Raw genomic sequence first — 230,686 nt, forward strand, 5'->3', positions numbered from 1 at the left:
GTGAAGTATTCTGCGGTGGATCAATTGGGTGAACACCTTACTTCTTATATGAATCGTCGTGGCTATATTATGCGTGATGCATCCCTAGATTGGGCATTGGGTGTGATGAATGATGGCGATGTCGTGGCAGATTTTGACTCAGACTTAGTTGGAGAAGGCGCGCATTCAGAAGTGAAAATTGTTGCAGTAAGTGCAGGCAAACAAACACAAGGAATTGATACGCGTGTCACAAATAAAGCACCACACACTATCGGTCATATTTTACAGCATGGCGTAATTCGTGAACGTGGTACCTTAACCTTTAACGGCATTGGTCATATTTTAAAAGGTGCAAAAGGAGCGGATGCACAGCAAGAAAGTCGTGTATTAATGCTGTCAGATAAGGCACGCGGGGATGCTAATCCGATTCTTTTAATTGATGAAAATGAAGTTACTGCAGGACATGCTGCAAGTGTCGGCCGTGTCGATCCTGAGGAAATGTATTATTTGATGAGTCGTGGTTTACGAAAAGAGGATGCTGAACGTTTGGTTATTCGCGGTTTCTTGGGTTCAGTTATCACGGCTATTCCAGTCAAAGAAGTACAAAATGAATTTATCGAAGTAATCGAAGGGAAGTTGAATGCATGATGAATGCAGAAAAACTTCGCCGAGACTTTCCGATTTTATTTCAAGAAGTCAATGACGAACCACTTATTTATTTAGATAATGCAGCAACAACGCAAAAGCCTAAGCAGGTACTTGAAGCGCTGGCTCATTATTATGAAACCGATAATGCCAATGTTCACCGTGGTGTGCATACGTTAGCCGAACGTGCTACGAAGGATTATGAAGCGGCTCGAGAAAAAGTTCGTCAATTCATCCATGCAAAAGAAACAGCAGAAATCCTTTTTACAAGAGGAACGACGACGAGTCTAAATTGGGTGGCAAAAAGCTTTGTTGATGCGTTTGTTAAGGAAGGCGACGAAATTGTCATTTCGTATATGGAGCATCATTCCAATATCATTCCTTGGCAGCAGCTTGCAAAGAAAAAAAGGGCTATCCTTAAATATATTCAGATTACTGAAGATGGATTTCTTGATTTAGAAGATGCAAAGAAACAAATTACAGAGAAGACAGCGATTGTTTCAATTGCTCATGTTTCTAATGTTCTAGGTGTGATTAATCCAATTGATGAGCTAGTTACCCTTGCTCATGCTAAGGGTGCGGTAATGGTTGTAGATGGGGCACAGGCTGTTCCTCATATGCCAGTGGATGTTCAACAATTAGATGTAGATTTCTATGCATTTAGCGGACATAAGATGTGCGGTCCAACAGGAATTGGTGTGCTTTATGGAAAAAGAGAGTGGCTCGAACAGATGGAGCCGGTAGAGTTTGGCGGCGAAATGATTGATTTCGTTCATTTACAGGACAGTACATGGAAAGAGCTGCCATGGAAGTTTGAAGCAGGGACACCGAATATTGCAGGAGCGATTGCATTAGGCAGTGCTATTGATTATTTAACTGCAATTGGATTAGAAGCCATCCACCAATATGAAGCCGAGCTAGTGGACTATTGTCTGCCAAAATTAAAAGCGATTGATGGATTAACTGTTTATGGTCCACAAAATTCTGAAGATCATACGGGCGTAATTGCCTTTAATTTAGAAGGATTGCATCCTCATGATGTGGCAACTGCATTGGATATGGAAGGTGTCGCTGTTCGTGCAGGTCATCATTGTGCACAGCCGTTGTTAACCTATTTAAATGTCCCTGCAACTGCTCGAGCAAGCTTTTATTTCTATAATACAAAAGATGATGCAGATCGATTAATTGAAGCGATTTTAGCGACAAAGGAGTTTTTCAAAAATGGGGCTATCTAAATTAGATAATTTATATCGTCAGGTAATTTTGGATCATTCTAGCCATCCTCATCATCATGGAACGTTAGATGAATCAACGCAAAAAATTGAGATGAATAATCCAACTTGTGGCGATGTCATTCAACTAGAGCTTTCCGTGGAAGAAAATGTTATTAAGCAGATTGCATTTGACGGGAGCGGGTGTTCAATAAGTACCGCCAGTGCGTCAATGATGACGGATGCGGTCCTTGGGAAAACCGTTGAAGAAGCAGAGACTCTTATTCAGCAATTTTCTCAGTTAGTCCAAGGAAAGGAAGTCACAAATGAGGATGATTTAGGCGATGCGGCGATGCTTAGCGGGGTAGCCAAATTTCCAGCACGAATCAAATGTGCGACACTTGCTTGGAAAGCATTAGAACAAGCAGTAACTGATGAGTCAGGCAAATCAATTGCCCATCAATATCATAAAGAATAGGAGCGTGAGAACGTGGGAGTACCTGAGTTAGAAGAATATAAATTTGGCTTTCATGATGATGTAAAGCCGGTCTTTAGTACAGGAAAAGGATTAACCGAAGAAGTCGTTCGTGAAATCTCACGTATCAAAGAAGAACCTGAATGGATGTTAGAATTCCGCTTGAAATCATTGGATGTATTTAACAAAATGCCAATGCAGTCATGGGGACCAGATTTATCTGACATTGATTTTGATGCGATTAAATATTACCAAAAAGCAAGTGATAATCCAGCCCGTGATTGGGAGGATGTACCGGAAAAAATCAAAGAAACCTTTGAAAAAATTGGGATTCCAGAAGCGGAACGTGCCTATTTAGCAGGTGCCTCAGCTCAATATGAATCAGAAGTGGTTTACCACAATATGAAAGAAGAATTTCAAAAATTGGGGATTGTCTTTACCGATACAGATACTGCGTTAAAAGAATATCCTGATTTGTTTAAGGAATACTTTTCTAAATTGGTGCCTCCAACTGACAACAAGCTTGCTGCATTAAATTCAGCTGTTTGGTCTGGTGGAACCTTCATTTACGTACCAAAAGGGGTCCAAGTAGATGTACCTTTACAAACGTATTTCCGTATTAACGCTGAAAATACCGGACAATTTGAACGAACGCTAATCATCGTAGACGAAGGAGCGAGCATTCATTATGTAGAAGGATGTACAGCGCCAACGTACTCAAGCAACAGTTTGCATGCAGCAATCGTTGAAATTTATACACGAAAAGATGCGTATTGCCGCTATACGACGATCCAAAACTGGTCAGATAATGTGTATAACCTTGTAACGAAACGTGCAAAAGCTTATGAAGGGGCAACCGTTGAATGGATTGATGGGAACCTTGGGGCAAAAACAACGATGAAATATCCAAGTGTATACTTAGATGGAAAAGGTGCGCGTGGAACGATGCTCTCTATCGCCTTTGCAGGAGAAAATCAAATCCAGGATACAGGCGCAAAAATGATTCATAATGCACCAAATACCTCAAGCTCTATCGTCTCAAAATCAATTGCAAAAGACGGTGGCGAGGTCAACTATCGAGGCCAAGTAACCTTTGGAAAAGACAGTGCAGGCTCTATCTCACATATTGAATGTGATACTATCATTATGGATGACCGTTCAAAATCTGATACTATTCCATTCAATGAAATTCACAACAGCCAAGTCTCACTCGAACACGAAGCAAAAGTCTCAAAAATATCAGAAGAACAGCTTTACTATCTGATGAGTCGAGGACTAACGGAAAGCGAAGCAACAGAAATGATCGTCATGGGCTTCGTCGAACCATTCACAAAAGAACTCCCAATGGAATACGCAGTCGAATTAAATAGACTGATATCGTATGAGATGGAAGGAAGCGTCGGATAACGACTAGCTATATCTCGCTAAGTATTGATGTATCAGTGCTTAGCGAGGTTTTTTTATTTGAATTAAAAGTGACTGAATGCCATTTTGAATGCCATCTTAAAAATTGACGTAATTGGCAAAGCGTTCACCAGTTTCTTTCATTTTTTCAGGTGTCACATGAGCGTAAATATTCATCGTGGTTTTTACATCTTTGTGACCTAAGCGATCTTGGACTTCTTTAAGATTTGCACCTGATTCAAATAGTAAGCTAGCGTGTGTATGGCGAAAACCATGTAAGGTGATTTTAGGCAACTCGTATTTTTCAAGAATATTGTACAACCAATCATTAGGCGCCTGTGGATAGTACAACCCATTGAACTTATTTGTAAATAAATATTGGCTTTCTTTAGACGTGTTGTAGCCTAAGTTGAGATACCATGACTTTTGATTTTTGCGCCATTGCTTAAGAATTTCAACGGTTTTTTGATCCAACATATTTACTCGTTGAGAGCTTTTTGTTTTTGGTTCTTGAACAATAATTTGACCGTTTTCATCAACAGCTAGTGTTTTACCGATCGTCAGCTTGTGATTAAAAAAGTCAATGTCCTGCCACTGTAAAGCTAAAGCTTCTGATTTTCTCATACCAGTAAAGGCAAGTAATCGGAAAAAAGCAAGTAGCTTGGTGCTAGTACGTCCAGACTTCTCAATATGGTCTTCCAAGCAGTTAAAGAACGTTTCTAGCTGCTTTTTGGAATAGAAATTAGGGAACTGCTCAACTTCTATTTTACGAGGTAATTCTGTTTTCCTCATAGGGTTGCTGTCAATGATCTCCATTTTGATGCCAAATTGTAAAATTTGAGCAACCACTTTTCTAAAATAATGGTACTGCTTATATTGTGAGTGCCATTTATTGACGATTTCTTGGCAATAGGAAACGGTGATTTTCTCCAACTTTAGTTTGCCAAAGTATTGAAGACAATAATCTTCAACGAATCGTCGAGAAGTTGCGATGGTTGAGGGTTTGACTTTTAGTCGATATTGCTTCAACCATAAATCATACAGCTCTTTAAAAGTAAGGGAGGGTTTGCCAGCTAATTGTAGATTACTCTTTTCAAAGTCCACTTGTAGTCGTGAAAGCGCAATTTGGGCTTCTTTTTTTGTCTTAAATCCTCGTCGAGTCGTTTTTATTCGTTCGTTTGTAACTGGGTGTGTTCCCAAATAAGCTTGAAACTGCCATGCACTTTTACCGTTTTTCTTTTGATATTGTTTAAATGTAGCTATTGTGATTCTCTCCTTTTATGTGTGGGGCACATAGGAAAGGAAATTAAAGCAAGTTTTGATTGGCTTTAATATAATCAATCTTTTCTATTAAAGAATCGATTTCTTTAATTGGTAATGAATCAAAGAAAGAAGGTTTTAGCTTGGTCTGGTTATCTTCATTCAAGATATTGTGTCCTTCTTCATTCACTAAAGGCTGTTCTGTAAACAGATTTTGGATATAGAGTGCTTTTTTGTAGGTTTCTTCAATCTCACGTAGATATTGTTCATCAAATATTTTTGCAAAACGCATCATTCCCTGCATTTTATCCTCATATTCGTCCATTCGATCAATCACATAAGAAGTGTCTGCCACTTCAATTTCTTTTTCAGTCCCAAATAATTGAACCGCAGAAGCATTTAGAACCTTCGCAATTTTTTCTAATGTTTCAAAGGTTGGATAGCGTACACCACGTTCGATGTTGGAAATCGTTTGCTTGTTTACGCCAATCTCTTTTCCTAAATCCTCTTGAGAATAACCAAATTCTTTTCTTAATCTTACGACATTTCCGCCAAAATTTTCTATCATTCTTCTCACCTCGTGTTTCTAGTGTAAACTCAGTAGGCAATAATGTCAATAAAAATAGTCTTAAAAGTTTACTTAAAAATAATTTAAGAAAACATTGACAACTTTATTTTATAGGCGTATTATATCTATACAGACTTCTTGGAAGATGTTTTTGTAAACTTTAAGGTGGTGAGATTTTATGACAATAGAAGAAACGTTACTTGATTGGCAAAAAGAAAATTTTAGTTATGCCTATAGCATGATGAAAGAAGCATTGGAAGATGCAAAGGAAGAACGAGATATTTTAAAGCAAAAATATTGTGCCGCTTATTTTGACGTTAGCGTAAACACGCTAAAAGATTGGGTGATACACGGATGCCCAGAGATTCGTTTAGAATCTGGAATGGTGTTTTACAGCAAGAAAGCAGTACGAGAATGGCTGCTAAACTATCAAAGATAATGTGTGGGGCACAATTAGGTAGAAGAGCCATTGATTGAGTAAGAGGTGTTATCAATCGCATGAAGCTTTATGGACAAGGCATCCTTGGGAAAGCTGGGTTATTAAAACCCAGCGGTAAAGCAGAAAAGGCGGGCGGATGTTTCATCCGAACGACTGGTGCGATGGTGTGGAGCGCTTGCGCTCCGCACCTGATACCCCCACTTAATAACATGGGGGTAACTTTTAGCTAATGAATGATGCTAATCCATTTCTATGGCTGATTATGTATGGTTTTTCTGATGGACATTAAAGGGCACATTTTTGGAAAGGAGTGGTCAACATTAAAGGAGCAGGCTATGCAAGGTAAAGAAATTAAGCAATTGAGACACAGATTGAATATGAGTCAAAAAGAATTTGCAGAAAAGATAGGGATTACTCGAATTTTTCTGTCAAAAATAGAAAATGAAAAGAAAAATGCTTGTGTTGAACTAGTCGGAAAAATTAGGAAAGCATTTAGTTTAGAAGGTGGCGTCTTACCTATGGAAGCAAAAATTGACTTTCTGAGAATTCGTTTTAAGTACCATTCACCGGTGGAAGTGATTGAAAAGGTGTTGAGAATGTCAGCAGACTATTTTGGACATAAAGATTTTGGATTTTATCATTACACTGCGACTTATTTCTTTAGTGAAATTTTTGTGTACTACAATCCGAATGATTTAAATATGGGAGTTATGATTGAATTTAGAGGGCAGGGCTGTCGAGAATTTGAATTGATTTTGGAAGAACAAAAAGCTTGCTGGACAACGTTTTTTTGGCGATTATATGAAGAGGATTTATTTGGCAAGGGTCTTATTGTGGACACGAAAATAACCCGAATTGATATAGCCTTGGATGAAATGGTTTCTGATTTGTATCCTAACTACGATTTGTTTGAATTGAAAGAAAAATGGGAAAAGAGATTGGTTGATTCCACTTTTCAGAACTTTGATTTTAGAGGAGGAGAAGTTGTTAAAAATAATCAATACTTGAACAAGGGGCTATCGCTCTATCTTGGTTCCAGACAGTCTCCGATGTACATGAATTTTTATCAAAAAGATTTTGAGCTAGCAAAAAAAGAACAGATTTCAGTCGATATGGCTCAGCAAAAATATGGTGTGAAGAATCGTTATGAAGTACGTTTGGCAGATGAAAAAGCGTATTTATTTGTAGAATATCTTTTATCTACAGGAGAGACGTTAGAATGGGTTGTGAAGGAATTAATTGATACTTCCATAAAAGTATATGATTGTGATGAAGAGGGGATTAGAACGGGCTACAGTGAGCACTGGCGGTTAGTTATTGAAAGCATGGAAAGTCTACGTTTAACTATGAAAGGACAAAAGCCAAGCTATGAAAAATCGTTGCGTTGGCTGTCTAATTATCTAGCACCTACATTGAAAAAAATCTGGATTATTGACCAAACACTTGGAAAAAATGAATTAATGGAACGAATTGAAAAAGCGGAATTAAAAGATAAAGATATGGAAAAAAATCAAAGAAATTACCACTAAAATTAAGAGTTTATTGGTTGAAGACACTGATGCAGAATTTGAAGATAGTAAACGAGACGAGGTCATTGTTACGAAAGACGAAGTAGAAGAATTGTTGAGTCAATTTCTGTTTTAAAATAAAAAAATCACTATATCTTAAACCGAGCCAAAAGATTAGACTAAAGATCTAATTTTATTGGGTCGATTTAATTCTTCTAATATTACTATTGATTTCTTTCATTAGAGTCTGTTTCAAAGAGCTAAAGAAGCAGACCTCTAGATTTGGACTTAGAGCGTTTTAAAGTAACGATGAAGTCTGGAACAAAACTAATTAAAAATGAAAATACCGTCAAATCAAGAAAGTAAAAACTTTGATTTGACGGTATTTATATTTATCGTTTCTTTCAAAATTAACTCAATTTAGGACTTATGTCTCAGGCTCATCGTTAAATATGTTTATAATTCTGTGGGCTATACAAATGCTTTTTTAGATTAAATCTATGAAATTAAGATAAATGTTATATATAATGCAATTTCTATAGTATACGATTTCGCTAACAAATCTTATGCTTGTTTGAACCCAAATCAAAGTGAAATCTTAGCTCCTTAAAATGATAATGAAAACTCATGTTTTGCTACAGGTCAATATGGTGGTTGGGTGTCCGTTTATATTTTGAATAGAAATAGAGGCATGATTAACCTTTGCTAACTGCTTAGAAAAATAAAGACCAATTCCACTACCACTGCTAGTAACATTTTTGAAATTTTTTTCGAAAGCGTGTTCTAATTCTAGATTTGTGAACGGAGGACCATCATTTGAAAAGAAGAATACAATTTTTTTTGAATCATCATTAGAAAAAGTAATGTTCGTTTTTTTATTGGAAAATTTTAAAGAATTACTAAGAATGTTATCTATTATGTGTTGAATGGCAGTGTAATTTCCATATATTTTCACATCTAATTCTTTTTCTACATAATAAAAAATATTGAATGTTTTATCTTTTTGCGAGAAAACAGTAGGATAAACTTCATTTATATAGGTGTTGAGTGTATTTAGACTCCACATACCTGTTTGATGTTGATCGCTACTGGAAGCTTCGATTAGTATCAATGTCTCATCAATATGAGTTTTGAGACGTTCAACACTTTTCTGTACAATATTGATTTCAGAAGAAATTGAGTCATTACAATTTTGTTTTTCTGCATATATTTTAACAAGGTTTAGATGACCCAAGGCAATAGTTATAGGTGTATTCATTTCATGTTTCATGATACTTATCTGATTCTTTATAGTGTTTTCTACTTGCCATTGAAAAACAAGTTTATTTGCTAGTTCTTCTTTAATTTTATTACTTGTTTCAAAGATTGCTTGAAACTCTGAAAGGCTACTAGTGGGTGTTTCAAATTGCAGATTATTGCTAGTTAAATTTTTCAAAATAAAATCCATTTTTACCAAATTTTGTTTAATAACTTTTTTGAAAAAAATATTCGCGATAATAATTATTGTACAAATTGGAATTAGAACAATACTTAGATAATTTGCTATTATAACTGCATGATGGGGTTGCTCCCAGAAATTATCAAATTGTGCTTGATAAAATTTTGAAAATTCAAAGTAACCAATTAGATTTTGAATTACATAAGTTAACAAAAGAGAACAGAGAACAACAATAGTGCCTAAGAGATATAAATAGGTTTTTATCGAATTTGGTTTTAATTTTTCCATTTATAACCTATCCCCCAAACCGTACTAATCACATCACTTGCTCCAGATTTATCTAGTTTATATCTAATTTTTCTTATGTGTTCAACTATCACATTGGACATCCCTTCCTTGCAATTATTAAGCTGTAGATACAAATCTTCTTTACTGAACACTTGATTTGAGTGAAGCGATAAAAGTTCTATGATTTGAAATTCTGTATTTGTAAAAGGAATTAATTTGTTTTTAAAGAGAATTTCATGTCGGGAGTAGTCAATTTTTAATTCTCCAAAAGTCTTAGTCACCTGTGAGGTTGTGAGTGTTCGTTTCAAAATATTTTGGATTCTCATACCCAGCTCCTCTAAATAAAATGGTTTTTGTAAATAATCATCACCACCAGTCACAAAACTTTTTAGACGGTCATTTAGATCTCCTTTTGCTGTGATAAAAATGACAGGAGTATCGTACCTTTCTTTAATGATTTTACAAACTTCATAACCATCTAAAAAAGGAATCATTACATCCAATAAAACGATGTCGATTGTATGTTCAGCCATTATTTGAATAGCTTGTGCACCATCTTTCGCAGTAACTGTATCATAGCCTTCTAAAGATAAAAAAGGTTGAATAAATGAGATAATCTCTGGTTCATCATCAACTATTAACACTTTGCTTGTCATTCCTCGCACCCCTTGTGTAAACATTATTAAGATAATTCCATAATACCTATGATAAATAGATTTGCAAGAAAATAAATGATCTTTTGAATGATTACATTGATACAAAATTGCGAAATTTAACTATCAAATTCGGAAAATTGATAAAAAATTGATTTTTATTTGAGAAAATATTGTTTGAAGAGGTGATTTATAGTGCGAAAAGCAGTTGTACTTACAGTAAGTGTATCCGTATTTATCGTTATTCTATTAGCGGGAGCTATTTATCTACTATCTAAGAATGATGTGGAGAATAAATTTGAAACGATTCAGGCTAATCAGGCATTAAACATTAAGCAGACTGGGAACTATTATGTCTATTTTTTTAATCAAGATTGTGGGTATTGTAAAGATGTTGAGGATAAGATTGATAGAAAATTCACTAATAACAACCTTTTTCTTGTTGATATGAAAAAAAGTGAGAATAAAAGTTTTGAATATAATTGGGAAGAACATAGAAAAAAATATGACAAAGTTGTCGGTGAAGTAATTGATGGAAATAGAAAATTTTTTACGGGAGAAAGTGAAAAAAAATATAAATCGCCTATCACCGATAAACAATTTGGTCAAGTAAGTTACGAACTGGTAAACGGAGATAAATATGTTAAATTTGATAGTTCTGCTAATCCAGAGGCAATTTATGCAGTAGATATGACACCGAGATTGAATGTAAGTATATTAAACTCTTCTGGCTTGAAAATAGGTGGTACACCGACTCTAATTGAAGTGAAAAAAGGAAAAATAGTCAAATATATGCATGGGTATGAAGTCAATCATTTTTTAGAGGGGGAGAATAGTAGTGTTAAAAATCAATAATAATGTGACATCTATTGTTAACGGACAGCAAATTGTTCTCTTAAATTTTTCAAATGGACGTTGGATTAGAACAAATAAAGCCTATTACAATTTTATTGAAGATAAGATAAAGAATAATAAAGATATCTACGAAATTGCTAGAAGGATAGACCAACAAAAAGCTAAGGTAGTAGTTAAAATTCTTGATGGATTGTTAGAAATTGACTATTTAATTGATGACGAACAGCAAAGATATCAGGATTGCATTGAGAATGTTACATTTGTCCTAACTCATAAATGCAATCTAAAATGCAGTCACTGCATACATAATGCAGCACCTACTGCTCCAGATATGCTTGATTTAGAAGCTGCAAAGCAGATTGTTTTAAAAATTGTTGAAATTTCTCCAAAGAATCTTACATTTAGTGGTGGTGAACCTTTTATTCGTAAAGATTTTATTGAATTACTGGCATTTACTAGAGAGAACTTTACTGGAGAGATTCACGTAATATCAAATGGCACTGTAATTCCAAATGAAAGCATGAAAAGATTGCCCCAGTTAGTTGATGTTATTTCTCTTAGCATGGACGGATATGATAAAGCTAGTTGCGAGAAAATTAGAGGGAAAGGGGTATACGAAAAACTTATACAAAAAATAAAAGAGCTTCAAGATAATGGTTTTACTAAAATAACCCTTTCGCAAATTATAACAAAAGACAATTCAAAGAATGAAGAAAAATTCTTTGAACTATGTGAGGAATTAAGTGTTGTCCCAATGTTGAGACCCTTAATTTCTGACGGAAGAGCCAAAGGAGATTTTTCTACTGAAAATTTAGTTCCTACAGATATGATGTTTCAAGAATTGAATGGTTATAGATGTCGTCCTGGTAAACGTGAAATAATGATCTCTTACAATGGGGACCTATTTCCTTGTGTGAATTTGGTCGGAGAAAATTATAAAATTGGAAATGTTCTTGAAAATCAAAAACTGCTAAATGAACTATCTAGAGGTATTTTAAAATGGGATACAATAGATGATTTTATCGAGTCTGAGAGACCTTACAACAATCAAAGATGTAAAGATTGTAAAGTAAATCTCTTTTGTTGGGAATGTGTTGCACGTTTTCAAGCAATCAATAAAAATGAAGAAAAGTTCCAAGAATTTTGTGATTATAAGAAAAAAAAATTATATCAGGAAATATGGGGTGAGCTATTTGAACATGACAATTTGGTTAACGGAAGATTGTAATTTGCGCTGTACGTATTGCTATGTTAGTAAACATCCCCGCTACCTAAAAAAGGAAATGATTCCTTATATAGCGGACTTTTTTGAACAACAAGTGTTACTACATGAAAATGAAATACTTCATGTAGACTTTCATGGAGGAGAGCCATTGCTCAATTTCAGACTATTAAAGCATCTTGTTCATGTTTTTTCTTTGATAGGTAAGAAGTATGATGCCGTAGTAAGGTACCATATAACAACTAATGGAACATTGTTGTCGGATGACACTCTCAATTTCCTAATAGAAAATGACTTCAACATTTCCGTTAGTGTCGATGGGCAGAAAGAGCAACATGATAGTAAAAGAAAATATAAAGATGGAAAAGGCAGTTTTTCTAAAGTATTTAACAATTTGAGCAGAGTACAGAAGCTTAATAAACATGTTCGTGTGCGAATGACATTAACAACGGATACAGTAGGATATTACTATGAAAATTATAAATTCTTTTTTGAGAAGGGCTTCACTGGCGTAGTTGCTATTCCAGATACCACGCAACAAAAATGGTCAAAGACAGATGTGCAAGAGTATTATATACAGCAAAAGAAAATATTGAGCTATTTAAGGGAAAATCATTTGGAGAACTTCCAGTATTATCTTCACAATATGGAAGGGTGCTCCTTTAGAAAACTTGGTAAATGCGATGGTGGAAAAGATTCTTTTCAAATTTCAACGACTGGAATGATTTACCCATGCTCAATGATTGTAGGAAATTTGAAATTCTCAATTGGAAATGTGGTAGATGGATTAGATAATCAAAAAGTTGCAGCATTTGCAGAAGAATACGAAATAGATAATTTAGCTTGTAGTGATTGTATATTAAAAGATCGTTGTGATGGTAATCGTTGTAAATATATAAACTATGCAGTGAATGAAGATTTTCATAGGGCGAGCGGTGCAATGTGTAACATCCATCAAAAGGATTATCATCTTTTGAAAGAAATGTTGCAATATGGAAAATAAATACTACGATTTAGTTCTTTTGGATTCCGGAATATCAGCCGTTTCAACTATAAAAAAGAAGGGGTATTTGAACAGTGTATCCGGCAAATATCATGGCTCCGCTTCGTTTTTGACGATAACAGGAGAATGTTATAGAAATCTTAGCACATTAGCTATTGATGTGACGGATAATAGTGAACGGTCTTCGAGTGTGATTTTGACAAAAGCTTTGGAACAATTACTAGCTATTGATTTAAACATTATTTGTGTTCCATTAGCAACAAAAAAAAATACGGTTGCTATGCAGCAAGTATGTCAAAAATTAAGCAGACAAGGCAAAAAAATTATTGCTGCAGCTGGAAATAGTTGGGCAACTTTAAAAAGCTATCCTGCTGAATATTCAGAGGTTATAGGTATTAATGGTCAATTTTATGAAACAAATAGCGACTATTCTTTTGATTCAAGTAAGTCCTTACAAGGTAGTTTTAATAGTGCCCCAACCTTCTTTAAACTGAAAAATAAAAGATTCTATTTTTACGCTGGGAATAGCAAAGCCTGCTCTTTAGCAGTGGCAAAATATCTACAAAACTCTGATTCAGGCGAAAATGTAAATAGAAATTCAATGGAGAATACACTATCAGATTCTAAGCCATCCAATGAATTTTCAGATATATCTGAGATAAAAGAAGAAGTGTGTCATATCTTTTCTGAAGTTTTTGGTGTGACTTCTTTTGAGAAGATATCGGCTCTTGAGAAATGTTCTATTTTAGATTTTGGATTTAAATTTAATCGAGAGCAAATTTCGAATTATTTGTTGGCATTGATAAACAAGTTTCCCTTTCTAGAGAGAGAATATAAATTCGAATGGAATGATATCGAAAGTGTTGCAAAGGTAGTGGAATTTATCATGGAAAGGAAGACTAAGGATGAAATTGGTTCATAAATGTTTTAAAAGCATCAAATTGTTCAAAATCTTATTTTTGTCTATGATTGTCCTTCAATTCATTGATTTAATGATGAACTTACTTCTTCCATCATACGTTGGAAACATGGTAGATATAGCGATTCCTTTTAAAAAAGACTCATTACTTTTTCGCTATGCGTTAACCGCAATTATGCTGTACCTAGTATCACATCTATGTACACTAATTTCTGAATTTATTTTTGCAAAAGCGGGAATGGAACTAGTTGCTACAATAAAAAAAAGGATGCTAACGAAGTTATATCGTATTTCTGGTGAAGAGATAGATCGGTTAGAAGATAAACTATTGACTATTTATTTAAATGATTTGTCAATTATTGAATCTTTTTTTTGTAGAGGAATTCCAATGATTGTTTCTAGTGTCATTTTTATTTCAGCTCTATTTATTGCTCTTTTCTTACAAAATAGAACGTTACTACTTGTCCAAGCAATTGTTATTTTGGTGGTTTTATCAATACAGTTCTCATTTAATTCATTATTAAAAAAAGCATCAAAAGATGCCATAACATCACTTGATAAAGCTATGACACAGGAAAAAAGTATTTTAAATAATGTTTCTCAGCTGATTTTATTAAATAATGAAGAATATGTAATTTCTAATTATATGAAGACTGAATATAGTTATCTAGAGAAAAGCAAGGATCGATTGAATATTTTTAATGTTTCTACTACGATTCCTTCATTTATTTCCTCAATTGGTACAATTCTAATTTTAGTCGTAGGGGGATATCAGATTATTCAAGGAGAAAGTTCGATAGGGACATTATTAGTTTTTGTTTTCTATTCAAATAGAACTATTAGCCCAATCAGAGATATTACTAATTTTATTGCTGGATGGAGTCAAGCGAAGGTTTCTCTAGATCGATGTGAAGAGCTATTAAATACTAAGGAAGTGCTTTAGCAATGCGAATTGAGGTTGATGCTATTTCATATGCATATGATAAAAATAAAATAATAGATAATTGGTCTGCTCAAATTTTTTCTGGTGAAGTCACTTGTCTTACTGGGGAAAATGGTTCTGGAAAATCTACTTTTATTGAGATTTTAACAAAAGTAAGGACAAGCTATACGGGAAATATATTTATTGATGGTATGGAGTTAAAGAAAATTCACCGAAAAGAACTTTTGGATAAAGTAGGTATTATGTTACAAGAATCATGGGTATATTTCGATAGTGTGATAAATAATATCAAATCCTCATCTACAGATGATAGTTCTAAGGTAATAAAATGGATAGAGTATTTCGAGTTAAGTGATGTGTTTCCGTTTAGTCTAACAGATAAAATTATTGGGATAGATGTCGATTTATCCGGGGGACAAAAACAATTATTAGGAATTTTAAGAGCGGTTTATTCAATGACAGACCAAAAAGAATTACTTATATTTGATGAACCTACAAATAATCTAGATGAGAGAAATACGATGAAATTTTGCAAAATGATTGAAAATTTAGCAATTGATAAAACAATTTTAGTGATTACACATGATGTAACGCTAATGGATAAATATACGACATTAAAGTTAGGAAGAGTAAGCCATGGAAATTCAACTAAACAATATAACTAAGAATTTTAAAAAAGGCAGTAAAGCTCTCAATGATATTAATTTTACCTTACAAGAAAATACAGTTGTAGGACTATTGGGAGAGAATGGTGCAGGAAAAACAACTTTGATGGATATTATTTCGACACTTCAAAAACCTACAGCAGGTGAAGTCATTTATAGTATAGGAACTGAAAACAATATAAAAGAGAATATAGGGTATATGCCACAAGAGTTTGGGATGTATTCTCAACTATCCGTGGAAGACAATATCAGATATTTCGGCTATTTACATGACATTTCTTCCACAAAGCTTGAAAAGCGAATTTCATATTTACTTGACATGCTGCATTTATCTGAGCATCGCACGAAAAAATATAAACAACTTTCTGGAGGGATGAAAAGAAGGGTTGGATTGGCTGTAGCGCTTATTCATGATCCGGAATTTTTAATCATTGATGAACCAACTGCGGGCGTTGATCCTGAAGAACGTAGTAGTATTAGAGAATTTGTTATGGAGTTAGGTTTGTCAAAAACGGTTCTTTTTTCGACACATATTATTGAAGATATAGAACAGATTAGTGATAGAGTGATTATTTTGAAACATGGAACGATTCTTTTTGAAGGGGAAATAAGTGCGTTGCTTTCTCAGTATGAAGGAGCTTTTTACGAAATTTCAGATAACAAAGAGTTGCCTGCTACTGCAATAGTTCTAAAACGTTATAAAACAAAAAACGAGGCAAAGGCAGTGATATATGCACCTAATCATCTCCTGCAGGAATATGAAAATGCAGTTCCCATAGAAACAACTTTGGAAAATTGTTATTTGATACTAAATGGAGGGAAATGAAGTGAGGCTATTATTATTTTATTTCAAAGAGATTCTGAAGTCTCCCATCTTATATTTTGTTTTGCTTATTTCCGTTCTTGTGGTTTTCGTACAAGGAAATTGGCTAGTCAAAGAAATTCCAAACAACCAAGATAAGTACGAGCAAAAAGTGGGGTTCCAGAACTATGAACAATTTCAGAAGACAGATAAGCAGGTCTTTATTCAAGAAAGAACGGGTACGCAAAAGATTCCTGTATATAGGGATCATATGACCTATAAAAATCGCATTAATATGACTATTTTATTGTCTAAAGAAAAACTAGAAGAATCTGAAATTGAACTTTTTTTTAATAGGTTATCTGAAAAAAAACAAATAAGTGACTTAAAATTTCTGGATACTTCTGAACTTAGTCAGATGGGAAAAAATGATTTTCAGGCATATAGGCAATCGCTGTACCTCCCCTTTGGATTAGGTTATACCTTTTTTACTCAGACTTACAGCACTAAAAATTTCAATTATTCTGTTAATTTACCTTATCAGGAAATTTCTGAGATGGTTTTAAAAGAAAAAGAAAAAATTTCTGCTCCAATTGCTAGATACTTAGTAAGGGTTGTCACCATCTTTTTATCTATAGGGGTAGCTATATTGACCGCTTGGTTTATTTATCGAGATTTAGGATCAAATAGAGTTCGAGCATTTAGAATGGCAAATTCGAGAATATTTTTACAGCTTATGTCTAGACTAGTGAGCCTAATTTTCCCGATTTTTCTTTTCGGATTTTTGTCAACGTTCTTATTATTTCTTTTGCTTTTAAAGCAGATTGGAATTGATTTTTATATTTATGACTACTTGATTTACTATGGACTGTCTGTTGGTGTTTCAGTTATTGTAGCAAGCATTGTAGCTGCAATTCTTACCTCGACGAGTAAAAATTTGATTTTTGGAGTTTTAGCATCCTTTATCTATGTAGCAGCGAATGCAACAACATCTAATATGTCAGAGGTACCTCCATTTGGATTGAAATGGTATAAATTTATTCCTGGTGTTACGGATATGTTATGGAACCATGACGTATTTTATCCATATTTACAGCATCAAATTTTTTATCTTGTGTTCTCAATGCTACTTTTGTTGATACTGTTATTTATTTGGAAACGGGAAATCTATTTTGGAAAGGTTATGATAAATAGATGAGTTTGAAAAAAAATACGTATATAACAATGAAAATGTTTTTTAATATGCACTTGCTATTATTTTTAAGTTGTATCGTTTTGTTTAATTTAGTAATTAGACTGCAGCAAGAGTTAGTCGTTTCGGTTAATTGTAGTTTGCTTTCATGCTATGCCTTTTATGAAATAGAAAGTATTGATCATTTATCTGGCGTAGATAAAGCCATTGCAAGCATTAAGAATGGAAAATTAAAGAGTAGAGTGACACGTAATTTTGTGTTTTTCTTCTTCAATATCCTCTTTATTTTGATATTTTTTCTTTTTAATTTTAAGAGTGAATCCATTTTTTTAGGAATTATTTCTTATTGTGTCTGCTTGTCATTATGGTATTTTTTTGAGTTTATTTTAAAAAATCCTGTTGTCGTATTTTCATTTTCAGTTATGTATGTATTTGTATGGATGATTTACTATAAAAGGGTTTCTGTTATATATTTTAATCCGTTTTACTATGTTCAAAATCATTATGGAAGTGTGGAAATGGTTGTTGTTGGAGCTTTTTCAATAGCTATGTTAATCCTTTCTATTCTACTTCATAAAAATCGTTATTTACAAAATTTCACTATATAGCTGTCACTAAAAAATAGTTTACTAAAAGAAATGGAGTGTTCAATATGAACGAAGAAAACAAATTAGATATTTTAGAAGTTGAAGTTAAGGCTCTTATTGATGATGCCGACGTATTTGTTCAAACTAAGGATGGTGATTGCACTGGTTCATGTATGCATGACTGTATTGTTGGAAAGAATACATGTGATGCACAGCTTTCAACTTGGATGTAAGTAGACGTAAAGAATAGAATATAAACTATTAGTGGATTTTGTTAAATATATTGGCAAAGAAGAGAACAAATTTCTTCTTTGCTTTTTTAGATAGGATGGGAAATTAATGAAAAAACATTTTTTTAGAGCTGTGGGCATCTTAATTGGTGTTCTAGGTATTTTGGGTTTAGGGATAAGCATTTATCAAAAATACCCTGAGTATCAGTATGATAAAGTTGTATCACAGTTAACAATTGTTACGCCAGATGATATTAACAAGAAGATCGAAACGGGAGAAAAATTTGTATTGTTTACTGGAAGAAAAACATGTCCTGATTGTAGGAAGTTTGTCTCAAAATTAAAGAAAATTCAAGTAGATATTGGAGAAGATATGCTAATCCTTTATTTGAATAGTGAAGATAGATTGGATACCTCTATTCAATTGTTTCGAGATTTATACGAAATTGAGGAAGTTCCAAGTTTGATTATTTTTGCAAATGGGGAGAGTACTGCATTAAATCCAGAAAGTACTGTTTTAGATATTGAGGATAAGATTTATGACTTGCAATAATTGTAAACTACACAATTAAAAGTAAAAAAATGACATAAGAAAAAGGTTAGTAATAATCACAAATATCAGGGATGTTTACTATAGTGTGGAGAAAGATTCTAATAACATTAGAAATAGTATGCGTGAATAAATTTATTCCGGAAAGTGCAAATATGTGGACTAACATCATATTTTAAGAACATTACTTCAAGATGGGTAATCTAAAATATCGTGCTGAAATGATAAATGATGTTGAGGCGGCAATATTCTTATTTGGTAACAGAAAAGTTGATAATTTCTGTATATTTTTATATGCTAAACTGAATATTATTTGGAAAATTTTTACTAAAATGTAGTAGTTAGAACTGTGGAGTTACCTTTCATGAGTTGTTCATATAACAGACCAGGATGTCTATTACCACAGTGATTCTCAAATGTATTTGAATTGAGAACAATCTGTGGGCTTTAATATTATCCTTTTAACATGGTTTGAAGATAGAATTAAGAGAGAGACTTTTGGTCGAACTTTCTAGGTAATGCTAATCCTGATTAAATGGAAAATTAACATTACGTATAATTTTTATATTTGATATAATAAAATTGGATAACTTTTTTCAAAAGTTGACAGAAATGAATATAAAATAAGCAGACTATTTGAACTCGTAAGAAAAATTTAGATGGCATTCTAATTTATCAAATGACTTATGATGAACTTAATATGGAGTTTAATCTAGTTCCTAAATTATTATGAACGATAGTGCTTTGTTTTTATGAATTTGAAATTTTCCTTTCCTATATGCCCCACACAAACGTATTTTTTGAATGCCAAAGTGAATGCCATTTAGTTAATTTTTATTGAAATGTAATGATAAATACTCTTAACCAAGACTCTACCAATTATTGATATGACAGTCATTGAAATCAATTGACATTTCAATTCTCAAATGGAATGTTGTTTGATTCACTGAGTGAAAGAAACATTTTATATGAATGCTTCTTTTTTGTGAAAATAGCAGATATTGCAAAAAGACTGAGGTTTGATACAATTTATTTAAGCATAACTTTTATAGTAATAAGCAGTAAAATATATCATTAATTGACATCAATAATTTTGTTCCAAAAAATAAGCTAAAAGACTTTGTTTATTCATTAAAACAAAAAGTGAAGGTGATCTAAATGAATATCAATGACATGAAACCACTAAAGGAAATAAAAAAAGAAGGCTTTTATCCAGCAACATTATCAGGAAGAATTTCTGATATAGAAGATATCGTAAAAAATTTTGCAACAGGGATTTATGTTATCGGCGGAGATAGAGGCTCTGGAAAAACAACTTTAATGAATTCGATAGAGAACCAAAGTTCCAAAAAACGTGCTCAAAATTATGGATTTATAGTAGCAGAAAGTGAGTATTTTCTGCACTTAAATGTTACTAATAAGGATACCGATTTATTGCGAGAACTAATTCTTTTTTTAGAACAAATATATGTAGAAAATGCTGAAAAACTGGGTAAAGAAATTTTGAATAGAATAGAGAATATAAAAGAAAAAGTATTATTTGATATTTATTTAGAAGAAATTGAAGAGGAGATTCGTGGTGAGAGTGAAACTTCTACTTCAAATTTTATTTTTGGGATTAAAGCATCTATTTCAGAATTTATGTTTTCAAAAGCAAGTTTGGAAGCTAATAGTATAAAGTTAAATAACGATGAAATTAGGAATAGAAAGATAAAATCTCCTAGACAAAGAAGGGAAGACGTTGCTGAAGAAGTTGTAAAATTATTCGCTATTTTTTCTGATAATTTCTCAATAGTAGTTGTGCTAGATGAGTTGGATAAACTTGATGACATCAGTCTTGAACATTTTATTGAAGAAAATAAGGTTGTTTTAGTTGAAAGTTCTGTTATCTTTTTTTTAGTTGTAGATAGTCAAAAATATGTCAATCTAAAGTATGATAAAAAATACTCTGCTTTAGATAATTTGATTCGTGAATATATTTTTTTACCTAGAATGAATTGGCAAGAATTCATTCTAGTAGTCCCCAAGCTATTAAAAATTAGCAGTCTTAATACACTTCAAAGTATCTACTATAGATCAAAAGGAAATTTTCGTGAAATTATTAAATTGAAAAAAGACTACAATGATTACTATAGTCTAAGTGAAAAAAGAAATAAAAGTGATAGTTTAAGAAATAAAAATATCTATTCATTTAAAATACTAATAGAAATTATAACAAATGAGTATATTATGGATTTACCTGAAGTACTTAATGAAATAGCAATTGATTTTATTCATGACGCATTAGAAATTGTTAGTATAAATAGTTATATAACTGAGCAAGAATTATTAGAAATTCAAAAAGGGTATCTTTCTTCAAATAACGTGCTAAATAGTGTGCTAAATAGAGTTAAAGAGGTGCTTCTTAATTATGTGGTTTCTAACAAGGTTGAAGAAAGAGGAACTCTGAAAAAGGAATTAGCAAAATACTATGAACCTAAAAGCTATTTTTCATTTTCAAAAAACTATAAACATATTGAGCTAGAGACAACTGAAATTGGAACACTATATCAATTGTTAGATATGTATTATGAAAGTGTGGATGGTGTAATAATTTGTAAAGAAACTAATGAAGATTCTTTTTACAATACCTCATATACAGCAACAATATTAATCTCAAATAATTATATGAATTCTTTGGTATTTGTAAACAAACGAGGTTTTGCTTGGAATTTTGAGGAAGGGATGAGATATGGCGAGATGCAACAATATTTAAAAGACAGACAAATTAAATATATTGATATAGAACTTCCAACAACAGAAACAATGTTGGAACATGTAAATGATTTAGAAGTATTTTCTGATATGTTTAAGGAGAAGTACAATGATTATTAGACAGGAAAATGATAGGGAATTTTTTACTCAAGGCAATGGATATTGAGTTAACATTGTTTTTAATAAAACAAAAAAGGTTGGAGTTTGATATGGGAAAATATTACAAAAAAACAGAATTTGAAATATTAGTAAATACACTCGCAGAGGCAGTTAAGAACTTTAACCTAGTTATTTTTGTAGGGGCAGGAACTTCATTATCACAAGGATATCCAAATTGGAATGGGTATATTGATAAACTTATTCATTTTTGGCAATTTAATATACGAAATTTTCCAGAAGCTGAGGGAAAAATATCTAATCAGTTACTTTCACAATTTGATGAAATATTAGAGTCTAGAAATACCAATAAAAGAAAAATTGATTTATTGCATACTTTACTACGGGGTATTTTAGGAAAAAAATTTGATGATGTAAAACTTGATTTTGAAGAATATTTTTTTAATAGTGTGGCACCAGATTTCGTTGAAAATAGTGTTTTAGTCGAGTTGGCAAAATTGGACCCAATATTCGTCACTTCAAATTATGATTTTGAAATTGAAAGACACTTGGGACGTTCAAAACAAAAGGGAGCATTCAAACCTATAAATAATATTCGTGAATTTACAGAATTAAATAGCATACTACGCTCAGGTGATGTTTTGCATTTACATGGGACAACCGAGGGAGATTGGAACTTTTTTGTAAATTCATCAGTGGATTATTCTCGTCAATATTTAAAACAGCCACAAGACTTTAATAATTTGAGTACGTGGTTCAAAGAAAAGAATCCAGTTGTTCTATTTATTGGAAGCAGTATGGAAGAAGAAGAAATTTTATCTTTACTTCCAGCTACTACTCAAAATTTTGCATTAATGAAAGCAGATTCGAGGGAAACACAGGAATTTAGAGAAATCTACAATCAAACATATCAAAAAAATAATAATACCACAATATTTTGGTATGGAGATAATTATAATGAATTACCTGTGGAAGTAAATAAAATTGTGGGCGCAGTTCAAAATAAATTAGAAATTCCTGAAAGTATTGACGACTGGAATATACTTCATGCAGTATCTACTGAGGATGAAGTATATAAGGAAATTCTTGAAAAGCATTCGGAAGATGAGAGGTTTCTATTCGATATTTTTAAAGCAGATGATTTTGACTTAGAAAAAAAGATTTTAAAAAATACACTCAGTAGCCAAATTTTATTAGATAAAATCAGTGGTATCAGTAGTTTTTGGACTATGATTGATAAAAATTTTGCAACTTTAGATGAAATACAAGTTCAATCGATTATTAACATTTTTATCAAGCAAAAATTGAGTATCCATTGGGAAGAAATTTTTAAAATTTTTGAAAATTTGAAACAATCAAGTAAGATTGAACAGGAAGACATAAATGAGATAAGAAGAAACCTTTCTGAAAATAAAGAACTTGTAAGAACAGATTTCTCAAGCGATTCAGATTTAATGGGGTATTGGTTGGTTAAACAGCTTCAGCAGGGACATTCATATCATAGAAGTATTTTCTATAAAGATAAGGTATTTTCAATCAATTTAAAATCAGAAATGATTTCATTAATTACCGAATCAGTAACTGATGAATTTGGCTATCGTTACTTGTCATTTAAAGAACTCATGTCTGATGACTTGATAAAAATCATATATAATTCTCTTTTAAATGGAAGATTATTATTAGATGGAATATCAATTTCAGATAATTTTCCAGATTCCTTACTTGAACTTCGTTTATTTCAAAGAATTTTAGTAAGTCTGGATAATGAAAATAGCTTGCATGATTCTGTTGTGACTAATTTGATAAGTAAAATTGATTTTTCTGACACTATTTTTGGTGCTGAACTAAATGTCTTTGTAGATAAACATAGAAAAGAAATAGAAAAATTTGGCAAGAAAATTCCAGAAAACTATCAGAATGGAATGGATGAAAGTGAGGCTGGTATTGTATATCCTAAATCATTTATTGATAACAACCAAATTCTTGAAGAAGATGTAGATAGTATTTTAAAGATATTATTGACCAGCCAAAGTGAATCTTTTTTGACAAGAAAAGACTTTTATTCAGAAAGAACTTCTCAAGCAACATCTGATTTCTTGATAAGTTCATTGAATAGAGATGACGAAGTTTCAAAAAAAGTAAAAAAACTAATTCTTGAAAAAGGATTACTACTGTATCCAAAATATGAGAAACTTTTTATCGAAATTTTAACGAATGATGATTATGATTCTGAATTAAAAACAGAATCTCTGAAGATTTTTTTAAAGAAATTTGATATGGACAGCTTTAGTTGGGAAGAGGAGAAACTTTTTCAAGGATTAATTGACAAAGAAGAATTTGAGAGTCCGGCTTTTGAGAAATTGTTGGAAGTGAATGTTGATGAACTTAATTATGATTATGTATACACGGATAAAGATAGACCAGAATTACTTGAGGTTGATGATTTTATTAACACAGAATTAGGTAGGTATCTGAGTATACTGATAAAATTAAATAAAAAAGACCATTCACGACGTAGTAAAATTAAAAGTATTGTATCCAGTGTTACTCCGAATGAATTTCGAGAATATTCACAGGGTGCCTTATTCACAGTAGACAGTTCTATAGATTTAGAAGAAATCACTATCAATACTTTTCAAGGATACTCTTTTTCAATAAGTGGGTTTAAGGAGAAAGACTTAGCCAAATTTAAACCTGTGGGTCAAGAGTTGTTAAAAAAAGGTTATGTTAATAATTTGAATCAAAATAATCTTTTCTTGCTCGCTCTATGTAAAATAAATCCTAGTGACGAAAAAACGGAGGTTAATTGGAGTGAAGTCAATTTTTCGTGGCTTATTGTTATCATACTTCAAAGTAATGTTGAGTTTGAATATGAATCACAGTGGACTAAAGAAATAATTCTAAACGATACAGATGGGAAATACGGAATGAATATTTTACATTCTTTAGCAGAAGAAAATGCTTTATTAGCTAAAGCAGAAAAATTCTTTCAAATATTCGAAGAATGCATTAACGATTATGAAGGAAAAGTGAGCATTGAATCACTTCCGGATAGTATTGAAGAGCAGAGTGAGCCAGACAAAAAAAATTTATTAATCAAACTATTCTTTTTATTACTAGATAATGCAAAAATTGAAAAGAGTTATTTTGGAAGTAAAAGTTTAGTAGACTTGATGAAACAACTTCCATTAGATTTACAGAAGAGACTTGCAGGTCATACAAATCTCTCAACTATTTTATCGCCATTAGAAATTGAGAATTTAAAAAGAGAGATCGATTAGAGACAATAAACTTTAAGTACTTGATTTTCCTTTCCTATATGCCCCACATAAGTCTATTTTTTGAATGCTAAATTGAATGCCATTTGGAAACATTTTATTGAAATGTAGTGATTAGAACTGTTATTTCTCTTCCTTTGAATGGTTGATATAACAGGCATTGATGCTTGTTGATACAGTGATTCTCAAATGGAAGGGTCTGTTGGCTAGCTTCTCTTCCCTGCTCTAAGTATTAATACACGGCCAACATCTATAGCTCTTTTTTTAGAGCAAATGAAGAAAACTAGCGCCTCCAGTTAAGTGAATGACTTAGCTGGAGGTTTTTTTTACTTAGCATCGTCCATTATTTGAAAAGATAGAATGTCGTGAAGTGCTTTTTTTCCGTTCATGTTTCCAAAAGTTTTCATATCTAAGTCTAGGCATGGGATGTTTAAAGGGATTAAGAGCTTCTTCAAAGCAGGTGTTCGATAACGAACTTGTGGACAAACGTATACTAGATCTACATAGGGTTTAAAGAGGGTTTCCAGATTCTCTTGTCGTATGATGCCTTCGCCTCCGTAAGCGACTAACGTGGAATATGTTTGAGATAAATTTGAAAAATCTACTATAATATCATGTAAAGATCCAAAGTATACTTCATTTGGATTAGCCGCTTTAGATATTTTTTGACAGAACATGCTGGAAGTCATCCCTCCTGCACAACAGATATAAATTAACATTTTGTCCCCTCCTGAATGAATTTGTGAATGATGTCTAAAAAAATTTGAGGCTGGTCCTCAAATGGTGCATGTCCACATGAATCTAGAGCATGGTAAGAAATCAACGCATTTTTTTCGAGTTTTACCTGATTGTCAATTGCTTGTTCAAAACAAATAGGATCATTTTTTCCTTGAATAATGCACATTGGAATTGTACAAGAGGCAAAAACCCCAGCTAGGTGGTCAGTAAAGAACCAATCACTGATTTGTGCCGTATAGCGTGTGGATGTTGACTGATTTTCCTTAGAGTAGATGTACTTTTTTATTTGTGGATGATTAAAGAAATCTTTAGCTGGCAAGTCCAGAATGGAATCGAAATCATCGGAGGTAAAAAGTAACTTGGTGGTTTGTATATGAGTATGTAACATATTTCTAAAAAATTCTTCCCCAGTCGTATTGTCAAAAAAAACTGCCGGACAGCTGAGAATTAACCCTTGAATATCATCTGAAAATTGTTGGATGGTGTGTAATGCTAAAGAACCACCAAAGCTTCCTCCAAACAAATAGAGTTGCTTTTTAGGGAATTTCTTTTTTACATAGCTAATCATTTGAATTACATCATCGACCAGTTCTTTTTTTGTCATTTTTACGTGAGTTGGATACAAAGAATTACCGGAACTACGCTGGTCAAAATAGAAGCACAAATACTGTTTTTCTAATTCTTTAAATGCTGGAATCTTTCTTAATGGAGCGTAGCCGCTACCCGGACCACCATGCAAAAAAATGATGATTTGTTCAGATTGCTCATTTCCAGAGAGGAGAGAGGCAAGCTTTACTGTCGCTTCCGATTGAATAAAAAATTGACATTCCAATATAAAATCCTCCTATGTTTTCAATGTTTATTTCATTTGATTGGAGTGTATCATAAAAAATCTAAAGTTAACAGTGTTAGTTTTTTGACTATATATGTTAGTTTTGATAAAGTGAGAATAGTTTCAAAAGAATCAGTATCAAAAAATTATTTTAGAAATTAGTATAGGTAACTGAGTAGTTATCCTTGTAAAGGAGTTGGATTTTCATTTCATATAAAAAATTAACAAGAGAAGGAATCATTTTTGCAGCAATGGAAATGATTGAAAATACAGAAGATCATAAAGTTTCTCTGAGACAGCTAGCAAAAAAATTGGATGTAAAAGCCCCTTCACTATACAATTATTTTGCTGGTTTTGATGAGTTAATTGAAGAGGTACAAGTGAGAATTTTTCAGCAAATCACTAAAAAAGTCATGTACTCAATTGCAGGGAAATCTGGTAGAGAGGCATTTATGTGTGCTGGACGATCATGGGTTAGATATGGACTAGAAAATCCAGCGCTTTATCAATGGATTTCATGGGAAAATCTACATTTGACAGAAGAAGGAAAATTATTTATTTCAGCATTCATCAATATTTTTCAGCAATATAATTTCAGTGAGGAAATTCTTTCAGATGTAATGAGAACCGTAAGAAGCTATGTACATGGGTTTACTAGTTTATCCATTCAGTTAAACTCTTTAAACAATGATGAAGGTAGACTGTCTAAGAGCTTTATGTATGGGATGGAAATTATATACTCAGGAATCATCTCTCAACCGTTAGAATAATAGTAATAAAATGTGCTATCTTTTGCTAAAACAGATAGCACAATTCCTAATCTTAACCTAATTGTACAAGTTCAAGCGAGTGATGAAACTGATAAATCATTCATGTGATTAAAATGAGTGTTAATAAGCATTATAGTAGAATAGATTTCTCAATGATGTTACACAAAAAAATCTGAGAGTGAGCAATCTGAATAAATCATTCTTTTTTTGTATGGAGTATGAGTAGTTCCATAGGGTGAGGCATAACTATCTAAGTTATATGCCACCCTTGTGAATTCTTAATAAAGGTTGGGAACATAAGCAACTCATCTTCTACGCATGAAACATGCTGGAGTTGAGGCTCAACAAATAAGCTGAAATTGCATTTCTACATCTGCTTGATGCTGCAAATCCACGAAGGTTCACTTTCCGATGATACCCATAAACCTACTTGGTTTTCGGAGCGGAACATTTCTGTCCCGACCTCAGTGAGGCTCTCCGTCTGTTATAGAAGACTATTCTATTTGAAAGTCATTTAAATTTATATTCTAAAGAGGGAAACTTCACTTATCTAGACGTAAACTTCCTACTTCCCCTTGACAAGCGTAGGTTTATTTTTGATAATATAAGTGGTTGTGTCTAATGGAGAGATGTTTGAATGAAAAAAACGCAGGAGAGTTCAAATCCTGGTCCAATGTACTCTATTGGCGAGGTTGCCAAGATATGCAATGTTTCCCGCAAAACATTACGCTATTATGAGCAGCTTGGATTATTGAAACCAGACTATGTGTGTTTTGAAAACGGTTACCGCTATTATACTGAACAAACGATGAATAGTATTCCTGTAATTAAATACTACAAACAGATGGGATTTAAATTGCAGGAGATGAAGCTTGCCCAAAATACTGACAATTATTTTTATCAAGAACAAGAAAATATTTTTTTGACAAAATTAGATGAGCTAAAGCAAGAGGAAAGAAGAATTCGTAATAGTTACGGCGCAATCGCAGAATGGTTAGGGATGATAAGAGAAGGAAATATAGCGACTTCTAATCAGTTACAGGAGATTAATGTAAAGTATTTTGACGAAGAGACGTATGTCTACATGGAACAAGAATTTAAGAGAAACTATATGGACGCAGTAATTAATATTCCATGGGTCAACTATCTGGAGTCTCAAAAATGTGAAATTATGGGTCCTGTTATTCTAGGCTTTGAAGGCTGTGAGGACGAGGAAGAATATCGTAGCTCAAAAGTAAAGATTATGCAAAAACCAGTTGGTCAGGTGGAAGGAAATATACCAACCAAGACTATTGGGGGACAGTTTTTCCTTTCAAGTTATCACATTGGAGACGTATCAATGATTAATAAACAATATAGTAAAATGCGAGCTTGGGCAAAAGAGCATCATTATCAGTGTAAAGATGAAGTTTACGAACGGCACATCGTGGATTACTGGTCAACAATGAATGTAGATAGTTTTGTTGTAGAGCTATTGATACCAGCAAAGAAAGTGAAAAGTTAAATATACCAAGATTAGTGGGGAATGTATTCGGCGGAATACATTCCCCACTAATCTCTATTTATAGAGGTTTGATCAGAAGCGGTTAGCCCTTAGAATCAAGCAGGGACAGCGCCACATCGGAAGTAGAGCTTCGTGATTAGCTGCACCAGCTTACATCTATTTCTTTCGGAAAGAGTGCATCGATGCAATTTCAGTTTATTTGCGGAACCTTCAACTCTGATTCTATGTGTGGAAGATGGTGAGAGCAAAAGGGAAAGGAGTCTTCCTTCCCGTGCTTTAGTAAAAAAGAGCCATAATAAAAATAAGTCGAAACTTATGAAAATGACGAACTGTCTTTTTGTGAATTTTGGCTTATTTTTTTGTCAATAATGTTTATTACTCAAAATAAGTAGGAACATCAACTATTATAGAACTTTTTTTGAGTAAAAAATTAATGGAAATCAATAATGTCTCTTTATTTGATAATTTTACATTTTTATAGGGATCAATTGAGGGAAATTTCTGTGTTTTGTGAATCGCTTTAGAAAGGTTCTCCCTAAGGGCATGTCTGCTTTTTCTTTCCATTTATCAACATAAATTGCCGGTATATCAAGCTTTAGGAAGATTTGTTTACTTGTTTCAAAAGTGGCTATTTCAACGACAAAGTGAAAAAATGAGCAAAACAGGCAAATATCTTGACTTTTTTAGTGAAGCGGTTTTTTTCTTGTGTATTAGATGGAAAAATTTTTCTTTTGTGAGAAGTGAAATGAGAATAATTATCAAAAGTTGATTTATCAAGGATTATAAACAAAGCCTGCTTGCTATTCTCAATTAGGTGAAATCACTGAGAATAGTACACTGTTATACTCTTTTTATTTTCTGTACTATAACAAAAAAATCGTTGACTGTCCCCTTAAGGTCAGGAAATATGATAGAGCTATCAAAATAAAGCGTTTTAATAAAATATGATTTTAATAAAATGCGAAAGGAAGAAAAAAATTATGAAACATGATGCATTAGGAATGGTAGAAACAAGAGGATTAATCGGATCAATCGAGGCAGCAGATGCAATGGTGAAAGCAGCAAATGTATCGTTAGTCGGAAAAGAGCTTGTCGGTGGTGGAATCGTAACTGTTCTAGTTAGAGGCGATGTTGGTGCAGTGAAAGCCGCAACGGATGCAGGGGCTGCAGCAGCAGAACGTGTGGGTGAATTATTATCTGTTCACGTAATTCCTAGACCACATGCAGAAGTAGAATCAATTTTACCAAACAAATAATTTTAGGGAATTCTTGATGAAAGGAAATGAAGAGATGGATAGTGGGAAAAGTGTTTCATATGTCAGTGCAGACACAAAAATGAAAGAGGCAAGTAAAGGGTTTCGTGTAAAAGGAATTACCAATGGACTTGTTTCCGGGATTACTTATGGAATCTATTCAACACTAGTGGTTGTTGCAAGTGGCTATGATCCATTAATTAGTGCGACGGGTATCCTAGCAGCACCATTTGTTTGTTCTGGATTGAATGATTTTTTTGCTGGAATTTTTCTATTATTTTATAACGCAAAACAAGGGAAACTAAAAGAACTTCGCCGAATGTTGGCAACAAAGCCAGGGAAAATGCTTGTCATTGGTTTTCTATTAGGAGGACCTGTAGCAAATGGTGCTTATCTAGTCGGATTGGCAATGGCAGGAGCATACGCGATTCCAATATCAGCTACCTGTGGATTGTTTGGTGCATTGTTCTCTTGGATTTTCTTAAAACAAAAACCAACTCCGCGAATAATTTTTGGCATGCTTGTTGTTGTAGCGGGAGCGATTACCATCAATATGGTGAAGCCAGAAGGCGCACCTAACTTTACTTTAGGTATCATTTGTGCCTTTATTGCTGCAATTTCTTGGGGATTAGAAGGCGTCTTTTCAAGTTTTGGCGGAGCAATGATTGATACGGATGTTGCGGTAAATCTTCGTCAACTAATCTCAGGCTTATTCGTTATTGTGATTATTTTGCCGATTATTGGTGGCTTGAATTTATTTGCCGGCACATTAGCAGCAGTTACACCTGTTTTGTGGCTGTTATTATCTGGATTAAGTGCGGGGGTTTCGTTCTTAACGTGGTATAAAGCTAACGCAATGGTTGGAACAGCTGTGGGAATGTCCTTGAATGTTACGTATGCTTTTTGGGGGGTTATCTTCAGCGTGATTTTCTTGGGTCAAGCATTAACACCAACAATGGTGATTGGCTCAGTCGTCATAGTGATAGGAGCGATTTTGGTAACGATGAATCCATTAGATTTATTCAGAAAGGGGGAAGCGTAATATGCTTTTACCTAGTCGAACAGCCGTATTAAATGAATTAGATGGTGAAAAAGAACTGAATGTGAATCAAATTATGAGCAGATTAGAGCCCACCTATGGAAATGAAAGTCAGTTTAATAAAAAATTATACGTCGAACATATCATGGCGCTAGAAGCAAATGGATTAGTTGAGCTTACCAGCTATGAGGTAGATGAAAAAGATGAATTGGTTTGTTTTTATCGTATGACACAAGAAGGTCAGGCAACTGTTGAAAAATACGTTGATAAGAAATATCGAAAGGCATAAGGGGGAAATCACTTGAAGTATCGTGGTGAAGAAGCTTTAGGATTAGTGGAAACAATTGGGTTAGTACCAGCTTTGAAGGCAGCAGATGAGATGTTGAAAGCGGCAAATGTGGAATTAATTTCCTATGAAAACATTGGCTCTACATTAGTCACAGTCATGATTAAGGGTGATGTTGCAGCGGTGGAAGCTTCTGTAGCAGCAGGCGCAAAAGCAGCTAGTGAGATTGGTAAGCTAACCGCACAAAATGTCATGCCTAGACCTATTTCGTATGTTGGAGATATTGTCTCTGTTCATGCAGTAGAGGATTAAATGAGGGAGGAAATCGAGTGAAAACATATGAAGCAATCGGTGCGATTGAAACATTTGGCTTAGTTTTTGTTTTAGAAGCTTGTGACGCAATGTGTAAGGCGGCTGATGTAGAGCTGGTAGGTTATGAAAATGTTGCCTCAGGCTACATCTCAGTGATTGTTCAAGGGGATGTTGCGGCTTGTCATTCAGCGGTAGAAGCAGGAATTGCAGCAGTGGAAAAGATGAATGCAGAAGTGTACAGCTCAGTTGTGATTGCCAGTCCGCATGCCGATTTAAATAAACTTATTGAACGCTATCAGCTAGTCAACCTTCTACCTGAAGAGGAGGGAGATGCATCATAAATGCATGATGTAGATAAAGATTTACTATCAATTCAAGAAGCGCGAATTGTCTTGGAGACAGCGAAGGATGCGCAGATTTTGATGAAAGAGTATGGGCAAGAATTTTTTCATAATCTTGTTCGAGTAATGATTCGTGAAATTCAGCCATTGATTTCTGAATACGTTTCTTGTGAGATAGAGGAAACAGGCAAGGGCTGTCAAAAAGAGAAAGAAGCCTTTGTTCTTCAATTTTTAAAGGCGATGGAAGCAGAGGTTGGAGATAAAACCTATATCGGTGCCACAGCAAAAGATTCTGCGGGGAAAATTTTGCAAGTGGGTGTTCCTTTAGGTGTCATTCCGGTCCTCTTACCTTCAGAAAATGTGGTAATTCATACACTTTATAGCTTGTTTGCGGGACTTCAATCTGCTAATGCGATGATTGCGATTCCCCATGTGAAAGCGACTAAAACGGCGACCTTAGTTATTAAAAAGATTCAGCAGATTGGTCTTTGCAACGGGTTGCCTAGAGGAAGTATTAACTGTATTGAGTACTTAACTGAATGTGGAACAAAAGAGATTATCAATAGTCCGATGACAGCGATGATTTTGGTTTTAGGGCAAAAAAAATATACCGACACAACCATTCCTAAACGACCAATAATTTATGGTGGCTCTGGAGCGACACCAGTCTTTATAGAACGCTCTGCCGATACGCAAGTCGCAGTAAAAATGATTATTGAAAGTCGAGCTTATGATTGCGGGTTGTTACCTGCTTCAGAACAATATCTGATTGTAGAAAGTACGATTGCAGAGAAAGTGAAAAACGAATTGATTCAAAACGGGGCGTACTTCCTGTCAAAAGAAGAAGAAATAAAGCTCATTTCCTTATTACAGCCTAAGAATGATGGCATTCAAGAGAGCTGTGTTGGAAAAAGTGCAGCCTGGCTGGCAAAGAATGCGGGGATTCAATTACCACGAGATACGCGAATCTTAATTTCTGAACAAAATTATCTGCATGATCAAGATCCATTTGTGAATGAAATGAGTTGCCCAATCATAGTATTTTATAGAGAACCAGATTGGCAGCATGCCTGTGAAAAAGCCATTCATTTACTTCAAGAAAAGAATGATGGACATACGTTAGCGATTCATTCTAAAGAACCAATGATTGTAAATGAATTTGCCTTGAAGAAGCCGGTTGCAAGGATGGTGGTGAATGCGGCGGCAAGCTTTTCTAGTATGGGGCTTGGCTCGACTTTACCGCTGTCACCTATTTTAGGTGGTTTTACAAGAGGATTAGGAATTAGTGCAGAGAATATTACACCAGCAAATCTGACCTATACGCGTGAAATTGGTTATGCCTCTAGCGAGTGTCTAGAAGAGAAAACCATAGAAAGTAACGTACATGACACACAGGTAAAGACTCAGTTGATTGAAAAAGTTTTGAAGAAAATGTTGGAAAAATAATTTGTTGAAAAGTGAGGGAATAAGATGGATATAAAAGAGTTCTCAGCAAAACTAGCTGAAGCAACCAAAGAATTAAGTGCAGAAGAACGTAATGCATTAATGAAGATGTTTGCAACGGTCGCAGATCATACAGAATCACCTTCTGAGAGTTACTCTGTCAGTGATGCAACAGTAGTTCCAAATGGGATTACCCCACGACTTAGTGCCTTAAAGGAAAACTATTTGAAACAGGTTCCGACAATTACAACTCACCGTGCGCGAGTTATCACAGAGCTTGCCAAAGAAAATCCAGGAATGCCTAAGAACGTTTTACGGGCGAAGTCATTTAAGCGTTGCTGTGAAACGGCACCTTTAGTGATTCAAGATAATGAATTAATTGTCGGGGCACCAAATGGCGCACCACGTGCAGGCTCATTTTCTCCAGATATCGCTTGGCGTTGGATGGAAGAAGAGATTGATACCATTTCTTCTCGTCCGCAAGATCCGTTCCATATTTCTGATGAAGATAAAAGAATTATGCGCGAAGAGCTTTTCCCGTTTTGGAAAGGCAAATCTGTAGATGAACATTGTGAAGACCAATTCCGTGAAGCGGGTGTTTGGGAGCTTTCAGGAGAATCATTTGTTTCTGATTGTTCGTACCACCAATTAAATGGAGGGGGCGATTCTAACCCTGGGTACGATGTTATTTTGATGAAAAAAGGAATGTTGGACATCCAAAGAGAGGCGCAAGAAAAATTAGACACATTAGATTATGCCACTCCGGATGATATGGACAAAATCTATTTCTATAAAGCGCAAATTGAAACTGCTGAAGGCGTTATGATTTATGCAAAACGGATGTCTGAATATGCAAGAGAACTTGCTGAAAAAGAAACAAATCCAAAACGGAAAATGGAATTACAAAAGATTGCAGAAGTAAACGCAAAAGTTCCAGCGAACAAACCAGAAACATTCTGGGAAGCAATCCAAGCTGTATGGACGATTGAATCTTTATTGGTAGTTGAAGAAAACCAAACAGGGATGTCCATTGGACGTGTAGATCAATATATGTATCCATTCTTTAAAAATGATCTTGACTCAGGTCGCTTAACAAACCATGAAGCGTTTGAATTAGCAGGTTGTATGTTAATCAAGATGTCAGAAATGATGTGGATTACAAGTGAAGGCGGGTCTAAATTCTTTGCTGGGTATCAGCCGTTTGTCAACATGTGTGTGGGCGGAGTGACGCGAGAAGGCCGAGATGCAACAAATGAATTAACCTATCTATTGATGGATGCAGTTCGCCATGTAAAAGTTTATCAGCCATCTTTAGCCTGCCGTATTCACAATCGCTCACCTAGAGAATATTTGAAAAAAATTGTTGATGTTGTTCGTGCTGGAATTGGATTTCCTGCCTGCCACTTCGATGATACACATATCAAAATGATGTTAGCAAAAGGAGTATCAGTTGAGGATGCTCGTGACTATTGTTTGATGGGATGTGTGGAGCCGCAAAAATCAGGTCGTTTGTATCAATGGACGTCAACGGCGTATACTCAATGGCCAATCTGTATTGAATTAGTTTTAAATCAAGGAGTCCCGTTGTGGTACGGGAAGAAAGTTTGTCCTGATTTAGGACCAATCGCAACCTATAAAACATATGAACAATTTGAAGAAGCGGTCAAAGAACAGATTCGTTATGTCACAAAATGGTCATCTGTTGCAACTGTAATCACTCAAAGAGTTCATAGAGATCTTGCACCAAAACCACTGATGTCCATCATGTATGAAGGCTGTATGGAAAACGGAAAAGATGTTTCTGCTGGAGGTGCGATGTATAACTTTGGTCCTGGGGTTGTCTGGTCAGGATTAGCGACATACGCAGATTCAATGGCAGCAATTAAGAAACTGGTCTTTGATGAAAAGAAATATACTCTTGAAGAATTAAACAGAGCGTTAAAAGCGGACTTTGTAGGTTACGATCAAATACGTACAGACTGCTTAAATGCACCTAAGTTTGGAAATGATGATGACTATGCTGATTTAATTGCAGCAGACTTGATTCATTTCACGGAAGCTGAACATCGTCAGTATAAAACATTATTCTCTGAATTGTGTCATGGAACGTTATCTATTTCAAACAACACACCTTTAGGTCAATTAACTGGAGCTTCGGCAAATGGACGTAAAGCGTGGGTGCCATTATCAGACGGAATTAGTCCAACACAAGGCGCTGATTTTAAAGGCCCGACAGCTATCGTCAAATCAGTTTCTAAGATGGCAAACGATACCATGAACATGGGAATGGTTCATAACTTTAAGATTATGTCAGGAATGTTAAATACCCCTGAAGGTGAAGAAAGTTTAATTACGTTACTGAAGACAGCAAGTGTCTTAGGAAACGGGGAAATGCAGTTTAACTATTTAGATAATGATACATTGTTAGCGGCCCAAGAACATCCAGAAGAATATCGTGACTTGATTGTTCGAGTTGCAGGATATAGTGCATTCTTTGTTGAACTTTGTAAAGATGTACAGGATGAAATTATTAGTCGAACAATGTTAACTAAGTTTTAACAACGGGAGATGAAGAGATGGATACTCAAAACACTACGCTCATTGAGCGCTCGGCAATGGTATTTAATGTTCAAAAATATAGCTTGTATGATGGACCAGGGATTCGTACAATTGTCTTTTTTAAAGGCTGTCCATTGAAGTGTCAGTGGTGTGCCAACCCTGAAGGAATTGAACGAAGATTCCAAGTTATGTACAAAGAGAGCGTTTGTAGTGATTGCCACGCTTGTGTGGATGTGTGTCCGATGGGTATCCATTACATTGATGAAGAAGGTTCCCATCAAGTTCGACGTGATAGAGCATGTAATGGTTGTCGCGCTTGTGTAGATGTTTGTCCAATGGCAGCATTAAATATTACAGGTGAAATTAGAACAATCTCTGAGTTGATGGAAGTTATCCACGAAGATGATATGTTTTATGAGCAATCTGGCGGCGGTGTGACACTCAGTGGAGGAGAATGCACTGCCCAGCCAGAGGCAGCCCTTGCATTACTGCAAGCATGTAAAGCAGATGGATTACACACGGCGATTGAAACTTGCGGGCATTCAAGAATGGACCGAATATTGGCGATTGCCGAATATGTCGATTTGTTCTTGTTTGATTTAAAACATATGAATCCTGTAAGACATAACGAGCTTACTGGAATTAGTAATGAACGAATTTTAGAGAACCTAAAAAAATTATTAGAAGAAGGACATCAGATACAAATCAGAATGCCGATGTTGAAGATGATTAATGATAGCCAAGAAGAGATTCAACAAATTATTGACTTCTTACTTCCTTATAAAGAGTATCCAAACTTTAAAGGAATTGATCTGTTGCCGTACCATAAACTAGGAGTGAATAAATATGGTCAATTAGGCATGGAATATCCTGTTGAAGGAGATCCGTCTCTTCTGGAATCAGATTTAGATCGAATTGAAGGCTGGATTAAGGATTATGATTTTCCTGTCCGCGTCATTCGACACTAGAGAGGTGAAAAAATGTCTGAACTAATCGCTCAGCGTGTCATTGAAGAATCGGTTCCAGGAAAACAAGTCACTCTAGCCCATGTGATTGCAGCTCCCATTGAAGAAATCTATGAATCATTAGGTGTAGAAAACAATGGTGCTATCGGAATTTTAACTATTTCTCCTTATGAAGCCGCAATTATTGCAGCCGATATCGCTGGGAAAAGTGCAGGAGTAACAGTTGGATTTTTGGATCGATTTACAGGATCTGTTTTATTGAATGGAGATGTTGAAAGTGTTGAAGTAGCATTGGAATCAGTCGTCTCTGGATTGAAAAATTTATTGAATTTTGAAGTGGTTCCTGTGACGAAATCATGAAAAAACGAATCTTAATTGTTGGTGTCGATGATGATGAGAATCGCAAGGTAGCTCAAAAAATTGAGGCAACTAGTCAGCCTATCCGGAAACTAGCCAATCTTCTTTACACGAATAAAACTATCCTAGTACCAAGTGCGTATCTTGATTGTCCATGGATGCATAAACATATTATTGCCTTACAACAAGAAGCCAGCGAAGTTTTGTTTTTAGTTTCCATGAATAATAAAAAACGTTATCCACCAGGGTTTGCACGGGTCTTTCAAGTGCCGAGAAAAGGGGGAATCGTAAGTCACGTATCGAGGAAAGCAAAAAAAACAAAGGAACAAGCCGAACTTGAGCTGATGGAAATTGGTTGTCTGCCTCCTTATCTATCCATTGAGTTTGAAGAAAAAATAAGCAATCAATAAAAAGAGTCAAGAGATATAACTAACGAATGAAAGGAGGAGATTATTTGTTCAAACAATTTAAAATGCCGACAAAAATTATTACAGGAGTGGGGACTGTAAAAGAATTGGCAAATCTACCAATCAACCATCCCTTACTCATCTGTGACCCATTCATGGTGAAAAATGGAATGGCAGCTAGAGTCGTTCAGCTATTTGAAGCCAAACAAATAACTTGTCCAGTATTTTCAGAAATCGTCCCTGATCCGACCATTGAAGTTGTAACAAAAGGCTTGGTTGAGGTTATTAAACACCAGCCAGATAGCCTGATTGCCTTAGGTGGAGGTTCTGCGATGGATGCAGCAAAAGCCATCAGACAAATGGTTCAAACAGCAGATCAAACAGCAGAAATGCAACTGATTTGTCTTCCAACAACAAGTGGAACTGGAAGTGAGGTAACCGCATTTTCAGTGATTTCAGATCCAACAAATGAAGGGAAATATGCTTTGGTTGATGAGCGAATGATTCCAGATTTGGCAATTCTAGATCCTGAACTGACGGTAAGTGTCCCAAAAAATGTGACGGCAGATACAGGTGTAGATGTTTTCACGCATTGTATGGAAGCTTTGGCGTCGACAAATGCGACAGATTTTACAGATGCTTGTGCGGAAAAAGCATTGCGTATGATTTGGGAGGAGCTCGTTTGCGTATTTAACGAAGGGGAAGATTTAGCTTTAAGAGAAAGTATTCATAATGCATCTTGTTTAGCTGGAATTGCGTTTAGTGAGGCTTCACTAGGTATTTGTCATAGTTTAGCTCATGCCTTAGGGGGGAAATTCCATATTGCTCACGGGCGAGCAAACGCGCTATTACTTCCTCATGTAATCAGCTACAATGCAGGATTGGATTTGACAGAAGAGTGCCCAAGTTTATTGGTTTATCAAAGAATTGCAAATTTATTAGGCTTCACTGCAGGTACGCCTAAAGCGACGGTGCATGCATTTATTTCTGGACTGAACCGTAAATTGAGACAGCTGGACATTCCCAAAACAATTAGTGACTGTGGGATTGATTTTGAAAGCTATGAAGCGGCAATTCCTGAAATGGCTGAAAAAGCGTTGAAAGATCCTTGTACATCAACAAACCCTCGGAAGGTGACACAAGAAGAACTAGAAAAAATCTATAAGGGGTTACTAAGAGGTGGCTATTAATGCATTTTATTACGGAAAGTGAGCTAAGAACAACGTATCGAAAAGCACCTTTTCAAGAATTTACTTTAAAGCCTGAGGAACGATTGACACCAGAAGGAAAACAATTTCTGATTGATAAAAAAGTTGCATTAATTGAAGTGCGAGTATCTGAAAACGGATTAGAAGAAGTCGAAGAGTTACCTGAGTTTTCATTTTATAAAGGGTGGCTTTCTTGTGAATTATATGAAGCAGCAATTCTAGCGATGGATTACTCTGTAACGATGAGTCAAGAGCTATTAAAGCTAGAGCAAGAGGTTAATGAGATGCTTGGAAAAGAAGACGATAAAATAGAGTCTTGTATAGAAACAGTGTTCGAATCGGAAACTTTTGAACTAGAGGCTGTTCATTTGTTTAGTCACCATGGGAAATTATTAATTAAATTGAAAAAAATTGAAGAATTCATTCATTTAATCCATGCCAAGTATCCGCAATGTCAGAAGAGTTTACAAATGACAAATAAAAAACTGAATGAGTTTAGAAAACAATTAGTGGGAGCCGGTCAATGAAAGAGTATATAGAAGAGTGTAACCAGTTCGTTGCTGAATTTGAAGAAACAATTCAAAAACCAAAACTGCATCCTTCAAGCATTTACTATACAGGGGTCGATTTGGGGACAGCTTGTATCGTGCTTGCTGTTTTAGATGAAAACTATCAACCGGTTGCCGGAGCCTATCGATACGCAGATGTCGTTCGAGATGGCATGATTGTTGATTATATTGGTGCAGTAGAAATCGTTAGAGAACTAAAGGCAGAACTGGAAGAAAAGCTAGGCACAGAACTTGTATATGCGGCCGCTTCTTTACCGCCTGGCACAGATGAGCTTGACGGTGGAGCCATAAAAAATGTTGTCCAAAGTGCGGGATTTGAATTGACGAATTTGTTAGATGAACCGACAGCAGCTAACCAGCTGTTAAAAGTTACGGAAGGAGCCGTTGTTGATATCGGTGGTGGAACTACAGGAATCTCAATTTTAGAGAATTCAGAGGTAGTGAAAATTGCTGATGAAGCAACAGGTGGCACTCATTTATCTTTAGTGATTGCGGGTTCATATAAGTGCTCATTTCAAGAAGCAGAAACGTATAAACATGACCCAAAAAATCATGATGAGTTACTGGTAACACTGAAACCTGTTATCGAAAAAATTTCTTCGATTATTGTTCAGCAGACAGAAGGGTATGAGATACCAGCTATTTATTTAGTTGGAGGAACGGCATGTCTAAAGAATATTGAGCAAATCATCCAAAAATCAACAGGAATTAAGACTTATAAACCTGTGAATCCGATGTTTATTACCCCACTAGGGATTGCGCTAAGCTGTACAAATCAACTGATAGGATAGGAGGGGAAATTGATGGATTGTCGAATTATAAAATCACCTGGAGAAGGGACATTAGCGATTGTCAATCGTCGAAAAGGTTCAAAGGACACGCTGGAAAAGCCAGACGCAATTGGTTTGGTTCAAGGGAAGCTTATTGAGATGGTTTGTGCGGCAGATGTTGCTGAAAAAGCAGTCGGTGTAACCGTAGAAGATATTCGAGGAAGTTGTCCACAAAATATGGTGATGCTAGCGATATTTGGAGATACAGCCTCAGTGACTGCTGCTATTGAAGAGATTCAGAAGAAAGAGAAGGCTAAAAAATGGTAATTGCAAAGTTAATGGATACGATTTGGGCTACTCGTAAATCTGAAAAATTAAATGGCTTAAAGTTGATGATTGCAGAAATTTCCGGAGGCTCACGAGATGGCGAGCGATTAATTGTCTGCGATGTGATTGGTGCAGGAATTGGGGATAGGGTGATTGTGACTACAGGATCGGCTGCTAGAAGGATGCTTGAAGATGATCTCATTCCAGTTGATGCGGCAGTCGTAGGCATCATTGATGAAAGCTGCGAATCTGCATAAGGAAAGTGTGACAAAATGAAAAAATTAATTAGCCTAAAGGAAGTAGAAGGCTGTCATGAAGAAGGAACAACTTCTATCTTTGTGGATAGTCAAACGATTATTACACCAGCTGCAAAAGATTTAGCAGAAGAATACCATATTGAATTTATAGAAAGAGCTTGTCCAGATGTAGAGAAATTGGGAGGAGTCGGAAGCTTTTCAAAAGAGGCCTTGGTTGTTTTATTAAAACAATTTTTAGCGGAGACGGGGAATCAGCCGTATGAAGCGAGTTATCACAAGAGTGGCTTGAAAATTGTCAAAGGAACGACTGTTAAATTACAGCCTATAGAAGGCGATGAATCCCTTAAGAGTCAAGAGATTGTACATGCAAAAGAGCATGGTCTGACAGCCAATCTACTCTCTCTTGAAAATACTTGTTACAGTGAGTCAAGTGGTCAAGAGTCAGTCAACTACATTCTCACAGGTACAGTTGAACTGACCATTTCTGGAGAACGATTAGTAGCGTATCAAGGAGATACTATCTTTATTCCAAAGGGCACAAAAACGGACTGGTTAGTTAAAGGAATCGCGTCTGTTCTATCAACAAAAGTAAAGGAGCGAGCCGTAAATGAAGCAAGCAATTGGAATGATTGAAACACAAGGGTTGATTGGCCTAATTGAAGCAGCAGATGCCATGCTTAAATCATCAAATGTTCATTTACTGGGGAGCACTCAAGTTGGGGGCGGAATAAACACGGTCATGATTGAAGGAGATGTAGCTGCTGTAGAAGCCGCGATTCAATCTGCTAAAGCAAGTGTCAGCCTACTGGGAAACAATATCCTCCTTTGCGGACATGTGATTCCTCGACCTGAAATTACTCCTGAGACATTTGTTTCTTGTAAGGAACCAAATGCTACTGAAAAACAGCAAATGCAAAAATCAGCTCCTTTTGAGAAGGCTGCAGGTGACCAAGCGAAAGAGCAACTAAAAAATTCAGAGCAAACAAGTGAAATAGCTGAAGAAAAAGGAACAAATCAACAGAAACTAGAAAAAGAATCAGTTGAGTCACCAACAGTGTCTGAAAAAATTTTGAAGGTTGTTAAAGAGGAATTGAAACAAGAAGAGGAGATGCTGTCAGAACAATCCAAAGTTCAGAGTGTCAAATCTAAGAGTAAGGAGCAGCTTCAAGAGAAGTTTCAAAAAATGAAAGTAGCTGATTTGAGAAAATTGGCGAAAGAACAAAAAGAATTTAGTCGTCCAAAAAAAGAAATCTATCACATGAGCAAAGCAAAACTGATTCAAGCTTTGATTGATTCCTTAATTATAAATGAATAGAGGGTTTCAGATGGAAATAGTTGATAAAGATTTACGATCAGTACAAGAAGCTCGTGACTTAACGAGAAAAGGGAAAGTTGCTTCTACTCAAATTGCAACATTTACAGAGGAACAAATTGACCGTATTTTACAAAATATGAAAGCTGCAGCAAGCAAACATGCAGTAGATTTAGCAAAACGAGCAGTTGAAGAAACAAACTTTGGCAAAGTTATGGATAAGGCATACAAAAATCATGCCGCATCAACCTTGCTATATGAGGAAATTAAAGACCAAAAAACGATTGGCATCATTGATGAAAATAAAGAAAATGGTACCTTTGATGTTGCGGAACCTGTAGGGCTAGTGTTGGGTATTATTCCTTCAACTAATCCTACTTCAACAGTGATTTTTAAAGCGATGATTGCCTTGAAATCACGAAATGCAATTGTTTTTTCTCCACATCCGTCAGCATTAGACTGTACGAAAAAGGCGGCTGACCTATTAAACAGAGCAGCTGTTCAAGCGGGGGCGCCAGAAGGAATTATTAGTTGTTTATCTCTTCCAACAATGGCTGGAACTAATGAGCTCTTACATGCGAAAGAAGTGAGCTTGATTATTGCGACAGGTGGACCAGGAATGGTCAAAGCCGCCTATAGTTCAGGAAAACCAGCATTAGGTGTAGGGGCGGGAAATTCACCTGCTTATATTGAAAAGACGGCAGATGTGAAGTCAGCGGTAGCTAAAATCATGGCTTCTAAAACCTTCGATAACGGAACAATTTGCGCATCTGAACAATCTATCATTTGTGAGCATTCAAATTCAGAAGCAGTAATTCGAGAATTGAAAGCACAAGGCGGATACTTCATGTCTAAAGAGGAAACAGATAAGGTCTGTCAGTTACTCTTTAAAAATGGGTATGCAATGAATGCCAAATTTGTGGGTCGTGATGCACAAGTGATTGCCAAAGCAGCTGGAATTTGTATTCCAGAGGATACAAAGGTGCTTATTGGTGAGCAAGGTGGCGTAGGAGCAGGCTATCCGCTTTCATTTGAAAAATTAACAACTGTGCTAGCTTTTTATGTAGTTAATGATTGGGAGGAAGCTTGTCAGTTAAGTATTGATTTATTACAAAATGGGATTGGTCATACAATGAGTATTCACACGAATGATCGTGACATTGTTCTGAAATTTGCAGCAAAACCTGCTTCAAGAATCTTAGTAAACACAGGTGGAAGCCAAGGGGGAACAGGAATCAGCACAGGTTTACCCATTTCATTTACCCTAGGATGTGGAACATTTGGCGGAAGTTCGGTATCAGAAAATGTGGGACCTAAGCATTTATTAAATATTAAAAAGGTCGCTTATGGTTTGAAAGATGTGACTACTCTGGTAAAAGATGATCCAACCTTCAATTATGAAACAGGATGTTCTGTTGCACCAGAACTAGAGCAGCAGCCTGCAAGCCAGCAGATGGAAGTTCAGTCAGATCCTGAAATAGAAGACCTAGCAAATATGGTTCGTCAAGTGTTGGCAGCGATGAATCAATAACGAAGAGAGAGAAGACAATGGAAAATTATGAAGAACTACTGGGTGTATTGTTAGAAAAACTAGCACCAACGCTTCAAAATCAGGAAGTGAAACAAGAGGGTGAAGAAATTCCAGTGGGAATTTCTAATCGGCATGCACATCTATCTCAAACAGCTGTTGATAAGTTATTTGGTGCAGGATACCAATTAACGAAATTGAAAGATCTTTCACAGCCAGGACAGTATGCCTGTAAAGAAACCATCATTATTGCTGGACCGAAAGGCGTAATTGAAAAGGTACGGATTTTAGGACCTGTTAGAAAACAATCTCAGGTAGAAATCTTGCAAAGTGATTCGTTTAAACTAGGAATTAAAGCGCCTCTGCGACTATCTGGAGATTTATCGGGGTCTGCAGGAGCGACTCTTATTGGACCAAATGGTTCAGTGGAACTGAAGGAAGGCGTGATTGTTGCGAAAAGACATATCCACATGCTTCCTGAACAAGCGAAGCGATTTGGCGTCACAGATGGCGAAGAAGTAACCATCAATTTTGCCGGTCCAAGAGGTGGCTCGTTAAATCAAGTAGTTATTCGGGCGGTTGAAAATTCAGGTCTTGAGTGTCATATCGATACAGAAGAGGCTAATGCTCTTGGTGTCACACCAAACACAAACATTGTTATCCAAAAAAATTAATATAAATCGGAGGAAATTATAATGAAATCAGATGCTTTAGGAATGGTAGAAACAAAAGGATTAATCGGATCAATTGAAGCGGCAGACGCAATGGTTAAAGCGGCTAATGTCTCATTAGTCGGAAAAGAAATGGTCGGTGGCGGAATCGTTACTGTGATGGTTCGCGGCGATGTCGGAGCAGTAAAAGCTGCAACAGATGCAGGTGCAGCAGCGGCTCAACGTGTTGGTGAGTTACTTTCTGTTCACGTAATTCCACGTCCACATGCGGAAGTAGAAACAATTTTACCAGCGCAAGCATAAAAAAATGAGAGGGTGAGGTCGGGACAGAAGCAACTCCTTCGAAAATAAGCTGAAATTCCCAAAGATTTGAGGAACAATCTTCGTGAATTCCTTCTTATTTCTCGGAGCTGAATGCTTCTGTTCCGACCTCTTTTTGTATAGGAGGAAACAGATGAAAACAGTTATTATAGGAGCAAATCATGCCGGAATTGCAGCAGCAAATGTGTTGTTGTCTCAAGAAACAGGTCATGAAGTGGTCATGATTGATAAAAATTCTACTCTTAGCTATTTAGGTTGTGGAACCGCTTTGTGGGTAGGAAGACAAATTGATTCATACGAAGAGCTATTCTACACGAATAAAGAAGAATTTGAGAAGAAGGGTGCTCAGATTTCATTAGAGACAGAAGTAGAAATGATCGATTTTTGTAATAAAAAAGTCTATTGCAAAAATCAAACAGAAACATCCTGTGAAACCTATGATAAGCTGATTTTGGCTACAGGTTCTAGACCAATCTCTCCCAATGTCCCAGGAAAAGACTTGAAAAACATTCATTTTTTGAAGAGTTTTCAAGATGGGAAAACGATTGATAGCATACTTGATTGTACAGATGTTCAAAATGTTGCCGTAGTAGGTGCCGGCTATATCGGTGTTGAAATTGCTGAAGCGATGCAGCGACGTGGGAAGAATGTTCATTTATTTGATGGAGAGTCTGGGGCGTTAAGTAGCTACTATGATCCTGAGTTCTCAACTAAAATGGATCAGACATTAGCAGATCATGGCATTAAGCTTCATTTTGGAGAAATTGCTACGGCTTATAAAGGACGTGAAACTGTTGAAGCTATTGTAACGAATAAACAAGAATATCCAGTGGATCTAGTCATTAATGCAATTGGTTTTTTACCAAATAATACGCTTGGGAAAAACCATTTAGAAACTTTTAAAAATGGCGCTTATTTTGTTGACGCAACGCAACAAACAAGTGATCCTGATGTGTATGCAGTGGGGGATTGTGCAACAATTTATTCAAACGCTTTACAAAAAGAAACGTATATTGCTTTAGCAACGAATGCAGTACGTTCTGGAATTGTCGCAGGGCACAATATTGCCGGCATTCACTTAAACGCAATTGGGGTACAAGGCTCCAATGGAATTTCTATTTTCGGGTTGCACATGGTATCAACAGGTTTGACGGTTAAAGCGGCTGGGAAATTCGATATGGATGTGTTATACACGGACTACGAGGATTATCAAAAACCAACCTTTATGAAAGAAAATGAAAAAGTGCAAATTCGGATTGTCTACGAAAAGGCAACACGTCGTATAGTGGGGGCACAGCTATCGTCAAAAATGGATGTTTCAATGGCTATTCACATGTTCTCATTAGCAATCCAAAAACAAGCAACGATTGATGAATTGAAGCTACTAGATATTTTCTTTTTGCCGCACTTTAATCAACCGTATAACTATATTACAATGGCAGCGTTAGCGGCAGAATAGCCAACAGCTATTGTACGATGGAAACATTTAAGAGGCGTTCATTTGGCCAATTTGGTCGAGGTGAATGCCCTCTTTTTTTATTTACATGAAATCAAGGTGATGAATACGGAGTTAACATTCTTAGGTTTTAAGTCAAATTTAGTAATTCTCAACAAAAAAACCAGTTGAGGTTCATTGCTTATTTATTTGGCGTTTAAACTAAGTAAAAAATCTATACTTGGCAATTTTTGAAATTAGACTATTTATGTAATTAACTTTATTGATAGACTCCTCTAATAGACTATAACTATGAATTTAAAGAGAATCTTACTTCTTGATAACTGTTTTTTTATTATTTGAAATAGAAGGGATTGGTAACAACAACTTATTAATGCTAGATACATATGTGGATATTCTAGTAGCTAGCGCATCATGAATACTCCTAGAATTTCAATTTACTACAAACAATTTTTTACCTTCGTATACACGTCTATAGTATACCTGTCGTTTTTTGTCGACATTTACAGTTTTAATTGTTTGCTTTATGATTATATTTGTCGAGCGTCATTTAAGTGGAAACATTGATATGGAAATAATAAATTTTTTTATGACCCTCTATACAGATGTATTCTAATTGGATAGACTGCTTACGTATAATAAAAAAGAATTACAATGAAATCAGAAAACAAAAGTGACTATTGAGATACCTCAAAAAGTGAAATATTTACCTGAGATTGACTTTATCAGAATGTTGAGAATTATTTTGGATAATTCTGTAGAAGCAACCCTAAATTTATTAAATCAAAAGTTGAATACCAAAAGGAGTTTTATAAATACAAATTTATGGAGGTAGGATAACGTGAATACACCTACTTTAAAAACAGAGCGCTTGATTCTAAGACGATTCACTGAAAAAGATATGGAAGCTCTTTTTCTTATTTTGAAAGATAAAGAAGTCAATAAATTTTTACCTTGGTATACCTTGAAAAGTCTCGAAGACACAAAAAAATTCTATGAGAAAAGATATGCTTCAAAATATGAACATCCGCAAGGTTATGCATATGCTATCTGCTTGAAAGAAAATAACGTACCAATTGGGTACATCAATGTTAGCATGGAAGAAAATCATGATTTTGGTTATGGGCTTCGTAAGGAATTTTGGCACAAGGGAATAGTTACAGAAGCAGGGAAAGTTGTGGTAGAACAAGTAAAAAAAGATGGCTTGTCTTATATTACGGCGACACATGATAGAAACAATCCAAGAAGCGGCAAGGTTATGCAAAAATTAGGGATGACCTATCGTTACTCCTATGAAGAACAATGGCAGCCCAAAAATTTTCCTGTCATATTTAGAATGTATCAACTCAATTTTTACGGTCATACTGATTTTGTATATAAAAAGTATTGGGATATGCACAGCAATCATTTCATTGAAAAATTTTAAGTGCTATTACTATAATGAAAATTCTAAAAAAGTTTATCTACAGTCTGGAGGTCGGAACACTCCCGTTCCGACCTCTCCATGTTGTCTTATTGAAAGGAAATGCTTGATCGGATAATACCAGGTGTTTAAAGCAAATCAACTATTTTCTCTATAAATTCCTCATAGATACTTACAGTGGTTAAATTTTGTAGATTTTCAGCACCTGTTAAAATCATTGTAAGGGGCTCAAAAATTTCATTAAAAATATAGCGCTCATTTTTTTTGAAAGCCATCATTAGAACGATATGAACAGTGGTGTTCCCCTACTTAATGCCGTTTGGATTAATGAGAATACTGATGGCTGTTTTCTTTGCATCCATATACATTGAATGGGGAATTGCCGCACCTGAAAAAGCAGTATGGGACAATTTTTCTCTTTCTAATACTTCGTTTAAAAAATGTTGATCCACATAATCTTTGTCTGACAGCCTGTTTGCCATATAGATAATACAAGTTTTAGAGTCTTGAATAGAAGGATTCACTTCAAACAATTCTTCGTTTAGTAATTCGTTTAAATATGTTTTAAACTGTTGCTGCTCCTTCTTTTTTCTGAGTTTCAAAATAGTATTGCTTAAGAGGATGCGGTCATTGTCATTTGGAAAAATATTGATTTGAATGACTGGAATATCTGAGAGAGTCGAAATAGGAATAGAAGTAAGAATCAAATCTGTATGATTTAATTCAGTAATTTGGCTCTCATCGCTAATAATTGAAGTAATGATTAAATCAGTGTCGAAATATTTTTTGATGAAATGGACGAGCTGATCTTGAATATCATAGTAATTAGGGCAATAATAAACAACTTTAATTTTTTCTTTTAGACTTTCTACTGTTTTGATGGCACTTCCAATATGAAAAGCAATATAGGCAATCTCATCATCATTAATAGAAATACCGGTTAAATTTTTTAGCTCAGATGCTAAATTAACACTAGACTCATAAATCAAAGGGCTTGTTTTTCGAATGCTGTCTGCTAATGGATTTTTTGAAAAACGATTATTTGCACTTCTAATCAATAAATTTCTAATATGTAATGCAAAACGTACTAAAAAATCTTCATCAAATAAGTTTTTATGGAAAAATATATTGATTGAATTGATTAATTCATGAACAATAGCAAGTAAATCTTTTCCAATATATTGTTCAATATTCGCTTTAGAGATTTTTTTATAATTTAAGGAGGTTGCACGTGTGATAATTAATAAGGATAACTCATTAATCTCGGTATTATCATAAGTAATTTGAAATTTTTGAGCCAATTTTTCTAAGATTTCCTGTGCGACAGTATATTCATTAAGAAATAATTTTTCTGACTGACTATTTTGTTCATCATGTATACTTTGATTTTGTATACGATCAACGGCAATGGTTAGATGTAATAATAAATTAATTAAGGAATAATCGTTAATAAAATATTGATGCTTATCTAAAATTTCTATAAGGGTTTTTCGGATAAACTCAACATCAATATCTGGAAACCCTTGTTGTAAGCTAGTCATACTAACAAAATTTACGCTACTTTCCTCATATAAGATAAAACTAAGGATTTTTCGGATATTTCTTTCTAGGCCCTCCACATGAATCCAATCTCCTTCTTGAATCAAGGACAGGTCAAATCGAGCCAGTTTTCTTTTGATTTTATTTAAATCATTTTTTAAAGTTGAAGTGGATATATACAGCTCATTACTTAAATCATATATATTTGTTCGTGTTCGCTGATTATGGTTCAGCAGACGAGTAATAATAAAGTCAATTCTTTCTTTACTGGTTTGCGGAATATCATACTGTTCTTCTTTTAAAATACTTATCGCCTTGTTGTGATTAATGGAGTATCCTTTATTTGAAGAACTGATTGTATCAGGAAACGCGCTATTGATTTCTTTGACATAATTCCTAATAGAGCGTAAAGAAACATCTAAAAGAGTCGCTAAACGGCTAGCGTTAGCAGACTGTTCCATCAGTAATTTGATAAGCGTGACATGGTTCGTTTTCAAGATATCGCCTCCACTCTATTTATTCTTTTAAAGGATTGTATTAATTATAGGTGTTCCAAAAGTAGTTGTTAAGTAAATGTTTGCACCCCAACTGTGCAAATGTTTACTTTTTTTTGTGAAAAAAATCAAGCATACTGGTGGTGTCTTATAGAAAGGGGCACGTTTATGATGAAAAAATTAAATATATTGTTGGTTTGTGGTTCAGGAGCTAGTTCAGGTTTTATGGCTGCAAATATGCGCAAGGCAGCGAAAGTTCAAGAGATTGAAATGGAGATTCGAGCAAGAAGTGAATCTGAAATTGAAAATTATATTGATGAGATTGATGCATTGATGGTAGGGCCACATTTATCTTATATCTTAGATGATATTGACTCCTATACAGAAGGACGTGAGCTGCCAGTTATTTTAATGCGTCCGGATTATTATTCAAAATTAGATGGACAAAAAGCAATCGAACATTTATTGGAAGAAATGAATTAGTAGAAAAGAAATGAATGCGTAAAAGGAGAGTAAGAAAATGAAAAAAATTATGAAGTGGTTAGAAGAAACTTTTCAGCCTAAAATGAATAAGTTTGCAAATAATCGTTGGGTTAGTAGTCTGAAAGATACAATTAATCAAATTATGCCATTAATTTTTTTAGGAAGTATATTTGCAGTATTAACATTGCCATCAGAAATCAAAGGCTTTGAATGGTTTGCTAATTTTTGGACGCCGTTTGGCTGGACAATGGGTGTTATTGGGATGATGATAGCATTTTTACTTCCAATGATTTTAATGGAGAAATTTAGAATGCGCGGCTCAAGATTTGTAGCGGCAATTGCTGGAATGATTTTATACGCAATGATTATTTCTCCACAATTAGTCAAGGATGGTGTAGTTGGCTTTAGTCATGATTCATTTGGTTCATCCGGTATGTTCATTTCGATGATTTCTGGCTTTTTTGTCGCCTTTATCTTTAAAACGTTAAGAAAAATTTCTTTCTTTAAAGAAGATACTAGTCTACCTGACTTTGTCAGAACTTGGTTTGATCAAATGCTGCCAGTTGGTTTGATTGTTATTTTTGGGTGGGTGCTAATATTTATTTTTAATTTTGATTTGTACCTAGCTATTCAATCTATTTTTGTTCCTCTAAAAAGTGTAATGTCTAATATTTGGGGCTTTACCTTGGTGAATTTTATCGTTGTCTTTCTATATTCTTTAGGGATTTCCGGGTGGATATTATTTCCAATTACAGCACCTGTGTATCTACAGAATATTGAATTAAATATCAATGAAGGGGCGCAAATGTTTGCCACACAAAGTTTTGACTATGCGTATTTAAAAATTGGCGGACTGGCTTGTACATTAGGGTTAGTTATTTTAATGCTGACAATGAAGTCAAAAAAATTGACCTCCTTAGGTCGCGCATCTATTGTACCCTCAATATTCAATATCAATGAGCCGATAGTATTTGGTGCGATTGCTTTTAACCCAATGTTGATGATTCCAATGTGGATTAATTCAGTCGTTGTTCCATTATTAGCCTGGTTTTTAACAATAGTGATTCCTTTTGGTAAAATTCCAGACATTCAATTTAATCTATGGTATATCCCCTATCCAATCTTGACCTGGTTAGCGACAGGTGGTCATTTAGGATCCGTTGCTTTAGCTGTAATCATTTTTGTTGTCTCAACATTGATTTGGTATCCGTTCTTGCGTGTATATGACAATCAATGCATACGAGAAGAAGCAGAGGAAGCATAAGTATTCAAATTTAAGGAGATGATAAGATGACAGAAGAAAAAGTTCAAGCAGCGATGATGATTATTCTTCATGCTGGGGATGCGCGTGCTATCTGTATGGAAGCATTAAATGCAGTGGCTAAAAATGATTTTGAATTAGCTGATGAAAAAATGAAGCTGGCTTCAAAGGAAATTACGAAAGCACATAAAATCCAAACAGATGCGATTCAAGATGAAGCAGCAGGAGAAGAGAAAAGTGAGTATAGTCTGCTGTTTGCGCACGCACAAGATACATTGATGACAATTATGAGTGAAATTAATCTAGCAAAACAAATCATTTCAATCTCAAAAACAGTAGATAGCAGAATTTCAGCATTGGAGGCCAAATAACTATGTATAATATTCCGACAGGATTCCCTAAAAATTTCTTGTGGGGTGGGGCATTGGCTGCGAATCAAATGGAGGGTGCCTATTTAGAAGATGGAAAAGGTCTATGTGTAGCAGATGTGAATGAATTTGTTGACCATATTGATATAAAAAAGAAGAGCAACAAAGGCTTGTCATCTGAATATGTACTAAAAGCAATAAAAAGTGGAAAAGAAGAGCATCGCTATTTTCCAAAACGTTGGGGAATTGATTTTTACCACACCTATAAAGAAGACTTGGCATTATTAAAAGGAATGGGTATTAATGCTTTAAGAACAAGTATTAACTGGTCTCGGATTTTTCCAAATGGTGATGATAGTCAACCAAATGAAGCTGGCTTAAAGTTTTATGATGAACTTCTTGATGAAATGCTTCGTTTAGGTATCGAACCAATGATTACTATCTCTCATTATGAAATGCCTTTGAATCTAGCCTTGAAACAAAATGGTTGGCTATCACGAGAAACGATTCCATTATTTGAAAAGCTATGCCAAACGTTATTTGATCGATTTCATTCAAAAGTTAAAAAATGGATTGTAGTTAATCAAATTAATCTCGTACATTTTGAAACATTCAATCATCTAGGAATACTGGAAGATCGAGTTGATAATTATCAAAATGCCATTTATCAAGCGGTTCATAATGAAATTGTTGCTTCTGCAAGAGCCACAAAATACGCGCATGCAACCTATCCTGATTTAGAAATAGGCATGATGATTTATAATTCTCCAGTGTATGCAAAAACGACAAAGCCTGAAGATAACCTAGCAGCATTACAGTATCGCCAAACACAATTATTCTATACAGATGTTTTACTGCGTGGCTATTATCCCGGCTATTATCTAAGACATTTACAAGAAAAAAATATTCAAATTAATTTTGGTGAAAATGATGCAGAAGACTTGAAGAATACGGCTGATTTCTTGAGTTTCTCCTATTATTATTCATCAGTTGTTTCAAAAGAGAGCTTTGCAACAAAAGCTGGTTTTGAAATGAATGAAAATCTTGAAGCCAATCCATGGGGCTGGACGTTTGATGCGACTGGATTACGCTATACATTGAATGAATTATACGACCGCTATCAATTACCGATTTATATTACTGAAAATGGCAGTGGGTTTTATGATGAATTTACAGAAGGAATGGTTCACGATGACTATCGCATTGACTTTTATAAGAAACACTTACAAGCAATGAAAGAGGCCATTATTGATGGGGTAGATGTACGAGGCTATTATGCTTGGGGACCGATTGATATTATTTCTTGTTCATCAAGTGAAATGAGTAAACGGTACGGATTTATTTATGTTGATCGCGACGATTATGGCAACGGTAGTAATAAGCGTTACTTAAAAGATAGTTATGCCTGGTATAAACAAGTGTGTGCAACAAATGGTGAACAACTCTAAAGGAGGACACAATGAAAAAATTACCAACTGGATTTAAAAAAGATTTTTTATGGGGAGGCGCAGTAGCAGCCTGCCAAGTTGAAGGAGAGTATTTAAAGGATGGTCGAGGGCTATCGACTAGCGATATTCATATGTATGATCAGAATCTTGACCGATTACACTATGGACTAGAAGGGGGAGGGACACTCGCATATATTAAAGCGGCGGCTGAGGATACAGAAGGCTATTATCCTAAACGCCACGGGATTGATTTTTACAATACGTATCCAGAAGACTTAAAGTTGATGGCAGAGATGGGCTTTACTTGTTTTCGTTCAAGCTTTTCTTGGAGTCGAATTTTTCCGAATGGTGATGAGCTGGAACCAAATGAAGAAGGATTAAAATTTTATGATCGTTTTATTGATGAGCTGTTAAAATACGGGATGGAACCCATTATGACTATCTCACATTATGACATGCCTTTGCATTTAGTGACTGAATATGGAGGTTTTGGAAATCGTAAAGTGATTGACTTCTTTGTTCGCTACGCAAAGGTTCTCATGGAGCGTTATCATGATAAAGTTACTTATTGGATTGTAGCAAACCAGATTAATTTGATTCCAATTGTTCGTTTTGGCTTGTTAGGAATTTATGATGACCAAGTTCCAGAAGAGAAGATGGATCAATTGATGTACCAAGCAGTACACAATTTATTTGTTGCTTGTGCAAAAACGACTGAATTAGCACGTACGATTGATCCGGCAATGCAAATGGGAATTATGTTAGCTGATGGAACCAACTATCCAGCAACCTGTCATCCAGAAGATGTGGCGTTGACAATGAAGCGAAATCGGCTACAAAACTACTATTTTACAGATATTGCCTTTAGGGGAGAGTACCCAACCTATATTTTGCGTTATTTTGAAGAGCAGAATATTAAAATTGAGATGGAGCCAGAAGATGAGAAGCTGTTAAAAGAAAACACCATGGATTTTCTAGCCATGTCTTATTATTCATCAAGTGTGATTGATCATAAGAAAAATGAGTATAAAGCATTTGACATGTCACAAAATCCTTATTTAGAGCCAACTCCATGGGAATGGCGAATGGACCCGCTTGGTTTTTATAATGCCTTAAGTCAAAACTGGGATCGCTATCAAAAACCCATTATTGTAGCTGAAAATGGGTTAGGCGCTTTGGATGAAATACAAGCTGACGGATCGATTCAAGATGATTATCGGATTGATTACATTCGCAAGCACATTGAAGCAATGAAGATGGCTGTATTAGATGGTGTGGATATTTTGGCATACTGCTGGTGGGGACCCATTGATATTGTTTCTTCTTCAACTGCGGAAATGTCTAAACGTTATGGACTCATTCATGTTGACCTAGATGATTTAGGCCAAGGGTCTGCAAAGAGAACGAGAAAAAAATCTTTCTCTTGGTATCAAAAAGTAATTGCTTCAAACGGTGAAGAATTATAAAGAAGCTGTGGACGGAGGCTGTTTTTGTCTCCAACCTTAAGCGTTTATAAGTACGAGGGTGAGGGATAACTAATTAAGTTAAACCTCACCCTCGTAAAAGTTTAATAAACGGCAGGAACAGATACACTTACTTGTTTCCAAAGTTTGAGTAGCACCGGAAATCAGTCAACATTGGAAGATAATCTTTGGTATTTCCAGTCAGTTTAAAGAGTGCCTGCTTGGTGCTGTAAATCACAGAAGCTTTACTTCGATGATGCATATGCACCTACTAAGTTTTCAAAAATGGAACATTTTGTCCCGACCTCCAGACTCTTCTTTTTGTTACTACTCACTGTTTCCATAATTGCTGACAGTCTCTTGCAGAAGATAGACACCTCATATTCTTGAAAAGCAATGTTACGAAAGAGGATTGATGAAACCATTATCTCTTTCAGATTCCTAGCATGAAAGAAGTCTTGTCCTAAGGATGAATGATGAAATAGCGCCTCTTTTATTTTTCATCCAGCCACTTTTTCTGTGCCTCAACCCGTTCTTTGACTTGCTGAACAAAGCGTTCAGGTGCGGTGACAGTTAAAAAGGGGCCGAATGATAAAAGCCGAATGAGAACTTCTGTTTCATCTGCTGTTGCATAATGAATGGTTAATTCATAATGAGTTTCATCTAAGCGTCGCGTAGTTTTTTGAAAGTCTGCAAAATGATCCATACTGCGTTTTAATGCTTGGCGTTTGTCCACAAGGATACAAGTTACACTTGCCTGTTTCTGTCGCGAGGTGATGGGTAAGTCAGCACTATTTTTCACTGATTCAATGGAATGGATACTTAGTATTCGATTCAAATTGAGTGTGACTTCAAATCGGCTTCTTCGTAAAATTCGCCATGCTTTTAATCGAAATAGATTGTTTTTTGGTGAATATTCTAACTTAACAGGTAAGAATTTTCCGCTTGTTTTTTCTGTGGCCGGATTCCTTTGATAGAGGATTCTCACCTGCTTTTTTTCCTGAATAGCGGCTAATAGCTGTTTAAAGTGACTTTGTTGCTGAGTGAATGCAACAAGCGAGTCTGTTTGCTGGAATTGATCAAAATACGTGAGAGAAGAGAGCGTAAAAAGTGGAGCGACTCCCTCTAGTTGCAGATTCAAATCGGCAATTTCATTAGGCTCCATGAAAAACATCAACCGCGGATCAGTCAGCACCGTTTTTAGCCATCTTCGTTCTAATGTTGTTTGAATGAATTCAGGTGAATGTTGTGTAACAGGCAACCAATTTCCGTTTTCCTCGCGCAAAAGAAACCAGGGACTTCTTTTATTTTGCAAAGAAGGGAGAACTTGTAAGCTGGATTCATCGAAGCCTTTTGCTCGAATGATTTCATCAAGTTCTTTAGTTGTCAACGGGTGTTTTTGACTTAAAATAGTTTTGACAATGGCGAAATAAACACCATAAACCTCGTGAAATAACATATCAATCATCAAGAACCTCCTCCGATGGCTGGTAAAGAGCAATCATCTCTTTCATATCATGAATAAATAAATGTTTCCATTTTTCATCTGTACTTTCAATAGAAATAATCCGTCCCATAAACGTTCGTAAAAAAGGATTGATGGCAAATAAGTCGAGTAATTCTATTTCAAAAAGGACGGTTGATTCATCAATTCTTCGCCAAGTCCCCATTCGTTTTTCTCGATTGATTCGTGTAAGTAAATATTCTTCCTTTCCTTCCTCAATATATAAAAGCACGCCTAAATATTTAAGAGAATTCCGGTTAAAACTAGCGTTCCATGAGGTATTTTTTAATTTAGAAAACCGTTCAGCAAGTTCAAGATAATTCTTTATCTCCTTACCTAAAGAAAGTTCTTTGATTGTGTCGATTCGAATAGAAGTCAAAAGTTTTTTGTGAATAAATCCAACTAAATATTGTCGTCCCGTTTCTGTGCTGATATACAGTGAAAAAGGGGAGAAACTTACTGGTTTATTATTGTATTTTATTATATGTAGAGTTCGTTTTTCAGTAATGGCTGTGAGACACTTCAAGACGACAAGCTCATCTAAACTATGAACGATAAAGTGGTGTTTAAATAGAAACGGGCTCGCACTAGGAGTATCTATCTGATCTAATAAAAACTGACCAATCACTCCGCCTGGAAAAATTTCTTTATAAAAATGTAAGACAGGAATCATTTTTTCATTCAGCTTGATAGGCGAAACGAATTGATAAGAACGTCGTTTATCTTTTTCAGTTTCATGAAGAATACCTATCTGACAATATTCTTTCAGCTTATTTCTCACGGTAATTTCTGACAAAATGGGCGCATTCTCAAATAAACTCAAATAGTCTTGGTGAATCAACTCTGTTAACTCTGATAGTGAGAGCGTATCAAATCTAGTAAGACAATCGAGGAGAACAAAATGAAGAAAGATATCATTTTTTGTAAAACTCTTTGTTTGCCATAACTTGAAAAAAGGATTGGTATCCAGTTGCTCTTGTTTTAAGTCAAGACGAATAGTCTTTCCTTGAGCGGTTTGTTCCCATTGGATGTATGGATGTAAGTAGCTTTCAATTCGGCGACGTTCATTATCATAGCTACGTAGGCTCTTTTCATCAAAGTCCTCACGTTGCTTGAAGCCGTTGATGTAAAAATCTCGAGCGTAGGATCGAATGGTATTGAATTCTTTTATCAGCTCATTAAAGCGTCTGCTCATGTGTTTTCCTCGCTAATTCTATTTGTTCTTTCTATTATAACAAATTGATAAAGGTATCTTCGCAACATTTTTTTAAGGTGAAATCCTCACGGTTCTTTTACAATGAATGTAAGAAATAGAAAAGGAGTGAGAACAATGTTTGTTCACTATGAAAAAAATGAAAATGCTTCTCCGATTAAAGTATGGTTGCCAAAAGGAACACTTGAAGAAAATGTGCTAGAGCAGGCGATGAGCTTGGCTGAACTTCCCTTTGTTTTTAAGTGGGTTTCATTGATGCCTGATTGTCATTATGGTTATGGAATGCCTATTGGAGGTGTGTTAGCAACTAAAGGGGTGATTGTCCCAAATGCTGTGGGTATGGATATTGGCTGTGGAATGTGCTATATCCAAACTGATGTTTTGTATAGTGATATACAAGAAATTACACATGATAACCAGTCACTCATGAAGCTGATTGTTAACCAAGTGATGCGTGATATACCTGTAGGATTTTCGTTACATAAAGAAAAACAATCTTCTCAAGTGATTGATCAAGCACTTAAGGATATGGCAGGCGATGAAAGCTTACCAGAATCAAATGAATTACTAGAAAATGCCTATTACCAAATTGGTACACTAGGGGGCGGCAATCATTTTATTGAGTTTCAAAAGGATGAAGAAGGGTATATCGGCATCATGATTCATTCGGGAAGTCGAAATCTGGGCGCAAAAATTTGCCAACATTTTAATGGGGTAGCCAGACAATTGAATGAACTGTGGTACAGCCAAGTACCAGAAAAAAATCAGTTGCCCTTTTTACCTACACGGACAAGTGAAGGAAAGGCGTATCTTAAATGGATGTCCATTGCCTTAGACTATGCATATGAAAACAGAGAACGAATGTTAGAGACGACCATGAGTATATTTTCTGGTTTCATTAAAAAATATGTGGATAAAGAGGTGGAATATAGTTTGAAAGTCAATTGCCACCATAACTATGCTGCGTTAGAGAATCATTATGGAGAGAATGTTTGGGTTCACCGAAAAGGTGCAACACGTGCTAGAAAAGAGGAGCTGGGAATCATTCCTGGAGCGATGGGGTCATTTAGCTATCTAGTCAAAGGGCTGGGAAATCCAGATAGTTTTATGTCTTCTTCTCATGGTGCGGGTCGTGTGTACTCACGAAAAAAAGCGAAGGAAGAAATTTCAGTCGAATCAGTGATGCTGGATTTGAAAGAAAGAGAAGTTGTCTTAGGGAAAGTGAAAAAAGCAGATGTCGCAGAAGAAAGCCGATTTGCCTATAAAAATATTGATGAAGTGATGGCAAATCAACAAGAATTGGTAGTCCCTATTAAAAAACTATCAACCATTGGTGTCATTAAAGGATAGATGAAAGACTGAAATGAAGAGGAGTAGAGATACAGCATGACGATAGAACTTGGTGTTTGTCTCTACTCTATAAAATAATCATTATTGAATGGAGGGGTGCTCGTTGGAAAAGACGATTCAGGAAAAACTTAGAGAAATAGAAGAAAAAGAAGGGGTAAAAATCATTCTAGCGGTTGAATCAGGGAGTCGGGCGTGGGGATTTGAGTCTCAAGATAGTGACTATGATATTCGGTTTCTATATATAAGAGAGAAATCGAGTTATCTGAAATTAGAGGATGTAAGAGATGTGATTGAATGGCAGCTAGATGAAGTGTTCGACATCAATGGTTGGGACATTCAAAAAGCCTTACGTCTGCTGTATAAATCTAATCCAACTATTTTTGAATGGTTTTCTTCACCAATTGTTTATAAAAAAACGTCTGAAGCCGAGAAAATGAACGTCATTTTAGAGAACTATTTTTCCACTAAAAAATCTCTTTTTCATTACTGGCACACAGCAAATTCAAATTATCGAGACTATTTAAAAACAGATCACGTAAGAGCAAAAAAGTACTTATATGTTTTACGTCCAATTTTAGCCAGTAAATGGATTTTACAGTTCAATGAAATACCGCCGATTGAATTTGATAAGCTGGCAAATGAGCTCCTTGACGAGAATCTAAAGCCTGTGGTCGCTGATTTATTAAGAAGAAAAAAAGAAACAAACGAGCTGGATTCAATGAAGCGGTTGGACGTGTTAAATAATTATATAGAAAAAGAACTTGTTCAACTAGAGGTGCAGGCAAAGAGGATTTCTCAAATGAAAAATAATCAGTGGAAAACACTCAATGATTTTTTCTTATCGGTAGTAGAATGATGTTGGAGTTCGCTAGACAGTAAGTGACTTTACAAGCGGAAAGTGAAAGTTCAGTCAAGAATCTTCCTTAAAAATGTAAATTTGGTGAAACTTACTTTTGTATATTTATTGGTTTGCAGATGGAAAATAACAAAGAGGGTTAGTTTATCCTTATCTACAAGGCAGCGCACGAAAAATAGGCGGTTCCGAAGGCGGAATTACATGAAGTTACCTGATATGGAGGCTTCTTTTACTTATTATGGCTTTATGCTGGCAATACAAACGAGCGTAGGTAATAGAAGTCCTAGTGAAGTCTTGTTTGTTCTTGGAGTAGTTTTGGTTGGGAAGTGATTTTTAGATTTACAAGAAGGTGACGTAATTAATTGGTATCCGAATCAGCTAATTTCACCGGACAATTATGAGCATACAGATATTATTTTTTCTGTTAGGAAAGATGGGTATTTAGTACCTACGAACGAAATGCCGAGTAAGGAAAAAATTTGTGCAAAGTACAATCGTTCATTGATGTATTAAATAAAAAAGAAATTGGATAGCGTGGGGCTATTAGAAACAATTGTAGAAATTCCTAAAAAAATATAAAATATGTACTCAAAAATCAATCAGGATCTTTTGCTCTAGTTTGATTTTTGAGTACCGTTTTGTGTTGAATTATATAAAATCATTGTAGTTGTCTAGTATGTCTTTAGCAGCTTTATAGCTATAATATTTATCGGTTTTCTTCATAATATCTTCTTCTGTAATGCCTAACTTCATAGTCAAATCTAGAACTAATCTAGTAGAATTACTTGTAAAATATTCATAATTATCTTGTTCAAAAGAAATCACTAGTAAAATAACAGTTCCGTCTAAAGTTTCTAGTGGAAATAAATGTCCCCAAGGTTCTAAAAAATATTTTTCGCTTTTGTCATTACGTTTGATTCCATAGACAGTTACACTATTTTTTATTTCCGTTATCGAATATTCTCCTTCTGTAACCTCTTTAATATTAGAAAGTTCTCCATCAAAATAAGAACCTGATAATTGATTAATATCTACTTCCTCTAGGTCAAACCATCCGTTTAAAATGTCTTTTAATTTTTTCATTTTGTTTCCTTTCAATTCATTTTAATTGAACCATTAAAATTAACTAAGGAACCCCATCCATCTTTATTTGAATCGGCTTTTGTTCCTGTGACTTTCAAATATGCAGATTTTACATTTTAATATAAGACAATAATTTTTATTAATCAATAAAAACAATGTTTTTATTTTGTCTTTTAATATATAGCCTAGGTAATGAGCGGCGTCCGTTCAAGGTCTTCTAAAATAACTTGATAGTTTTCTACTCCTCTATAACCGGTATCTGCGAATAGGTTGGTAGTTCAAAAAAACGCTCTTTTAAAGTAGCTACAAAGAGGCGCAATGTTCGTGTATCTGTTGGATTTAAGAAAAGCTTATAATCTACAATATACTAACTGTTTGTGGTAATTTGAAGGTTGTAGCCAGATTTCAGCTGACCATTTTTCATGTGATTATCTTCCATAGGCATGAACGTAGTGTCTAGATTAAAGTCGCTATTTCGTTTCCCTAGAATCTTTTTCTGTCTTTGATAGGCAAATTTTCTTTGAAGTAAGGAGAAAGACTTGATTTTTGGTATAATTTTTAAACATAAGAACATCTTGGATTTTTATTTTTTTGGCACTTTTAATTGAGTAAAAAAGTTCTTATGTTAATACAAAAAAATAATCCAGATGCCAATCAATTTAACTGGTATCTGGATTTTTAGTTACTACTTACGTCCCAAGTCCACCCTCATAAAAGCTCAACAATCTCTAAAAGCAGGACAAAGAATTGAAAGACTCACTACGTTTGTCTTTCAATAACTTATGCGAATGGTACACGCTAGAGTTGAAGGCTTCGAAAATAAGCTGAAATTGCATCGATACACTCTTTCTGAAAGAAATAGATGTAGAGATGTACCTACTTGGTGCATCCGACACACTCTTTCTGAAAGAAATAGATGTAGAGATGTACCTACTTGGTGCATCCGATACACTCTTTCTGAAAGAAATAGATGTAGAGATGTACCTACTTGGTGCATCCGATACACTCTTTCTGAAAGAAATAGATGTAGAGACGTACCTACTTGGTGCATCCGATACACTCTTTCTGAAAGAAACAGATGTAAAGATGTACCTACTTTGTACAGTAAATCACAGAAGTTTCACTTCCGATGATACATATACACCTACTAAGTTTTCAGAACGGAACATTTTGTCCCGACTCTCCTCTTTTTATCCTTCCAAATCCAACAGCAACTGATAGAGTGCACCTAACAAATTGGCTGAATTTCGAAAAGCGCAGGCGTCAATCTGGAGTGGTGTCATTGTTTGATTTAACAGTGGTTCTTGCTGACGAAGTCGTTTATATTGTTGGCTAATCTCTTGAATCAAAGAATCTTGTGCGCTGATTCCACCTCCGATAACTACCTTTTCTAAGTCTAAAATGGCTTGCAAATTCGAAATTAATTGTGCAATAGAAGAACAGTACTCTTCAAACAGCCTGTTTAAAGACTGTGAGGAATTGGTCTCAATACTTGAAAAGACAGTAACATAATCGTCTTGTGGTACGCCAAGTAGGGTAGTTGCTTCTTGGATAAAGCGAACAGAGGAACCAGAATAGCCTAGTAATTGGGTGGGCGCTGATTCAACATGACCTTGAATCATGAAACTCAGCTCTCCAGCTTGAAAATGGGGGCCGTTATAAAGGCGGCTATCTAAGATTAATCCGCCTCCAACACCCGTACCCAGAACAATTGCTGCCCCATTCTCAATACCCTTTAGATTGCCAATCCACCATTCAGAAAGGGCAGCGGCTTTTCCATCATTAATGAGAGAAAAGGGAAGGGAGGTATACTGAGACAACCATTTTTTTATCGGGAAGTCATACAGAAAGTTTAGCGCACCTCCTGTGTGGATGTAGCCTGTCTTTGTATCTACACGTCCGGGGCAGCTCACACCAATACCTTTTATAGATGATTCATGAATCTGTATTTCACGAAGCAACAGTGTTTGGAACGCCTCCAATGAATGAGGCGTTTCTTTTTTCCAACGCTGGAGGAAGTTACCTGAATGGTCAATCAACCCAAATTTTGTAAAAGTGCCGCCAATATCTACGCTTAAATAGTTCATCCGTCTACCTCCAAAAAATGTGTGTTAAAGAAATTTTCTGAAAAAATCTAAGGTTTCCTCATTACATTGTTTCCCAATAGGATTTCGCTGGTCCAAATGAAAAACATGGTGCAGTTCTTTACCGTCAGGATTCTCATAAAGATGAAATTCTGCCTCGACTCCTTTTGAACGAAGTATAGTTGCTAAAGGCTCAGCCACATCCTTCAAAAAATCATGAGTTGCTGTAGTAATAAAGGCAGGTGGAAAATCAGTCGTAATAAATGATTCCACTGGAAATTGTTGAGCGGTTTGCTCCGGCAGTGTTTCACCAAAATAAAATGGGAAATCTTGATTGATTGCTCCTGTTTGTCCAATAAAGTAAGCTCCACAGTTTAATCCTACCGCTTTAAATTGAACATCCGCTATAGCAAAGTCCATTAAGCCTGCATAGTGAGGATTACTCGTCAGAGTTGCATATTGTTCTGCTAATTGTCCGCCAGCACTATCTCCGACTAAAAATAATTGCTCTGTGTCAACATAATGCTCTTTTCCATGAATCAGGAGCCAGTTCATCAAAGCATTGGTATCCTCTAATGGGGCAGGATATTGATGGACAGGTGCAAGCCGATAGTTAAAATTCACGACGGTAAATCCTTGACTTGCTAAGTACATAGTGTAAAAACGATAAAGTTCTTTATCTCCGTAAAAGAAGCCGCCTCCGTGAATGCTGACAATTGTTGGCAAACAGGTTGTTGTTCCAACTGGATAGTAGATGTCGAATGTATTTTCAATGCCATGAGGTCCGTAAGAGAGTTCTTTGATTGCTGTAATCGTTGTAGGCTCAGTCAATCCTGTATCTCTTTTTTTATCGCCCTCAGCCATTTGTGCGCGCATTGTTGGAATATCTATTTTCATCATTTGTTTTTCCTCCTAGTTATTTACTATTGTTTTCTTTTTTAAAACGAGCTTGATGCTCATAATAAGTGACATAGCTAAAAATCCTATGGCTGCCATGAGTAAACTAAACCCTGCAGAGGTGTTGTCAAATAACTTCCCTAAAGTATTTAAAAGGACAGGGGAGAAGAAGACTCCAATATTTGTGGCAATAATTAGACAGGTATAAGCAAAGTTTATTGCTCGTTTGTCTGCAACAAGGGCTGTCCATGTATAAATGAATGGAACGGCTAAACCAAAGCCAACACCTGAAAAACCAACGCCAATTAACAAGACAGCTAACGTGCTTGATTGACTGACTATGAAGAATCCGATAGCAGAAATGAGCAGTCCAATAGGTAAAACCTGCTGTTTTAATAGTTGGTGGATTTTCCCGTAAAACATCCCAATTGGAATCCCTACAAGTGTACTCAACCCAGTGATGATTGAGACGCTGCTAGCACTGCCAATATTGTTGTGAATGATAAATTCAGGAAGCTTCACAACGGACGCCATGAAAAATGCGAATAAGAAAAAAATTAAGATAGACAATCCAACCACAGGAAGGTTGACTGAAAATGTTTCGGTTTGAACTTCGTCGGCTGTTTTTGTTTTTCGGGATTCAGGAATTTGTACAAAGAATCCAAATAGGAAAAGAACGGGTAAAATAATCAAGTAAGCCCAAAAAGTTTGCTGCCAGCCTAAAGTGACCAAATAACTAATAAAAAATGATAACCCTGCACTTCCTAATGAGCCTGCCATGGATTGAAAACCCATCATGGTGGAAAGCTCATCTCCTTCATAAAACTCAGCCAACAGACTAACCGCTAGCGAGTTAAATAACCCTATTCCAAGGCCAAATGTGAACCTTGCACCTAATATTAAGGAGTAATTGTTAATCAATGCAGGCAATAGCCCGCTAATTAAAGCAATGACTAATCCCGTTAATACCGTATTTTTCTTCCCGATTATACGAATGCAAAAGGGACTAATCAGCAGTGCGAGGATGATTCCAAAATTAGGAATTGTTAAAAGTGTTTCGACTGCTGATTTTGATTGACTTGAAAAGCTGTCAATCATGGCGGGTAATGCTGCAGAAATAATTGGTGCAGACATCAGTAAGACAGAAATAGATAACAAAGAAATCTTAAAAACTGTCTGTTGTTGTTTTGTTTTCATTGTCAGAAACCTACCTTTCTTTTGTTAATTGAATTATAAATGCAAACGTTAACAAAAAAGGCAGGAAACTGACTCTTATTTTGGCTATTTATGACTTAATTGTTCTTTCGATACTGAATAGGGGTGAGACCATATGTCTTTTTGAATATATGAATCAGTGACTTGTGATTTGGAAAACCACAGCTGTCCGAGATTGCCTGAATATTTTTTTGTGTATGAATAATTTGCTGGAAAGCTTCTTGTAATCGGATTTCAGTGATGTAATCCATCACAGACATGGCCATATATTTCTTGAATTTTCTTGAAAAGTAGCTAGGTGTTAAGTGAAAAGCATCTGCTAATTCACCTACACTTAGTGGGCTAGTAAAATATTGTTGAATATAAATGATGACACTATCAATCCATTCAAATTCGTTAGTATCTGTCTGTTGTAAATCATTTTTTACAGAGCGAACCGAGGAAAAATGTTCCGATAACTCATAAAGAATTTCGTATACAAGACTGAAAATTTTGAGCTGAATAGTATCTGTTGGCTTTTCCATACATAAAAAAAGTGATTGAAAGGCTAGTTGCATTTGTTTGTAAGAATGGCGCTGTAAATCAGATTGTTCTTCTTTTGCTGGAAGATGATAAAAGCGGTAAGGAAAATCATCTATCGCCTCTTCCATAAATGAATAGGGGATTAAAAGAGAAAGTGCCTCATTATGCTCCCCTTTTTTTGTTGTTCCAGAAATACTGTGTACTTCATTCGGATTAATAACTAAAATTGTTCCGCAAACGGGTGATTGTTCTTTTCCGTTGATGATGAAGGAATCAATTTTCCCTCTCATCGTAAAACTTAATTCAAATGAACGATGCCAATGTTTAGGGATGGTTGCACTGGTATTTTTATGAATGATGAGCTTAAAAGGAAGCTCTTCTTTTGTTACGTCAACAATTTCATGATGAAACATATCCTTCTCTCCTTGTCATGTCATCCATTTAATCTATGATAAAGATGAAGTTTCTTGACCGTTGTAAACATTATAGGTAAGAACTATCAAAAATCAAATGGTTTTCTATCGCTATTGTACAATAGTTACCATTTGATGACACAAAAAGTGAAGTTTCATATAATACGCAGACAAAGAGAAAATTAGAAAATATGACAGGAAAAATGTTTCTCAGTATCATTTACTAAAAAAATTGGAAGGATAAACGGAATTTTTTTGAAATCTTTCTTTATAGCAGTCACGAGAATCAGAAGACTTCAATTTTAGAACTTTGAAGATGCCGGATCATTAGGGATAATTTTTAGGATAAATTCTATGACTATACGGATAGGTTCATTTTAATCAAAATACCAAAAAAATCTTTTCAAATTAAATAGTCGTCACTTCTTTTTTTATGAGATAATCATAGAGAGAAAGCATTTTTTTAAAGAATGAAGAGAGTGGAGATAAGGGATTTCTTCCTCTTTATTTATTGAATTCAAAGAAAATTTGAGCCGCTGATTCTAATTTCATCTACGCAAAGATGTATGAAGTGATAGAAAGGATTGAATCTGACGGAAATAACTGACCCGCTAAAGCATAAGATAGAGGGCGTTGAAAAAAGAGTAAAGGAACACATGATATGAAATCGATAAGCTTATATCCTCATCAAAAGAAAATAGTGGATTATGTAAAGACCCATCCTCATCAAAAAACCTATCATTTCGTTGCTCCTCCTGGATCTGGAAAGACGATGGTCGGTCTGTCGTTAATCACCGAAAGTAAAAAGAAAACGTTGATTTTAGTTCCTTCGCTCTTATTAAAAGAGCAGTGGGAAATGCAGGCAATCACTCATTTTTCATTGAGTGTGAGTCTAGATATTTTTTCGCCAGCAATGATTACAATTACAACGTATCAGGCAATGTATCAGCAGGTACAAGTTAACCCAGATTGTTTAAAAGAATTCGAATGGATTCTTTTAGATGAAGCACATCATCTGAAAAAGGCGTGGGGAGATGTATTGATTGAGGCGAGAGAGCGGGCAGAGGAGTTGGTGAGTATTTCATTAACTGCTACCCCACCTTTGACGAATAATCAAGAAGAATGGCGGACATATATTCAGTTGAACGGAGTGATTGATGAAGAGATCACTTCTCCTGAGCTTGTGAAACAGCATTTATTAAATCCCTATCAGGATTTCGTTTATTTTATCAAAGCAGATGCGCAGGTAGAACAAAAATATGCGCAGTTTATTGCAAGACAAAATGATATTGTTGATCAACTTATTGCAGATACAGAAGTGGTTCATCTGCTGGCTGCACACCCATTTATAGTTACCCCACTTGCAAAAACGCACCAGATATACCAACAGTTTGATCTTTATATTGCCATGTTGATTTTTCTTTCAAACAACCAATTTGAGTTGTCAAAGGATCACTGGGAAGTACTAGGGTTTAAAAAGAAATCTACTTTGCCAGAACTTTCAAAAGCGCATCTTTCTATAGTGTATGAATGGTTATGGGAGACGGCACCTCAGTTAGAAATCTTTCAGCGGTTGAAGACAGCACATTGGTTAAAAGAGGACGTTCTTTCTTTATTTCCAACATTTCCCAAAGAAAAATTAGCAGGAAGCCACGAAGCGAAGATGGAAGCAATTAATCATATTGTCATTCAAGAAGAAGCTGCACTTAAGCAGAAATTAAGCTGTGTCATTTTATTTGATCGAATTTATGAAGAGGCGTTTGATTTTCAAAGCAATCCTTCGTACTATGGTGTTATTCCACAGTTTCTTCGTCTACATGAACTAGTAGCAGAGGAAACAGAGCTTGCTGTAATTTGCGGGAAGTTTCTATTAGTCTCTAGTCAGATAGCAAACCTATATTTTAACGAGGAAGCACTGCAAGAAATGAAGGGGATAGAAAATTTTTTACGTATCAATCTTACAGAAAAGAATCGGAAAATAATTTTAGCCAAAGTGACAAATCTACTGGAGGAAAATCAGCTGCAAATTGTTATTGGAACAGTCGCCTTATTAGGAGAGGGCTGGAATTGTCGAAGTGTAGCTACAGTTATTTTAGGAAATAATTCAAGCTCTTATGTACAAATCCAGCAATTAAGAGGACGAGCATTACGTGCAAAAGAAAAGAAACCCTTAAGTGCGATATGGCATATTGGTCAATATTTGCCAAACCTATCTTGGCAGGAGCAGCCAGAGTTAGCGCCTATTCTCAATCGATTGTCCTATATAGAAGGGATTTCCAATCAGCAAGTGCCAGAAACGATTACGACAGGGATAGAGCGGCTCAATTTTCCATTAGAGACCTCTGTACAAGCATTGGAAACGTATAATCAGCAAAATTTTTTCTTTACAAATAATAGAGAACATCTCATTACCTTTTGGCAGCAGGGACTGGCAAAAGGTACACATATGACAATGCCTGTTTTCATAAGAAAGAGCCAGACAACAGCGTCTGATTTACAACAAAATGAACGAGTCTTGCCAATTATCACAAGACAAACATTCTGGACATCGCTTATTCATGGACGATTTTCCACTTATTTTCATCAGCAAAGAACACAAAAATTGTGGAAAAAGAGCTGTCAGGTACGTGAAAAACTAGCAAAATCTGTATTAAAAGTATTTCAGGTAAGTGGAACTATAAGACAGCAAGTAAATGTGCAAATGACTGTCGATAACCACGAGTTTCGCATTCAGTTAATAGATGCTACTTATCAGGAAGAGCGTTTATTTAATTCTGCTTTGCTGGAAGTGATGCGCCCCGTTTTAGATACTCGCTACCTGATTAGAATAAAGAAACGCTATTTTTCTGTTCCTAGGAAATGGGCGAGAACAAAACAATTAGCGACGCTCTTTTTCTATGAAGTCAAAAAAGAATTTTCGACAAGTGAATTAATTTATACGCGGAACACGTTAGGAAGGCAGAAGCTGATACAAGCACATATTGATTCGCTCAAAGAACAAGGACTTGAGGTAATAGAAGAAAGATTGTGGCAGTAAATTCAAGCTATAAAAGAGATCGGAACAGAAGTGATCAGCTTATTTTCGAAGCCTTCAACTCAAGCATGTTTCATGTGTAGAAGTTGATGAGAGCGAAACGAAGTGGAGATGAGTTCCTTCTGTCCCCAACCTTTATTAAGATGTTACAAAGGTGTGGAATAACTTAATTAGTTATTCCACACCTTCTTTTTTAGTGTCGAATTTTCGTTTAGGATGAAGGCTGACAGTTTTTTTCTATTTGTATTAGTTGAAAGTACCTACTGAATTTTTTATCAGCTACCGTTAATGTAATCTTGGTCTAAAAGATTCCGAATCTGTTTGATTTCTTCAATCATCTGTTGACGAATAGTCTCTGGCTGTAGAACAGTTACATAACGACCAAAAGATAAAAGGTAGCGAACGAGCCACTCCTGATCAGGAATTTCAGCCGTTACATGCGCAGAACCGTCTTTTTGCATTACGATGCTGCTATAGCTAAACTCATCAAATACCCGGTATAAAATTTCTTTAGAAAAATGCAGAGTCACAGAAATCATTTTAGGCTGTGCTAATAGTTTTGTGTCTTCTGGGGCTTTCATAGGTGAAAAGGTTTGATTTCTTACTTCTATTTGGTACATTCTATTAATTTTAAATGTTCTAAATGCTTCTTTTTCTATACAGTAGGCCTGACAGTACCAGGCTTGTGATTTAAAGAGAAGTTTGACAGGATGACAGACGCGCTTTTCTGAGGTGCCTTTAGGACTAACATAATGAAAGTGAATTTGTCGTTTATGTAAAATAGCAAATTTTAGCTCATTAAACTTATTATCTGAGACGGGTAGTTGATGCCACTGGGAAAAATCAATTTCTAACCAATCCTCATACGGAATGTTAAATAGGGATTTCAGCTTTGAAAAAGATTGTTCGCTTATTTCCGGATTTAGTGTTTGCGTTCCCTTAAGTGCAAGTAAAAGGTTATCTTGTTCTTTTGCAGAAAGTAAAGTTTTTTCAAGAACAAATGTCTGAAGTAAACGAATTCCGCCATTTCTCCCCGGCTCAGTATAGATGGGAATCCCTATTTTACTTAGAGTATCAAGATCTCTATAGATGGTTCGGGTGGAGACCTCAAAGTGATTTGCCAAGGCGGCTGCGGTCGTTTTCTTATGATTTAAAAGATAATAAATGGTTTCAAATAATCGACTATTTTCCAAAATAAGCCCTCCAGATCTTTTTGATAAACCATGACAGAGGATGTCAGGATTCATATGCTACCATTAAACCATATCATAAGGAGGTTAAGTAATGAAATTTAGTATTTTAAACACAACAAAAACAAATAATTTCCATGATCCGGAAATTCAAACAAAAATTGTAGGGCTCTGGGAAAAAAGTGGGGAAACTGTTCAACGTGCTTTAAAAGAGGGAAAAGTTGCAGCGTGTATTTATCATGACTATGCGTCGAACTATAAAGGTGATTATTTGGTATCCATTGCCATAGAAGACAGCAGAAGTGGCGCGTTTGACACATCTGTTTATCAATGGAAAGAGTATCCTGTAGATGAATCTGATAAGCTAGGTGTATTAAAAACGTGGAAAAAAATCTGGGAGGAAGAAGAGCAGCATCTTATTAAAAGGATATATGCATTTGATTTTGAGAGCTACAGACCAGATGGACGTGTGGCGATTCATGTAGCGATACAAGGGGCAGCACCAGAAGAATTCTAAGAAACCAATAGTGCGGTGTATCGAGTGGGAAAAATATGGTAAAACTATGAAGGTGGGACATAACTAATTAAGTTATTCCCCACCTTTGTAACATCTTAATAAAGGTTGGGAACAGAAGCAACTCATCTCCACTGCGTTTCGCTCTCAACAACTTCTACGCATGAGACATGCTAGAGTTGAAGGCTTCGAAAATAAGCTGAAATTCCCAAAGATTTGAGGAACAATCTTCGTGAATTCCTTCTTATTTCTCGGAGCTGAACACTTCTGTCCCGACCTCATTCCTACGATTAGTCAAGAAGAAAATCTAACGATCTTCTTACGTTTTAATTAGGGCAAGAATAACCATCAAAGCACACACCAAATAAACCAGATGTCTACCTGAAATTTTTATCTGGTTTGTGGTATAATTGCTCATAAGGACTTGTCCTTATTGGTCGTTAGAGGCCGTATACGCATAAGCGTACCTTGTATGATTCCTGACCATGGAATACATGCACTTCAGAAGCTTGTTGATACAAGCAACTGTGGCAACCTTCTCTTTCTTAGGAGCAGGTTGCTTTTTTAGTTTATAGTAATAATCTACTAAGTGATTAGGAGCAGCTCGCTGCTGTCGAATCATGTTTCGGATGGTGAAGTAAAGAATTTTCCGTGCCTTTGGATTCCCTCTCTTGTTGATGTGGTCTTTTCCAACATACTTTCCAGATTGAAAGCGTCGAATATCAATCCCAACAAAAGCATTTAGCTTATTTGAAGTAGAGAATCGTTGAATATCACCTAATTCGCCAAGTAAAAGCACAGCGGTCAATTCCCCAATTCCTGGGATTGACTGATATAATTGAAACGCTTCAAAAGGCTGCGCACGTTCAATCATCTGTTGTGCCAACTGGTCCTTTTGTTCAAGTAGGTCTTGAAGCAGACAGGCGTAATATCGAACTTTTTGACACTGAATACTGTCAGAGTCAACGGCAGGATATGCACAGGAAGCGTAGGCCAAAAGTTGATCCGCTTTTTGCCATGCTCTATTTTCCGAGATCTTTTTTCGAGTTGCTTTCATTAAGCGATTTTTGATTTTCGTTCGACTGGAAGAAAGAACAAAGGCGGGATGAGGGAATAGTTCAATAAGGGACAAAGCATAAAGGGTTACACGACTGGAAAAGAACTGTTCTACTTCTGGAAAAGTCAGTTGTAAGGCATTGTGTAAGTCCATGCGAATGCGTTTGATTTTTTCCTCTATTTCTTGATAGAAGCGGGAAAGATCCCGTAAATCCAGGTAGTGTGATTGTTGGAGTTGTTTGATAGGTCGCTGATTTTTCCAATGAGTCTGAGCTAATTGATGGGCATCGGCTTGATCGGTTTTCCAACTACGCAAAGAGCCTTCCTCCAACTGCTTCTTTGCTTCTAAAGGATTTAACAGACTATAGAATAGGTGATTGTCCTGACAAAATTTTTCTAACGGACGAGAGTAGACTCCTGTCGCTTCAAAAACAATTTCAGGTGTATCAGGTAACGACTGAATTTCTTCCAATAACAGATGAAATCCTTGTTGAGTATGCGTAATTTTCCCTTCTGAAAGACAATATTCGTCTTGGTAAAGCACTTTGTAACTTTCCCCTTTTGAGACATCAAAAGCTAAGATAAACGTCATTATTTTTCCTCTTTTCTTTTTTATTGAAAGACCTTCACTGATTCCTTCCGATTCTACTTTCCTTTACACGGACTCGTAGTCCCAACATACTTAAACCTGATTCTAAAAGGATAGTGAAGGAGCTCGGTTTATATTTCGGACTCGTAGTCCTTGAGGTCTTGTTCGAGCTTCCTTTCACCCTCACTATACGCTATAAATAGAAAATAGTGGGTAAGATATTCCGTCGAATATCCTACCCACTAATCTTAGTATGTTTATCTATTGTTTTCAAAACTCGGAGCTTATCTCTTTTACCTGAGACGGAGCAGAGATAACTATCCATTCACTAATTTTCCTCGTAAACGATTGGAAATTACTTCTACCAAAAGAATAAGAAGAATCAGTCCAATCAAGATGGAACCTACTTGATTCCAACGATAAGAATTCATAGCAAAAATTAAAGGAGACCCAATTCCGCCAGCACCTACTAGACCAAGAATCGTAGCATCACGTAAATTCATGTCAAAACGATAGATGGTGATAGAAGTAAAGTTAGCAATTAGCTGAGGGATAATACCGAATCGGATTTTTTCAAATGTTGTACAGCCCATAGCATCCATTGCCTCTAAAATTCCCACGTCAATATCTTCAATAACGTCTACATAGAGCTTTGAGACCATCCCAATAGAAGTTAAAGACATAGTCATTACACCAGCAAATGGGCCAGGTCCGGTAACACGAACAAACATTAAACCATAAACTAATGCAGGAATTGTCCGAATAATGATGACAAAGAAACGTGTTAACAGATAGACCGGTTTTGGCACTACACTAGGAGCCATTAAAAAGGCAACCGGAATAGATAAAATTGCACCGAAAATTGTTCCTAAAAAGGCAATACAAATCGTTTCAAATAAGAGATAAAAGACACCTTGGTCAGTAAAATTCCATAACAAATCCATATCAGGCTGTAAAATTCCTAGAATAATCTTTCCAGCAATTTTTGCGCCTCCTTCATCTGTTGCGTTAAACTGAATGGCAGATAACGACCAGATTAAAGCGGCAAGGATAATGATGGCTAACAAGGCATATTGTTTTTTCTTTGAGGGTTCTTCATTTAGCTTTGCGCTAATTATATCACTCATACCAATTCTCCTTGATTATTGTAGTTTTTTTCGACAGTATTCACTGATGATTTCGATAAGTCCAACAGTAACAACTAAGACAACCAAAATCATACCGACATTTCCATATTCTCGCCAGCCGAGTTGTTCATTTAAGATAATTCCTAACCCGCCAGCCCCTACATATCCTAAAATTGAAGCGTAGCGCAGATTTCCTTCAAAGTTAAAAATAGACGTAGAAAGGTAGGTTGGCAAAATTTCTGGAATGATGGCGTAGCGAAAGGCCTGTAGTTTACTAAGCCCCATTGATTCCAATGCCTCAAATGTACGCATGTCTAAGGATTCAATCTGTTCATAAGTCAATTTTCCAACGTAGGCAACAGTAAAGATAAAAATCGCAAGTGTTCCAGCCATGGTACCCAAACCAAAGATAAATGTTGCGATTAAGGCGGTAACGATTGTTGGCAGGGTTCGCAAAATACTTAATAATAACTTGAAAACAGCGTTGATAATTTTTGATTTAATGATATTAGAAGAAGCAAGAATTGCTAGAGGGACTGCTATAATCGCTCCAGATAACGAGCCCAACAAAGACATTTTAATCGTATCAAATAATGGCTGCCACACACGATCTAAAAAACTGGTTTTTGGTGGAAACATCTCTTTTAGTATGACAAAAAATTGGTGTCCTCGCGTCATTAATACAGAAAATTCAAAGTGAGTAACGCGCATAGCAACAACGGTAAAAAGTAAAACAAGCAAAAGAATGAACGGCAGCTTTGATCGTTTTTCAATCACTGTTTTTCCGTTAGGCAATGTAATGACTTTACTTTTTAACATGGCCATTTCCTTCCTCTAAATAAATGTGATCCAAAATATCCTGGGAAACATTTTCTGTAGAGCCGTCATAAACAATTTCTCCTTTACGAATCCCAATAATGCGATCTGCGTATTCCAAAGCTAAATCCACATGATGAATATTTAGTAAGATTGAAATATCCAGCTCCTGATTAATTCGTTTGAAATCCTCCATAACAAGCTTTGCTGTTACAGGGTCTAGCGCTGCTACGGGTTCATCTGCCAAAATGATATCTGGATTGCCGACTAAAGTCCTTGCTAAGGCAACACGCTGTTGCTGTCCTCCTGAAAGCTGGTCTACTCGAATGTAGGCCTTATCCAAAATCCCCACATTGTCTAAAGCTTGAAGACTGGCAATTTTAGCTTCTTCAGGGAAGATTGCTAATAAACGACGCCACCAGCTTAGTTCAGGAACAGCACTGACAAGTACATTTTTTAATACTGTGCCACGGGTAATTAAGTTAAAGGACTGGAAAATCATTCCAATCTTTCGGCGAAACTTTCGAACTTCTTTTCCTTTGAGACTGGCAACATCTGTATCGTTAACAGTTAAAGAGCCACCTGTGATGTCATGCATCTTATTAACACAACGCAATAGTGTTGATTTCCCAGCACCCGACAGCCCAATAATCGCTACAAATTCTCCTTGTTGAATTTCAACGTTGATATCTTTTAGCCCTACATGTCCATTTGGATAGATTTTTTGGACATTTTCAAATTTTATCATGGTAAAATCCTTTCTACTGTTAAAAATAAAAGCTGGAACAAAAGAGCGAATTGAGCCACTTCTATCCCAACTAAATTTAGTTAATATTATTCTTGGATTAATTTTTGTGCTTTGCGTTCGTTATCGTAATCTTTAGAAGTTGCTTCTTTATAGCCTTCGTGAGTGTAAATAGCAATTACTTCTTTTCCTTCTTCACTTTCACCAATAGCGATAAATGCTTTTTGTAAAGCTGCCTTCAAATCGTCATCCATTGTTTCAGAATTTTTACTAACAGAGATAGTATCGTTGTAAATAGCTGGAGTGACACCAATTACGTTTGTTTCATCCCAGATAGAATCTTTACGAGAATATTCATTTGTCCAGTTCTTTTCAAAGTCGCGTCGGGCATCAGCATATGCAAGAACCACATCTACTTGTCCAGAAGCAAGACGTGCAAAGGCACTACCGTATGAATCAGATTGAACAATATTCTTTAAGTCAGATAGGTTTTTGTCGTAGTTTTCTTTCATCCATAAACCTGGGTAGATGTAACCAGCTGGAGAAGAGGAACTCATGACACTCCAAGAAGCACCATTTAGGTCATCCCACGTTAATTCTTCCCCTTTATTTACTTTATCAGCTAATGCTTGTCCTTTTGAAGAAGGCCCAGCAATCATTAATGCGCGGTAAGATTCTGTTTGTTTGTCGGTAGGTTCTGTTGGTTTATTTTCATTCCAATCAACAGGATTATCACTATCAATTGACAGACCGGCACGTGTAGCAGTCAAGATTACATCTGCTCCATCATCATATAAAACATACGTTCCACCAGGAATGAACCCAACATCAAGCGTGCCGGCAGATAGAGATTCGCCAACTGCTTCATAGTTTGTTCCAACAGTGATGTCAACATCTTTAATGTTATACCCTTGATTTTTCATTTCTTTAATTAACATATCTTTTAACGGTTTTGTTGCAGAAACAATTTCTTCTGGATCGCGAGAAGGAACAAATCCAATAGATAATTTGTCAATTGTTTTATTACCATCTGCATCCGTTTTGTTTTTATCACTTGAACCGCCGCAAGCCGTCAATAGCATTGATAAACCTAAGACACCTGCAAAACTTAACACTTTTTTGAACACGTTTTTTCCCCCTAAATTATAGAACAAATTATTTTGTCGAACTCAGTAAGTATACCATTAAATAAAGTTAGTTGGCGATAGGAATTTAAAAAAATATATGTTAAATATGATTCTTTTTTTGTGTGAAATGTCGTAAAAGAAGAACAATTAAAAATTATATGAAGAAAATATCTGTGTTTATAAGTAGAATGATAAAAGAAGGGGGAGGATAAAAATGTAGCTTATATTCGAGGAAAGGGAGCGGAGCTTTGTTGATAGGATTGTTTGGTAGAAGTGTATGAAATTAAGGTGCTTATTCATCCTAGCGCAGTGTCGATTTTAATAACCAGTAGGATAAATTGATGCTCCTGACTGAATAGAACAATACTTCTTATAGGTAATCTGATTCCTTTTTTTCATCACTCAGAAGAATGACGAAAACTGAGGTTAGAATAGAAGTGTAAAGCCTCGGTAAACCAGTGGGGACTCATTCATCAATGGTGAGAATTTCTGTTTATTTTTGTAGCTATCAATTCTTAAACGTTAGCCATCTTCACTCTTTATTAAGGATTGAAGAGATCTAGACAGAACCATTATGGTAATGTCCAGATCTCCAGATTCTAACACTATTTTGGTTATCTAACCAGCAAGTCTACGTCATAGTCAAATCCATTATCATCGCTTAACTGCTTATAAAATTCTCCACTTTTCTTTATTGTTCTTTTTTGTGTTGGCAAGTCAAGTGAGACCAGACCATACCTGTTTTTATAAGAGTTTATCCATGACCAGCAGTCGATAAATGTCCAAAGGTGATAGCCCTTGATATTACAGCCATCTTCAATTGCAAGCCAGAGATACGCCAGATGATCTTTAATAAAGTCAATTCGATAATCATCAATCACTTGACCAGATTCGTCCATAAACCGTTCTTCATTGGCTACACCCATACCATTTTCAGAAATAAAGGATTCTATGTTTCCATAATTATTTTTAATATCCATACACAAATCATGAATACCTTTTTCATAAATTTCCCATCCACGATATTCATTCATTCGTCTTCCAGGCATAATATGAGGTTCAAAAAACCACTCTGGTAAAAATGGACTCTCAGGGTTAACGGCTGAAGAACGCGCTTTAACTCGACGCGGCTCATAGTAGTTCAAACCTAAGATTTGTGCAGTATTCTCGCTTATTATTGTCAAATCAGACTCTGTGTAGTCAGCAGGTAATTGCTGATTTTGTGCAAGCAAGTCTACTAATGCAGAAGGAAATTCTCCTTTTACCATTGGATCTAAAAAACTGCGTGTATAAAATAAATCAGCAATTTTGGCAGCTTGTACATCTGCAGGATTTTGACTTCGCGGGAAGGTGGGGCTTAAGTTTAAAATGACGCCAATCTTACTCTCAAAAGAATATTTTTTAAATGCCTGAATAGCCTTCGCATGTGCCAGTATAGTAAAGAAGGCAGCCTGTGCGCCACGCTTGAAGTCAATGATATTTGGATAGTGAAAATCTTCCAGATAAGAACCCAAAATAGGGCCTAAAGGTTCGTTGAATGTAAACCAGTGATAAACTAAATCACCGAATTCTTTAAAGCAAGTATCTGCAAAATGAACATAGGCATCGACTACATCTCTTGATTCCCATCCACCTTTATCCTGTAATTTTGCCGGCATGTCAAAATGATAAAGATTTGCAAATACTTTAATACCATTTTGATTCATTTCAGTAAATAAGTCTTTATAAAATGCGATTGCTTTTGGATTAACTGTTCCAACACCATCATCTGGAAACATGCGAGCCCATGAAATTGAAACGCGAAACGAATTGTGTCCAGTTTCTTTCATAAGCTGCACATCTTCTTTGTAACGGTGGATATGATCAGTTGTAATTGAAGAATCTATACGATTATAAAAACGATAGGGCTGCTCTTTGTACCATCGCTCCCATACAGTTTCTGCTTTTCCTGTTTCTCCACGACCTTCTGCTTGTTCAGCCGACCATGCAGATCCCCACCAAAAATTTTCTGGGAAAGTGATTCTTTTTTTCTCTGTCATTGCTAATACCTCCTCATTCATGAGTATCATAACATTACTTTTATTTAAAATAAATAGTTTTAAATAAAAATATATATCTTTTTTCTTTGGGTATAATTTTAATGTAGATTTATGAATGTATTTCATGGTAAAGTATAGTTGTACATAGTGTTTTCAATTGGAGGGAACTGAATGAAAAAAATTGCCAAGTATATGGAAATTTATTTAGATATAAAAAAGAAAATTTCAAATGGCTATTACCAGATTGGCGAGAAGCTGCCTACAGGAGATGAACTGGCTAAACAGTATGATGCCAGCAAGCTAACCGTAAAAAAAGGAATTGATTTACTTGTGTCTGAGGGAGTTCTTAGAAGTCGCAGCGGATTTGGAACAGAAGTATTAAGGACGCCGATTGATAATTCAAAAGTATTTGGACCAAATGAAGGACTGTTTAGTGTAGTAGGCGAAGAGCATGTTAACTCTGAAATTCATACGTTTTCAATTGAATTGCCATCTGAAGAGATAGCAAAAAAATTGGAAATTAGCAGAAAGGATTACGTTTATAATATTATACGAAGTCGGTTTATTGATCGTGCGCCATATTCTATAGAGCAAACCTTCATGCCGTTAACAGTTATTCCTGGTTTGGAACCCAAGCATTTGAAAAAATCAGTCTATTCTTATATTACAAATGACCTAGGATTAGAGATAAAAACTTCACATATTTGGATTAAAGGGGATGTGGCAAAGGAATTTGATGCGCGTATTTTAAATATAGATGTTGGAGAGTTTATGATTGAAGTTGATAAAGTTGTTTCATTGTCATCGGGAACACCGTTTGAGTACTCCTTATCGAGACATATCTATAAAGATTTTATTTTTGAAGCAGTTTTCGTAGAAAATTAAGAGTTTAAAGTCAAAGACTTTGAGCTCTTTTTTTTATTTTTTGAAAAAGTATATAATTTTAAATAAAGATATTTACTTTTTGACTTAAGTGTTGTATTATCAGTTCGTAAAGAGTAATCGGTTTCAAAGTAAAGGAGAGTTTTTATGGAAAAGAGCAGTAAAAAAGATATCATTTTTGAAAAGTTTGGATTGATTGCTACAAAGTTAGGGAACCAAATACACTTGAGAACATTAAGAGATGCATTCGCGACCTTTATGCCGTTCATGATGCTAGCGGGATTTGTCACGTTAATTAACTATGTTATTCTGGAGCCAACAGGATTCATGGGGAAGATTATTTCTCCCGAAACATTAACAACGATTCAAAAAATTGGTATATCTATAGGGAATGGCACATTAAGTATTACGACGTTATTGGTCGTAGCCGCAGTTTCTTATCATATGTGTGTTAGTAGAAATTATACGAACCACATAGCAGCCGTTTTAGTTGCTATCTCAACGTTTGTTGTTTTAACACCGATGACGACAATGTTTACGCCAGAAAATGCTAAGAAGGCAATTGAAGTGACAGGGGTAATTCCGGTTACTCATACAGGAGCTTCAGGTATGTTTGTTGGGATTTTTGTAGGGTTAGCAGCAACGGAACTATTTATTAAGTTATCAAAAAATAAAAAGCTACAGATTAATCTTTCCGGAAATATTCCGCCAGCCGTTTTAAAATCATTTAACGTTTTAATACCTATAATGATTACTATCACATCTTTTGCAATTTTTTCATTCCTTATTCTTCAACTGTTTCATATGGATGTAAATAGTTTGATTACAAATGTTGTTACTGCACCGCTAAGTAAGGTGACAACTGGATTGCCAGGATTTTTGTTAATTACGTCAATTGCCAATTTATTTTTTGGATTTGGGATTCATCAAGCAGTTATTTCTGGTTCATTGTTAGATCCCTTTTTAATTCAAAATATGCAAGAAAATATGGCTGCCTATGCGAACAAAGAGCAAATTCCACATATTATAAATATGGCATTTAAAGATACCTTCGCAGTTATGGGTGGCTCAGGAAATACCATTGCTTTATTGATTGCCATATTTATTTTTAGTCGTCGTAAAGACTATAAAGATTTTGCTAAGCTATCTGTAACGCCAGCAATATTTAATATCAGTGAGCCTATTATTTTTGGCTTGCCAATTGTATTCAATATAAGTTTAATCATTCCGTTTGTTCTAGCACCTATTTTTTCATTAACTGTTGCGTATTTTGCTACTTCTGTTGGTTTGATTAATCGTGTGGTGGTACAAATTCCATGGACAACACCACCTGTTATATCGGGGTTTCTTGCAACTGGTGGCGATTGGAGAGCTGCTATACTGCAAATTTTAATTATAGTAGCTAGTGTCTTTATTTACCTGCCATTCTTACGTGTGGATGAAAAAGTGACCGCTAAAATGAGTGTAGAAGAAGAGCAATAAAATGTTATTCCTACTCTATTTGAATAAGTGAAGTAAAAAATATCGATTAAGACTCGCATAAAAATTAGGAAATTAATTTCGTGATGATATGCGAGTTTTTATATGTAGAATCTATCTATAGGACGCTTTTCTTTTGGGGAAAATGAATCATAAGTTAGATTTAGTTGCCTAATTCAAAAAATTAAATTACATTCCAATCTATTTTGTAATCGTCGCCATTCCCTTTTTAAAAACATTTTTATCAATAAAAAATAAAATAATAGTAGACTGTAAAAATCTTTGTGATATAATTAACAATAGATACATAAATATTATTAGGGGGAAGTAAAAAATGAAAAAAATTACGTTAACAACGGTAGCGTTATTGGCGCTATTGGCAATGACAGGTTGCTCACCCGATGATAAGGGATCTTCAAGTTCTTCTAGCACGGCAACTTCACAAAGTAGTTCAGTGACTGCTGAAAGCTCAAGTGAAACAGCAAGTGCGGAGATTAAAATTGCTGATGGAAGCACAACAGATTCAGCTCCAGCAGAAGGAACAGTCTATATGAGACAGCTGTTGACAGCACCTCACGGAACAAAATCTTTTGCTGTAGTGAATGTGACAATGAATGGAGATAAAATTTTAAATGTTCAATTAGATGAATTTCAATATGTATCACCTGATGATTTTGAAGGGGTACCAAACGCAAAAGGCGCATTCGGTGAAGCTTTCCCAGCGGATACTGTATTATCTAGTAAACGTGTAAATAATGAAGCGTACTCTAAGATGATGGCAGACAAAGGTGGCGCAACACAAACATGGGAAGAGAGTATGAGTGCCATTGCAAAATTTGCTGAAGGAAAAACAGCGACCGAATTAGAAGCAGCTGTTAAGGATTTAGATGCATTAGGAAAAGACGGAAACCCTGCCGATGTAGTAACAGGTGCAACATTCTCTGATACGTCAGGCTACTTGCAATCTATCATTGATACAGCAAATAAAGGAATGATTTTTGAAGGAGAAAAAACAGAAGCAGCTAATCTGAAAGAAGTGCAAGTTCTTGGTGCGCCTCACGGAGATAAATCATTCTCAGTAACAACCGTTGCACTAGACGGAGAGAAATTAGCTGCCGTAGCTTTAGATGAATTCCAATATGTTAGCCCAGCTGACTTTGGAGGGGTACCGAACTCTGATGCTGATTTTGGTGCAGATGTGAAGGATGGATTGGTGTTGTCTTCAAAAGAAGCAAACAATGAAGCCTATTCATCAATGATGGCAGATAAAGGTGGTGCTACAAACACCTATGCAGACAATATGAAAGCTGTGACTCAATTTGCATTAGGAAAAACAGCAGCTGAATTAGAAAAGACTATTGGTGAGCTTGATAAATTAGGCGAAGATGATAGTCCAGCAGATGTAGTAACAGGCGCAACATTCTCTGATACTGCAGGATACCTGCAAGCAATTGTTGATGCGATGAAAGCTGTTTAACTGATTATAAAATAGATAAATAAACACCAGTAGAGCCTTTTAAAAAGCTTTACTGGTGTTTTTGAATACGATATAAATTTTTTCTTCCTTATATAGAAAGCAGTTTACACAATAAAAGTAAACCAATAGGGAACTTATTATAACTCAACCACATTTCCTATACTTTCATCTACATCTACAAAATATTTTTTTAAGTTATTTTTATCGTAGTATACAATGACTTTATTGTCAGAGAGAAATGGAATTGGGTTTCTTCGGAGCAGTTTGCTTTTAAAATTCAACTGTTCTCCTGTGAGTTTTTTATAAGAACATATAAGATACATAGCAGGGTAGTGGTTCACCCTAACGTGAGAAGGCAGATAGTCAACAACCTCGGCAACTATTTTTTCTCCAGAATCCTTTAGATTAATCACTCTCTTTTTTTTATAATAATTCCTGCCAATAAAAATACCAGCTGTAACTAAAAGTAGCCCGCCAACACCGCCAAACGTGCTTAAGAAAATTAACCGAAAAGTGTGAACATTAGCAGCAGAATAAGGTTGTTCAACACCATTTACTGACATATGAAAGTTACTTTCGTTTATTGGAATAATCTGTAAAATAAGTCCTATACTGAGAAACAGTAACCCTAGACCAAGAAGGAGATAGCCTACCCAAGTGAAATTGTAAAAGAAGCTTTTTCTTTTTTTAAACTGCATAAAATCCTCCGCTAAAATTAGTAATTACAGTCTTATTATAGCGGAATGCTAACGAGTGAACAAGTTTGCTTGTTGGAGTAAATAAGGGGAATAAACATGTAATTGACAGACTTCTTTGTTAGAAGCTAGGTAAAAAGACTAGATGGGTTGCTTTGATAATCTTAATAAAGCGGCACTAGACAGTGTAGAATAAAAGAAAAAATATTGATGGCAATCGTCACGACAAGAGATGAACGCCATACTTGTAAAATGGTCAAACTCTATCTAAAAAAAGAGGTTGAACTTATCAATAAGTATAAACTATTTTCGCTTTAATTAAGTGGATAAGACAAACCAAAACAACAGGTTCATTAGTTTGCGCGAGGATAGGTTTCTGCTTTGGTCAGATAGTCATGAACAATAGTTAATTTCAAAACTGTTTCATCAAGTTGCTACTCATCTTTTATTTGATAGATGCTTAATTTTAGTAGTTATTATCTAATAGAAAATCATTAAAATTTCACAAACTTTAGATTGGAAAGTCTGTTGACTTTTCAGTCTTTTTTTTTGTGAAAAAAGAGAAAATCTATCCCTGCTAAATGAGAAATAGTGAGTGAATAAATATTCTGAAAATTTAATCTTTTTATGAAAAATATTGAAAAAATAACTTTTTGAAAAGAAGAACGCTGAGTTACAGGCTTTTTTGAGAGGTATTAATATTATTAATATTGAAATAGGAATTAACAATTTGTATCCGTTTTCATTAAGAGGTAAATTAAATATAGCAAGAAGATTGAATGAATGAGGTGGGAAAATGATTACTGTTTCTGTGGCAGGCGGCTCACAGCCTGAAATTTTAGAACTAGTAAAAATGGCAAAAAAACAGCATTCTGATGAGCTTTCGTTTGTTGTATTTGATACAAATGAAAATATTGCAGATGAATCTATATGGACGTATCAGAAATGTGAGGATGAGCTGGAGGTAGCAAAAAGGGCAGTTGCCCTTGTAGCAAATGGCGAGGCAGATATTTTATTAAAAGGAATTATTCAAACACATACTTTATTAAAAGAATTATTAAATAACGATCATGAGTTGAAAACAAAAAAGGTGTTATCTCATGTTGCGATGGTGGAGTTGCCAGAATTTAATCAATCGTTTTTATTAACAGATTGTGCAATGAATATTGCACCTACTCAAGAAACTATGATAGAAATTATCGAGAATGTGAAAGAAGTGGCCCACAAGATTGGCCTTGCTTCACCCAAAATTGCACTGCTAAGTGCCGCAGAAAATTACAACCCAAAAATGCCTTCATCTGTCTTAGCAACAGAGATGACAAAGCAGTTTCAAAACGTACAAGATGCAATCATTTTCGGCCCGCTTTCTTTTGATTTAGCTTTATCAAAAGAAGCTGTTGCACACAAACGTTATGAAGGACCTATTATGGGAAATGCGGATGTGCTCGTTGTCCCAGCGATTGATGCAGGAAATGCTCTTTATAAATCACTGACCATTTTTGCAGGGGCAAAAGTTGGCGGAACGATTGTAGGAACAAAAGTTCCTGTGGTGTTAACTTCCAGAAGTGATTCTACACAGAGTAAGCTACACTCGCTAGAATTTGCAATAAAACAGATATAGAAACCAGTTTATTAAAAGAAGAGCAGGAGAGAAAGTATGGAACCTATTTTAGTTATTAATCCAGGATCAACATCAACAAAGTTAGCCATTTTTAGTAACCATGAATTAATAGCAGAAGAAACAATTCGTCATAGTTTAGAGGAAATTGCCCAGTTTAAGGGCGTGATTGATCAAATCGATTTTCGCTATAAACTAATTTTAGCGTTTATTGACAAACATCACTTGTCAGAAAAACTAGTCGCTGTTGTCGGACGTGGAGGATTATTAAAACCAATTCCAGGAGGCACCTACAATATTAATGAAGACATGCTCGCTGACTTAAAAGAAGAAAGATACAATACACACGCATCCAATTTAGGAGCGATTTTAGCAAATGAAATTGCCGAAAAGTGGGGGATTCCAGCTTATATAGTCGATCCTGTAGTGGTAGATGAACTCCAGCCATTAGCAAAAATTTCTGGGTTAAAAGGAATTGACAGACGAAGTGTGAGTCATGCGCTAAATCAAAAAGCAGTAGCAAGAAAGATTACTGGCGATTTAGGGAAAACCTATGAAACCAGTTCGGTTATCGTCGCCCATCTAGGTGGCGGTATAAGTGTTGGTGCGCATAAAAATGGGAAGATGATTGATGTGATTAACGGCTTGGATGGAGAAGGAGCGTATACTCCTGAAAGAAGCGGAGGACTTCCATTGGTGGACTTTGCAGACTTGGTTATCCAAAAAAAATTATCACTGGCTGAGGTAAAAAAACTGATTGCCGGTAATGCAGGCATTAAGTCTTATCTAGGGGAAACAGATTTAAGAATTGTTGAAAAACGAATGAATGAAGGCGATGAAGAGGCAAAGTATTACTTAGATGGTATGTGCTATCAAGTTGGAAAAAGCGTTTCAGAGCTTGCAGCTGTTTTAAAAGGAAAGGTAGACGCCATTATTTTAACAGGTGGAGTGATGTATTCAGAGTATACAAGAAATAAGATTACAGAGTATGTGGAATGGATAGCTCCTGTAAAGGTCTTTCCCGGTGAAATGGAGATGGAAGCTTTGTATGAAGGAGTCTATCGTGTCTTGAACGGTGAAGAAACAGCATTAGACTATCAAAGAGCATGAGGAGTGATGAAAAGTGGCAGAACAAACTGATTTACTTATTTTAGGTGGCGGAACAGGCGGTTATGTGGCAGCGATTCGGGCAGCTCAAAGCGGGTTGAAGGTAACGATTGTTGAAAAATATAAATTAGGAGGGACGTGTTTACACAAAGGATGTATTCCAACAAAAGCGTTACTGCGAAGCGCAGAAGTTTATGACACGTTGAAGGCAGCAAACACATTTGGGATTGAAACAAAAGAAGCGGTAGTAAATTTTAAAAAGATTCAAGAACGTAAGCAATCAGTCATTAACCAACTACACAAAGGGGTCGAAGGGTTATGCAAGAAAAATAAAATTACTGTTTTGGAAGGAGAAGGAGCTGTTTTAGGACCCTCTATCTTCTCTCCAGTTTCTGGTGCGGTTGCTGTTACCTTTAATGATAAAAGCAAAGAAGAAGAAATTATCGTTCCAAAAAATGTGATTATTGCAACAGGTTCAAGTCCTAGAACATTACCGAATTTACCTTTAGATGAAAAAATGATTTTATCCTCTGACGGTATGTTGGAATTAGAAACTTTACCAGAGTCAATCGTGATTGTCGGCGGCGGAGTTATCGGCGTGGAATGGGCATCATTATTGAACAGCTTAGGAGTAAAAGTGACAATTGTTGAATTTTTAGATCGATTATTAATAAATGAAAGCGTTTCTATTTCTCGCGAGCTGAAGAAGAGTTTAGAGAAAAAAGGAATTCGTATTCTGCTTAGCAGTAAAGTGGAATCTGCAGAAATTACAGATGAAAAAGTAGCTGTAACGATTGAAGGAAAAGAGCCGATAACTGTCGATAAAGTCATGGTAGCGATTGGTCGTTCTCCAAATGTGGAGGGATTTGGGTTACAAAATACTTCAGTAAAATACAATCCAAAAGGGATAGAAGTCAATGAATTTTATCAAACGACAGAAGGACATATCTATGCAATCGGTGATTGTATCGATACGATGCAGCTAGCGCATGTAGCCATGAAAGAAGGCGAATTGGCTGTTGCTCACATACTTAAAGAAACCGTTGAACCATTAAATTATACGAATGTTCCTCGTGGTGTGTATACAAATCCTGAAATAGCAAGCGTGGGGTATGTGAAAGAAAATGTACCGAAAGAGAAAAAAGTAAAAATTGGCACCTTTAATTTTTCCGGAAATGGGAAATCATTGGTTTATGGGGAAAGCGAAGGGTTCGTAGAAGTGATTCGCGATCTTGAAACAGATGATTTATTAGGTGTTTCTATCATAGGACCGCATGCGACAGACTTAATCACTGAAGCAAGCACTGCAATCTATATGGATGCCTCTCCGATAGAAATTGGCGAAGCAATTCATCCGCATCCGACGTTAACAGAAGCAATTCAAGAAGCAGCATTAGACACATATGGCAAAGCCATTCATAAATAATAGAAAGGTTGATAACTATGAAAACGTTGAAAAAATCAGGTTTAAGTAAAGAAGAAATGATTCAGGCTTACCGAGAGGTCTTGAGAGGACGACGCTTAGACGAACGGTTGTGGCAATTGACACGAATTGGGAAAACCTCCTTTAATATCTCTGGTCAAGGGGCAGAAGTTGCTCAAGTAGCAATGGCAATGGCTTTTGATCCGAAAAAAGATTACTTTTTACCTTACTATCGTGATATGACTGCTTGCTTAGTATGGGGAATGACGTCAAAAGATGTATTACTTGGTTCATTTGGGAAAGAAGCAGATCCTTCTTCTCACGGTCGTCAAATGCCAAACCATTATGGCTCAAAAGAACATAATATCGTTTCTTTCTCCTCCACTGTAAGTACACAAATGCCGTTAGCAACCGGTGTCGCTTATTCCGCACAATTGGAAAAATCTGACTTTGTTACTTTAACAACAACAGGAGAAGGCTCGGCAAATCAAGGAGAAGTTCAAGAAGCGATGAACTTCGCAGGTGTGAAAAAATTACCAGTTATCTTCGTCGTAGAAAACAATGATTACGCAATTTCTGTTCCAATCAAAGAACAGTATGCGAATGAAAAAATGTCTGATCGTGCACATGGCTATGGATTTGAAGGAATCACAGTTGACGGAAATGATTTTACAGAAGTCTATCTAACCTTCAAAAAAGCTGTTGAAGATGCACGAAGTGGAAAAGGGCCTAAATTGATTGAGTTAATGGTTTCTCGTTTAACCTCTCATTCGGCAGATGATGATCAAAATGTGTATCGTTCAAAAGAAGAAATCGAAGAGATGAAGAAACATGATCCATTAGATACATTTGAAAAACAATTGATTGATGAAGGGTATCTATCAAAAGAAGAAATCGAAAAAATGGATGAAGAAGTTCGTGCAGAAGTGGATAAAGCGACTGACGAAGCAGAGGCAATGCCAGATCCATTAGCATCATCACTATTAGAACAAGTGTACGCAAAATAAAAGACGGAGAGGAATGAATAAAATGGCTGAAATGACATATTTAGAGGCAATTAATTTAGGGATTTCAGAAGAAATGTCTCGTGATGAGAAAGTAGTTATTTTTGGAGAAGACGTGGGTGGAGAAAAAGGCGGCGTATTTGGTGTAACAAAAGGATTAGCTGCAAAATTTGGTGATGATCGCTGTTTTAATACACCCCTTACTGAAGGACTTATTGGCGGGCTTGCGATTGGTTTAGGATTAAGAGGCTATCGAGCGATTGGTGAATTTCAGTTTGCAGATTACATTTTACCTGCGACAAATCAAATTTTATCAGAAGCAAGAACCATGCGTTATCGTACAAAAGGGGACTGGACTGCACCGATTGTGTACCGGACTCCTTATGGTGGTGGTGTTCGTGGTGGACTCTATCACTCGCAATCAACAGAAAAAATCTTTTGTGGTCAACCAGGATTACGTGTCGTAACTCCTTCTAATCCATATGACGCAAAAGGGATGATAAAAGCGGCAATCCGCTCAGATGATCCAGTTATTTTCTATGAACATAAACGGTTATACCGCTTGTTGAAAGATGAAGTACCAACGGATGATTACATTGTGCCAATTGATAAAGCGAATGTTGTTCGTCAAGGATCCGACATTACAGTAATTGGCTATGGAATGATGCTTCAATATATCCTATCTGCAGCAGAAAAATTAGCGCAAGAAGGGATTGAAGTAGAAGTAGTAGATGTCCGCTCATTGTATCCGCTTGATCGTGAAACACTTGTAAATGCCGCCAAAAAAACGGGGAAAGTACTACTAGTAACAGAAGATAATAAAGAAGGAAGCGTTATGAGTGAGATTGCAGCAATGATTTCAGAAGATGCATTATTCGATTTAGACGCACCGATTCAAAGACTTGCAGGACCAGACGCGCCTAGCATGGGCTACGCATTACCGCTTGAAAGAGAGTTCTTAGTAAACGAAGAACAAGTAACCACTGCAATGAGAGAGTTAGCAGCATTTTAATGGTGGATGAGGAGGAATAAATGATGGCAATAAAAGAGATTCTAATGCCCAATTTAGGGGAAAGTGTCACAGAAGCTTCAGTCGTTCAATGGCTGGTACAACCTGGTGACAAAGTAAAAAGATATAGTCCATTAATGGAAGTTGTCTCCGATAAAGTGACAACAGAGGTGCCTTCAGATTTTGAAGGAGTGGTAAAAGAGCATTTAATAGAACTAGATACAGATGTGCCAATTGGGACAGCTGTAATGACTCTTGAGGTGGAAGGTGATGATTCAAAAACTGTTCCATCAGTTCCAGTCGAAGCAAGCACTACAGAGGTGAAGGAACAACCTGATACACCTGTTGCGGCTGCGCCAAAACCTGCTGGCAAGAATGCTGGGCGCTATTCACCTGCTGTGTTGAAGTTAGCACAAGAAAAAGGAATTGATTTGACAGAAGTAACGGGTACTGGAAATGAAGGAAGAATCACTCGAAAAGATATTATGAACTTCACTCCAGCAGCGATTGAAAAACCGGCAGTACTAGAAGCGGCACCAAAACAAGCAGCACCAGAGCCTGTTGCGCCAGCGTCAGTGAAACCAGCAACGCCTGCTCCTGCTCACATTCCAACAAATGGCAATGATACCGTTGTACCAGCAGATGGTGTTCGTAAAGCAATTGCAAAGAAAATGGTTCAAAGTGTCAACGAAATCCCACATGCCTGGATTATGGTTGAAGCAGATGTATCAAATATTGTTTCTCTTAGAAATAGTGTAAAAGAAGACTTCAAAAAGCAAGAAGGAATGTCACTCAGCTTCTTCCCATTCTTTGCAAAAGCAGTGGTTCAAGCGTTGAAGAAAAATCCAAAAATCAATACGTCTTGGCAAGATGGAAATATTATCTATCACAATGATATTAATTTATCCATTGCAGTAACAACAGACGATCATCTATACGTTCCAGTGATTCATCAAGCGGACAACTACTCACTGGCCGGTTTGACAAAAGAAATCAATCGCCTAGCAGGAGATGTTAGATCAGGAACACTGGCAAATGCAGATATGCAAGGTGGAACCTTCACTTTAAATAATACCGGCAGTTTAGGTTCTGTTCAGTCAATGGGCATTATCAATCATCCGCAAGCAGCTATTTTGCAGGTTGAATCAATTAATAAACGTGTGGTTCCAACCAAAGATGGCGGATTCAAGGTAGCAGACATGGTAAATTTATGTCTATCTATTGACCACCGTATTTTAGATGGACAGCAAGCAGGGAAATTCTTGAAGGATGTAAAAGAAAACTTAGCAAGATTTTCAAATGAATCAGACATTTATTAAGCATTAAAAAAGAGCACAAATAACAGAAGAGAAAAGATCATCTGAGTATTTCAAGTGATTCAGCGAGGTAAATGCTTGGATGATTTTTTACTAGAATTGTTTTAAAAATTGATGTTATAAAAAGTGGCTGACAAAAATAACTAGTGAGTTACTCAAAAAAGTGATTTTCATCTAGTCATTCGGGTCACATGCCATGAGGTAACTAAATTAAAAAATAAAAAATAGGGGAATCGATTATGACTAATGATGCCGTTCAAACAAAAATGACACCAAAGATTTTCTTTAACAAATTATTAGCCGGTACGGCTCAAGGAACGATTATTGCGTTAATTCCCAATGCAGTATTAGGTGCTATTTTAAAATATTTCTCTGATATCACAATCGTTCAGATGATTATCAATGCAGGGCTGATTTTTCAGGTGGCAACCCCACTAATTATTGCCGCACTTATTGCTAAGCAGTTTGATTTAACCCCAGCTAGAATGATGATTGTTGGCGGTGCCGCGTTTGCTGGTGCAGGGGTGATTAAATATAATCCAGATGTAGGTGGATTTGTTGCTGCTGGAACAGGAGATATTATCAACATCATGATTACTGCTGCAATTGCAGTCTTGATGGTTCGTTTTATTGATAATAAGTTTGGTTCTGTTGAAATTATTGCCATGCCAATTGTTGTAGGAGTGGGAGCGGGACTTATCGGAATGCTTCTTTATCCATATGTCACACAGATTACCGTTGCTATTGGAAAAATTATCAATAACTTTACTGATTTCCAACCAATTATTATGAGTATACTTATTGCTTGTTCCTTTGCTGCGCTCATTATCTCACCTATTACAACGGTTGCGATTGGGTTGGCTATCCAACTAAATGGTGTTTCTGCAGGAGCTGCTGCGATGGGCATTGCTGCAACAACAATTGTTCTGGTGATTAATTCATGGAAAGTGAATCAGTCAGGAGTAACAATTGCCGTTGCCCTAGGTGGAATGAAGATGATGATGCCGAATTTATTTAAATATCCGATTATTTTAGTACCTTGCTTATTCACAGCTATTATTTCTGCTATTCCAGTAGCTCTGTTCAATATTTCTGGAACACCGCAATCTGCTGGATTTGGTCTGGTAGGACTCGTTGGACCACTTGCGTCTTTAGATGCAGGGTTGAATATTCTCTTGTTAATTCTATCTTGGTTTGTTGTACCGATTGTAGCGGGTCTATTCTCTAAATTTTTATTTGAGAAGCTACTAAAATTGTATGACAGTAATGTAGTATTTGCTTATCAGGGGTAGAAAAAAGTGAATGGGAGAGGACAGCTTAATTATTTTTGATGATTTCAATAAAGTCCTTGATATCCTTGGAGACATGGTAATCATCTCTTAAGGCGATTCCGATAGGGAAATAATCATACTTGTCTTTCAAAGGAATCCATTTTAGACCATCACTTTTCCCTACTTCCCGATATTCAATTGGCAAAATACAAATAGAATCATTCTTATGGAGACTATAAAGCAAAACTTGAAGATCATCATTGTATAAGACGACATTAGGCTCGTATCCAAAATCATTTCCTCGATCGATTAGCAAACGTCCTAACATGAAATTGGTTGTTAATGAAGAAAAACGTTGATCTTTCAAGTCTCTAAATGTAAGCATATTTCGTTTAGACAATGGATTTGATTCAGGGACAACGACATGAACATGGTAACCACGAGTCGTCGTTTCAAGTGCTTCAAAAGAAAGCGACTCAGGAAAAAGGTTGGGATAGGAAATCAATCCAATATCCAGTTCTTTTTGGTCTAGCATTTCTTGTAGATAAGGAGAACCATCTTGTTTGATAGCTAAATCCACGTGTGGATGAGTTTCTAGATAAAGAGAGATTTCCTTCATAAATTGGACAGAAAAAAGTGTTGTAATTCCCAGACGTATTTTTACTTTTGTTTCATTACTTTGTTCATTCATATTGTGAATATCGACAATCAGCTGATCAAACTGTTGAACAACGGGTAGTCCGTGCTCGTATAGATAGGCACCTGTATTAGTTAACTGATAGGGTTTGTTTACATGAGTAAAGAGCGTGGTACGTAGTTCACTTTCTAATTTTTTGATTGCCAATGAGAGTGTAGGTTGAGTAACGAATAAGTTGCGAGCTGCAGCAGATAAGTTATGTGTGTTGGTTACTTCAATGAAGTATTTCAATTGTTGGATATTCATAAGCTCACCTTTCAAATCATATTTTTAAAAGCGGTTACATTTCGATTTAGATACGACGTGTAACAACACTCATTTTAACATAAGTATTGTTGTTATAAGTGAAATTTGTCAAAATCTATGTTTGAATTTACAAGATTATAAGGTTAATCTAATAGTGTATTTTTTCACTAGAGGTTGACGAACAAATAACTAATTAGGAGTGGAAAAAATGAAAATTATTATCGCAGGTGCAGGTGCAATGGGTAGTCGTTTTGCATTGATGTTACATCAAGCAAAAAACGAAGTAATCCTGGTAGATGGCTGGCAAGAACATATTGATGCTATTCGTGCAAATGGGTTAAAAGCGAACTTCAATGGGGAAGAAATCAGCGAAAAAATTCCAATCTATCATCAAAAAGAAGTGAATAAGGTAGATTTTTCAGCAGAATTAGTTATTTTATTTACGAAAGTGATGCAGTTAGATGGGATGCTTCAGGCGATTAAACCGCTAATTGGTGAAAAAACAAAGGTGCTATGCCTGTTAAACGGAATTGGTCATGAGGATATTATCCGAAACTATGTGCCGCTTAACAATGTATTATTGGGAAATACGATGTGGACAGCTGGATTAGAAGGACCAGGAAAAGCAAAATTATTTGGAAATGGATCAATTGATTTACAAAATTTAGGGACTGCAGGAAAAAGTGATGCACAAGCAGTAATAGAAGTCTTGAATAAAGCAGGTTTAAATGCAAGATATTCAGAAAATATTTTATCTTCTATTTACAAAAAAGCCTGTGTGAACGGCACAATGAATGGCCTTTGTACCATACTTGACTCAAACATGGCTGATTTTGGGGAGACGACGGTCTCAGAGCAAATCGTAAAAAGTATTGTTTCAGAGTTTTTTGCAGTGGCAAACGCACAAAATATCGAGTTACATATGGATGAAGTTTTGGCTCAAATTCATTCTTGTTATAACCGTGAAACAATCGGTTTGCATCATCCCTCTATGTACCAAGATTTAATTATCAATCACCGTCTAACAGAAATTGATTATATCAATGGCGCAATCGTTAGAAAAGGAAAAGAATTTGATATTCCAACACCCTATTGTTCATTCTTGACACAATTAGTTCATGCAAAAGAACAGCTTATTGGTGCGAAATAAGAAAGAAAAGAATTAATCTCCTTATGACAAAAGAGTTACCAAACAACCACACCACCCACTATTTGGTCGGGTAGTGTGGTTGCTTTTTTTATTATTCATAAAAAGTATGCAAGAGTTGTCTTTTAGGATACATAGGTTAAGACTTTTATATTTTGCGGATGATTCCCCCATTTTTTTCCAAATAATGTTAAGCCCCCAACATTCTCTACATCAGTTTCTGATGCAATTCGAAAAGTAAAAAAATCTGAATTTTCAAGATGCAAATCTTTGATATTAAGATTTGAAATAGGGACTGCATCAATCCCTGTATCAAAACGATTAATTCGAATATGTTTTAATAATCCGTACTGACTACACATATCTGGCCACCAGTCAGGTGTGATTCTCCCTCGTACATCTGAAAAATTTCCCGAGATTGTATCAGTTCCCAGTTTAATCCCGTTAATGTAGTAAGTGATGTCGCTTGGCCAGGTATTATTAGAAATTGGAAATTCGGAAGAAATTTCAAAGCTGATATCGACAAGCTCCACGGTTTCATCGGAATGAAAAATATTGGGAATTTTATACTCAACGAATCCTTTTCCGAGCCAAATTAGTTCTGCATCAACACGCTGACTATCTAAAAAATATCTAGGTTGATCGGTATCTCCGATAATTGATTCAGCAGTCGCGAGTCCGCAGGTAGGTTCTACCAGATAATCTGTATAGTGGCCAATCTTTATTTCGGTCAAATAGCTTCGATACTCAGGGTAAATCTTTTCTGGAAAGTTGACACCAATATAATCGATTGATAGGCTCGCTAATTTTTGTAAGCCTGATTTACCAGGGAGCCGTCTGGTTTTTACGATTCCTGCATCCTCCAGCTGTCTAATGTGCCTAGTGATGATCGCACTACTCAAGTTTAGTTGTGAGGCAAGAGTACTAATATTCATTTCATTTTTTCCCAGCAAGTGAATAATTTCTAAACGAGTTTCATTTGCAAGTGCTTGAAATATGGGGAGAGAATGGATTGATGTGTCAATTTGCATGATAAATCACTCTTTCTTTACTTTTTAGTTAATCAAATAAGGCGTTTTAAACGAAATATGAAGTGGGAGTAACTAAACTGTTTAGTGTGTTAAGTATTAGTATAATGCATTGACAGCGCTTACCTTCTTTCTTAATATGTAGATGTTGATGAAGTAGTTAATTTCTATACACATGTTACCATTTGATTAACTAATTAGTCAATTTTATGAGAAGGTATAGAGTCTTAGGTGATTTGTGTTTCAGTGGGAAGAAATGATTGATTATGAGGAGGCGAAAAAGTTTGGAAATAGATTCTCGCATAATGGTAGGTTAAGAAGTTCGCACGAAGGCTAACTAGAGTAGTTTTTCAATTAAGTTTTTTTGGGAAGTATGATTAAATATCGAAGAGAGTAGGAGAACAAGTGAAAAAAATAGTATTGAAATCAATTTTGTTAGGTGCTGCTATTTTGGGACTTAGCGGCTGTGGAAATTCTGCTGATAATCAAATTACTTTATGGAATCCGTTTACTGGGAAAGATGGAGACTATTTTCAAGAAATTGTTGATGCATATAATAAAACAAATCCAGATATTAAAATTAAAAATGTTGTTATTCCAGATATGTACACCAAAATTAATACGGTGATGAATTCAAATAAAGATAAAGATGTTCCAGACTTAACCGTTATGCATGCAGAGCGTGTGGAATTATTCCAATCCCAAGATTTAGTAACACCAATGACAGACGTGTTGGCGGATCAAAAAGAGATTAATGAAAATAATTATATTGAACAAGCGTGGGCGTCAGGAGAAGTTGGGGGAGTGAGATATACAGTTCCTTTGGACGTACATTCTTCTCCTATGTTTTATAATGTCGATCTTTTAAATAAATATGGTCCAACAGCTTTGGATGATGGAATCATCACAGTGGAAGAAATTGATGAAATTGCCAAAAAGGCAAAAGTTGACGGGAAAATTACTTATCCTGTGAATTTGGAGTTGTGGACATCTATGTCCTTTGTGACGGAATTAGGTGGAAGCATTGAAAAGGATGGAAAACCGAATGTTGATACACCAGAAATGAAAGAGGCAATCGGAATACTGAAGCATTTTGTGGATAGTGGTGCTGCACAAGAGGATGGAGACGATGCAGTACAATTATTTCAATCTGGAGAATCAGTCTTTCTTCAAGATGGAACATGGGGAATCGCAGGGCATAAAGAAATTGAAGGATTAAATTATGGAATTACAAATACCCCGTCAATTAATGGAAAAACCTTTTCTAACTGGACTTCTTCCCATCAGTTTGGCTTGTTGAAGAAAGAGCGTTCTGAAGAAAAAATGAAAGCTATCGGAGAGTTCATTGAATTTGTTCGGAAAAATTCAGATGTATGGGCAGAATCAGGGCAAAATGTTGCAAGTAAAGAAATCTTTGAAAGCCCAGACTATAAAGAATACATGCAATCATTCCTAGTAAGTGACCCCAAAGAATTGGCATCCTTAAAAATCTATGACTTTAAAAACAATGGGATCACATTGGACTCCTTAGGTGTACAACTAAGAGATATGGTTTATGGACGACTTGATATCTCTGAAGGTCTAAAAGAAGCACAAAAAGAGGCTGATGATAAGCTAAAAGAAGGTGCTTAAATGATGCAAACGGCCACTAACTATACAGAAAAAAGTAAAAAACAAAAGAAATCAACACAATCGAAACTAAAACCATGGGCATATATTGGCCCACACTTGATATTTTTTGCTCTATTTGGCTTGGTTCCGTTGGTTTATGGAATCTATATTTCGTTCACACAGTGGGATATGACAGGTGAGGCAGTTTTTGTAGGATTAAGAAATTATCAAGAAATTTTATTTAATTCTTCCTCTACATTCCATATTCAGTTTTCTGAAGGATTAAAAAACACATTAATTTATGTTGTTGTGAGTGTACCACTATTAATTATTGTGCCTCTACTTATTGCCATTGCACTGAATACAAAAATAAAAGCAGCCGGAATCTTTCAGTCGATATTTTATATTCCAGGGTTATTCTCAATCTCAGCAATCGCCTTGATATGGACGTTAGTATTTAATAAAAGGCTGGGCCCAATTAATAATTTATTTGGTTCGGAGGTTAATTGGATAACAGCACAGCCATATGCATGGATAGTGATTTTAGTAGTGTCTATTTGGTGGGGAATCGGTGGAAACATGGTTATTTACCGAGCTGCACTAAGTGCTATTCCAGCTGAGCTTTATGAAGCAGCAGATATTGATGGGGCGTCATCAGTTAAGAAGTTTTTCTATATCACCGTTCCATCAATGAAATTTCCATTGTTGTATACATTTGTTATGACAACAATTGGAAGCTTTAATATTTATGGGCAACCGGTGATGTTGACAAACGGTGGGCCGACTAAATCAACAACAGTTCTTATGATGCATATTAGAAATCTTGCTTTTGGAAAAGGTCAGTCAGTAGCAGGAATGGCATCAGCAATGGCTGTGTTGCTAGGTTTGATTATGGTAATTATTTCAGCGATACAGTTTATTCTTTTAAATAAAGATAATAGTAAGGGGTGATAGAAAATGAAAGGGCTTAGTAAAACTAGGATTGGCGCATACATTTTCTTGTTGGGAATGACTTTTGTGTGGGTTGTTCCGTTGCTATTTGGCATATTTACCTCGTTTAAATCGGAAACAGAAATTAAATCAGTAGGATTTCAATTATTGCCCATCAACTGGACGATGAATCATTATATCAAAGTACTAGAAAATACGACAAATGCACCTATGATGAGATGGTATGTAAATTCTCTTCTTATTTCAGTCATTCATACTGTTTTAGTGTTGGTTATTGTTTCATTAGCAGCATATGGCTATACGAGAATAAAATTTAAAGGAAGAGATGCTTTATTTTGGGTATTAATGTCAGCCTCCATGTTTCCTTCTGTTGTGAATATTATTCCAACGTATAAAATTGTTGATTCATTTGGTTGGGTGAATACAATTTGGGCATGCATTGTTCCTGGATTGGGTGGAGTTGCTAATATTTTTTTAGTTCGCCAGTTTATGAAAGGAATCCCATTAGAGTATGACGAGTCAGCTAAAATTGATGGAGCCAGTGAGTTTACGATTTATTATCGAGTGATACTTCCCTTGATAAAACCGATTTTAACAGTAGTCGCACTCTTTACATTTACTGGCTCGTGGAATGATTTTCTGTGGCCGTCAATTGTCTTTAATGATATTGATAAAATGACTGTGACTTCAGGATTGGAGTTGTTAAAGGGAATATATGGAGATTATATTAATGTGGGAAGTTTGATGGCTTCTGCTGCATTAGCTCTTATTCCAACATTTTTACTTTTCTTATTTGCACAAAAGTATTTTATGGAGTCCTTATCGTTATCAGCCGGTGTGAAAGGATAGGGAAATGATTATGATACAAAAAGATAAAAGAAAGAGAGCAAATAGAAAATTAGAACGAGTAATCATTCGAATCGGCGGCATGTGGAATATTTGTAATGGAACACTTACATTATTTTTTTACAGCCCATATGTAAGAAACAATCTATTTCAAAATCTGAATGCAAGCACGAAAGGGTTAAATTATTTAACGGAAAATCTAAGCAGCTTTGTAATGATTTATAGCTTCTTCTTTATTGTGTTGGGAGTTCTCAATCTCTATTTAAGTACGAAATTAAAAGAAACTATTGCGGTAAAAATTCCAATATGGATAGTGCTAGTAGGAATGTTTTCTTATCTTCTTGTGGATATCATCAGTGCACTTGCCTATTTATCCGCTGGAGTCTTAAGTCTATCAAAAAATAAAATGTATAAATTGGCAGTAAATTAAGAAAGCTCTTAATAACAGTAAAAAAGTATATAACTAATAACTAGTAGGAGAATGAGTATGACAAAAGTAAATAGAGTAGCATCTGTACCGCTTATACTAAGTGATCCGTATTTTTCTATTTGGTCACCAGCAGACTATTTATATGAAACTGATACAGAGAGTTGGACAGGAAAAAAAATGCCCATTCGTGGCTATATTAAAATTGATTCGCAGGTCTATCGTTTTATGGGTGAAGACAACGCCGTTCCTGTCATTCTCCAAACAAATCTTGAAGTGACTGCTACTCAAACAATTTACACATTTCGTAATGAGCTTGTAGAACTCAAGCTATGTTTTTCTACTAACTTGGATTTGAAAAACCTTCAAAAAGTTTCAGAACCAGTAACTGTAGTAACAACAAGTATCTCAAATGTATCACCAGAAGCAAAGGTAGAGCTGTTTTGGAGGTTTCATGAGTCGATCTGCCAAGATTCTAGTTCGAAAATGAGTGGCAAGGTAAATTGGAATACGATTACCACCAAAGAAGAAACTATAGGTTGGATGGGGAAAGCACAACAGTCTCCATTAAATTCAACCGGTGATTTGATTGACATTGATTGGGGATATCTATATGTTGCGCTTCAAAGTGAACAGCGTGCAATTGTTCAAAAAAAAGATGAATATTTAGAAGTAAGTTACTTAATTACTGATGCGATAAGCTTCCTAGTAGCATATGATGATATTTTTTCTATTAATTATTTTGGACAAGCAAGAACAGCTTTGTGGAAAGAAAAATATGAAACAATGTATCAACTCTTAACGGAATATTTAAAAGAGATAGAGCAGAACTTGCTAAGTTGTACGAAATTAGATGAAGAGATTGCTCAGATGAGCTTGTTATATGGAAGTGAAACAGTGGAGTTTCTCTCATCGATGTCTTATAGACAAGCGATTTGTGCGCATAAGTTGATACGTGATGAAAATAGAGAGGTCATTTTCTTATCAAAAGAATGCAGTTCAAATGGCTGTATTGGTACTGTAGATATCTCTTACCCTTCAATCCCGCTATTTTTGATTTTTCAACCAGAGTTAGTGAAGGGAATGATGCGTCCAATTTATCGGTTTATTGAGATGGCTGTTTGGGAGTTTGACTATGCACCTCATGATGTTGGGCGTTACCCATATGTGACAGGCCAAGTATATGCAGAGAATAGATTAAACGATCATGATGGCTCATTTAGAGGACCGTATGATACCGTATTTGATATTTTTAGTTTACCAAGTGGGCAGAATATTTATACTGAAGAGTTTCAAATGCCAATTGAAGAGACTGGAAATATGTTAATCATGGCTTCAACTATATTTCTTTTGACTAAGGATACAGCTTTTTTCTCTCGATACTTGGAAGTAAACAAAGGCTGGGCAGAATATTTGTTGAAGTATGGAGTTGATCCTGAAAATCAATTGTGTACGGATGATTTTGCAGGTCATTTGGCTCATAACTCAAATTTAAGCTTGAAAGCAATCGTTGCTTTGAGTATATTCGGGAAAGCGTTAAATGAGTATAGTGAAGGTGCAGGAATAGTCTATCAGGATGCAGCAAAAGAAATGGCTACAAATTGGGAGAAAAATGCTGTTGAAGAGAAATTTACAAGACTTGCATTCGATCAACCAAATACGTGGAGTTTGAAATATAATATTGTATGGGATAGGCTCTTTGAATTAGAACTCTTTGATTATTCCATTATTGAAAAAGATCTCGAACATTATTTGACGCAAAGAAATCGGTTTGGTGTGCCATTAGACAGTAGAGAAAGCTATACAAAGGCTGATTGGACGGTTTGGGTTTCTACGTTGACGGATGATAAATCTATGTCAGAACAATTTCTTAAACCTATTCGTGATTATCTAGAAAATACGAATTCTAGAGTACCATTCTCAGACTGGTATGACACAAAATCTGGCTTAATGATGAATTTTAAAAATCGTTCAGTTGTAGGAGCAATTTTTATGCCTCATCTAAAAGGACTACTTAATGATCAAAAGATATGAAAATATACTCGTTGACTTAAAGAAGATAAAAAAAGAGCGAGAGGTTTATTTTGTATTTATGAGAATACTAAGTATATGTATTATTGTAAATGTATTTTTGACAGCGATTGTTAATGAAGAATTCTGGAATTAGACTGTGAGTGAAAAGTAGGTGTTGAAATGACTTCTAAAAGTTCAATCGAAAATCGAACTTTTGGAGGTCGTTATTTTTATGCATATGACTTATTGAAGGAGATGACGGGGGATGATACCACTCTAAAATAGTGCTTATTACAGCTTCGTGATGGTCTAGAGAGACTAAAGTTGTCTTCTTATTTGTGTAAGGAACACCAATAACGTCCACAGCTCTTTCTTTTTTTTCAGTTCTCTCTTAAACTAGAGTTAGAAAGCCTAAATGAATAGTGTGCAGGTTTCATTTAGAGGACTGTGGAGGAGATTCTATGTTTATAAATATCATTATTTTTTGTGTATTGCTTATTTTTGCACTAGTTTCTTTCGTCCTTGGTTATCACTTTTCCAAAGGACAATGGTTGATGTTTATTGCAGGATATAATGATTTACCAAAAGAAAAAAGAGAGAGGTTAGACAAAAAAGTGTTGAGTAAAGAGTCTAGCAAAACAGCTTATGTTGCTGGAATCTATCTACTCATCCAAGGAGCGATGTTAGAATTTTTACTGTTTGATATAGTCAAAGGAATGTTTGTCTCCATCATTTTACTAGGTGCACCCTTTCTTTTTTTCCTCATCTATATGATAAAGAGAGCTTTTCAGTGGAGTAAGATGATCAAGTAAGATTCAGCTATTGTAAGAAATTAAAAAAGAGAAGGCGCGCATACGTGCAAGCCTTTTTTAGGCAACAGATGAGAAGAGAACAAATGTATTTACCTAAGCATTTTCCTTTTTTATGGTACTATTTGATTATATAAAAATCTGATATTACGAATTTGAGGGGATAAAAATGGAATTTTTGAAGAAACAAATACAGCTGAGTGGAGAAAGCTCACTATTTTTACTGAGTAATACAATTGTTTTGATTCCATATATTTTATTTATTCAATTAAGTGATGGTGTAAATGTAGCAACTATCTTGCCGTTTGTTTTATTTTATACTTTCCGAATGACAGGTATTTTTTTAATTCGCGGTATTAGAAATACGATTGATAGTTTAAAATTGCTTCGATTTTCTCTTCTACTTGGAGGAGCTGGTTCATTTTTAGGAATGATTGCTGCCGTTTATTCTCCCCTTTATATTATTTCTGGAATACTGTTAGGCTTAAGTGGTGCATGGCTCCCTATGACTAATACCTCTGTAAAGATGTATGAAAAAGAGTTTGGGAAGAAAAAGAAAACTTCGGTGAGTGCCATTTTTATCCTAACAGCTTTGCTTCTTTGTGCAATGGTGATTGGGGGTCAAAATAAAGGAGTACTTATATTTTTTGTATATCTCGTTTATTATTTATTCGCAGGCTTATCGCTTAAAGGTCACGCTACGTATTTGGCAACAACTGAGTCAGAGGATACATTTTCTAAAAAAGATTTAGGGTTGTTCCTCTTGTTTTTTTGTTTGTTGCTTTTTTTGAGAAGCGGTCGCTTACTGACAAATGCAACAGAGTTTGATTACTCTATTTTAGGGGTTTCTCTCTTTTTTCTTTTGTTTGTATTAGGTATCAATAGCTATTGGAAAAAAAGGACTTGGAAAGTTTCTTCCTCATTGAATTTTGTCACGTTAATCAATGGCATCGTCGGAAATTATCTATTTTTGTTCGGTTCACTTTATATCACTGGAGTGCATGGAAGAGAATCATTAGCTACTTATTTGTATGCTCCTTATGCTTTAGGAATGATTTTTGCCATGGCGCTATCAGGAAGATTGATAAAACACTTTGGGGAAAAAACGTTACAGTTGCTGCTTTTAGGCTTATTAGGTGGATTGCTGGTGATGATGGTCTCTCAATTGGTAATTGCGGGTATTTTTTTGTTGAGCTTTTTCAAAAGTGTCCTTAATTCATGGTTGACTAAGAGTTATTACAGCCAGAAACAAATTTCTCAGGATAAACGATTATGGATAAAATATTCTACGCAGAACAAAGGAAGTATCGCTCATCAATTCTTTTTGATGACACTATTGTTTAGTATCGTTCATTTTGAAGGAAATTCTACACAAGCTTTATTAGCAATGACAAGTACGCAGACGCCTACAGAAATAGGCGTCCAGGTCATGAGTGTGGCGAATTATATAAGTACAGGGATGATTGCAGCAGGAATTATTCTTTATTTTGTCCTTTTTAAAAAGCGGAGTACAAAAGGTCTGCCCAAATAAGTATGAAGAGCACCAGATTAGGTTCAAACGGTGGTGCTCTTCAGTTTTTGGTAAATGATTTTATTCTGAATTTTTAGCTAGAGGAAAACAGCTATCTTTTCTTCATTTTTTTTTGATACTCTCGGGGTGTTAGCTGGAAAGTACTTTTAAACTGATTATTAAATGTTCGGACAGTTGGAAAGCCTGACTGGATTGCAACATCTGCGATAGGAAGCTGTGTCGTTTGAAACAGGTCTAATGAATGTGCAAGTCGTAATCCATTGACGTATTTTTTAAAGGTTGTCCCTAGATTTTCAGAAATAAAGTGGGACAAGTAAAAAGAATCGTAGCCTAGTGCGAAAGCTGTATCTGACAAGGAGATATCTTCAAGATAATGTCGGCCTATCCAATCAATGACATTTGCGAGCAAGGCATCACTTTGTTTGGGTAGCGTGGTCCAAGTAGCTTGCTCGTAGAAATAACCGCAAAGCATCAATAAAAAACCCCGAATTTTAAATGGATTTTCAAAAAAGGTATCTAAATCCTGCTTTTTTACAGAGAGTAGTTCATTGAATGAAAATTTTGGCGATTGCGGGAAAAGATTGCTAATTGTTTTCAAGAAACTGGAAATCCAGTTGGGTGAAAAAATGAATGCGTAGTACACGCAGTTTTTTGAACAGTTGTAACCATGAAGTTCGTTAGATAAAAAGAATACCGCTTCTCCTGCAGATAAAAGAATCGTTCCATCTATCTGTAACACTTCTAATTCCCCCTCGATAACATAAACAACCTCTATTAATTGATGAAAATGAAGAGGATAGCTGAATTGCTGAAACTGAATGAAATCAAAATAGTCTGCTGAATTAAAATGATCAACTTGATATTCCATCGTCTTTTTCCCTTCTCTTAACAACCACAGATTTCTTCTAGTTTACCACATATATTTACCACTAAAATAGAATAATATTTGCTAAACTCTACTTGTTAAACGCTATCCTTTACATTTGATAGCAATATATGACTAATTGATGAGGTGTGAAAAATGAGAAAAGATTTAGTGACACGACAAAAAGAGTTTGTGAATTTGCGAAACGGAGCGTTTATTCATTTTAATAGTGCAACGCAACAATTTCATGATTCAGATGTACACGATTGGGATTATGGGATTACGGAGAAAGATGATCCAGCACGCCATGTATTTGATCCCAAAACATGGAATCCCTATCAGCTAGATTGCAGACAATGGGCAAGCGTAGCAAAATCAGGAGGCGCAAAATTTGCTGCGCTGACGGCAAAACATCATGAAGGTTTTACTTTATGGTCAACGAATACCACCAGACATAGTTGCATGAATAGTCCATTTCCAGTAGATGTGGTAAATGAATATTTAAAAGCATTTCGAGAGGAAGCTATTTCGGCAGGAATTTATTTTTCAATATTAGATTTACACCATGGAATCACAGAAACAAGCTGTACGTTGGAAGATGTAGCATTTATTAAAGAACAATTATGGGAGCTGTTAACGAATTATGGGGAAATTCCATTTTTGATTTTTGATGGATGGAATGCGCCTTGGGGTGGACCTAGATTTACAGAACTGTATTTTTCAGAAATCGACTCTTTTGTGAAATCAATCCAGCCTAATTGTTTAGTGATGAATATAGGAAGTGGAGAAGAGATTCAATCAACGGATATAGTATTTTATGAAAATGCAGCAGGGGAGGATGCAAAGGATGATTTTGTCGGTCCAGGAGCTAGCTGTAATATTTATACAAAAACATGGTTCTGGAAAGAAGGCTATCAGACAGAGACGCTGAAATCTGCGGAGTGGGCAGTGAAAAAAGTAGAAGAGAACAATGAAAAAAATATCAGTTTTCTTATGAATATCTCGCCTAATAAATATGGACAAGTAGATACTAATTTAGCACAGAGATTTGAAGAATTTGGAGCACTCTATAAAGAAAAGCCGCCAATAGATGAGGTACCTGAAGGCTGGCTGTTTCGATGAGAGAGTTGCATGAGAAGAGTAGGATAAAGCTAAGATAGTTATGTCATCTTTCTCTTTCCTAAGATTAGTCAAGAATCTCTATTTCTCTTGACTAATCTTAGTGCATTTTCTTTCTTAGCCTTTGTTTACTTCACAAAAAATCCGATAAATCCGATTAGATCATAAACAAAATGACAAATCCAGCTGTTCCAAATACTGCCGGTTTTCTTCCAAATATAGTTCAATGCCAGACGAGTAGGTAAGAGTGTGGCAAGTAATTGTACAGGATGAAAACCATATGCAGGTATGTGCCATAGTGCAAACAAAATCCCGCAGATAATACTAGACCAGAAGAAAGAAATTCCTTGTTTTTGCAGAGCAATTAAGATATTTGTACTTAACACCTCTTCGCCCATTAACATGAAAGGAACTTGTAAAAGAACCATTTGAATAGTGATAATGGAGCCTATCGAGTTTGTGGTAGCTTGTCCAATTACTAAATTATAAATGGTAGAAAAGGCGATGCCCACAGCGAAAGTTAATGGGATACCCCAAAGAATAGCCAGGAACTTTAGATGCTTAAACTGTTGAAGAAATTCTGTTTTTGAAAGGTAGAATGCAGCAAGTCCTGCAAGTGCAACATTCCAAATGCTGCCAACAACATTCAAAATTGATTGGTTTAGTCCGGAATAAGGCAAAAACTGATAAGTTAAACCAATGATTAATGTGAGAAAAAATAAGTACAATGAGCGTTTTTTTGTCATTTGATTCCACGTCCTCTAAAAAATAATAAGAAAAACACATAAATTAAAAAAAATTCTTTGATTAATGCGTTCTTTAGGCAAAGAATAACACAGTGAACAAAGGATTCCTAATGATATGGCAGAGAAGTTCATGAGGTAAAAAAGTTGTATAAGAGGAGGGAAACGACAGCAGCAATTCAATCGTTTTTGGAAAAACTATATAAGTGACAGTGGGAAGAGATGGGCTGATTTGTATTCAAGAAAGAATTGACAACTCCTGTTTTTACTGTGTAGTCTATAGAAGAGAAAGATTACGAATAAGTAATTTTTACGGACTACCATTCATGAGGACGACATTTTTGTGAATGGAGCATTCAGTTTGCACAGAAAGGAGAAGAGATGTATATTAAACAGCTTTTATTTACTGGAGAAGTAAGAGATGAGTTTCCTTTTGGATTTCCATTTTTGAAAGAATTGGAGACAGTAACATTTGATTGTCCTGTAAGCTTTATCACGGGAGAAAATGGTTCTGGAAAGTCAACTATTTTAGAGACTATTGCGGACTTGCTGGGATTGAATATGGAGGGAGGATCGAAAAATAATCGCTTTGTCACTCATCAAACGCACGCTGCATTAGGCGAAGAGTGTCGGTTAATTAGATATCCTTCTTATCCAAAAGATGCATACTTTTATCGGGCGGAGTCTTATTATAATTTGGTTTCTGAGCTAGATGAATTACAAGTGTCTGATGAGTTATTTGAACGGAAATTACATACGTTTTCCAGAGGAGAGTCTCTGAAGGAATTGATAAAATATCGATTTTTTGGAAAAGGAATCTATCTTTTAGATGAACCAGAAACAGGGTTGTCTGTTGCGTCTCAGCTAGAACTGATAGTTCTCATTGATGAGTTGGTTAAACAAGAATCTCAATTAATTATTTGTACACATTCGCCAATTCTTCTTCTTTATCCGCAAGCAAAGCTGTTTGAACTGAATCAAGGACATATCAGAGAAGTAGAAAAAGAAGAAGCGCAAATTTTTAAAGATTGGGAGATGATTATGCATCGTAAAGATAGTTTCATTCGTCAACTTTTACGTGAGGAAGAGTGATGAGAAGAATGAGTAAAAGGATGGTAGACAGAAATGCTCAGCTCTGAGCACCAAGTACGCGATGGCATCATAAGGAGTGAGTTTTCGTGGTTTTCAGCGTTGAGTATGTATTTGTGCATCATCGAAAAAGTGAATTTTCGTGACTTGCAATAAGAAGAAGAAGTCTCCCTCTGTTCACCATGAATATTGAGATTTTAAGTAATCGGGAAGTAACGATTGCAGATGTGTTTTAGATACTTTGTTACTTTAGCTGATCGCTAAAAGACTTCAGCTCTTGTTTCGTTTTTTCTGGAAGCTGATTGTAGTCAAGATTTTCAATGGCGCCATGAAGAGCATACAGGTGAACAAGACAAACGTTCTCATGTGTTAGTCTTAGTCGCAAAAATGCTTCTTTACTGCCAGCTAATTGCAGTTCTTCAGGAGTCGTAATCCCTATGCTATGTAATTTATTCGCCATTTCTTTTCCGATATTTCGCATTTCTGTTAGTTTCATAAGTCTCTCCTTTTAGCAATATGTGGCTTTTCTTCATTATACTTGAATAAAAAAAGAATACAAATTTGAAAGAGCAGTAGCTGAGTCCCAGAGTGGAAGAAGACTAAACATCCCCGTTGCTTCTTTTCTTGTATTCATTGTAAACTAAAGAAGAGAGGAGGAGAAGCCTATGGAGCTACGCGTATTACGCTATTTTTGGACTGTAGCAGTGGAAAAAAATATTTCAAAGGCAGCAAAAATTTTGCATATCACGCAACCTACCTTAAGCAGACAAATAAAGGGATTGGAAGATGAATTAGGCACGACTTTATTTAATCGTGATGCTCAACAGCTGACGTTGACAGAAGATGGTTTGTTTTTGAAGGAGCGAGCGGAAGAAATATTAGTATTGAGTGAAAATACAGAGCGTTCCTTTCAAGAAAAAAGAGATCGGCTGCTAAATGGTCATTTTTCCATTGGATGTGTAGAAGCGGATAACTCTGATACCTTAGCCATGATGTTAGAAGAACTTGTTAGTGATTATCCGCAAGTCAGCTTTAACATCGTCTCCGCTACAAGTGAAGAAATTGTAGCAAAATTGGATAAAGGGTTGTTAGATTTAGCACTCTTACTAGAGCCAGTAGAAATGAAGGAATATGAAACGATCAAGTTGCCTAGAGAAGAGCGCTGGGGATTGTTGGTTTCTCCTGATTCATTCTTGGCGCAAAAAACGCGTATCGAACCAGGAGATTTAAAAGGAATCCCGTTATTAAGTTCTTCTAGAAAAGAGATTCAGCTAATGCTCTCTAAATGGATGGGTGAGCCGTGGGAAAACATGAATATTATTGGTACGTACAATCTAATTTTCAATGTTTTTTCACTTGTTGAAAATAGAGTTGGCTCAGCTTTGACGATTGAAGGAGCGACGACAAATAGAGATAGCACAAGGACGACATTTGTTCCGCTATATCCGGAATTAACAACAACCTGCCTACTTGTATGGAAAAAAAATCGAATGCATACCCCTGTCATCACGGAACTGATTCGACGATTTCGACATGCTTTTGAAGCATAGCTAAAGAGTTGACTAGGCATTAGACGAATAAATAAACGAGCTGTACGATTTACTTATGAGTAAATCATACGGCTTTTTTTAAGAGGAGGGATGAATTGGCGACAGTTATTTATTTTTCGAGGATTGGAGAAAATCTGATTCATGGAGAAAAGCAGTTTCTTTTAAAAGGGAATACTGCACAAGTGGGTGAAAAAATTGCACAAAAATTACAAGTACCTGCTTACGAGATAAAGCCTATAGTTGATTTCCCGCTTTCCTATGATGAGGCGGTCATCCAAGCGAAGATGGAGCGTGACAAACAATCTTTTCCAGAATACCAAGCCTTCCCAACAGAACTAAGAATCGATAAGCATCTTTTTTTAGGATTTCCCAACTGGTGTGGAAGTTTTCCTAGAGTAATCGCAAGTGTCCTAACGAGAGAATTAGGTACAGGTACCGTCATCCATCCTTTTTGTACGCATGAAGGAAGTGGCATGGGAAATAGTATGAAAGAATTGCAGAGGCTTTGTCCAGCGTCTATTGTGAAGGAAGGATTACCAATTCGTGGTTCAAGAATAGAAAAGTCGGAGCTAGCTATTACTCATTGGTTAACACATTATTATTGGAATCAGTAACAGACCCTGAGAAATAAGGAGGAATTATTTATGACTAACGAAGAAGTGAAAGAGGGGATAATTTTTCCGGTAGGAGAAAAAAATGAGGCATACGCTCAATATTTTATTGGTCAAAGTTATCTCAATACATTAATTGCAGATCCAGAAATTAATGTAGGTGTAGGGAATGTCACTTTTGAGCCAGGCTGTAGGAATAATTGGCATATCCACCATGAGGGCTTTCAATTATTGTTAGTTACAGGTGGCGAAGGCTGGTATCAAGAAGAAGGAAAGCCCGCAAGAAGATTGAAGGCAGGCGATGTAGTCATTACTCACGATGGGGTGAAGCATTGGCATGGTGCAGCAAAAGATAGCTGGTTTGAGCATCTTGCAATTACAGCTGGACGACCAGAATGGTTAGAGCCCGTTTCGGATGAATTATATAATCAGTTATAAAGATAAGTAAGTTAGATGAAAATGGAGGGAACAAAAGATGAAAAAGCAAACCGCAGGAAGAGAACAGTTAGGTGCGTTTGCACCAAAATTTGCTGAATTGAATGATGATATTCTGTTTGGAGAAGTTTGGTCTAGAGAAGAACAGCTATCGGCTCATAATAGAAGTTTAATTACTTGTTCTAGCTTAATGACACAAGGTGCACCACAGCTTGAAGCTCATATGAATATCGCCAGGGAAAACGGCGTAACAAAAGAAGAAATGGTTGAGCTAATTACGCATCTAGCCTTTTATACAGGGTGGCCAAAAGCATGGTCAGCGTTTAATCTAGCAAAAGAGATATATGGAGAATAAAGAAGAGGTTGGAGGAGGTACTTCTGTTTCCAACGTTTATTAAGCGTTTGGGGTTAGGACAGAAGTGTTCAGCTCCTAACGTTTATTAAAATTTTATGAGGGTAGGCTAGTAACTGTCTAAGTTATAGCCCACCCTCATTTTGCGCTTTTTTTTTAGTTTTCTTTAATTGAAATGGTTGAAGCATTATTTTTAGATAGTTCTTCTTTTAATTGGTTAATAATTTTTATGCCAGCGCTTGTCCCGATTCGTTCAGCACCACAAGCAATCATTTGCTTAAATGTTTCAGCATCTCGAATTCCTCCAGCTGCCTTGACTTTTACTTTGTCTCCAACGTGTTTTTTCATTAGTTGAACGTCTTCAAATGTTGCGCCAGTTGGTGCGAAACCAGTTGAGGTCTTAATGAAGTCAGGTTCAACTTCTTTTGCAATTTCTGATAATTTTATTTTCTCTTCAGCTGTCAAATAAGCATTTTCAAAAATCACTTTTGAAATCACTTCCTTTTGTCTGCAAAGAGTAACAATTTCCTGCATTTCTTCTTTGATATAGGTCCAGTTCTTTGCTTTTACCTCAGTGAGATTAACCACGTAGTCAATTTCAGTTGCGCCAATTTCAATAGCATTTCTTGTTTCAAATAACTTAGCTTCTTTAGATGTTTGTCCTAACGGGAAACTTATTGCCGCTCCTATATTTACATCTGTTCCTTTAAGTAGTTGTGAACAAAGTGCGGATTGAACCTGATTAATCGCTACCATTTTAAAATGATACTCTTTTGCTTCTAAGCAAAGTTTTGAGATATCTTCGTTTGTTGCGTCTGCTTTCAGGTTTGTGTGATCAATAAAACGTGCTAATTCATCAATTGTATAGTTCATCAAGTGTACCCTCCTAATATGTAATTACATAATAATCATAAATCGAAGTTTATCTTCTGTCAATAGAAAAATTAACGAAATAAGTTATTGACATATAGGTTGAAAGGGGTTACTATTTGGGTATAGAAAGATTTAATGTAATTACATAAAGGAGGATGTATGATGAAACTCTTACTTATTTCTCATGGTTCATTTGCTTCAGGATTACTAAGTAGTTTTGAGATGATTGCAGGTAAGAATGAGGACATTTCAGCAATTAGTTTGACTGATGAAGGGATTGGAGAATTTTCTCTACGGTTGAAGAGCTATTTGAATGAACATAGAGAGGAAACTATTTTTATTCTATGTGATATCAAAGGAGGGACCCCTTTTAATGAAGCATACCGTGAATATTTAGCAAATCCAGAGAAGATTCGATTGATTACGGGAATGAATTTGCCAATGCTTATTGAAATGGGTGTGATGCTGTCGGATGATGCTGATTTTGAAGAATTATTTACTGTTGGTATACATGCAGGGCAAGCATCAATTGAAGGAATTATTGAATCGTTTGAAGAAGAAGACGCAATTGAATTTTAAAGGAGAAGAGAGAAAATGACAATTACACTAGCAAGAATTGATGATAGAGTGATTCACGGACAAACGACTACACGATGGACAAAAGCTAGACCAGTTCAAGGGATATTAGTGGTTGGAGATGACATTGCTAAGGATGAATTAAGAAAAAAAGTATTGAAAGCCGCAGCAGGAAATTTAAAATTAGGGGTTTATACCGTAGAGCAGTCAAAAGAAAGTGTATCAAAGGGAAAAGAATCCAAAAAAGATTTCTTTTTAATTAGCAACTCTCCACAAACATTTGCTGAAATGGTTCGTCTAGGAATCGATTTTGGGAAAAAATTAAACGTCGGTCCTATGAATACGAGAGCTGGAGCAAAAGTATTGGGTAGAACGGTAGCAATTGATGAAAAAGATTATGAAGCATTTGAATACATGGAACAACAAGGAATAGAGATTGGTTTTCAGCTTTTACCTGATGATGAAAGTAAAACTTGGAAATCGTTAAAAGCAAAATATGATTCTATGTAAATAAAAGAAAGAGTTGGAGGAAGAGGAATGGATACAGGATTGTTATTACCTGCATTACTGACAGGGATATTTTGTTATTTAGGTGCAATTGAAACGCCGTGGTTGTTTGGAATGACTGGTGGATTTTATATTGTTGGACGTCCCCTTGTCGCAGGACTTTTAGTAGGACTAGCATTTGGCGACGTTCAATCAGGTGTCTTATGCGGACTTGCTGTTCAAGCGGTATTTATCGCGAACTTAACAACAGGTGGAGCGACGAATAGTGAAATTACCTATGCTGCTTATGGCGGAATTGGACTTGCATTAGCTACGACAAAAGATCCAGCGGTTGCAGTAACTTTATCAATTTTAATAGGACAAACATTTGGACTAATTTTTTATAATTCACGAATGGCCGCTTATTCATTTTGGAATACAAGAGCACAGACGGCAGCAGAAAATAATGACAATAGAGGTATTACATTAAACCATGTGGTCTATCCGCAAATTACGACATTTTTATTACGGGCAGTTCCAGTATTTTTAGCTATCTTTTTGGGAAAAGGGCTTGTGGATTGGCTATTATCCAATGTCCCTCAAGTGGTTACAGACATTATTTCTGTGCTAGGTGGTGTGTTGCCTGCTTTAGGAATTGCTATGTTGATGAGCATTGTTGTTAAAGAGAAAGCGCATTTGATTTTCTTTTTTGCCGGATTTGTTTTGATGGCTTTTGCTGGTCTAAATATGATTGCGTTAGTATTTATCGCAGCCCTTGTTGCTTACATTGTTTACTTAGCAACAGGTAAAGCAGCAGTAAGTGAAGCAGCTACTCAAACATCAGAGAACACAGTCTTTGAAGACGACGATTTATTCTAGAAAGGAAGAAACTACATGGAGAATACAACCAATCGTTTATCGAAAAAAGAATTACGACAAATATGGAAGCGCTGGGGATTTACTCATCTATCTTCTATGAGTTATGAAAAACTCCAAGCACATGCATGGGCCTATTCTTATTTACCTTTTGTCGAAAAATATTATAAAAATGATCCTGAAAAAAAGAAACGACTGTTGCTAAGGCACTCGATGTTTTATAATACGGAACCTCAGACAGGTCAATTAATTAATGGAATTGTGGCTTCCTTAGAAGAAGAAATCGCAATTGGCGGAGATGTGCCAGAAGAAATGCCGGTGAATATCAAGACTACACTGATGGGACCGTTAGCTGGGATTGGTGACTCAATTATACAAGGAATTATCGTACCGATTTTATTATCCATTGGTATGGGGCTAGCTGCTGGTGGAAATGCACTGGGACCTGTATTTTATATTCTTTCTTATGGTGTAATTGGTGTCCTGATTTCATATCTAGCCTTTATGAATGGGTACAAGCTAGGTGTCAATGCTATTGATGTAATTATTGGTGAGAATGCGAAACGAATAACGGATGCCTTTAATATTCTAGGTGTAATGGTTGTAGGTGGACTAGCAGCCTCAAATATTGCGTTGATCACTAAACTGAAAATTCCAATGGGTGAAGAGGTTCAAGCGCTCCAAGATGTGCTTGATGGCATCTTCCCTAAAGTATTACCTTTAGCGATGGTCTTAATTGCATGGTACTTATTAACGTCCAAACAAATGACTGCAACAAAAGTTATTTTAGTTTTGACTGTTATTTCTGCGATTGGTGTTGTTTTGGGCGTGTTTTAAGAAAAGAGGGAGAACATGTACATTCTAAAATCAATTCCCAAGCCTCGTGTTTGGGGAACCAGCCGACTTCAAAGTTATTCTACCGAGCAAATGGATGGGAAAATAGGTTCCGTTTACACTGCATCAGGAATTGCTGAGATTGATAGTCCCATAGCGTTAGGAAAAGAGACATTGAGGAAGGTTGTTCTTCAAAAACCTGAGAAATTTGGTTTAGTAAAAGGAGAAGAGTTTCCGTTAATTATTTCCATGACAGCGGCTGATGAAGATTTGAGTATCCAAGTACATCCCACTGATACCTATGCAAGAGAAGTAGAAAATAAACTTTATGGAAAAAGTGAAGCATGGTTCTTTCTTTCAGAACCCAAAAGCGGGTCGATAATTGCAGGTCAGACGGCTGAATCAGAAGTTGTTTTTAGACAGGCAGTAGCCGATGGACGATACCAACAAATTTTAGCTAGAGAAACGATTGCAGCAAATGATATGGCTTATATTCCTTCAGGAACGATTCATGCGTTGACAAAAGGATCGCTTGTTTATGAAATTCAGCAATCAACCGATATTACCTATCGCTTCTATGATTATGATCGATTAGATGTTACGGGAGAAAAAAGAGAGTTACACACAAAAAAAGCACTGGAAACGGTGGATTATCAACAAACAATTTCAAAAAGTCCGTTTGCACTGGAACAAACTTTAGATGTACGAGAATTTAAAGTGAAACGCACGGTTATTCATGGAACGTATACGAATGAAGAATCAATTGTTCAGGTTCTTACGCTACTAAGAGGAAATACGTGTATCAATCACAAAATGCTTATGAAAGGTCAAAGCGTTTTAGTTTTACCAGATGAACAGATTACGGTGGAGCATTCAGCAGAATGTATGATTGCAACACCAAAAACGTATTGGCGTGATAAATTTTAATCATTTTATTGTATAATGAAGATACATGAGCGAGGAGGTAGTTTATGAATTTACCTTTATATAAGAAAATAGAAGAAGATTTATTAAAGAAAATTAAATCAGGCGTATATGTAGAGAACGATTTAATCCCTACAGAACTTGAGTTAGCTGAGGAATACGATGTGAGTCGACCTACAGTGAGACAGGCGGTTCAAACACTGGTAGATGCTGGATACCTTGAAAAACGGAAAAAACGGGGAACTATTGTAAAACGACCAAAGATTCAGCAAGAGTTTACCAAGGTCATTGAAAACTTCGATTCAGAAATGAATCGAAAAGGGCTCGTTGCTAAAACGAAAGTTATTGCATTTAGAAAAGATACAGCAAATGAAGAGGTATCAGAAAATCTTGAACTAGCAGAGGGAGAGGAAATATACAAGCTGATACGACTCCGTTATGCTGGAGAAAAGCCAACTGTTTTAGTTACCACCTATATACCGGCGAGTCTTTTTGAAGATTTCTCAACGGTTGATTTCTCGACACAGCTGCTCTATAAGACATTTGAACAAAAGGGATATCCAGTAAAAACCGTTTCTCGTCGATTAGATGTTATTCAAGCAGATGATACTGCAAGTGATTTACTCGATGTAGAGGTTGGTGCGCCCCTGTTTTATTTCCACACAAGAGGATTTTCTCACGACAAGCTGCCTGTAGAGTACTCTATTTCAAAATATAGAGGAGATATTAACTCATTTGTCTTTGAGATTAAAGAAAGTGAATAAGTAATAGTAGAGATGGAAAACAAATATAAGGACAAGTTCCTTGATTGTTTTCCATATTTTTATTAATTTTTCTTTGCAGAAAAAGGGAAATAGACAGCTTCTTTTTTTGCAAGTCGCCAACCACCAATGAATTGAATGAAACCAAGGGCAAAGAAAAGAACATGTAAAAAGGCTATAGAGGCTAAGAATAGGCATTGAATAATAATCCAAGCAATCAGGATCATGCCCATGAGACAGCTAGTGTAGGGAAATGATGCTGATTTTACTCCGTAAAAAGCTAAAAAGAGATTGCCAAAACCAAGAACAAACAGCAAAAAGAGACCGGGAATCAGAAACGTTGTGAAGGGAGAATGGATGAGCAGGGAAGAGTCGATACCAAATGAAGCGTGGGCACTTGTTGATACTGCAAGAACGCCCCCGGAAAGTGCACCCAATCCAATAAAGAGATTCATACCAAGTAAAAATATTTTCATTAGAAAATCCATCCCTTTAGTTTCTTTTGTCCATAGTTTATCATCTTCTTTGCATAAATGAATGAGTCAAAGGTCTTAGACGAAAAAATCCCCAAATCGTGTCTAGTCACTTAGGCTAAGGACGAACAACGATTCAGGGATACTTTTTATTTGAGTCTTTGTATTTTTTTTATGTTAGAGAAAATCATTCATCTTATAAGAAATTCTCTGCAATCTTTTGATTAATCTCAATCATTTTATAAAAATCTTCTATTAAAACGAACTCGTTTGGCTGGTGTGCGTATTTAGTTTCTCCTGGTCCTAAAATCAAGATAGGAAAGTCTTTTTTTGCGCGACCAAATTGAGAGCCATCAGTGTAGCCGGTCATTCCAAATGTAGAAGCCGGTTTTTCTGTTACTTGTGCCACAACTGTTTTTGCAAGCAACGTAAAAGGATCATTTTCTTCTGTTCGCATAGAGGGTAAGTCGTTAATAAAGCTAAGTTCAGCGTGGAAATCTGGTACATTTTTTGTTAGAGTGTCTAGCATCTCTTGTATACTAGCTTTTAATGTTTCATGATTTTGTGCTTTGATTGTTCGGATATCAATTTCAACCGTACATTTATCAGGAACTACATTTGTTCCGTTTCCACCTTTAATGACATCGATACTTGATGTGGAAGCTCCAACTAAATCATCAATAGAGGAAGAAAAGTCGAATGTTTCACCAAACGCATTCAGTACCAACATCATGTGTTCGATAGCGTTAACTCCTTCGTTTGGCATAGAACCATGGGCTGTTTTTCCAAACGTAGTAATTCTTGGCCAAAGCGCACCTTTATGTGCAACGCCAATTTCAACATTGGTGGGTTCACCAATGAGTAACGCATCTAAATCATCAGCATAGCCTAGATCCACCAACTGACCTGAACCGATTGCACTGGTTTCTTCACCGACAGTTGCTAATAATTTTACACTTCCTTTTAGTGGGACGTTTTCTTCTTTTAAACGAATCATAGCAACAACTGCTGCTACAAGACCTGATTTCATATCGCAGGTACCGCGTCCGTATAACTTCCCATCTTTTTCAATGGCAGAAAAAGGATCATCCTCCCAAGGAATTTCTCCCACAGGAACCACATCCATGTGGCCTGAAAAGCCAAGGACTGGCCCCTCTTCTTCTCCTGTTAATGTAGCTACGAGCTGATTGCGTCCATCGCTATATTCTACTTGTTCACAAGCGATACCATGAGCTTCTAGTCGATTTTGAAGTAAATTTGCTACTAGTTTTTCATCCTTCAGTACACTTTTAATTTGAATGACTTCTTTTAATAAATCTAATGCTTCTTGATTATTCATTAGAAAAACTCCTCTCGATAATTATTTTTTTTCTTTTGGAATGACAAATGAAATAGATAGGATTGCAAAAAGACTAAATAAAATATTTGTCATCAATCCTAAGTTTGCGCCTAAAGTATAGTTGCCAGAAGCGCTAACGCCGTTATAGACAGCAGCAGATATTGCTACACCTAAAGCACCACCAAGAGAGCTTGCCATTTTGTAGATACCAGAGGCAACCCCTGCTTTTTCATTAGGAACACTGGAAATGGCTGTATCTGTTGACGGTGTTGCATACATCCCTAGGCCCATTCCGAAAAAGCTGTAGCCAATAAAGACAAGAACAAAGTAGGCAAGACCGCTAACCATGGTTAAGGACATAAAGAGTACCCCAATACCAGAAAGAAGTGCACCTAAAATCATCGGTTTTCTAGCCCCAATTTTTTGTAGCATCTTTTCTCCCACTCGAATTGTAATTAAAACGAGCACTAGATATCCAATGGAAAGCATTCCGGTTGTTGCAGCACTTAATCCTCGACCTTGTTGTACATAAGAGTTAATAACAATCAATGTTCCAGCAATGGCATTTAATAAAAAGTTGGAAATAGTCGCTCCAAGATATCCTCGATTTTCAAATAAAGAAAAATCAACAAAACTATTTTCTCCATTTTTTTCAATACGATAAAACAGGCTAATCCCTAAAATAACAATGACTAATAGACCAAGAATGATGGGACTAAACCAACCAAGTTCAGAACCTTTAGAGACAACAATATTTAATGCAACCATTGAAATAACGAATAAAATAAGACCAAGTGTATCAAATTTTCCTTTACTATCTTGCGTAACTTTACTTTCAGGCGTTCCAAAAATTAAGACAGCACTTACTAAAGAGACGATAATTGAAAAAATAAAGACATAGCGCCAGCCTAAAGAACTTGCAATAGCACCACCAAAAAATGAACAAAATCCTGATCCGCCCCAAGAGCCGATAGACCAAAAACTTAATGCACGTTGACGATCTTTTCCATCATAGTATGTTTTTACTAATGCCATTGTTGCAGGCATGATACAAGCAGCAGATAATCCTTGAAGAATTCTTCCTGTAATGAATGGAGCAGGACCGTTAGCGAAGACTAACAAGGCAGAGCCAACAACGCTGAGTGCTAAACCAATATAGGTGAGTTTCATTCTTCCTAATTTGTCAGCAAGACCTCCCGCAACAACAATGAAAATTCCAGAAAATAAACCAGTCATGGAGATCCCGATGTTGAGAATCCCAGAAGAAATACCTAAATCTTGCTGTACATCAGGTGCGATATTCAATAGTGATTGAGCAAATAGCCAGTAAGTCAATACACTTAGTACAATTCCTATGAGTAATTTGTTTGTTCCTTTATAAGTGGGTGTTTCAACTACAGATGCTTTCATCATTAAACTCCTTCAGTCAAATAGTATAAAACTGCACTCGCCATAGCTTTTGCAGAAATTAATAGACAATCCTCATCAATAGTGAATTTTGGATTGTGGTGTGGATAAATAGGTGTTCCTTTTTTGTGTGCGCCAACATAAAAGAAACAGCTTGGACGTTCTAATGCGTAGTAGGCAAAATCTTCAGATGGGGTTTGTGCGCCAGAATCAACGACACCTGTTACTTCAGGGATATTCGCTTGGCTGACAGCTTTTCTTACCATCTCAGTTGTTTGCTCGTCATTAAGAAGAACCGGATAATCATTTTGGTAGTCTAGCTCATAAGTAATTCCAAATGCTTCACAGATACCATTTAGCAACTGACGGAATTCTTTTTCAACAAGCGGACGTAGTTCTTCTTTCATAATACGAACATCACCTTCTAAAGTGACTGTTTCTTTAATAACATTTGCTGAACCTTTTCCGTCAAAAGAACCAATGGTGACCGTTGCAGTATCAAATGGGTTGATACGGCGACTAACGATAGTTTGTACAGAAGAGACAAATTGTGAAGCGGCGACAATTGCATCATTCGCATCTTGCGGTGTAGAGCCATGTCCGCCTTTTCCGTGTAGGACAGCTTTGAAAGTAGCGCGTCCTGTTTGAACGGGGCCTTTATGATAGAGCACTTCTCCTAATTCCATCGTGCTCATCACGTGAATACCCAATACGTGGTCAACGCCGTCTAAACAGCCACCTTCAATCATTGTTTTTGCTCCACCTGGTGGCACTTCTTCTGCTGGTTGGTGAAGGATTCGAATAGTACCCGTTAACTCGTCTTTCAATTCAATTAATGATTCTGCCAAAATCATCATATAGGCAGTGTGTCCATCGTGTCCGCATGCATGCATGACACCGGGTGTTTTTGATGCAAATGGAAGACCTGTGTCTTCTTGAATAGGGAGCGCATCAAAATCTGCACGTATAGCTAAAGTAGGGCCTGGTTTTCCACTGACGATGTCAACAGTGATTCCGTTACCTCCGCCAATATTGGTTTTTACTATACAGTCTTTTCCTTCGTAAAAATTTTCAATATAAGCAGCTGTCTTTGTTTCATGAAAGGATAGTTCTGGGTTTTCGTGGAAATATCGACGAAGTTGAATCATTCTGTCTTCCTTTTCATTCAATTTGGCAAATAGCTTTTCTTGTAAAGTATTCATAAAATATTCCTCCTCTTCTTCTCGTATTCTATGCTCATTTAAAGAAGTAACAATACGATAATTTTCATAAGTATGGTTATTTCTTTTTTTGTTTAAAGATAAAGAAAATAACGTTCTGATTTACGAACATTATTTTCCTAAACATGGTAAAATGAATGAAAGAGGAGGGGGAAAATGGAAAAAGAAGATATTGGTAAGATTTCTTACAAAAAACTTAGAGGAAAAGAACAACTATTTGCTGAAGAAGTCACAGTGCTTATGGTTTTAAAAGGAACTGTTTTGGTGGAAGAAAAAGGGGAAAACTATTCATTGGAAGTGGGCGACATCTATTTATTAAATATGAATAGTTTTTTGACTATGCAAACCACTGTCTATTCTTCTAGTACCCTTGTTTTACTAACATTTGATAGTCTTTTTTTCGCCTCACAATTTCCGAAGTTTTATACGACGTTGTTTGAGTGTCATCCCGGATTGAGTGAGAAGGGGAAAAAGGAGGAGATTGGTACTTTACGGAAAAAAATAGCCGAAGTCTGTTTAAATGAATTTAGTCAAACAGATGAAAAAAGAATTCAACATACTGTGGGAATGACGCAGCTACTGCTGTATTTTATTCAATATTTTCAAAAAGGTCCCAGACAAGCCTCTATTGGAATAGAAAATCAAAAATTAAAACAATTGCTGGAATATATAGAAGCACATTATTATTCAGGCTTGACCTTAAAAGAAGTAGCAGACGTGTTTTATATGTCAGAGTCCACCTTATCCAAGTATTTTAAAAAAGAAACTGGTGAATATTTTTCAGAATTTATCAAAAAACTACAAATTCGACACAGTTTACCAGATTTGCTTTACTCAAAAAAGAGTGTAGAACAAATTGCACAGGAGAATGGTTTTAATAGTGGGAAAATTTATCGTGAACAGTTTAAACGGATATTTTCTATGTCACCAACTGATTACCGAAAAGAGCGCATAAAGGAGCAATTAAAAAGACACGAACATCATTCTGTTATGTCTATAAAAAAAGTGAATCGAAAAGAAATCGTGGTCATTTTATACACCTTTATTCAAACGACTCATGAGGAGTACGTATCTCCTAATTTATCCGTGCGAAGCAAACGACTATTCATTGAACCAGCTTCTGAGGTAAAGCAAAAAGAAAATCCGGCAATCATGATTCATATAGGAAGTTTAGGTGCTTTAAATGATCGAAAAGTTCAACAAGAAATCCGGCAGCTGAAAAAACAGCGAATGATTACGCATGTTAGTTTTTATGAGATGTTTGAGAAAATGGAGTCTATGTATTTTGTTGCAAAACAGGCACAAATGAACTCTTATCCTTTATTCTCTAAGTTAGACACCGCATTGGCGTTTATTGAGGAAGAAAATTTACAGGTTATGTTCCATTTATCTTTAACTAGTTACCAAAAAGAACGTGAATCAATGGTATACGAAACTTTTTTTGCTCATATTCGAAATCAGTTTGGTGAGCAAGAGTTGGCTCGCTGGTCTATTGACGTTCAATTCTCACCGACCGCTATTCATCAATCTTATTCTTTTTATCAAGAGCTGAAAGAGAAGGTGAAGCAAATTTCTTCCTCTGTTGCAGTAGGAGTAGAATTGACTCTTTCTGATCCCTATGACGAGGTGATGGCCATTCAGGCATTTACTGAACTGACTCACACGCTTCAAAACCAGTTTGACTTTTTGACCTACACAGTAGAACCAAACTTTGTTTTTCAAACAGAAGATGAATCATTAACTAATTTAATGACCTATCATCAGTATGTGCAGCAAAAGGCACTGTTTATCCATTCATTAATGAAAGAAGCCCATATCCAGGTACCCATTTATTTATCTGAGTGGAATACGCTCACGGGAACGACGATTAATATGAATGGTCTTTTTTTCCGTGGGGCATTAATCTTACAAGATATATTGTTGATAGAAGAGCTAGTGGATGGTTTAGGTTTTTGGATAAACGTGGAACAATTTGAAAAAAATAAGACGCATTCATCAACAAAAAACGAAGGACTGGAGTTATTTCATTTCTACAGCAGCCGTCGACCGTCTTTTTTCTGTCTTTCATTTGCACAGCGCATGAAAGGAACGATTATTGCACAAGGGGATTCCTATTTGTTGACGCAATCTGGGAAAAACTACCAGCTTCTAGTATGGAATTCTAATTATTTTGATCCCCATCTATCTTCTGAGCAGGCATTCTTGGAGAGTCAGGCTTTACGATTAGATGTCACAATTCAGCAATTAATTTCAGGAAACTACCAAATTAAGCAGCTAGAGCTCAACCGAAATAGTGGGGCGTTGTTTTATACCTACAATGAGTTTCAGGAAGCAAAAATGCTCGACTATGAAACACAAGAGTATGTAAGGACGGTTACGCAACCAAAGATAAAAGTATTTGATGCAGTGATTCACGAGCAGTTCACCTTTTATCTAACGCTAGATACAAACGCGGTTACTTTACTAGAATTAACGGCGCAATTGTAGAACGTGAATGAAGGAAAGTTCATCGAGTAATTGTTAGATTCGCAGTTTTATAAATAGTAAGTGAATGCTGGCAGTATTGATTTACTTAGTCTTTCGGCAAGAGAAGTGATATACAAATAATAGCGATGTTGAGATGCTAAAACGTTATTTTAGTAATCATTTTATTCGTATTAACAGGTTATTAAATCAGATTGGGAGTACCAGAAAATGATGGCTAGACATCTGTAAAAATCCGAACAGAGACGCTCAGTTTCGGGTAGCTGCTGTATTCTTGAGAACACCAGCAATCACAACCAACCTTTTCTGTTTTCAATTATAGTAAGAGTGATAAAGTCCACCCCTTAAGCAGATGTAGTAAGAGGGGGGACTCTTTTTGCTTATTTCTTGTGAAATATTTAAAAATATCTTGGAAATCTTCAAAATAAACAAATAATTATATCCCTGTGGTTATTTTTACGTTATAGTATAATTATTGTTTTTTTAAGGGGGAAAAAGATGAAGAAATGGGGAATCGTCTCTGTTCTATTTTTATTTACTCTGGGGCTGAGTGGTTGTATGGACTTAGACAAAAAGATAAAAATAGGAATGGATACGACAAAAGAACAGTCAGAGGAGAAAATCGAATCGCTAGAGGATGACGTCGATGATGAGGAAACAGAAACCTTTGAAGATGGGGTGCTAACGACAGATAAATTTACAATTGAAATCGAATCGGCTAAAGTGATTCCTTCATATGATAAGGAGAAGCAAATTGTGGTGATTACCTATTCATTTACAAATACGAGTGACGAATTGCTCATTCCAGAGAGATGTTTTTCAGGCTCCTTTGGGGTCACTCAAGACTTGCCAGATACGGTAGAGGATTTATATACAGGATTTCCGCCTTATGACTCTGGTTATTCTAAACTTCAAGAAAAAAGTCAGGCAAAAGTTAAAGAGGGAAAAACCATTCAGGCAGTTGCCAGCTATGATTTAAAAGAAAAATCGAACACAGTTGTTTTAACTGCTTATAGTACAACGAATACGTTATCTATTGGGGAAGAAAAACTACATATCAAATAAGAATTTTTTGGGGGAGTTATGAAGAAAAAAGGATTGATTATTTTTTTACTGTTGCTATTTATTGCTGGCGGGTCGGCAGGATTTTATTACTACAAAAAGAGTACAGAAAATCATTTTATTGGGGTATGGGAAGCCAAAAAACAACCATTTGTAAAGGAAACTATAGAAATATCCAGTGAAAATGAAGTGACAATGAATATACTGTCTGATGAAGAAAATATGGGCTATTTTCGTACATCACTTATTTATAAACATACGACTTTATCAGAAAATAAGTTGATTGTTCAAGCAGATAAGGTTGATGCCTACGAGATAGAGTACCGATTATCTAAGGATCAGTTAGAATACATGTCAGAAAGTGAACTGATGCGAATGTTTGTTGATAATTCAATCAAGCCCTATTTGACGGATGAACAGATAAAAAAATATTTACATATTGATGGGGATAAACTTTTACTTACAGTGGATGATTCCAAAGCCATTAACCGCATGTTAAGTCGTACGGAGGTAGATTCTGAAGACACTGACCTGACATTTTCTTTAAAAAAAGAGAACAGTGTGTTGGAAATCTCTGATGGTTCAAAAAGCAAGGAGAAAATGACCTACACTAAGGTTGTTGAAGAACCGACGAAAAAAGCAAAAAGAACCAAGGAAACTGCAAGCAGCAAGACACAAGAATCTTCCTATGAAGAATCATCAGAATCAGAGGAAGAGCTTTTGACAGCGCCTATTCGTGAAACAACTGAAAGCAGTGAGGAAGAAAGAGTTTATGAACCGAATAAATTTGCCTACTATTTTTTAGTTTTAAATGATCGAGAAAAGCGTGAAGCTTTTATTGAAGAGCATGTGGCAGAGGAAGCCCAAGCGATGTTCAAAAAGCATTTAGCAGACGAGCCAGTTTACGAATCAGCTAGACTAGAGGATATTTATTCTGATGAAAGAGAGAATCGGCAGCGGATTTACCAGTTAGTATCAGTTAATGAAGAGGTACAGTTTATTCTTGAGAAAAATGAAAACGATAAAATAGTCGCTGTTTTTGGTCCGGGCTGGAAAGAAAAGACAAAAGAAGAGATAAAAGAACTCGAACTATTTATTCGTGTACGTCCAACTATGACTCTTCGGTATTTTGTCATTTACTATCTGATTGAAACAGATAAAGAAGAACGCAAAAATATGATTAATGAAAATAAAGAATATGCGACAAAAGAAATGCAGGAACTCTTATTAGCACATGCGGAGGATGAATTTGCAAACTTTAATTCAGGGTCATGGCATGAATCAGAGATGAAAGATGGGACGTTTGCAATAGTTATCAATGCTGCAGAAGACAAGCCAACCTATATTATCACGTTGAATCAAGATTCTCAGCTTACCCATATATATGGCGGGAATTTTGAAAAGCTTAGTCAAGAAGACTGGGACGCCGTGATGGAGAAAAAAGGGAAACTTATTGGGGCATTTTAATTCATGAAACAACTACTTAAGCTAGGTTTTTGTAGATGTAAATATATTTTAGGGGATGAACAATGATGAAGAAAAAAGCACTTGTAACAATGGGGATTTTAACAGCTTTAACACTTGCTGCATGTGGGGAAAAGAAAGAAAAACCTGCTGCAAGTACAGAAGTAAGTACGCAAGCGAGCACAGAAACAAGTACAAGCGAAAGTAAATCTGATACGTCTACTTCGACAGTAGAAGAGTCAACCAGTCAATCAACTGAAGAACAGACTTCTGTAAACGCATCAGGTGAATTAAAAAAAATTACGGAAGATATAAAAGATGAAATGGAAGCAGAGGAGGCAGACATCCTCTTTACTTCTACACAGCCAACGAAGGTAAAACAAGGAAACGTTGAGATTGATATCGAAGAGTATTCAATTATCGAAGTCAAGGATTTCCATCAAGACTTCTCAATTCCATTCGGCCGCCAAACAGATGATGGTGGGATATTCTTAGCAAAAATTACTGTAACAAATAAAGAAAATCAGGATATTTGGTATTCGCCAATGTTTGACATGACGTTTACAGGAGCTACATCTGCTTTTAGTAATACGCGAAAGGTGTTGCCAGAAAATTACGCAAACATTGGTAGTGATTTGACAGCAAATAAAAACTTGATTAAAAAAGGAGAGTCGGTGACAGGATATTTACCGATGGCATTAGATCCTGAAGAATTATCCAGTATTTTGGAATTAGGATTAGTCTCTTATGAGGTTCCTGCTGCCTATAATAAAGCAGATTCAGTAAAAACAGCTGATGCGATTGGAAAAGCAGAAAGTGTTCAATTATCAGTAAGTAAAAGTGGCGCAGAAACAGTAAAAGAGAATGCCAAATTCTATCAAGACAAGGCAACAATAAAAAATATGGGAACAAAAACAATGATTGAAGAAAAAGAGGGGATAGATGATTCTCAAACGATTGGGAAAATTACTACAACCTTAAAGGGCTACCAATTTACTGAATTTGAACCAAATGAAGAAGAAGCACCACGATTTACAGATTTTAATGGTGTAGTCTTACTTACATTAAAATATGATATTAAAAATGAATCAGACAAGGAAGTTGCCTTTACAACAGCAAATTCTACTCTTCGTGTAGATGATGGTTCACTCATTGTTATCGGACAAGGCATGCTTTTAGACTATAAATCAACGGATGTTGTGAAAACAGGTGAAACAAAAGAGCTAATCCAAGTATTTGCGATGGATAAAGAGCAATATGACAAGTTATGGAAAGATAAAACATATAAAGCACAGTTAGCGTTATCTGATTCAAGTGCAAAAGATTTATTAAAAGGGAAAAAATTTGAGTTTGATTTAAAATAGTGGAACATAATTGGTACTAAGAGAAAAGCTAAGCATAGGTCAGCATTTTAAGAAAAGCTGCATATACTTAGCTTTTCTTATTATAAAGAGTTGAAAATAGGTGAAGGTCGAGACAAACACTCGAATAAAATCATCTATTATGTAGCTTTTTGATTTTTACAAACACGTCGTTGTTTGCTATGATTAGTGAGTCTACAGAAGGGGGAGTAAGAAATGAATGAAATGTATGAACTGCCGCAGGAAGTAAGAAAATGGAACTGGGGTGCATTTATCTTTAGTGTTTTTTGGGGAATAGGAAATAAAACGTATTTGCCATTATTGTGTTTAATTCCGGTGTTTAATATTGTTTGGATATTTGTTTGTGGGGCTAAAGGAAATGAATGGGCATGGAAGAGCGGGATGTTTCAAGATCTTGAAACATTTAAAAAAGCACAAGCGACATGGAATCGCGCAGGCTTAGTTGTTTTTATTATTGCAATTGCACTTATCGCACTTTATATTCTGTTCATTATCTTAATTATTGCACTAGCAGCGGCAAACTATTAAAAAAAGACACTGAGCAAGGCTAACAACTATCTATACATGATAGACAGTCGTGCCAGCGCCCGTATCTTTTAGTCTATTTCAGTTGTTTCTTTAATGTTCAGCAAGTAAGTAAATACTGCACCTAAAACGAGTATAGTTGTAGGAACGATTAAAAAGAAAAGGAAAAATAGCGAACCTGCGTAACCAACAATAGATAAGATAATACCAGTATTCTTTTTTGGTTTAATGGCAAGTAATGTATAAATGCTAAAGACTAGACCAGTAATGCCAATGACAGAAACAACAGACCAGAATAAAATGCTAAAAAGATTCCATTCATAAATAGCCAAAAATGGTGTGTCACCAACAGAATTTTGTGCCCAGCTAATAAATGCTAGCAGGTAGAGAAATACTTGAAGACTATTTAATATAGTAATACTTTTGTAAAAACCCAGTTTCATAAAAAACTCCTTTCGTATAATAAAATAGATGTGTTATTAGTATAACATAATGTATACTTAGGGAAAGTGTTTTGTTTGTTGATACTATTATAAAGGAGAATAATATGGCAGATAAATATACAGAGTCAGATGAAAATGAAAAAAATGAATTTGAACATACGTCAGGCAGATCGAATGAAGAAACACAGACAGTACACACAAATGAAGAATCCATTAAAGAGGTCAGTGACGACAGCGTAGAATCAAAAATTAATCAGTGGAAAAATGAGGAGACCTCAACAAATGAGCCATCTGAACCTCAAACCAATCAAGTGGAGACAGAAAACACAACGATAGAGGAAACAGTAGAAAAAGATTCTGATGTAACAACAGATGTTGTCGATGAGCTGCTAAATAGTCACATAGGCAATGAAGAATTTTCAGCAAACAACGCAGGAATCGAATTTCATTCTGAGCCTAAAGAGTTTCAGTGGCAAGAGCCTAGGGTTCAGCCAACTGCTGAGGAAATGAATCATCCAGGATATGACGGCGGTTATACACAAACATATGGTGCTGGAGAAATCCCGTACGAAATTAAAGGATGGAACTGGGGAGCATTTACATTTAATATTATCTGGGGAATAGGAAATAAAACGTATTTGCCACTTCTTTGTTTAATTCCTGTATTTAATCTGGTTTGGATATTTGTTTGTGGAGCTAAAGGAAACGAGTGGGCATGGCAGAGCGGTAATTATCGTTCAGTAGAAGAATTTAAGCAGGTTCAAAAGACATGGAATATTGCGGGAATTGCTAAATTTATCTGGACTATAGTAGTATTTGTTTTCGCAATCATGATAATTCCAACAATTATTGGCTTTACATCTTTATTTGTCACTCGCTTAGCTTATCAATTTGAAGATGAATTTAATAGTCGATATTCAGATAATTATTATGATGAGTATTACGACGACAATGAATATGAATATAGTGACATTGAAATTTCTGACATAGGGAAATGGACAGAAGATATCTATGATCGTATTCAAATCGCAGAGTCCGAGTATGATTTGAAAACAGATGACTATACGTATAAAAATGGGACAAAATATGAAGAGTTGATTAAATTAGTTGGGGAACCTCTTTCAACTTATAATTACGGAGATGAAATAGAGGCTACTTGGGATACAACGTTAAATGAGAATGATGATTACAACTATGATTATGCCTATATTACTGTAAACTATGATAAGAAAACCGGCTTAATCGTTGACAAATATTTTTCAGAAGAATAAGGATTTATAGGATTAAATCAATTTTTCTAAGAAGAAATTAAATAAACAAGCCCACAGAACTACCTGCTATAAGGGACTGTTAGACATCTGTTTATAGTCTGCCAATCCCTCAAAAGCTGGAAGAATCATGTGGGTTCTTTTTATATATTTTTAGAAGCCGTACTGCTCGTTCAATTTTTCTTGAAGCTGGTTATAAACTTCAGTGGTGTTTTTCACATCCTCCACTAAACGTTCCAACCGAAATAAAACGTCATCGTTTACAATCTCTTTTCGTAAGAAATCTTTTTCTTCAATGAAAACATATTTAGGAACAATGATTGCTTTCATGTAAGATAGGATAGGTTTTAGCTGTTGCTCCACCATCATATAGTGCTTAGGAGAGCCAGCAGTTACTAAGATACCAACAATTTTATCTCGAAACGCATTTACCGGCAGCATATCAAATATATTTTTCAAGGTTGCAGGAATAGAAGCTTGAAAGGTTGGCGTTCCAAGAACTAAGGCATCAGCTTCCATTACATCTGATAAAAAAGCGCTGATTGGTTCCTCGTAATCAAAATAATTTCGCCCATCACTAAATGGAAGTTGAAAATCTGCCAAATCATAAAAGCTTACTTGCTCATTTGGATAGCGTTCTTTCATCATTTCATAGGCTTTTTCAGTAGCAATTCGTGTTTTTGACCCGATAATAGAGCCTGAAATAAAGACAATGCGCATGTTAGTTTGTTCCTTCTTTCTCAGCTGTATATTTTTTAATTGTAGGAAGAATATCATTTCCAATGATTTCAATATTTTTCATTAGTTTGTCAAAGGGAACACCGCCGAAATCAATCTGAGCCATAAAACGCTGCATCCCAAACAGTTCATGTTGATAAAGAAGTTTTTCAATAATCTGATTTTTGTCCCCCACCATTAAAGCATCGTGAGGATGAGGTGCTTGCGCGAATTGCTGACGAGGATACCCACTGCCGCGAATCATCTTAAATCCGTAGTCTAAATGCGAATACATCCCTCTCAAAGCTTCTTGTGTGCTATCTGCTACATAAAATAAGCTTGTTGTTGCAAGAGGTAACTCAGCAGGATTATGACCGGCACGATCAGCTGCTTCATAGTAAGCGTCGACGGAAGCGGCAAAGTTTACGGCAGGACCGCCTAAAGTAGTCAACATCATTGGAATTCCCATATACCCGGCTTTAATAGCACTTGCTGGAGGACCGCCTACTGCACGCCAAATGGGTAGATTTCCTTCTTTAGGTTGTGGTAATATTTCTGCATTATGTAGTGGTGCCCGAAATTCACCTTCCCAAGTAATCCGTTCATTTTCATTGAGTAATTTAAGTAAGGCAAGCTTTTCCTCAAAAATTTCTTCATAATCTTGTAAATCAACGCCAAATAAATCATATGCGCCTGTACGTGACCCACGTCCAGCAACAATTTCTGCCCGTCCATCTGAAATTAAATCAATCGTAGAAAAATCCTCATATACACGGACTGGATCAGCAACACTTAGCACAGTAGCTGTACTTGCTAGTTTAATTTTACTCGTTGCTTGAGCGATAGCTCCTAGAATCACACTGTGGGCTTGTCCTGCAAAATATTTTTGATGACTTTCACCTAACCCAAATACATCGATACCAGCTTGTTCAGCAAGCACGCTTGCTTCAATAATTTCATTGATTCGTTGTTGAGCGCTTATTTGCTTTCCTGTTTCAGGGTTTGTCATGTGATCTCCGAGAGAATAAAGACCAAATTCCATTCCTTTTTTTCTATCAATTCGATAATTTTTCATCGTTATAGCCTCCTAAATTCGTATAGTCAGTTTATTCATCTTCCTGAATGGTTTTTGTCACTTTTGTTAATAGACGAAACAATGTTTTTTGTTCTTCTTTAGATAGGTCTTTAAACATATCTACTTGGTAGTCCACTTGTTTGTTGTAAGCTTCATCTAATTTTTTTTGTCCTTTTGGAGAAAGCTGAATATAGTTATTTTTTCCTTCTTTTTTCTTAAGAATCAGCTCATCCTCCACCATCCGACTCAAAAGACGAGAAATTCCACCTTGTGTAACCGTAAGTTTATTTGCTAAATCAATCTGTGTAATCGGCTGATAAGTAGCAACTTGAACCATAATTTCAAACTGAGTAATGGTTAAATCAAATTGACGTAAAAAATCATTTGATAGACAGTTAACTTGATGAGTCAGTCTAGAAAGTCGTAACCAAACAATTAATTCATAGGGGATTTTTTTCATGTTCTTACCTCCTGATATCGTTACTTTACATGTAAAGTGAAATAGAAGCAAGATTTATGCTTTACATGTAAAGTGTTGGTAGAGTCGTCCATCATGTAAGAAAATGAGGAACGTTCTTTTGACTGTCTGTTTGAAGAGGACGTTGTTTTCAGTAAAAACATTTTTTTATTTTATAAAAATTGGTGTGCTTGCTTCTGTTGTGTGTACTCAAACAGGGGGTTGCTGACTGAGGGATTCAGTAATGACTGCGAAGGTATCCATTTGTTTTTTTTTGCATTGCCATCTCCTGACTAATTCTTTTCTAAATTTCTTTTTCCAGTGACAGTGCCGATAGGATAGATAGTTTAGATGCTTATGGAAGATTTTGATGTGGCTTAGACTTTCGGATAAATATGTTTTCCAGCAGCAGAGCGGTGCGTCTGGCCACCAAGCTAGTTTTGGGTAAATTAACTCGTGCTATTGTTATGATACGAAAAGAGAATAGAGAAAGCAGAGGTACACTAACACTCGAAATTAATCTGTACTATTACTTGTTGTCATAGAATTTTTTGGTGAAATAATTAAAAGAATACTTCTCTAAACAAATAGATGAATAGTGATGTACAGAAAAAAATAGCGTAAGTGTTGTCTCCTAATAGAAACAGTGAAGAAGAAAATCTAATAAGATAGTGAGTATAGAAAACAAGAAAAATTGCATAAAATAGTGACTAAAATATTCTCATAATCCCTATTAAATTAGGAATTAAGTGCCGTTTTTTCTAATAAACGAACGTTAAGTCAGGAGAATGAGTTCTTTTGCTAAATTTAGTTGACAGTTGTCCAATTAAAGACCATAATGGGGTACATATTTAGGGGAGTAGCACATAGTCAACTATGATTTTAGGTCAACAGCAAGTGAGAAATTCACTGGTCTAAAATTTTTATTGCAAGACCTAAGTGTCAGGTTGTGAAACCGTCGCTTAGGTCTTTTTTATATAGAGCAAGAGTTGATGGAAATTGTTATTTTCTGAATAGTAGTTTATTCAATGGTTTGAATAGACAGGGATGTAATAGGAGTCCCAGTACAGCATCTTACACAAAAAATATAAAGTAAGGTGACAAGGAGGATAAGGAAAGTGTCTGAACAAAAGAAGCATACAGCAAAAAAACTCTCCGCTGCTGGATTAATGGTAGCGATGGGTGTGGTATATGGAGATATAGGAACAAGTCCGCTGTATGTTATGAAAGCAATTGTTGGGGATAATGGCGGATTGGAGAGTCTAAATCCTGACTTTGTTATCGGAGCAGTATCATTAATTTTTTGGACATTGACGTTATTAACAACGATCAAGTATGTCATGATTGCCTTAAATGCAGATAACCATGGTGAAGGAGGAATCTTTTCTCTTTATACACTGGTGCGAAAAGGGAGCAAGTATTTAATTGTGCCCGCAATGATTGGCGGTGCGGCTTTACTAGCTGACGGAGTTTTGACGCCAGCAGTAACGGTGACCACAGCAATCGAAGGACTTAGAGGAATTCCACTGTTTTATGATCGCTTTGGAAATGACCAACAGGTTATCGTAGTCATCACTTTGGCGATTATTCTGATTCTATTTTCTGTTCAACGATTTGGGACAGAAATGGTTGGAAAAGCATTTGGTCCAATCATGTTTTTATGGTTCACTTTCTTAGGTGTAATGGGTATCATCAATTTTAGCCAAGATTTATCAGTGATCCGTTCGTTAAATCCTTATTATGCAATTCAGTTATTACTCAGTCCAGACAATAAACTAGGGCTATTTATATTAGGGAATATCTTTCTGGCGACGACCGGAGCTGAAGCTTTGTACTCCGATTTGGGCCATGTAGGCAAACAAAATATTCGTATGAGCTGGCCTTATATCAAAGTTTGTCTGGTCTTAAATTATTTTGGTCAAGCCGCTTGGTTGCTAAATGTCTATAAAGATCCAACCGCACAAGAGATTGAAAACTTAAATCCATTCTTTCAGATGATGCCAAGTGGGATGATGGTGATAGGTGTTGGATTTGCAACAGTTGCAGCAGTGATTGCTTCTCAAGCGTTGATTTCAGGATCGTTTACCCTTGTTTCAGAAGCAATTAAACTAAAACTTTTACCAAGACTAAAAATTATTTATCCAGGAAGCAGTATCGGTCAAATGTACATTCCTGCCATAAACCTTGTTTTATGGATTGCTTGTTCTTTAATTGTAATTACTTTTAGAACATCCACACATATGGAGGCAGCTTATGGGCTGTCAATCACTGTTACCATGTTAATGACCACTGTGTTACTGTATTTTTATTTAATTCAAAAGGGAACGTCGCACATTTTTGCTCATATTATTACGCTGTTCTTTGGCGCAGTAGAAGCAATCTTCTTTATCTCTAGTGTTGTGAAATTTTTCCACGGCGGTTTTGTAGCTGTTGGTATTGCACTAGTCATTTTGTCAATTATGACGATTTGGGAACGCGGGAATATTATTCAGGCAAATGCAGCGGATGAGGTCTTGTTATCAGATTACATTCCTCAAATTGAAATGCTTAGAAAAGATACGCGGATTCCTACTTATCAAACGAACGTTGTATTCATGGTACCTAATTTAGATAATGATCGGATTGGGAAGCAATTTATGTATTCGATTTTGGATAAACGTCCGAAACGAGCAACTGTCTATTGGTTTGTGAATGTTGAGGTAACCGACGAACCGTTTACTCAAGAATATCAAGTGGACATGATGGAGACTGATTTCATTGTGAAAGTGAAGCTTTTCTTAGGCTTCCGAATTCAACAAGATGTAAATGTGTATTTGCGCCAAATTATTCATGATCTTATGAAGAGCGGAAGACTAGCTAAACAACCGCAATGCTATACAATCACTCCAGGGCGAGAAGTTGGGGATTTCCAATTTGTTTTAATTCAAGAAGAGCTTTCTAATGTTACGACACTTGATCGATGGGATCGTCAAATTATGCAGGCAAAGCTTGCTATTAAGCGACACACAACGACTCCGGAAAGCTGGTTTGGATTGGAATATAGTGATGTAAGATATGAAACCATTCCACTAATTATTGGACAAACTAGAAAGACCTGGCTAAAAGAACGTAAGGCTAGTGAATAGCTGGTATTTTGCAAGAAGAGCTGTCCAACAGTATGAAGTCACTGAAAACTAAAGAGCAGAAGAAATTTCCCCTCTTAAAGTGTCCCCCTTATAGCGTTTGATGAGAGGGAAACGAAGCGTCTGTCTTCTTTACTAAAACTCTCAGCGCGATAGAACCATTTAAGTTATGAGGTTGTCCTCAAAAGTTGTCCGTGAAAAATACAACTTTTGAGGGCTTTTTTTGTGAACTTGAAAGAGAAAATCAAATCTGTTTTTTTGATATGAAAAGCAGTCACCGTGCTTTCAGCGAAAGACGCTTTTTCTGTTCCTTTCTGCTTTGCAGATTTTTTTTCAAAAATGAATAGTTACGGGTATGGAATTTTAAAAAAGAACAGTATAATGGAAATGAAGAAAAAGGAGAGTTAGCTATATGTGGATAAATTTTGTTATCTTAATTTTAATGATTGCGATTACGGCGCTGTTTGTTGCCAGTGAATTCGCACTTGTAAAGATTCGCCCCTCTAGATTAGAGCAGTTAAAAAATGACGGAGTGAAAAATGCAGATTTGGCACTCAAAGTCACCCATCATCTCGATGCCTATCTATCTGCAAGTCAGTTAGGGATTACACTGACAGGATTGATTATTGGGTGGGTTGGTGAAGGATCAGTTGCGGCAGTGTTAGAGCCGTTGATTGGCGGTCTTCCGCTGAGTGGTGCGTTGACCAAAACGATTTCTGTCGCATTAGGATTTATTATTGTTACTTATGTGGATGTGGTTGTTGGTGAGCTTCTGCCAAAGAGTTACAGTATCGTTTATACTGAAAAAGTAGTGCTCGCAATTGTGAAGCCCCTTCATTATTTTTATACGGCAATGTTTCCTTTCATCTGGCTGTTAAATCATTCAGCTGCGGGGTTAGGAAAATTACTGGGTGTTCAATTAGCGACAGAAGGGGAAGAAACATTAAGTCAAGAAGAATTGACGCTTGTGGCGATGAATTCTTACCAAAAAGGTGAAATTACTAAAGAAGAATACCATTATCTGGAAAATGTTTTTGAATTTGATGACACACTTGCAAAAGACATTCAGGTGGATAGAACATCAATGGCTGTTTTTGAAGCAGATGATACAGTTCAACAAGCGATTAAAGAGTCTTTAGAGCAAGGACATACTCGGTATCCTGTAATTGAGGAGTCAAAAGATAACGTGTTAGGCTATGTGACGTTACCAGCGCTGATTCGTCAATCTTATGAGAACGATCAAGTACCAGTCGGAAGCTTAGTTGAAGAAGTCATAGTAGTAGCAGAAAATATGCCAATTAAAAAAGTTCTAACAGTTATGAGAAAAGAACGGAAACACTTAGCTATATTAAAAGATGAATATGGTGGCACAAGTGGGTTAGTGACAATTGAAGATATTCTTGAAGAGCTTGTGGGTGATATTCGTGATGAGACGGATGTAGATCGTTCATTGATTGTGAAGCAAATAGATGGAAGCTATATTGTTTCTGGTAAAATTAGCTTAGATGATTTTCAGCGCTATTTCCATGTACATGTGGATGAATTTGACTCATCGGAGTTTACGACACTTGCAGGTTACATGTTAGACTTTGATAAAACAATTACCTCTGGAAGCCAATTAACCATTGGAGCTTTCCAGTTTACCGTGTTAGATTTTGAACCGGCACATATTAATTTTTTTAAAGTCACTCTAAGAAAAGAGACACAAGAGACAGATGTCTGATGATAAGAATATGCCTTGATTTAGAGAAAACAACTCTCTAAATCAAGGCATATTTTTTTGAGGTCGAGATAGGAAATGATTGATTAGTGTTAGCTATTCTGAAGAAACAGAAAATTCTGTGGCAAAGGAATAGATTCCTGAATGTGTGGAAAAATAGTCAGGAACAATTTCTTTTGCCATGAAAAACGAGGCGTCCTCTTCTGTGGAGAGTCCTTCTAGAAAAACATCATAATTACTGGCAGATTCAAAGCCAAAACGATAGTAATAGTCAGGGGAACCAGTAATCAAAACAGCTTGATACTGTAATTCTCGTGCTTTCTCTAATGTATAAGTGATGAGTTGGGTACCAATGCCCTTATTTTGATGATCTGGATGGATACTAAGGGGACCAAAACAAAGAACTTCTTTTGAAAATGATCCTTCAAATTTCATTCTGCTATAGGCAATATGGCCAATAATTTGTTGATTTTCGACTGCAACATAGCTTAACTCTTTTATAAATGCAAGAGATTTTCGGAGCTGGCGAAGAATGAGATGCTCTGTACAGCCTGGCTGATAGACATCCCAAAAAGCATCTCTTGTGAGTTCTTCTACTATCCGATAATCATACGCTGTTTCTAGTCTAATTTTCATAATAGCTCCTTAGACAGCAAGATTGCTTTTTTCCTGCTGTTCTTTTTCTAGTATTTTTAGTGATTTCATCGCTTTTATATAGGAATAAAGTAAGACCACGACAGAACCAATCCAAGCAAGTGGCGAGGCAGCAGCAGCTCCTGTATAGCCAATTAACTGGGTTAAGAAGATAGCTGCAAATGAGCGCATAAGTAACTCCATAATTCCTGCAATTGTTGGAATTTTACTTTGTCCCAAGCCTTGTAAAGTATAGCGTAAAATAAATAATATTGCTAAAATCCAATACATAGAACCATTCACATTAAAATAAATTTGTGAGAGTTCAAAGACTTTTACCTCACTGGTACTTACAAATAGCCGTACGAGATAATGACCGAACAAGATGACGACTGCCCCTGCTGCAATACTAAATCCACAGCTCATAATCAAGCACTGCTTAACTCCTTTTAGAATACGGCCATATTCTTTTGCACCATAGTTTTGTGCAGTAAAGGTTGCCATTGTCACACCAAAGGACATCATAGGTTGAGTTGCAAACTGATCAATACGACCTGCAGCAGCTTGTGCAGCAACAACATCTGTACCTAAACTATTTAACGCCGATTGTAAAATAATGGCACCAATAGCAATAATGGATGCTTGAAAGGCCATAGGTAAAGCGATGTTCAAATGTTTACGTAGTTCTTTTTTATCCCAAACAAAATCTTTTCGATGAAGCTGAAGGAGGGGGATTTTCTTTTTTATATAAATGAGGCAAAGAAGACTTGCCACCATTTGGGCAATCACGGTTGCGTAGCCGGCTCCTTCCACCCCCATACCAAAGTAAAGGATGAAAATTAAATCCAAGAGAACATTCACTATTACTGCAATCACAAGGAAAAATAATGGTGTTCGACTGTCCCCTAAAGCTCGAATAATATTTGATAAAAGATTAAAGGTCATTGCAGCAAAAATTCCTGCTAGGATGACCGAGATAAAGGCTTGTGCTTGATCAATAATTTCTGCAGGTGTTTGCATGAGAAGCAGCATCGGTCGTAAAAAGACTAAACTCACTATTGTTAAGACAGCAGTCACAATGAAGCTAATTATAATTCCAGTTGCAAAGCTTCGTTTGACCCCTCGAAAATCCTGTGCACCAAAACGTTGTGCTGTTATTATTGATAAACCAGAAGTCAAACCTTGGGCAAAACCAATGATTAAAAACGTTAGGCTACCTGTAGAGCCAACCGCTGCAAGTGCATTTTTCCCAAGTGTCTGGCCGACAATAATCATATCCACCATATTATAAAATTGTTGAAAAATATTCCCAATTAATAATGGAATAGTAAAAATAAAAATTAATTTTGCGGGATTTCCCTTTGTTAGTTCTCTCATTACTACGACCTCATCTCACCTTAAACTAAAATAATCAGTACAATACTAGCATAGGAAAGGAAACTTTCCTATCATTTTCAACAGCTTTCAGCATCGTAACGAAAGATTTCAGCAAATTAAATTTTTGATTACGACTAACTGTTTCTTTAATAAAGTATAGAAAAAAAGAGCCTTCTCACAAATCACCTGTTGTGGTTTGCGAAAGGGCTCATTATTCTTTAAGGCTTATCGCTGTTTAATTTCACTTGGTAAAAGAATGGTTTGCCGGGTACCGTCGTCAAAAGCAAAGACTTGTTTTGGATAGTTGTTGGAGTAATGAAATGGCAAGTCAATATCCATCTCTACCTCAGAGTTTTCTTGAGAAAAGTGCATCGTCACAAGTCCTCCGCGATTAACTAAATCAAATGTAAGGACATTTGTTAGTGGAATCACTCCTTTTAAATTCAAATCGATAATTACCCAAATACTATCAATTAGCTCTCCAGGTAAACTCGATACAACTCCGACTGAGGCAAATCGACTGCGATTCCTATCAAATTGTTCAAACATAAAAATAACCTCCTTTGGTGAATGAATCTCTTACTTACTTTTAGTATAAATCAAAAACAAAAAAGAAGCCCATTTTTTCTCTCGAAATGCTAAATTTTCTTAAAAGCAAATAGAAGAAGTCTGGGCCGAAAGAGTTAATGTTCATAAAGTTTCAATAAAAAGGGGTGCTGAAGTAAAAAAAGACGTCGAGGAAATCGCTCTCCTCGACGTCTAATTAGCAACTTTGATTTACATTTATGCTTATTTTGCTTCTTTTTCACCGATTACTTCAGGTTCCCCTGCAGCAACAGTTTCGTCTTCAATATCAGAAGCTGCTTTTGGTTCTGTAATCGCTAAAATTTGTTCTTCTGGATCAGTTACAATAGTGAATTTGTCGTTCTTAGGTAAATCAGCGATTGTTACAGCATCGCCAATTTCTAATTTTGTAATATCGACTTCAACACGCTCTGGAATATTGTCTGGTGTAGCAGATACAAGTACGCTGTATAAGTTTTGGTTTAGAACCCCACCAACTTTTACACCGGCTGCTTCACCAATCAACACGATTTCTGCGTCTAGCTCAGTAACTTCTTCCATGTCAACCGAGAGAAACTCTAAGTGAGTGAATTCTTTTGTGAAAGTGTCGACTTGTGTTTTTACAAGTAACGTATTCACTTTCTTTCCTTCGACGTCTAATGAAATTACCGCGTTCACTCCATGATCACGCAACGCTTTTGTTAACGTTTTTGCATCAACTGAGATAGGGGTACTTTCAATTTGGTAACCGTAGACAATCGCGGGGATTTTACCCTCGTGACGTAGCTTGTTCCTTAATGAACGGGGACGGACGGCTCTTTTACTTACTTCCAATGATACTGACATAACCTAAAACTCCTCCTTAAAAAGTGACTGTCCTTGGTATCAGACAGATTTTATTTAAGTGAATTTGTTTTTTGGTTATTCTCCTGCACATTGAACGGTGCGAAAAACACAAAAGGACAGCTGTCCACACAACTGTCCTAAAAAGTTTGAGTCAACTTTTCTCCACCAGGTCATTACGCTGTGTATGAGAAACCATATTCACTTTACTCTTATAGCCTAGCCCATATTTGAATGGAAGTCAAAGTTTTGCCCTCTTTCTTTAAAAAAACGGTAATTTTCTTAAAAAACAGTAAGTTTTCAATCGTTTACTGGACTTTTGTAAACTTGTTTCGACGCCAATTTTTGGTGAATTCTATCATGCTTGATTTAGATAGTTTCCTAAAAAAGACGTTATCATTATCTATGACCGAAAATAATTCAACGAAAGAGTTTGCTTTCTCTGCTGACAAAGTAAAAAGAGTATAGTGTTTCGTTGGCAAATAGATTCCCAATGAAAATGTTTGTAGAGCAGATGGTGTTTCTCCAAACATTGACCCAATACATAAATAATCCATTTGGTTATAAAGATAAGAAGAATAAGAAGTCTCTTCTAAAAAAGACAGAATATTAAACGTAATAATCCGTGTATTCGTCGCAAAAAGAAGAACACTTGCATCTTGTTGAAACATAGCTAAATAGGTTTTTGACCATTCAGTCTGTAATGGCTGTGGAGTGGAAAACAACTGGGTTTGCTGTTTATCGATACCCCACCAATAAATTTTTTCTGCAGAATCTAGCTGTTGGAAAAGAGGATCAACAATCCTTTTTTTAACAAATAGCTGCTGATTCTCAGTGGGAGATGCTAAACTAAGTGTCTGTGCAAGGGCTTTTGACATATTTTCAGGTTTATAAGTCGAAATCATTTGTTCTTTCTCCTTTTTCATATCAAACAACTCATCCAAGGAAACCTTATATAAAAGGGCCATCTGTTGTAAACTAAATAAGTCGGGCTGACTTTTTCCTAGTTCCCATTTTGAAATAGTTTGACGTGATAGATGTAGTTTTGTTGCTACTTCGGTTTGAGAAAATGCATGCAATTTTCTCAGTTGTTTAAGTTTTTCTCCTATAGTTATCACAACCGTACCCCCGCTTCAAAAAAAGTAAATGATTTTTGCCGCATCAATTTGTTGCGGCACTGAATTTCGAAAAATTGACTCCAACTATTCTTTAGTTTACCTAGTCTATTATTGGTTAGATAAGAAACTCTCTCTATAAGTATAGCTCATTTCAGCCGTTTGCTAACCCATTTTTTTGCAGACAGAGTGAGTAGATTACCTAGGGAATCACTTTTATTAAGTTCCTTCATTTTCTTCTATAGGTTTCTCTGTTTTTTACCAGATTTTTTCGATATACTGGTTTATGAACTAGGAAAGGAATCCCTTTATGCGCTTAGATAAATTAATTGAACAAGAACTTCTTACAAGCCGTAAGGAAATGAAACAATATTTTGCTAGAAAACAGGTACGAATAGATGGTCAGGTGGAGATGAATGCAAGTCGAAATGTTGACAGCCTACTGCATCACATACAGGTTGGATCAGATTGTTTGTATACTGACCATGTCTATCTTCTGATGAATAAGCCAGCTGGTGTTGTAACAGCATTAAAAGATGAAAAGCATACGACGGTCACTCAACTTGTAGCCTCTGTTGACCAAAGAGAAACTCTTTATCCAGTGGGGCGTCTAGACAGAGATACTGAAGGATTATTGCTGTTAACAGACAATGGTCAACTTGGCTATGAGCTTTTACTTCCAGAGAAAAAAGTCGAGAAAACCTATGAGGTATGGGTAAATGGAAAGCTAAGTGAGGCAGATAGATTGGCATTTCAAGCCGGGATTATGTTTCATGGCGGAGAAATTTGTAAGCCTGCAAAATTGGCTATACTCGATGCTTCTGATAAAATGAGTCATTGCCTTCTTTCTATTCAAGAAGGAAAATTTCATCAAGTGAAGAAAATGTTTCTCTCACGTAACGTGAAAGTTACTCGTTTGAGAAGAATTAGAATGGGACCATTAAGCTTAGATTCACAGTTGTTAAGAGGCGGCTATCGCCAGCTAAGTTATCCAGAATTAATGAAACTTAAACCCTATTTTAAATGAAAAAGGAGAAAACCATGAACTATACCACTTTATTATTTGACGTAGACGATACACTATTAGACTTTCAGTTAACAGAGGAAAATGCCTTGCAAAAGTTATTTCAAGAACAAGGAGTAAAAATGACTCCTGAATTGAAAGTGAGCTATAAAGCGCTTAATCATCAGCTTTGGCGAGAGTTTGAAGAGGGGAAAAGAACACGCGATGAAGTGACGAATGAACGATTTTCTCTTTTCTTTCAACAGTTAGGACAAGAGGTTGATGGGGTTGCTTTAGAAAACAGCTATCGTCAATATTTGAATCAAGGACATGATCTGCTAGGAAATAGTCGTGAAATTATTGCCGATTTAGCGAAAAAGGCCGACCTTTATGTTGTGACAAATGGTGTGTCTAAAACACAATATCAGCGGTTGGGAGATGCAAAGCTGACCGATTACTTTAAAGATATCTTTGTTTCAGAAGATACAGGTTACCAAAAGCCAATGAAAGAATATTTTGATTATGTGTTTGCGCGTATCCCTAATGTAGATAGAAACAAGACTGTTATTATTGGGGATTCCTTAACCTCAGATATTAAAGGAGGGCAACAAGCAGGGATTGATCAAATCTGGCTGCAGCCAGAAACGGCCAAAGAAGATGCCTTGATTCAGCCTACGTACAAAATAAAACGGCTTGAGGAAATCTATTCTATTTTAGAAGGATAAGAAATCAATGATTTTTTTCTCTTAAAGCATAGAAAAATCTGTATTTTTCGTTATAATAGACACTAGTGTAAATCACAACGAAAGAGGTTTTTATGCAATGACAAAAAGTAAACCAATTGTAATCGGCGTAACAGGAGGATCTGGTAGTGGAAAAACCAGTGTAAGCCGTGCGATATTCAATCATTTTCCAGATCACTCCATCATGATGCTCGAACATGATTCTTATTATAAGGATCAAAGTCATTTGAGCTTTGAAGAGCGTCTGAATACAAATTACGATCATCCGTTTGCTTTTGATACAGACCTTTTAATTGAACATTTGGAGAAGCTTTTACAGTATGAAACGATTGAAAAGCCTGTCTATGACTATGTAGCACATACAAGAAGTAGTGCTACGATTATCCAAGAGCCAAAAGAAGTCATTATCTTAGAAGGAATTTTGATTCTTGAAGATGAACGGTTACGAGAATTAATGGACATTAAATTATATGTGGATACTGATGATGATATCCGAATTATCCGTCGAATCAAACGAGATATGGAAGAGCGTGGGCGAACGCTAGATTCAATTATTCAGCAGTATTTAACGGTAGTCAAACCAATGTACCACCAATTCATTGAGCCGACAAAACGCTATGCGGATGTAATAGTGCCAGAAGGCGGCGAAAATCATGTGGCAATCGATTTGATTACAACCAAGGTGGCAACGTATCTAAAGTAGGCGAAAACATTTGAGCTAATGTGAGTTGAGTTTGAGAAAAAATAGATAAAAGGTCCTATCCAATCATTGAATAAAGCAGTGAAGCGCAAGAGCTGAACCCTAAGGGGCTGGTTCTTGCGTTTTTTATTTCAAAAATGAGGAGAGCATCCAACACATAGAAACATTTAGTTGCAGGAAGCAAGAAGAAAGGTATACTAATGAAAAGAAGATACATAAAATTAGCTATTTATCTTGAGGAGGAGCAGCTATGATTGAACGACATTTAGATTTAAATGAACACGAAGGAAAGATGAGGGGGACGACACGGAAAAATGTAAATATTTCCTTTGGAAGTGATGAAGATCAAGCGAGTCCAGTGGAATTGTTGGTTATGAGTATTTCAGGCTGCAGTTATGGTGTCTTGCGAATCATTTTAGAAAATAGAAAGATAACCTATGACTCAATTCATGTAGATGTTGATTATTTAATGGAGGATGCGAAGCCCAACAAAGTGACAGAAGTGGCCATTCATTTTAAAATAAAAAATCCGTCAACGGACATTGATACACTAGGTCGGGTACTTCAACAGACGATTAAAAGCTGTACAGTGATTCAATCAGTAAAAGAAGCAATACAAGTGAATGAACGAATTACGATTATAGAATAAAGGAGTTTGCGATGACTGTTCGATATGGAATTATTAGTACTGCACAAATTGTTCCTCGCTTTGTTGAAGGTGTGAGACAAAGTAAAGAAGGTGAGGTCACGGCAATTGCCTCTCGCTCAATTGAAAAAGCAGAAAAAATGGCTGGAGAACTATCAATTCCAAAAGCGTATGGAAGTTATGAAGCTCTCTGTCAAGATGAAGCCGTAGACGTTATCTATATTGCGACATACAATAAGGGACATTACGAGGCAGCAAAGCTTGCCTTGAGCTATGATAAACATGTATTACTTGAAAAGCCATTTACTTTGACGACGGCTGAAGCAACAGAGCTTTTTGAGTTAGCACAGAAGAAGACTCTTTTTTTAATGGAAGCACAAAAGGCTGTTTTTTTACCGATTACGCAAGAGGTGAAAGCATTAATCGCTCAAAAAGCAATTGGAAAGATTCAGTTTGTAAATTCAGTAACTGCGTATCCAAACATTGAGCATTTAACGTGGTTTCATTCTCTTGATTCTGGCGGAGGTCTTTTACATGGTTCTGGGAGTTATCCTCTTCACTATTTATCATATTTATTCGGAGACATAGAGGAATATAGTGGCTCTGCCAATGTTTCCGAGGGGGTAGATGAACAAGTAAATATTACCGTAAAATTTGATTCAGACCTCTTGGCAAATCTTTTCTTAACCGTTAAGCTAGACTTACCAAGTAAGCTGACTCTTTATGGTGAAAAAGGACGGATAGAAATTCCTGATTTTTGGAAAGCAAAAAGAGCAATGATTTACGACAATTTCGGACATGAAGAAGAAATTTTAACGGCGTTTGAAAATGAATTTACTTTTGAAGTGGACCATGTGAATACATGCATAAAAAATAAACAGATAACTAGCTCCATCATGACTAAGGAGCGGACAATTCAAACGGTGAATCTTGTTGAGTCATTTTACAAACAGTGGTTTAGATAAGGAGAGAGAAAATGAAGCTGCAGAGACAAAAGATAGAAACAAAAGAAGAGGTTGAGGAATTATACCACGTGATACAACGAATCTGGCCAGAAGTATTTACGCCGATTATTGGCGCTGAACAAGTTGCGTATATGCTGCGTACGTATCAATCACCTGAAAATATTTTTTCTGAAATATCTAATGGAGCAAATTATTTTTTATTAAAGGCAGAGGGGGAACCCATCGGCTACACCGCTTATGAAGTACAAGAAGAAGTCATCTATCTAAGCAAAATTTATTTGCAAGATTCTGTTCGGGGAAAAGGATATTCCTCAGAAGTATTTGACTGGTACGAAGAGGTGGCAAGAAAAAATCATAAAAAACGTCTTCGCCTGCGAGTAAACCAAGAAAATAAACGAGCAATTGAGGTCTATATCCATAGGCAATTCGTAAATAAAGGTGTCCTAATTTCTCCGATTGGCGAAGGGTTTGAAATGACCGATTATGTCTTTGAAAAAGAAATTTCTGAAAAATAAAACGACTTTTTAGAAAAATAGAAGAGAGGTGAGACAAATGGAGCTTATAGAGGGAATCACTAAGCTAAAAACACTAGTCAACACGAGCTTGACCTATGTGAGAGATGTGTATGACGAAGAACGTTTAATAGAAATGCAAGACATTTTAAAAAAGCTTACGACCACCTATGCAACAAATTTGACAGAAGCAGAAATAGAACGCTATTTTTCCTCTGATGTGGGTTACGTCACACCTAAAGTGGATGTTCGAGCAGTTGTTTTTAATCAGGAAAATGAACTTTTATTGGTTCAAGAAAAAAGCGATCATACATGGGCACTACCCGGGGGATGGGCAGATGTGGGCTTTTCACCGAGTGAGATTGCAAAAAAAGAAACAATGGAAGAAGCGAATATCTCAGTAAATCCTGTCTATTTAATGAAAGTAGTTGATAAAGCAAAGCATGATTATCCTGACAGCTTGGAATATGTTTACAAGTTTTTTATTTATTGTGAGGCGGACTCCTTTGATGTGTCAACAGGCCTTGAAACAAGCGCAGTTTCATTTTATAAGCAAGAACAGCTTACAGAAGGGTTCAATCTTTCTTTAGAAAGAAATACGTTTGAAGACATAAGAGATGCGTTTGATTATCACGCAAATAGATGGAATGAAACAAAGTTTGATTAATAGCCAAGAGCAAAATGAAAAGAACGCTTTTTGTACTTTTTCGTACAAAAAGCGTTCTTTTAATAGGTTCGTTTTTTTCCGCTTTTCACGTAGAGCCAATCATCGGTCACATTTTGATTGACATGTTTTAATAAAGAAAGCAATTGATTTTGTTCCTTTATTGTTAACCCGGCAATTGCTTTTTTCTCAGAGTATCTTTCTTCTCTAGCTAAAATCTGATACAAGTCTACTCCTTTATTTGTCGCATATAATCGTCTAATCTTTTTATTCTCAACATCCGATTCTTTTCGGACAAGTCCTTCTTTTTCCAAATTCTTAACTGATTTAGCGACAGAAGTGCGGTCTGACCGAGTGCACTCAGCTAGGGAATCGTTAATAATCCCTGGATGTTCCACAATTCGAGCTAAATAAACATATTGTCCTTTATTTAAATGTAGCTCTTTAAATTCCTTGTTGCTTATGTCTTCTAAAGCACGCGAGATCATTCCGATTTCTCTTAATAATTCAGACATCCTCTTGCTCCTTGAAAATCAATAAGGGGTTTTGGAAGAGAGCAATAACTTTTTGATAATCTTTTACATCAAGCACAAAAGTTTCATCTGGTTTTCCGGGTGCAAATACCCACTTCTCTTCTCTAAGCAAGTCACTATCAATAATTAAAGAAATAGTTGATGGGTAGCCAAAAGGAGAAACTGCACCAGGGCTTTGTCCAGTCAACTCCTGCATTTGTTCACTTGATACAATTGAAAGTCGCTTCCCAACAAGTTTGCTGAGTGCTTTAAAATCTGTTCGTTTTGTGGTGTACGTTAAAAAAATATAATACTGATTGTCTTTGCTTTTCAAAAATAAACTTTTTGTTTCCGTTCCAAAAAAGCCAAGTTCATGTTTCACAATGACGGCATCTTCGTTGGTATAAATTGCTCGATGGTGGTAACGCTCAAAATGGATACCCGCTTGCTTAAATGCTTCGTATAAATGAATCAATTTTGTTCACTCCTGTCTGTATGGGATTTTCCTCTTCAGTCTATAACTTTTTTGTTGAAAATTCAACAATTTTTAAAAAGGAACATCTCTTATAGATAAGCAGAAGAATTTACAGAGAAAAGAGAACATCCAGATACCTCTCGATAGTTTGAACAAGGTTTTTTCTTCAACGTGTGAAAAAAGGGAACCACGCTAGAATCATTCTACTTGAATCACTTGAACCCCCGTTTTCTTTATTTCTTTGATGATGTCTGGTGAGCAGTATTTATCTGTAATCAGGTAATCAAATACAGTAATGTCCGCGATTTTAAATTTGGACGTTTGACCAATCTTTCTATGATCGGCGACTACTATTTTATGTTTGACCGTATGCTTTATCATCAACTCATTTATTTTCGCCTCGTTCAATATTTTGGTAGTAATGCCATTTTCAATACTGACCCCGCTGCACCCAATGATACAGATATCGGAATTCATTGATGTAATAGTGTTTGTTGCAATATCACCAACAAGTACCTCCTTTGGAAAACGCAGCTCTCCGCCTGTCAATATATAGTTGTAGTTTGCGTTGTGTGGAGTAGAGGAAATCTTTAAATTGTTTGTGACGATTGTTAAATGTTTCGACTTAAAATAGCTAACAGCGTTTAATGCTGTTGAGCTTGAATTAATAAAAACGGTATCGTAGTCACTTACATAGGTACTTGCAATACGTGCGATAGCTTGCTTAATTAATTCCGGACCAGACTGATCAAAATCTCGCTGGTTATCAAAGTTAAAGATGCAATAGCCATATTTTCGTATAATATCATTTTTTTCTTCTAAGATATTTAAATCTCGTCGGATTGTACTAATGGATACGTTTAAGGTAGTTGCTAAATCTTTGGTCGTCATCTGTTCGTGCGCTTCCAGTACTTGTAAAATTTTCTGATGTCGAGAATCTATGTTTGCAATTGAATTTTTCATATGAAGTGCTCCTTTTTTACTAGTTTTTATGCACAAGTGATTTTTATATGATTTATTATACATCACATAAAAATTAAACGTCGTGAAAAATCATATAAAGTCCAAACAATCATATAAAAGGGTTTTCATGATGATTTTTTGAAGATATGATTTAAATATAACGAAAACAAAATCAATAAAGGGGCGAATAATATGGCAAATACGGTCAACGAAGTATCAAAAGAAAGTTGGATTTTATCCACATTTCCAGAGTGGGGCACTTACTTAAATGAAGAGATTAACCAAGAAAAAGTAGCAGAAGGTACAGTTTCTATGTGGTGGTTAGGGTGTACAGGAATTTGGATTAAGTCTCATGAAAACACGAATATTTTATGTGATTTATGGTGTGGTACAGGAAAGAGAAGTCATGGAGATGGAAAGATGAAGAAAGGACATCAGATGATGCGCATGAGTGGGGTGGAGAAAATGCAGCCGAATCTCCGGACGCAGCCGTTTGTTATTGATCCATTTGAGGTGAAGGATGTGGATGCTTTGGTAGTGACACATATCCATTCAGACCATTTAGACATCAATACAGCGGCAGCGGTTCATCAAAATTGTCCAGAGGCAAAATTTATTGGGCCCAAAGAAGTTGTAGCTACTTGGTTAAAATGGGGAATTCCAGAAGAGAAAACAATTGTTGTTGCGCCGGGAGATGAAGTTGCGATTAAAGATATTACTATTATTGCCCTTGAGGCCTTTGACAGAACGGCATTAGTTACGTGCGAGGATCCTAATGAACAGTTAAAAGGCAAGCTTCCGCAAGATATGGATAAAATTGCTGTGAATTATTTGTTTGAAACATCAGGAGGCTCAATCTATCATGCAGGAGACTCTCATTACTCTAATTTATTTGCCAAACATGGAAATGAACACAAAATAGATGTTTGTTTAGGTGCATATGGTGAAAATCCACGAGGAATTACAGATAAGGTTACCTCAGTTGATATGTTGCGTATGGCTGAATCATTAAACGCAAATGTGGTGATTCCTGTTCACTATGATATATGGGCAAATTTTATGGCAGATCCAAAAGAAATCACAGAAATCTGGAAGTTCAAGAAAGACCGTTTACATTACCAATTCAAACCATATATCTGGCAAGTTGGTGGAAAGTTTACTTATCCGACAAATAAAGATGACCTAGAATTCAATTTCTATCGTGGGTTTGATGATGTTTTCAGCATTGATAATGATACGCCGTTTCCATCATTCTTATAATAAGGAGGTGAAGCCCACATGTTGCAGTATTTTTTAGAGAATGATCTTGTTTATTATTCAGAAAAAGAAATTACTGATTGGAAAGAGGCAATTCAAGAAAGCTGTACCCAATTGTTGCAAAAAAAGATAATCGATCAATCTTATGTTGAAGAGATTATTCAGTGTGTAAATCAGCATGGCCCCTACATTGTGATTGTTCCGGGAGTCGCGATGCCGCACTCTTCGGAAAAAAGTAAAGGTGTCCACGACACGGCAATCTCATTTACAAAAATGAAAAATCCAATTGTTTTTGAAAGTGAGGGAGAAGAAGAGATTACGGCTAGTCTATTTTTTACACTCGCTGCAAAAGATTCAGAAGCACATATGCGAAATATTCAACGTTTGTCAGAGATGTTAATGACGGATGGAATCATTGAGCAATTGATTCAAACGCATTCGTTAGAAGAATTTAAGGCTGTTGAAAAAGAATACAATCTTTAGGAGGAAAAATGATGGGTGAATTTTTGCTAGGTATCTGGACATACTTTGCGACAAATATTTTGACACAACCTGCTTACTTGATAGGATTCATTGTATTGCTTGGCTATATACTACTTCGTCGCCCTTTTTATGAATGTATTGCCGGGTTTTTGAAGGCCACCGTAGGGTACTTTATCCTGACAGTCGGCTCAGGCGGATTAGTCAATAATTTTCGTCCAATATTAGTTGGTTTAAAAGAGCGATTTAATTTGGATGCAATGGTGACAGATCCGTATTTTGGACAAAATGCAGTAGATGCTGGATTAATGGAAACATTCGGTCGAACGTTTGGAGACGTGATGATTCTGTTATTAATCGCTTTTATTATGAATATTTTGCTGGTTCGTTTCCAAAAATATACGAAACTTCGAGCAGTATTTACTACAGGAAATGTGCAGATTCAACAAGCGGCTACAGCATTTTGGATTTTATTATTTTGCTTTCCAAACTTAGGGAGAATAGAAGTTCTTGTATTTATGGGATTAATTTTAGGTTGTTATTGGGCTGTAGCAAGTAACTTAACGGTAGGTATTACACAAGAGCTTACTGAAGGAGCAGGTTTTGCGGTAGCACATCAGCAAATGTTTGGAATCTTCATTTTTGCAAAATTAGCAGAATTTATGAGGAAACGCGATAAGAAAAAGAATAAATCTGATAAAGCAGATAAAAAGTTAGAGGATATGGAATTACCGGGGTTCTTATCCATTTTCAATGAAAACATGGTTGCAACTTCAATTTTAATGCTTCTTTTCTTTGGAATTATCTTATTGGTATTGGGTCAGGATTATCTAATTCAAGCTGGATTTATGCAAGAAGGACAAAGTTTCCTATTTTATATTATGACCACCTCTTTAAATTTTGCTGTATATCTCGCTATCTTACAATTGGGTGTTCGGACGTTCGTTGATGAGCTGACACAGTCATTTCAAGGAATTTCTAATACCATCTTACCAGGAGCCGTTCCTGGGATTGATGTCGCAGCAACATTTGGATTTGGCTCACCAAATGCAGTAACAATCGGTTTTCTATTTGGTTCATTAGGTCAATTTCTGATGATTGCTTTGTTAATTATCTTTAAATCACCAACAATTGTTATTGCTGGATTTATACCTTTATTTTTTGATAATGCAGTCATCGCGGTATTCGCAAACAATCGTGGAGGGTTTAAGGCAGCTTGTATCTTCCCGTTTATCTCCGGACTGATTCAAGTGGGGGGCTCGGCTTTATTTGCTACATGGATTGGTCTTTCACAATATGGAGGATATTTAGGAATGTTCGACTGGGCAACTGCCTGGCCATTGTTCACAGTGATTATGAAAGTTTTGGGTTATGCAGGTGTAGCTGTGGTAGTGATTGGTCTTTTAATCATTCCACAAATACAATATCGTAAAAATCCTGAAGGCTACTTTATGATTGTTGATGATTATGAGGCATATGCAGAAAAATTTCAAAAAAACTAATTAAATTTTAGGAGGAATTTCAATGAGGATTTTAGTATCTTGTGCAAATGGTTCGGGAACAAGTTTGATGATGATGAGAAGTGTAGAAAAGGCAATGAAGGATTTAGGCGTAGCAATCACAAAAATCCACCATTGTGCAATTTCAGAGGGAAAAAGTTCAGCAAGTCAGTATGATGTTGTTTTTACACCTGTTAATTTTTTATCAATGTTTGCTCAGGCAGAAAAAAAAGGCACAACCGTTATTGGTATTCGTAATGTGATGTCGCCTAAAGAAATCCAAGAAAAGTTTGCTGAATCTGAATTATATAAAAAAATGAAGTAAAAGGATCTGAGAAATGATGAGAATTCCGAAACTACAAATTGCGTTAGATCATAATGAGTTAGAGCATGCACTGGCAGATGCCGTAAATGTTGGAGAAATTGTTGATATTGTGGAGGTTGGTACCATTTTATGTTTGCAGGAAGGGAAAAAAGCAATTAGTTGTATGCGAAGTTTATTTCCTGAAAAAATAATCGTAGCAGATACAAAATGTGCTGATGCTGGAGGAACGGTAGCTAAGAATGTCTCAGATGCTGGGGCTGATTTCATGACGGTTATTTGCTGTGCAACGTTAGCCACAATGAAAGCTGCTAAAAAAGAAGTGAAAGAGCTGCAGGTAGAGTTGTATGGTGACTGGACATTTGAACAGGCACAACAATGGAGAGAGGCGGGTATCAAGCAAGCTATTTACCATCAAAGCAGAGATGCCTTAATCGCAGGTGAAACCTGGGGGAAAAAAGATCTGGACAAAGTAAAAAAACTTATTGAAATGGGGTTTGACGTATCTGTTACAGGAGGGTTAACTGTTGACACGCTTTCTTTATTTAAAGGAATTCAGGTGTATACCTTCATAGCTGGCAGAGGAATTACAGCTGCCGATGAGCCAAAAAAAGCCGCCAGAGCATTTAAAAATGAAATTCATCGGATATGGGGTGAGTAAATGACTCAAATTGGTATATATGAAAAAGCATTACCAAAAGACATCTCGTGGCTTGAACGCTTTCTTTTAGTAAAAGAGCTGGGATTTGATTTTATCGAGTTGTCGATTGATGAAACAGATCAGCGAATGGCACGCTTAGATTGGACAAAAGCAGAAATTCAACAGGTTCGAGAAGCCATGCTTCAAGCAGACGTTCGGATTCACTCACTTTGCTTAAGTGCCCACAGACGTTTTCCTTTTGGCTCAACAAAAGAAGAAACACGTAAAAAAGCTGATCAAATTATGAAAAAGGCCATCTATTTGGCTAGTGAGCTTGGAGTAAAAGTCATTCAGATTGCAGGCTATGATGTCTATTATGAAGAGAAATCTATGATGACTAGAGAAGGATTCATTGAAGGATTAAAAAAAGGGGTGAAGTTGGCATCGTCCTATGGGATTATTCTTTCGGTTGAGATTATGGATGATCCGTTCATGAATTCTATTCAAAAGTTTGTTCAGATAAAAAATCAGATTCACTCCCCTTATCTACAAGTTTATCCAGATTTAGGAAATCTATCTGCTTGGCCAGAAAATAATCCTGCCAATGAACTGGAGTTAGGCATTGACTGTATCACCTCCATTCATCTAAAAGATACGTATCCTGTAACGAAAGAGTCAAGCGGACAGTTTCGCGATGTGCCATTTGGTGAAGGCTGTGTTGATTTTTTAGGTATGTTGAAAAGTCTGAAACGTTTGGAATATGAAGGTACTTTTTTAATTGAGATGTGGAGTGAAGACAGCCCGACCTTTAAGCAAGACATTCAACAAGCTAAAAATTATTTATATCCTAAGTTATTGGAGGCGGGGTATCATGTTAAATCAACAACGAATTAATGAAATGAAAGAACGCGTTTTTGAGGCAAATCAAGCACTTCCCCAATTAGGTTTAGTAAAATTAACTTGGGGAAATGTTAGCGAAATCGATCGAGAGCTAGGTATTGTAGTCATTAAACCAAGTGGCGTAGACTATGCTGAAATGAAGAAAGAGCAAATGGTTGTGACTGATTTAAAAGGAAATGTTCTAGAAGAGAAATCCCTGCGCCCTTCTTCAGACTTAGCAACACATATTGTTTTATACGAAAATATGACAGAGATTCATTCGATTGTTCATACACATTCAACACACGCAGTTATGTGGGCACAGGCTGGTCGTGAAGTACCAGCTTACGGGACAACTCATGCAGATACTTTCTATGGTTCGATTCCTTGTACACGGCAATTGACAGAAAAAGAAGTTCAAGAAGCATATGAGGTGTATACGGGTAAGGTGATTGTTGAAACTTTTTTGAAAGAAAAAAAAGAAGCTGTGGATGTCCCAGGTGTTCTCGTATTTGGACATGGTCCGTTCACCTGGGGAGAGACAGCCAAAAAAGCCGTTCAAAATAGCTTGGTCCTTGAAGAGGTTTGTGAGATGGCAAGACAGACAGAAGAGCTAAACGCCAAGGCTGAACCGATTCCACAATACTTATTAGACAAACATTATTATCGAAAACATGGAAAAAATGCCTATTACGGACAAAAATAGGCTACTTCCATATAAGAAAATAAGAATTTAACTAAAAATTTAACTAGTGGATTGTTCAAAGGTATGCTATACTCTTTTTTATGCGACGGGTCGAGATGGTTTCATATTCTAGTAATATGCAAACCAAATTGATTTAGCGGAGGCCGCGACGTGAGTCACCTACCGGATGTAGGGGAGTCGGATAAACACTTTTGTGGAGAAGGTTTTATCTATTTGATTTATCAAATACCGCAAGGACACCAACGAATTTTTCGTTGGTGTTTTTTTTTGCAATTTTTTTATTTGCTCATACTTAACAAAATTTCGTATAAATTTTGTTAAGTGAGTAACCTTTTTCTATATATGATTAAAAAACAATGAGAAGTGATTTTTTTATCAATAGGTGAAGAAACCCCGGTAACATAACCTTTTTATTAAAACCCTCATTATTTTTTTGTTGAAAAATAGAAAAAAAGATTGTTTCAAACGTTTACATTATAATGTTAGTATGTTATATTTGTTTTGCGCTAATGGCACAAAAAATTAAATGAATTATTTTAAAGTGGAGGGACAACAAAATGAATGGATTTGTAGGAATTATTGAGCAAAAGATTATGCCAGTGGCAAATAAAATCGGCTCACAGCGTCATATGACGGCAATACGTAAAGGGATTATCGCAACGATGCCACTCACCATTGTTGGTTCATTTTTTACAATCTTGCTAAATATTCCAATTGAATCGGTGGCAGCAATGATTGAACCATATCGAGAAATTCTTGATATACCATTCCGATATACAATAGGAATTTTGGCATTATATGCAACATTTGGAATTGCCTCTTCTCTTGCAAAAAGTTACAAGCTAGATTCCTTAACAGCTGGGATACTAGCGTTGATGGCATTTTTAATTACTGCAGCACCACCTCTTCGCATTTTTGAAGATGTTGAGAATGTTGTTTCTGCAGGTCGCTACATAAATATTGCCAATCTAGGATCAGGATCATTATTTGGTTCTATTGTTACAGCTATTATTTCTGTTGAGATTTACCGATTGTTTGTTGTAAAAAATATCACGATTAAAATGCCAGAAGGAGTGCCACCGGAAGTATCTAACTCATTTATCGCATTAATTCCAGGAGCAGCAATTTTAATTTTATTCTGGGTTATTCGTCACATGATTGGATTTGATATTAACGGTTTCTTAAGTCAATTGCTCATGCCTCTAAAAGATGTGTTGGCAGGAAACAGTTTGTTTGGTGGTTTACTAACTGTATTTCTAATTTGTTTCTTCTGGGTTCTTGGAATTCATGGTCCAGCAATTATGGGTCCGGTTATTCGTCCATTCTGGGACATGTCTATTGCAGAAAACATGGAAGCTTTCCAAAGTAGTGGGATAAGTGAATTCAACATGCCAAATATCTTTACTGAACAATTTTTACAATGGTTTATCTGGATTGGTGGAGCAGGAACAACTCTTGCTTTAGTCGTTTTGATGATGTTCTCAAAATCTGAATACTTGAAGAGTTTAGGGCGACTATCTTTCTTACCTGGTCTTTTCAATATCAATGAGCCAGTAATTTTTGGTGCACCAATTGTAATGAATCCAGTTTTAGGGATTCCATTTATCGTGGCTCCTTTGATTACAACAACTATCTCCTACTTCTTGACAATCAGTGGGGTTGTACCTATGATGGTCGCACGTTTAGGATTTGCAATGCCATCTCCAATTGCTGCTTGGATAAGTACCAACTGGAGTGTGCCAGCAGCAATCCTAGTTATCTTTAACTTTGTTTTAACAGTGGGGATTTACTACCCATTCTTCAAGGTATTCGAAAAACAACAATTGCAAAAAGAACATGAAGAAAAACAGGCTGAAAGTGCTGCACAAACAGTAGTAGCAGACTAATAAAAATAAAAAGGTAGAGGAGGGTGCGTTGACCTTCCTCTTTGGTGAATTTTATGATGAGTTTTATCTTTTATATCGGTCTTTTTTTTGCCTGCCAGATTTTGGTAGAGAAAAAAATGTTGCCTGAGAAAATTTTAGTTATGCGGCTACGCTATGTACTATTATTTTCCATTATCGGAATTGCTCTAGCAATAGTTATCGGTCAGATGATTGGCATTGGTGTACAGGCAACGGCGACTGTGACGATTATTACAAGTTCGATTATTGCTGGGAAATATCGTTCAAAATTTGAAGAGATGGAAAGAGGGAAACGTGTATGAAACGTCAATTAGGAGTATCTGTTTATCCAGACCACAGTGATGTGGCAAAAGACAAAGCGTATTTAAAAAAAGCAAGTGAATGTGGATTTACACGTATTTTTATGAGTATGCTTGAAGTAACAGAAGGAAAAGAAGTTGTAAAAGCAAAGTTTCAAGACCTGATTTCTTACGCAAAAGAGTTAGGGTTTGAAACGATATTAGATGTGGCACCTACTATTTTTGATGAGCTGCAAATTTCATACGACGATATGACCTTCTTCCATGAAGTTGGGGCAGATGGTATTCGATTAGATGTTGGCTTTGATGGAAATAAAGAAGCGATGTTAACTTTCAATCCTTTTGGTTTAGCAGTAGAATTAAATATGAGTAATGATGTTGCGTATTTAGATAATATTTTAACGTATCAAGCAAATAAACCTTTTTTATATGGTTGTCATAATTTTTATCCGCAAGAAGGAACAGCCTTACCTTATGATTTCTTTGAAAGCTGTAGTATTCGTTTTAAAAAGGAAGGACTTCGCACAGCAGCCTTTGTTTCTTCACAAGTGGGAACTGTTGGACCATGGGATGTGAATGATGGCTTACCAACATTAGAAGCTCACCGACATTTAGCTGTAGATGTAGCAGCAAAACACCTGTTTGCTACAGGATTAATTGATGATGTAGTGATTGGGAATGCTTATGCATCTGATGAGGAATTAGAAGCAATGGGTGCTTTAAATCGTTATCAAACAGAGTTGACGATTGAGTTTGTACCAGAAGTAAATGAGGTTGAAAAAGCGATTGTTTTGAATGAACAGCATTTTCGTCGTGGAGATATTACGCATCAGGTAGTTCGATCAACGGAAGTTCGAAAAAAATACAAGCATGAAGAAAATACACCACATAACCATACAGAAGAGTTTCAAGTAGGGGATGTAGTGATTGGAAATGATACGTTTGGAAAATACAAAAATGAGTTGCAGATTGTTTTAGAGCCGCATACAGATAACAGAAAAAACAAGGTTGGACAAGTTACTGAGGCAGAACGTATTTTACTGCCATTTATTAAACCTTGGACGAAATTCAAATTTACGGAGAAGTAAGTATTAGAAAAGTAGGGATAGATATGTTGGATTTAGTAATCAAACGAGCGACACTAATAGATGGAACAATGATTGATATCGGGATAAAAGAAAAGAAAATAGTCACAATTAAAGAAGAAATTACAGATGAATCCAAAGAAATACTTGTTTTGGATTCTGATGTTTTTCTTTCAGCAGGATGGATTGATGATCATGTCCATTGCTTTGAAAAAATGAATCTTTATTATGATTATCCAGATCAGATTGGCGTGGAAAAAGGTGTGACAACCGTTATTGATGCAGGAACAACAGGTGCAGAAAATATTCATGAATTTTATACGCTTGCCCAAGAGGCGAAAACGAATGTCCTGGCTTTAGTAAACATTTCTAAGTGGGGGATTGTAGAACAAGATGAATTAGCTGATTTATCTAAAGTGAAAGAAGCCCTTGTAAAAAAAGCGCTTCATGATCTACCAGATTTTATCGTTGGAATTAAAGCACGAATGAGTAAGACGGTAATTGGGGACAACGGCATTACTCCTTTAGAAATGGCGAAGAAAATACAAGCAGAAAACAAACATCTGCCACTTATGGTTCATGTGGGGTCTGCACCGCCGGAACTTGAAGAAATATTATCAGTGATGGAAAAAGGCGATGTACTTACTCATTGCTTTAACGGGAAGATAAACGGCATTTTAGATACGGAGTCAGACACAATTAAACCATTTGTTTGGGATGCTTATAATAAAGGAATCATTTTTGATATTGGTCACGGAACAGATAGTTTTAATTTTCATGTAGCACAGACGGCTCTTCGTGAAGAGATGAAAGCCACTTCCATCAGTACGGATATTTATATCCGTAATCGAACAAATGGTCCAGTGTATGATATGGCGACAACGATGGAAAAACTTTTTGTAGTAGGATATTCATGGGAAGAGATTCTGGAAAAAATTACAGAAGTGCCAGCAAACAACTTTGGTCTTAAAAATAAAGGGAAAATTCAAACCGGCTATGACGCGGACTTTACTGTATTTAAGATTGAAGACAAAGAAAAAGTGCTGACAGATTCTAATGGATTTACACGAACAACAACACAGCAAATCACACCAGTGAAGACCATCATCGGAGGGGTTATTTATGACAATTAGCTATCAAAAATTTGGTTTAAAAGAAGTAATTAATGCATCGGGCCGCATGACGATTTTAGGCGTTTCAAAGGTTTCAGAAACTGTCTTATCAGCGCAGCGCTTTGGAGGAGAACACTTTTTTGAAATGGCGGATTTGAGTGAAAAAACAGGGGCGTACATTGCAAACCTATTAGCGGTGGAAGATGCACAAATTGTTTCTTCGGCATCTGCTGGCATTGCTCAAAGTGTAGCGGCAATTATTGGTCAAGGAAGCAGCTATCATGCGTATCATCCTTACACAGAGAAAGTGACAAAACGAGAAATTATTCTACCAAAAGGGCACAATGTTGATTATGGAACACCGGTTGAGGTGATGGTTCAACAAGGTGGCGGAACGGTAATTGAAGCAGGCTATGCGAATATGTGTGCACCCGAGCATATTGAAATGATGATTACTGAACAAACAGCCGCTATTCTCTATATCAAGAGCCATCATACGGTTCAAAAAAGCATGCTGACAGTTGCGCAGGCTGCCAAAGTAGCAAAAGCACATCAGTTGCCATTAATTGTGGATGCAGCAGCAGAAGAAGACTTGTTTGCCTATATCAAGGATGGTGCTGATTTAGTCATCTATTCTGGAGCAAAAGCAATTGAGGGACCTAGTGCAGGACTTGTAATTGGGAAAAAGAAGTATATCCAGTGGGTACGTCTGCAAGGAAAAGGAATTGGACGTGCAATGAAGATTGGTAAAGACAACATACTAGGATTTACCCAAGCAATTGAAGATTATTTATCAAACGGAACGGAATCAGGAGAGGCAATGAAAGCCAGATTGACCCCGTTTGTCGAGCGGATAAACGAGATTGATGGCTTAACTGCCAGCATTGTTCAAGACGGCGCAGGTCGAGAGATTTATCGTGGAAGCGTAAAAGTAAATGGGCGGAAAAATGCCAAGGAAGTCATTTCTGAGCTGAAGGAAAAAGACCCAGCTGTTTATACACGTGAATATCAAGCAAACAATGGAATTATCGAGTTTGATATCCGTTCTGTAAACGAAGAAGAAATGAAGAAAATCGTCACTCGATTAGAAGAAATTATGTAAAATAGATAACTGTAGAAAACAACTAAGGGAGAGAATTATTATGTCACTAACACCAAATTATCTAGAAAACCGTATCTGTTTAAATGTTTTAGCTAACTCTGTAGAAAATGCAAAAGCTTGCTATGAAGCGGCAGAAGGGCATGTTGTTTTAGGCGTGCTATCAAAAAATTATGAAACAGATGAAGCAGCAATTGAAGACATGAAACGTTATCAAGAAGCAACAAATAATGCACTGTCAGTTGGCCTAGGTGCAGGAGATCCAAATCAAAGTCAAATGGTTTCACGCCTTTCAGGTGTTTTACAGCCGCAACACGTCAACCAAGTATTCACTGGAGTGGGCACTTCTCGCGCATTACTAGGTCAAGACGAAACCATTATTAACGGATTAGTTTCACCTACTGGGAAAGTGGGAATCGTGAATATTGCCACAGGACCTTTAAGCTCTAAAGCGCCTGCTGGTGAAGTGAGTATTGAAACAGCTATTAAACTATTAAAAGACATGGGCGGAAGTTCAATCAAATATTTCCCAATGAAAGGGTTAGCTCATAAAGAAGAGTACAAAGCAGTAGCGGAAGCTTGCGCAAAATATGATTTTTATTTGGAACCAACGGGTGGAATTGATTTAGAGAACTTTGAAGAAATCGTTCAAATCGCAGTGGATGCGGGCGTGAAAAAGATTATTCCACATGTATACAGCTCAGTAATCGATAAAGAAACCGGTGATACAAAGGTAGAAGATGTAAAAGCATTGGTTGAAATGATGAAAAATACGTTAAAATAAAGAGGGAATTTAGATGAAAGTTGCAGCCTTTGGTGAAGTCATGCTTCGCTTAACACCACCGGAATTTCTATTGTTGGAACAAACACGTTCTTTGAGAATGGAGTACACAGGCACAGGCGTAAATATTATGAGTAATCTCGCTCATTTTGGAATAGAAAGCTATCTTGTTACTACGCTTCCTGATAATCGAATTGGAGGAGCAGCAAGAGCAAATCTTCGTCAGCTAGGAATTCAAGATACCTTTATCCAACAAAAACATCAGCATTTAGGGACTTATTTTGCTGAAATGGGTTATGGTGTTCGTCCTACACAGGTCACCTACCAAAACCGGCACAGCAGTTCCTTTGGTGTGTCAGATGAAACAGAGTATGAGTTTACGAAGTTACTTGAAACGGTGGATTTGGTGCATATCTGCGGTATCTCTCTTAGTCTAACAGACGAGACGCGCAAAGCAGCTCAATCTTTAGCCAAACAAGCAAGTGAGATGGGGAAAAAAGTTTGTTTTGATTTTAATTTTCGTCCAAGCTTAAATACAGAAGAAAACAAAGTTCAGTTAATGAAAGCACAATATGAAGAAATACTTCCATTTTGTGATATTGTTTTCGGGAGTAAACGTGATTTGACAGACTTACTCAAGTTATCTTTAAATAAAGAACTAACAGAACAAGAGCAAGAACGTGAATTAATTCAACGATTTATCAATAAATATGACATCCAGTGGTTCGCTGGAACTAGAAGAAGCCAAGCAGATTCTGTCAAAGAAATTGTGGGTATTCTTCATACGAAAGATCAAGTTGTGGAATCTCAGCCTAGAGTTATTTCTATACTAGATAGAATAGGTACAGGGGATGCGTATGCAGCAGGATTGCTTTTAGGCTACTGTGAAAAATGGCCTTTAAAAGATACCGTAGAATTTGCAACAGTGAATGCTGCTGTCTCCCACACGATACAAGGAGATGTTCCATTAACAACGAAAGACCAAATACAACAAATTATGAATGATCCCTCTATTGATTTAATTCGTTAACTAGAGTAGCTTTAGATACTTTTTTTACCAGTCATAGCAGTAATTGAGAGTTAAGAAATCATAAAAATTTCTTACTCTCAATTTTTTTTGAAAAGAAAAATAGAAAAATATCGAAAAAAAGATGCATGTCATTACAAAATACGGTATTGTTAAATAGAAGAATAATTATTTTAAAATAACGAATAAGAAAATTAGGGGGAAAAAATGAAATACTGTGGCGAATGTGGAAAAGAAATTAAAGAGGATGCGAAATTTTGTCCATTCTGTGGCGCTAAACAACTCGGACAAACAGATCAGGAAGAAGTGAGTAAAACAAAGAATCTTGATTCTAATACCGGTAGTCAAGAAGCTATGACTGACGAGCAGCCTCAAATAAAAACGATTCGTAATGAGACAGTTCAAGAAAGCCAGACTGAGTCAGTAGCACCACAACCATCTGTTGAAAGCAATCAGGAATCATTAGGAAATCAACCATCAGCGACTCAACCAGATCAAACGACTAATACAGGATTTTCTGCAGAACAACTTAAGAATAACGAAACGGTTCAGCAATTATCAAAAAACGGGAAAAATTATTTGAATTATCTAAATAAAAATATCAGGAAACCAAAGATTGGACAAAATGAGGCTGGTTTGTTTGGACTAATCAACTTTATTTTGATTACATTATTTAGCGGACTTGCGATTAGTCATGCTTGGTCACCCTTGCTGCAATATGGGACTTCGAATGCATCGGCATTTCCATATGCGATTCAATTGATTTTATGGATTGGCTTAAGTTTATTCACTAGTGTATTAGTTATTTTTGTTGTAAGTACACAAGTGTATAAGCGTGCAATGACTTTTTTAGAAGCGTTTGAGTGGGTTTTTGCACCAAATAGCTTATCGGTGTACGTTAGTTTATTTGCATTTTTTATGTCGTTCTTAGTAAAAGGTGATTCACAGATTTTCTATCTGTTCTTCATGGTACCTTTTGTTTTGACCAACATTTCATACATGGGTAGCCTATGGGAGTTGCCAACAAAGGAGAATCAGAAAAACAAGTTTTATATCACCGTGTTATCCGTTGTTGTTGGAGCGATTATCATCTTTGTTATTTCAAGAATATTCGGTGGAATGATTGTTGAGGATTTTGCAAAAAATAATTATTTATTTAACATGATGGGCGGTCTATTTTAACAAATACATTTGTTGAGGTAGTGGGAGTGAATTACCCCTGCTATCTCATAATTTTATCTGTTGAGGTTAACTAGCCATCTAAAAATATATGGGGAGACTGAGCTATTTAAATAAAATGAAAATATCTCAGTATATTGGAGGAAAATTTATGAAAATTTGTAAAAATTGTGGTCATGAAAATTTAGAGGGATCTCTTTTCTGTGAAAGCTGTGGGGCGTCATTAGCAGAAGAAACAAATGCAGCGAATCAATCAGAAAATCCACAAGCAGAGACGAGTGAAACAACTGAATTACATACAGAAAACTCAGTAGAAGAAGAGGTTCAAGAGACTTCAGAAGCTGAGAGGAACGATTCAGCGGATTCTCTAGAAGAAAAAAGTGAAGAAATGACCGAGCCAGTTTTCGAGGCAACTGACGGCGAGACATCAGAATCAGCGACAGAGGCAACAACTGATGATAAAACAGAAAGCCAAGAAACAGCGGTTCCTGATGAAACGAAAGAAACGCCAGTAGCCGACAGTGCGGTTGAAAATGGACAAGCAGACCAAGGGACTGAAGCACCTGAACAGAAGACATCATCTACAGCTAAAACAAGTACAGGAACATTTTCCAAAAAACAATTAACGATTGGGGCAATTGTTGTTGCTGTTTTACTACTCTTGTTTGCCGGATATAAATATGGTACTTCCGTGTATACATCTGAGAAGCAAGTGGAAACCTTTGTTCAAGCAATCAAAGATAAAGACAGTAAAGCACTTGTTGCGCTCATGATTACGGATGATGATAATTTGGAAATTACTGAATCAAGTGTGAAACCATTGATTAAATATTTTAATGGGAATAAAAAAGCATTAGCTGAAATGAAGAAAGAAATGAAACAAAATCTTCGAACATATAATTTGGAAATGAAAAAGTCTGGAAAGAAATTTTTAGTGTTTGACAATTATAAAGTAGAAGTTTATCCAGTCTATCCAGAGGTATCAACCAATCAAAAAGGAACAATTATCTCTGTAAATGATAAAAAATATACAACGACGAAAAAAGATAAATTCAAAGAAGAGCTTGGACCATTTGTTCCAGGGACTTACACATTTAGTGCGACTGCGAAGAATTTAACTGAATCAAATGAAAGTAAAGAAGAAACATATGATTTATTCAATGTTGCCGATACTGAAATTGATTTGACCTTTGCTGTGATGACGATTCCAATTGAGTCAAACATTGATGATGCGAAGATTTTCGTTGACGGAAAAGAAGCAGGTCAGCTGAAAGATGGCGAAGGTGAAGTAGGACCTCTTGTTTGGCATGAAGGATTAACGATTCAATTAACCAGTGGTTCTGGAGATAAAGAACTCAAATCAGAAGCATACGAAGTGGATGAGTGGGAATATTCTGATGAATATGATTCCGAATATGATTATCCTCTTTACCTAGATTTTGATGTACTTGATTCGTATGATATTGAATATGCAATTGATGATTTCTATTACGAAGTTGAAGACGCAGTGATTGAGTCGAATAAATACGATAAAGAGCTATTAGGAAAATACTTTAAAGATGGTACAAAAAATGAAAGCTTCAAAAAAATTGATGAGTATATTACCTCTTCAAGAGAAAAGAACAAGAAAAACGAGTTTGACGGTGTTTGGTTCTATGTTGAAGTAAAAAAAGTGACTCCTTTAGAAAATGATCAATATGAAATTGATTATGAAGTGAGCTATCATAATTATGGATCAAAAGTGGAAGATGTAACCTATAAATATACAGGTGTAAAAGTAACTGCTATAGAAGATGACTCTTACTCGATAGATTTTGAGTTCATTGATTTAGGTGATGGCGGGAAAAAAGTAGAGAATTAGTTTCTGCGTGTCATTAAAAATAAGGGATAGATAGACAAGCATCCTTTTATTTTACAGTGGATTATAGACGCATCTGTTTTTAAGGTGCTTTGTCAACTTGGACGGATGAGTTGAAAGAGATTCTCATAAATATGTTTGACGAAATATGCAGTCCTTCACTGTCACAGATGCATTCAGGCCAACAGGAAGGTCTATACGAAAGCATGCCAGTAAAGAGGTTGAATCTTTTCTATTTAGTTTTTTACTCTTTCACTTGTCTTTTCCTCTATTTTTTCTGTTAGCATCACTTATAGGCATTTGGTTTTTTCTATATTTTGTTCAGCGACTTAATTATAGAGGAACCAAATGCTTTTTTACATAAAAAAAAAGGTGCTCCTACATATTTTGGGCAATAAAGTCATATAAAGCCAATGACTAATGAGCTAAGTCAAAAAGGAATCCAGAATGAAGAGAGACTTCTTTTGATTCTGGCTTTTTTGTTGATTTTTAATGACTTAAAAAATAGAGGAAAAGAGGGCGTCGTCATTTTTTCCAGCTATAGGGAAGTCAGATTGGCATCTTTTCTCATTAGTGATAAACTAGAGGACGTAAACTTTTAGAAAAAATGAACCATTAGCCAATAAAATTACCAAAGAATACTTTGCTGAATTGAGGTGTGAAAATGAAAATTTTTATTGATGGCGATGGCTCTCCAGTCAAAGATACAACGATTAAATTAGCCGAAAAGTATCAATTGCCAGTAGTTATCGTGACGAGCGTAGACCATTATACGACAAAAGAATACCCAGACTTTGTTACATTTGTCTATGTAGACAAGGGAGCAGACAGTGCAGACTATAAAATTGTTGGGCTTATTCAATCAGGAGATATTTTAGTTACTCAGGATTATGGATTAGCTTCGCTTGTTCTTAGTAAAGGTGTTCGGGTCCTACATCAGTTGGGAAACGAATATACAAAAGATACGATTGAGACAATGCTTGAACAACGCTACTTCAGTGCAAAACTCAGAAAAGCTGGACAACGGACCAAGGGACCTAAAGCGTATACGACAGAGGATCGGGAACGTTTTAAAGAAAGTTTAGAAAAATTGATAGCCCAACAGGCGGGGGATAAAAAATGAGTACCTATTTAGAAATTCCAGTGTTTGATAGTGACTTACTTTATCGTTCGTTTCCTGATAATGGAATGGGGATTGTCTATCCTCATTGGCATAAAGAGATTGAGATTATTTACTCAATTGTCGGAAGTGTGAATATCGGAGTTGGAGAGGATATTATTCAAGTCAATCAGGGAGAAATTTATTTTTTTTCTAGTGGTGAACCTCATTATTTTCTAGCCTCCCCAGATAGTGAACGGTACGTGTTTCAATTTGATTTGAAGATGTTTGATGAACCCACTTTGCGAGTAAAAGAAAAATCGCTTGTTTCACTCTTTGAAACGAGTGAACGTCATAGTCGAAACTGGCCGAAAAATACTGAGGAAAAGGTGCGTAAAATCTTATTAAACCTCTACAGATACAATGAGGAGTCGATGGATGGGAAAAATTATCTGCTGTTGGCAGAGCTTTATCATTTGATTGGTGTATTTTATCAAGAGCTTCCGGAAACGAGTCAGGAGAACAGCTTATCTATTCGTCGTTCAACCATTCATTATAAAGAAACCTTGGAGCGATTAAATAAAGTATTTGATTATGTTGAAGAGCATTTCCTTGAGCCAATTACTTTGGAAGAAATTGCCCATTTTGTTGGATTTAGTCCGTACTACTTTACGCGTTTTTTCAAAACAAATACAGGGAAAACATTTATGGGGTTTTTAAATGAATACCGAATTACTCAAGCAAAATTCATTTTGGCAAATGAAAAGATTCCAATGGTTGAAGTCGCAGAAAAATCAGGATTTACAAGTGTGAAAACATTCCATCATGTGTTTAAAGAGTCGGTAGGATTAGCGCCGCTACAATATCAAAAGCAACTAAATGAGACGCTTTAATAGAATCGTTAAGAGAGGGAAAAGAAGTATTAGCTTCGAGAACTAAATAGATACTGAGTATCATCGGAAGTGAACCTTCTGTCCCGACCTCGTGTCAGCTTTTATTTCTAAGCAAATTTTGTTGACTAAAGGAATATTTTTTTGAAAGCGTTGACTTTTTTTGTGAGGTAGGCTATATTTTTATTGGAAGTAAGTTTATCATACTAACTAACTTACGGAGGTCTACAAATGAAAGGTGGATTGGTTTTGCACCTGACAGGAGTAGATGGTGAAAGGATTATTTTTATGTATTACAAAGAGATTGATTCATTTCCAGAAGATTTTTTGTGGGGAGCAGCATCAGCAGCCTATCAAATTGAAGGCGCATGGAATGAAGATGGGAAAGGGCCCTCTATATGGGATGAATTTTCTAAAATCGAAGGAAAAACATTTGAAGGAACCAATGGAGAGGTGGCAGTTGACCACTATCATAGATATAAAGAAGATATTTCTTATATGAAAGAGATGGGCTTAAAAGCTTATCGTTTTAGCGTTGCATGGAGCCGAGTGATTCCTGATGGTGAAGGCGAAATCAATGAAAAAGGCTTAGATTTTTATGAAAATTTAGTGGATGAGCTAATAAAAAATGGTATTGAGCCTGTACTGACTCTGTATCATTGGGATATGCCACAAGCGCTGCAAGATAAATATGGTGGCTGGGAGTCTCGAGAAGTGATTCCGGCATTTGAAAAATATTGTGAAGCCCTGTTTTTGCGTTTACGAGACAAAGTGAAGTATTGGGTAACGATGAATGAACAAAATGTCTTTACTTCACTAGGATACCGTTGGGCGGCACATCCACCAGCAGTAACGGATTTGAAACGAATGTATGCAGCAAATCATGTGGTGAACCTTGCCAATGCTACTGCAATTTCTTTATTTCATCAGCTGGTACCAAAGGGTCTGATTGGTCCAAGCTATGGGTATGGGCCTATCTATCCGTTAACAGCTGATCCATCTGATGTTTTAGCAGCAGAAAATGCAGAAGCATTTAATAATGACTGGACATTAGATGTGTATTGTAGAGGAACCTATCCGAAATTTGTGATGAAGCAATTAGAACATTTAGGTATAGCGCCCCAAGTGACTGCCGAGGATAGCCGACTATTAACATCAGCAACGCCTGATTTTTTAGGGATTAATTACTATCATGGGGGAACTGTCCAACAAAATCGAATAGAAAAGCCAGAGAACCAGTCAAGTACAGAAAAAAACTTTTCAAAGACAGATCCTTATTTAATGCAGCCTAAAGAAGAACAAGCAATGTCGCCTGAGGTACCGATGTTCAATGGGATAGAGAATCCCTATCTAGAAAAAACAAAGTGGGGCTGGGAAATTGATCCGGTGGGCTTCCGGGTTGCCCTACGCAGAATCCAATCCAGATATGATCTTCCAGTGTTTGTAACAGAAAATGGCTTAGGTGCGATTGATGTGTTAACAGAGGATAAGAAAATTCATGATGACTATCGAATTGATTACCTAAATGAACATCTTGTAGAAATGAAAAAAGCGATAGCTGACGGAGTAGAGGTCATTGGGTATTGTGCTTGGTCATTTACAGACTTACTTAGCTGGTTAAACGGCTATAAAAAAAGATATGGTTTTGTTTATGTTGATCGCGACGAGCATGATGAAAAGACATTAGAAAGAATCCCAAAAGATAGTTTTTATTGGTATCAGCAAGTGATAAAGGAAAATGGCGAAAATCTTTCATAAATAATCAAATTGAATACATGATAAACTATAAACGATCAATGCTACAGCATCTGAAAGTTCTGAATTATCTAGGAAAGAAGCTGAGACTAACAAGTTGTTTTGTCCAGCTTCTTTTCATTTTTGCATAGTTATAGAAATGAGGGGACAAAATGAAAAAAATTATTGTGGTGGATGATGAACAGGCGATTCGTGAAGGCTTAACTTATTTAATTGATTGGGAACATTATGGGTATGAAATTGTTGGACTCGCTAAAAATGGAAAAGAAGGACTTTCTTTAATTATGGAGCTGTTGCCGGATGTGGTGATTACAGACATCAAAATGCCACAACTAAATGGCTTGGATATGATTAAAGAGGTGAAAAAACAGGGGCATTCTCCTTATGCCATTGCTTTGACTGGCTACTCTGAATTTGAATATGCTAAGAGAGCGATTCAATTAGATTTTTTCTCTTATTTATTAAAACCAATTGATGAAGATGAGTTAATTGATCTTTTAAATAAGATGAACGACTTAGATAAAACAGAGCATACGGTGAGTTTACAGCATCAGCTAGTAAATAAATTGTTTGGTAGTGATTCAATGCCTTTACCGGGATATAAATGGGTATGTGGTCTGCGAACAAGAAAGCCATTAGAAGACAATGTGCTAAAGAAAATTGAGAAGCTGCAGATAGAGGTTATTTCTTTGAGCCACTATGGATATACCTATCAGGTGCTTCTTTCAACGAGCCATGAACAAGAGGAAAGAATACTAGAGAAGCAATTGAAAAAGGGACAGGAGATTCTTTCAACAGGTTGGTTAGATGCAAATCAGAATCTAGGTGTACTTTATTCCGAAATTAATTATCTCTCCCGGCTAACTTTTTTATTTCCTAATCAATATGTTTCACCTGAGCGGCTCTCTGTTGAAACAACGGAAAATTATGTACATGAGACACTTATACAGGAACTAGTTAAGGCAATTATCACTGCAGATAGGCTAAAGGATGCCGTTGCTCATTATGCTACGTACTTTTATAATAATTTAGCTTTTGAAGAAGATGTAAAATGGCAAATGAATCAAGACTATCATTTCCTTATTCGCCAAGTTCGCAACCAAGTAACAATTGACTTGCAGGAATTTACGGGCTCGTTTAGTACAGAAATATTTGAAGCGACGACTTTTAGTGAGCTGCTTGTCCGATTAACAAACCAGCTGACACAGTTGTCTGTACTAGTGGCTGAATCATTAAATAATATAGATATCATCTCAGAAATTCTTCATTATATTGGGAAAAACTATGTGGAAAACCTTTCGTTGAAAACAATCGCAGAAAAATTTAATTATAATAGTGCCTATCTAGGGAAAAAATTCCGAAAAGAAACAGGAAAAAGCTTTGTTAATTATCTTGAAGGAATTCGGATGGAAAAAGCAGCAGTCCTTTTAACAGGCTCTAACTTAATGGTCTACGAAATATCAGAGCAAGTAGGCTATAAAAATGTGGATTATTTCTATAAAAAATTTCGTCAATATTATAAAATTTCTCCTAATGAATATCGTGGTCAGGAAAAAACAGAAGAGAAAATAAATTCAGCAGAATCACTAGTTTTGTAGGTATCAAACACTAATCTTCGCTGTATAAAAGTTCGGGTGTCATTCGTTATAATAAGGGTAGTATGATAACGTTTACTTTTCAAAGGTGGGCTTTTTATGTTTTTATGTTTTGATATTGGCGGAACATTCGTAAAGTACGGATTGTTTGACCAAGAAGGAAAAAAACACAAGAAAGGAAAGTTTAAAACTCTTCTTCGTTCAAAAGATGAATTTATTGATTCTCTAGTAGAACAAATAGAAAAAACAGACACACAAAACCAACTACAAGGAATCGGACTAAGTTTTCCAGGATTTGTCAATCCAGAGACTGGTGAAGCAATCCTAGCAGGAGCACTGACCCCGTTACATGGGGAAAATATTTACCATTTATTAAATGAGAAACTAACGAAACACTATCCAATGAGTATTGAAAATGATGCCAATTGCGCAGCCTTAGCTGAGTGCTTTGGCGGACAAGCGCAAGGTAGCTCAGATTTTGCATTAATTACATTAGGAACGGGCATTGGCGGTGCGATTGTTGTTGACCATCAGATTCTCCATGGACACAGCTATCGAACAGGAGAGCTTGGAATGATGGTAACAGATTTTCATGAATCTGGTTATAAAACCCTTCATGAATTGGCGTCAACACAAGCTTTAGTGAATCTCTACAGAAAACAAGAAGGAATTTCCGATTCAATAGAAGTTCTTGGAGAGACCATTGTATCAAGACTCCACGAGCCAAAAGTTAAGAAGCTCGTCCAAGAATGGGCACAGTTTGTTGCAATTACAATTTTTAATACAGTTGTCATGTTGAATCCAGAAAAAATACTCATAGGCGGCGGAATTAGTCAAAGCCAAGAAATTATCAAAATCATTATTCAAGAATTAACAAAAAATAGCCATTGGGTTGATTTTCAGGTTCCTGTTGAGCCATGTCACTTTTTTAATGATTCAGGATTGATCGGTGCTTACTATTTAATTAAACAAAAAGTTATGGAGGAAACAAGATGAAATTTACAGATGGAGGCTGGTTGGTAAAGGACGGATTCCAAGTCAACTATGCCGTACATGTCTATGACACTAGGAAACAAGATAATACCTTAATTTTTTATCTGCCGTATAATTACATTGGCAATAAAGGGGCAACGCTTGATGGCGGGCTAATGACTATGGAGGTTTCAACCCCTCACGCAGATGTGATTGGCGTGAAGCTCTACAACTATAAAGGTGTGCTACCAAAAACGCATGATTTCCTAATTCACACGCAAGAAATGACTCCTGTGATGGAAACAGAAGGGGAGGTCTATCGCTTTGAATCAGGAGATTTACGTGTCGAAATTACGAAAGACGAACAACTATTTACTCGTTTTTACTATAAAGACAAACTGATTACCCAAAGTATGCCACGTAGTAAGGCACTTGTCTTTGACCCAACAGGAGAGGTACATATCAGCGAACAGCTGAGTATAGATGTTGGGGAAGCGATTTATGGGCTAGGCGAGCGTTTTACTAATTTTGTAAAAAATGGTCAAACCGTGGATATTTGGAATGCTGATGGCGGAACAGGTACCGAACAGGCGTATAAAAATATTCCCTTCTATGTCAGCAACAAAGGCTACGGCGTGTTTGTCAATTCTCCTAAAAAAGTGAGTTTTGAAGTAGGAAGCGAAAAAGTTTCTAAGGTTCAGTTTAGTGTCCCTGGGCAATCTATGGAATACTTTATTCTAGCAGGTGATTCTATGAAAGAGGTCTTGAAAAATTATACGGACCTTACGGGGAAACCATCGTTACCTCCTGCATGGTCCTTTGGCTTGTGGTTGAGTACCTCCTTCTTAACAGATTATGATGAAACAACAGTGAACTCGTTTGTGGATGGGATGCTAGACCGCGATATTCCGCTTGAAGTTTTCCATTTTGATTGTTTGTGGATGCGTGAATATGAGTGGTGTAACTTTACGTGGGATGAACGAACTTTCCCTGATCCAATCAATATGCTCCGTCGCTTAAAGGAAAAAGGCTTGAAAATCTGTGTCTGGATTAATCCTTATATTGGGCAAAAATCCCCATTATTTGATGAAGGCATGGCACAGGGTTATTTCTTAAAACGAGAAAATGGCGATGTGTGGCAATGGGACAAATGGCAAGCAGGAATGGCGATTGTTGATTTTACCAATCCCAAAGCAACTGCCTGGTACCAAGGAAAATTAAGAGAATTAATTGCGATGGGTGTGGATTGTTTTAAAACAGACTTTGGTGAACGCATTCCTGTGGATGCAGTGTATGCAGATGGCTCTGATCCTGAGAAGATGCATAACTATTATGCCTATCTCTATAACAAAGTAGTCTATGACTTATTAGTGGAGGAAAAAGGCAAAGAAGAAGCGATTTTATTTGCTCGTTCAGCCTCTGTTGGTTCACAAATGTTACCTGTTCATTGGGGAGGCGATAGTACGTCTGATTACCCATCTATGGCAGAAACCTTGCGTGCGGGGCTATCCTTTGGGTTAGGTGGATTTGGCTATTGGAGTCATGATATTTCAGGCTTTGAAGCAGGAGCGACGCCTGATTTGTATAAACGCTGGACACAATTTGGCTTATTATCTTCTCATAGTCGTTATCACGGCAGCTGGGAATACAAGGTGCCATGGATTTATGGAGAAGAAGCAGTAGATGTTGCCCGGTTCTTTACGAAGTTGAAACTACGGTTGATGCCGTATCTTCAAGCACAATCAGTGAAAACGTCAGAAGAAGGTCTTCCAATGATGCGTGCGATGGTCTTGGAATTTACGGAAGATATCGCGACTCATCAGCTTGATCAAGAATATATGTTTGGTGACGATTTATTAGTCGCACCTATCTTTAATGAAGAGGGTCAAGTAACCTTCTATGTGCCAAATATAACAGGTATGTGGACAGATTACTTAACAGGCAAACGGTATGCTGGCGGACAATGGTATCAGGAAACGGTAGATTATTTCCACTTGCCATTGTTAGCACGACCAAATGCGATTATCATTGAAGGAAATACCGATACTCAAGCGGTCTATGACTATACGAAAGACCCTGTGATTCATCTTTTTGAATTAGACACTGAAGGCAGCGCGTTGGTGTATGATGCACAAGGAGAAAAAGTAGCGGAAGTACAAGCTAAGAGAATTGGCGGAGAAGTCGAGCTGATAATCGAAGGCATTGCAAGTGCCAAAGTCATTTTACACGAGGAAGAGGTAAGAGAAGTACAGGTAGAAGAAGGAACGACCATTATCTAAAAATAATACACCTTCAAAGTTGCTTGACGAATAAATTCGTTCGCTACTTTGAAGGTTTTTTTGGTTCAAGAAGCTTTAGTAAAAAATAAAAACTACTCAGCAAAACTATTTATAACTATTTGAACATTCGTCCCCTTTGCTACTTGGCTTCGGATGCTAAGTCCATACTGCTCTCCATAAAACATTTTGATTCGATTGCTGACATTAGGTAGACCAATATGTTCTGTAATATCCAAATCATTTTGCTGGATTTGCCAGCGGATTTTTTCCAGATGTTCAGGTGAAATCCCCACCCCATTATCTTCAACATCAATGATGATTTTATGGCCTTGTTTATCAATTCTTACTGTAACAAGCCCATTTTCCTCTATTCCTTCAAGTCCATGTGAAATGGCATTTTCCACAAGCGGCTGAATAAGGAGCGGAAGAAGCTCAATCTGAGTTGGATCAATTGAATCTGCAAGGATTATTTTAAAGTTTACTCGATCACCAAAACGCATTTTTTGAATATCGGTATAGACAGTTACAGTGTCTAATTCCTCGGCCAGAGTAGTAATTTTTTTTCCTTGGTAATCTAAGGTAAAGCGCATAGATTTGGCCAAAAGTTTAATGGAATGTGCTACATCGGGCGTACCATTTTTTAGGGCAGTCATTCGAATAGTTTCCAACGTATTAAATAAAAAATGAGGATTAATTTGTCCAGCTAAAAGTCGGAATTCCATTTGCTGCTGCTGATTGAGTAGTTCTTTTTCCAACAGCTGTGCCTCAAAGATTTGTTCTTCTTTTTGTTTAATTCGTTGTGTAATCGTGTGGAAATCTAAAGATATTTTAGATATTTCGTCTGCTCCAGCGATCTGTTTAAAAAAGGCATAGTCTTCAATGGAGGCATGGTAAACCGCCCGTTGAAGCGTATGGATTCGATTAGAAAAGAAGTTGGCAAAGCCAATCATTACAAGCGATGTAGTGACAAGAACAACAACTAAAATACTAATCCAACGTAGAACATTTGCCTTTAAATTATTATAGGCGCTGTAGTCTGCAGAATAAACGACTATTTTATCCTGCTCATTTGCTAAATCTAATGTATTTATTGCGACTAAAGCATTTTTTTTCTCCTTCGTCGACTGGAAGGTTTCTTCCTCCTCGGCATGATTGTTTATAGAAAAAGTAATCGGCTCTCCTACATTTTGGATAATGTCGCTGTAAAAAAGAGATTGGTTGTTTAATTGGATTTCTGTATAGTAACTCGAATGTGCCATCCTATTTTTCAAGTAGTTGTAGTCCACCTCTATCTTAAGAACGGCTTTATAGCTAGTAAGAGGTAAGGGGAGTGCCATGTAGACGGTCAGTTTGGGAATGACATCTTCAGATTCTATTTTCCAAAATTCGTTGGGCTGACTGATTGCTTGTTTAAACCAGTCGGAGGCTTGAATTTCGGGTGTTGCATAAGCAAAGTTCTTAAAATTCACTAATGTCGGGTTTGTTGAATAGATTGAGAGGCTGTAAATGGAGGTCTCTTGTTTTTTTAAACGAGTAACATATGAATAAGTATCCTCTGCCTGCAACGCTTCAGTATCATTTAAATAGGTAGTAGAAAGAATTTCTCGCAGCTGATTGTCTGTAGACATGTAATTTGCGATATTTTTAAACGAATTTGTTGTATCGAAAATGACGGATTTTACTCGTTGGGCATTGGCAGCGGTCAACCCTTTATAGTTTTCTGTTAGTTGTCTGGTGGAATCAGTCGTTAAAATGAGCCCTATTGCCAAAGTAGACAAGAGGACTAAAGGAACAAAGATAATAAATAACTGCTGCCGAATGGGGTAACGATTGATTTTATTCATAAAAAGTCGAAAATTCATAGCATCCGTCCTAATCTGAGTATGGTTTATAAATAGAAAGAAGTAAAAATGAGCAGCAATATGCTGAAAATGAAAAACCGAAAATCAATAAAAGAAGTTTCATTCCCGGCATAATCATTAATAAACAAAAAATAGTTAGTGGAAGTAAAAGTACCCCTATCACCTTAACAGGATTGTCAAATGGAAGCAATAAAGCATTTTTAATCGTTTGCTTCAGGCTGTTTTTGTAGCGACCAATCAAAGAAAAGCTGAGTAGTAAAGAAAGAAGAAAAAATCCTGCAATAAATAGAGCAGCCAATCCAATGATGCTGGTTAAAATAGTTTTAAAAGCAAACCAAAAGATACTGCTGAAAAATAAGAATAGGATAGGCAGACCTAAAGTAAGAAAGGCTGCAGTCGCCTGTTTCCAGTTTTGCTTAAAATAAATAAAATAGTCCTTTATAAGATAAGCCTCTTTTTGTTCTGCATATTTCGTCGTGACAGCAAGCAAGGAAGTAATCGATGCACCGATTGTAATAATGGGCAAACAAGTGACAATAAATAGAATGTTTAATAGAACAAATTGAGTGAAAAGAGTCACTCCTTGATGGAATGGACTATCAATATTAAATTTCATAAAAAGAACCTCCGATTCGTTGATTGCTCTCATTTTACATGAATTACAGGTTTTTTGAAAGCGGTCGCATTTATAGAGTAGTGATTAAAAACGTTGATATATCAGCATTTTCTCTGTTTTTTTAAGGGGTGAGAAGAAAAACATGTCTATTTTGTACTGTACAGAGGTGCAATTTCTTCTAGTTTCAAAAAAGAAGCTGGATGCTATGATTACAAATGTAAAAGCGGTTACAAATTAAGAGGGGTGAAATGATGGAAATCAAACAAAGTAAAGGGGAAAAACCTGTAAACAGGAATCGCCGAGATGGGAAGATTATGTTTTTATGCATTGTCCCATTTTTAATTCTCGTCTTCTTATTCTCGTACTTTCCATTACATGGGTGGATATATGCCTTATATGACTATAAACCAGCCTTGGGATTGTCTGGAAGCGAATTTGTAGGCTTAAAGTGGTTCAAGATTCTTGTTTCTAGTCCAACACAGCTTAGTCAAATCATACAAGTAATGAAAAATACATTTGCGATGAGTTTCTTGGGGATTGCAACATCTATGCTGCCAGTGTTTTTTGCAATTTTATTGAATGAAGTGAAATGTAAATGGTTTAAAAATCTCGTTCAAACACTAACAACCTTACCAAACTTCATTAGTTGGGTGCTGATTTACACAATCGCATTTAGCTTATTTTCCTCTACAGGACTAATTAACACATTATTACAAGAGCATGGATTTATTTCAGAAGCGATTAAATTTTTAGACAGCGATAATCATACATGGCTGATGATGTGTTTATGGAATATTTGGAAAGGGCTTGGCTGGGGTGCCATTATGTATCTTGCAGCAATTGCTGGAATTGATCCGGAATTATACGAATCAGCGAGAATTGACGGTGCCAATCGCTTCCACTTAATGCGCTACATCACGCTGCCAGCACTTATGCCAACCTATCTAGTCATGTTAATGCTCTCTATTGCGAATCTGCTAAACAATGGAATGGATCAATACTTTGTTTTCCAAAATGCGTTTAACAAAGAACACATCCAAGTATTAGATTTGTATGTATATAATATTGGACTTGGTGGGAATAGCTTATCACTAGCTACTGTTTTAAGTATGTTGAAAAGCTTAGTCAGTGTAGCACTGCTTGCTATCGTTAACTTTGCTTCGAAAAAAATTAGAGGAAGCTCTATCATTTAAGAAAGGAGAGAAGTACCATGGAACTATCACAAAAGAAAAAAGAGAAACTAAAGCCTCATAAGCTTCCTCAAACAAAAGAGGATATTATTTTTAATGTGGTAAATTACACATTTTTTGCACTAATCACGTTGATTTGTGCGTATCCTTTTTACTATCTTATTATTAACTCAGTGAGTAATAATGAGTTGAGTGCATTGGGTTCTATTCGCTTCCTACCAGAAGATATTCATTTTGAGAACTACAAAGAAGTTTTACAGCTAGACGGTCTTTCTTTGGCGGCAATCGTATCTGTAGCAAGAACCGTTATCGGAACAGCACTAACCGTACTTGCATCAGCCTTCTTAGGCTTTATGTTTACACAACGAAAAATGTGGAAGCGTCAGTTTTGGTACCGTTTCGTAATTATCACGATGTATTTCAATGCAGGTCTGATTCCGTTGTTTATCACGATGAAAACATTGAATTTAACCAATAATTTTTGGGTATACATTCTACCTGCAACCGTTCAACCGTTTAATATTATTTTAGTAAAAACTTACATTGAATCAATTCCAGCTTCTTTACAAGAAGCCGCAGAAATGGACGGGGCGAATATTGTACAGGTATTTTTCAAAGTCATTTTGCCTAATTGTACGCCTATTTTAGCAACTGTGGCGATTTTTTCAGCCGTTGCTCAATGGAATTCTTTCCAAGACACACTGATTTATATTACAGATCAAAAGCTCTATTCGTTACAGTATTTGTTATATACGTATATTAATCAAGCCAACTCACTGGCACAGATGGTTAAGAATACAACAGGCTCGTTATCTGGTGTGATTTCTGCAGCAACAACTCAGACGCCAACCTCTATTCGTATGACGGTTTCTGTTATTGTTGTATTGCCGATTATGTTTATCTATCCTTTATTTCAACGCCATTTTGTAAAAGGAATTATGTTAGGTGCAGTAAAAGGATAAGACTACTTTTAAGGAGAACTTACGATGAATTTAAAGAAAAAAATTGTTACGGGGCTATTGGGTGTTTCTCTTATTGCCAGTTTAGCTGCATGTGGTTCTGAGAAAAAAGAAAGCAAGACAGATAAAGATGAACTTTTAACTGTGGATGTTTATGATGGACTTGCAAACTATATGGGTATTCAAAAAGGCTGGTTTGCAGATATTGTGAAGAAAAAATTCAATATTGAATTGAATATTATTGCGCCAAACGTGGCTGGTAATGGGGATACCTTGTATCAAACAAGAACGGCTGCAGGCGATTTAGGCGATTTAATTATTGTAGATAATGGCAAACAATACAACGAATTAGTTCAAGGAGGACTATTGTACGATTCAACTGATTTATATCAGAAGATGGATAATCTTAAAAAATATGACGCTGCCGTTCAACACTTAAATGATGGATCAGAAGGAATTTATGGATTTCCGACAAGTGTATCAAGTTTATCACCAACGACTCCTTCAGAAGGATTGGAATTAAACTATGGTGCTTATATCCGCTGGGATTTATATGGAAAAGAGAACTATCCTGAAATGAATTCTGTGGAGGACTTATTGCCCGTTCTGAAAAAGATGCAAGAAGCAAATCCGACAACAGAGTCTGGTAAAAAAGTCTATGCATTTTCCTTATTTAGTGACTGGGATGGAAATATGATGAATATGGCCAAACAACTAGGCACTCTATATGGATACGATGAACTTGGGTTTGTATTGGCAAAAGCAGATGGTTCAGATTATCAAAGCATCATTGATAGTGATTCCCAATATGTTCGTGCATTAAAATTTTATTATGAAGCCAATCAAATGGGCTTGGTGGATCCTGAATCAACGACACAAAATTACGATACAATGTACTCTAAATATCAAGATGGACAAGTATTATTTTCATGGTGGCCATGGTTGGGTCAGGCAGCCTATAACACGACGACTAATCTAGCCAAGGGAGAAGGATTTATGCTTGCGCCAATTAAAGATCAAACTATCTTCTCTTATGGTGCAGAAGTATACGGTGGGAAGCAATTTATTGGTATTGGTACTAAGGCAAAAGATCCAGAACGTTTAGCCGAATTTGTTGACTGGCTTTACTCTCCAGAAGGAGCCTTGGCAAATACTTCTCAAACACAAGGAAGTGCAGGAATTGAAGGACTAACTTGGGAAATGAATAAAGAAGGCCAGCCTGAATTAACTGAATTTGGGAAAGAAGCTTTGTTAGGTGGAGATGCAACAGTACCTAAGGAATATGGCGGCGGCAGCTACAAAGATGGTGTTTCTGCATTGAATGTGAATACAGTTTTAGGAATTGATAACAATCCAGATAACGGTTACCCTTATAACTATACAATGTGGGAAACCTATCAAAAGGAAAATACTGATCCATTGAAACAGGATTGGACAAAGCAAATGGATGGTGCGGAAACGACCTTGGATTATCTTGAAGCATCAAAACAAATTGAAGTTGCCCCAGGTGCAAGTTATGTTGCGCCAGAAGATAATTCTGAAATCTCTGTATTGAGAAATCAAATAAAATCGACCATCATCGAATACTCTTGGAAGATGTCATTTGCTAAAGATGAAAAAGAATTTAACAAGCTGTTAAAGGAAATGCAAGACACAGCAAAAGGTTTAGGCTACGAGCAAGTTTTTGAGGTAGATATGGCAAATGCAAAAGATCAAAATGAGCAGCGTATATCTGTAGCAAAAGAATTCGCAGAATAATTAATTCTTAGAAAAGAGTGGGACATGCAAACAAATATGTTGGCAGTTGTTTCACTCTTTTTTATGAGAAAGTTGGAGAAGAACAGATGATATTTTCAAAAAATGACAGAATTATATTTGTAGGAGATTCGATTACTGATAGTAACAGAGAGTATGCTGCTCCACCAGCAAAATGGGCTTCTTGGGGAGAGGGCTACGTAAACGTCATTAATGGCTATACGACAGCTTTTCATCCTGCAAAAGAATTAATGATAATCAATAAAGGAATCAGTGGAAATCGGATAGTGGATTTACCAAATCGCTGGCAAGAGGATGTGCTGGATCTTGCACCTGATTGGGTGGTTATTATGATAGGAATCAATGATGTTTGGCGCCATTTTGATGGAACTTTTTGCCAAGATGAACAAGTAACAGAGACCGTATTTTTTGAGACGTATCGTACCTTAGTTAAGGACACTTTGCCAGCTGTCAAAGGAATGATTTTACTGTCTGCATTTATGGTAGAAAAAAATCTTGAGGATACTATGCGTAAAAAAGTAGAGGTATATAATCAGCTGACGCGGCAAGTGGCAGAAGAATTTTCAATTCGTTTTGTAGATGTACAAGCCTATTTTGATGAATTTTTAAAACATCAGTCTTCTTATGTTTTAAGCTCTGATCGTGTTCATCCTTCGTTAGCTGGTCACTTACTGATTGCAAAGGCGTTTCTAGATGTTTGCGAATTTGAGGAGGAGACGTATGAAAACAATTGAAGAGATTAAAAAAATTGCGAATCAGGGTCCCTTTGAAGCCAACTGGAAAACCTTAAATCATTTTGAGATTCCTCGCTGGTTTAAAAAAGCAAAATTTGGGATTTTTATTCATTGGGGATTGTACAGCATTCCTGCATTTAACAATGAATGGTATTCTCGGAACATGTATAGAGAAAACTCAGAAGAATATCATCACCATATTCAGACCTATGGGCAACATACCGAATTCGGTTATAAGGAGTTTATTCCGCAGTTTACAGCAGAAAAATTTGATGCAAAAGAATGGATTCAGCTATTTAAAGAAGCGGGAGCAACCTATTTTTTCCCTGTTGCAGAGCACCACGATGGATTTCAGATGTATCAAAGTGAACTATCCAATTATAATGCCGTTCAGATGGGTCCCCATAGAGATATTCTACAGGAGTTAAAAGAGGCAGGAGAAAAAGAAGGCTTAGTCTTTTGTACCTCCTCGCATCGTGCTGAGCATTGGTTCTTCATGGGCCATGGAAAAGAATTTCCTAGTGATGTTGTCGAACCGATGAAAAAGGGTGATTTTTATTGGCCTGCACAGCCTGAGCCTGACAATCAAGCGTTGCAAAGTACCCCGTATCCAACTGCTGAATTTTTAGAGGACTGGCTATTGCGAACCGTTGAAATCATCGATCGTTATCAACCAAAAGTTTTATACTTTGACTGGTGGATTCAGCATGAATCGTTTAAAGAATACTTACAAATATTAGCAGCCTACTATTATAATTGCGGATATGTATGGCAAGAGGAAGTGGCGATTTGTTATAAACATGATGCGCTGATGTTTGGCTCTGGTATAGTAGAGATTGAACGGGGGAAATTTTCAAACGCCCAACCGTTTTACTGGCAATCAGATACGGCAATTGCAAGAAATTCATGGTGCTATACAGAGACACTGGACTACAAAGATGTGAAGGAAATTCTTTATGATTTAATTGAAGTTGTCTCAAAAAATGGAAATTTGTTACTGAATGTCGGCCCGAAAGGTGATGGCTCTATTGCTGAAAAAGATCAGATCCTCTTGAAAAAAATAGGGGAATGGCTGAAAATAAATGGAGAAGCAATCTATGATTCCAAGGTTTGGCGAAAATCAGGAGAAGGACCTACGCAACTAGTTTCAGGTCAATTTCAAGAAAATCAACCAGTCTCTTATACACCAGAGGATATTCGATTTACGGTTTCGGGTGAGTCCATTTATGCCTTTTTGATGGCGCCAGCTGCAGGGGGAAAAGTACTCATTAAGTCTTTGGCAACTTCCAAAAACCAAGACGTACCTGAGTTTCATGGATTGATAAAAGAGGTTAAACTATTAGGAGCATTTGACGATGTTCAATGGGAGATAACAGATGAAGGACTCGTCATTATACTTCCAGAAATAATAGACGAGCTACCAAAAGTATGCAAAATAACAATCGTGTAAAGGAAGGAATAGACAATGAATTATGAACGAATCCCTTTTGAGGGCAGTACTGCATATGTGGATACCTATTTTTTAGATAATTCTTCTGAGATGGTGGAGGAAAGGAAAAGACCGCTAGTAATTATTTGTCCAGGCGGGGGCTATGAAATGACTTCAGATCGTGAATCGGAGCCTGTAGCAATCCGTATGCTTAGTTTGGGCTTTCACGCAATGGTTTTACGCTATAGTGTGGCGCCTAGTCGTTTTCCAGAAAGCTTAGTACAATTGGCAAAAACAGTAAAAATGGCTCGTGAACAGGCAGAAGAATGGGGAGTCGACACTGAAAAAATCATTGTTGCAGGATTTTCTGCAGGGGGACATTTGGCTGCCAGTTTAGGTGTTTTTTGGCAAGAAACATTTCTTAAAGAATATTTGGAAGGAGAAAATACGCAGTGGCAGCCCAATGCACTACTGTTGAATTATCCAGTGATTACCTCGGGAACCTATGCACACGAAGGGTCATTTCGTTCTTTACTGGGCGAGGAATATGAGGAGAAAAAAGACTTTCTCTCACTGGAAAAACAAGTAAGTCGCTCTACACCACAGACCTTTTTATGGCATACGCTTGAAGATGGGGCAGTGCCAATGGAAAATAGCCTGAGCTTTGCGCAAAGCTTACGTGCCAATGAAGTCTCATTTGAGCTTCATCTGTTTCCTAAAGGTGGTCATGGTCTTAGCTTAGGAACAAGTGAAACTAGTCTAAGTAATGGGTATGGAATTCAAGAAGAAATCACTGTCTGGCCAGACTTGTTTGCTACATGGGTGAAAAATAATTTATAGAAATAAAAACCAGCTAGCTGCTGATTGTTGTAAAGAAAACAGTCTGCAGCTGGCTGGTTTTTTAATAATCTGCTTTTGAGCTATTTCTTTCTTCGTTTGAGCCATCGATAAAAGAGTTCAAACAAGAAAAAAAGTGCAGAAAAAGCAGCAAAAGCATAGACAAGGGCACTCAACCAAGCAAAAGCTTTCAGGTTTAACAGGTCGGTTCCTCTAAGCAAGATTGAAGTGCCGATAATTAAAGAGGCAAGAATAAGCCCAATTAAGAAGCGATTCATCAAATTTTCAAATCGACTAACCAAACGTTCCTGTTCTTTCAATGAGATAGTGACCTTGGTTTTTCCTGAAGAAAAAGTATCCAATGTATCGACTGCTTTTTCAGGGATTTTTGGCATAGATTTTAATGCAGAAAGGAGATCTAGCCCGCCTTGCATCAGCTCTTCTTTGATATTCATTCTTTGAAGAAAATAACGTTGGGCAAATGGAGCGGCTACTTCCATCATGGACAGTTCGGGATTTAATTCTTCAATAACTCCTTCAAGTGTTCCAAATGCTTTTACCAGCATGGTGACTGTTTGATCGATTTGCAGATGATTATTATGACAAATCATAACGACCTGATAGAAGAGTTTTTGAAGATCAATTTCTTTAATAGGTAAATCGTAGTAGGTCTCTAAAAACGTCTCCAACTCGGAATAATAATTTCCTTCATCAAACGACCCCTCTTGGTTGCACAGCTGAAGAACTGCTTTTCCAATTCGTTTTGAATCTTTACTGTATAAAGCAATCAAAGCTGTGCTGAGTTTTCCTCGCAGAGTTTCACTAATTGTGCCCATCATGCCAAAATCTAAGTAGATAACTTCATAGTCAGGGGTGAAGTCTTCTGTCGAGTCATTTGAAGAAGCAGATGAGGGCTGTTTTTTCTCCGTATCAAGAGTCTCTTCCGGAAGATGTAAGAAAATGTTTCCTGGATGAGGATCTGCATGGAAAAATCCATCTTCAAATACTTGTTTAATAAAATTATCAACTAATAGACTGCTGATTTCTTTTTTCAGTGTGTGATTTGTTACCTGATTGTAAGCAATTTCTCTATTATCTGCACCCAATAAATATTTGAGACTTTTTCCTTCCATGAATTCCATAACTAAGATTTTTTTCGTCGAAAATTCTTCATACATTTTTGGTGTTTTGATTTGTCTCCAATGATTATTTTTCTCGAAAAAATGCTTACCACTTTGACATTCTTTCAAAAAATTTAATTCATCATCTAGTGAGCGGCGGACTTCTTTTAATACACTATTCAAATCAACGACATTTGATTCAGGAATATAGTTTATCAGAGGAATCGCTTTTTCAAAAAGAGCCAAATCTAATTCAATCGCTTCTCGTATTCCTGGATGCTGGACTTTTATTACGACCGACTCTTTGTTCTTCAAAATGGCTTTGTGGGCTTGACCAATGGAAGCAGATGCAAAAGGTTCTTCATCAATGGAGTCAAAAATATCTGTGAGAGAAAGCTCCAGCTCTTGTTCGATGATCTCTTTTACAATAGAATAAGGGTCACTTTTTACATTGTCTTGTAATGTTTTTAAGGTATTAATGTAGCTTGGACTTAGTAAATCTGTACGAACAGACAGCATTTGTCCAATTTTAATAAAGGTTGGTCCCAATTCTTCAAAGGCTTTTCTTACCTCAAGGGGATTTTTTTGCTGGCTGAAATTTCTAATCACGTCATGAGCTAGAAACACTTGGATAATTTCTTTTAACCGCGCACTTTTTGTTTTTTTCTTTGGATTTGTTTCAGTCATTTGTTTCATCTGCCTTTCTAAAGAAGGTCGGGACAACTTATTTTTTGTTCCAATCTCCATTAAGATTTATCGTGTCCATCAGGTTCTAGTCTGTTATAAAAAACAAAGTCAAGATAGAGTTCGTATGGTGAGTCTAGGAAAGCTAGAGTCACTATTATAGTACTGCCTATTTTCTTATCTTACAAATAATAGTCGAGAGCATTTATTTAAGAGAGCAATATTCAGGAATTTCTTAGATGAAAATTGGGAAGAAAGCCTTCTCATAATCAGATAGAATAAAGACATCAAATAAAGAATTAACAGGAGGAAACAGATGACATTAAAGGTTGGAATTATTGGATGCGGTGGGATTGCTAATGGAAAGCACATGCCTTCATTATCAAAAGTAAAAGAAGTAGAGATGGTAGCGTTTTGCGATTTAATCGTTGAACGTGCGGAAAAAGCAAAGAGTGACTATGGAACAGAATCAGCGAAAGTCTATACAGATTTTAAGGAAATGTTAGCGGATTCAGATTTGGATGTAGTCCATGTGTGTACACCAAACTCTTCACATTCAGAATTGACTGTCGCAGCATTGGAAGCAGATTGTCATGTGATGTGCGAGAAGCCAATGGCAAAAACGTCGAAAGAAGCAAAAGCGATGATTGAAGCGGCAAACAGAACAGGTAAAAAATTAACAATCGGCTATCAAAATCGTTTTCGAACAGACTCACGTTATCTTCATGAGGTTTGTGAAGATGGTGAACTTGGAAATATTTATTTTGGGAAAGCACATGCGATTCGTCGTCGAGCAGTTCCAACATGGGGCGTCTTTCTTGATGAAGAAGCCCAAGGTGGCGGACCTTTGATTGATATTGGTACACATGCACTTGATTTGACTTTATGGATGATGGATAACTATAAACCTAAGTTTGTTGTAGGAAAAGCGTATCACGAATTATCAAAAACGGAAAATGCTGCAAATGCGTGGGGACCTTGGGATCCTAGCAAATTTACCGTAGAAGATTCAGCATTTGGGTATATTGTCATGGAAAACGGAGCCTCTATTTTCTTGGAGTCTAGCTGGGCATTGAATAGTTTAGATGTCAAAGAAGCAAAAACAAGCTTGTACGGCTCTAAAGGTGGGGCTGATATGGACAACGGCTTAACTATCAATGGAGAAAGTCGTGGTCTGCTTTACGAAAAACAAATTGAATTAGAAACAGGCGGTGTTGCTTTTTATGATGGTGAGACACAATCACCAGAACTTCTAGAAGCACATTCTTGGGTACAGGCTATCTTAAATGATACAGAACCTGTAGTAAAACCTGAACAAGCATTGGTTGTAACGGAAATTTTAGAAGCCTTGTATGAGTCCTCAACAACAGGAAAACCTGTCTATATTAAAGGAGAATAAGATGAAACCACAAATTGCTTTACAATTATGGAGTGTCCAAGAAGCCTGCAAAGCAGATTTTTTAGGGACATTAACGAAGCTAAAAGAATTTGGCTATGATGGGATTGAATTTGCAGGATATTATGATCATTCAGCAGATGAAATCTTAGAAATGCTAAAGAAAACAGGTCTTTCAGTAGCAGGATCTCATATTCCTTGGGATCAATTGGACACACAATTAGATGATGTGATGGCATTTGAAAAAACAATTGGCAATACACGAATTGTCTGCCCATATGCAACATTTTCTACAGCGGAGGAATGGGTGGCATTTATTAAACGCATGTCAGAAGTTGCAGCAACGGTTAAAGAAAATGGATTTGAATTTTTCTATCACAATCATGCACATGAATTTAAAGAAGTTCCGACAGAGGATGTATTAGATTGGATGACAAGAGAATCTAAGGACATTCAATTGGAAGTGGATCTTTATTGGCTAAGTGCAGCTGGAAAAGAGGTACCAAAATGGGTCCATGCACATTCTGACTCTATTGGTTTATTTCATATGAAAGATATGAAAAAAGATCCTGAAGAAAGTACGGAGATTGGTTCAGGAATTCTTCCAATGAAGGAATATGTTCAGCTAGCAAAGGAGCTTGCACTTCCATGGCTGATTGTAGAGCAAGAGGCCTTTCAAGCCTATACACCGGTGGAGGCAGCAAAAATTGATTGTCAGGTACTGACGTCTATTGTAGAGGAGTGTTTTCAGTGATTCATGTAACAATATGGAATGAATTTCGTCATGAAAAAACAGATAAAGCCGTTCAAGAAATGTATCCTAAGGGGATTCATGGACAGCTTGCTGAATTTTTGAAAGAAGATTTTACCGTTAAAACAGCAACTTTAGATGAACCTGAACATGGTCTTTCAGAGGAAGTGCTTTCTGAGACAGATGTCCTTTTATGGTGGGGACATGTAGCACACGATGAAGTCAGTGACGAAGTAGTGGCAAGAGTCCATCAACGCGTTTTAGAAGGAATGGGACTGATTGTTTTACACTCAGGACACTTCTCTAAGATTTTTAAAAAATTAATGGGCACGTCCTGCGACTTGAAATGGCGTGAAGATGAGAAGCATGCGCGAGTATGGAATGTAAATCCGAGTCATCCGATTGTTGAAGGGGTAGGGGAATATATTGATTTGGAAAAAGAAGAAATGTATGGCGAGCACTTTGATATTCCAGCCCCGGACGAATTGATTTTTGTTAGTTGGTTCCCAGGTGGCGAGGTCTTTCGTAGTGGTGTTACCTATCGTCGAGGCAATGGGAAGATTTTCTATTTCCAGCCAGGGCACGAAACCTATCCATCTTACTACAATGAAAAAGTACAGCGAGTAATCAAAAATGGTGTCCGCTGGTGTAGGCCAACAGAAAATACGTATCCACATTATGGTCATTTTGAGGCGTTGGAAAAAGAAGAGGAGGAAACAAAATGAAATTAGGTGTATTTACCCCTTTATTTAATAATCTAAGTTTTGAAGAAATGATTGATACAGTGTCAAAAGCAGGATTACAGACTGTTGAGATTGGAACAGGTGGTTCACCGGGTGATGCACATTTATCCATTGATAAGTTATTAGCTAGCAGTGATGAAAGAAAAGAGTATTTAGCAAAATTGGCGGATAAAGGACTTTCTATTTCTGCATTAAGCTGCCATAATAATCCAATTTCACCATTAAAAGAGGTTGCAGCTGAAGCTGATGAGTTGTTGAGAAAAACAATTAAGCTAGCAAGCCTTATGAATGTGCCAGTTGTCAATGGATTTTCTGGCATTTCTGGAGGAAATCCGACAGATACACAGGTAAACTGGCCTGTACTGCCGTGGCCAACGGAATATGATGATAACTATAATTACCAATGGGAGAAAAAATTAATTCCTTATTGGAAAGAAATTAACCATATTTCAGAAGATTCGGGCGTAAAAATTGGGATTGAACTGCATGGCGGGTTCTTGTGCCATACTCCTTACACGATGTTGAAGCTTCGTGAAGCAACTGGAAAGGCAATTGGTTGTAATCTAGATCCAAGTCATCTATGGTGGCAGGGAATTGATCCGGTAGCAGCGATTAAAATTTTAGGAGAGGCAGATGCTATCCATCATTTCCACGCAAAAGATACGTATTTAGACCAAGATAATATCAATATGCATGGATTAACAGATATGCAGCCTTATAGTAATGTGAAGACTCGTGCATGGACATTTCGTTCAGTAGGTTGTGGTCACGATCTGCAAGCTTGGTCAGATATGATTTCAGCACTTCGTATTTATGGTTATGACTATGTTTTAAGTATTGAACATGAAGATCCAATTATGTCAATTGAAGAAGGATTAAATAGAGCAATTACCAACTTGAAGAGTATTATGATTAACGATCAGCCTGCGGAGATGTGGTGGGCATAGAAAGAAGAAGTGAGGATTAGATATGTCAGTAATGAATTTTGCAGTAATTGGCTATGGAGGAATGGGTTCGTATCATGTGCATACAATTATGCCTGAGGAGCTTATTCATGTTAAAGGAACCTATGATTGTTCAAATGAACGACAAGTCATTTCTGAGGAAAAAGGTCACTTTATTTATACAACCTACGAGGAAGTTTTAAACGATCAGGAAATTGAAGCGGTGTTAATTGCCACACCCAATGATAGTCATAAAGAACTAGCGATTAAAGCTCTTCGCGCAGGTAAACACGTTGTGTGTGAAAAACCTGTGACACTAACTACGAAAGAATTTGATGAAATTCTGCTTGTTGCAAAAGAAACAGGAAAAACATTTATGGTTCACCAAAATCGTCGCTGGGACCCAGATTTTCTCATCGTTCGTGAACTCTATAAAAATAAACAAATTGGCGATCTTTTCCAAATAGAATCTAGAGTACAAGGCGCAAATGGTATTCCTGGAGATTGGCGACATCTGAAAGTTCACGGTGGAGGAATGCTGCTTGACTGGGGCGTTCATTTGTTAGATCAGTTGTTGTTTATGATAGACAGCCCTGTAAAAACAGTGGCAGCAGATTTCAGCTATATTTTGGGTGATGAAGTAGACGATGGAGTAGCAGCCTACTTAACATTTGAAGGTGGCGAAAAAGTGATTATGGAGGTTGGAACAACAAACTTCATTAAATTACCACGCTGGTATATCAAAGGAACCGATGGAACAGCAGTTATAGAAGACTGGGATTTGTCTGGAAAAATGATTCAGCCGACTTATGCGCCAGATGTGTTAGCACCTACGCCGATTCAAGCTGGTGTGGGATTAACTAAAACAATGGCACCACCTTCTGAAGAAGCAACAAAAACGTTGGAGCTACCTAAAGCAGAAGCAGAGTACACTGGATTTTATCAGAACTTTTATGATGTGGTTCGTCATCAAGCAGAACCAATCGTTAAAAACGAAGAAGTCTATCGGGTACTAAAATTAATCGAAACAATTTTTGAAGCAGGCGAAACACATCAGGTGTTGCCGTTTGAATAAAGAAAAAGCAGACAGAGCCTAACAGCTTAGTTACGTACAAATCTTCTGGAATTTTGCTAAAGGTTGGGAATAAAAGCAGCTCTTTTTTGTTGCTGCACATCGAGAAAATTTATTTTTCGATGTGCAGTAGCTAATTGGTTCTAGGAGCTGACTTTCTATTCCAACCTATTTTTATAGGTTTTGCCACTTTTCAAGAATTTTTTCTACGACTTCTCCTGAGGATAACTCCGTATTGTTGATATGTAGATAGTTTACATCAGGAAATTGCTGCTGGATTTCATTAGGAAACGAGTTCAAACGATGTTGTTTATGTGTGTCTAAAAGTTCAGATTTTGAAAAATTAATATCCCTTTTAGATGGCTTAGCAAGCAGGCGACTTTCTTCAACATTTCTCTTTAAACGAGTTTCAAGGTTTGCTTCTAGTTCAATGAAATAAACTGCTTCTTTTGCGTTAAGAAAAATACGACTAATTTCCTGTAAGAATTCCACATCCTCCTTCAAATCAAAGGCAATCAGCACGGTAAAAATAATGGACGCAGTTGGATTATGTTCCTTATTTGCTACAAATGCTTGAAACAACTCTTTTCTTGTTCGATCGGATAAGGCAAAAGAATAGTGATTATAGCCGAGGTACGTAGCAAATAAATCAATAGTCTGATGATTAAATAACAATTTAGCATCAATTGTTTCCTCTAATTTCTTTCCCACAGTCATCTTTCCAACCGCTTGAGGACCGATAATTACAAATAAACTCATCTGTTTTTCTCCTTACGAATATAATTTCTACTAGTATAGCAAACTCTACGTTAGTTTGTTTGAAGAATCGACATTTATTTCTGAGGACTATCTAAAAAAATTAAAAAAGTTTCATAAAATGAATGGACGCATATGTAGTCACTGCGCACAGATTATGCTAAAATATGAGAGTAATTAATGAAAAAGCCCGAATTAGTCACGTAAAGGTGAAACAGGAGGAAAATCTTTTGAAGATTATTTTATTATACGGCGGACGTAGTGAAGAGCATGATGTGTCTATTTTATCTGCGTATTCTATTTTAAAGGCTGTCTATTATAACTATTATAAAGTTCAACTAGTATTTATTAGTAAAGAAGGACAATGGGTAGAAGGTCCGCTGCTAACTGAAGCACCAAAAAGTGAAGATATCCTTCATCTAACTTGGGATACAAGTGGCGAACGAACAGAAGGCTTTACAGGGAAAGTAATTCAGCCAGGAGCAATTCAAAAAGATGAAGAGGAAATTATTGTCTTTCCAGTTTTACATGGGCCTAATGGAGAAGATGGAACAATTCAAGGCTTTTTAGAAACAATCAATGTTCCGTATGTCGGAGCAGGTGTTCTAACAAGTGCTTGTGCGATGGATAAAATCATGACAAAATATATTTTGCAAGCTGCAGGAGTCCCACAGGTTCCCTATGTACCTGTACTTGAAAGTCAATGGAAAGAAAATCCTAGAAAAGTATTTGAACAATGTGAAGGCTCGTTATTGTATCCAATGTTTATTAAACCTGCGAATATGGGATCAAGTGTAGGAATCACTCGTGCAGAAAATCGTGAAGAATTACAAAATGGATTAGCAGAGGCTTACCGCTTTGATTCTCGTGCTATTGTGGAACAAGGAATTGAAGCCAGAGAAATTGAAGTAGCGGTGTTAGGAAATGAAGATGTACGAACAACATTGCCGGGCGAGATTGTAAAAGATGTTGCATTTTATGATTACAATTCCAAATATATTGATAATAAAATTACTATGCAAATTCCAGCAGAAATCCCTGAAGATGTTCAGGAAAAAGCGCAAAAATATGCAAAAATTGCCTATAGAATGCTTGGTGGAAGTGGACTGAGTCGCTGTGATTTCTTCTTAACAAATAAAAATGAGCTTTTCTTAAATGAGCTAAATACAATGCCTGGATTTACTCAATTTAGTATGTACCCTGTTCTGTGGGAAAATACTGGCTTAAAATATAGTGATTTAATTGAAGAACTCATTCAATTAGGGATCAATCGTTATAAACAACGCCAAAGTTTTTTTGCACATAAATAAGCGTTTCGGGATGAAGCCTTCGTCAAATTTGACGAAGTGTTTCATCCCTTCATTTTGATAAAAGGTGGGAAAAAAGATGCATCTTACAATAAAAGAAATTCTTCAGGCGACTGGAGGAAATTATGAAGGTCTAACACCTGAGCTGATGATTTCAGGTGTTGAATTTGATAGTCGAAAAATTACGAAAGGTAATTTATTTGTGCCCCTAGCAGGTGCAAGAGACGGGCATGAATTTATTCATCAGGCAATTGAAAATGGGGCTGTGGCAACATTTTGGGCACATCCAATTGAAGAAGCACCCGCAATTGCAGTCATTCAGGTAGATGATCCCTTAGCTGCAATGCAGAAACTTGCTGCTTTTTATTTGGAAAAAGTAGGCGCAGATGTGATTGGTATTACAGGAAGTAACGGGAAAACAACCACCAAGGACATGACAGAGGCAGTTCTTTCACAAAAATTTGTCACGTATAAAACTCAAGGAAATTACAATAATAATATTGGACTGCCATACACGATTTTGCATATGCCTGAAAATACAGAAAAACTAATTCTGGAAATGGGTATGGATCATGCAGATGAAATTACTGAATTATCGCAGCTTTCCAAACCAACTGTTGCTGCTATTACAATGATTGGAGAAGCACATATAGAAAATTTGGGTTCACGTGAAGCAATTGCAAAAGCAAAGATGGAAATAACAGAAGGACTTTCAACGGACGGTTTATTAATTGTTCCTTCAGATGAACCTTTGTTAGTACCACTAACTTCAACACTCCCACAAACAGTTGAGACCTTTGGACTAAAAGAGGCAGATATTACTGCAACAATCCTCTCAGTAGAAAAAGCAAAAACAACGTTTGAGGTGAACGGTCAGCGTTTTACAATTCCAGTTCCGGGAAGCTATAACGTAACGAATGCATTGATTGCCTACCAAATTGGTCAATGGTTTGGGGTATCTATAGAAGAAATAAGACAAGGACTTGCGACCTTTCAACTCACTCAAAATCGAACGCAATGGCTAAAAGCTGGAAACGGGGCAGATATGTTAAGTGACGTGTATAATGCAAATCCAACAGCGATGGGATTAGTTTTAGACACAGTAGCCAACCTTGATGTACCTGGAGAAAAGATTGCTGTGCTAGCTGATATGTTAGAGCTGGGACCGGACTCTAAACAAATGCATGCATCAATGGCAGCGCATTTAGATGACTCATTTTCAAAAGTCTTTCTCTTTGGTTCAGAAATGAACGCCTTACAAGCAGAGCTTGAAAGTCAAAAACCTCAACTAAAAGTCTATTTATTTGAAAAAGGAAAAAAAGCTGAATTGATTGAGGCACTAATAAAAGAAATTAAGCCATCTGATATGGTCGTTTTAAAAGGAAGTAACGGCATGGGGCTGGCAGAAGTTGTGAAAGAATTAGAAAATATGAAATGAAAAGCAATAGAACTTGCTGAAAATAAGAAACTATGCTAGAATTACCTATTGCCGAAAGATGAAGAAATTTAATTGGAACTATCTATATGAGAATAGATTTTTATATTGATAACGAAGCTGAACGAATCCCGTTTGGCTTTTCTAATGCCTGACTTCGTGAAGAGAATTTTTCGGTGGGGTCACAATAGCTGAGAATGCGCGGAACCATTAGTGGCAATTGTAGACAAAGGACTTAGTTTCTCTTCAACAAACGAATCGACGGGAATAGCCAGCAAGCGATTGAATAAATTGCAATAAGCTAAATCCTCAGTCAACAACTATCTTAGGAGGATACCACTTGAAATTTAAAGAACTAAATTTATCACCAGAATTATTATCAGCAGTAGAAAAAGCAGGCTTTGAGGAAGCAACGCCTATCCAAGAAGCAACAATCTCTCTTGCACTAGAAGGAAAAGATGTGATTGGTCAAGCACAAACAGGAACTGGGAAAACAGCTGCGTTTGGTTTACCAATGCTAGAAAAAATTGATACAAATAACCGCGACCTACAAGGATTAGTTATCGCACCTACACGTGAGTTAGCTATCCAAACACAAGAAGAATTGTTCCGTTTAGGTCGAGATAAAAAAATTCGTGTACAAGCTGTATACGGTGGCGCTGACATTGGTCGTCAAATTCGTGGACTAAAAGATCGTCCACACATCGTTGTTGGAACACCTGGTCGTATGCTCGACCATATTAACCGACACACATTGAAGCTTGGTACTGTTCAAACATTAGTCTTAGATGAAGCAGACGAAATGTTAAACATGGGCTTTTTAGAAGATATTGAAAAAATTATCTCTCAAGTTCCTAGTGAACGCCAAACACTATTATTCTCTGCAACAATGCCTCCAGCAATCAAGAGCATTGGTGTGAAATTTATGAAGAATCCTGAACACGTACAAATTAAAGCAAAAGAAATGACAGCAGATTTAATTGATCAGTATTATGTACGTTCAAAAGATTATGAAAAGTTTGATATCATGACTCGTTTGTTAGATGTTCAAACACCTGAATTAACGATTGTTTTTGGTCGTACAAAACGTCGTGTAGATGAATTGGCACGTGGACTTGAAGCACGTGGTTACCGTGCAGAAGGAATTCATGGTGATTTATCACAGCAAAAGCGTATGAGCGTATTACGTTCATTTAAAAATGGACATCTAGATATTTTAGTTGCAACAGACGTCGCGGCACGCGGATTAGATATCTCAGGTGTTACTCATGTCTATAACTATGATATTCCTCAAGACCCTGAAAGCTACGTTCACCGGATTGGTCGTACAGGTCGTGCAGGAAAAGGTGGAATGTCTGTAACATTTGTGACACCAAATGAAATGAGCTACTTACATGTCATCGAAAACTTGACGAAAAAACGTATGACTCCTCTACGTCCACCTTCAGAAAAAGAAGCATTTAAAGGACAATTAGGGGCTGCGATTGAAGAAATTGAGACGAAACTTGATGAGAATGGATTAGATAAATATCTAGCAACTGCAGATGATTTATTAGAAAAATATTCTTCACAAGATTTAGTTGCCTTGTTATTAAAAACTATCTCTAAAGACCCTTCTGATGCTGTTCCAGTTAAAATTACTCCAGAGCGTCCATTACCAGCTAATAAAAAAGGCTTTAACAAAAATGGTAAACGCGGTGGTGGAAATAACAATGGAAATCGTAACCGTAAGGATGGCGGCAGCTATCGTGGAAACAAAAATAGTAAAGGTAGCAGCAACTACAATAACAAGAACAATAATCGTTCATCAAGCGGAAAACGTTCAAATGACAAAAAGCGTGGATTTGTGATTCGTAACAATAACGATTAATCAAATGAAAGCCTCTCATCATTGAGAGAGGCTTTCATTTTTGTTATATATAGGGTTTTGAGTGGTTTTTATGAAATTTTTTGGTAGAATAGGAATATCCTGACTTTGGAGAAAGAAAATTATGATTAAAGGTATTGGTATTGACGCAGTTGAATTAGATAGAATTGAGAAAATTATTAGAGAAAAAAAAAGTTTTACTGCAAGGGTGTTGACAACTAATGAGTTGATGTTGTTTAATGACTTGACGCTACATCGTCAGATTGAATTTTTGGCAGGGCGTTATGCATGTAAAGAAGCTTTTTCAAAAGCCTGGGGCACAGGAATTGGGAAAATCAATTTCCAACAAATTGAAATTCTTAAAAATGAGTTTGGTGCACCTATAGTTACAAAATCTCCGCACCAAGGGAATGTATTTGTTACGATTACACACACAGATACAGTTGCCATTGCCCAAATCTTGTTGGAGGACTGAGAAAGAAGGAATGAAGCATGGTTGTCGCAAATTATCGACCAACAAAAGCGATTATACATACACAAGCGATTCAAGAAAATGTTGCAAATGAAAGAAAACGTCTGCCTAAAGAAACAGAGCTGTTTGCAGTCGTAAAAGCAAACGGATATGGTCATGGAGCAGTTGAAACTGCAAAAGCAGCACTGCGTGGCGGGGCAACAGGATTTTGTGTTGCAGCGCTTGATGAAGGAATTGAGTTGCGAGAAGCAGGGCTTACTGAACCTATCTTAGTGCTTAGTATCGTGGAACCTATGTATAGCGAACTCGCTTTATCCTATGATTTAGCAGTTACTGTAGGGACACAAGAAGGCTTAGAAGAAATTTCAAAAGTTATGGCACATTCCGAAGTAGAAGGATTGTTAAAAATTCATCTAAAAGCAGATACGGGAATGGGGAGAATCGGCTTTTTGTCTTCTGAGGAAATGAATGAAGCGATTCAAACGATGGAACGCTCGAAAAAACTGTTGTGGGAAGGGCTATTTACTCATTTTTCAACTGCGGATCAGTCTGATGATACGTATTGGCAGCATCAATTAGAAAGATTTACAGAGATTCTCCAAGGACTACCCAAGAAGCCTCGCTATATTCATACGAGCAATAGCGCGACTGCACTTTGGCACGATGCGGGGATTGGAAATATGGTTCGTTATGGCGTTGCAATGTATGGGTTAAATCCTTCAGGAAATGTGCTAGAAGCACCTTATCCGTTAAAGCCTGCTTTAGAGCTTGTTTCTTCACTTATTCAAGTGAAAAAGTTACCAAAAGGCGAAGGGATTGGCTACGGAGAAACTTACATCACTCCAGAAGCGGAATGGATTGGGACCGTACCAATTGGTTATGCAGACGGGTGGTTACGAAAAATGCAGGGCTTTCATTTATTAGTTCAAGGAGAGCCGTGTGAGATTGTGGGAAGAGTTTGTATGGATCAGTTAATGATTCGTTTACCTAAAGAATATTCCATAGGCACTAAAGTTACGTTGATTGGTGCAAATAACGGCAAGAGTATTACCATGCAAGAAGTAGCAGATCATTTAGAAACCATTCATTATGAAGTAGCATGTACACTTTCTGCTCGTGTACCTAGAAACTATGAAAAGTAAAGGAGGAGCTCATGGTAAAACGCGGTGATATATATTTTGCAGACCTTTCACCAGTTGTTGGATCAGAGCAAGGTGGAATCAGACCTGTCGTCATTATTCAAAATAATTTAGGAAACCATTTTAGTCCAACCGTCATTGTAGCTGCAATAACAGCTAAGATGGCTAAGCCTAAGTTACCTACTCATATAGGAATAAAAGCAAGTGAGGGTGGAATCGACCGGGATTCTGTTATCTTGCTTGAACAAATACGAACAATTGACAAAAGTCGATTAAAAGAAAAAGTGTGTCATTTAGATGCAAAAATCATGACAAATGTAGATCGTGCTCTTCGGATCAGCGTCGGTATTGAACCTGTTGCGCAAGGATCTAAATCAAGTCATACATAGTCAAATAGATGAATTGTGAGCAGAAGTGATGCTTTTTCTAAACTATTCGTTTTTAAAGGGCTTCATCTATAGCGAGAAGAGCGCTTCTGTTCTCAACTTTTAGTAAGAGTCAAAGAGTTCAACACAAACTTTTTGATAATGTTTCAGCTGTTAAAGCAGAAACAAATGGAACTGGAGAGAAGAAGATGGCTTACCTAGTTATTAGCATTACGACAATTGTCTTTCTTTTTTTTGTTGTGAAAGGAATAAAAAGCTGGCACAATCAAGTAAAGTATCCAATTGAAGAAACTTATGGATTAATTGTTGAAAAATATTCAAAAGAAATCGAAGGAATTCATTCCTATTCAATTGTTTTTCAAGTGCGTGATTGTAACACAGTCTATCAAGTACCACACGAAGTCTATATTCATATAGACGTCCCTGTTAGAGGAGCTCTTCGTCATCAGGGAGAAAAATTTGTATCATTTGAAAAATAAAAACAGAAGCTGACAGCCACCTTCTCCTTTGTTTGAGAAAAAAGTGATGTTGACTTCTGTTTTTTTATCTCTCAGCTACCAGCTTGCTTTTGTCACGCCAGGCAACTGTCCTTTTAACGCTAATTCTCTAAATTGAATTCGGGACATGCCAAATTTTCTCATGTAGCCACGAGGCCGGCCATCAACCAAATCGCGATTTTTGAGACGTGTTGGATTCGCATTTAACGGAAGATTTCTTAGTCCTTCATAATCTTTTTTTGCTTTTAGTTCCAGCCTGATATCGGCATATTGCTCAATGAGCTGTTGCTGCTTTTGAAATTTTGCCATTTTCGATTTTTTCGCCATATTTCTGCTCCTTATTTTTCGTGTCTGGCAAACAAATTGAGTGTAAATCAAAATTATTCCGATTTACTAATTTAATTTATCACTTGATGCAAAAAAATGCAATGAACTTGTTTTAGATAGAGCTATTAAGTAAAAAAATAGAAAAAGAAGACAGGTGGCAGTTTATCGAAAAGATTGTTCGTTCTATTAAGTTCTTCACGTGACAAATTTTTTGTTTTAAAACTGATTTTAACGTACACTAAAGCAAAAGGAGTGTGAGATTTCATGAAACGATTTGCAATAAATGATTATGGAAAAGCAAGTGAAGTATTTGAAGTCATCGATGCACAGCCAAGAGACGTTTCAGAGGAACATATTCGTGTGAACATTGAAGCCTTTGGTATCAACCCTTACGATATTGGTGTTAGGAGTGGAGGAATGAAACAGATTCGTTCCGTAAATTTTCCATACGTTTTAGGTCATGATGGTACAGGAATCGTCACAGAAACTGGCAGCCAAGTAACAGATTTTCAGGTGGGAGATGCGGTCATTATCTATCCTATTTCTGGTACTTATGGAGAAGAGGTTGTTCTACCTGCCAAAAAAGCGGTGAAAAGACCGGAAAGTATGTCAATTTCAGAAGCTGCGGGATTACCTACTGTAGGAATAACTGCCTATAATATCCTTCATCAGCTCTTAAAGGTGGCAAAAGAATCGGTGGTGATGATCCAAGGAGCCTCAGGTGGTGTTGGTTCGATGCTTGTTCAGTTATTAAAGGCAAATGGCAACTACGTGTTAGCGAGTGCCTCTTCTAAAAATGAAGAGCTAGTAAAACATTTGGGAGCAGATGAGTTTGTCGCGTATGATATAGAGGATGCAGGTGTTGTTTTTTCCAATCGTGCAGACATTGTCATTGATGCGACAAAAGGCAGCCGCTCGGCAAAAAGTGGCATGGCCATTCTAAAAGAGAATGGAACGTATGTTGCACTAAACAGTATTCCTGAAGAAAAAGAGCGTACAAAAGAGGGAACGTATATCTTTTTCCAAACAAAGAAAGAGTATCTTGACAAAGAGGCATTTGAGGCGCTAACCACTCTTTATAAAAATAATCAACTAGAAATCAACATTGCTGAGGTTTTACCATTTACACTTGCCAGTGTCATAAAAGCGCATGAAGAAATCGAAGGGCATCCTTCTGCTGGAAAAATAGTGATTCAAAAATAAAGTAAAGATTGAGGATGTGCGATGGATAGACAGACTTGGGACCTATTAAGAGAAAACTTTGAAGAACAAGAATTTATTGGAACAGGTCATTATCGATTACGTGAAATAGGTAATAATCTCTATGAAATGGCGTATCTGGTCTTTGGACCTTGTGGGGATAAAACCTATCATCCACAGATTACTTTGCGTGTAGGAGAGAGAATAGAGCCTTTAAAGATGATTGATACCGAAGTGGTTCCTAATGTGCGCTTGTCTTTTTTAGATGAGCCCGAAAAAGTGCAGCAGGCGTTAGATAAGCTAACCGAACAATTTTTTTATGCGAAAAAATTAGAATAAAAGAAATGCCTGATGAAGGTGTTTCTTTTTTTGTAAATAAAAATAAATAAATGCGCCTTTTTTGATTGTAAGTCATAATCAGTATGCAGAATAAAAAAACAAGAAAAATACCCAAGTAAATGATAAAATGAGTAACAAACGAATAAAAAAATACATTCCAATACTCTTTCTTTAAAAAGCATGGTACATTTAATGAGAGACGAATTTTAATAAATATTTAATATTCATTTTTTGAAAGGGATACCATTTTTGACAGTCTTTCTTGTTTGTCGAAAAACAATCGTTATCCAGTGGGTCTTGATTGCAATCACTAAAAAAAACATGGTAAAGTAATTCAGCTAACTGAAAATGCACGAAGGATGTGTCTGAAATGAATCATATTAAAAATACCTTTAAATTATACATACTAGACTGGAAACGAATTTTTAAAAACCCGATTGCCACTCTTTTAATTATTGCGCTGATGATAATTCCATCATTATATGCGTGGTTTAATATCAAAGCTTTATGGGATCCATATTCAAATACTGGGGAGTTACCCATTGCGGTATACAGTGCCGATCAGCCTACGAGTTTTCAAGGAAAAGAAGTGGCTATAGGTGATGAGGTCATGAAAACTCTTCATACAAACAAGCAGTTAGGCTGGCAGTTTGTGGATTCTAAAAAAGAGTTGGATGAAGGGGTTAAATCTGGAAAATATTATGCAGGTATTTACTTGCCAAAAGATTTTTCAAAAGACCTGTTAAGCTTTACTACAGGAGAAATAAAGAAACCAACCATTGACTATTCAATCAACGAAAAAATAAATGCTATTGCACCAAAGATTGCAGATAAGGGAGCGACTTCTCTGCAAAGCCAGATCACAGATGAATTTATTAAGACAGCAAGCTCTTCTTTAATTAAGGTTTTTAATGAGATTGGGTACGATTTGGACAGTAACCTTGTAAGTATTACAAAAATGAAAAACATGATTCTTTCTACAGATGAAAATTTAGATACGATTGATGGCTACACCAAACAAGTTATTGAGTTAAATAATAAGATGCCTGAGTTGAAAGAAAAGCTGGCAAAAGCCAATGAGTTTGTAGAGTATATTCCTAAAGTAGATGAAATGGGCGAGAAACTCGTTGCCTTGAATGATAAGATGCCTCAAATTAAGGAACAAGCCTCTATTATTTTAACCTTACAGGAAAAGATTCCTGAAATTCAAAATGCGGGAAAACAACTAGCTGAGGTGGATAGCGATTTTGACTCCATCGAACAAACGATGAACGAAGGAATTGATGAAGCAAAATCAGGACTAAAAATTATTCAGCAAGTGCAAACGGCATTGCCGGATATTAAAGAGTTGGGAAATAAAGCCAATGATTTAGCTGGAACAACCAAAGATGGGGCACAACAGTTGAAAGATGCATTACCAACGATTTCAACAAGTGTACAGCTTACACTAGATTCAATCGGAGACGTGGCAACAACGACCTCTTCTTTAGCGGCAACGATTCGAGAAGCAGTCTCAGACAATCAGTTGACTCCTGAAGAAAAGACGGCAATTAAAGAAGCGTTGCAAAATTTCTCAAATAATTTAGCTGCGCAACAAACCGCGCTGACTAACCTAGCACAATTTTTAACAAATTTACAAACAAGTGCAGGCAATTCTGATTTGCAAGGGATTATTGATCAAGTAAACCAAATGAATAGCCATGTGGGCACATTAAAAGATAGAATTGATGATTTATATGGAAAAGTCGATTCATTGAGCGTAGCGGAATTTGAAGCATTTTTACAAAGTATTGAAACAGCTGCTAATCAAGTGGCGAGCGATGTAAATGCAATTAATGTTAGCCAAATTACAGCGACAATTGAAAGTGTCTTAACAAAGTTAATTAGTACCATTGATACAGCGCAAGGACTATTGACAGATGCCCAACAAATCGACTTTGCTTCTCTTTTATCATCTACGGAAAAGACCGTCAGCAATGCGATTGATATTTTAGAGAAATACCAAAAACAATTGCCTGCGATTCGTCAAGAAATCCATGATGCAAACACCATGCTAAATGGTCATATGGATGAGATTGTGAATGGGATTAACAAGGGTGCAGACTTATACAACAATGAATTGCCTATTTTAGAAGAAAAGCTTGGGTTAGCCGCAAACTTCATTAAAAACGACTGGCCTGACTTAGAAAAAGAAATCACTAGCACATTAAAAACAGTGGATGAAAAAATGCCGATGGTTGAAAGTGCCTTAACCAAAGCGACTGACTTAATTAATAATGATTGGCCAAGTATTAAAACAGGAATCCAAAAAGCAGCGAAAGCCATTCGTAAAGGTGAAAGCGAAGTGGATCTTGGTCAAGTTATTAAGTTGTTGAAGCTTGATGCGAATAAAGAAAGTGACTTCTTCACAAAACCTGTGGACCTGCATACAAATGAGCTATACCCAATTGCCAACAACGGTTCAGCAAGCACGCCATTTTACACAGCGCTTTGTTTATGGGTAGGGGCCGTGTTATTTTCAAGTATCGCAACTACGGATTACTTCTTAAAGGAAAAAGACAAACTAAAATACAGCAAACGTGAACAATTCTCTGCACGCATGCTGACTTTCCTAACCATGGGACTAGCACAAGGATTAATCGTTACCTTAGGAAATTACTTCTTGCTTGGAGTAGATGTCCGTCAGCCTGTCTATAGTGTTCTTTTTGGCTTATTAATTGCCTTGTCCTTTATGATGATGGTCTACGTACTTGTGGCACTCTTTGGAAATGTCGGAAAAGGGATTGCAATCATTATCCTTGTATTGTCTATCTCAGGTGGTGGCGGAAACTACCCAATTCAAGTTTCTGGGAAGTTCTTCCAAATGATTAACCCCTTCTTGCCATTTACCCATGCAGTAAACCTTCTGAGGGAATCTGCAGGAGGAATCTATTGGCCAAATGCAACAAAGGATATCTGGATTATGTTTCTTCTAATGATTGTCTTTGGCATAGTTGGTACATGGCTCTATCCTTATATTGAAGTACAAACGAAGAAATTAACGAAAGTCTCTCATGAAAGTCATATTTTCCATTAATTCAATTGAATAGAGCATCCCTTGAATATTCATCGATAAGATAAATATTCAAGGGGTTTTTTGTATTCGTAAAAAAATTAACTAGACGAAAGAACATATGTTCGATAAAATGAAAGTGGAAAGCGGGAGGTGCAGAGATGGAATGGATAAAAGCGAAAACATTATTGCAGAAAGTTTCATTTGATGGTCAGTTATGGTTTGGTATTGATTATGTAATGAATCTCTATAAAGGATGCAACCACCGCTGTATCTATTGTGACAGCCGCAGTGAGAAATATTTTATTGAAGACTTCAATCGGGTTCGAGGAAAAGAGCATACAGCAGGAATCTTACAATATGAATTGAAAAAAAATAAATGTGGCGTGATAAATTTGGGGGCAATGTCAGATGCATATAATGCGGAGGAATTAAGAAATGGATTAACAAGGACTGCACTTCAGCAGATTTATGAATATGGGTATGGTCTTTCCATAGAAACAAAAAGTAATCAGATTGTTCGAGATATTGAGCTGATAAAAAAGATTCAAGAACGTGCGTCAGCCTGTATTAAGCTTTCGATTACGACAATAGATGATTCTCTAGCAAAAGTAATTGAGCCGGGTGTTTGTCCGTCATCTAAGCGCTTTGAAGCTATTCAAATGTTGAGTCAGGCTGGAATTTATACAGGCGTCTTAGTTACGCCTGTCCTTCCATTTATTACAGATACACCAGAGAATATTCGAGGACTTGTGAGAAAAGCGTATGAGAGTGGTGCAAAATTTATTTATGCACAGTTTGGTATGACTCTTAGAGATCGACAAAGAACGTATTATTATGAAAAGCTTGAACAATCATTTCCAGGTTTAGTGGCGCAATACAAGAAAACCTATGGTGCTACCTATGGCTGTACATCGCCAAGATGCAAAGAGCTATCATTTCTGTTTGCTGAAGAGTGTGAAAAATACGGGTTGCTCTATAAAATGACAGATATTGTCGCTGATTGTCCAAAAAAGAAAGAAGACGAACAGCTGACACTTTTTTAAATAGTTGCAAAAAAGAATAGACTAGTCACCACATAAAAAAGTTGTCCTTTTTCTTTGACTGTCAACGTGATAGACTAAAAAGAAAATAAAAAAAAGAGGATTTTATATGCCGACTATACTATTTATTCTGTCACTTATTATCGTTGTTATCATTATATTGATAGGACTCGAAATTTTTAACCGAATAAAATTGAGAAAAGATGTTCAGCAAAGATGGGGGAAACAACCACGCCAGCCACGATTTGATAAGGAAGAAAGCCTGAAAGAAGCATGGCAGTCTGCTAGTGATTATCAGGAGTTTGAAAGTGAAGTCGATGATATTACCTGGTATGATTTGGATATGTTTGCAGTATTTGAATTAATTAATGGGACCTATTCAAGTACGGGTTCAGAGGCATTGTATCAGAGATTAAGAAATTACAATTTTAGTCAAAAAGAAAATCAAACCATGGAGACCCTTATACAATTTTATGAAGAACAACCAAAGATTCGAGAAGAAATTCAATATCATTTTGCTAGATTAGGGAAAAAAGACCATAACTTTGTCAAACAATACTTATCAGATGCGAAATCTAAGGAGATTGCTAATCAATGGCTTTATATTTGTCTAGGTGTCCTGCCTTTTGTAGGGCTTGGTCTTGTATTTGTTCAGCCGATGGTGGGGATTCTTACAATTTTAGGATCGGTTTGTTTTAATACGATATACTATTTTATAAAAAAACAAATGCTGGAAACAGAGTTGAACAGCATGAGTTATCTGGTACAGACAATCTCAACAGCCAATGCGGTGGCAAAGCTTGATACACCATTAAAAAGTCAGCTAACCGAGCAGCTGCATGCACTAAAAAATATTCCCAAATTTGGTTTTGCCTTTCGTGTCAAAGGAAACAGTGAGGCAGAAATGATTTTTGATTACGTCAATATCATGTTTATGCTTCCATTTATCTCGTATCATTATGTACTTAGTCATCTAGAAAAAAATCAGGAAAAAGCGAAACAATTGTGGGATATTCTTGGGCAGTTTGAAGTAGCAGCAGCTGTCTTAAATTTTCGTACCTATATGCCGATTACCAGTCAGCCAAAATTTGCAGAAGGCGGTGTGAAATCAGAAGGAATCTATCATCCATTATTAACGCAAGCTGTCATGAACGATGTGGATTGGCAAGCAAACACGCTGGTTACCGGTTCAAATGCTTCTGGAAAATCGACCTATGTAAAAAGTGTCGCTATCAGCTGTATTCTGGCGCAGACGATTCAAACGGCTGTTGCGGAAAGTTTTCGTATACAACCAGGACATGTGCTGACCTCAATGGCGGTTGAGGACGATTTATTTGAGGGTGACAGCTACTTTGTTGCGGAAATTAAATCAATTAAGCGCGTGCTTGATAAAGCTTCAACCAATGAGCGATGTTATTGTTTTGTAGACGAGATTTTAAAAGGAACCAATACAATTGAACGGATTTCAGCATCTGCTAGCGTGGTTGACTGGCTCAACCAGTATCCTTCATTGGCGTTTGTTGCGACTCACGATATTGAGCTAACAGAAATACTTAAAAATAGCTGTGAAAATGTCCACTTTGAAGAACAGGTAACTGAGGAACAAGGGATTACTTTTGACTACAAGCTTCGACAAGGCCCTTCCAAGACTCGTAATGCTATTCAACTTCTTCAAGTGATGAATTATCCTAAAGAGGTAGTGAGACGGGCAAAAGACGAAGCAGAGGGATTTGATCAGACAAGACAGTGGACGATTTTCTAAGGAATATTAGAAAATCGGCTTTGATTTCAAATATAAATAAGCAACTACCTGAAGCGTTTATAAAAGACGAGGCAGCTATCTGCATTTGATAGCTGCCTCGTCTTTTATAGACTACGTCAATTGATTGTCCCATTTTTTATTATGGGAAGTTTACGCATGCTGTTCTCTTTTTACTACGCTAGATATTTTTAGTTAAACGCACACGCTTTGCAATTTTTTCGATGAGTAACAATGCAGGCAGTTGTGAGGTTAACTCTATCGTCTGCTCTTTATTGCTACTGGATTTATAGATGGTTTCTCGAGTAATGTAATAAGGAATCGTTAAATCTGAAAGTCGACTAATGGTTGATTTTTCAGTATTTGTAATGGAAATAATGGCGCAGCCTTTTGTATTGAGTCGTTTTAGATAATGAATGATTTCATTTGTTTCCCCAGTAACGGAGAGAGCAATGATACACGTTTTCTTTAAAATATCCTCTGGAAACCATTGGATTGGATAATTTGAAGGATCCTCTATGCGTAAAGCTGTCTGAGAAAGGTTGGTAAAATAGAGCGTTCCATATTCTGCAATCGTTTCTGATGAGCCTGAGCCTAAAAATAAAACTAGGTCTTTATCTAGAAGAATATCTACGGCTTCTTGAATTTTGTTTGATAAAAACGGCTGATTTAAGCGTGTGAGAAAGTCCATGTATTGCGATTCATCACTATCAGAAATTTGTGTGTTAGTAAGAGAATCTTCATAGAGTCTCAGTTTTACCTGAAATTCTTTATAGCCGTTACATTCAAATTTCTGACAAAAGCGGGCAATGCTCGCTGTGCTTGTATGTGTCTGAAAAGCAAGCTCCTTTATTTTCATTCGAGCGGCTTCTTTTAAGTGATGCGCAACATAATGATAAATTTCATCTTCTAAAGGACTCAATTCAGGAACATAGTCTAAAAATAACATGGTTCACCCTTCCCTCCTTTTTGACACAACTTGAAACATTTTTGGTACATTTGACAAGTAAAGGGCATTTAGACAACTCAAAGTCAATGCCACTTTGAAATAAAAACAGGTGATATACTTCATTATAGAGTTTGAAAACGCATTCTGCAAGACGTTGAGGAGGAGGACGAATATGAAGTACACATTTCCAAAAGATTTTTTCTGGGGGGCAGCCACTAGCGCAACGCAATCAGAAGGAAGAGAGCTAAATGATCAGAAAGGAGAAAATATTTGGGACTATTCATCAGTAAAATATAACCATCGTTTCTATGAAGGAGTCACAACCGAACACACTTCTAATTTTTACAAAGAGTATAAGCAAGATATTCAGCGCATGGAAAATCTTTCATTTAATTCTTTTCGGACGTCTATTTCTTGGTCGAGACTGATTCCTGATGGCGTAGGTGAAATAAATCAAGAAGCAGTGAAATTTTATCGACAAATGTTGCAGGAGATGAAGCAAAAAGGAATTCAACCATTTATTAACTTGTATCATTTTGATATGCCAATGGCCCTGCAGGAGCAAGGCGGTTTTGAAAATCGTGAAGTCATTGAGGCTTACAGACGTTATGCTGAATGTTGCTTTGAGTTATTTGATGATTTGGTTGCCTGCTGGTTCACCTTCAATGAACCTATGATTCCCGCAGAAGCAGGCTATTTACATGACCGGCACTACCCATATGTCGTTGATTTCAAGCGAGCAGCTACAGTATTGCACCATATTATCTTAGCTCACTGTGAAGCAGTAAACGTATATAAAAAAAATTACAAAGGAAAAATTGGGATTATTATGGATATTATCCCTGTCTATCCAAGAAGTCAAAATCCGGCAGACTTGAAAGCCGCCGAAATGGCTGATTTATTTTATACACGAAGTCTAAATGAAGCTATCTTAAAAGGGAAATATCCTAGTGAGCTGCGAAATGTTCTTGAAAGATATAATCAAATGCCTGAAGTCACACCAGAAGATTTGGATTTAATTGAACAAACAAAGATTGATTTGCTGGGGGTGAACTATTACAGACCAAGAAGGGTAAAGGCAAAGGAGTACCTTGTGGATGTTACAGGAATTTTTTCACCTGAGTGGTTCTTTGATGACTATGTCATGCCGGGACGCAGAATGAACACATCAAGAGGAATCGAAATATACCCCGAGGCGATGTATGATATTGCTAAAAAAATTCAGAACGACTACGGGAATATTGATTGGTTTGTTTCTGAAAATGGAATTGGAATACAAGGAGAAGAAGCCTTTATAAAAGAAGGAATGGTACAGGACGAGTACCGTATTGCTTTTGTTAAGGAACATCTTCAATGGCTGCATAAAGCAATGGAAGAAGGCAGTAACTGTCTAGGATATCATATGTGGACATTTGTGGATTGCTGGTCATGGATAAATGCCTATAAAAATCGTTATGGATTTTATCGAATGGACTTAAAGACGGGAGAAAAGACCGTAAAAAAATCAGGGTTATGGTTTAAGACAGTCATTGAAAATAAAGGGTTTGATTAGAAATTAATGATTAGGGAGTGGAAGAAATGAACGTTTTAGATTCAATTGCTATAAAGCTCTTGCCTATCGCCAACAAAATTGGCCAACAACGACATTTACAGGCGGTTAGAAATGGATTAATCTCTATTCTGCCGTTAACCATTGTGGGGTCTTTCTTTACTATTTTATTAAATTTACCTATTACTGGATATGCTGATTTTATTGCGCCGTATGTTACTGCATTAGATGTTCCATTTCGTTTTACAGTTGGCTTAATGTCTTTGTATGCCGCATTCACGATTGGTTCGTATTTGGGTTCAAGTTATAAGCTGGACAAGACAACAAGCGGATTTTTATCTATGCTTGCAACTTTACTAATGGTTATGCCAGTCAACTTAGTAGAAGGAGTCGATGCCGCAGGAAATGCAATTGCTGGCGGTCGGTATATTCCAATTACGCCATTAGGTTCCCAAGGATTGTTTGCTGCAATAATTGCTGCATTATTATCTGTAGAAATTTATCGTTTTACAAAAGAGAAAAAATTAGAAATAAAAATGCCCGAAGGTGTTCCTCCCGTAGTTGGAGAATCTTTTGCAGCTTTGCTACCAACCTTGTTCGTTGTCCTTTTATTCTGGATTCCCCGACATTTTTTTCAGTTCAATTTAAATGATGTATTAGTGTTTGCAATTTCCCCACTAAAAACATTTTTGACGGGAAATAATTTATTTGGCGGAATAATTACCCAATTCTTTATTTGTGTTTTCTGGGCGTTGGGTATTCATGGACATGCGGTGCTAGGTCCAATTATACGACCGTTTTGGGATCAAGCAATTTTAGAAAATGCGGAGCTTTTTCAAAATGGAATGAGTGCATTTGATTTACCCAATATTTTTACCGAACAATTCTACCAATGGTATGCGCAAATGGGCGGGACCGGTGCAACGCTAGCTTTGGTTGTCCTGTTTATGTTTTCTAAGTCAAAGTATCTGAAACAATTAGGAAAGCTGTCTATTCTTCCTGGAATCTTCAATATTAATGAACCTGTAATTTTCGGAACACCGATTGTTATGAATCCATTATTAGCTATTCCATTCATTCTGGTTCCAATTGTAAATACGATACTAGTTTACATTGTAACTGCTTTAAATTTGATGCCTAAAATGATGGTTAAACCGCCATTCTCTATCCCAGCTCCTTTTGGTGCGCTAATTACTTCTAACTGGAATATTGTTGCTTTAATTATGGTTTTCGTCTGCTTCTTTGTTTCGTTAGCAATCTATTATCCTTTCTTCAAAATGTTTGAAAAAATTCAAGTAGAGCAAGAAAAAGGAGAATTGGTAACAGAATGACTTTACTATAAGAAGGGTGGAAAATAGGATTGATTCTCTTTGTTAGCTTCATTCTGATTGTTTGTGTACAGAGGTATTTTAAAGATTCTGTTCAACTAAAGAACTGGAAATTTCGCTGGGTATTAATTACTTGTCTAATAGGCATTCTATTTTCAGTTCCTGTTAGTTTATTTTTGAAATCCGATTACCCAACCATCGTGATGACCGTAGTTATGGGTACAACACTCCAAATAAAATATATGTCTCAATTTAAAAGAAATAGGTAGTTACTGATAACAAGGACGCTTTTAGAAAAAATTCGTAAAAAGTTGCCTATGTTCATGATACAACTAAAAAAGGACAGGAAATTGCTTGTGCAATTACTCTGTCCTTTTTTGTTGAGCATTAATAAGGGAGCAATTCAATCGTTGAATCAAAATATTGTTCAATAAATTTCACTTGCACCCAAATTTCTTCTTTTGTAACTCTTTGCCCACTGGCTGCTGCCACCCATTTATCCTCTACATCGTCTTTTCGATGAATAATTGCAACGATTTCACCAGTAAAGGTTTTTAATGGTTTGTCGATATCTAATATATAAACGTCCTGTTCTTCATTATCTCCAGCAAATAATCCTGCAACGTAACCATAATTGATTGGATAACGATTGCCATATGCATCTTGATAGCCGACAGGGCGGTCCATTGTGACGGTTATCGTAAAACGCTTCATCTGTGTCCTCCATTCATCGAGTTTCGTTCGTCTTCTTTCATTAGTAAAAGGAACCGGCACTGGCGGTTTTTGCCGGTGACTATCTGTTCTTTTTTTTGAGATAGTTTAACAATTCAATCAATACCTGACACTGTTCCCGAATACTAGCACCGATAGTTGTTTCTTTGATTAGCGTTCGTTTTACTTTTTCATCAATCACCTTTTTTAAATACGTTCGGTCGCGTTTTTCTTCTAAAAGCTTTGGAATAGAATGAAAGGGTTGATGAGTGACAATTTGAAACCCGAAAGAATTATTCAACAAAGAGTAGCCTGCAATTCCTGTTGTATTTTGATACGCTTTAGAAAGTCCGCCATCTATAACAAATAATTTGCCAGAGGCTTTAATTGGCGATTCACCTTTTGCAACTTTTACGGGCGTGTGCCCATTGATAATTTTTGATTGTTCATTTTCCAGCCCAAAATGGGTTAAAATCATCCGACAGGTTTTTTCAGTATTTCTCAACTGATAGTAAGAATTGTTGTATTCTTTGTGAGTTGTTTTATCTTCAATAAAATAGCGCTCAAATGTGGTCATTGCACTGCGTCCAAATAAAGGAGAAGCTTTTCCAATCCAGCTATACCAGATTAAATCTGTTGCCAAGTCATCATGGATAGAAGGGTTCAAGCTACTTTCTCGAAGCTTTTTTTCAAACTGTTCGAGTAAAGATTTTCCAAAATAAAAAATACCCTCAATTTCCATTTCTAAAAATCGTCCATCTTCATTGAGCGGCATACAGCCATGATACAAAAGATGATTATTGTAGACCAGATACATGCTTCCTTTGGCTAAAAGGAATTTCATGTGTCTTTGCAGCTTCTCTGAGTGTTGAAAGGAGTGCATCAAACTGTCGACTACATAATTTTCTTCATCAGAAAGCTGATAAGGATTCTCTGTATCCACTGTCTGAAAGCAAGAATGAATCAACGGGTAGATGCGTCCATTGAGTTGTATTTGGTTTGTATCAAAATGAATCTTATCTAAAAGCAAGCGATCGTCCATCTGAAATTCAGGGCGACGTTTCATGATTTGTCCTTCTAGCTTAAATTGAATCATCGTTAGCGCTTGATGAACTTTTTCCAGACGTTCATCGCTTTCAGGCTGAAAATTCTCGGCATTTTTTCGGGCTTTTGGTGCAAAGCCCGAATTTTCTTGGTAAGTGTCTTCTGCAAATAAAAAGAGAGGACGTAGATTTAAAGAATAGGCACTCTCTAATTCATATAAATAATTGTAACGTGCAGCAATACGTAAGAGGGTCATTAGACAGGCTTTTGAACCAGCGTATGCACCAAGCCACAAGATATCGTGATTTCCCCATTGAATGTCTAGTGAATGATAAGACATTAATCGGTCCATAATCTTATCCGCATTGGGTCCACGGTCAAAGATATCACCAACAACATGAAGATGGTCGACAACAAGCTGTTGAATACTTGTAGAAACGTCAATGATAAAAGAAGGCGCTTCACCCAAATCAATGAGACGAGAAAGAATTTCCTGATAATAAATTTCTTTTTCGTTTAGAGAAATATCGGTATAAAGCAATTCTTCCACAATATAAGTATAGTTCTTAGGTAAGGCCTTTCGAACTTTAGATCGAGTATATTTTGAGGCCGCATGTGTGAGTAGCTGAATTAACTGGAGAATGGTTTTCTCATACCATGCATGATTTTTTTCTGGATAAAAAGAGGAATCTTTAAGGATTTCTTTTGGATATGCGACTAATAACGAAAATTTATCTTTTTCCAATTCTGACATTGATTCCCCAAAACATTCACTAATTTTCCCACGCAGATTTCCAGCACCTGTACGTAAAATATGATCAAATGCGGGATATTCTCCATGAATATCGCTTAGGTACAACTCAGTTCCTTTCGGTAGGTTCAAGATGGCTTCCAGATTGATTAACTCAGTAATGATTTCGCCACTATTCCCAAATTCTTTTGCTAATAAGTCGAAATATTTTTTCTGGTTCATAATTGTCTCTCCTGTTAAATTGGTATAGCTATACAATACCATAAAATTTGGGGTCTATCATCATTATTTTTATTTAGGTATAGTTTTCTTATCTTTTTTTTGCATTCAATAACTAGTAAAAATTTTTTCTCTTTTTGATAACGGTTTTTTTAGAATGAGAATCTGACCTTTTGCCTCTATTTTTTGCTCAGAATCTTCTTATGAAAATTTCTTGGGATTTTCATTGACTTTATTGCTAGGTGAGCGTAGCATACTGTTTTGTTTATCTGTTTTTTTCTCGTACAATAGAGTAAACGGAACAGAAGGAAGGGTGTTGAAAAGTGGATTATTTAAAAAGATTGTTGGTAGGAAAACCATTGAAGTCTGCTGAGAATGATGAACAAAAATTAAGTCGTTTTGCAGCGTTGGCTTTATTATCTTCTGACGCATTATCTTCTATTGCGTATGGTACTGAACAAATTGTTGTAGTATTAGTTGCTTTATCAACGGCGGCTATCTGGTATTCATTACCAATTGCTGCTGTAGTAATCGTCTTGCTAGTTTCGTTAACGCTCTCTTATCGTCAGATTATCCACGCATATCCCCATGGTGGCGGAGCCTATGTAGTTAGTAGCGAGAATTTGGGGAAAAATGCTGGGCTAATTTCAGGGGGCTCTCTGCTCATTGATTATATGCTGACTGTTGCCGTATCAGTTTCAGCAGGGGCAGAGGCGATTACATCGGCGATTCCAGCTTTGTATAATCACCAAGTAGGAATTTCTGTATTGATTGTTGTGCTGATTATGATGCTGAACTTAAGAGGGTTGAGAGAGTCAGCAGGTTTCCTAGTTTTTCCGGTCTATCTATTTATTGGTATTATAACGATTTTGATTTTTATTGGTCTGTTTAACATTTTGACCGGAGCCGTTCCGCTAAACGCAACAGCTGTTCCAGGTACAGTGGTTCCGGGGATTTCACTAGCACTAATTTTACGAGCATTTTCATCGGGCTCCTCTTCATTAACTGGGGTGGAAGCAATCAGTAATGCTGTGCCGTTTTTTAAAAAACCACGAGCAAAGAATGCGGCAGGAACACTAGCAATGATGGCGTCTATTTTAGGGTTCTTCTTTGTAGGAATTACATTTATTAATTACTGGTACGGAATTGTTCCTGAAACTGAAGTGACTGTATTAGCGCAAATCGGAAAAGCAGTCTTCGGCTCCGGATTTATGTATTATGTGCTACAGTTTTCAACAGCTTTAATTTTAGCTGTCGCAGCAAATACAGGATTTTCAGCTTTCCCAGTATTAGCCTACAATCTGTCAAAAGATAAATTCATGCCTCACATGTACCAAGACCGTGGCGACCGTTTAGGCTATTCAAACGGAATTATTACATTAGCGGCGGGTTCCATTGTTTTACTCTTTATTTTTAATGGTTCAACAGAGCGTTTAATTCCTCTGTATTCCATTGGTGTATTTATTCCTTTTGCTTTGTCACAAACAGGCATGGTTATTCACTGGAGACGTGCAGGCGAAAAATGGCTGCGTAAATCAATCGCAAATATAGTAGGTGCGACAATCTCCTTTAGTATCATACTAATCTTGTTTATTTTTCGATTAAATGATATTTGGCCGTTCTTTATTATCATGCCGATTCTTTTATACACATTTTATAAAATTCACGACCACTACAAAAAAGTGGCGGAGCAGCTTCGTCTGGAAGAAAAGGCATCTGCTCATGAATTTGAAGGAAATACCGTCCTTGTTTTAGTCGGAAATGTTACTAGAGCAAATGTCGGAGCACTTAATTATGCACGATCTATTGGAGATTATGTGGTGGCGATGCATGTATCCTTGGATGAAGATGTGAAAAAGGAAAAAGAAATTGAAGCAGAATTCCGGGAAAACTTTCCAGATGTTCGTTTTTCAGTCGTTCATTCTTCGTATCGTTCCATTGAAACACCAATTATTCGATATGTAGATTTAGTCAGTAAGAATGCAATCAAGCACAATTATACGACGACAGTATTAATTCCGCAGTTTGTTCCGAACCATCGTTGGCAAAATATATTGCATAATCAAACGAGTCTTCGGTTACGATTACGACTTTCTTGGAGAGAAAACATAGTCGTGGGAACGTATAGTTATCACTTGAAAAAATAGGGATATATCTAGTAGAGGCATAGGGAGGTATTTCTATACAAAAGTGTAAGGTATTGTTTAGAAACACTGACGTAAGCAAAGCCGCAAGTTTGTTTCACTTAGAGACAAAGTTAACTAGAAATCCAATAGGGACTGCGTATCATCGTAAATTTTTATGATGGGCAGCTGTAAAATGACGTTGCTTCTGTTTCCAATCTTTCTTAATATTCTAAGAGCGTTGACTATAACTATTTGAGTTATGTCCAGCGCTCTTTTCGCTTTTTAGTAAGAAAAAATGAACGAATCACTATAATTTGTACTTATCTACATAATTTGTACTAAAGGATAAAAAATGAGGAATATTGATTATTTTATGGATTGCAAAGAAACGATATTCATCTTAATATAAAAGCGCTTACAGGAATGAAAGTGGCCGCTTGCTTACTGTAATTAACAACAAATTTTGTCGTTAGGAGGAGGATAATAAATGAAGCGTTATTCAAAAATACTTGGTATAGCAATTTCAATTCTTGGTGTAGTGCTGCTGGCTACAGGCTGTTCTCAAAAGGAGGATTCTTCATCAAAAGATAAAGAAGGGAAAACAGAAATTAAAATCACCTGGAGAGATACAGGGGAACATGATAATTTGAATAAATATTTAACAGAAACATTTATTCCGGAATTTGAAAAAGAAAATAAAGATATAAAGCTTGTCTTAGCACCGATTACAGCGAGTGAGGGAGATTATTTTTCAAAAGTGGCGTTATCTATGCAATCTGAAAGTACAGCCCCAGATGTAGTTGCAGAAGATTCATTCATGCTAAACTCTGATGCAAACGCAGGCTATCTGCTCTCTTTAGATGATTATTTAAGCAAATGGGATCAATGGGATAAATATACTGAAAATTTAAAAGCAGGTGTGGTGGCTGAAGATGGGAAGTATTATGCAATTCCAGGAACATCGGATTCTCGTGGTTTATGGTATAACAAGAGAGTTTTTAAGGAAGCAGGATTACCTGAAGAGTGGCAGCCTAATACTTGGGACGAGATTGTTCTTGCCTCTGAGAAAATAAAGAAGGCTTCACCAGATGTCATTCCATTTTCCATGGGGGTAGCAAAAGCAAATGGCGAGTCTGTTTCCATGCAAACATTTGAAATGCTTCTCTACGGCACAGAGGATACTTTATTTGATCAAGAGACTAAAAAGTGGAATGTTAACACAGATGGCATACTAGATTCACTAAAGTTTGTTGATGAAATTTATAATACGAAAAAATTAGGGCCTGCTTTGTCAGTAGCAATCAATAGTAATTATGGGTCTGTATTATTTCAAGATAAATTTCCAAATGATCAAGCAGGAATTATTTTAGATGGTTTTTGGAGTCAAGGAAATTGGAGTGAAACGGGTGCTGTTCCTGTTGATAATGTAGAGGATCGGTTTGGCTTTGCAGCTATGCCTACACAAAATGGGCAGGAGCCAAAAAGTACAACGATGTCAGGCGGATGGACATGGGCTATTCCTTCAAAAGCTAAGAATCATGATGCTTCTTGGAAGGTCATTCAGGCGCTTGGAGGAAAAGAACAGCAAGCTGCACGAGCAATCGCTGAAGGAAATTTAACTGTACGGGATGATTCTGCTGAGATTCCAGAGTATAAAAATCAACCTTTTATTACTCAAGCCACAGGGTTCTTACAAAATGCCCATTTCAGGCCAGCGAATGATAAATATCCAAATGTCTCAGTTGAAATCCAAAATATGGTTGAGTCAGTAGCCACTGGAAGTAAAACACCAGAAGAAGCAGCAAAAGATTATGCAACAAATGTAACCAGAATTGTTGGGGAAGAAAATGTACAAAAGTAACAGAAATTTAACTGTGAGATGCACAAATTTCTTCATTTTTTAAAGAGCGAATGAGACGCTAAAATCCGAAATAGAAAGCATTTTTTCGGATTTTAGCTTTAGTTTTTTACAGAATAATTTCTTCCTAGAATTTTAAAATAAGGTGGGAAAAAAATGGACATACCTGTTAAAAAATCAAAAAGGAAAAATGGCTACTCCGACCATTTGAAAGCAGCACTATTTTTATCACCAACATGGCTATTGTTGTTAATTTTTTTTATAGGACCTATGCTATTGACACTTATATTTTCTTTTACAAACTTGGCTTTAACGGGTGTTGAAGCTAGTCATCTACGATTTGTTGGATTCGAAAATTTTGCAAGAATGTTTCAAGATCCAGAGTTTAGAACAAGCGTCTGGAACACTATTATCTTTGTCTTCTTTTCTGCGGTTGTTGGACAATGTTTTTTTGGCTTTTTAATTGCATTTCTTATGAAGAAAAAAAATCCGATGTTTCGCCGGATTGTAGGTCTAATTATTATTGCTGCATGGGTGACACCAGAAGTGGTGGTTTCCTTTTGCTGGGTCGCTTTTTTAGGTGACTCTGGGACTGCAAATTGGTTAATTGGGTTATTTGGTGTTGAGCCAGTTGCTTGGTTATTCTCATTTCCAATGGTCAGTGTGGTGATTGCAAATATATGGAGAGGGACAGCATTTTCGATGATGGTCTTTCAATCGGCACTAGATGATATTCCTAAAGAAGTAGAAGAGGCCGCAATAATGGATGGGGCAACTCGTTTTCAAGTGACTCGCTTTATCACTATTCCTATGGTGAAAGGAACCATTGCAACAAACATGATGCTTGTTACCCTTCAGACACTGGGTGTATTCACCCTTATTTATACAATGACGGGTGGCGGACCAGGTGTAAGCACCTCTACGCTTCCAGTCTTTATGTATAAACAAGCCTTTGTAAGCTATCAGCTTGGCTATGGCACAGCGATTTCTTTAGTCCTGCTAGTTTTGGGTGCTGGTGCAAGCTTACTTTACATGAAAACGTTAAAAGTGAAAGTGTAGGTGGAGGAATATGGTAAAAAAAGGACATAAAATTGAACAAATCATTCATTATCTTTTGTTGAGTCTCCTAGCTGTTTTATTTTTACTCCCGCTTTTATGGATGCTGTTTGCTTCAATAGATGGAGGGGCGATACAGTCTTTGAAATTTCCGGAAAAAATCACAATGGATAATTTTACCTCTATTCTCACAGATCCAACAATTATTCGCTCATTTTTTATCGGAATTGGTATCTCAGGTACGCAAGCAATTCTAGTGGTTAGTTTGTGTATACTCGCAGCTTATCCGCTGTCTAGATATACATTACGGTATAAAAAAAGTTTTATGATGACGGTATTATTTATGACCTCTCTTCCTATGACCGCAGTCATTGTACCCGTATTCCAGCTTTTTCTTTATCTTAAATTTCAAGATTCATTAATTGCGGTTACATTTTTCTTAACTGCTTCCTCTCTTCCTTATGGCATTTGGATGATGAAAAATTTCATGGATTCAGTTCCTTTAGATTTAGAGGAGTCTGCGTGGGTGGATGGCGCTTCAACGTGGCAGGGGATTAGGAAAGTGGTTGCTCCGTTAATGTTACCTGGAATCTTTACGGTGGCGATTTTTACATTTACAGGAAGCTGGGGCAACTTTTTTGTTCCCTATATTTTGATTCAAACGCCGGATAAAATGCCTGCGTCAGTTACCATTTTTCAATTCTTTGGTAATTTTGGGATGGTAAACTACGGAAGACTCGCTGCTTTTTCAGTCATCTATTCTTTACCAGTGGTTGTTTTGTATGCTATTTCGCAGAACTTTATGTCAAAAGGCTTCAGTTTGGGTGGAGCAACGAAAGGATAAGACTATGTTTTTTATTGAAGAGAAACTTACCGCGCGTATTGCGGAATTACAAACGTACAGATACAAAGAAAGAGCAGCAATTCTTGGCTGGAAAGTCAAAGAGGACAAAACAAAAGCAGAAAAATATCCGCCGAATTCTATGGATGGCTGGATGCCGTTTTCTTTAGGCGATGCATGGGAAGGAAGGGACTATTATTTATGGATTCAGACAACTTATGAAGTACCTGATACAAACCAGCAGCAAGTGTTGCTCTTTGATTTTGGTCACACAGGTGGTGGATTTAATTCAGGGTTCGAGTCCTTATTATTTATTGATGGCGTTCCCTATCAAGGGGTTGATTCCAATCACAAAGAGGTTTTTTTAGACGAAAAATATCGAGGAAAGCAGATTCAGTTATGTTTAAAATTATGGTCTGGTTTAGAAGGGGGAGGACCGGAAAAAATTCAGCATCACCGATTTGAACAAGCAGATGCCGTTTTGTTAGATGAAGCAACGGATGATCTATTTTATACCAGTGATTGCATATTGAAAACAATTACCCAGTTAGATGGTCAGGAAGCTGTTCGATACGAATTATTGGATATATTGGATAAAGCCTATCGATTAATTGACTGGTCATATCCCGGGAATTCTGAATTCTATCAATCGGTTAAACAAGCAAACGAGCTTCTTCAAACGTATTTGGATACACAAGAAAAACGTGCGCTGGTAACGATAACTGCGATTGGACATACACACATAGATGTTGCTTGGCTATGGCGCTTAAAACATACACGAGAAAAAGCGGCAAGAAGTTTTTCAACCGTTCTTCAGTTAATGAAACAATATCCTGACTATGTATTTTTGCAAACGCAGCCACAATTATATAAATATATTAAGAAGGACTATCCGGAGCTATACAATCAGATAAAAGAACGAATCAAAGAAGGTCGCTGGGAAGTCGATGGGGCGATGTGGCTAGAAGCTGACTGTAATATTCCATCAGGCGAGTCTTTAACAAGGCAGATTTTATATGGAACAAAATTCATCAAAGAAGAGTTTAATCAAGCAGTTCATTATCTTTGGCTTCCGGATGTTTTTGGCTACTCATGGGCACTTCCGCAAATTTTAAAGAAAAGTGGCATTGAAACGTTCATGACGACAAAAATCAGTTGGAATCAATTTAATCGTATGCCACATGACACATTTAAATGGCGTGGAATGGACGGAACAGATATCCTTACTCATTTTATTACTACACCTGAGCCAGGAAATACACCGGAAAACACATGGGCAACAAACTGGTTTTATACTTATAATGGCCAGCTAGAGCCAGAGACTGCGAAAGGAATATACAATGCTTATCGTGATAAAGACTTTAATAAAGAGTTGTTGTTATCCTATGGCTATGGAGATGGAGGTGGGGGTGTAACACGCTCTATGCTTGAAAATCGTCGCAGAATGGATAAGATTCCTGGGCTACCTAATGTACAAACGGGAAAAGCATTCGACTATTTTGAGCGGCTTCATCAGACCGTCGAAGAAACGGACCATTATGTTCATACATGGGATGGAGAGCTTTATTTAGAATATCACAGAGGAACCTATACTTCGCAAGCATTCGTTAAAAAAAACAATCGAAAATTAGAGTTAGCCCTTCGCGAGTTAGAGATTTTATATGCTAGCCAACAAGGTTCTGCACAAAGATACCCCAAAGAGCGATTTGATGAGCTGTGGGAGCTCCTTTTGCGTAATCAATTTCATGATATTATACCCGGCTCTTCTATCAAAGAAGTGTATCAGGACTATCGAGAGGAGATGGTAGAGGCATGGGAAAAAGTTCGTTTACTTTACAACTTGTTAGAAAGTTCCTCACTGACTGAATGGATAATCGTCAATACTAGTGGATGGAAACGAAAAGAACTTGTCGAAATTATCACCAAAGAAACGGGGCGCTTTTTCACAGAAGGCGGAGAAGAACTCGTTAGTGAGAAAACAGAAAAGGGGTATCTGGTTTTAGTTCCAGAACTTGCTGCTCTAGGCAGTTTGAAAATTTCTCTGCAGCAAGAAGAACCAAAGAAATCAATTCAAAAATTATCTGTAATTCAAGAATTTGACATAGAGACAGCAATATATCGCATATGCTGGAATGAAAAAGGACAGCTAACAAGTATTTTTGACAAAGAAAATCAAAGAGAGGTATTAAAAGAAAAGGGGATAGGAAATAAACTACAGGTATTTGAAGATAAACCGATGAACTATAATGCGTGGGACATCGACATTTATTATCAGGAAAAAGGGCAGACGTTGTCAGCTACAAGTATACAGGTTGTTGAAAATACCGCACTTCAAACAATTTTATCATTTGACTATGTAGTAGGAAAATCCAGTCTGACACAACAGATGATTCTCTATAAAGATAGCCGACGGATTGATTTTCATACAGTTGTTGATTGGAGAGAAAGAGAAAAACTGTTAAAGGCAGGATTTGAGGTAGATATTCGGAGTACCGAAGCAACCTACGATATTCAATACGGAAACGTAAAACGTCCGACACATTGGAATACGAGCTGGGATATGGCAAAGTTTGAAACTGTTGCTCACCAGTGGGTGGATTTATCTGAGAGAGACTATGGGATTAGTTTGCTGAATGATTGCAAATATGGACATGATATAAAGGAACAGACCTTGCGAATTACTCTACTAAAAGGAGCGGTTTATCCAGATCCAACGGCGGATATTGGTCATCATGAGTTTACTTATAGTTTACTCCCTCATAAAGGGGACTTTGTAGTGGGAAAAACACATCAGGAGGCTTGGTCATTAAATCAACCCTTGACGGTTTTAGCTGGCAATTTAGACGCCTATCAAACGCTATTTGAATTAGATACAGAGTTGCCGGTCTGCATCGATGCGATTAAACAGGCAGAAAATGGAGAAGGAATCATTATACGTATCCATGATCATCTTGGAAGTCGAAGGAAAATCCGTATAAATCCACTGTTTTCTCACGAAGAATGGATGGAAACAAATTTAATGGAGAAACCGATAGAAGAAGGGAAATCTAAAGACTTACCGATTGAATTCACGCTTTTACCATTTGAAATTAAAACGATTCGAGTGAAATAAGAAGACAAAGAAATCGTAAGGAAATTTGCTTTTTGAAAGACCGTTAACTAAACTTTATACTATACTTGAAAGAATGTATTTGATTTGCTAAAAGGTACTTACGTTTTATAAAAAAACAGAAGAGGATGAGTGAGATGTTCAAAAGGAAACTTTTTAGAAATATTTTTTTATCCTTTTCTGTCGTTATTATTTTCTATACTGGAATAATTATGTACGTGACTGTTTCACAAGAATATAAGAGAAATCGTGTAGAGTTTGATAATTTAAATGAGTTATTTTTAGAAAGGGAAAGTAGTTCGATTGACTATCGTATGGATGTTTCTTTGAACGCTGTGAATTTAATTTCTAAACAGAAGAGTATCAGCAACTATTTAAGTGAATCAACGTTTAGTTATGATGTATACAATCAAATGTTTTCTGACTTGACGGGAAATTTATTTTCCAATCACCAGCTAGGGTTTAACTTAGCAATTACCAAAGGCTATTCTTCTGATATTACCAGCCAAGATGGCTATTTCTTATTTGAAGATTATTTGAAGTTCATCAACTTAGATAATCAAATGGGTGAACTAAAAAAATTTATGGAATCAGACAACAATAATGACTTACGTTGTTTTGATGCAGGAACTAAACTTGTCATTTTAAAAAAAAGTTATTTTTTTCAGGAAAAACAAAACATTTTCTTTTTTATTGTGTGGGAGAAGAGTGCATTAAGCTCAATTGCGCTACCTGGAAATCAAGGAGAATTTGGGTTGATTGATGCCAATCATTTATCAAGTAGTCTTGTCTCTAGTGAAGATAGCCAGATCAAACAATTTCTACCATTTGAAACAGAAACCTTTAATCAAATTTCATTTGGAAAAAAAGGAAACTTTTGGACGTATCAAAAGCGCTCTAGCACGATTCCGACCATTTACTATTTATACAGCGTTCGTACGAATCAGACACCAATGATTCCTACACAGACTATTTGGTTCATATTATGTGTGCTGTTCGTCCTTCTCATAGTGGGCTTTATTCTTACCTTCCTTTTAAGCAGACGAAATTATCTGCCTTTTGAAGAGATTATGAGAAATATCGGTTCAGTGAAAGAAGACAGAAGAGGCGACGATTTAGCGTATATTCTTTCTACCATACAGGATATAAATGAGATCAATCAAAAACTTGAAATGATTCAAGAAAGTTCAATTGAGGACTTGCAAGAAACCTTCTTTAAAAACTTAATTTATGATAATTATGATGTGGAGAGAATTGAGACACGCTTAAAACCTCTTCGTTTAGAGAAATTTAAAAAGGGCGGCGTCTTGGTGGTGTTATCTATAGGAGGAATTTCAGCGCTTGAATCGAATTTGAGTGAGGAAAATATTTTGATTTTACGAAAAAAAATAGTAGCATTCTTTAATGAAAAAGACTCGGACACCTCATTTCTCTCTTTTCCCATTGATTATAAACATTTTTGTTTGTTTTTTTCAGAAAAAGACCAACGAATTATTTTGACGATACTAACAAAAATGATTGATCGAATTGAGCAGGAACTCAGTGTGGATGTTACATTTTCTATATCTAAAGTCTTCGATTCGCTACTCCATTTTTCAGAAGCGTTTAAAGAAGCGTACCAATTAAGTGAAAAGCGCTATTCTTTTATAGACAATCATATTATTTCAGCTAAAAGCGTACCAATTACGAGTAAAAAGAACTATCTGTATAGTGTGGAAACAGAAGCCCTATTAATCAAGAGTATTCAAACAAATGATGCCATTCATGCACAAAAAATTCTGCTGCAGCTGCTAGAGGATAATTTAGATCGATTTGAATCAGATATCTACAGTCTATACGACTTTAAAAATGTCTTGCTGAATACGATGAAACGTATTTTAAATAAGTATGACTTGTCGTTTACTCATTTTTCCAGAGAAAACCAAGAGCTGTTTAGAAATTTAAATAGTACGGATTCTATCCTTTTAAAAGACACGTTTATGGAAATGCTCGAAAAATTGCTAGAATTAGTTGGTGAAAAGAATACGCTGAATCTGTCAACTATTGAAAAAGTGCTTGTTTACATAAGAAGCAACTATACTAGAGATCTTTCACTTAGTGAGGTGGCAGAGGAGTTTAATTTAAGTGAATCCTATGTAAGCAAACTGATTAAAGAGCATTTAAAAACCTCTTTTAAAAGTTACATCAATCAATTAAAAGTTGAGAAGGCAAAGGAGCTGCTAGATACTGGGAAATATAAGGTATCAGAAGTAGCTGAACTAGTGGGTTGTAAAAACGTGAACACCTTTATCCGGATTTTCAAACAACATGAAGGAACAACCCCAGGAAAGTATTTGACAGACTCACATTCGTAACGTTCAGTACATGAGAGGTATTAAACAGAAAGAAAATACTCACGGGAACAAATAACCATCGGATGAAAGCCATTATGGGTGAGTATCTTATCCTCTTAAATAGTCGTGGTGAGTGGTGAAATATCAAAAAAAGACCTAACTTCTAAAAGCATCTCCTTGAATCATTCACTAATTCAAGGAGAGCAGAAGGTAGGTCTCTTTCAATAGTTCTCAATCAGTTTCCCTGCACTGCATGTTTGCTGACAGGATCGAGTTTTCGTTCAATAATACCTAATACCCAATCCGTAATAATTGCCATTAATGCGGTTGGTAAGGCACCTGCCAGAATAATAGAGGTACCATCTGTTGCATTCGTTCCTCGAATGATGATGTCTCCAAGTCCGCCAGCGCCAACAAACGCACCGATGGCTGTGATTCCGATAGCAACTACTAGCGCATTTCGTATGCCTGCCATAATAACAGAGACAGAAAGCGGAAGTTCAACCATGTAAAGGCGTTGCCATGCAGTCATCCCCATTCCTTTTCCGACATCAAGAATGTTTTTGTCTACTTGAATCATTCCTGTATAGGTGTTTTTTATAATAGGCAACAAGGAATAAAGGAACACTGTGACGATAACCACTGTAGGGCCTAAACCCAAACCAATCATTAAAATGGAAATCATCGCTAAAGAAGGAACAGTCTGGATAATATTAGCCAGACGAATTATCCAACTCGCTAATTTTCTTTTTCTTGAAATAGCAATACCAATAGGAATAGCTACAACAGCAGCAAAGATCACTCCGTAAATAGAGATTAGAAAGTGACGGAGAAATTGTGAAAAGACATAGCCGCCATTTTCTTGGAAATAATAAATAAATTGTTGAAAGACGTTCATCTTATCCATTTCGTCACTTCCCTTCAAAATAATTGTTTTCTTCTAAGAATCGTTTTGCCACTACAGAGGGTTCTACTAAATTGTTGTCTGCCTCGTAGTTTAATTCCTGCATTTTCTTTGTATCAATTGTTCCTTCAAGCTTTTTCATTGCCTCTTCTAAACCAGGTGTGTCTTTTAAAAGCTTATCGTCAACAATTGCAGCTGCATCATAAGGTGGAAAGAAACTTAAGTCGTCCTCCAACATGACTAAATCATAACTGGCAATACGACCATCTGTAGAATAGCCTAACACAATGTCCATCTTGCCAGCATCCACGGCATCATAGACTAGTCCAATTTGCATAGGCAGGATAGATTCAAAGGCAAATCCATAGGTTTTCTTAAACCCGTCATAGCCATCTCCTTTACGTGTAATCCACGCTGTATCTACACCTGCTACCAGTTGGTCAGCAACTTCTTTCAAGTCACTTACTTTTTTTAGATTGTATTTTTCTGCAGTGTCTTTTCTAACTAGAAAGACATAAGTGTTTTCAAATCCATAAGAGTTAAACCATGTTTGTTGATAACGTGTTTTGAATTCTTTTTTTACTGTATCAAAAGCAATTTTAGGATCTTTTTCAGGAGGTAAACCAAGAGTCGTGGTTAAGTCTGTTCCTGTATAACGCGCAGCAGAAATACTGGCATCTCCATTTAGCATTGCTTGATTGTTAATCGTAGTTGTTGCTAGATTGTTGATTACGGTTGTTTTCTTGTCAGTATAATGTTCAACCATTCCAGCGGTTAAGCTACCTAAGATTTGTGCTTCTGAGGTAATTCCTCCTGTGATTGCAATTGTATCTTCATCTGAGCTGGTGGACAGTCCAGGTAAAGAACAGGCAGAAAGAATCGTTACACTTGATAAAAAGATTAAAAAGGTCAATAGTCTTTTTTTCATTATTCTTCACGCTCCTTTAAAGCTGCAGGAGTGAGCTTGTTTTCTAACGCACCTAGCAGAAAATCAGCTAAGAGTGCAAGAATCGTTACCGGAATAGTTCCTGCAAAGATTAAATCAGGCTGATAATTATTTAGCCCGCTAAAAATTAAATCACCTAACCCGCCAGCCCCGATATAAGAAGCAAGCGTTGCCCATGCGATGACATAAACAGCAGCTAAACGAATCCCTGCCATAATGGTGGGCATTGCTATAGGCACTTCTACACTAATGATAGACTGCATATTGGTCATGCCCATTCCTTTTGCTACATCTCGATAATTCCAATCCACGCTTTTCATTCCAATATAAGTATTTCTCAAAATAGGAAGAAGCGAGTATACGAAAAGAGCGATAATTGCTGGCGTTTTTCCTACACCAAAGAACGGAATCATCAAAGCTAATAGCGCTAGAGAAGGGACTGTTTGTAAAGCACTAGTGATGCCGATTACAACATTTGCAACTTTTTGAAATCGCGTGAGTAAAATCCCCAAAGGAACGGCAACAATAATCCCAAGCAGCAATGCAAAGAAAGAAATATAAATATGCTCCACACTTTTTGATAAAATTTCGCTGCCATGCTGGTTAAAAAAGTCAGTCATATTACACACCTTCTTCTATCGGCTTCACGGCTTCAATCGCATCTGTGATTGAGGTTTCTTCTCCCCAAATGACATCATAGACAATGTCTACTAAAGAAGCACGTGTCAAAATACCGACGATTCGGTTTTGTTCATCAACAACAGGAACATATTTTAATCCACGTTTTAAAATTCGCTGTAACGTATCACGAAGTAAAGCAGTTTTCTTCACAGAGAATACTTTAGGATTTAAAATGTCTCCCACACTAGATACTTTTCCGCGCATCTTATCTAGCGTTTCTACATCAATAAATCCTTTCAATACATTTGAGTTGTCCACCACAAGTAGTGTATCAACCCGTTTTTCACGCATGAGCTTGATGGCTTCTTGCAGTGATTTTTCTGGGGTAATAGTAATTGCATTGCCTAGCATCACTTCTTCTACACGTGTAATATCTGGTTTTGCTTGCAGTAAACGATCTTCACCAATCAGCTCCTCCACAAATTCGTTTGCAGGGGCACGTAAAATGTTTTCTGGTGTATCAAATTGAATCACTTTTCCTTCGCTCATAATCGCAATTCGATTGGCAAGTTTTAACGCCTCGTCCATGTCATGGGTAACAAAAACGATCGTCTTTCCAAGTCGTTCCTGCAGATCTTTTACGAGATCTTGAAGGGCATCTCTGGTAATTGGATCGAGTGCGCCAAAGGGTTCATCCATCAAAATGATATCTTGATTCGCGGCTAATGCACGGACGACACCAATTCTTTGCTGTTGTCCGCCAGAAAGCTCATCTGGATAGCGATCTAACATTTCTCTTGGAAGTTCTACCAAATCAATCATTTTTTCCGCAGTTTTGTCCCGTTCTTGCTGACTCACTTTTAATAATTTTTGTACAAGGGTAATGTTCTCTCTGATGGTCATGTGAGGCATTAAACCGATATTTTGAATCACATACCCAATTTTTCTTCTGAGCTCAACAGGATTTGTTTTTTGAATATCTTCTCCGTCAATCAGTACTTTTCCTTTCGTCGGGTCAGTCATTCGATTTAACATACGCATAGTTGTTGTTTTTCCACTACCGCTTGTTCCGATAAAACAAATAAATTCTCCCTTATCAAAGGAGATATTTACATCATCTACGGCAATTTTCCCACCCTTATAAATTTTTGATACATGCTGAAATTCTATCAATTTTCTCACCTCAAATTTTCATTTTTAACTCGTGTCTACCTTACTAGTATGCATGAAAATAAGCTGATTCTCAAATAGTACACCTTATGGGGCAAAAAAATTGGAGGAGATTAGCTAAATATAAAGAATTGAAAATAACTGATTTTCTTACATTTTTTATTGAAAAAGCATAGATTTGAAGGAGAAAAAATTCATTAGAGGCATGTGGGGGAAAATAAATAAATAACTGAGCAAATCAAAAAAATTCTTAGCTATGTTGGATGAAAAAAGTGCTTAACTAAAAAGCAGGAATGTATCATTAAATCCAGCTTTTCAGTCAAGCACGCAAGAGAACTCAGCGTTCTGCATAAATATTTGCTTCAATTTCTTTTCGCTGACTTTCTAAGAAAGGAGGAAGAGCAAAACTTTCACCTAGAGATTCCAACGGCTCATCTAGAGTAAATCCAGGAGAAAGAGTGGCAAATTCCATTCGGTTTCCACCAGGTTCACGAATGTACAAACTCTTGAAATAGCCGCGAGAAACGATTTTTTCAATGAACCATCCTTGGCTAAGTGCTTTTTGATGAAGTACATCAAGGGTTTGTTCATCTTTAACAGAAAATGCAATATGATCCATACTTCCGCGACCCATATGAGAAGCGCTTTTTGAATCTGTCCCTATAATCTCTAAAAAATCTGATTCGCTGAGCTTAATATGGTTGCCCTCTACCGTCCAATCAAGAAGCTTTTTGAAAAAGTTTTTTGTTTTGTCTACATCTGCTACATGTAGTTGTGTTGATTGAAGTCCGATAAGCTGCTTATTCCCAGGAATTTCATTTTTAACTTGTTTTGAACGGGGAAGTGGTGGTTCTGTTGTTTCCGTAAGATAAAGGGTAACGTTGTCAGGGTCAGAAAAAATCAGCGTTTTTTCCTTTTTCTCAAATGCAATCTGAAAAGAAGCGAGGCGCGCTTGCCAAAACTCCATGGCACCTTTAGGCAGCTTCAAACCAATGGTTGATAGATAGTGATCATTTTCATAACGATTTCCTAGCTTTGGAACAACAAAAAAAGTTACGACAGATCCAGGTGTTCCTTCATAATCTCCATAGTAATAATGCAACATCTTATGGTTGTCTTGATTGACCGTTTTTTTTACGAAACGCAGTCCTAGTAAATGGGTATAAAAATCAGCGTTTTCTTGTCCATGTCGAGTTAGCAAGGAAACGTGGTGAATAGGTGCAAACATTATTTTATCCTCCTAAAAATACACATTTGTATGAGTGAATATCTTTCGACTTACTTAAAGTAAGTATAACGATTTATTCATTTTTCATCAAGCAACTAGGTTTCCTATGTTCGCCTTTAAGAAAAAAACGTGATAAAATAGCGAAGACTATAGTGAAGAAAGAGTGAATACGAATGCTAACAACTGAAGATTTTGATTTTGATTTGCCTGAAGAATTGATTGCACAAACGCCATTGAAAGACCGAGCAAGCTCACGACTTCTCGTTTTAAATCGTGAGACAAACGAGATGGAAGATAAACATTTCTATGAAATTATTGATGAACTGCATGCGGGAGATGCGCTAGTGATGAATGATACGCGTGTTCTACCTGCCCGCTTATATGGAGAGAAGCCTGAAACTGGGGCGCACTTGGAAGTCCTTCTTTTAACGAATACACAAGGAGATACATGGGAAACATTAATAAAGCCTGCGAAACGAGCAAAAGTTGGTACAGAAATCGTTTTTGGTGATGGAAGACTAAAAGCAGTCGTTACCGAAGAATTAGATCATGGTGGAAGAATTATCACTTTTTCTTATGAGGGTATATTCTTGGAAATATTGGAATCCTTAGGGGAAATGCCTCTGCCTCCTTATATCAAAGAACGTTTAGAAGATCCAGATCGCTATCAAACGGTTTATGCAAAAGAAAATGGCTCGGCAGCCGCACCAACGGCAGGTCTTCATTTTACACAGGATTTACTTGAAAAAATCAAAGAAAAAGGGGTTCATCTTGTTTATCTTACACTCCATGTCGGCTTAGGAACTTTTCGTCCAGTAAGCGTAGAGAATATTTCTGAGCACGAAATGCATAGTGAGTTTTACCGTCTAACAGAGCAAGCAGCAGACCAATTGAATCAAGTGCGTGCGAACGGCGGGAAAATTATTGCGGTAGGAACAACCTCTATTCGAACGCTTGAAACGATTGGAACGAAATTTGATGGTGAAATTAGAGCAGACAGCGGCTGGACAGACATATTTATTACACCTGGTTATAAATTTAAGGTCGTTGAGGCATTTTCAACAAACTTTCATTTACCAAAATCTACGTTAGTTATGCTGGTTAGTGCATTTGCTGGACGGGATTTTACCTTATCTGCTTATCAACATGCGATTGATGAACGCTACAGATTTTTCAGTTTTGGGGATGCAATGTTTGTTAAATAATGTGTATATGATCAGAGTCTGAACAATCAAAAAAAAGCTGAGCTCTCGACAGGCTCAGCTTTTTCTGTATTCGGAAGGGAATTAGTTGGTTAACTATTTATCGTTACTTTTCACTATACATGCAAAGTATCTTCTTGAATTTCTTTTCTTTCATAAACAACATCTTGTTTTTCGTAACAGTTTCTACGCTTTGTAACATGATACTTTTATTTACTCTCCACATTACGTATAGACTTCTTATTCGATGGGACATTTTCACTTATCAAACGTCTTGATACGCATTCACTATTTTGTAGATTTCTTAAATACCTCACACGCATAATCTAAAAGGTGAATCTTGTACTTTTAACAACTTTGTTTACAATTCTTCTTCATCGAGAAATTCTTTAACCAAACTAACTTATCCTCCTTCCTTACACTCATAATATAGCATAAAAAGTAAGCGTTTGCAAGTCGGAGTGCTTGAAAATTTATAAGAATTTTTTAGTCATAAAATGTGAATTTTTTGTGATTTTTTTTAAACAAAACGCACATTTATTGAAGAGGGATAAAAAAACATGCTATAGTTATATAGGAAGGAAAATTTCTTTTCTTTCACAATAAAGCAAGGAGGAATAGGATGGATGCATACAAAGAAACCGTTGATTACGTAGTAAAAGAGGTACAAACGGATCGGCAAATGGGGCTTACAGATGCTCAAGTGAAGAAGCGTTTAAAGGAAAATGGACGCAATAAATTTGATGAGGCAAAAAAAGACTCATTATTGAAAAAATTCCTACATAATCTAACGGATTTTACCACAATGATTTTGTTAGTGGCTGCCGCGATTTCGTTTTATACGGCAATTGCCACAGACCATGGTGATTATTTTGAAGGAATTTTAATCATAGCAATTGTTGTCATTAATTCAGTGTTGGCAATCGTACAAGAAGGCAATGCAGAGAAATCTCTGGCAGCTTTGCAGGATATGAACAAACAAACCTGTTTAGTCCTTCGAGAAGGTAAGGTAGAGAAAATTGATGCCGAAGAAGTAGTTGTAGGAGATATATTAGTGTTAGAATCTGGCTCCATGATTGTAGCTGATGCTCGGCTAACGCAAACTTCCCAGCTAAGAGTTGAGGAGTCTGCGTTGACCGGGGAAAGTGAAGCCGTAGAAAAAGATGCGGAGTTCATTGGGAATGAAGATGAAAATTTAGGCGATCAGTTAAATATGATTTTTAAAGGATGTACGGTTGCCAACGGTCGTGGACAAGCAATTGTTACAGCTACAGGTATGCACACGGAGATGGGGAAAATTGCCAGTTTATTAAACGACCATACTTCGCAAAAAACACCGCTACAAAAGCGTTTAAACTCGCTAGGCAAACGGATTAGTTTGATTGCCCTAGGAGCAGCAGCACTGGTCTTTATAATTGGACAGCTCCAAGGAGAGCCAATGCTTGAAATGTTTATGACTTCTGTGTCGCTTGCTGTTGCTGCAGTACCAGAGACGCTAACAGTCATTGTCACGCTGACCTTGGCATTTGGTGTACAGAAGATGGCAAAGAAAAATGCTATTATCCGGCAGCTTCCAGCAGTTGAGACCTTAGGAACGGCAAATGTTATCTGTTCAGATAAAACAGGAACCCTTACACAAAATAAAATGCGTGTTCGACGTGTATGGACTCGCGGTGATGAAGTCATTGATACAGAAGATGCTATGACTGATGAGGCAATGGAAGTTTTAAAAATGGCTTCTTTATGTACTGACGTCATCGTTGAAAAAGTAGATGATGAAGTCATTGTAAAAGGAAATCCAACTGAGGCGGCAATCGTAAGAGCGGTTGAAGAAAATTATCATACAAAAGCTGAATTAGAAGAAGCTTATCCTCGAATCGCAGAGCTTCCCTTTGACTCAAGTCGAAAAATGATGACGACGGTTCATAAGATGGGAAAGAAATATATTTCTGTGACAAAAGGTGCATTTGATGTGCTCTTGCCGAGATTCCGTTTTGGTGATGTGGACCAAGCAGCAATTGTAAATGATCGTTTTGGGAAGAAAGCACTTCGTGTTATTGCTGTGGGTTATGCAATACATGAAGAAGAGCCAAAAGATATTCGTTCTGAAGTATTAGAAAAAGATCTTCGTTTACTCGGACTTATTGGTATGATTGATCCGCCAAGACCTGAAAGTAAAGGCGCAATTGCACGAGCGAAGCGTGCAGGAATTAAAACGGTGATGATTACAGGTGATCATGTGGTGACGGCCAGTGCGATTGCTAAGGAACTGGGGATTCTCTCAAATAAAAATGAAGCATTAACTGGTTCTCAACTTCATCAAATGACTGATGAAGAACTAGATGCACAAGTAGCGCACTTGTCAGTCTATGCACGTGTGACACCTGAAGATAAAATCCGTATCGTGAAATCATGGCAGCGTACGGGAGCTGTGGTTGCTATGACAGGTGATGGCGTAAACGATGCACCTGCGCTAAAAGCTAGTGATGTTGGTTGTGCGATGGGAATTACCGGAACAGATGTGGCACAAGGTGCGGCAGATATGGTATTAACAGATGATAATTTTGCAACGATTGTTGATGCTGTTGCACGAGGAAGAGCTGTATATAGAAATATTCGTAAAGCAATTAATTTTCTGCTAAGCTGTAATATCTCGGAAATTTTTATTGTTTTGTTGGCTATGTTGTTTGGCTGGGGTGCTCCTTTTACCGCCGTTCAATTGCTGTTTGTTAACGTGGTGGCAGATGGGCTGCCAGGCTTTGCGTTAGGGAAAGAACCTGCTGAAAAAGGAATTATGGATGAAGCTCCGATTCCTCGTAATGAGGGAGTCTTTGCTCGAGGATTATGGCAGAAAATCGGAATCAACGCTAGTGTCTTTACTGTAATTACCTTATTTGGTTTTTATCTCGGTTCTTTTGTTGATAGTGTGAGTCCATGGATTGACGCAAGTCATGAAGTAGGACAAACAGTTGCGTTTCTGATTCTTGCGTACTCATCTATTTTACACGTATTTAATGTACGCAGCTCACAATCCATATTTAAAGTGAAATTAGAAAGTAATAAATCACTGTTTGAAATGGCTGTACTTGCTACGGTAATTACAACGGTTATCGCGCTGCTTCCATTTACACAAGAGTTATTTGGTTTAGTGCAGATTAGCTTGAACCACTGGATTTTAGCTATTTCCTTATCAATTGTTCCAATTTTTGTAAATGAAATGATTAAATTCCATCAAAGCCCTGAAGAAGAGAATGATGAAATTTAATTTTCCCTATTAAATAAAAGAAACTCAGACTATTTTCTCTTGAAAGTTAGCAGTTTTGCTAGACTTTTAAGAGAGTGTATAGTCTGAGTTTTTACGATTATTAATAAGCTGGATTTTTTGGCAGTGCGTCATAAAATGCGGCTTTTGTTGTATAAATATATGGGTTTAACCAAATATAGCCGATTCCAAAGGTCATAATTGCAAGAATATGCCAACCGATAAAGCTTAAATCAAGTAAGAAAAGTTTTCCTTTATAACCGTTCATTAATCTGCGGCTTGCAGTAATGGAGTCTAAAAGTCCAGGTTTGTTTCCCGTTTGTTCAGTTGTGTCATAATAAACAAAGTAGGTTTGACTGTAAGCATAGCCTTTAATAATTCCAGGAATCACTAAAAGTAAGCTCCATAGGAAAACAAAAATACTTTGTAAAATGAACAGACCAATAACTGGC

209 protein-coding genes and 2 pseudogenes (2 of these 211 only partly in view) are annotated in these 230,686 nt (G+C 36.5%); 153 read left to right on the forward strand and 58 right to left on the reverse strand.

Features of this window, described 5'->3' with window-relative positions:
- The 4 genes in view from sufD to sufB are tightly spaced (at most 12 nt apart) and all read left to right on the forward strand, a layout consistent with a single transcriptional unit that may run on beyond the window.
- A protein-coding gene (gene sufD, locus I589_RS02055; RefSeq protein ID WP_010769797.1) for a Fe-S cluster assembly protein SufD crosses the window boundary here: on the forward strand, positions 1–627 show its final stretch. Its footprint begins 660 nt before the window's first position; only the last 627 of its 1,287 coding nucleotides appear in the window; its start codon lies beyond the left edge, outside the window; the stop codon is at positions 625–627.
- Entirely contained in the window at positions 624–1,859 is a 1,236-nt protein-coding gene (locus I589_RS02060) for a cysteine desulfurase (protein WP_010769796.1), read from the forward strand. The genes sufD and I589_RS02060 overlap by 4 nt, the downstream gene beginning before the upstream one ends.
- Entirely contained in the window at positions 1,846–2,313 is a 468-nt protein-coding gene (gene sufU, locus I589_RS02065) for a Fe-S cluster assembly sulfur transfer protein SufU (protein WP_010769795.1), read from the forward strand. The genes I589_RS02060 and sufU overlap by 14 nt, the downstream gene beginning before the upstream one ends.
- Before the next feature lie 12 nt (positions 2,314–2,325).
- On the forward strand, positions 2,326–3,717 hold the full coding sequence (gene sufB, locus I589_RS02070) for a Fe-S cluster assembly protein SufB (RefSeq protein WP_010769794.1): 1,392 nt from the start codon (positions 2,326–2,328) through the stop codon (positions 3,715–3,717).
- A 96-nt stretch (positions 3,718–3,813) separates the two neighbouring features.
- Here the strand turns inward: sufB and I589_RS02075 are convergent, their stop codons facing one another.
- Positions 3,814–4,977 (reverse strand): site-specific integrase, encoded by a 1,164-nt coding sequence (locus tag I589_RS02075; protein ID WP_034684271.1) that lies wholly within the window; start codon positions 4,975–4,977, stop codon positions 3,814–3,816.
- A 43-nt stretch (positions 4,978–5,020) separates the two neighbouring features.
- Positions 5,021–5,542, reverse strand: a complete 522-nt coding sequence (locus I589_RS02080; protein WP_010769792.1) for a helix-turn-helix domain-containing protein — start codon at positions 5,540–5,542, stop codon at positions 5,021–5,023.
- Between the two features lie 178 nt (positions 5,543–5,720).
- On the opposite strand from I589_RS02080, the gene I589_RS02085 reads away from it, so the two are divergent.
- The gene (locus I589_RS02085) at positions 5,721–5,981 is read left to right on the forward strand and encodes a hypothetical protein (protein WP_010769791.1); all 261 of its coding nucleotides are present in this window, start codon (positions 5,721–5,723) and stop codon (positions 5,979–5,981) included.
- Positions 5,982–6,316: 335 nt separating this feature from the next.
- Positions 6,317–7,510 carry an XRE family transcriptional regulator gene (locus I589_RS02090; protein WP_010769790.1) on the forward strand — a complete coding sequence of 398 codons (1,194 nt, stop codon included), beginning with the start codon at positions 6,317–6,319 and terminating at the stop codon, positions 7,508–7,510.
- Positions 7,511–8,114: 604 nt separating this feature from the next.
- On the opposite strand, the gene I589_RS02095 is transcribed toward I589_RS02090, so the two are convergent.
- A complete protein-coding gene (locus I589_RS02095) occupies positions 8,115–9,215 on the reverse strand; it encodes a sensor histidine kinase (RefSeq protein WP_010769789.1) in 1,101 nt (366 codons plus the stop codon).
- Positions 9,203–9,871, reverse strand: coding sequence for a response regulator transcription factor (locus tag I589_RS02100; RefSeq protein WP_034684283.1), 669 nt, complete (start codon positions 9,869–9,871; stop codon positions 9,203–9,205). Before I589_RS02100 ends, I589_RS02095 begins: the two co-directional genes overlap by 13 nt.
- 192 nt (positions 9,872–10,063) lie before the next feature.
- Between I589_RS02100 and I589_RS02105 the strand changes: the two genes are divergently transcribed.
- The 13 genes from I589_RS02105 (at position 10,064) to I589_RS02160 (ending at position 24,988) form a co-directional block, all read left to right on the forward strand.
- On the forward strand, positions 10,064–10,723 hold the full coding sequence (locus I589_RS02105) for a hypothetical protein (protein ID WP_010769787.1): 660 nt from the start codon (positions 10,064–10,066) through the stop codon (positions 10,721–10,723).
- Complete coding sequence (locus I589_RS02110; protein ID WP_010769786.1) at positions 10,707–11,951, forward strand: radical SAM/SPASM domain-containing protein; 1,245 nt, start codon at positions 10,707–10,709, stop codon at positions 11,949–11,951. Before I589_RS02105 ends, I589_RS02110 begins: the two co-directional genes overlap by 17 nt.
- The gene (locus I589_RS02115) at positions 11,923–12,948 is read left to right on the forward strand and encodes a radical SAM/SPASM domain-containing protein (RefSeq protein ID WP_010769785.1); all 1,026 of its coding nucleotides are present in this window, start codon (positions 11,923–11,925) and stop codon (positions 12,946–12,948) included. Before I589_RS02110 ends, I589_RS02115 begins: the two co-directional genes overlap by 29 nt.
- Positions 12,938–13,870 carry a S8/S53 family peptidase gene (locus I589_RS02120; protein ID WP_034684286.1) on the forward strand — a complete coding sequence of 311 codons (933 nt, stop codon included), beginning with the start codon at positions 12,938–12,940 and terminating at the stop codon, positions 13,868–13,870. Before I589_RS02115 ends, I589_RS02120 begins: the two co-directional genes overlap by 11 nt.
- Positions 13,854–14,810 carry an ABC transporter transmembrane domain-containing protein gene (locus I589_RS02125; protein WP_010769783.1) on the forward strand — a complete coding sequence of 319 codons (957 nt, stop codon included), beginning with the start codon at positions 13,854–13,856 and terminating at the stop codon, positions 14,808–14,810. The genes I589_RS02120 and I589_RS02125 overlap by 17 nt, the downstream gene beginning before the upstream one ends.
- A 2-nt stretch (positions 14,811–14,812) precedes the next feature.
- On the forward strand, positions 14,813–15,475 hold the full coding sequence (locus I589_RS02130) for an ATP-binding cassette domain-containing protein (protein WP_010769782.1): 663 nt from the start codon (positions 14,813–14,815) through the stop codon (positions 15,473–15,475).
- Positions 15,447–16,301 (forward strand): ABC transporter ATP-binding protein, encoded by an 855-nt coding sequence (locus I589_RS02135; RefSeq protein WP_010769781.1) that lies wholly within the window; start codon positions 15,447–15,449, stop codon positions 16,299–16,301. The genes I589_RS02130 and I589_RS02135 overlap by 29 nt, the downstream gene beginning before the upstream one ends.
- Position 16,302: 1 nt before the next feature.
- On the forward strand, positions 16,303–17,475 hold the full coding sequence (locus I589_RS02140; protein ID WP_010769780.1) for a hypothetical protein: 1,173 nt from the start codon (positions 16,303–16,305) through the stop codon (positions 17,473–17,475).
- A 77-nt stretch (positions 17,476–17,552) separates the two neighbouring features.
- On the forward strand, positions 17,553–18,077 hold the full coding sequence (locus I589_RS02145) for a hypothetical protein (RefSeq protein ID WP_162140345.1): 525 nt from the start codon (positions 17,553–17,555) through the stop codon (positions 18,075–18,077).
- A gap of 44 nt (positions 18,078–18,121) precedes the next feature.
- A complete protein-coding gene (locus tag I589_RS18445; RefSeq protein ID WP_010769778.1) occupies positions 18,122–18,289 on the forward strand; it encodes a hypothetical protein in 168 nt (55 codons plus the stop codon).
- Positions 18,290–18,395: 106 nt separating this feature from the next.
- Positions 18,396–18,839, forward strand: a complete 444-nt coding sequence (locus I589_RS17720; RefSeq protein ID WP_010769777.1) for a DUF6568 family protein — start codon at positions 18,396–18,398, stop codon at positions 18,837–18,839.
- 1,155 nt (positions 18,840–19,994) lie between these two features.
- Positions 19,995–21,710 carry a P-loop NTPase fold protein gene (locus I589_RS02155; protein WP_010769776.1) on the forward strand — a complete coding sequence of 572 codons (1,716 nt, stop codon included), beginning with the start codon at positions 19,995–19,997 and terminating at the stop codon, positions 21,708–21,710.
- Between the two features lie 89 nt (positions 21,711–21,799).
- Positions 21,800–24,988 (forward strand): SIR2 family protein, encoded by a 3,189-nt coding sequence (locus tag I589_RS02160; protein WP_010769775.1) that lies wholly within the window; start codon positions 21,800–21,802, stop codon positions 24,986–24,988.
- A 323-nt stretch (positions 24,989–25,311) separates the two neighbouring features.
- Here I589_RS02160 and I589_RS02165 read toward each other — a convergent pair whose 3' ends face one another.
- Together I589_RS02165 and I589_RS02170 are read right to left on the reverse strand one after the other, a co-directional pair.
- On the reverse strand, positions 25,312–25,704 hold the full coding sequence (locus I589_RS02165; protein WP_010769774.1) for a PTS sugar transporter subunit IIB: 393 nt from the start codon (positions 25,702–25,704) through the stop codon (positions 25,312–25,314).
- Positions 25,698–26,555 (reverse strand): alpha/beta fold hydrolase, encoded by an 858-nt coding sequence (locus I589_RS02170; protein WP_010769773.1) that lies wholly within the window; start codon positions 26,553–26,555, stop codon positions 25,698–25,700. Before I589_RS02170 ends, I589_RS02165 begins: the two co-directional genes overlap by 7 nt.
- 239 nt (positions 26,556–26,794) lie before the next feature.
- Between I589_RS02170 and I589_RS02175 the strand changes: the two genes are divergently transcribed.
- The 24 genes and pseudogenes from I589_RS02175 to I589_RS02295 all read left to right on the forward strand — a co-directional run bounded on the left by I589_RS02175 (position 26,795) and on the right by I589_RS02295 (position 47,636).
- On the forward strand, positions 26,795–27,325 hold the full coding sequence (locus I589_RS02175; RefSeq protein ID WP_281169500.1) for a TetR/AcrR family transcriptional regulator: 531 nt from the start codon (positions 26,795–26,797) through the stop codon (positions 27,323–27,325).
- Between the two features lie 637 nt (positions 27,326–27,962).
- Positions 27,963–28,829 carry a MerR family transcriptional regulator gene (locus tag I589_RS02180; protein ID WP_010769771.1) on the forward strand — a complete coding sequence of 289 codons (867 nt, stop codon included), beginning with the start codon at positions 27,963–27,965 and terminating at the stop codon, positions 28,827–28,829.
- 980 nt (positions 28,830–29,809) lie between these two features.
- Positions 29,810–30,085 carry a BMC domain-containing protein gene (locus I589_RS02185; RefSeq protein ID WP_010769770.1) on the forward strand — a complete coding sequence of 92 codons (276 nt, stop codon included), beginning with the start codon at positions 29,810–29,812 and terminating at the stop codon, positions 30,083–30,085.
- Between the two features lie 34 nt (positions 30,086–30,119).
- Complete coding sequence (locus I589_RS02190) at positions 30,120–31,124, forward strand: DMT family transporter (protein WP_139242897.1); 1,005 nt, start codon at positions 30,120–30,122, stop codon at positions 31,122–31,124.
- A 1-nt stretch (position 31,125) separates the two neighbouring features.
- A complete protein-coding gene (locus I589_RS02195) occupies positions 31,126–31,410 on the forward strand; it encodes a hypothetical protein (protein WP_010769768.1) in 285 nt (94 codons plus the stop codon).
- Positions 31,411–31,422: 12 nt separating this feature from the next.
- Positions 31,423–31,719, forward strand: coding sequence for a BMC domain-containing protein (locus I589_RS02200; RefSeq protein ID WP_010769767.1), 297 nt, complete (start codon positions 31,423–31,425; stop codon positions 31,717–31,719).
- Between the two features lie 89 nt (positions 31,720–31,808).
- A pseudogene (locus I589_RS18745) lies at positions 31,809–31,922 on the forward strand (BMC domain-containing protein); the annotation flags it as partial.
- A gap of 138 nt (positions 31,923–32,060) precedes the next feature.
- A complete protein-coding gene (locus I589_RS02210; RefSeq protein WP_010769765.1) occupies positions 32,061–33,506 on the forward strand; it encodes an aldehyde dehydrogenase family protein in 1,446 nt (481 codons plus the stop codon).
- A gap of 24 nt (positions 33,507–33,530) precedes the next feature.
- Positions 33,531–36,062: a choline trimethylamine-lyase gene (gene cutC, locus I589_RS02215; protein WP_010769764.1), complete on the forward strand. Its 2,532-nt coding sequence runs from the start codon at positions 33,531–33,533 to the stop codon at positions 36,060–36,062.
- 17 nt (positions 36,063–36,079) lie between these two features.
- Positions 36,080–37,030, forward strand: coding sequence for a choline TMA-lyase-activating enzyme (cutD, locus tag I589_RS02220; protein WP_010769763.1), 951 nt, complete (start codon positions 36,080–36,082; stop codon positions 37,028–37,030).
- 12 nt (positions 37,031–37,042) lie between these two features.
- Positions 37,043–37,387 carry a BMC domain-containing protein gene (locus I589_RS02225; protein ID WP_010769762.1) on the forward strand — a complete coding sequence of 115 codons (345 nt, stop codon included), beginning with the start codon at positions 37,043–37,045 and terminating at the stop codon, positions 37,385–37,387.
- Positions 37,384–37,794: a EutP/PduV family microcompartment system protein gene (locus I589_RS02230; RefSeq protein WP_010769761.1), complete on the forward strand. Its 411-nt coding sequence runs from the start codon at positions 37,384–37,386 to the stop codon at positions 37,792–37,794. The genes I589_RS02225 and I589_RS02230 overlap by 4 nt, the downstream gene beginning before the upstream one ends.
- A gap of 44 nt (positions 37,795–37,838) precedes the next feature.
- Entirely contained in the window at positions 37,839–38,981 is a 1,143-nt protein-coding gene (locus I589_RS02235; RefSeq protein WP_010769760.1) for a 1-propanol dehydrogenase PduQ, read from the forward strand.
- Positions 38,981–39,526, forward strand: coding sequence for a hypothetical protein (locus I589_RS02240; protein ID WP_010769759.1), 546 nt, complete (start codon positions 38,981–38,983; stop codon positions 39,524–39,526). Before I589_RS02235 ends, I589_RS02240 begins: the two co-directional genes overlap by 1 nt.
- Positions 39,523–40,359: an ethanolamine utilization protein EutJ gene (gene eutJ, locus I589_RS02245; RefSeq protein ID WP_010769758.1), complete on the forward strand. Its 837-nt coding sequence runs from the start codon at positions 39,523–39,525 to the stop codon at positions 40,357–40,359. Before I589_RS02240 ends, eutJ begins: the two co-directional genes overlap by 4 nt.
- 12 nt (positions 40,360–40,371) lie before the next feature.
- Complete coding sequence (locus tag I589_RS02250; protein WP_010769757.1) at positions 40,372–40,665, forward strand: BMC domain-containing protein; 294 nt, start codon at positions 40,372–40,374, stop codon at positions 40,663–40,665.
- The gene (locus tag I589_RS02255; protein ID WP_010769756.1) at positions 40,659–40,922 is read left to right on the forward strand and encodes a EutN/CcmL family microcompartment protein; all 264 of its coding nucleotides are present in this window, start codon (positions 40,659–40,661) and stop codon (positions 40,920–40,922) included. Before I589_RS02250 ends, I589_RS02255 begins: the two co-directional genes overlap by 7 nt.
- Before the next feature lie 15 nt (positions 40,923–40,937).
- Entirely contained in the window at positions 40,938–41,555 is a 618-nt protein-coding gene (locus tag I589_RS02260; RefSeq protein WP_010769755.1) for a cupin domain-containing protein, read from the forward strand.
- Entirely contained in the window at positions 41,530–42,237 is a 708-nt protein-coding gene (locus I589_RS18665) for a BMC domain-containing protein (RefSeq protein ID WP_010769754.1), read from the forward strand. The genes I589_RS02260 and I589_RS18665 overlap by 26 nt, the downstream gene beginning before the upstream one ends.
- 10 nt (positions 42,238–42,247) lie before the next feature.
- Positions 42,248–43,765, forward strand: coding sequence for an acetaldehyde dehydrogenase (acetylating) (locus I589_RS02275; protein WP_010769753.1), 1,518 nt, complete (start codon positions 42,248–42,250; stop codon positions 43,763–43,765).
- 17 nt (positions 43,766–43,782) lie between these two features.
- Positions 43,783–44,436, forward strand: a complete 654-nt coding sequence (locus tag I589_RS02280) for a phosphate propanoyltransferase (RefSeq protein ID WP_010769752.1) — start codon at positions 43,783–43,785, stop codon at positions 44,434–44,436.
- 21 nt (positions 44,437–44,457) lie between these two features.
- Complete coding sequence (locus I589_RS02285; protein ID WP_010769751.1) at positions 44,458–44,736, forward strand: BMC domain-containing protein; 279 nt, start codon at positions 44,458–44,460, stop codon at positions 44,734–44,736.
- 151 nt (positions 44,737–44,887) lie between these two features.
- Positions 44,888–46,213 (forward strand): H2O-forming NADH oxidase, encoded by a 1,326-nt coding sequence (nox, locus tag I589_RS02290; protein ID WP_010769750.1) that lies wholly within the window; start codon positions 44,888–44,890, stop codon positions 46,211–46,213.
- An 838-nt stretch (positions 46,214–47,051) separates the two neighbouring features.
- Positions 47,052–47,636 carry a GNAT family N-acetyltransferase gene (locus I589_RS02295; RefSeq protein WP_010769749.1) on the forward strand — a complete coding sequence of 195 codons (585 nt, stop codon included), beginning with the start codon at positions 47,052–47,054 and terminating at the stop codon, positions 47,634–47,636.
- 302 nt (positions 47,637–47,938) lie between these two features.
- Here I589_RS02295 and I589_RS02300 read toward each other — a convergent pair whose 3' ends face one another.
- The gene (locus I589_RS02300; protein WP_010769748.1) at positions 47,939–49,669 is read right to left on the reverse strand and encodes a BglG family transcription antiterminator; all 1,731 of its coding nucleotides are present in this window, start codon (positions 49,667–49,669) and stop codon (positions 47,939–47,941) included.
- Between the two features lie 168 nt (positions 49,670–49,837).
- Between I589_RS02300 and I589_RS02305 the strand changes: the two genes are divergently transcribed.
- The 5 genes from I589_RS02305 to I589_RS02325 are packed head-to-tail and all read left to right on the forward strand — an operon-like array spanning position 49,838 to position 54,692.
- Positions 49,838–50,149: a PTS sugar transporter subunit IIB gene (locus tag I589_RS02305; RefSeq protein ID WP_034684575.1), complete on the forward strand. Its 312-nt coding sequence runs from the start codon at positions 49,838–49,840 to the stop codon at positions 50,147–50,149.
- Positions 50,150–50,186: 37 nt separating this feature from the next.
- Positions 50,187–51,413, forward strand: a complete 1,227-nt coding sequence (locus tag I589_RS02310; protein WP_010769746.1) for a PTS sugar transporter subunit IIC — start codon at positions 50,187–50,189, stop codon at positions 51,411–51,413.
- A gap of 26 nt (positions 51,414–51,439) precedes the next feature.
- Positions 51,440–51,781, forward strand: a complete 342-nt coding sequence (locus tag I589_RS02315) for a PTS lactose/cellobiose transporter subunit IIA (protein WP_010769745.1) — start codon at positions 51,440–51,442, stop codon at positions 51,779–51,781.
- 2 nt (positions 51,782–51,783) lie between these two features.
- Complete coding sequence (locus tag I589_RS02320; protein WP_010769744.1) at positions 51,784–53,226, forward strand: glycoside hydrolase family 1 protein; 1,443 nt, start codon at positions 51,784–51,786, stop codon at positions 53,224–53,226.
- A gap of 11 nt (positions 53,227–53,237) precedes the next feature.
- The gene (locus tag I589_RS02325) at positions 53,238–54,692 is read left to right on the forward strand and encodes a glycoside hydrolase family 1 protein (RefSeq protein WP_010769743.1); all 1,455 of its coding nucleotides are present in this window, start codon (positions 53,238–53,240) and stop codon (positions 54,690–54,692) included.
- Positions 54,693–55,182: 490 nt separating this feature from the next.
- On the opposite strand, the gene I589_RS02330 is transcribed toward I589_RS02325, so the two are convergent.
- Complete coding sequence (locus I589_RS02330) at positions 55,183–56,157, reverse strand: WYL domain-containing protein (protein ID WP_010769742.1); 975 nt, start codon at positions 56,155–56,157, stop codon at positions 55,183–55,185.
- Positions 56,150–57,388, reverse strand: a complete 1,239-nt coding sequence (locus tag I589_RS02335; protein WP_010769741.1) for a hypothetical protein — start codon at positions 57,386–57,388, stop codon at positions 56,150–56,152. Before I589_RS02335 ends, I589_RS02330 begins: the two co-directional genes overlap by 8 nt.
- Positions 57,389–57,523: 135 nt before the next feature.
- On the opposite strand from I589_RS02335, the gene I589_RS02340 reads away from it, so the two are divergent.
- The 3 genes from I589_RS02340 (at position 57,524) to I589_RS18670 (ending at position 59,942) form a co-directional block, all read left to right on the forward strand.
- Positions 57,524–58,756: an RtcB family protein gene (locus I589_RS02340; protein WP_010769740.1), complete on the forward strand. Its 1,233-nt coding sequence runs from the start codon at positions 57,524–57,526 to the stop codon at positions 58,754–58,756.
- A gap of 103 nt (positions 58,757–58,859) precedes the next feature.
- The gene (locus tag I589_RS02345; protein WP_010769739.1) at positions 58,860–59,612 is read left to right on the forward strand and encodes a nucleotidyltransferase domain-containing protein; all 753 of its coding nucleotides are present in this window, start codon (positions 58,860–58,862) and stop codon (positions 59,610–59,612) included.
- A 201-nt stretch (positions 59,613–59,813) separates the two neighbouring features.
- Positions 59,814–59,942, forward strand: a complete 129-nt coding sequence (locus I589_RS18670; RefSeq protein WP_281169495.1) for a hypothetical protein — start codon at positions 59,814–59,816, stop codon at positions 59,940–59,942.
- Between the two features lie 318 nt (positions 59,943–60,260).
- Here I589_RS18670 and I589_RS02350 read toward each other — a convergent pair whose 3' ends face one another.
- The 5 genes from I589_RS02350 to I589_RS02375 all read right to left on the reverse strand — a co-directional run bounded on the left by I589_RS02350 (position 60,261) and on the right by I589_RS02375 (position 65,826).
- On the reverse strand, positions 60,261–60,695 hold the full coding sequence (locus I589_RS02350; protein ID WP_010769738.1) for a hypothetical protein: 435 nt from the start codon (positions 60,693–60,695) through the stop codon (positions 60,261–60,263).
- A 1,190-nt stretch (positions 60,696–61,885) separates the two neighbouring features.
- Positions 61,886–62,782 carry an ROK family protein gene (locus I589_RS02360; RefSeq protein WP_010769737.1) on the reverse strand — a complete coding sequence of 299 codons (897 nt, stop codon included), beginning with the start codon at positions 62,780–62,782 and terminating at the stop codon, positions 61,886–61,888.
- A 24-nt stretch (positions 62,783–62,806) separates the two neighbouring features.
- Positions 62,807–63,679, reverse strand: coding sequence for an alpha/beta hydrolase (locus tag I589_RS02365; RefSeq protein ID WP_010769736.1), 873 nt, complete (start codon positions 63,677–63,679; stop codon positions 62,807–62,809).
- A 12-nt stretch (positions 63,680–63,691) separates the two neighbouring features.
- Positions 63,692–64,873, reverse strand: a complete 1,182-nt coding sequence (locus I589_RS02370) for an MFS transporter (protein ID WP_010769735.1) — start codon at positions 64,871–64,873, stop codon at positions 63,692–63,694.
- Between the two features lie 95 nt (positions 64,874–64,968).
- On the reverse strand, positions 64,969–65,826 hold the full coding sequence (locus tag I589_RS02375; protein WP_010769734.1) for an AraC family transcriptional regulator: 858 nt from the start codon (positions 65,824–65,826) through the stop codon (positions 64,969–64,971).
- Between the two features lie 661 nt (positions 65,827–66,487).
- On the opposite strand from I589_RS02375, the gene I589_RS02380 reads away from it, so the two are divergent.
- The gene (locus I589_RS02380) at positions 66,488–68,863 is read left to right on the forward strand and encodes a DEAD/DEAH box helicase family protein (protein WP_010769733.1); all 2,376 of its coding nucleotides are present in this window, start codon (positions 66,488–66,490) and stop codon (positions 68,861–68,863) included.
- A 272-nt stretch (positions 68,864–69,135) separates the two neighbouring features.
- On the opposite strand, the gene I589_RS02385 is transcribed toward I589_RS02380, so the two are convergent.
- Positions 69,136–70,053 (reverse strand): helix-turn-helix transcriptional regulator, encoded by a 918-nt coding sequence (locus I589_RS02385; protein ID WP_010769732.1) that lies wholly within the window; start codon positions 70,051–70,053, stop codon positions 69,136–69,138.
- 91 nt (positions 70,054–70,144) lie between these two features.
- On the opposite strand from I589_RS02385, the gene I589_RS02390 reads away from it, so the two are divergent.
- A complete protein-coding gene (locus I589_RS02390; RefSeq protein WP_010769731.1) occupies positions 70,145–70,567 on the forward strand; it encodes a hypothetical protein in 423 nt (140 codons plus the stop codon).
- Between the two features lie 427 nt (positions 70,568–70,994).
- On the opposite strand, the gene I589_RS02395 is transcribed toward I589_RS02390, so the two are convergent.
- From I589_RS02395 to I589_RS02420, 6 genes are all read right to left on the reverse strand, one after another.
- Positions 70,995–72,212 carry an IS110 family RNA-guided transposase gene (locus I589_RS02395; RefSeq protein ID WP_016250104.1) on the reverse strand — a complete coding sequence of 406 codons (1,218 nt, stop codon included), beginning with the start codon at positions 72,210–72,212 and terminating at the stop codon, positions 70,995–70,997.
- A gap of 314 nt (positions 72,213–72,526) precedes the next feature.
- Positions 72,527–73,336, reverse strand: a complete 810-nt coding sequence (phnE, locus tag I589_RS02400) for a phosphonate ABC transporter, permease protein PhnE (RefSeq protein ID WP_010769729.1) — start codon at positions 73,334–73,336, stop codon at positions 72,527–72,529.
- A gap of 15 nt (positions 73,337–73,351) precedes the next feature.
- Entirely contained in the window at positions 73,352–74,161 is an 810-nt protein-coding gene (gene phnE, locus I589_RS02405) for a phosphonate ABC transporter, permease protein PhnE (RefSeq protein ID WP_010769728.1), read from the reverse strand.
- Positions 74,142–74,900, reverse strand: a complete 759-nt coding sequence (gene phnC / locus I589_RS02410) for a phosphonate ABC transporter ATP-binding protein (RefSeq protein WP_010769727.1) — start codon at positions 74,898–74,900, stop codon at positions 74,142–74,144. Before phnC ends, phnE (I589_RS02405) begins: the two co-directional genes overlap by 20 nt.
- A gap of 86 nt (positions 74,901–74,986) precedes the next feature.
- Positions 74,987–76,024 carry a phosphate/phosphite/phosphonate ABC transporter substrate-binding protein gene (locus tag I589_RS02415; RefSeq protein ID WP_010769726.1) on the reverse strand — a complete coding sequence of 346 codons (1,038 nt, stop codon included), beginning with the start codon at positions 76,022–76,024 and terminating at the stop codon, positions 74,987–74,989.
- 614 nt (positions 76,025–76,638) lie between these two features.
- The gene (locus tag I589_RS02420; protein ID WP_010769725.1) at positions 76,639–78,063 is read right to left on the reverse strand and encodes a glycoside hydrolase family 1 protein; all 1,425 of its coding nucleotides are present in this window, start codon (positions 78,061–78,063) and stop codon (positions 76,639–76,641) included.
- A 171-nt stretch (positions 78,064–78,234) separates the two neighbouring features.
- On the opposite strand from I589_RS02420, the gene I589_RS02425 reads away from it, so the two are divergent.
- The 3 genes from I589_RS02425 (at position 78,235) to I589_RS02435 (ending at position 81,901) form a co-directional block, all read left to right on the forward strand.
- On the forward strand, positions 78,235–78,948 hold the full coding sequence (locus I589_RS02425) for a GntR family transcriptional regulator (protein WP_010769724.1): 714 nt from the start codon (positions 78,235–78,237) through the stop codon (positions 78,946–78,948).
- A gap of 144 nt (positions 78,949–79,092) precedes the next feature.
- On the forward strand, positions 79,093–80,427 hold the full coding sequence (locus tag I589_RS02430; protein WP_010769723.1) for a PTS sugar transporter subunit IIC: 1,335 nt from the start codon (positions 79,093–79,095) through the stop codon (positions 80,425–80,427).
- Positions 80,428–80,758: 331 nt separating this feature from the next.
- Complete coding sequence (locus I589_RS02435; RefSeq protein WP_010769722.1) at positions 80,759–81,901, forward strand: hypothetical protein; 1,143 nt, start codon at positions 80,759–80,761, stop codon at positions 81,899–81,901.
- 137 nt (positions 81,902–82,038) lie between these two features.
- Here I589_RS02435 and I589_RS02440 read toward each other — a convergent pair whose 3' ends face one another.
- Positions 82,039–82,599, reverse strand: a complete 561-nt coding sequence (locus I589_RS02440; protein ID WP_010769721.1) for a hypothetical protein — start codon at positions 82,597–82,599, stop codon at positions 82,039–82,041.
- A gap of 793 nt (positions 82,600–83,392) precedes the next feature.
- On the opposite strand from I589_RS02440, the gene I589_RS02445 reads away from it, so the two are divergent.
- From I589_RS02445 to I589_RS02475, 7 genes are all read left to right on the forward strand, one after another.
- Positions 83,393–84,217, forward strand: coding sequence for a phosphate acyltransferase (locus tag I589_RS02445; protein WP_010769720.1), 825 nt, complete (start codon positions 83,393–83,395; stop codon positions 84,215–84,217).
- Between the two features lie 36 nt (positions 84,218–84,253).
- Positions 84,254–85,324, forward strand: coding sequence for a butyrate kinase (gene buk / locus I589_RS02450; RefSeq protein ID WP_010769719.1), 1,071 nt, complete (start codon positions 84,254–84,256; stop codon positions 85,322–85,324).
- A 13-nt stretch (positions 85,325–85,337) separates the two neighbouring features.
- Positions 85,338–86,747: a dihydrolipoyl dehydrogenase gene (lpdA, locus tag I589_RS02455; protein ID WP_010769718.1), complete on the forward strand. Its 1,410-nt coding sequence runs from the start codon at positions 85,338–85,340 to the stop codon at positions 86,745–86,747.
- Between the two features lie 17 nt (positions 86,748–86,764).
- On the forward strand, positions 86,765–87,751 hold the full coding sequence (locus I589_RS02460) for a thiamine pyrophosphate-dependent dehydrogenase E1 component subunit alpha (protein ID WP_010769717.1): 987 nt from the start codon (positions 86,765–86,767) through the stop codon (positions 87,749–87,751).
- 22 nt (positions 87,752–87,773) lie between these two features.
- A complete protein-coding gene (locus tag I589_RS02465) occupies positions 87,774–88,760 on the forward strand; it encodes an alpha-ketoacid dehydrogenase subunit beta (RefSeq protein ID WP_010769716.1) in 987 nt (328 codons plus the stop codon).
- Positions 88,761–88,783: 23 nt separating this feature from the next.
- Positions 88,784–90,076 (forward strand): dihydrolipoamide acetyltransferase family protein, encoded by a 1,293-nt coding sequence (locus I589_RS02470; RefSeq protein ID WP_034684308.1) that lies wholly within the window; start codon positions 88,784–88,786, stop codon positions 90,074–90,076.
- Between the two features lie 236 nt (positions 90,077–90,312).
- A complete protein-coding gene (locus I589_RS02475) occupies positions 90,313–91,365 on the forward strand; it encodes a PTS sugar transporter subunit IIC (RefSeq protein ID WP_010769714.1) in 1,053 nt (350 codons plus the stop codon).
- 25 nt (positions 91,366–91,390) lie between these two features.
- Here I589_RS02475 and I589_RS02480 read toward each other — a convergent pair whose 3' ends face one another.
- On the reverse strand, positions 91,391–92,287 hold the full coding sequence (locus tag I589_RS02480; protein ID WP_010769713.1) for a LysR family transcriptional regulator: 897 nt from the start codon (positions 92,285–92,287) through the stop codon (positions 91,391–91,393).
- A gap of 208 nt (positions 92,288–92,495) precedes the next feature.
- On the opposite strand from I589_RS02480, the gene I589_RS02485 reads away from it, so the two are divergent.
- A complete protein-coding gene (locus I589_RS02485) occupies positions 92,496–93,437 on the forward strand; it encodes a 2-dehydropantoate 2-reductase (RefSeq protein WP_010769712.1) in 942 nt (313 codons plus the stop codon).
- Positions 93,438–93,559: 122 nt separating this feature from the next.
- Here the strand turns inward: I589_RS02485 and I589_RS02490 are convergent, their stop codons facing one another.
- The gene (locus I589_RS02490; protein WP_010769711.1) at positions 93,560–94,465 is read right to left on the reverse strand and encodes an ArsR/SmtB family transcription factor; all 906 of its coding nucleotides are present in this window, start codon (positions 94,463–94,465) and stop codon (positions 93,560–93,562) included.
- A 402-nt stretch (positions 94,466–94,867) separates the two neighbouring features.
- On the opposite strand from I589_RS02490, the gene I589_RS02495 reads away from it, so the two are divergent.
- The 7 genes from I589_RS02495 (at position 94,868) to I589_RS02525 (ending at position 102,650) form a co-directional block, all read left to right on the forward strand.
- Positions 94,868–96,094 (forward strand): extracellular solute-binding protein, encoded by a 1,227-nt coding sequence (locus tag I589_RS02495; protein WP_010769710.1) that lies wholly within the window; start codon positions 94,868–94,870, stop codon positions 96,092–96,094.
- A complete protein-coding gene (locus I589_RS02500) occupies positions 96,095–97,024 on the forward strand; it encodes a carbohydrate ABC transporter permease (protein WP_010769709.1) in 930 nt (309 codons plus the stop codon). It begins immediately after the preceding gene.
- Between the two features lie 6 nt (positions 97,025–97,030).
- Positions 97,031–97,873 carry a carbohydrate ABC transporter permease gene (locus tag I589_RS02505; RefSeq protein WP_010769708.1) on the forward strand — a complete coding sequence of 281 codons (843 nt, stop codon included), beginning with the start codon at positions 97,031–97,033 and terminating at the stop codon, positions 97,871–97,873.
- Positions 97,874–97,877: 4 nt separating this feature from the next.
- A complete protein-coding gene (locus I589_RS02510; RefSeq protein ID WP_010769707.1) occupies positions 97,878–98,300 on the forward strand; it encodes a hypothetical protein in 423 nt (140 codons plus the stop codon).
- Positions 98,301–98,357: 57 nt separating this feature from the next.
- Positions 98,358–100,331 (forward strand): glutaminase domain-containing protein, encoded by a 1,974-nt coding sequence (locus I589_RS02515; protein ID WP_010769706.1) that lies wholly within the window; start codon positions 98,358–98,360, stop codon positions 100,329–100,331.
- Between the two features lie 440 nt (positions 100,332–100,771).
- Positions 100,772–101,122, forward strand: a complete 351-nt coding sequence (locus I589_RS02520) for a DUF3784 domain-containing protein (protein WP_010769704.1) — start codon at positions 100,772–100,774, stop codon at positions 101,120–101,122.
- A gap of 166 nt (positions 101,123–101,288) precedes the next feature.
- Positions 101,289–102,650: a hypothetical protein gene (locus I589_RS02525; RefSeq protein WP_010769703.1), complete on the forward strand. Its 1,362-nt coding sequence runs from the start codon at positions 101,289–101,291 to the stop codon at positions 102,648–102,650.
- A 91-nt stretch (positions 102,651–102,741) separates the two neighbouring features.
- On the opposite strand, the gene I589_RS02530 is transcribed toward I589_RS02525, so the two are convergent.
- Positions 102,742–103,518 (reverse strand): AraC family transcriptional regulator, encoded by a 777-nt coding sequence (locus I589_RS02530; RefSeq protein WP_010769702.1) that lies wholly within the window; start codon positions 103,516–103,518, stop codon positions 102,742–102,744.
- Positions 103,519–103,671: 153 nt separating this feature from the next.
- Here I589_RS02530 and I589_RS02535 point away from each other — a divergent pair, with 153 nt between their 5' ends.
- The gene (locus I589_RS02535; protein ID WP_010769701.1) at positions 103,672–104,637 is read left to right on the forward strand and encodes an alpha-L-fucosidase; all 966 of its coding nucleotides are present in this window, start codon (positions 103,672–103,674) and stop codon (positions 104,635–104,637) included.
- Positions 104,638–104,762: 125 nt separating this feature from the next.
- Here the strand turns inward: I589_RS02535 and I589_RS02540 are convergent, their stop codons facing one another.
- Positions 104,763–105,380: a CPBP family intramembrane glutamic endopeptidase gene (locus I589_RS02540; RefSeq protein ID WP_010769700.1), complete on the reverse strand. Its 618-nt coding sequence runs from the start codon at positions 105,378–105,380 to the stop codon at positions 104,763–104,765.
- A 378-nt stretch (positions 105,381–105,758) separates the two neighbouring features.
- On the opposite strand from I589_RS02540, the gene I589_RS02545 reads away from it, so the two are divergent.
- On the forward strand, positions 105,759–106,469 hold the full coding sequence (locus tag I589_RS02545; protein WP_010769699.1) for an AAA family ATPase: 711 nt from the start codon (positions 105,759–105,761) through the stop codon (positions 106,467–106,469).
- Positions 106,470–106,710: 241 nt separating this feature from the next.
- On the opposite strand, the gene I589_RS02550 is transcribed toward I589_RS02545, so the two are convergent.
- Positions 106,711–106,962 carry a TfoX/Sxy family protein gene (locus I589_RS02550; protein ID WP_010769698.1) on the reverse strand — a complete coding sequence of 84 codons (252 nt, stop codon included), beginning with the start codon at positions 106,960–106,962 and terminating at the stop codon, positions 106,711–106,713.
- 169 nt (positions 106,963–107,131) lie between these two features.
- On the opposite strand from I589_RS02550, the gene I589_RS02555 reads away from it, so the two are divergent.
- The 4 genes from I589_RS02555 (at position 107,132) to I589_RS02570 (ending at position 109,417) form a co-directional block, all read left to right on the forward strand.
- A complete protein-coding gene (locus I589_RS02555) occupies positions 107,132–108,016 on the forward strand; it encodes a LysR family transcriptional regulator (protein ID WP_010769697.1) in 885 nt (294 codons plus the stop codon).
- Between the two features lie 95 nt (positions 108,017–108,111).
- On the forward strand, positions 108,112–108,630 hold the full coding sequence (locus tag I589_RS02560; protein ID WP_010769696.1) for a flavodoxin: 519 nt from the start codon (positions 108,112–108,114) through the stop codon (positions 108,628–108,630).
- A gap of 30 nt (positions 108,631–108,660) precedes the next feature.
- Entirely contained in the window at positions 108,661–109,065 is a 405-nt protein-coding gene (locus I589_RS02565; protein WP_010769695.1) for a cupin domain-containing protein, read from the forward strand.
- Between the two features lie 37 nt (positions 109,066–109,102).
- Positions 109,103–109,417, forward strand: a complete 315-nt coding sequence (locus I589_RS02570; RefSeq protein WP_010769694.1) for a carboxymuconolactone decarboxylase family protein — start codon at positions 109,103–109,105, stop codon at positions 109,415–109,417.
- A gap of 153 nt (positions 109,418–109,570) precedes the next feature.
- Here the strand turns inward: I589_RS02570 and deoC are convergent, their stop codons facing one another.
- Entirely contained in the window at positions 109,571–110,287 is a 717-nt protein-coding gene (deoC, locus tag I589_RS02575; RefSeq protein WP_010769693.1) for a deoxyribose-phosphate aldolase, read from the reverse strand.
- A gap of 162 nt (positions 110,288–110,449) precedes the next feature.
- On the opposite strand from deoC, the gene I589_RS02580 reads away from it, so the two are divergent.
- From I589_RS02580 to I589_RS02605, 6 genes are read left to right on the forward strand one after another with little or no spacing between them, the layout of a single operon-like run.
- A complete protein-coding gene (locus I589_RS02580) occupies positions 110,450–110,866 on the forward strand; it encodes a PTS sugar transporter subunit IIA (RefSeq protein WP_010769692.1) in 417 nt (138 codons plus the stop codon).
- Positions 110,867–110,881: 15 nt separating this feature from the next.
- Positions 110,882–111,373: a PTS sugar transporter subunit IIB gene (locus I589_RS02585; protein ID WP_010769691.1), complete on the forward strand. Its 492-nt coding sequence runs from the start codon at positions 110,882–110,884 to the stop codon at positions 111,371–111,373.
- A gap of 27 nt (positions 111,374–111,400) precedes the next feature.
- Positions 111,401–112,228, forward strand: coding sequence for a PTS mannose/fructose/sorbose/N-acetylgalactosamine transporter subunit IIC (locus I589_RS02590; RefSeq protein ID WP_010769690.1), 828 nt, complete (start codon positions 111,401–111,403; stop codon positions 112,226–112,228).
- A 15-nt stretch (positions 112,229–112,243) separates the two neighbouring features.
- Positions 112,244–113,062, forward strand: a complete 819-nt coding sequence (locus tag I589_RS02595) for a PTS system mannose/fructose/sorbose family transporter subunit IID (protein WP_010769689.1) — start codon at positions 112,244–112,246, stop codon at positions 113,060–113,062.
- 15 nt (positions 113,063–113,077) lie between these two features.
- A complete protein-coding gene (locus I589_RS02600) occupies positions 113,078–113,986 on the forward strand; it encodes a class I mannose-6-phosphate isomerase (RefSeq protein WP_010769688.1) in 909 nt (302 codons plus the stop codon).
- 44 nt (positions 113,987–114,030) lie between these two features.
- The gene (locus I589_RS02605; protein ID WP_010769687.1) at positions 114,031–114,747 is read left to right on the forward strand and encodes a GntR family transcriptional regulator; all 717 of its coding nucleotides are present in this window, start codon (positions 114,031–114,033) and stop codon (positions 114,745–114,747) included.
- Positions 114,748–114,809: 62 nt separating this feature from the next.
- Here I589_RS02605 and I589_RS02610 read toward each other — a convergent pair whose 3' ends face one another.
- From I589_RS02610 to I589_RS02625, 4 genes are all read right to left on the reverse strand, one after another.
- On the reverse strand, positions 114,810–115,220 hold the full coding sequence (locus tag I589_RS02610; protein ID WP_010769686.1) for a hypothetical protein: 411 nt from the start codon (positions 115,218–115,220) through the stop codon (positions 114,810–114,812).
- 193 nt (positions 115,221–115,413) lie between these two features.
- Positions 115,414–116,556, reverse strand: coding sequence for an ArgE/DapE family deacylase (locus tag I589_RS02615; RefSeq protein WP_010769685.1), 1,143 nt, complete (start codon positions 116,554–116,556; stop codon positions 115,414–115,416).
- Between the two features lie 21 nt (positions 116,557–116,577).
- Positions 116,578–117,966, reverse strand: coding sequence for an MFS transporter (locus I589_RS02620; RefSeq protein WP_010769684.1), 1,389 nt, complete (start codon positions 117,964–117,966; stop codon positions 116,578–116,580).
- A 2-nt stretch (positions 117,967–117,968) separates the two neighbouring features.
- Positions 117,969–119,165 (reverse strand): M20 family metallopeptidase, encoded by a 1,197-nt coding sequence (locus I589_RS02625; protein WP_010769683.1) that lies wholly within the window; start codon positions 119,163–119,165, stop codon positions 117,969–117,971.
- A 174-nt stretch (positions 119,166–119,339) separates the two neighbouring features.
- On the opposite strand from I589_RS02625, the gene I589_RS02630 reads away from it, so the two are divergent.
- The 5 genes from I589_RS02630 to I589_RS02650 all read left to right on the forward strand — a co-directional run bounded on the left by I589_RS02630 (position 119,340) and on the right by I589_RS02650 (position 126,103).
- Entirely contained in the window at positions 119,340–121,670 is a 2,331-nt protein-coding gene (locus I589_RS02630) for a helix-turn-helix domain-containing protein (protein ID WP_010769682.1), read from the forward strand.
- A gap of 495 nt (positions 121,671–122,165) precedes the next feature.
- Positions 122,166–122,732: a DUF5067 domain-containing protein gene (locus I589_RS02635; RefSeq protein WP_010769681.1), complete on the forward strand. Its 567-nt coding sequence runs from the start codon at positions 122,166–122,168 to the stop codon at positions 122,730–122,732.
- A gap of 18 nt (positions 122,733–122,750) precedes the next feature.
- Positions 122,751–124,196, forward strand: coding sequence for a hypothetical protein (locus I589_RS02640; protein ID WP_010769680.1), 1,446 nt, complete (start codon positions 122,751–122,753; stop codon positions 124,194–124,196).
- A 62-nt stretch (positions 124,197–124,258) separates the two neighbouring features.
- Positions 124,259–125,557, forward strand: a complete 1,299-nt coding sequence (locus I589_RS02645; RefSeq protein WP_010769679.1) for a DUF5068 domain-containing protein — start codon at positions 124,259–124,261, stop codon at positions 125,555–125,557.
- A gap of 213 nt (positions 125,558–125,770) precedes the next feature.
- Positions 125,771–126,103 (forward strand): hypothetical protein, encoded by a 333-nt coding sequence (locus I589_RS02650; protein ID WP_010769678.1) that lies wholly within the window; start codon positions 125,771–125,773, stop codon positions 126,101–126,103.
- A 68-nt stretch (positions 126,104–126,171) separates the two neighbouring features.
- Here the strand turns inward: I589_RS02650 and I589_RS02655 are convergent, their stop codons facing one another.
- Complete coding sequence (locus I589_RS02655; RefSeq protein ID WP_010769677.1) at positions 126,172–126,543, reverse strand: hypothetical protein; 372 nt, start codon at positions 126,541–126,543, stop codon at positions 126,172–126,174.
- Positions 126,544–127,049: 506 nt separating this feature from the next.
- Here I589_RS02655 and I589_RS02660 point away from each other — a divergent pair.
- Positions 127,050–127,394, forward strand: a pseudogene (locus tag I589_RS02660) (ribonuclease G); the annotation flags it as partial.
- A 570-nt stretch (positions 127,395–127,964) separates the two neighbouring features.
- Here the strand turns inward: I589_RS02660 and I589_RS02665 are convergent.
- The 3 genes from I589_RS02665 to I589_RS02675 are packed head-to-tail and all read right to left on the reverse strand — an operon-like array spanning position 127,965 to position 130,063.
- A complete protein-coding gene (locus I589_RS02665) occupies positions 127,965–128,531 on the reverse strand; it encodes an NADPH-dependent FMN reductase (protein WP_010769675.1) in 567 nt (188 codons plus the stop codon).
- A gap of 1 nt (position 128,532) precedes the next feature.
- Positions 128,533–129,603: an LLM class flavin-dependent oxidoreductase gene (locus I589_RS02670; protein WP_010769674.1), complete on the reverse strand. Its 1,071-nt coding sequence runs from the start codon at positions 129,601–129,603 to the stop codon at positions 128,533–128,535.
- Positions 129,604–129,634: 31 nt separating this feature from the next.
- Positions 129,635–130,063: a MarR family winged helix-turn-helix transcriptional regulator gene (locus I589_RS02675; protein WP_010769673.1), complete on the reverse strand. Its 429-nt coding sequence runs from the start codon at positions 130,061–130,063 to the stop codon at positions 129,635–129,637.
- A 1,166-nt stretch (positions 130,064–131,229) separates the two neighbouring features.
- On the opposite strand from I589_RS02675, the gene I589_RS02680 reads away from it, so the two are divergent.
- Both I589_RS02680 and I589_RS02685 read left to right on the forward strand, forming a co-directional pair.
- The gene (locus I589_RS02680; RefSeq protein ID WP_051100952.1) at positions 131,230–133,185 is read left to right on the forward strand and encodes a KUP/HAK/KT family potassium transporter; all 1,956 of its coding nucleotides are present in this window, start codon (positions 131,230–131,232) and stop codon (positions 133,183–133,185) included.
- A gap of 409 nt (positions 133,186–133,594) precedes the next feature.
- Positions 133,595–134,905, forward strand: a complete 1,311-nt coding sequence (locus tag I589_RS02685) for a hemolysin family protein (protein ID WP_010769671.1) — start codon at positions 133,595–133,597, stop codon at positions 134,903–134,905.
- A gap of 93 nt (positions 134,906–134,998) precedes the next feature.
- On the opposite strand, the gene I589_RS02690 is transcribed toward I589_RS02685, so the two are convergent.
- From I589_RS02690 to I589_RS17730, 5 genes are all read right to left on the reverse strand, one after another.
- Entirely contained in the window at positions 134,999–135,538 is a 540-nt protein-coding gene (locus I589_RS02690) for a GNAT family N-acetyltransferase (RefSeq protein ID WP_010769670.1), read from the reverse strand.
- A 9-nt stretch (positions 135,539–135,547) separates the two neighbouring features.
- Complete coding sequence (locus I589_RS02695; protein WP_010769669.1) at positions 135,548–136,912, reverse strand: MATE family efflux transporter; 1,365 nt, start codon at positions 136,910–136,912, stop codon at positions 135,548–135,550.
- 225 nt (positions 136,913–137,137) lie between these two features.
- Positions 137,138–137,461 carry a DUF960 domain-containing protein gene (locus I589_RS02700; protein WP_010769668.1) on the reverse strand — a complete coding sequence of 108 codons (324 nt, stop codon included), beginning with the start codon at positions 137,459–137,461 and terminating at the stop codon, positions 137,138–137,140.
- 240 nt (positions 137,462–137,701) lie between these two features.
- The gene (locus I589_RS02705) at positions 137,702–138,322 is read right to left on the reverse strand and encodes a 50S ribosomal protein L25/general stress protein Ctc (protein WP_010769667.1); all 621 of its coding nucleotides are present in this window, start codon (positions 138,320–138,322) and stop codon (positions 137,702–137,704) included.
- Between the two features lie 305 nt (positions 138,323–138,627).
- Positions 138,628–139,437: a helix-turn-helix domain-containing protein gene (locus tag I589_RS17730; protein WP_010769666.1), complete on the reverse strand. Its 810-nt coding sequence runs from the start codon at positions 139,435–139,437 to the stop codon at positions 138,628–138,630.
- A 307-nt stretch (positions 139,438–139,744) separates the two neighbouring features.
- On the opposite strand from I589_RS17730, the gene I589_RS02715 reads away from it, so the two are divergent.
- From I589_RS02715 to I589_RS02745, 7 genes are all read left to right on the forward strand, one after another.
- Positions 139,745–140,461 (forward strand): 16S rRNA pseudouridine(516) synthase, encoded by a 717-nt coding sequence (locus I589_RS02715; protein WP_010769665.1) that lies wholly within the window; start codon positions 139,745–139,747, stop codon positions 140,459–140,461.
- Between the two features lie 14 nt (positions 140,462–140,475).
- Positions 140,476–141,162: a YjjG family noncanonical pyrimidine nucleotidase gene (locus tag I589_RS02720; RefSeq protein WP_010769664.1), complete on the forward strand. Its 687-nt coding sequence runs from the start codon at positions 140,476–140,478 to the stop codon at positions 141,160–141,162.
- A 97-nt stretch (positions 141,163–141,259) separates the two neighbouring features.
- On the forward strand, positions 141,260–141,883 hold the full coding sequence (udk, locus tag I589_RS02725; protein WP_010769663.1) for a uridine kinase: 624 nt from the start codon (positions 141,260–141,262) through the stop codon (positions 141,881–141,883).
- Between the two features lie 247 nt (positions 141,884–142,130).
- Positions 142,131–142,529 carry an OsmC family protein gene (locus I589_RS02730; RefSeq protein ID WP_010769662.1) on the forward strand — a complete coding sequence of 133 codons (399 nt, stop codon included), beginning with the start codon at positions 142,131–142,133 and terminating at the stop codon, positions 142,527–142,529.
- Between the two features lie 11 nt (positions 142,530–142,540).
- Positions 142,541–143,491, forward strand: coding sequence for a Gfo/Idh/MocA family protein (locus I589_RS02735; protein ID WP_010769661.1), 951 nt, complete (start codon positions 142,541–142,543; stop codon positions 143,489–143,491).
- 11 nt (positions 143,492–143,502) lie between these two features.
- Positions 143,503–144,006: a GNAT family N-acetyltransferase gene (locus tag I589_RS02740; RefSeq protein ID WP_010769660.1), complete on the forward strand. Its 504-nt coding sequence runs from the start codon at positions 143,503–143,505 to the stop codon at positions 144,004–144,006.
- Positions 144,007–144,043: 37 nt separating this feature from the next.
- Positions 144,044–144,670: an NUDIX domain-containing protein gene (locus I589_RS02745; RefSeq protein WP_010769659.1), complete on the forward strand. Its 627-nt coding sequence runs from the start codon at positions 144,044–144,046 to the stop codon at positions 144,668–144,670.
- 59 nt (positions 144,671–144,729) lie between these two features.
- On the opposite strand, the gene I589_RS02750 is transcribed toward I589_RS02745, so the two are convergent.
- From I589_RS02750 to I589_RS02760, 3 genes are all read right to left on the reverse strand, one after another.
- Positions 144,730–145,182: a MarR family winged helix-turn-helix transcriptional regulator gene (locus I589_RS02750; protein WP_010769658.1), complete on the reverse strand. Its 453-nt coding sequence runs from the start codon at positions 145,180–145,182 to the stop codon at positions 144,730–144,732.
- The gene (locus I589_RS02755) at positions 145,175–145,654 is read right to left on the reverse strand and encodes a YbaK/EbsC family protein (protein ID WP_010769657.1); all 480 of its coding nucleotides are present in this window, start codon (positions 145,652–145,654) and stop codon (positions 145,175–145,177) included. The genes I589_RS02750 and I589_RS02755 overlap by 8 nt, the downstream gene beginning before the upstream one ends.
- Positions 145,655–145,852: 198 nt before the next feature.
- The gene (locus I589_RS02760; protein ID WP_010769656.1) at positions 145,853–146,617 is read right to left on the reverse strand and encodes a DeoR/GlpR family DNA-binding transcription regulator; all 765 of its coding nucleotides are present in this window, start codon (positions 146,615–146,617) and stop codon (positions 145,853–145,855) included.
- 192 nt (positions 146,618–146,809) lie between these two features.
- Between I589_RS02760 and ulaG the strand changes: the two genes are divergently transcribed.
- The 22 genes from ulaG to yicI all read left to right on the forward strand — a co-directional run bounded on the left by ulaG (position 146,810) and on the right by yicI (position 171,334).
- Complete coding sequence (gene ulaG / locus I589_RS02765; protein WP_010769655.1) at positions 146,810–147,877, forward strand: L-ascorbate 6-phosphate lactonase; 1,068 nt, start codon at positions 146,810–146,812, stop codon at positions 147,875–147,877.
- An 18-nt stretch (positions 147,878–147,895) separates the two neighbouring features.
- On the forward strand, positions 147,896–148,357 hold the full coding sequence (locus tag I589_RS02770; RefSeq protein WP_010769654.1) for a PTS sugar transporter subunit IIA: 462 nt from the start codon (positions 147,896–147,898) through the stop codon (positions 148,355–148,357).
- Positions 148,358–148,368: 11 nt separating this feature from the next.
- Positions 148,369–149,856 carry a PTS ascorbate transporter subunit IIC gene (gene ulaA, locus I589_RS02775; RefSeq protein ID WP_010769653.1) on the forward strand — a complete coding sequence of 496 codons (1,488 nt, stop codon included), beginning with the start codon at positions 148,369–148,371 and terminating at the stop codon, positions 149,854–149,856.
- Between the two features lie 22 nt (positions 149,857–149,878).
- Positions 149,879–150,178 (forward strand): PTS sugar transporter subunit IIB, encoded by a 300-nt coding sequence (locus I589_RS02780; RefSeq protein ID WP_010769652.1) that lies wholly within the window; start codon positions 149,879–149,881, stop codon positions 150,176–150,178.
- Between the two features lie 16 nt (positions 150,179–150,194).
- Positions 150,195–150,836 carry a 3-keto-L-gulonate-6-phosphate decarboxylase UlaD gene (locus I589_RS02785; protein WP_034684605.1) on the forward strand — a complete coding sequence of 214 codons (642 nt, stop codon included), beginning with the start codon at positions 150,195–150,197 and terminating at the stop codon, positions 150,834–150,836.
- Positions 150,837–151,709 (forward strand): L-ribulose-5-phosphate 3-epimerase, encoded by an 873-nt coding sequence (locus I589_RS02790; protein ID WP_010769650.1) that lies wholly within the window; start codon positions 150,837–150,839, stop codon positions 151,707–151,709.
- The gene (locus I589_RS02795) at positions 151,687–152,400 is read left to right on the forward strand and encodes an L-ribulose-5-phosphate 4-epimerase (RefSeq protein ID WP_010769649.1); all 714 of its coding nucleotides are present in this window, start codon (positions 151,687–151,689) and stop codon (positions 152,398–152,400) included. Before I589_RS02790 ends, I589_RS02795 begins: the two co-directional genes overlap by 23 nt.
- A gap of 557 nt (positions 152,401–152,957) precedes the next feature.
- Entirely contained in the window at positions 152,958–154,286 is a 1,329-nt protein-coding gene (locus tag I589_RS02800) for a PTS sugar transporter subunit IIC (protein WP_010769648.1), read from the forward strand.
- Positions 154,287–154,342: 56 nt separating this feature from the next.
- Entirely contained in the window at positions 154,343–154,606 is a 264-nt protein-coding gene (locus I589_RS02805; RefSeq protein WP_034684608.1) for a hypothetical protein, read from the forward strand.
- Positions 154,603–155,691 carry a DUF871 domain-containing protein gene (locus tag I589_RS02810; protein ID WP_010769646.1) on the forward strand — a complete coding sequence of 363 codons (1,089 nt, stop codon included), beginning with the start codon at positions 154,603–154,605 and terminating at the stop codon, positions 155,689–155,691. The genes I589_RS02805 and I589_RS02810 overlap by 4 nt, the downstream gene beginning before the upstream one ends.
- A gap of 23 nt (positions 155,692–155,714) precedes the next feature.
- Positions 155,715–156,821 carry an amidohydrolase/deacetylase family metallohydrolase gene (locus I589_RS02815; protein ID WP_010769645.1) on the forward strand — a complete coding sequence of 369 codons (1,107 nt, stop codon included), beginning with the start codon at positions 155,715–155,717 and terminating at the stop codon, positions 156,819–156,821.
- Positions 156,811–157,902, forward strand: a complete 1,092-nt coding sequence (locus I589_RS02820; RefSeq protein WP_010769644.1) for a DgaE family pyridoxal phosphate-dependent ammonia lyase — start codon at positions 156,811–156,813, stop codon at positions 157,900–157,902. Before I589_RS02815 ends, I589_RS02820 begins: the two co-directional genes overlap by 11 nt.
- Before the next feature lie 40 nt (positions 157,903–157,942).
- Positions 157,943–158,683 carry a 2-dehydro-3-deoxy-phosphogluconate aldolase gene (gene dagF, locus I589_RS02825; RefSeq protein ID WP_010769643.1) on the forward strand — a complete coding sequence of 247 codons (741 nt, stop codon included), beginning with the start codon at positions 157,943–157,945 and terminating at the stop codon, positions 158,681–158,683.
- 13 nt (positions 158,684–158,696) lie between these two features.
- Positions 158,697–159,710 (forward strand): sugar kinase, encoded by a 1,014-nt coding sequence (locus I589_RS02830; protein WP_010769642.1) that lies wholly within the window; start codon positions 158,697–158,699, stop codon positions 159,708–159,710.
- 204 nt (positions 159,711–159,914) lie between these two features.
- A complete protein-coding gene (locus I589_RS02835) occupies positions 159,915–160,889 on the forward strand; it encodes a zinc ribbon domain-containing protein (protein ID WP_010769641.1) in 975 nt (324 codons plus the stop codon).
- A gap of 148 nt (positions 160,890–161,037) precedes the next feature.
- Complete coding sequence (locus I589_RS02840; RefSeq protein ID WP_010769640.1) at positions 161,038–162,747, forward strand: TcaA 3rd/4th domain-containing protein; 1,710 nt, start codon at positions 161,038–161,040, stop codon at positions 162,745–162,747.
- 661 nt (positions 162,748–163,408) lie between these two features.
- Positions 163,409–163,867 (forward strand): YaiI/YqxD family protein, encoded by a 459-nt coding sequence (locus I589_RS02845; RefSeq protein WP_010769639.1) that lies wholly within the window; start codon positions 163,409–163,411, stop codon positions 163,865–163,867.
- A complete protein-coding gene (locus I589_RS02850) occupies positions 163,864–164,736 on the forward strand; it encodes an AraC family transcriptional regulator (protein WP_010769638.1) in 873 nt (290 codons plus the stop codon). Before I589_RS02845 ends, I589_RS02850 begins: the two co-directional genes overlap by 4 nt.
- Before the next feature lie 285 nt (positions 164,737–165,021).
- A complete protein-coding gene (locus tag I589_RS02855; protein WP_034684612.1) occupies positions 165,022–166,491 on the forward strand; it encodes a glycoside hydrolase family 1 protein in 1,470 nt (489 codons plus the stop codon).
- Positions 166,492–166,640: 149 nt separating this feature from the next.
- On the forward strand, positions 166,641–168,086 hold the full coding sequence (locus tag I589_RS02860) for a response regulator transcription factor (protein ID WP_010769636.1): 1,446 nt from the start codon (positions 166,641–166,643) through the stop codon (positions 168,084–168,086).
- Positions 168,087–168,182: 96 nt separating this feature from the next.
- Positions 168,183–169,079, forward strand: a complete 897-nt coding sequence (locus tag I589_RS02865) for an ROK family protein (protein WP_010769635.1) — start codon at positions 168,183–168,185, stop codon at positions 169,077–169,079.
- Positions 169,076–171,334 (forward strand): alpha-xylosidase, encoded by a 2,259-nt coding sequence (gene yicI / locus I589_RS02870; protein WP_010769634.1) that lies wholly within the window; start codon positions 169,076–169,078, stop codon positions 171,332–171,334. Before I589_RS02865 ends, yicI begins: the two co-directional genes overlap by 4 nt.
- A gap of 92 nt (positions 171,335–171,426) precedes the next feature.
- Here yicI and I589_RS02875 read toward each other — a convergent pair whose 3' ends face one another.
- Complete coding sequence (locus I589_RS02875; protein WP_010769633.1) at positions 171,427–173,196, reverse strand: sensor histidine kinase; 1,770 nt, start codon at positions 173,194–173,196, stop codon at positions 171,427–171,429.
- 10 nt (positions 173,197–173,206) lie between these two features.
- On the reverse strand, positions 173,207–173,812 hold the full coding sequence (locus I589_RS02880; protein WP_010769632.1) for a YesL family protein: 606 nt from the start codon (positions 173,810–173,812) through the stop codon (positions 173,207–173,209).
- Between the two features lie 248 nt (positions 173,813–174,060).
- Between I589_RS02880 and I589_RS02885 the strand changes: the two genes are divergently transcribed.
- The 6 genes from I589_RS02885 to I589_RS02910 all read left to right on the forward strand — a co-directional run bounded on the left by I589_RS02885 (position 174,061) and on the right by I589_RS02910 (position 180,740).
- Positions 174,061–175,005 (forward strand): ABC transporter permease, encoded by a 945-nt coding sequence (locus I589_RS02885; RefSeq protein WP_010769631.1) that lies wholly within the window; start codon positions 174,061–174,063, stop codon positions 175,003–175,005.
- A gap of 17 nt (positions 175,006–175,022) precedes the next feature.
- The gene (locus I589_RS02890) at positions 175,023–175,964 is read left to right on the forward strand and encodes a carbohydrate ABC transporter permease (protein ID WP_010769630.1); all 942 of its coding nucleotides are present in this window, start codon (positions 175,023–175,025) and stop codon (positions 175,962–175,964) included.
- 24 nt (positions 175,965–175,988) lie between these two features.
- Positions 175,989–177,719, forward strand: a complete 1,731-nt coding sequence (locus I589_RS02895) for a type 2 periplasmic-binding domain-containing protein (RefSeq protein ID WP_010769629.1) — start codon at positions 175,989–175,991, stop codon at positions 177,717–177,719.
- Positions 177,720–177,805: 86 nt separating this feature from the next.
- On the forward strand, positions 177,806–178,471 hold the full coding sequence (locus I589_RS02900; protein WP_010769628.1) for an SGNH/GDSL hydrolase family protein: 666 nt from the start codon (positions 177,806–177,808) through the stop codon (positions 178,469–178,471).
- Positions 178,458–179,921, forward strand: coding sequence for an alpha-L-fucosidase (locus I589_RS02905; RefSeq protein WP_010769627.1), 1,464 nt, complete (start codon positions 178,458–178,460; stop codon positions 179,919–179,921). Before I589_RS02900 ends, I589_RS02905 begins: the two co-directional genes overlap by 14 nt.
- Before the next feature lie 15 nt (positions 179,922–179,936).
- Complete coding sequence (locus I589_RS02910; RefSeq protein WP_010769626.1) at positions 179,937–180,740, forward strand: alpha/beta hydrolase; 804 nt, start codon at positions 179,937–179,939, stop codon at positions 180,738–180,740.
- Between the two features lie 80 nt (positions 180,741–180,820).
- Here I589_RS02910 and I589_RS02915 read toward each other — a convergent pair whose 3' ends face one another.
- Positions 180,821–182,545 (reverse strand): ABC1 kinase family protein, encoded by a 1,725-nt coding sequence (locus tag I589_RS02915; RefSeq protein ID WP_034684620.1) that lies wholly within the window; start codon positions 182,543–182,545, stop codon positions 180,821–180,823.
- Positions 182,546–182,858: 313 nt separating this feature from the next.
- On the opposite strand from I589_RS02915, the gene I589_RS02920 reads away from it, so the two are divergent.
- From I589_RS02920 to I589_RS02940, 5 genes are read left to right on the forward strand one after another with little or no spacing between them, the layout of a single operon-like run.
- Positions 182,859–183,941, forward strand: coding sequence for a Gfo/Idh/MocA family protein (locus tag I589_RS02920; RefSeq protein ID WP_010769624.1), 1,083 nt, complete (start codon positions 182,859–182,861; stop codon positions 183,939–183,941).
- Position 183,942: 1 nt separating this feature from the next.
- Positions 183,943–184,692 carry a sugar phosphate isomerase/epimerase family protein gene (locus I589_RS02925; protein WP_010769623.1) on the forward strand — a complete coding sequence of 250 codons (750 nt, stop codon included), beginning with the start codon at positions 183,943–183,945 and terminating at the stop codon, positions 184,690–184,692.
- Complete coding sequence (locus tag I589_RS02930) at positions 184,689–185,414, forward strand: ThuA domain-containing protein (RefSeq protein WP_010769622.1); 726 nt, start codon at positions 184,689–184,691, stop codon at positions 185,412–185,414. The genes I589_RS02925 and I589_RS02930 overlap by 4 nt, the downstream gene beginning before the upstream one ends.
- Positions 185,411–186,379 carry a sugar phosphate isomerase/epimerase family protein gene (locus tag I589_RS02935; RefSeq protein ID WP_010769621.1) on the forward strand — a complete coding sequence of 323 codons (969 nt, stop codon included), beginning with the start codon at positions 185,411–185,413 and terminating at the stop codon, positions 186,377–186,379. The genes I589_RS02930 and I589_RS02935 overlap by 4 nt, the downstream gene beginning before the upstream one ends.
- Positions 186,380–186,401: 22 nt before the next feature.
- Complete coding sequence (locus I589_RS02940; protein ID WP_010769620.1) at positions 186,402–187,451, forward strand: Gfo/Idh/MocA family protein; 1,050 nt, start codon at positions 186,402–186,404, stop codon at positions 187,449–187,451.
- 171 nt (positions 187,452–187,622) lie between these two features.
- Here I589_RS02940 and I589_RS02945 read toward each other — a convergent pair whose 3' ends face one another.
- Positions 187,623–188,207: a hypothetical protein gene (locus tag I589_RS02945; RefSeq protein ID WP_010769619.1), complete on the reverse strand. Its 585-nt coding sequence runs from the start codon at positions 188,205–188,207 to the stop codon at positions 187,623–187,625.
- 227 nt (positions 188,208–188,434) lie between these two features.
- Between I589_RS02945 and I589_RS02950 the strand changes: the two genes are divergently transcribed.
- The 7 genes from I589_RS02950 to I589_RS02980 all read left to right on the forward strand — a co-directional run bounded on the left by I589_RS02950 (position 188,435) and on the right by I589_RS02980 (position 195,289).
- The gene (locus I589_RS02950) at positions 188,435–189,514 is read left to right on the forward strand and encodes a D-alanine--D-alanine ligase (protein ID WP_010769618.1); all 1,080 of its coding nucleotides are present in this window, start codon (positions 188,435–188,437) and stop codon (positions 189,512–189,514) included.
- Between the two features lie 76 nt (positions 189,515–189,590).
- Complete coding sequence (locus I589_RS02955; protein ID WP_010769617.1) at positions 189,591–190,949, forward strand: UDP-N-acetylmuramoyl-tripeptide--D-alanyl-D-alanine ligase; 1,359 nt, start codon at positions 189,591–189,593, stop codon at positions 190,947–190,949.
- A gap of 337 nt (positions 190,950–191,286) precedes the next feature.
- A complete protein-coding gene (gene cshA, locus I589_RS02960) occupies positions 191,287–192,816 on the forward strand; it encodes a degradosome RNA helicase CshA (protein WP_010769616.1) in 1,530 nt (509 codons plus the stop codon).
- Positions 192,817–192,937: 121 nt separating this feature from the next.
- Positions 192,938–193,288: a holo-ACP synthase gene (gene acpS, locus I589_RS02965; RefSeq protein WP_010769615.1), complete on the forward strand. Its 351-nt coding sequence runs from the start codon at positions 192,938–192,940 to the stop codon at positions 193,286–193,288.
- A gap of 17 nt (positions 193,289–193,305) precedes the next feature.
- Positions 193,306–194,427 carry an alanine racemase gene (gene alr, locus I589_RS02970; RefSeq protein WP_010769614.1) on the forward strand — a complete coding sequence of 374 codons (1,122 nt, stop codon included), beginning with the start codon at positions 193,306–193,308 and terminating at the stop codon, positions 194,425–194,427.
- 11 nt (positions 194,428–194,438) lie between these two features.
- Entirely contained in the window at positions 194,439–194,813 is a 375-nt protein-coding gene (locus I589_RS02975; RefSeq protein WP_010769613.1) for a type II toxin-antitoxin system PemK/MazF family toxin, read from the forward strand.
- A 185-nt stretch (positions 194,814–194,998) separates the two neighbouring features.
- A complete protein-coding gene (locus tag I589_RS02980) occupies positions 194,999–195,289 on the forward strand; it encodes a DUF2500 family protein (protein ID WP_010769612.1) in 291 nt (96 codons plus the stop codon).
- Between the two features lie 75 nt (positions 195,290–195,364).
- Here I589_RS02980 and rpsN read toward each other — a convergent pair whose 3' ends face one another.
- On the reverse strand, positions 195,365–195,634 hold the full coding sequence (rpsN, locus tag I589_RS02985; protein ID WP_010769611.1) for a 30S ribosomal protein S14: 270 nt from the start codon (positions 195,632–195,634) through the stop codon (positions 195,365–195,367).
- Positions 195,635–195,898: 264 nt separating this feature from the next.
- Between rpsN and I589_RS02990 the strand changes: the two genes are divergently transcribed.
- From I589_RS02990 to I589_RS03010, 5 genes are all read left to right on the forward strand, one after another.
- Entirely contained in the window at positions 195,899–196,837 is a 939-nt protein-coding gene (locus I589_RS02990; protein WP_010769610.1) for an NADP-dependent oxidoreductase, read from the forward strand.
- A gap of 21 nt (positions 196,838–196,858) precedes the next feature.
- Positions 196,859–197,173 carry a hypothetical protein gene (locus I589_RS02995; RefSeq protein WP_010769609.1) on the forward strand — a complete coding sequence of 105 codons (315 nt, stop codon included), beginning with the start codon at positions 196,859–196,861 and terminating at the stop codon, positions 197,171–197,173.
- Positions 197,174–197,543: 370 nt separating this feature from the next.
- Positions 197,544–200,249, forward strand: a complete 2,706-nt coding sequence (locus I589_RS03000; protein ID WP_010769608.1) for a YhgE/Pip domain-containing protein — start codon at positions 197,544–197,546, stop codon at positions 200,247–200,249.
- A 137-nt stretch (positions 200,250–200,386) separates the two neighbouring features.
- Positions 200,387–201,271 carry an SPL family radical SAM protein gene (locus I589_RS03005; protein ID WP_010769607.1) on the forward strand — a complete coding sequence of 295 codons (885 nt, stop codon included), beginning with the start codon at positions 200,387–200,389 and terminating at the stop codon, positions 201,269–201,271.
- Between the two features lie 106 nt (positions 201,272–201,377).
- Positions 201,378–203,030: a MutS-related protein gene (locus I589_RS03010; RefSeq protein WP_010769606.1), complete on the forward strand. Its 1,653-nt coding sequence runs from the start codon at positions 201,378–201,380 to the stop codon at positions 203,028–203,030.
- Positions 203,031–203,208: 178 nt separating this feature from the next.
- On the opposite strand, the gene I589_RS03015 is transcribed toward I589_RS03010, so the two are convergent.
- The gene (locus I589_RS03015) at positions 203,209–203,976 is read right to left on the reverse strand and encodes a MurR/RpiR family transcriptional regulator (protein ID WP_010769605.1); all 768 of its coding nucleotides are present in this window, start codon (positions 203,974–203,976) and stop codon (positions 203,209–203,211) included.
- A 172-nt stretch (positions 203,977–204,148) separates the two neighbouring features.
- Here I589_RS03015 and I589_RS03020 point away from each other — a divergent pair, with 172 nt between their 5' ends.
- Both I589_RS03020 and I589_RS03025 read left to right on the forward strand, forming a co-directional pair.
- Positions 204,149–205,528, forward strand: a complete 1,380-nt coding sequence (locus I589_RS03020) for a glycoside hydrolase family 1 protein (protein WP_010769604.1) — start codon at positions 204,149–204,151, stop codon at positions 205,526–205,528.
- A 26-nt stretch (positions 205,529–205,554) separates the two neighbouring features.
- A complete protein-coding gene (locus tag I589_RS03025) occupies positions 205,555–206,856 on the forward strand; it encodes a PTS sugar transporter subunit IIC (RefSeq protein ID WP_010769603.1) in 1,302 nt (433 codons plus the stop codon).
- Between the two features lie 384 nt (positions 206,857–207,240).
- Here I589_RS03025 and I589_RS03030 read toward each other — a convergent pair whose 3' ends face one another.
- Both I589_RS03030 and I589_RS03035 read right to left on the reverse strand, forming a co-directional pair.
- Complete coding sequence (locus tag I589_RS03030; protein ID WP_010769602.1) at positions 207,241–207,567, reverse strand: hypothetical protein; 327 nt, start codon at positions 207,565–207,567, stop codon at positions 207,241–207,243.
- Between the two features lie 79 nt (positions 207,568–207,646).
- Positions 207,647–209,581 carry a fructose-bisphosphatase class III gene (locus tag I589_RS03035; protein WP_010769601.1) on the reverse strand — a complete coding sequence of 645 codons (1,935 nt, stop codon included), beginning with the start codon at positions 209,579–209,581 and terminating at the stop codon, positions 207,647–207,649.
- 320 nt (positions 209,582–209,901) lie between these two features.
- Here I589_RS03035 and I589_RS03040 point away from each other — a divergent pair, with 320 nt between their 5' ends.
- The 6 genes from I589_RS03040 (at position 209,902) to I589_RS03065 (ending at position 220,922) form a co-directional block, all read left to right on the forward strand.
- Positions 209,902–211,725: an APC family permease gene (locus I589_RS03040; RefSeq protein ID WP_010769600.1), complete on the forward strand. Its 1,824-nt coding sequence runs from the start codon at positions 209,902–209,904 to the stop codon at positions 211,723–211,725.
- A gap of 466 nt (positions 211,726–212,191) precedes the next feature.
- Positions 212,192–213,565, forward strand: a complete 1,374-nt coding sequence (locus I589_RS03045) for an extracellular solute-binding protein (RefSeq protein ID WP_010769599.1) — start codon at positions 212,192–212,194, stop codon at positions 213,563–213,565.
- Positions 213,566–213,718: 153 nt separating this feature from the next.
- The gene (locus I589_RS03050) at positions 213,719–214,621 is read left to right on the forward strand and encodes a carbohydrate ABC transporter permease (protein WP_010769598.1); all 903 of its coding nucleotides are present in this window, start codon (positions 213,719–213,721) and stop codon (positions 214,619–214,621) included.
- Positions 214,622–214,631: 10 nt separating this feature from the next.
- Positions 214,632–215,462, forward strand: a complete 831-nt coding sequence (locus I589_RS03055; protein ID WP_010769597.1) for a carbohydrate ABC transporter permease — start codon at positions 214,632–214,634, stop codon at positions 215,460–215,462.
- A 4-nt stretch (positions 215,463–215,466) separates the two neighbouring features.
- Positions 215,467–218,571 (forward strand): alpha-mannosidase, encoded by a 3,105-nt coding sequence (locus tag I589_RS03060; RefSeq protein WP_010769596.1) that lies wholly within the window; start codon positions 215,467–215,469, stop codon positions 218,569–218,571.
- A 134-nt stretch (positions 218,572–218,705) separates the two neighbouring features.
- Positions 218,706–220,922 (forward strand): helix-turn-helix domain-containing protein, encoded by a 2,217-nt coding sequence (locus tag I589_RS03065; RefSeq protein WP_010769595.1) that lies wholly within the window; start codon positions 218,706–218,708, stop codon positions 220,920–220,922.
- A gap of 214 nt (positions 220,923–221,136) precedes the next feature.
- Here I589_RS03065 and I589_RS03070 read toward each other — a convergent pair whose 3' ends face one another.
- From I589_RS03070 to I589_RS03090, 5 genes are all read right to left on the reverse strand, one after another.
- The gene (locus I589_RS03070; protein WP_010769594.1) at positions 221,137–221,808 is read right to left on the reverse strand and encodes an ABC transporter permease; all 672 of its coding nucleotides are present in this window, start codon (positions 221,806–221,808) and stop codon (positions 221,137–221,139) included.
- A gap of 4 nt (positions 221,809–221,812) precedes the next feature.
- Positions 221,813–222,733 carry an osmoprotectant ABC transporter substrate-binding protein gene (locus I589_RS03075; RefSeq protein ID WP_010769593.1) on the reverse strand — a complete coding sequence of 307 codons (921 nt, stop codon included), beginning with the start codon at positions 222,731–222,733 and terminating at the stop codon, positions 221,813–221,815.
- Positions 222,733–223,371, reverse strand: a complete 639-nt coding sequence (locus I589_RS03080) for an ABC transporter permease (protein WP_010769592.1) — start codon at positions 223,369–223,371, stop codon at positions 222,733–222,735. Before I589_RS03080 ends, I589_RS03075 begins: the two co-directional genes overlap by 1 nt.
- Position 223,372: 1 nt before the next feature.
- Entirely contained in the window at positions 223,373–224,545 is a 1,173-nt protein-coding gene (locus I589_RS03085; protein WP_010769591.1) for a betaine/proline/choline family ABC transporter ATP-binding protein, read from the reverse strand.
- Between the two features lie 334 nt (positions 224,546–224,879).
- The gene (locus I589_RS03090) at positions 224,880–225,770 is read right to left on the reverse strand and encodes a VOC family protein (RefSeq protein WP_010769590.1); all 891 of its coding nucleotides are present in this window, start codon (positions 225,768–225,770) and stop codon (positions 224,880–224,882) included.
- 173 nt (positions 225,771–225,943) lie between these two features.
- Here I589_RS03090 and queA point away from each other — a divergent pair, with 173 nt between their 5' ends.
- A complete protein-coding gene (gene queA / locus I589_RS03095) occupies positions 225,944–226,975 on the forward strand; it encodes a tRNA preQ1(34) S-adenosylmethionine ribosyltransferase-isomerase QueA (protein WP_010769589.1) in 1,032 nt (343 codons plus the stop codon).
- A 619-nt stretch (positions 226,976–227,594) separates the two neighbouring features.
- Entirely contained in the window at positions 227,595–230,237 is a 2,643-nt protein-coding gene (locus tag I589_RS03100; protein ID WP_010769588.1) for a cation-translocating P-type ATPase, read from the forward strand.
- A gap of 100 nt (positions 230,238–230,337) precedes the next feature.
- Here the strand turns inward: I589_RS03100 and I589_RS03105 are convergent, their stop codons facing one another.
- Positions 230,338–230,686: the final stretch of a DUF975 family protein gene (locus tag I589_RS03105; RefSeq protein WP_010769587.1), read on the reverse strand. It continues 368 nt past the right edge of the window; only the last 349 of its 717 coding nucleotides appear in the window; the start codon falls outside the window, past its right edge — the gene reads right to left on this strand; the stop codon is at positions 230,338–230,340.

The organism is Enterococcus phoeniculicola ATCC BAA-412, from assembly GCF_000407505.1.
In the GTDB taxonomy this organism is placed as follows: Bacteria; Bacillota; Bacilli; order Lactobacillales; family Enterococcaceae; genus Enterococcus_K; species Enterococcus_K phoeniculicola.

Bases quoted from the DNA above. Each gene is read 5' to 3' on its own strand.
- I589_RS02730 (WP_010769662.1), top strand. From the start codon at position 142,131: ATGATTGAACGACATTTAGATTTAAATGAACACGAAGGAAAGATGAGG.
- I589_RS02060 (WP_010769796.1), top strand. From the start codon at position 624: ATGATGAATGCAGAAAAACTTCGCCGAGACTTTCCGATTTTATTTCAA.
- I589_RS02395 (WP_016250104.1), bottom strand. From the start codon at position 72,212: ATGACGTTTATCTTAGCTTTTGATGTCTCAAAAGGGGAAAGTTACAAA.
- I589_RS02595 (WP_010769689.1), top strand. From the start codon at position 112,244: ATGGAGAATACAACCAATCGTTTATCGAAAAAAGAATTACGACAAATA.
- I589_RS02760 (WP_010769656.1), bottom strand. From the start codon at position 146,617: ATGAAAAATTCAATTGCAAACATAGATTCTCGACATCAGAAAATTTTA.
- I589_RS02890 (WP_010769630.1), top strand. From the start codon at position 175,023: ATGGAACTATCACAAAAGAAAAAAGAGAAACTAAAGCCTCATAAGCTT.
- I589_RS02135 (WP_010769781.1), top strand. From the start codon at position 15,447: ATGGAAATTCAACTAAACAATATAACTAAGAATTTTAAAAAAGGCAGT.
- I589_RS02255 (WP_010769756.1), top strand. From the start codon at position 40,659: ATGGTAATTGCAAAGTTAATGGATACGATTTGGGCTACTCGTAAATCT.
- I589_RS02875 (WP_010769633.1), bottom strand. From the start codon at position 173,196: ATGAATTTTCGACTTTTTATGAATAAAATCAATCGTTACCCCATTCGG.
- I589_RS02095 (WP_010769789.1), bottom strand. From the start codon at position 9,215: ATGGAAAAATTAAAACCAAATTCGATAAAAACCTATTTATATCTCTTA.
- I589_RS02805 (WP_034684608.1), top strand. From the start codon at position 154,343: ATGAGTTTTATCTTTTATATCGGTCTTTTTTTTGCCTGCCAGATTTTG.
- I589_RS02485 (WP_010769712.1), top strand. From the start codon at position 92,496: ATGAAAATTATTATCGCAGGTGCAGGTGCAATGGGTAGTCGTTTTGCA.
- I589_RS18670 (WP_281169495.1), top strand. From the start codon at position 59,814: ATGAAGTTACCTGATATGGAGGCTTCTTTTACTTATTATGGCTTTATG.
- I589_RS02690 (WP_010769670.1), bottom strand. From the start codon at position 135,538: ATGAAAATTAGACTAGAAACAGCGTATGATTATCGGATAGTAGAAGAA.
- I589_RS02260 (WP_010769755.1), top strand. From the start codon at position 40,938: ATGAAAAAATTAATTAGCCTAAAGGAAGTAGAAGGCTGTCATGAAGAA.
- I589_RS02490 (WP_010769711.1), bottom strand. From the start codon at position 94,465: ATGCAAATTGACACATCAATCCATTCTCTCCCCATATTTCAAGCACTT.
- yicI (WP_010769634.1), top strand. From the start codon at position 169,076: ATGAAATTTACAGATGGAGGCTGGTTGGTAAAGGACGGATTCCAAGTC.
- I589_RS02225 (WP_010769762.1), top strand. From the start codon at position 37,043: ATGTCTGAACTAATCGCTCAGCGTGTCATTGAAGAATCGGTTCCAGGA.
- I589_RS02650 (WP_010769678.1), top strand. From the start codon at position 125,771: ATGAATGAAATGTATGAACTGCCGCAGGAAGTAAGAAAATGGAACTGG.
- I589_RS02675 (WP_010769673.1), bottom strand. From the start codon at position 130,063: ATGAAAAAAATCCCCTATGAATTAATTGTTTGGTTACGACTTTCTAGA.
- I589_RS02305 (WP_034684575.1), top strand. From the start codon at position 49,838: ATGAAAAAATTAAATATATTGTTGGTTTGTGGTTCAGGAGCTAGTTCA.
- I589_RS03065 (WP_010769595.1), top strand. From the start codon at position 218,706: ATGTTCAAAAGGAAACTTTTTAGAAATATTTTTTTATCCTTTTCTGTC.
- I589_RS02250 (WP_010769757.1), top strand. From the start codon at position 40,372: ATGGATTGTCGAATTATAAAATCACCTGGAGAAGGGACATTAGCGATT.
- I589_RS02850 (WP_010769638.1), top strand. From the start codon at position 163,864: ATGAGTACCTATTTAGAAATTCCAGTGTTTGATAGTGACTTACTTTAT.
- cutD (WP_010769763.1), top strand. From the start codon at position 36,080: ATGGATACTCAAAACACTACGCTCATTGAGCGCTCGGCAATGGTATTT.
- I589_RS03075 (WP_010769593.1), bottom strand. From the start codon at position 222,733: ATGAAAAAAAGACTATTGACCTTTTTAATCTTTTTATCAAGTGTAACG.
- I589_RS02810 (WP_010769646.1), top strand. From the start codon at position 154,603: ATGAAACGTCAATTAGGAGTATCTGTTTATCCAGACCACAGTGATGTG.
- I589_RS02545 (WP_010769699.1), top strand. From the start codon at position 105,759: ATGTATATTAAACAGCTTTTATTTACTGGAGAAGTAAGAGATGAGTTT.
- I589_RS02440 (WP_010769721.1), bottom strand. From the start codon at position 82,599: ATGCAGTTTAAAAAAAGAAAAAGCTTCTTTTACAATTTCACTTGGGTA.
- I589_RS02320 (WP_010769744.1), top strand. From the start codon at position 51,784: ATGTATAATATTCCGACAGGATTCCCTAAAAATTTCTTGTGGGGTGGG.
- I589_RS02515 (WP_010769706.1), top strand. From the start codon at position 98,358: ATGACAAAAGTAAATAGAGTAGCATCTGTACCGCTTATACTAAGTGAT.
- I589_RS02500 (WP_010769709.1), top strand. From the start codon at position 96,095: ATGATGCAAACGGCCACTAACTATACAGAAAAAAGTAAAAAACAAAAG.
- I589_RS02855 (WP_034684612.1), top strand. From the start codon at position 165,022: ATGTATTACAAAGAGATTGATTCATTTCCAGAAGATTTTTTGTGGGGA.
- I589_RS02865 (WP_010769635.1), top strand. From the start codon at position 168,183: ATGTTTTTATGTTTTGATATTGGCGGAACATTCGTAAAGTACGGATTG.
- I589_RS02615 (WP_010769685.1), bottom strand. From the start codon at position 116,556: ATGAATAATCAAGAAGCATTAGATTTATTAAAAGAAGTCATTCAAATT.
- I589_RS02100 (WP_034684283.1), bottom strand. From the start codon at position 9,871: ATGACAAGCAAAGTGTTAATAGTTGATGATGAACCAGAGATTATCTCA.
- I589_RS02540 (WP_010769700.1), bottom strand. From the start codon at position 105,380: ATGACAAAAAAACGCTCATTGTACTTATTTTTTCTCACATTAATCATT.
- I589_RS03080 (WP_010769592.1), bottom strand. From the start codon at position 223,371: ATGACTGACTTTTTTAACCAGCATGGCAGCGAAATTTTATCAAAAAGT.
- I589_RS02390 (WP_010769731.1), top strand. From the start codon at position 70,145: ATGAAATTTAGTATTTTAAACACAACAAAAACAAATAATTTCCATGAT.
- I589_RS02565 (WP_010769695.1), top strand. From the start codon at position 108,661: ATGACTAACGAAGAAGTGAAAGAGGGGATAATTTTTCCGGTAGGAGAA.
- I589_RS02190 (WP_139242897.1), top strand. From the start codon at position 30,120: ATGGATAGTGGGAAAAGTGTTTCATATGTCAGTGCAGACACAAAAATG.
- I589_RS02210 (WP_010769765.1), top strand. From the start codon at position 32,061: ATGCATGATGTAGATAAAGATTTACTATCAATTCAAGAAGCGCGAATT.
- I589_RS18445 (WP_010769778.1), top strand. From the start codon at position 18,122: ATGAACGAAGAAAACAAATTAGATATTTTAGAAGTTGAAGTTAAGGCT.
- queA (WP_010769589.1), top strand. From the start codon at position 225,944: ATGCTAACAACTGAAGATTTTGATTTTGATTTGCCTGAAGAATTGATT.
- I589_RS02605 (WP_010769687.1), top strand. From the start codon at position 114,031: ATGAATTTACCTTTATATAAGAAAATAGAAGAAGATTTATTAAAGAAA.
- I589_RS02360 (WP_010769737.1), bottom strand. From the start codon at position 62,782: ATGAACTATTTAAGCGTAGATATTGGCGGCACTTTTACAAAATTTGGG.
- I589_RS02945 (WP_010769619.1), bottom strand. From the start codon at position 188,207: ATGAGTTTATTTGTAATTATCGGTCCTCAAGCGGTTGGAAAGATGACT.
- I589_RS02090 (WP_010769790.1), top strand. From the start codon at position 6,317: ATGCAAGGTAAAGAAATTAAGCAATTGAGACACAGATTGAATATGAGT.
- I589_RS02165 (WP_010769774.1), bottom strand. From the start codon at position 25,704: ATGTTAATTTATATCTGTTGTGCAGGAGGGATGACTTCCAGCATGTTC.
- I589_RS02645 (WP_010769679.1), top strand. From the start codon at position 124,259: ATGATGAAGAAAAAAGCACTTGTAACAATGGGGATTTTAACAGCTTTA.
- I589_RS02180 (WP_010769771.1), top strand. From the start codon at position 27,963: ATGAAAAAAACGCAGGAGAGTTCAAATCCTGGTCCAATGTACTCTATT.
- I589_RS02285 (WP_010769751.1), top strand. From the start codon at position 44,458: ATGAAATCAGATGCTTTAGGAATGGTAGAAACAAAAGGATTAATCGGA.
- I589_RS02570 (WP_010769694.1), top strand. From the start codon at position 109,103: ATGAAAAAGCAAACCGCAGGAAGAGAACAGTTAGGTGCGTTTGCACCA.
- I589_RS02125 (WP_010769783.1), top strand. From the start codon at position 13,854: ATGAAATTGGTTCATAAATGTTTTAAAAGCATCAAATTGTTCAAAATC.
- I589_RS02120 (WP_034684286.1), top strand. From the start codon at position 12,938: ATGGAAAATAAATACTACGATTTAGTTCTTTTGGATTCCGGAATATCA.
- phnE (WP_010769728.1), bottom strand. From the start codon at position 74,161: ATGGCCATGTTAAAAAGTAAAGTCATTACATTGCCTAACGGAAAAACA.
- I589_RS03070 (WP_010769594.1), bottom strand. From the start codon at position 221,808: ATGGATAAGATGAACGTCTTTCAACAATTTATTTATTATTTCCAAGAA.
- I589_RS02340 (WP_010769740.1), top strand. From the start codon at position 57,524: ATGTTTGTTCACTATGAAAAAAATGAAAATGCTTCTCCGATTAAAGTA.
- I589_RS03050 (WP_010769598.1), top strand. From the start codon at position 213,719: ATGGACATACCTGTTAAAAAATCAAAAAGGAAAAATGGCTACTCCGAC.
- I589_RS02895 (WP_010769629.1), top strand. From the start codon at position 175,989: ATGAATTTAAAGAAAAAAATTGTTACGGGGCTATTGGGTGTTTCTCTT.
- I589_RS02640 (WP_010769680.1), top strand. From the start codon at position 122,751: ATGAAGAAAAAAGGATTGATTATTTTTTTACTGTTGCTATTTATTGCT.
- I589_RS02240 (WP_010769759.1), top strand. From the start codon at position 38,981: ATGCATTTTATTACGGAAAGTGAGCTAAGAACAACGTATCGAAAAGCA.
- I589_RS02920 (WP_010769624.1), top strand. From the start codon at position 182,859: ATGACATTAAAGGTTGGAATTATTGGATGCGGTGGGATTGCTAATGGA.
- I589_RS02625 (WP_010769683.1), bottom strand. From the start codon at position 119,165: ATGAATACTTTACAAGAAAAGCTATTTGCCAAATTGAATGAAAAGGAA.
- I589_RS02115 (WP_010769785.1), top strand. From the start codon at position 11,923: ATGACAATTTGGTTAACGGAAGATTGTAATTTGCGCTGTACGTATTGC.
- I589_RS03015 (WP_010769605.1), bottom strand. From the start codon at position 203,976: ATGTTATTTTTAGACTATGTTCCTGAATTGAGTCCTTTAGAAGATGAA.
- I589_RS02505 (WP_010769708.1), top strand. From the start codon at position 97,031: ATGAAAGGGCTTAGTAAAACTAGGATTGGCGCATACATTTTCTTGTTG.
- I589_RS02800 (WP_010769648.1), top strand. From the start codon at position 152,958: ATGAATGGATTTGTAGGAATTATTGAGCAAAAGATTATGCCAGTGGCA.
- I589_RS02705 (WP_010769667.1), bottom strand. From the start codon at position 138,322: ATGTCAGTATCATTGGAAGTAAGTAAAAGAGCCGTCCGTCCCCGTTCA.
- I589_RS02940 (WP_010769620.1), top strand. From the start codon at position 186,402: ATGTCAGTAATGAATTTTGCAGTAATTGGCTATGGAGGAATGGGTTCG.
- I589_RS02795 (WP_010769649.1), top strand. From the start codon at position 151,687: ATGTTAAATCAACAACGAATTAATGAAATGAAAGAACGCGTTTTTGAG.
- I589_RS02685 (WP_010769671.1), top strand. From the start codon at position 133,595: ATGTGGATAAATTTTGTTATCTTAATTTTAATGATTGCGATTACGGCG.
- I589_RS02780 (WP_010769652.1), top strand. From the start codon at position 149,879: ATGAGGATTTTAGTATCTTGTGCAAATGGTTCGGGAACAAGTTTGATG.
- cutC (WP_010769764.1), top strand. From the start codon at position 33,531: ATGGATATAAAAGAGTTCTCAGCAAAACTAGCTGAAGCAACCAAAGAA.
- I589_RS02445 (WP_010769720.1), top strand. From the start codon at position 83,393: ATGATTACTGTTTCTGTGGCAGGCGGCTCACAGCCTGAAATTTTAGAA.
- I589_RS02325 (WP_010769743.1), top strand. From the start codon at position 53,238: ATGAAAAAATTACCAACTGGATTTAAAAAAGATTTTTTATGGGGAGGC.
- I589_RS02620 (WP_010769684.1), bottom strand. From the start codon at position 117,966: ATGAAAGCATCTGTAGTTGAAACACCCACTTATAAAGGAACAAACAAA.
- deoC (WP_010769693.1), bottom strand. From the start codon at position 110,287: ATGAACTATACAATTGATGAATTAGCACGTTTTATTGATCACACAAAC.
- I589_RS02430 (WP_010769723.1), top strand. From the start codon at position 79,093: ATGGAAAAGAGCAGTAAAAAAGATATCATTTTTGAAAAGTTTGGATTG.
- I589_RS02425 (WP_010769724.1), top strand. From the start codon at position 78,235: ATGAAAAAAATTGCCAAGTATATGGAAATTTATTTAGATATAAAAAAG.
- I589_RS02580 (WP_010769692.1), top strand. From the start codon at position 110,450: ATGAAACTCTTACTTATTTCTCATGGTTCATTTGCTTCAGGATTACTA.
- I589_RS02460 (WP_010769717.1), top strand. From the start codon at position 86,765: ATGAAAACGTTGAAAAAATCAGGTTTAAGTAAAGAAGAAATGATTCAG.
- buk (WP_010769719.1), top strand. From the start codon at position 84,254: ATGGAACCTATTTTAGTTATTAATCCAGGATCAACATCAACAAAGTTA.
- I589_RS02160 (WP_010769775.1), top strand. From the start codon at position 21,800: ATGGGAAAATATTACAAAAAAACAGAATTTGAAATATTAGTAAATACA.
- dagF (WP_010769643.1), top strand. From the start codon at position 157,943: ATGTCACTAACACCAAATTATCTAGAAAACCGTATCTGTTTAAATGTT.
- I589_RS03025 (WP_010769603.1), top strand. From the start codon at position 205,555: ATGAACGTTTTAGATTCAATTGCTATAAAGCTCTTGCCTATCGCCAAC.
- alr (WP_010769614.1), top strand. From the start codon at position 193,306: ATGGTTGTCGCAAATTATCGACCAACAAAAGCGATTATACATACACAA.
- I589_RS02995 (WP_010769609.1), top strand. From the start codon at position 196,859: ATGGATAGACAGACTTGGGACCTATTAAGAGAAAACTTTGAAGAACAA.
- I589_RS02350 (WP_010769738.1), bottom strand. From the start codon at position 60,695: ATGAAAAAATTAAAAGACATTTTAAACGGATGGTTTGACCTAGAGGAA.
- I589_RS02085 (WP_010769791.1), top strand. From the start codon at position 5,721: ATGACAATAGAAGAAACGTTACTTGATTGGCAAAAAGAAAATTTTAGT.
- I589_RS02835 (WP_010769641.1), top strand. From the start codon at position 159,915: ATGAAATACTGTGGCGAATGTGGAAAAGAAATTAAAGAGGATGCGAAA.
- I589_RS02665 (WP_010769675.1), bottom strand. From the start codon at position 128,531: ATGCGCATTGTCTTTATTTCAGGCTCTATTATCGGGTCAAAAACACGA.
- I589_RS02670 (WP_010769674.1), bottom strand. From the start codon at position 129,603: ATGAAAAATTATCGAATTGATAGAAAAAAAGGAATGGAATTTGGTCTT.
- I589_RS02655 (WP_010769677.1), bottom strand. From the start codon at position 126,543: ATGAAACTGGGTTTTTACAAAAGTATTACTATATTAAATAGTCTTCAA.
- I589_RS02740 (WP_010769660.1), top strand. From the start codon at position 143,503: ATGAAGCTGCAGAGACAAAAGATAGAAACAAAAGAAGAGGTTGAGGAA.
- I589_RS02375 (WP_010769734.1), bottom strand. From the start codon at position 65,826: ATGTTTCATCATGAAATTGTTGACGTAACAAAAGAAGAGCTTCCTTTT.
- I589_RS02955 (WP_010769617.1), top strand. From the start codon at position 189,591: ATGCATCTTACAATAAAAGAAATTCTTCAGGCGACTGGAGGAAATTAT.
- I589_RS02080 (WP_010769792.1), bottom strand. From the start codon at position 5,542: ATGATAGAAAATTTTGGCGGAAATGTCGTAAGATTAAGAAAAGAATTT.
- I589_RS02275 (WP_010769753.1), top strand. From the start codon at position 42,248: ATGGAAATAGTTGATAAAGATTTACGATCAGTACAAGAAGCTCGTGAC.
- I589_RS02525 (WP_010769703.1), top strand. From the start codon at position 101,289: ATGGAATTTTTGAAGAAACAAATACAGCTGAGTGGAGAAAGCTCACTA.
- I589_RS02885 (WP_010769631.1), top strand. From the start codon at position 174,061: ATGATGGAAATCAAACAAAGTAAAGGGGAAAAACCTGTAAACAGGAAT.
- I589_RS02900 (WP_010769628.1), top strand. From the start codon at position 177,806: ATGATATTTTCAAAAAATGACAGAATTATATTTGTAGGAGATTCGATT.
- I589_RS02465 (WP_010769716.1), top strand. From the start codon at position 87,774: ATGGCTGAAATGACATATTTAGAGGCAATTAATTTAGGGATTTCAGAA.
- I589_RS17720 (WP_010769777.1), top strand. From the start codon at position 18,396: ATGAAAAAACATTTTTTTAGAGCTGTGGGCATCTTAATTGGTGTTCTA.
- I589_RS02700 (WP_010769668.1), bottom strand. From the start codon at position 137,461: ATGTTTGAACAATTTGATAGGAATCGCAGTCGATTTGCCTCAGTCGGA.
- I589_RS03045 (WP_010769599.1), top strand. From the start codon at position 212,192: ATGAAGCGTTATTCAAAAATACTTGGTATAGCAATTTCAATTCTTGGT.
- I589_RS02715 (WP_010769665.1), top strand. From the start codon at position 139,745: ATGCGCTTAGATAAATTAATTGAACAAGAACTTCTTACAAGCCGTAAG.
- I589_RS02905 (WP_010769627.1), top strand. From the start codon at position 178,458: ATGAAAACAATTGAAGAGATTAAAAAAATTGCGAATCAGGGTCCCTTT.
- I589_RS02720 (WP_010769664.1), top strand. From the start codon at position 140,476: ATGAACTATACCACTTTATTATTTGACGTAGACGATACACTATTAGAC.
- I589_RS02610 (WP_010769686.1), bottom strand. From the start codon at position 115,220: ATGAAAATATTTTTACTTGGTATGAATCTCTTTATTGGATTGGGTGCA.
- phnE (WP_010769729.1), bottom strand. From the start codon at position 73,336: ATGAGTGATATAATTAGCGCAAAGCTAAATGAAGAACCCTCAAAGAAA.
- I589_RS02820 (WP_010769644.1), top strand. From the start codon at position 156,811: ATGACAATTAGCTATCAAAAATTTGGTTTAAAAGAAGTAATTAATGCA.
- I589_RS02785 (WP_034684605.1), top strand. From the start codon at position 150,195: ATGAGAATTCCGAAACTACAAATTGCGTTAGATCATAATGAGTTAGAG.
- I589_RS02585 (WP_010769691.1), top strand. From the start codon at position 110,882: ATGACAATTACACTAGCAAGAATTGATGATAGAGTGATTCACGGACAA.
- I589_RS03035 (WP_010769601.1), bottom strand. From the start codon at position 209,581: ATGAACCAGAAAAAATATTTCGACTTATTAGCAAAAGAATTTGGGAAT.
- I589_RS02860 (WP_010769636.1), top strand. From the start codon at position 166,641: ATGAAAAAAATTATTGTGGTGGATGATGAACAGGCGATTCGTGAAGGC.
- I589_RS02315 (WP_010769745.1), top strand. From the start codon at position 51,440: ATGACAGAAGAAAAAGTTCAAGCAGCGATGATGATTATTCTTCATGCT.
- I589_RS03100 (WP_010769588.1), top strand. From the start codon at position 227,595: ATGGATGCATACAAAGAAACCGTTGATTACGTAGTAAAAGAGGTACAA.
- I589_RS03090 (WP_010769590.1), bottom strand. From the start codon at position 225,770: ATGTTTGCACCTATTCACCACGTTTCCTTGCTAACTCGACATGGACAA.
- nox (WP_010769750.1), top strand. From the start codon at position 44,888: ATGAAAACAGTTATTATAGGAGCAAATCATGCCGGAATTGCAGCAGCA.
- I589_RS03020 (WP_010769604.1), top strand. From the start codon at position 204,149: ATGAAGTACACATTTCCAAAAGATTTTTTCTGGGGGGCAGCCACTAGC.
- I589_RS02470 (WP_034684308.1), top strand. From the start codon at position 88,784: ATGGCAATAAAAGAGATTCTAATGCCCAATTTAGGGGAAAGTGTCACA.
- rpsN (WP_010769611.1), bottom strand. From the start codon at position 195,634: ATGGCGAAAAAATCGAAAATGGCAAAATTTCAAAAGCAGCAACAGCTC.
- I589_RS02480 (WP_010769713.1), bottom strand. From the start codon at position 92,287: ATGAATATCCAACAATTGAAATACTTCATTGAAGTAACCAACACACAT.
- eutJ (WP_010769758.1), top strand. From the start codon at position 39,523: ATGAAAGAGTATATAGAAGAGTGTAACCAGTTCGTTGCTGAATTTGAA.
- acpS (WP_010769615.1), top strand. From the start codon at position 192,938: ATGATTAAAGGTATTGGTATTGACGCAGTTGAATTAGATAGAATTGAG.
- I589_RS02155 (WP_010769776.1), top strand. From the start codon at position 19,995: ATGAATATCAATGACATGAAACCACTAAAGGAAATAAAAAAAGAAGGC.
- I589_RS02845 (WP_010769639.1), top strand. From the start codon at position 163,409: ATGAAAATTTTTATTGATGGCGATGGCTCTCCAGTCAAAGATACAACG.
- I589_RS02335 (WP_010769741.1), bottom strand. From the start codon at position 57,388: ATGAGCAGACGCTTTAATGAGCTGATAAAAGAATTCAATACCATTCGA.
- I589_RS02980 (WP_010769612.1), top strand. From the start codon at position 194,999: ATGGCTTACCTAGTTATTAGCATTACGACAATTGTCTTTCTTTTTTTT.
- I589_RS02770 (WP_010769654.1), top strand. From the start codon at position 147,896: ATGTTGCAGTATTTTTTAGAGAATGATCTTGTTTATTATTCAGAAAAA.
- I589_RS02330 (WP_010769742.1), bottom strand. From the start codon at position 56,157: ATGATTGATATGTTATTTCACGAGGTTTATGGTGTTTATTTCGCCATT.
- I589_RS02535 (WP_010769701.1), top strand. From the start codon at position 103,672: ATGAGAAAAGATTTAGTGACACGACAAAAAGAGTTTGTGAATTTGCGA.
- I589_RS02185 (WP_010769770.1), top strand. From the start codon at position 29,810: ATGAAACATGATGCATTAGGAATGGTAGAAACAAGAGGATTAATCGGA.
- I589_RS18665 (WP_010769754.1), top strand. From the start codon at position 41,530: ATGAAGCAAGCAATTGGAATGATTGAAACACAAGGGTTGATTGGCCTA.
- I589_RS02310 (WP_010769746.1), top strand. From the start codon at position 50,187: ATGAAAAAAATTATGAAGTGGTTAGAAGAAACTTTTCAGCCTAAAATG.
- I589_RS02510 (WP_010769707.1), top strand. From the start codon at position 97,878: ATGATTATGATACAAAAAGATAAAAGAAAGAGAGCAAATAGAAAATTA.
- I589_RS02280 (WP_010769752.1), top strand. From the start codon at position 43,783: ATGGAAAATTATGAAGAACTACTGGGTGTATTGTTAGAAAAACTAGCA.
- I589_RS02635 (WP_010769681.1), top strand. From the start codon at position 122,166: ATGAAGAAATGGGGAATCGTCTCTGTTCTATTTTTATTTACTCTGGGG.
- I589_RS02420 (WP_010769725.1), bottom strand. From the start codon at position 78,063: ATGACAGAGAAAAAAAGAATCACTTTCCCAGAAAATTTTTGGTGGGGA.
- I589_RS02380 (WP_010769733.1), top strand. From the start codon at position 66,488: ATGAAATCGATAAGCTTATATCCTCATCAAAAGAAAATAGTGGATTAT.
- I589_RS02840 (WP_010769640.1), top strand. From the start codon at position 161,038: ATGAAAATTTGTAAAAATTGTGGTCATGAAAATTTAGAGGGATCTCTT.
- I589_RS02630 (WP_010769682.1), top strand. From the start codon at position 119,340: ATGGAAAAAGAAGATATTGGTAAGATTTCTTACAAAAAACTTAGAGGA.
- I589_RS03055 (WP_010769597.1), top strand. From the start codon at position 214,632: ATGGTAAAAAAAGGACATAAAATTGAACAAATCATTCATTATCTTTTG.
- I589_RS03060 (WP_010769596.1), top strand. From the start codon at position 215,467: ATGTTTTTTATTGAAGAGAAACTTACCGCGCGTATTGCGGAATTACAA.
- I589_RS03000 (WP_010769608.1), top strand. From the start codon at position 197,544: ATGAATCATATTAAAAATACCTTTAAATTATACATACTAGACTGGAAA.
- I589_RS02750 (WP_010769658.1), bottom strand. From the start codon at position 145,182: ATGTCTGAATTATTAAGAGAAATCGGAATGATCTCGCGTGCTTTAGAA.
- I589_RS02555 (WP_010769697.1), top strand. From the start codon at position 107,132: ATGGAGCTACGCGTATTACGCTATTTTTGGACTGTAGCAGTGGAAAAA.
- I589_RS02365 (WP_010769736.1), bottom strand. From the start codon at position 63,679: ATGATGAAAATAGATATTCCAACAATGCGCGCACAAATGGCTGAGGGC.
- I589_RS02130 (WP_010769782.1), top strand. From the start codon at position 14,813: ATGCGAATTGAGGTTGATGCTATTTCATATGCATATGATAAAAATAAA.
- I589_RS02745 (WP_010769659.1), top strand. From the start codon at position 144,044: ATGGAGCTTATAGAGGGAATCACTAAGCTAAAAACACTAGTCAACACG.
- I589_RS02590 (WP_010769690.1), top strand. From the start codon at position 111,401: ATGGATACAGGATTGTTATTACCTGCATTACTGACAGGGATATTTTGT.
- I589_RS02230 (WP_010769761.1), top strand. From the start codon at position 37,384: ATGAAAAAACGAATCTTAATTGTTGGTGTCGATGATGATGAGAATCGC.
- I589_RS02925 (WP_010769623.1), top strand. From the start codon at position 183,943: ATGAAACCACAAATTGCTTTACAATTATGGAGTGTCCAAGAAGCCTGC.
- I589_RS02830 (WP_010769642.1), top strand. From the start codon at position 158,697: ATGAAAGTTGCAGCCTTTGGTGAAGTCATGCTTCGCTTAACACCACCG.
- I589_RS02520 (WP_010769704.1), top strand. From the start codon at position 100,772: ATGTTTATAAATATCATTATTTTTTGTGTATTGCTTATTTTTGCACTA.
- phnC (WP_010769727.1), bottom strand. From the start codon at position 74,900: ATGATAAAATTTGAAAATGTCCAAAAAATCTATCCAAATGGACATGTA.
- I589_RS02990 (WP_010769610.1), top strand. From the start codon at position 195,899: ATGAAACGATTTGCAATAAATGATTATGGAAAAGCAAGTGAAGTATTT.
- sufU (WP_010769795.1), top strand. From the start codon at position 1,846: ATGGGGCTATCTAAATTAGATAATTTATATCGTCAGGTAATTTTGGAT.
- I589_RS02195 (WP_010769768.1), top strand. From the start codon at position 31,126: ATGCTTTTACCTAGTCGAACAGCCGTATTAAATGAATTAGATGGTGAA.
- I589_RS03005 (WP_010769607.1), top strand. From the start codon at position 200,387: ATGGAATGGATAAAAGCGAAAACATTATTGCAGAAAGTTTCATTTGAT.
- I589_RS02695 (WP_010769669.1), bottom strand. From the start codon at position 136,912: ATGAGAGAACTAACAAAGGGAAATCCCGCAAAATTAATTTTTATTTTT.
- I589_RS02815 (WP_010769645.1), top strand. From the start codon at position 155,715: ATGTTGGATTTAGTAATCAAACGAGCGACACTAATAGATGGAACAATG.
- I589_RS02880 (WP_010769632.1), bottom strand. From the start codon at position 173,812: ATGAAATTTAATATTGATAGTCCATTCCATCAAGGAGTGACTCTTTTC.
- I589_RS02475 (WP_010769714.1), top strand. From the start codon at position 90,313: ATGACTAATGATGCCGTTCAAACAAAAATGACACCAAAGATTTTCTTT.
- I589_RS02550 (WP_010769698.1), bottom strand. From the start codon at position 106,962: ATGAAACTAACAGAAATGCGAAATATCGGAAAAGAAATGGCGAATAAA.
- I589_RS02370 (WP_010769735.1), bottom strand. From the start codon at position 64,873: ATGAAAACAAAACAACAACAGACAGTTTTTAAGATTTCTTTGTTATCT.
- I589_RS02735 (WP_010769661.1), top strand. From the start codon at position 142,541: ATGACTGTTCGATATGGAATTATTAGTACTGCACAAATTGTTCCTCGC.
- I589_RS02600 (WP_010769688.1), top strand. From the start codon at position 113,078: ATGTACATTCTAAAATCAATTCCCAAGCCTCGTGTTTGGGGAACCAGC.
- I589_RS02975 (WP_010769613.1), top strand. From the start codon at position 194,439: ATGGTAAAACGCGGTGATATATATTTTGCAGACCTTTCACCAGTTGTT.
- ulaG (WP_010769655.1), top strand. From the start codon at position 146,810: ATGGCAAATACGGTCAACGAAGTATCAAAAGAAAGTTGGATTTTATCC.
- I589_RS02435 (WP_010769722.1), top strand. From the start codon at position 80,759: ATGAAAAAAATTACGTTAACAACGGTAGCGTTATTGGCGCTATTGGCA.
- I589_RS03030 (WP_010769602.1), bottom strand. From the start codon at position 207,567: ATGAAGCGTTTTACGATAACCGTCACAATGGACCGCCCTGTCGGCTAT.
- I589_RS02530 (WP_010769702.1), bottom strand. From the start codon at position 103,518: ATGGAATATCAAGTTGATCATTTTAATTCAGCAGACTATTTTGATTTC.
- I589_RS02790 (WP_010769650.1), top strand. From the start codon at position 150,837: ATGACTCAAATTGGTATATATGAAAAAGCATTACCAAAAGACATCTCG.
- I589_RS02915 (WP_034684620.1), bottom strand. From the start codon at position 182,545: ATGACTGAAACAAATCCAAAGAAAAAAACAAAAAGTGCGCGGTTAAAA.
- I589_RS02910 (WP_010769626.1), top strand. From the start codon at position 179,937: ATGAATTATGAACGAATCCCTTTTGAGGGCAGTACTGCATATGTGGAT.
- I589_RS03010 (WP_010769606.1), top strand. From the start codon at position 201,378: ATGCCGACTATACTATTTATTCTGTCACTTATTATCGTTGTTATCATT.
- ulaA (WP_010769653.1), top strand. From the start codon at position 148,369: ATGGGTGAATTTTTGCTAGGTATCTGGACATACTTTGCGACAAATATT.
- udk (WP_010769663.1), top strand. From the start codon at position 141,260: ATGACAAAAAGTAAACCAATTGTAATCGGCGTAACAGGAGGATCTGGT.
- I589_RS02935 (WP_010769621.1), top strand. From the start codon at position 185,411: ATGAAATTAGGTGTATTTACCCCTTTATTTAATAATCTAAGTTTTGAA.
- I589_RS02680 (WP_051100952.1), top strand. From the start codon at position 131,230: ATGGTAGCGATGGGTGTGGTATATGGAGATATAGGAACAAGTCCGCTG.